Source organism: Burkholderia sp. KL41 (assembly GCF_057005415.2).
This window is the reverse complement of record NZ_CM189268.1, coordinates 631801-855010: the sequence shown is the minus strand read 5'-3', so window position 1 is coordinate 855010 and position 223210 is coordinate 631801. Positions and strand designations below refer to the sequence as shown.

214 protein-coding genes and 2 pseudogenes (2 of these 216 running past the window's edge) are annotated in these 223210 nt (G+C 68.2%); 116 read left to right on the top strand and 100 right to left on the bottom strand.

Annotated elements, in window-relative coordinates; all coding sequences use genetic code 11:
• The 3 genes from moaA to fdhD form a co-directional block, all read right to left on the bottom strand.
• Positions 1–439: the 5' end (the start) of a GTP 3',8-cyclase MoaA gene (gene moaA, locus PQB87_RS37920; RefSeq protein WP_489244508.1), read on the bottom strand. Its footprint begins 686 nt before the window's first position; 439 of the gene's 1125 nt are visible here — the first part of the coding sequence; the start codon lies at positions 437–439; its stop codon lies off the left edge, out of view.
• Positions 440–638: 199 nt separating this feature from the next.
• On the bottom strand, positions 639–1853 hold the full coding sequence (locus PQB87_RS37915) for a molybdopterin molybdotransferase MoeA (RefSeq protein ID WP_489244506.1): 1215 nt from the start codon (positions 1851–1853) through the stop codon (positions 639–641).
• Entirely contained in the window at positions 1853–2722 is an 870-nt protein-coding gene (gene fdhD, locus PQB87_RS37910) for a formate dehydrogenase accessory sulfurtransferase FdhD (protein ID WP_027792470.1), read from the bottom strand. Before fdhD ends, PQB87_RS37915 begins: the two co-directional genes overlap by 1 nt.
• Positions 2723–3148: 426 nt before the next feature.
• Between fdhD and PQB87_RS37905 the strand changes: the two genes are divergently transcribed.
• The 5 genes from PQB87_RS37905 to PQB87_RS37885 all read left to right on the top strand — a co-directional run bounded on the left by PQB87_RS37905 (position 3149) and on the right by PQB87_RS37885 (position 7739).
• Positions 3149–4549, top strand: a complete 1401-nt coding sequence (locus PQB87_RS37905; RefSeq protein ID WP_059682461.1) for a cytochrome ubiquinol oxidase subunit I — start codon at positions 3149–3151, stop codon at positions 4547–4549.
• Positions 4550–4552: 3 nt separating this feature from the next.
• The gene (gene cydB / locus PQB87_RS37900) at positions 4553–5560 is read left to right on the top strand and encodes a cytochrome d ubiquinol oxidase subunit II (protein ID WP_048028454.1); all 1008 of its coding nucleotides are present in this window, start codon (positions 4553–4555) and stop codon (positions 5558–5560) included.
• A gap of 163 nt (positions 5561–5723) precedes the next feature.
• A complete protein-coding gene (locus PQB87_RS37895; RefSeq protein WP_059682459.1) occupies positions 5724–6644 on the top strand; it encodes a bestrophin family protein in 921 nt (306 codons plus the stop codon).
• Between the two features lie 80 nt (positions 6645–6724).
• Positions 6725–7318, top strand: coding sequence for an SMI1/KNR4 family protein (locus PQB87_RS37890; RefSeq protein ID WP_059682457.1), 594 nt, complete (start codon positions 6725–6727; stop codon positions 7316–7318).
• A gap of 34 nt (positions 7319–7352) precedes the next feature.
• Entirely contained in the window at positions 7353–7739 is a 387-nt protein-coding gene (locus PQB87_RS37885) for a VOC family protein (protein WP_048028459.1), read from the top strand.
• Positions 7740–7761: 22 nt separating this feature from the next.
• Here the strand turns inward: PQB87_RS37885 and PQB87_RS37880 are convergent, their stop codons facing one another.
• Complete coding sequence (locus tag PQB87_RS37880; RefSeq protein ID WP_174414199.1) at positions 7762–8328, bottom strand: hypothetical protein; 567 nt, start codon at positions 8326–8328, stop codon at positions 7762–7764.
• A 257-nt stretch (positions 8329–8585) separates the two neighbouring features.
• On the opposite strand from PQB87_RS37880, the gene PQB87_RS37875 reads away from it, so the two are divergent.
• Positions 8586–8996: a VOC family protein gene (locus tag PQB87_RS37875; protein WP_021157925.1), complete on the top strand. Its 411-nt coding sequence runs from the start codon at positions 8586–8588 to the stop codon at positions 8994–8996.
• 113 nt (positions 8997–9109) lie between these two features.
• On the opposite strand, the gene trpS is transcribed toward PQB87_RS37875, so the two are convergent.
• Positions 9110–10123 carry a tryptophan--tRNA ligase gene (gene trpS, locus PQB87_RS37870; RefSeq protein ID WP_043192038.1) on the bottom strand — a complete coding sequence of 338 codons (1014 nt, stop codon included), beginning with the start codon at positions 10121–10123 and terminating at the stop codon, positions 9110–9112.
• 208 nt (positions 10124–10331) lie between these two features.
• Positions 10332–10487 (bottom strand): hypothetical protein, encoded by a 156-nt coding sequence (locus tag PQB87_RS37865; RefSeq protein ID WP_021157927.1) that lies wholly within the window; start codon positions 10485–10487, stop codon positions 10332–10334.
• A gap of 968 nt (positions 10488–11455) precedes the next feature.
• Here PQB87_RS37865 and PQB87_RS37860 point away from each other — a divergent pair.
• From PQB87_RS37860 to PQB87_RS37850, 3 genes are all read left to right on the top strand, one after another.
• On the top strand, positions 11456–13084 hold the full coding sequence (locus PQB87_RS37860; protein ID WP_060060915.1) for a tyrosinase family protein: 1629 nt from the start codon (positions 11456–11458) through the stop codon (positions 13082–13084).
• An 87-nt stretch (positions 13085–13171) separates the two neighbouring features.
• The gene (locus PQB87_RS37855; protein ID WP_027792478.1) at positions 13172–13603 is read left to right on the top strand and encodes a hypothetical protein; all 432 of its coding nucleotides are present in this window, start codon (positions 13172–13174) and stop codon (positions 13601–13603) included.
• 146 nt (positions 13604–13749) lie between these two features.
• The gene (locus tag PQB87_RS37850; RefSeq protein ID WP_489244503.1) at positions 13750–14391 is read left to right on the top strand and encodes a hypothetical protein; all 642 of its coding nucleotides are present in this window, start codon (positions 13750–13752) and stop codon (positions 14389–14391) included.
• Here the strand turns inward: PQB87_RS37850 and PQB87_RS37845 are convergent.
• A complete protein-coding gene (locus tag PQB87_RS37845) occupies positions 14388–14681 on the bottom strand; it encodes a hypothetical protein (protein WP_489244502.1) in 294 nt (97 codons plus the stop codon). The two genes, PQB87_RS37850 and PQB87_RS37845, sit on opposite strands and share 4 nt — an antisense overlap.
• A gap of 95 nt (positions 14682–14776) precedes the next feature.
• Here PQB87_RS37845 and PQB87_RS37840 point away from each other — a divergent pair, with 95 nt between their 5' ends.
• The 4 genes from PQB87_RS37840 to PQB87_RS37825 all read left to right on the top strand — a co-directional run bounded on the left by PQB87_RS37840 (position 14777) and on the right by PQB87_RS37825 (position 16956).
• Positions 14777–15421 carry a hypothetical protein gene (locus PQB87_RS37840; protein WP_489244501.1) on the top strand — a complete coding sequence of 215 codons (645 nt, stop codon included), beginning with the start codon at positions 14777–14779 and terminating at the stop codon, positions 15419–15421.
• Between the two features lie 108 nt (positions 15422–15529).
• Entirely contained in the window at positions 15530–15862 is a 333-nt protein-coding gene (locus PQB87_RS37835; RefSeq protein WP_021157934.1) for a RebB family R body protein, read from the top strand.
• Between the two features lie 190 nt (positions 15863–16052).
• A complete protein-coding gene (locus PQB87_RS37830; RefSeq protein ID WP_021157935.1) occupies positions 16053–16427 on the top strand; it encodes a RebB family R body protein in 375 nt (124 codons plus the stop codon).
• Between the two features lie 205 nt (positions 16428–16632).
• Entirely contained in the window at positions 16633–16956 is a 324-nt protein-coding gene (locus PQB87_RS37825; protein WP_060060907.1) for a RebB family R body protein, read from the top strand.
• A gap of 76 nt (positions 16957–17032) precedes the next feature.
• On the opposite strand, the gene PQB87_RS37820 is transcribed toward PQB87_RS37825, so the two are convergent.
• The gene (locus PQB87_RS37820; protein WP_489244500.1) at positions 17033–17908 is read right to left on the bottom strand and encodes a Crp/Fnr family transcriptional regulator; all 876 of its coding nucleotides are present in this window, start codon (positions 17906–17908) and stop codon (positions 17033–17035) included.
• Positions 17909–18111: 203 nt separating this feature from the next.
• On the opposite strand from PQB87_RS37820, the gene PQB87_RS37815 reads away from it, so the two are divergent.
• From PQB87_RS37815 to argE, 8 genes are all read left to right on the top strand, one after another.
• Positions 18112–18669 carry an RNA polymerase sigma factor gene (locus PQB87_RS37815; RefSeq protein ID WP_048028512.1) on the top strand — a complete coding sequence of 186 codons (558 nt, stop codon included), beginning with the start codon at positions 18112–18114 and terminating at the stop codon, positions 18667–18669.
• Positions 18670–18774: 105 nt separating this feature from the next.
• Complete coding sequence (locus tag PQB87_RS37810; protein WP_021157938.1) at positions 18775–19068, top strand: RebB family R body protein; 294 nt, start codon at positions 18775–18777, stop codon at positions 19066–19068.
• 23 nt (positions 19069–19091) lie between these two features.
• A complete protein-coding gene (locus PQB87_RS37805) occupies positions 19092–19721 on the top strand; it encodes a hypothetical protein (protein WP_489244499.1) in 630 nt (209 codons plus the stop codon).
• A gap of 157 nt (positions 19722–19878) precedes the next feature.
• Positions 19879–20325, top strand: a complete 447-nt coding sequence (locus PQB87_RS37800; protein ID WP_111941109.1) for a hypothetical protein — start codon at positions 19879–19881, stop codon at positions 20323–20325.
• Between the two features lie 227 nt (positions 20326–20552).
• A complete protein-coding gene (locus tag PQB87_RS37795) occupies positions 20553–21893 on the top strand; it encodes a flavin-containing monooxygenase (protein ID WP_489244498.1) in 1341 nt (446 codons plus the stop codon).
• Positions 21894–21978: 85 nt separating this feature from the next.
• Positions 21979–22428: a RidA family protein gene (locus PQB87_RS37790; RefSeq protein WP_059682437.1), complete on the top strand. Its 450-nt coding sequence runs from the start codon at positions 21979–21981 to the stop codon at positions 22426–22428.
• Positions 22425–23102, top strand: coding sequence for a DUF1028 domain-containing protein (locus PQB87_RS37785; RefSeq protein ID WP_489244497.1), 678 nt, complete (start codon positions 22425–22427; stop codon positions 23100–23102). Before PQB87_RS37790 ends, PQB87_RS37785 begins: the two co-directional genes overlap by 4 nt.
• Entirely contained in the window at positions 23095–24258 is a 1164-nt protein-coding gene (gene argE / locus PQB87_RS37780; protein ID WP_124467701.1) for an acetylornithine deacetylase, read from the top strand. Before PQB87_RS37785 ends, argE begins: the two co-directional genes overlap by 8 nt.
• 58 nt (positions 24259–24316) lie before the next feature.
• On the opposite strand, the gene PQB87_RS37775 is transcribed toward argE, so the two are convergent.
• Positions 24317–25240, bottom strand: coding sequence for a LysR substrate-binding domain-containing protein (locus PQB87_RS37775; protein ID WP_489244494.1), 924 nt, complete (start codon positions 25238–25240; stop codon positions 24317–24319).
• 402 nt (positions 25241–25642) lie between these two features.
• Here PQB87_RS37775 and PQB87_RS37770 point away from each other — a divergent pair, with 402 nt between their 5' ends.
• A complete protein-coding gene (locus PQB87_RS37770) occupies positions 25643–27064 on the top strand; it encodes a purine-cytosine permease family protein (RefSeq protein WP_489244492.1) in 1422 nt (473 codons plus the stop codon).
• Between the two features lie 137 nt (positions 27065–27201).
• Here the strand turns inward: PQB87_RS37770 and PQB87_RS37765 are convergent, their stop codons facing one another.
• The 4 genes from PQB87_RS37765 to PQB87_RS37750 form a co-directional block, all read right to left on the bottom strand.
• Positions 27202–29481: an FdhF/YdeP family oxidoreductase gene (locus PQB87_RS37765; protein ID WP_175900549.1), complete on the bottom strand. Its 2280-nt coding sequence runs from the start codon at positions 29479–29481 to the stop codon at positions 27202–27204.
• A 124-nt stretch (positions 29482–29605) separates the two neighbouring features.
• Positions 29606–32431 carry an ATP-dependent Clp protease ATP-binding subunit gene (locus PQB87_RS37760; RefSeq protein ID WP_233344813.1) on the bottom strand — a complete coding sequence of 942 codons (2826 nt, stop codon included), beginning with the start codon at positions 32429–32431 and terminating at the stop codon, positions 29606–29608.
• Between the two features lie 628 nt (positions 32432–33059).
• Complete coding sequence (locus PQB87_RS37755) at positions 33060–33329, bottom strand: hypothetical protein (RefSeq protein ID WP_059682427.1); 270 nt, start codon at positions 33327–33329, stop codon at positions 33060–33062.
• Between the two features lie 102 nt (positions 33330–33431).
• Positions 33432–34247, bottom strand: a complete 816-nt coding sequence (locus PQB87_RS37750) for a family 1 encapsulin nanocompartment shell protein (protein ID WP_021157952.1) — start codon at positions 34245–34247, stop codon at positions 33432–33434.
• Between the two features lie 439 nt (positions 34248–34686).
• Between PQB87_RS37750 and PQB87_RS37745 the strand changes: the two genes are divergently transcribed.
• Entirely contained in the window at positions 34687–35076 is a 390-nt protein-coding gene (locus PQB87_RS37745; RefSeq protein ID WP_021157953.1) for a GIY-YIG nuclease family protein, read from the top strand.
• A gap of 176 nt (positions 35077–35252) precedes the next feature.
• Here PQB87_RS37745 and PQB87_RS37740 read toward each other — a convergent pair whose 3' ends face one another.
• Positions 35253–36314, bottom strand: a complete 1062-nt coding sequence (locus PQB87_RS37740) for a Dyp-type peroxidase (protein ID WP_048028533.1) — start codon at positions 36312–36314, stop codon at positions 35253–35255.
• A 368-nt stretch (positions 36315–36682) separates the two neighbouring features.
• Between PQB87_RS37740 and PQB87_RS37735 the strand changes: the two genes are divergently transcribed.
• The 5 genes from PQB87_RS37735 to PQB87_RS37715 all read left to right on the top strand — a co-directional run bounded on the left by PQB87_RS37735 (position 36683) and on the right by PQB87_RS37715 (position 40166).
• Positions 36683–37075 carry a LysR family transcriptional regulator gene (locus tag PQB87_RS37735; RefSeq protein ID WP_174414208.1) on the top strand — a complete coding sequence of 131 codons (393 nt, stop codon included), beginning with the start codon at positions 36683–36685 and terminating at the stop codon, positions 37073–37075.
• Positions 37072–37521 carry a phosphate-starvation-inducible protein PsiE gene (locus tag PQB87_RS37730; protein ID WP_042973791.1) on the top strand — a complete coding sequence of 150 codons (450 nt, stop codon included), beginning with the start codon at positions 37072–37074 and terminating at the stop codon, positions 37519–37521. The genes PQB87_RS37735 and PQB87_RS37730 overlap by 4 nt, the downstream gene beginning before the upstream one ends.
• 94 nt (positions 37522–37615) lie before the next feature.
• A complete protein-coding gene (locus tag PQB87_RS37725) occupies positions 37616–38071 on the top strand; it encodes a DUF1269 domain-containing protein (RefSeq protein ID WP_059682419.1) in 456 nt (151 codons plus the stop codon).
• 34 nt (positions 38072–38105) lie between these two features.
• Positions 38106–38360, top strand: a complete 255-nt coding sequence (locus PQB87_RS37720) for a hypothetical protein (protein ID WP_060060889.1) — start codon at positions 38106–38108, stop codon at positions 38358–38360.
• A gap of 381 nt (positions 38361–38741) precedes the next feature.
• The gene (locus PQB87_RS37715; protein WP_174414211.1) at positions 38742–40166 is read left to right on the top strand and encodes an aminotransferase-like domain-containing protein; all 1425 of its coding nucleotides are present in this window, start codon (positions 38742–38744) and stop codon (positions 40164–40166) included.
• Between the two features lie 39 nt (positions 40167–40205).
• Here the strand turns inward: PQB87_RS37715 and PQB87_RS37710 are convergent, their stop codons facing one another.
• Positions 40206–41366: an NAD-dependent formate dehydrogenase gene (locus PQB87_RS37710; RefSeq protein ID WP_048028541.1), complete on the bottom strand. Its 1161-nt coding sequence runs from the start codon at positions 41364–41366 to the stop codon at positions 40206–40208.
• 236 nt (positions 41367–41602) lie between these two features.
• On the opposite strand from PQB87_RS37710, the gene PQB87_RS37705 reads away from it, so the two are divergent.
• The gene (locus PQB87_RS37705; protein WP_489244487.1) at positions 41603–43135 is read left to right on the top strand and encodes an FAD-dependent oxidoreductase; all 1533 of its coding nucleotides are present in this window, start codon (positions 41603–41605) and stop codon (positions 43133–43135) included.
• Between the two features lie 37 nt (positions 43136–43172).
• A complete protein-coding gene (locus PQB87_RS37700; protein WP_111941085.1) occupies positions 43173–43550 on the top strand; it encodes a DUF5594 family protein in 378 nt (125 codons plus the stop codon).
• Between the two features lie 49 nt (positions 43551–43599).
• Here PQB87_RS37700 and PQB87_RS37695 read toward each other — a convergent pair whose 3' ends face one another.
• Positions 43600–43818, bottom strand: a complete 219-nt coding sequence (locus PQB87_RS37695; protein WP_034189953.1) for a DUF6566 family protein — start codon at positions 43816–43818, stop codon at positions 43600–43602.
• A gap of 134 nt (positions 43819–43952) precedes the next feature.
• Here PQB87_RS37695 and PQB87_RS37690 point away from each other — a divergent pair, with 134 nt between their 5' ends.
• Entirely contained in the window at positions 43953–44591 is a 639-nt protein-coding gene (locus tag PQB87_RS37690) for a MarC family protein (protein ID WP_489244485.1), read from the top strand.
• Positions 44592–44652: 61 nt separating this feature from the next.
• On the opposite strand, the gene PQB87_RS37685 is transcribed toward PQB87_RS37690, so the two are convergent.
• Positions 44653–46242 carry a PAS domain-containing hybrid sensor histidine kinase/response regulator gene (locus PQB87_RS37685; protein ID WP_489244484.1) on the bottom strand — a complete coding sequence of 530 codons (1590 nt, stop codon included), beginning with the start codon at positions 46240–46242 and terminating at the stop codon, positions 44653–44655.
• Between the two features lie 284 nt (positions 46243–46526).
• On the opposite strand from PQB87_RS37685, the gene PQB87_RS37680 reads away from it, so the two are divergent.
• Together PQB87_RS37680 and PQB87_RS37675 are read left to right on the top strand one after the other, a co-directional pair.
• A complete protein-coding gene (locus tag PQB87_RS37680; protein ID WP_233344809.1) occupies positions 46527–46913 on the top strand; it encodes a chemotaxis protein in 387 nt (128 codons plus the stop codon).
• Between the two features lie 192 nt (positions 46914–47105).
• Positions 47106–47909 carry a BON domain-containing protein gene (locus tag PQB87_RS37675; RefSeq protein WP_489244483.1) on the top strand — a complete coding sequence of 268 codons (804 nt, stop codon included), beginning with the start codon at positions 47106–47108 and terminating at the stop codon, positions 47907–47909.
• Positions 47910–48174: 265 nt separating this feature from the next.
• Here the strand turns inward: PQB87_RS37675 and PQB87_RS37670 are convergent, their stop codons facing one another.
• The gene (locus PQB87_RS37670) at positions 48175–49215 is read right to left on the bottom strand and encodes a sigma-54 interaction domain-containing protein (RefSeq protein ID WP_489244481.1); all 1041 of its coding nucleotides are present in this window, start codon (positions 49213–49215) and stop codon (positions 48175–48177) included.
• A gap of 350 nt (positions 49216–49565) precedes the next feature.
• Here PQB87_RS37670 and PQB87_RS37665 point away from each other — a divergent pair, with 350 nt between their 5' ends.
• Both PQB87_RS37665 and PQB87_RS37660 read left to right on the top strand, forming a co-directional pair.
• The gene (locus tag PQB87_RS37665) at positions 49566–50933 is read left to right on the top strand and encodes a sigma-54-dependent transcriptional regulator (RefSeq protein ID WP_048028548.1); all 1368 of its coding nucleotides are present in this window, start codon (positions 49566–49568) and stop codon (positions 50931–50933) included.
• 225 nt (positions 50934–51158) lie between these two features.
• The gene (locus PQB87_RS37660; protein ID WP_233344806.1) at positions 51159–53468 is read left to right on the top strand and encodes a hybrid sensor histidine kinase/response regulator; all 2310 of its coding nucleotides are present in this window, start codon (positions 51159–51161) and stop codon (positions 53466–53468) included.
• 14 nt (positions 53469–53482) lie between these two features.
• Here the strand turns inward: PQB87_RS37660 and PQB87_RS37655 are convergent, their stop codons facing one another.
• A complete protein-coding gene (locus tag PQB87_RS37655) occupies positions 53483–53605 on the bottom strand; it encodes a hypothetical protein (protein ID WP_265098654.1) in 123 nt (40 codons plus the stop codon).
• Between the two features lie 547 nt (positions 53606–54152).
• Between PQB87_RS37655 and PQB87_RS37650 the strand changes: the two genes are divergently transcribed.
• The 6 genes from PQB87_RS37650 to PQB87_RS37625 all read left to right on the top strand — a co-directional run bounded on the left by PQB87_RS37650 (position 54153) and on the right by PQB87_RS37625 (position 58016).
• A complete protein-coding gene (locus tag PQB87_RS37650; RefSeq protein ID WP_489244478.1) occupies positions 54153–54554 on the top strand; it encodes a BON domain-containing protein in 402 nt (133 codons plus the stop codon).
• A 26-nt stretch (positions 54555–54580) separates the two neighbouring features.
• Positions 54581–55609: an SDR family oxidoreductase gene (locus PQB87_RS37645; RefSeq protein ID WP_233344804.1), complete on the top strand. Its 1029-nt coding sequence runs from the start codon at positions 54581–54583 to the stop codon at positions 55607–55609.
• A gap of 34 nt (positions 55610–55643) precedes the next feature.
• Positions 55644–55943 carry a DUF2795 domain-containing protein gene (locus PQB87_RS37640; protein WP_111941149.1) on the top strand — a complete coding sequence of 100 codons (300 nt, stop codon included), beginning with the start codon at positions 55644–55646 and terminating at the stop codon, positions 55941–55943.
• Between the two features lie 62 nt (positions 55944–56005).
• Positions 56006–56572 carry a hypothetical protein gene (locus PQB87_RS37635; protein ID WP_111941069.1) on the top strand — a complete coding sequence of 189 codons (567 nt, stop codon included), beginning with the start codon at positions 56006–56008 and terminating at the stop codon, positions 56570–56572.
• 173 nt (positions 56573–56745) lie between these two features.
• A complete protein-coding gene (locus PQB87_RS37630; protein ID WP_111941067.1) occupies positions 56746–57351 on the top strand; it encodes a DUF4142 domain-containing protein in 606 nt (201 codons plus the stop codon).
• Between the two features lie 56 nt (positions 57352–57407).
• Positions 57408–58016 carry a DUF892 family protein gene (locus tag PQB87_RS37625; RefSeq protein WP_059687727.1) on the top strand — a complete coding sequence of 203 codons (609 nt, stop codon included), beginning with the start codon at positions 57408–57410 and terminating at the stop codon, positions 58014–58016.
• A gap of 314 nt (positions 58017–58330) precedes the next feature.
• On the opposite strand, the gene PQB87_RS37620 is transcribed toward PQB87_RS37625, so the two are convergent.
• The 3 genes from PQB87_RS37620 to PQB87_RS37610 all read right to left on the bottom strand — a co-directional run bounded on the left by PQB87_RS37620 (position 58331) and on the right by PQB87_RS37610 (position 59680).
• Positions 58331–58813 carry a PRC-barrel domain-containing protein gene (locus tag PQB87_RS37620; protein ID WP_059687728.1) on the bottom strand — a complete coding sequence of 161 codons (483 nt, stop codon included), beginning with the start codon at positions 58811–58813 and terminating at the stop codon, positions 58331–58333.
• An 88-nt stretch (positions 58814–58901) separates the two neighbouring features.
• A complete protein-coding gene (locus PQB87_RS37615) occupies positions 58902–59333 on the bottom strand; it encodes a CBS domain-containing protein (protein ID WP_027792518.1) in 432 nt (143 codons plus the stop codon).
• An 89-nt stretch (positions 59334–59422) separates the two neighbouring features.
• A complete protein-coding gene (locus PQB87_RS37610) occupies positions 59423–59680 on the bottom strand; it encodes a hypothetical protein (RefSeq protein WP_059687729.1) in 258 nt (85 codons plus the stop codon).
• A gap of 149 nt (positions 59681–59829) precedes the next feature.
• Between PQB87_RS37610 and PQB87_RS37605 the strand changes: the two genes are divergently transcribed.
• The 9 genes and pseudogenes from PQB87_RS37605 to ligD form a co-directional block, all read left to right on the top strand.
• Complete coding sequence (locus tag PQB87_RS37605; RefSeq protein ID WP_059687730.1) at positions 59830–60135, top strand: hypothetical protein; 306 nt, start codon at positions 59830–59832, stop codon at positions 60133–60135.
• 189 nt (positions 60136–60324) lie between these two features.
• Positions 60325–60552 (top strand): hypothetical protein, encoded by a 228-nt coding sequence (locus PQB87_RS37600; RefSeq protein ID WP_489244475.1) that lies wholly within the window; start codon positions 60325–60327, stop codon positions 60550–60552.
• On the top strand, positions 60549–60860 hold the full coding sequence (locus tag PQB87_RS37595; protein WP_489244473.1) for a hypothetical protein: 312 nt from the start codon (positions 60549–60551) through the stop codon (positions 60858–60860). Before PQB87_RS37600 ends, PQB87_RS37595 begins: the two co-directional genes overlap by 4 nt.
• Before the next feature lie 25 nt (positions 60861–60885).
• Complete coding sequence (locus PQB87_RS37590) at positions 60886–61200, top strand: hypothetical protein (RefSeq protein WP_489244471.1); 315 nt, start codon at positions 60886–60888, stop codon at positions 61198–61200.
• Positions 61201–61449: 249 nt separating this feature from the next.
• A complete protein-coding gene (gene rpoN / locus PQB87_RS37585; protein WP_489244470.1) occupies positions 61450–62883 on the top strand; it encodes an RNA polymerase factor sigma-54 in 1434 nt (477 codons plus the stop codon).
• A gap of 91 nt (positions 62884–62974) precedes the next feature.
• Entirely contained in the window at positions 62975–63163 is a 189-nt protein-coding gene (locus PQB87_RS37580; RefSeq protein ID WP_124626426.1) for a DUF3008 family protein, read from the top strand.
• A gap of 46 nt (positions 63164–63209) precedes the next feature.
• The gene (locus PQB87_RS37575) at positions 63210–63371 is read left to right on the top strand and encodes a DUF1328 family protein (RefSeq protein ID WP_027792525.1); all 162 of its coding nucleotides are present in this window, start codon (positions 63210–63212) and stop codon (positions 63369–63371) included.
• Positions 63368–63754 carry a DUF3022 domain-containing protein gene (locus tag PQB87_RS37570; protein ID WP_489244468.1) on the top strand — a complete coding sequence of 129 codons (387 nt, stop codon included), beginning with the start codon at positions 63368–63370 and terminating at the stop codon, positions 63752–63754. Before PQB87_RS37575 ends, PQB87_RS37570 begins: the two co-directional genes overlap by 4 nt.
• Positions 63755–64091: 337 nt before the next feature.
• Positions 64092–65042 (top strand): annotated as a pseudogene (gene ligD / locus PQB87_RS37565) (non-homologous end-joining DNA ligase); the annotation flags it as partial.
• A 5-nt stretch (positions 65043–65047) separates the two neighbouring features.
• Here ligD and PQB87_RS37560 read toward each other — a convergent pair.
• On the bottom strand, positions 65048–66367 hold the full coding sequence (locus tag PQB87_RS37560) for a cation:proton antiporter domain-containing protein (protein WP_489244466.1): 1320 nt from the start codon (positions 66365–66367) through the stop codon (positions 65048–65050).
• Positions 66368–66409: 42 nt separating this feature from the next.
• Entirely contained in the window at positions 66410–66766 is a 357-nt protein-coding gene (locus PQB87_RS37555; RefSeq protein WP_021161217.1) for a DUF3175 domain-containing protein, read from the bottom strand.
• A 266-nt stretch (positions 66767–67032) separates the two neighbouring features.
• On the opposite strand from PQB87_RS37555, the gene PQB87_RS37550 reads away from it, so the two are divergent.
• From PQB87_RS37550 to PQB87_RS37535, 4 genes are all read left to right on the top strand, one after another.
• Positions 67033–67398 (top strand): hypothetical protein, encoded by a 366-nt coding sequence (locus PQB87_RS37550; protein WP_111941147.1) that lies wholly within the window; start codon positions 67033–67035, stop codon positions 67396–67398.
• Positions 67399–67656: 258 nt separating this feature from the next.
• The gene (locus tag PQB87_RS37545) at positions 67657–68205 is read left to right on the top strand and encodes a type 1 glutamine amidotransferase domain-containing protein (RefSeq protein WP_059687823.1); all 549 of its coding nucleotides are present in this window, start codon (positions 67657–67659) and stop codon (positions 68203–68205) included.
• 4 nt (positions 68206–68209) lie between these two features.
• Positions 68210–68542: a DUF1488 family protein gene (locus PQB87_RS37540; RefSeq protein ID WP_489244464.1), complete on the top strand. Its 333-nt coding sequence runs from the start codon at positions 68210–68212 to the stop codon at positions 68540–68542.
• A 271-nt stretch (positions 68543–68813) separates the two neighbouring features.
• Entirely contained in the window at positions 68814–69059 is a 246-nt protein-coding gene (locus PQB87_RS37535; RefSeq protein WP_301862214.1) for a hypothetical protein, read from the top strand.
• 20 nt (positions 69060–69079) lie between these two features.
• Here PQB87_RS37535 and PQB87_RS37530 read toward each other — a convergent pair whose 3' ends face one another.
• Positions 69080–70330 (bottom strand): phosphatidylserine decarboxylase family protein, encoded by a 1251-nt coding sequence (locus tag PQB87_RS37530; protein WP_489245144.1) that lies wholly within the window; start codon positions 70328–70330, stop codon positions 69080–69082.
• A gap of 113 nt (positions 70331–70443) precedes the next feature.
• On the opposite strand from PQB87_RS37530, the gene PQB87_RS37525 reads away from it, so the two are divergent.
• Positions 70444–70998 (top strand): hypothetical protein, encoded by a 555-nt coding sequence (locus tag PQB87_RS37525; protein ID WP_489244463.1) that lies wholly within the window; start codon positions 70444–70446, stop codon positions 70996–70998.
• A gap of 109 nt (positions 70999–71107) precedes the next feature.
• Here PQB87_RS37525 and treY read toward each other — a convergent pair whose 3' ends face one another.
• The 11 genes and pseudogenes from treY to PQB87_RS37470 all read right to left on the bottom strand — a co-directional run bounded on the left by treY (position 71108) and on the right by PQB87_RS37470 (position 91030).
• Positions 71108–73873, bottom strand: coding sequence for a malto-oligosyltrehalose synthase (gene treY / locus PQB87_RS37520; RefSeq protein ID WP_489244461.1), 2766 nt, complete (start codon positions 73871–73873; stop codon positions 71108–71110).
• A complete protein-coding gene (gene malQ / locus PQB87_RS37515) occupies positions 73870–76068 on the bottom strand; it encodes a 4-alpha-glucanotransferase (protein ID WP_489244459.1) in 2199 nt (732 codons plus the stop codon). Before malQ ends, treY begins: the two co-directional genes overlap by 4 nt.
• Positions 76065–77936: a malto-oligosyltrehalose trehalohydrolase gene (gene treZ, locus PQB87_RS37510; RefSeq protein ID WP_489244457.1), complete on the bottom strand. Its 1872-nt coding sequence runs from the start codon at positions 77934–77936 to the stop codon at positions 76065–76067. The genes malQ and treZ overlap by 4 nt, the downstream gene beginning before the upstream one ends.
• Before the next feature lie 8 nt (positions 77937–77944).
• Positions 77945–80059 carry a glycogen debranching protein GlgX gene (glgX, locus tag PQB87_RS37505; protein WP_489244455.1) on the bottom strand — a complete coding sequence of 705 codons (2115 nt, stop codon included), beginning with the start codon at positions 80057–80059 and terminating at the stop codon, positions 77945–77947.
• A 32-nt stretch (positions 80060–80091) separates the two neighbouring features.
• Positions 80092–82299: a 1,4-alpha-glucan branching protein GlgB gene (gene glgB, locus PQB87_RS37500; protein WP_489244453.1), complete on the bottom strand. Its 2208-nt coding sequence runs from the start codon at positions 82297–82299 to the stop codon at positions 80092–80094.
• Positions 82296–85709: a maltose alpha-D-glucosyltransferase gene (gene treS / locus PQB87_RS37495; RefSeq protein WP_489245143.1), complete on the bottom strand. Its 3414-nt coding sequence runs from the start codon at positions 85707–85709 to the stop codon at positions 82296–82298. The genes glgB and treS overlap by 4 nt, the downstream gene beginning before the upstream one ends.
• Entirely contained in the window at positions 85709–89098 is a 3390-nt protein-coding gene (locus PQB87_RS37490) for a maltotransferase domain-containing protein (RefSeq protein ID WP_489244451.1), read from the bottom strand. Before PQB87_RS37490 ends, treS begins: the two co-directional genes overlap by 1 nt.
• 154 nt (positions 89099–89252) lie before the next feature.
• The gene (locus tag PQB87_RS37485; RefSeq protein ID WP_489244449.1) at positions 89253–89741 is read right to left on the bottom strand and encodes a phage protein NinX family protein; all 489 of its coding nucleotides are present in this window, start codon (positions 89739–89741) and stop codon (positions 89253–89255) included.
• Positions 89742–89769: 28 nt separating this feature from the next.
• Positions 89770–89962 (bottom strand): annotated as a pseudogene (locus PQB87_RS37480) (endonuclease/exonuclease/phosphatase family protein); the annotation flags it as partial.
• A gap of 37 nt (positions 89963–89999) precedes the next feature.
• Positions 90000–90338, bottom strand: a complete 339-nt coding sequence (locus PQB87_RS37475) for a hypothetical protein (RefSeq protein WP_059687746.1) — start codon at positions 90336–90338, stop codon at positions 90000–90002.
• Positions 90335–91030: an MgtC/SapB family protein gene (locus PQB87_RS37470; RefSeq protein ID WP_059687747.1), complete on the bottom strand. Its 696-nt coding sequence runs from the start codon at positions 91028–91030 to the stop codon at positions 90335–90337. The genes PQB87_RS37475 and PQB87_RS37470 overlap by 4 nt, the downstream gene beginning before the upstream one ends.
• A 191-nt stretch (positions 91031–91221) precedes the next feature.
• Here PQB87_RS37470 and PQB87_RS37465 point away from each other — a divergent pair, with 191 nt between their 5' ends.
• Positions 91222–91464, top strand: coding sequence for a DUF6566 family protein (locus tag PQB87_RS37465; protein WP_060084533.1), 243 nt, complete (start codon positions 91222–91224; stop codon positions 91462–91464).
• A 106-nt stretch (positions 91465–91570) separates the two neighbouring features.
• Here the strand turns inward: PQB87_RS37465 and PQB87_RS37460 are convergent, their stop codons facing one another.
• Positions 91571–92245, bottom strand: a complete 675-nt coding sequence (locus PQB87_RS37460; protein ID WP_059687748.1) for an HAD family hydrolase — start codon at positions 92243–92245, stop codon at positions 91571–91573.
• 216 nt (positions 92246–92461) lie between these two features.
• On the opposite strand from PQB87_RS37460, the gene PQB87_RS37455 reads away from it, so the two are divergent.
• From PQB87_RS37455 to iaaH, 4 genes are all read left to right on the top strand, one after another.
• Positions 92462–93670 (top strand): sugar transporter, encoded by a 1209-nt coding sequence (locus tag PQB87_RS37455; protein WP_174414234.1) that lies wholly within the window; start codon positions 92462–92464, stop codon positions 93668–93670.
• A gap of 221 nt (positions 93671–93891) precedes the next feature.
• Entirely contained in the window at positions 93892–94326 is a 435-nt protein-coding gene (locus PQB87_RS37450) for a hypothetical protein (protein ID WP_233344789.1), read from the top strand.
• Positions 94323–95036: a helix-turn-helix transcriptional regulator gene (locus tag PQB87_RS37445; protein ID WP_489244445.1), complete on the top strand. Its 714-nt coding sequence runs from the start codon at positions 94323–94325 to the stop codon at positions 95034–95036. The genes PQB87_RS37450 and PQB87_RS37445 overlap by 4 nt, the downstream gene beginning before the upstream one ends.
• Positions 95037–95138: 102 nt before the next feature.
• The gene (iaaH, locus tag PQB87_RS37440; protein WP_489244444.1) at positions 95139–96614 is read left to right on the top strand and encodes an indoleacetamide hydrolase; all 1476 of its coding nucleotides are present in this window, start codon (positions 95139–95141) and stop codon (positions 96612–96614) included.
• 269 nt (positions 96615–96883) lie between these two features.
• Here iaaH and PQB87_RS37435 read toward each other — a convergent pair whose 3' ends face one another.
• From PQB87_RS37435 to PQB87_RS37425, 3 genes are all read right to left on the bottom strand, one after another.
• Positions 96884–98053, bottom strand: a complete 1170-nt coding sequence (locus tag PQB87_RS37435; protein ID WP_226143653.1) for a helix-turn-helix domain-containing protein — start codon at positions 98051–98053, stop codon at positions 96884–96886.
• A gap of 176 nt (positions 98054–98229) precedes the next feature.
• Positions 98230–99357: an NAD(P)-dependent alcohol dehydrogenase gene (locus tag PQB87_RS37430; RefSeq protein ID WP_489244443.1), complete on the bottom strand. Its 1128-nt coding sequence runs from the start codon at positions 99355–99357 to the stop codon at positions 98230–98232.
• Positions 99358–99371: 14 nt separating this feature from the next.
• Complete coding sequence (locus PQB87_RS37425) at positions 99372–100844, bottom strand: benzaldehyde dehydrogenase (protein ID WP_489244441.1); 1473 nt, start codon at positions 100842–100844, stop codon at positions 99372–99374.
• Positions 100845–101246: 402 nt separating this feature from the next.
• Between PQB87_RS37425 and PQB87_RS37420 the strand changes: the two genes are divergently transcribed.
• From PQB87_RS37420 to PQB87_RS37370, 11 genes are all read left to right on the top strand, one after another.
• On the top strand, positions 101247–101480 hold the full coding sequence (locus PQB87_RS37420) for a hypothetical protein (protein ID WP_009691834.1): 234 nt from the start codon (positions 101247–101249) through the stop codon (positions 101478–101480).
• Between the two features lie 408 nt (positions 101481–101888).
• Positions 101889–102548, top strand: a complete 660-nt coding sequence (locus PQB87_RS37415) for an MltR family transcriptional regulator (RefSeq protein ID WP_489244439.1) — start codon at positions 101889–101891, stop codon at positions 102546–102548.
• 1465 nt (positions 102549–104013) lie between these two features.
• Positions 104014–105150, top strand: a complete 1137-nt coding sequence (locus tag PQB87_RS37410) for a muconate/chloromuconate family cycloisomerase (RefSeq protein ID WP_489244437.1) — start codon at positions 104014–104016, stop codon at positions 105148–105150.
• Positions 105151–105202: 52 nt separating this feature from the next.
• Positions 105203–106147, top strand: coding sequence for a catechol 1,2-dioxygenase (catA, locus tag PQB87_RS37405; RefSeq protein ID WP_489244435.1), 945 nt, complete (start codon positions 105203–105205; stop codon positions 106145–106147).
• 117 nt (positions 106148–106264) lie between these two features.
• Positions 106265–107623, top strand: a complete 1359-nt coding sequence (locus PQB87_RS37400) for a Rieske 2Fe-2S domain-containing protein (protein ID WP_489244433.1) — start codon at positions 106265–106267, stop codon at positions 107621–107623.
• Positions 107620–108108: a benzoate 1,2-dioxygenase small subunit gene (gene benB / locus PQB87_RS37395; protein WP_489244431.1), complete on the top strand. Its 489-nt coding sequence runs from the start codon at positions 107620–107622 to the stop codon at positions 108106–108108. The genes PQB87_RS37400 and benB overlap by 4 nt, the downstream gene beginning before the upstream one ends.
• Before the next feature lie 39 nt (positions 108109–108147).
• Positions 108148–109170: a benzoate 1,2-dioxygenase electron transfer component BenC gene (gene benC / locus PQB87_RS37390; protein WP_060219818.1), complete on the top strand. Its 1023-nt coding sequence runs from the start codon at positions 108148–108150 to the stop codon at positions 109168–109170.
• Positions 109167–109943 carry a benzoate diol dehydrogenase BenD gene (gene benD / locus PQB87_RS37385; RefSeq protein ID WP_301862231.1) on the top strand — a complete coding sequence of 259 codons (777 nt, stop codon included), beginning with the start codon at positions 109167–109169 and terminating at the stop codon, positions 109941–109943. The genes benC and benD overlap by 4 nt, the downstream gene beginning before the upstream one ends.
• A gap of 110 nt (positions 109944–110053) precedes the next feature.
• Entirely contained in the window at positions 110054–110452 is a 399-nt protein-coding gene (locus PQB87_RS37380; RefSeq protein ID WP_301862232.1) for a RidA family protein, read from the top strand.
• A gap of 236 nt (positions 110453–110688) precedes the next feature.
• Positions 110689–111501: a creatininase family protein gene (locus PQB87_RS37375; RefSeq protein ID WP_489244429.1), complete on the top strand. Its 813-nt coding sequence runs from the start codon at positions 110689–110691 to the stop codon at positions 111499–111501.
• A 61-nt stretch (positions 111502–111562) separates the two neighbouring features.
• The gene (locus PQB87_RS37370) at positions 111563–112741 is read left to right on the top strand and encodes a YVTN family beta-propeller repeat protein (RefSeq protein WP_489244427.1); all 1179 of its coding nucleotides are present in this window, start codon (positions 111563–111565) and stop codon (positions 112739–112741) included.
• Between the two features lie 69 nt (positions 112742–112810).
• Here PQB87_RS37370 and PQB87_RS37365 read toward each other — a convergent pair whose 3' ends face one another.
• Entirely contained in the window at positions 112811–113521 is a 711-nt protein-coding gene (locus tag PQB87_RS37365; protein ID WP_021159138.1) for a response regulator, read from the bottom strand.
• A gap of 672 nt (positions 113522–114193) precedes the next feature.
• Here PQB87_RS37365 and PQB87_RS37360 point away from each other — a divergent pair.
• From PQB87_RS37360 to PQB87_RS37345, 4 genes are all read left to right on the top strand, one after another.
• The gene (locus PQB87_RS37360; RefSeq protein ID WP_048028928.1) at positions 114194–114700 is read left to right on the top strand and encodes a low affinity iron permease family protein; all 507 of its coding nucleotides are present in this window, start codon (positions 114194–114196) and stop codon (positions 114698–114700) included.
• A gap of 63 nt (positions 114701–114763) precedes the next feature.
• The gene (locus PQB87_RS37355; RefSeq protein ID WP_301862235.1) at positions 114764–115126 is read left to right on the top strand and encodes a hypothetical protein; all 363 of its coding nucleotides are present in this window, start codon (positions 114764–114766) and stop codon (positions 115124–115126) included.
• 23 nt (positions 115127–115149) lie between these two features.
• Complete coding sequence (locus tag PQB87_RS37350; RefSeq protein ID WP_111941005.1) at positions 115150–115518, top strand: hypothetical protein; 369 nt, start codon at positions 115150–115152, stop codon at positions 115516–115518.
• 35 nt (positions 115519–115553) lie between these two features.
• Positions 115554–115775, top strand: a complete 222-nt coding sequence (locus tag PQB87_RS37345) for a hypothetical protein (protein WP_059693432.1) — start codon at positions 115554–115556, stop codon at positions 115773–115775.
• Positions 115776–115798: 23 nt separating this feature from the next.
• On the opposite strand, the gene PQB87_RS37340 is transcribed toward PQB87_RS37345, so the two are convergent.
• Positions 115799–116338 (bottom strand): GNAT family N-acetyltransferase, encoded by a 540-nt coding sequence (locus PQB87_RS37340; RefSeq protein ID WP_048028920.1) that lies wholly within the window; start codon positions 116336–116338, stop codon positions 115799–115801.
• Between the two features lie 391 nt (positions 116339–116729).
• Here PQB87_RS37340 and PQB87_RS37335 point away from each other — a divergent pair, with 391 nt between their 5' ends.
• Positions 116730–117731 carry a cupin domain-containing protein gene (locus PQB87_RS37335; protein ID WP_301862238.1) on the top strand — a complete coding sequence of 334 codons (1002 nt, stop codon included), beginning with the start codon at positions 116730–116732 and terminating at the stop codon, positions 117729–117731.
• A 280-nt stretch (positions 117732–118011) separates the two neighbouring features.
• On the opposite strand, the gene PQB87_RS37330 is transcribed toward PQB87_RS37335, so the two are convergent.
• The 3 genes from PQB87_RS37330 to PQB87_RS37320 all read right to left on the bottom strand — a co-directional run bounded on the left by PQB87_RS37330 (position 118012) and on the right by PQB87_RS37320 (position 119242).
• Positions 118012–118554: a carboxymuconolactone decarboxylase family protein gene (locus PQB87_RS37330; protein WP_059492739.1), complete on the bottom strand. Its 543-nt coding sequence runs from the start codon at positions 118552–118554 to the stop codon at positions 118012–118014.
• A gap of 139 nt (positions 118555–118693) precedes the next feature.
• The gene (locus PQB87_RS37325; protein WP_021158205.1) at positions 118694–118915 is read right to left on the bottom strand and encodes a hypothetical protein; all 222 of its coding nucleotides are present in this window, start codon (positions 118913–118915) and stop codon (positions 118694–118696) included.
• 63 nt (positions 118916–118978) lie between these two features.
• Positions 118979–119242, bottom strand: coding sequence for an HPr family phosphocarrier protein (locus PQB87_RS37320; RefSeq protein WP_059687769.1), 264 nt, complete (start codon positions 119240–119242; stop codon positions 118979–118981).
• Between the two features lie 357 nt (positions 119243–119599).
• Between PQB87_RS37320 and PQB87_RS37315 the strand changes: the two genes are divergently transcribed.
• A complete protein-coding gene (locus PQB87_RS37315) occupies positions 119600–119944 on the top strand; it encodes a zinc ribbon domain-containing protein YjdM (RefSeq protein WP_021158207.1) in 345 nt (114 codons plus the stop codon).
• Positions 119945–119984: 40 nt separating this feature from the next.
• Positions 119985–120821, top strand: coding sequence for a class I SAM-dependent methyltransferase (locus PQB87_RS37310; protein WP_489244422.1), 837 nt, complete (start codon positions 119985–119987; stop codon positions 120819–120821).
• Positions 120822–120890: 69 nt separating this feature from the next.
• On the opposite strand, the gene PQB87_RS37305 is transcribed toward PQB87_RS37310, so the two are convergent.
• Both PQB87_RS37305 and PQB87_RS37300 read right to left on the bottom strand, forming a co-directional pair.
• Positions 120891–121076, bottom strand: a complete 186-nt coding sequence (locus PQB87_RS37305; RefSeq protein WP_021158209.1) for a ribbon-helix-helix protein — start codon at positions 121074–121076, stop codon at positions 120891–120893.
• 95 nt (positions 121077–121171) lie between these two features.
• On the bottom strand, positions 121172–121930 hold the full coding sequence (locus tag PQB87_RS37300; protein ID WP_059687771.1) for a YoaK family protein: 759 nt from the start codon (positions 121928–121930) through the stop codon (positions 121172–121174).
• A gap of 251 nt (positions 121931–122181) precedes the next feature.
• Here PQB87_RS37300 and PQB87_RS37295 point away from each other — a divergent pair, with 251 nt between their 5' ends.
• Positions 122182–122532, top strand: coding sequence for a hypothetical protein (locus PQB87_RS37295; protein ID WP_027792574.1), 351 nt, complete (start codon positions 122182–122184; stop codon positions 122530–122532).
• Positions 122529–122741 (top strand): twin transmembrane helix small protein, encoded by a 213-nt coding sequence (locus PQB87_RS37290; RefSeq protein ID WP_006489184.1) that lies wholly within the window; start codon positions 122529–122531, stop codon positions 122739–122741. Before PQB87_RS37295 ends, PQB87_RS37290 begins: the two co-directional genes overlap by 4 nt.
• A 177-nt stretch (positions 122742–122918) precedes the next feature.
• On the opposite strand, the gene PQB87_RS37285 is transcribed toward PQB87_RS37290, so the two are convergent.
• The 6 genes from PQB87_RS37285 to PQB87_RS37260 all read right to left on the bottom strand — a co-directional run bounded on the left by PQB87_RS37285 (position 122919) and on the right by PQB87_RS37260 (position 126306).
• Positions 122919–123236, bottom strand: coding sequence for a hypothetical protein (locus tag PQB87_RS37285; RefSeq protein ID WP_489244419.1), 318 nt, complete (start codon positions 123234–123236; stop codon positions 122919–122921).
• A 73-nt stretch (positions 123237–123309) separates the two neighbouring features.
• On the bottom strand, positions 123310–123546 hold the full coding sequence (locus PQB87_RS37280; protein WP_027792576.1) for a hypothetical protein: 237 nt from the start codon (positions 123544–123546) through the stop codon (positions 123310–123312).
• 260 nt (positions 123547–123806) lie between these two features.
• Positions 123807–124019: a 30S ribosomal protein S21 gene (gene rpsU, locus PQB87_RS37275; RefSeq protein ID WP_059687773.1), complete on the bottom strand. Its 213-nt coding sequence runs from the start codon at positions 124017–124019 to the stop codon at positions 123807–123809.
• Positions 124020–124052: 33 nt separating this feature from the next.
• A complete protein-coding gene (locus PQB87_RS37270; RefSeq protein WP_042973949.1) occupies positions 124053–124262 on the bottom strand; it encodes a hypothetical protein in 210 nt (69 codons plus the stop codon).
• A gap of 47 nt (positions 124263–124309) precedes the next feature.
• Complete coding sequence (locus PQB87_RS37265) at positions 124310–124594, bottom strand: hypothetical protein (RefSeq protein ID WP_027792578.1); 285 nt, start codon at positions 124592–124594, stop codon at positions 124310–124312.
• Positions 124595–125385: 791 nt separating this feature from the next.
• Positions 125386–126306, bottom strand: coding sequence for an AraC family transcriptional regulator (locus PQB87_RS37260; RefSeq protein ID WP_489244418.1), 921 nt, complete (start codon positions 126304–126306; stop codon positions 125386–125388).
• A gap of 139 nt (positions 126307–126445) precedes the next feature.
• Here PQB87_RS37260 and PQB87_RS37255 point away from each other — a divergent pair, with 139 nt between their 5' ends.
• Complete coding sequence (locus PQB87_RS37255) at positions 126446–127411, top strand: SDR family NAD(P)-dependent oxidoreductase (RefSeq protein WP_489244416.1); 966 nt, start codon at positions 126446–126448, stop codon at positions 127409–127411.
• 569 nt (positions 127412–127980) lie between these two features.
• Here the strand turns inward: PQB87_RS37255 and PQB87_RS37250 are convergent.
• The 10 genes from PQB87_RS37250 to PQB87_RS37205 all read right to left on the bottom strand — a co-directional run bounded on the left by PQB87_RS37250 (position 127981) and on the right by PQB87_RS37205 (position 136834).
• Entirely contained in the window at positions 127981–128385 is a 405-nt protein-coding gene (locus tag PQB87_RS37250; protein WP_021158219.1) for a cupin domain-containing protein, read from the bottom strand.
• A 4-nt stretch (positions 128386–128389) separates the two neighbouring features.
• Entirely contained in the window at positions 128390–128869 is a 480-nt protein-coding gene (locus PQB87_RS37245) for a carboxymuconolactone decarboxylase family protein (RefSeq protein WP_021158220.1), read from the bottom strand.
• Positions 128870–129024: 155 nt separating this feature from the next.
• Complete coding sequence (locus PQB87_RS37240; protein WP_489244414.1) at positions 129025–129525, bottom strand: Ohr family peroxiredoxin; 501 nt, start codon at positions 129523–129525, stop codon at positions 129025–129027.
• A 295-nt stretch (positions 129526–129820) separates the two neighbouring features.
• On the bottom strand, positions 129821–130279 hold the full coding sequence (locus tag PQB87_RS37235; RefSeq protein ID WP_111941137.1) for an MEKHLA domain-containing protein: 459 nt from the start codon (positions 130277–130279) through the stop codon (positions 129821–129823).
• Between the two features lie 86 nt (positions 130280–130365).
• The gene (locus PQB87_RS37230) at positions 130366–131169 is read right to left on the bottom strand and encodes a lipid II flippase Amj family protein (RefSeq protein ID WP_027792585.1); all 804 of its coding nucleotides are present in this window, start codon (positions 131167–131169) and stop codon (positions 130366–130368) included.
• Between the two features lie 222 nt (positions 131170–131391).
• Entirely contained in the window at positions 131392–132393 is a 1002-nt protein-coding gene (locus PQB87_RS37225) for a VTT domain-containing protein (RefSeq protein WP_228395801.1), read from the bottom strand.
• 185 nt (positions 132394–132578) lie between these two features.
• Entirely contained in the window at positions 132579–133850 is a 1272-nt protein-coding gene (locus PQB87_RS37220) for a DUF3734 domain-containing protein (RefSeq protein WP_153491513.1), read from the bottom strand.
• 10 nt (positions 133851–133860) lie between these two features.
• Entirely contained in the window at positions 133861–134643 is a 783-nt protein-coding gene (locus tag PQB87_RS37215; RefSeq protein WP_153490945.1) for a 3-hydroxybutyrate dehydrogenase, read from the bottom strand.
• 15 nt (positions 134644–134658) lie between these two features.
• A complete protein-coding gene (locus PQB87_RS37210) occupies positions 134659–135438 on the bottom strand; it encodes an acetoacetate decarboxylase (RefSeq protein WP_081078915.1) in 780 nt (259 codons plus the stop codon).
• Positions 135439–135832: 394 nt separating this feature from the next.
• On the bottom strand, positions 135833–136834 hold the full coding sequence (locus PQB87_RS37205; protein ID WP_489244411.1) for a bestrophin family protein: 1002 nt from the start codon (positions 136832–136834) through the stop codon (positions 135833–135835).
• Positions 136835–137059: 225 nt separating this feature from the next.
• Here PQB87_RS37205 and PQB87_RS37200 point away from each other — a divergent pair, with 225 nt between their 5' ends.
• Positions 137060–138268, top strand: coding sequence for an NAD(P)/FAD-dependent oxidoreductase (locus tag PQB87_RS37200; protein ID WP_489244409.1), 1209 nt, complete (start codon positions 137060–137062; stop codon positions 138266–138268).
• A 112-nt stretch (positions 138269–138380) separates the two neighbouring features.
• Here the strand turns inward: PQB87_RS37200 and PQB87_RS37195 are convergent, their stop codons facing one another.
• Together PQB87_RS37195 and pdxR are read right to left on the bottom strand one after the other, a co-directional pair.
• Positions 138381–138881 carry an Ohr family peroxiredoxin gene (locus PQB87_RS37195; RefSeq protein WP_153490939.1) on the bottom strand — a complete coding sequence of 167 codons (501 nt, stop codon included), beginning with the start codon at positions 138879–138881 and terminating at the stop codon, positions 138381–138383.
• Between the two features lie 290 nt (positions 138882–139171).
• Complete coding sequence (pdxR, locus tag PQB87_RS37190; protein WP_489244408.1) at positions 139172–140689, bottom strand: MocR-like pyridoxine biosynthesis transcription factor PdxR; 1518 nt, start codon at positions 140687–140689, stop codon at positions 139172–139174.
• Between the two features lie 192 nt (positions 140690–140881).
• Between pdxR and PQB87_RS37185 the strand changes: the two genes are divergently transcribed.
• The gene (locus PQB87_RS37185) at positions 140882–141625 is read left to right on the top strand and encodes an SDR family oxidoreductase (RefSeq protein WP_111940983.1); all 744 of its coding nucleotides are present in this window, start codon (positions 140882–140884) and stop codon (positions 141623–141625) included.
• An 80-nt stretch (positions 141626–141705) separates the two neighbouring features.
• Positions 141706–142743 carry a LysR family transcriptional regulator gene (locus PQB87_RS37180; RefSeq protein ID WP_060062803.1) on the top strand — a complete coding sequence of 346 codons (1038 nt, stop codon included), beginning with the start codon at positions 141706–141708 and terminating at the stop codon, positions 142741–142743.
• A gap of 179 nt (positions 142744–142922) precedes the next feature.
• Here PQB87_RS37180 and PQB87_RS37175 read toward each other — a convergent pair whose 3' ends face one another.
• Together PQB87_RS37175 and PQB87_RS37170 are read right to left on the bottom strand one after the other, a co-directional pair.
• Positions 142923–144227 (bottom strand): HipA domain-containing protein, encoded by a 1305-nt coding sequence (locus PQB87_RS37175; protein WP_174414255.1) that lies wholly within the window; start codon positions 144225–144227, stop codon positions 142923–142925.
• A complete protein-coding gene (locus tag PQB87_RS37170) occupies positions 144217–144501 on the bottom strand; it encodes a helix-turn-helix domain-containing protein (RefSeq protein ID WP_021158233.1) in 285 nt (94 codons plus the stop codon). Before PQB87_RS37170 ends, PQB87_RS37175 begins: the two co-directional genes overlap by 11 nt.
• A gap of 299 nt (positions 144502–144800) precedes the next feature.
• Here PQB87_RS37170 and PQB87_RS37165 point away from each other — a divergent pair, with 299 nt between their 5' ends.
• Positions 144801–146030: a hypothetical protein gene (locus PQB87_RS37165; protein ID WP_489244405.1), complete on the top strand. Its 1230-nt coding sequence runs from the start codon at positions 144801–144803 to the stop codon at positions 146028–146030.
• A 240-nt stretch (positions 146031–146270) separates the two neighbouring features.
• Entirely contained in the window at positions 146271–147488 is a 1218-nt protein-coding gene (locus tag PQB87_RS37160) for an acyl-CoA dehydrogenase family protein (protein WP_059687783.1), read from the top strand.
• Between the two features lie 55 nt (positions 147489–147543).
• Here the strand turns inward: PQB87_RS37160 and PQB87_RS37155 are convergent, their stop codons facing one another.
• Both PQB87_RS37155 and PQB87_RS37150 read right to left on the bottom strand, forming a co-directional pair.
• On the bottom strand, positions 147544–148731 hold the full coding sequence (locus PQB87_RS37155; RefSeq protein WP_489244403.1) for an LLM class flavin-dependent oxidoreductase: 1188 nt from the start codon (positions 148729–148731) through the stop codon (positions 147544–147546).
• A gap of 289 nt (positions 148732–149020) precedes the next feature.
• Positions 149021–150205, bottom strand: coding sequence for a porin (locus tag PQB87_RS37150; RefSeq protein WP_021158238.1), 1185 nt, complete (start codon positions 150203–150205; stop codon positions 149021–149023).
• A gap of 488 nt (positions 150206–150693) precedes the next feature.
• Here PQB87_RS37150 and PQB87_RS37145 point away from each other — a divergent pair, with 488 nt between their 5' ends.
• Both PQB87_RS37145 and PQB87_RS37140 read left to right on the top strand, forming a co-directional pair.
• Positions 150694–151038 carry a DUF3088 domain-containing protein gene (locus PQB87_RS37145; protein ID WP_021158240.1) on the top strand — a complete coding sequence of 115 codons (345 nt, stop codon included), beginning with the start codon at positions 150694–150696 and terminating at the stop codon, positions 151036–151038.
• 52 nt (positions 151039–151090) lie between these two features.
• Positions 151091–152089, top strand: coding sequence for an ABC transporter substrate-binding protein (locus tag PQB87_RS37140; RefSeq protein ID WP_489244401.1), 999 nt, complete (start codon positions 151091–151093; stop codon positions 152087–152089).
• Positions 152090–152172: 83 nt separating this feature from the next.
• On the opposite strand, the gene PQB87_RS37135 is transcribed toward PQB87_RS37140, so the two are convergent.
• A complete protein-coding gene (locus PQB87_RS37135) occupies positions 152173–152493 on the bottom strand; it encodes a hypothetical protein (RefSeq protein WP_027792604.1) in 321 nt (106 codons plus the stop codon).
• Between the two features lie 407 nt (positions 152494–152900).
• Here PQB87_RS37135 and PQB87_RS37130 point away from each other — a divergent pair, with 407 nt between their 5' ends.
• Positions 152901–154175, top strand: coding sequence for a hypothetical protein (locus PQB87_RS37130; protein WP_489244398.1), 1275 nt, complete (start codon positions 152901–152903; stop codon positions 154173–154175).
• 51 nt (positions 154176–154226) lie between these two features.
• Here the strand turns inward: PQB87_RS37130 and PQB87_RS37125 are convergent, their stop codons facing one another.
• The 3 genes from PQB87_RS37125 to PQB87_RS37115 all read right to left on the bottom strand — a co-directional run bounded on the left by PQB87_RS37125 (position 154227) and on the right by PQB87_RS37115 (position 157298).
• Positions 154227–155369: an FAD binding domain-containing protein gene (locus tag PQB87_RS37125; protein WP_489244397.1), complete on the bottom strand. Its 1143-nt coding sequence runs from the start codon at positions 155367–155369 to the stop codon at positions 154227–154229.
• A gap of 39 nt (positions 155370–155408) precedes the next feature.
• The gene (locus tag PQB87_RS37120) at positions 155409–156284 is read right to left on the bottom strand and encodes an alpha/beta fold hydrolase (protein ID WP_042973926.1); all 876 of its coding nucleotides are present in this window, start codon (positions 156282–156284) and stop codon (positions 155409–155411) included.
• Positions 156285–156578: 294 nt separating this feature from the next.
• Entirely contained in the window at positions 156579–157298 is a 720-nt protein-coding gene (locus tag PQB87_RS37115) for a TetR/AcrR family transcriptional regulator (RefSeq protein ID WP_027792608.1), read from the bottom strand.
• A 344-nt stretch (positions 157299–157642) separates the two neighbouring features.
• On the opposite strand from PQB87_RS37115, the gene PQB87_RS37110 reads away from it, so the two are divergent.
• Genes PQB87_RS37110 through PQB87_RS37100 form a run of 3 tightly spaced genes read left to right on the top strand, consistent with a single transcriptional unit; the run spans position 157643 to position 160848 of the window.
• A complete protein-coding gene (locus tag PQB87_RS37110; protein WP_113044688.1) occupies positions 157643–158374 on the top strand; it encodes a YoaK family protein in 732 nt (243 codons plus the stop codon).
• 48 nt (positions 158375–158422) lie between these two features.
• Positions 158423–159364: a glyoxalase gene (locus PQB87_RS37105; protein ID WP_489244394.1), complete on the top strand. Its 942-nt coding sequence runs from the start codon at positions 158423–158425 to the stop codon at positions 159362–159364.
• Between the two features lie 14 nt (positions 159365–159378).
• Entirely contained in the window at positions 159379–160848 is a 1470-nt protein-coding gene (locus tag PQB87_RS37100) for an alginate export family protein (protein WP_111941129.1), read from the top strand.
• Between the two features lie 38 nt (positions 160849–160886).
• Here the strand turns inward: PQB87_RS37100 and PQB87_RS37095 are convergent, their stop codons facing one another.
• On the bottom strand, positions 160887–161792 hold the full coding sequence (locus PQB87_RS37095) for a LysR family transcriptional regulator (RefSeq protein WP_489244392.1): 906 nt from the start codon (positions 161790–161792) through the stop codon (positions 160887–160889).
• A gap of 120 nt (positions 161793–161912) precedes the next feature.
• On the opposite strand from PQB87_RS37095, the gene PQB87_RS37090 reads away from it, so the two are divergent.
• The gene (locus PQB87_RS37090) at positions 161913–162563 is read left to right on the top strand and encodes a DsbA family oxidoreductase (RefSeq protein ID WP_059687831.1); all 651 of its coding nucleotides are present in this window, start codon (positions 161913–161915) and stop codon (positions 162561–162563) included.
• A 151-nt stretch (positions 162564–162714) separates the two neighbouring features.
• Positions 162715–163686: an MBL fold metallo-hydrolase gene (locus tag PQB87_RS37085; RefSeq protein WP_436407284.1), complete on the top strand. Its 972-nt coding sequence runs from the start codon at positions 162715–162717 to the stop codon at positions 163684–163686.
• A gap of 81 nt (positions 163687–163767) precedes the next feature.
• Here PQB87_RS37085 and PQB87_RS37080 read toward each other — a convergent pair whose 3' ends face one another.
• Positions 163768–164682 carry a helix-turn-helix domain-containing protein gene (locus PQB87_RS37080; protein ID WP_059687791.1) on the bottom strand — a complete coding sequence of 305 codons (915 nt, stop codon included), beginning with the start codon at positions 164680–164682 and terminating at the stop codon, positions 163768–163770.
• Positions 164683–165093: 411 nt separating this feature from the next.
• Here PQB87_RS37080 and PQB87_RS37075 point away from each other — a divergent pair, with 411 nt between their 5' ends.
• The 3 genes from PQB87_RS37075 to PQB87_RS37065 all read left to right on the top strand — a co-directional run bounded on the left by PQB87_RS37075 (position 165094) and on the right by PQB87_RS37065 (position 170826).
• Complete coding sequence (locus PQB87_RS37075; protein ID WP_060062825.1) at positions 165094–168000, top strand: ATP-binding protein; 2907 nt, start codon at positions 165094–165096, stop codon at positions 167998–168000.
• A 164-nt stretch (positions 168001–168164) separates the two neighbouring features.
• Positions 168165–170048 carry an amidohydrolase gene (locus tag PQB87_RS37070; RefSeq protein WP_489244390.1) on the top strand — a complete coding sequence of 628 codons (1884 nt, stop codon included), beginning with the start codon at positions 168165–168167 and terminating at the stop codon, positions 170046–170048.
• A gap of 106 nt (positions 170049–170154) precedes the next feature.
• Positions 170155–170826 carry an HD domain-containing protein gene (locus PQB87_RS37065; protein ID WP_489244388.1) on the top strand — a complete coding sequence of 224 codons (672 nt, stop codon included), beginning with the start codon at positions 170155–170157 and terminating at the stop codon, positions 170824–170826.
• A 79-nt stretch (positions 170827–170905) separates the two neighbouring features.
• Here the strand turns inward: PQB87_RS37065 and PQB87_RS37060 are convergent, their stop codons facing one another.
• The 14 genes from PQB87_RS37060 to PQB87_RS36995 all read right to left on the bottom strand — a co-directional run bounded on the left by PQB87_RS37060 (position 170906) and on the right by PQB87_RS36995 (position 186217).
• Complete coding sequence (locus PQB87_RS37060; RefSeq protein ID WP_059687792.1) at positions 170906–172018, bottom strand: alkene reductase; 1113 nt, start codon at positions 172016–172018, stop codon at positions 170906–170908.
• Between the two features lie 171 nt (positions 172019–172189).
• The gene (locus PQB87_RS37055) at positions 172190–173407 is read right to left on the bottom strand and encodes an MFS transporter (RefSeq protein WP_027792620.1); all 1218 of its coding nucleotides are present in this window, start codon (positions 173405–173407) and stop codon (positions 172190–172192) included.
• A 208-nt stretch (positions 173408–173615) separates the two neighbouring features.
• Positions 173616–173927 (bottom strand): Rossmann-fold NAD(P)-binding domain-containing protein, encoded by a 312-nt coding sequence (locus PQB87_RS37050; RefSeq protein ID WP_233344762.1) that lies wholly within the window; start codon positions 173925–173927, stop codon positions 173616–173618.
• Between the two features lie 175 nt (positions 173928–174102).
• Positions 174103–175020 carry a LysR family transcriptional regulator gene (locus tag PQB87_RS37045; RefSeq protein ID WP_059687794.1) on the bottom strand — a complete coding sequence of 306 codons (918 nt, stop codon included), beginning with the start codon at positions 175018–175020 and terminating at the stop codon, positions 174103–174105.
• Positions 175021–175095: 75 nt separating this feature from the next.
• On the bottom strand, positions 175096–177357 hold the full coding sequence (locus PQB87_RS37040) for a xanthine dehydrogenase family protein molybdopterin-binding subunit (RefSeq protein ID WP_489244385.1): 2262 nt from the start codon (positions 177355–177357) through the stop codon (positions 175096–175098).
• Entirely contained in the window at positions 177357–177857 is a 501-nt protein-coding gene (locus PQB87_RS37035; protein ID WP_059687796.1) for a (2Fe-2S)-binding protein, read from the bottom strand. The genes PQB87_RS37040 and PQB87_RS37035 overlap by 1 nt, the downstream gene beginning before the upstream one ends.
• Entirely contained in the window at positions 177854–179134 is a 1281-nt protein-coding gene (locus PQB87_RS37030) for a c-type cytochrome (protein WP_489244383.1), read from the bottom strand. The genes PQB87_RS37035 and PQB87_RS37030 overlap by 4 nt, the downstream gene beginning before the upstream one ends.
• 411 nt (positions 179135–179545) lie before the next feature.
• Positions 179546–180670: an FAD binding domain-containing protein gene (locus tag PQB87_RS37025; RefSeq protein ID WP_111940957.1), complete on the bottom strand. Its 1125-nt coding sequence runs from the start codon at positions 180668–180670 to the stop codon at positions 179546–179548.
• Positions 180671–180835: 165 nt separating this feature from the next.
• Complete coding sequence (locus PQB87_RS37020) at positions 180836–181972, bottom strand: amidohydrolase family protein (RefSeq protein ID WP_489244381.1); 1137 nt, start codon at positions 181970–181972, stop codon at positions 180836–180838.
• A 28-nt stretch (positions 181973–182000) separates the two neighbouring features.
• Complete coding sequence (locus PQB87_RS37015) at positions 182001–183659, bottom strand: cation acetate symporter (RefSeq protein WP_489244380.1); 1659 nt, start codon at positions 183657–183659, stop codon at positions 182001–182003.
• Entirely contained in the window at positions 183656–184015 is a 360-nt protein-coding gene (locus PQB87_RS37010; protein ID WP_021158270.1) for a DUF485 domain-containing protein, read from the bottom strand. The genes PQB87_RS37015 and PQB87_RS37010 overlap by 4 nt, the downstream gene beginning before the upstream one ends.
• 81 nt (positions 184016–184096) lie before the next feature.
• Entirely contained in the window at positions 184097–185323 is a 1227-nt protein-coding gene (locus PQB87_RS37005; protein ID WP_301863722.1) for an FAD binding domain-containing protein, read from the bottom strand.
• A 1-nt stretch (position 185324) separates the two neighbouring features.
• Positions 185325–185810 (bottom strand): VOC family protein, encoded by a 486-nt coding sequence (locus PQB87_RS37000; RefSeq protein ID WP_301863720.1) that lies wholly within the window; start codon positions 185808–185810, stop codon positions 185325–185327.
• Between the two features lie 134 nt (positions 185811–185944).
• Positions 185945–186217 carry a ubiquitin carboxyl-terminal hydrolase 14 gene (locus PQB87_RS36995; RefSeq protein ID WP_027792630.1) on the bottom strand — a complete coding sequence of 91 codons (273 nt, stop codon included), beginning with the start codon at positions 186215–186217 and terminating at the stop codon, positions 185945–185947.
• 216 nt (positions 186218–186433) lie between these two features.
• Here PQB87_RS36995 and PQB87_RS36990 point away from each other — a divergent pair, with 216 nt between their 5' ends.
• Complete coding sequence (locus PQB87_RS36990; protein ID WP_060062857.1) at positions 186434–187705, top strand: NAD(P)/FAD-dependent oxidoreductase; 1272 nt, start codon at positions 186434–186436, stop codon at positions 187703–187705.
• A gap of 40 nt (positions 187706–187745) precedes the next feature.
• Here PQB87_RS36990 and PQB87_RS36985 read toward each other — a convergent pair whose 3' ends face one another.
• Entirely contained in the window at positions 187746–192830 is a 5085-nt protein-coding gene (locus PQB87_RS36985; RefSeq protein ID WP_301863716.1) for a trifunctional serine/threonine-protein kinase/ATP-binding protein/sensor histidine kinase, read from the bottom strand.
• Positions 192831–193194: 364 nt separating this feature from the next.
• Between PQB87_RS36985 and PQB87_RS36980 the strand changes: the two genes are divergently transcribed.
• From PQB87_RS36980 to PQB87_RS36970, 3 genes are all read left to right on the top strand, one after another.
• A complete protein-coding gene (locus tag PQB87_RS36980; protein ID WP_181523058.1) occupies positions 193195–194670 on the top strand; it encodes an ATP-binding protein in 1476 nt (491 codons plus the stop codon).
• Between the two features lie 99 nt (positions 194671–194769).
• Positions 194770–195141 carry a response regulator transcription factor gene (locus tag PQB87_RS36975; RefSeq protein WP_059687806.1) on the top strand — a complete coding sequence of 124 codons (372 nt, stop codon included), beginning with the start codon at positions 194770–194772 and terminating at the stop codon, positions 195139–195141.
• A gap of 106 nt (positions 195142–195247) precedes the next feature.
• Complete coding sequence (locus PQB87_RS36970) at positions 195248–195901, top strand: response regulator transcription factor (protein WP_233344752.1); 654 nt, start codon at positions 195248–195250, stop codon at positions 195899–195901.
• 158 nt (positions 195902–196059) lie between these two features.
• On the opposite strand, the gene PQB87_RS36965 is transcribed toward PQB87_RS36970, so the two are convergent.
• Both PQB87_RS36965 and PQB87_RS36960 read right to left on the bottom strand, forming a co-directional pair.
• Positions 196060–197484 (bottom strand): efflux transporter outer membrane subunit, encoded by a 1425-nt coding sequence (locus tag PQB87_RS36965; protein WP_301863710.1) that lies wholly within the window; start codon positions 197482–197484, stop codon positions 196060–196062.
• A complete protein-coding gene (locus tag PQB87_RS36960; RefSeq protein WP_111940943.1) occupies positions 197481–198518 on the bottom strand; it encodes an HlyD family secretion protein in 1038 nt (345 codons plus the stop codon). Before PQB87_RS36960 ends, PQB87_RS36965 begins: the two co-directional genes overlap by 4 nt.
• A gap of 83 nt (positions 198519–198601) precedes the next feature.
• Between PQB87_RS36960 and PQB87_RS36955 the strand changes: the two genes are divergently transcribed.
• Positions 198602–200179: an MFS transporter gene (locus PQB87_RS36955; RefSeq protein ID WP_060173533.1), complete on the top strand. Its 1578-nt coding sequence runs from the start codon at positions 198602–198604 to the stop codon at positions 200177–200179.
• A gap of 137 nt (positions 200180–200316) precedes the next feature.
• On the opposite strand, the gene PQB87_RS36950 is transcribed toward PQB87_RS36955, so the two are convergent.
• On the bottom strand, positions 200317–201138 hold the full coding sequence (locus tag PQB87_RS36950; RefSeq protein ID WP_042973930.1) for an alpha/beta fold hydrolase: 822 nt from the start codon (positions 201136–201138) through the stop codon (positions 200317–200319).
• A 555-nt stretch (positions 201139–201693) separates the two neighbouring features.
• Between PQB87_RS36950 and PQB87_RS36945 the strand changes: the two genes are divergently transcribed.
• Both PQB87_RS36945 and PQB87_RS36940 read left to right on the top strand, forming a co-directional pair.
• Positions 201694–202119 carry a DUF3331 domain-containing protein gene (locus tag PQB87_RS36945; RefSeq protein WP_059687811.1) on the top strand — a complete coding sequence of 142 codons (426 nt, stop codon included), beginning with the start codon at positions 201694–201696 and terminating at the stop codon, positions 202117–202119.
• Positions 202120–202189: 70 nt separating this feature from the next.
• The gene (locus PQB87_RS36940) at positions 202190–203011 is read left to right on the top strand and encodes an alpha/beta fold hydrolase (protein WP_175935997.1); all 822 of its coding nucleotides are present in this window, start codon (positions 202190–202192) and stop codon (positions 203009–203011) included.
• 52 nt (positions 203012–203063) lie between these two features.
• On the opposite strand, the gene PQB87_RS36935 is transcribed toward PQB87_RS36940, so the two are convergent.
• Complete coding sequence (locus PQB87_RS36935) at positions 203064–203705, bottom strand: HD domain-containing protein (RefSeq protein ID WP_134319431.1); 642 nt, start codon at positions 203703–203705, stop codon at positions 203064–203066.
• Between the two features lie 503 nt (positions 203706–204208).
• Here PQB87_RS36935 and PQB87_RS36930 point away from each other — a divergent pair.
• Positions 204209–206002, top strand: coding sequence for an ATP-binding protein (locus tag PQB87_RS36930; RefSeq protein WP_060062875.1), 1794 nt, complete (start codon positions 204209–204211; stop codon positions 206000–206002).
• Between the two features lie 360 nt (positions 206003–206362).
• On the top strand, positions 206363–207826 hold the full coding sequence (locus tag PQB87_RS36925) for a mechanosensitive ion channel family protein (protein WP_301863703.1): 1464 nt from the start codon (positions 206363–206365) through the stop codon (positions 207824–207826).
• Positions 207827–207878: 52 nt separating this feature from the next.
• Here PQB87_RS36925 and PQB87_RS36920 read toward each other — a convergent pair whose 3' ends face one another.
• Both PQB87_RS36920 and PQB87_RS36915 read right to left on the bottom strand, forming a co-directional pair.
• Positions 207879–208787, bottom strand: a complete 909-nt coding sequence (locus tag PQB87_RS36920) for a LysR family transcriptional regulator (protein ID WP_059687816.1) — start codon at positions 208785–208787, stop codon at positions 207879–207881.
• A gap of 115 nt (positions 208788–208902) precedes the next feature.
• Complete coding sequence (locus tag PQB87_RS36915) at positions 208903–209184, bottom strand: XapX domain-containing protein (protein ID WP_059687817.1); 282 nt, start codon at positions 209182–209184, stop codon at positions 208903–208905.
• A gap of 310 nt (positions 209185–209494) precedes the next feature.
• Here PQB87_RS36915 and PQB87_RS36910 point away from each other — a divergent pair, with 310 nt between their 5' ends.
• From PQB87_RS36910 to hutC, 10 genes are all read left to right on the top strand, one after another.
• Entirely contained in the window at positions 209495–210181 is a 687-nt protein-coding gene (locus tag PQB87_RS36910) for a hydrolase (RefSeq protein ID WP_027792645.1), read from the top strand.
• Positions 210182–210350: 169 nt separating this feature from the next.
• On the top strand, positions 210351–210518 hold the full coding sequence (locus tag PQB87_RS36905; protein WP_048027666.1) for a DUF1427 family protein: 168 nt from the start codon (positions 210351–210353) through the stop codon (positions 210516–210518).
• Between the two features lie 19 nt (positions 210519–210537).
• Positions 210538–212430, top strand: a complete 1893-nt coding sequence (locus PQB87_RS36900) for an amidohydrolase (RefSeq protein WP_111940939.1) — start codon at positions 210538–210540, stop codon at positions 212428–212430.
• A 1-nt stretch (position 212431) separates the two neighbouring features.
• Entirely contained in the window at positions 212432–212878 is a 447-nt protein-coding gene (locus PQB87_RS36895) for a DoxX family protein (protein WP_489245138.1), read from the top strand.
• Positions 212879–213742: 864 nt separating this feature from the next.
• Positions 213743–214633, top strand: a complete 891-nt coding sequence (locus tag PQB87_RS36890; RefSeq protein ID WP_217445044.1) for a transporter substrate-binding domain-containing protein — start codon at positions 213743–213745, stop codon at positions 214631–214633.
• A 92-nt stretch (positions 214634–214725) separates the two neighbouring features.
• A complete protein-coding gene (locus PQB87_RS36885; RefSeq protein WP_021158294.1) occupies positions 214726–215448 on the top strand; it encodes an ABC transporter permease in 723 nt (240 codons plus the stop codon).
• 12 nt (positions 215449–215460) lie between these two features.
• Positions 215461–216207 (top strand): ABC transporter permease, encoded by a 747-nt coding sequence (locus PQB87_RS36880; protein ID WP_059688172.1) that lies wholly within the window; start codon positions 215461–215463, stop codon positions 216205–216207.
• Positions 216208–216234: 27 nt separating this feature from the next.
• Positions 216235–217026 (top strand): ABC transporter ATP-binding protein, encoded by a 792-nt coding sequence (locus PQB87_RS36875; RefSeq protein WP_021158296.1) that lies wholly within the window; start codon positions 216235–216237, stop codon positions 217024–217026.
• A gap of 7 nt (positions 217027–217033) precedes the next feature.
• The gene (locus tag PQB87_RS36870; protein ID WP_153490888.1) at positions 217034–218527 is read left to right on the top strand and encodes an HAL/PAL/TAL family ammonia-lyase; all 1494 of its coding nucleotides are present in this window, start codon (positions 217034–217036) and stop codon (positions 218525–218527) included.
• A gap of 64 nt (positions 218528–218591) precedes the next feature.
• A complete protein-coding gene (gene hutC / locus PQB87_RS36865) occupies positions 218592–219347 on the top strand; it encodes a histidine utilization transcriptional repressor HutC (RefSeq protein WP_027792652.1) in 756 nt (251 codons plus the stop codon).
• Between the two features lie 162 nt (positions 219348–219509).
• Here the strand turns inward: hutC and PQB87_RS36860 are convergent, their stop codons facing one another.
• The 4 genes from PQB87_RS36860 to PQB87_RS36845 all read right to left on the bottom strand — a co-directional run.
• Positions 219510–220256 (bottom strand): glucose 1-dehydrogenase, encoded by a 747-nt coding sequence (locus PQB87_RS36860; RefSeq protein WP_060063954.1) that lies wholly within the window; start codon positions 220254–220256, stop codon positions 219510–219512.
• 159 nt (positions 220257–220415) lie between these two features.
• The gene (locus PQB87_RS36855) at positions 220416–221057 is read right to left on the bottom strand and encodes an HD domain-containing protein (RefSeq protein WP_153491508.1); all 642 of its coding nucleotides are present in this window, start codon (positions 221055–221057) and stop codon (positions 220416–220418) included.
• Between the two features lie 66 nt (positions 221058–221123).
• The gene (locus tag PQB87_RS36850; RefSeq protein ID WP_153491507.1) at positions 221124–222593 is read right to left on the bottom strand and encodes a catalase; all 1470 of its coding nucleotides are present in this window, start codon (positions 222591–222593) and stop codon (positions 221124–221126) included.
• 377 nt (positions 222594–222970) lie between these two features.
• Positions 222971–223210: the end of a helix-turn-helix domain-containing protein gene (locus PQB87_RS36845; protein WP_081072693.1), read on the bottom strand. The gene runs 693 nt beyond the window's last position; the window shows 240 of its 933 coding nt (coding positions 694–933); the start codon falls outside the window, past its right edge — the gene reads right to left on this strand; its stop codon occupies positions 222971–222973.

Here is a 223210-nt window from a genome sequence, read left to right as displayed (position 1 = left end):
GCGAACGCGCCTTCGCGGCCAGCAGCGAGCCGTTGGTCGTCAGCGCGATTTCGACGGGCTTGCCGTCGACGGTCGTCAGCGCGGCGAGGCGTTCGATCAGTGCTTCGAGGTTGCGGCGCAGCAGCGGCTCGCCGCCCGTGATGCGGATTTTTTCGACGCCGAGCGACGTAAACGCGCGGGCGATCTTTTCCAGTTGCGTGAACGACAGCCGCTCGGACGACGGCATGAACGCATAGTCGGCGCCGAAGCTCTCGCGCGGCATGCAGTAGCCGCAGCGGAAATTGCACTGGTCGATGACGGACAGGCGCAGGTCGCGCAGCGGGCGGCCGAGCGTGTCGGTCGGGCGGGGGAAGGCGCCGGGCGATGCGCCGCCGGAAGCTGCGGCGGCGGCCGGCGCGGCGGAAACGATGGCATTCACGATCGGTTCGTCGGCCTGCATGAAGTAAGCGAAGGGGCGGCGCCGGTCGGCCGTGCGCATGCCGAAATGGCAGCGCACGGCGCGTGACGAGCCTCCTCGTGAGGATAGTCCGCCGGGTTTTTCCGGCAGGGACACAATCGCGCCCGAATTGCAGGAATACAGTTCGCGGCGCGGGACGCGCGGCGCATGCGCGGCAGCGGGCGCGTGTCGGGCGTCGCGCTCATGCGAGCCACGGCGCGAATTCGTAATACGGTACCGCGTCGCCGTTCGCGATGCGTCGCCCGGCGGGCAGCCGGGCCAGCCCGCTCGCCTGCACGAGCGACTGCAGCGTGCCGGCGCCTTGCTGGCGGAGCGTATCGAGGACGGGCATGCCGTCGAGGCCGACCGTGCAGTGCACGCGCACGAAGCGCTCGCGCTGCGCGTCCGGTTCGAAGTCGCCGTCGATCGGCAGCGACGGCACGGTCGGCAGGCGTGCGGCGCGCCCCTGCAGGCGGCGGATCAGCGGCGCGACGAACAGCGCGAACGCGGTCATCGCCGCGCCGGGGTTGCCGGGCAGCAGCACCACCGGCCGCGTGTCGAGCCGCGCGAGTGCAACCGGCTTGCCCGGCTTCATGCGCACGCCGGCGACGATGAACGATGCGCCGAGCGCGTCCAGCGTGGGGCGCAGCAGATCCTTGTCGCCGACCGACGCGCCGCCGACGCAGATCACCAGGTCGCAGCCTGCGTGCAGATCGCGCAGCGCGCGATCGACGGCGGGCGCGGTGTCGGCCGCATGCAGGCTCATCGCGACCTCGGCGCCGGTGCCCGCGACCAGCGCGCCGAGCATCGGCGCATTGCTGTTGTAAATCTGTTGCGGCGCGCGCGGCTGGCCGCACGCGACGAGTTCGTCGCCGGTCGTCAGGATGCCGACGCGCAGCGCCGGACGCACGTCGATGCGCGCGAACCCTTGCGCGGCGGCCACGCCGACATGCATCGCGCCCATGCGCACGCCGGCCGGCACGAGCAGGTCGCCGGCGCGGACTTCCTCGCCCCGGCGGCGGATGTGCGAGCCGCTGCGCTGCGGCGCGTCGAACGCGACCCGGCCGTCCTGCTCGTGCGCATGCTCCTGCATCACGACGGTGTCCGCGCCGGGCGGAATCAGGCTGCCGGTGAAGAGGCGGGCGGCCGTGCGCGGGGCCAGCGGCGCCGGCATGTCGCCCGCATAACAGCGCTGCGCGACGTGCAGCGGCTCACCGAGTGAGAGATCCGCGTGACGCACGGCGTAGCCGTCCATCGCACTCTGATCGGCCGGCGGCTGGTCGAGCACGGCGGTGAGCGGCGCGGCCAGCACGTGGCCTGCCGCTTCGGCGACCGGGACGGACAGGGTGGCCCCGAGCGGCGCGAACGCGCTCGCGAAATGCTGCTGCGCGGTATCGAAATCGGTCAGTGGTTTCATCAGGAGAAGTCCGGGTGTGCTTGCGCAAGCGCCGGTTGGTCGGGGTGAACGGCGTCGGGCGACACGTACTCGACGAAGCCGTCGTTGCGGCAGAAGCCGAGCAGCCGCACGCCGGCTTCGCGGGCGACGTCGATCGCGAGCGACGTCGGCGCCGAGATCGTCGCGATCATCGGGATGCCGACCCGCGCGGCCTTGCGCACCAGTTCGTAGCTCGCGCGGCTCGACAGGAACACGAAGCCGTCGTGCAGGTCGGCGCGGCGCCGGGCGAGCCGGCCGATCAGCTTGTCGAGCGCGTTGTGGCGGCCGACGTCCTCGAACACGTCGAGCACGGCGCCGTCCCGGTCGCACCAGGCGGCCGCGTGGATGCCGCCGGTCTCGCGCATCAGCGTCTGGTGGGCCGGCAGCGTGCGCGCGGCGCGTGCGATCGCGTCGGCGCCGATGCCGGCGGCCGCGCCGGCGGCGGCGATGCGCGGCGGGTGCAGGTCGAGCTGCGCGATGCTTTCGATCCCGCAGACACCGCAGCCCGTGCGGCCGGCCAGCGCGCGTCGGTGCGCCTTCAGCGCCATGAACGCCTGCTGCGACACGGTCAGGCGCACTTCGGCGCTGCCGGGCCGGCATTCGCTCTCGATGTCGAACACGTCCGACGCACGCTCGACGATGCCTTCGCTGAGCACGAAGCCGAGGCCGAACGCGTCGAGGTCGATCGGGGTCGCCATCATGACCGTGTGTGCAATACCGTTGACCACGAGTGCAACCGGCGTTTCGTCGACGACGCGATCGACGGTGTCGCGCACTTCGCCGGCACGGTGACGTGTCACATGACACGCGGTGCTGCCGGTCGGCTCGTCGCGGCGGATGCAGGACTCCATGCGGTTTCTCCAGGCGGATCGGCCGGCGGGCCGGCCGGGTCGGGCGCGTGCGCCGGACCAGGGGAATCGGGGCTGCCGGGCGGGGCGCGGCCGAGAGGCGCGCCGTGGCCGCGGGCAGGCGTTGCATCGGATGTTAACGGGGATGAACAGTGCGCCCGATGTACAGCGCCGCAGTGCGGAAAGCAGTACAGCTGAACGTCCCGCCGGCGCGAAATGTGTTTTCCGTACACACATCTTCGGCAACGGAAGCAGCACAGTTTCAGCGCACGTTCGAACGATTGCGAGTATCGTTGCAAACGCGATATCGTCATTCACGCTCCGATGCCATGCGAGTGACCGTTTTGTATTCGCATGTGTCTTCGGCAAGCCGTCGCGCGATTTCCTGCTTCGGGCGGACGTCCTCACAAACACGAGCAAATTACGGTCATGGAAATCTTCGATGCGTTCCATCTCGCACGATTGCAATTCGCATTCACGGTGTCGTTCCACATCGTGTTTCCCGCGATCAGCATCGGTATGGCGAGCTTCCTGGCGGTGCTGGAATGGCGCTATCTCGTCACCGGCGACGCCGCCTACAAATCCATGTTCCAGTTCTGGTCGAAGATCTTCGCGATCGGCTTCGGGATGGGCGTGGTCTCCGGCGTCGTGATGGCGTACGAATTCGGCACGAACTGGGCCGGCTTCTCGCGCGTCGCGGGCAACATCACGGGCCCGCTGCTCACCTATGAAGTGCTGACGGCGTTCTTCCTCGAAGCCGGCTTCCTCGGCGTGATGCTGTTCGGCTGGCAGCGCGTGAGCCCGCGCGCCCACTTCTTCGCGACGCTGATGGTCGCGGTCGGCACGCTGATCTCGACGTTCTGGATTCTCGCGTCGAACAGCTTCATGCAGACGCCGCAGGGCTACAAGATCGAGAACGGCCTCGTCGTGCCGGTCGACTGGTTCAAGATCGTGTTCAACCCGTCGTTCCCGTACCGTCTCGTGCACATGACGATCGCGGCGTTCATCGTCGCGGGCTTCATCGTCGCCGCGTGCGGCGCGTGGCACCTGCTGAAGGGGCGCCGCGACGAGCCGGTGAAGCGCAGCTTCTCGATGGCGCTGTGGATGCTGCTGGTGCTCGCGCCGATCCAGATCGTCGTCGGCGACGCGCACGGGCTGAACACGCGCGAATACCAGCCGGCGAAGATCGCGGCGATCGAAGGGCTGTGGGAAACCGAGAAGGGCGGCACGGCGCTGAACCTCGTCGGGCTGCCCGACATGCAGGCCGAAACCACGCGCTATGCGATCCAGGTGCCGCACCTCGGCAGCCTGATCCTCACCCACAGCTGGGACGGCGAGATTCGCGGCCTGAAGGAATTCCCGCCGCAGGACCGCCCGTACTCGCCGATCATCTTCTGGACGTTCCGGATCATGGCGGGCCTCGGGATGCTGATGCTGCTCACCGCGCTGCTCGGGTTGCTGCTGAGAAAGGGCGGGCGCCTCTATGAAACGCGCTGGTTCCAGTGGTTCGTGGTCTGCATGGGGCCTTCCGGCATCGTCGCGCTGCTGGCCGGCTGGATCACGACCGAAGTCGGCCGCCAGCCGTGGACCGTCTATGGCGTGCTGCGCACCATCGATTCCGTCGCGCCGCTCAGCGCGCAACAGGTCGGCGTGTCGCTGCTGATCTTCGTGGTCGTGTATTTCCTGGTGTTCGGAACGGGTGTCTACTACATGCTGAAACTGATGAAGCGCGGGCCGGCTGCCCAGGCCGGGTATATCGAGCTGCACCGGCATCCGGGGCTGCGCAAGAGCGCGCTGTCCACGCCGCTGAACGTGACCGAAGCGGAGTAAGCCATGCAAATCGATCTTCCTGTCGTGTGGGCCGCGATCATCGGCCTCGGTGTATTCATCTACGTGATGCTGGACGGCTTCGATCTCGGCATCGGCCTGCTGTTTCCGTTCTTCGATGCGAAGGCCGAGCGCCAGGTGATGCTCGACACCGTCGCGCCGGTGTGGGACGGCAACGAGACGTTCCTGGTGCTCGGCGGCGCGGGGCTCTACGGCGCGTTCCCGGTCGTCTATTCGACGCTGCTGCCCGCGAACTACCTGCCGCTGGTCCTGATGCTGGTCGGGCTGATCTTTCGCGGCGCGGCGTTCGAGCTGCGCGCGAAGGCCACCCGCACGCAACACATGTGGGATCTCGCGTTCATCGGCGGCTCCGCGCTCGCGGCGTTCTGCCAGGGGATCGTGCTCGGTTCGCTGCTGCAGGGGATCAAGATCGTGAACAACCAGTTCGCGGGCGGGCCGTTCGACTGGCTGTCGCCGTTCAGCCTGATGTGCGGGATCGGCGTGCTCGTCACGTATGCGACGCTCGGCTGCGGCTGGCTGATCCTGAAGGTCGACGGCGAGCTGCAGCGCAAGATGCGGCTGCTGATGAAGCCGCTCACGGGCGTGCTGCTCGCCGTGATGGGCGTGGTCAGCCTGTGGACCGTGATCGGGCTGCCGGCCGTCGCGCACCGCTGGTTCGGCAGCGGCAACCTCGGCTGGTTCCTGCCGGTGCCGATCCTCGTCGTCGCGTGCGTGTGGGGCATCTTCCACTCGGTGAAGCGCACGCACGAGGCCACGCCGTTCCTGCTGACGCTCGCGCTCGTGTTCCTCGGCTACACGGGGCTCGTGATCAGCATCTGGCCGAACATCGTGCCCCCGTCGCTGTCGATCTGGGATGCATCGTCGAGCCATTCGAGCCAGAAGTTCGCGCTGATCGGCACCGTGATCGTGCTGCCGATCATCCTCGTGTACAACGCGATGCAGTACCGCGTGTTCCGCGGCAAGGTGCGCGAGGGCGACGTCGGCTATCACTGAGCGCCGCATGATGTGACGGGCGCGGCGCGCGCGGGCGTATCATCTCGCGCAGCACGGCGCCCGGCCCGGCATCCACCCGACAGCGGCCCGCCACGCGCGGGCCGCTGCACATCGGGCGCCGGCGTGCCGTATCGCGTATTTCCCTGGCAGTCGAGAAAACACCATGATCGTCCGACCACGACAAAACTGGCTCAGGATGCTGTTCGTCTGGAACGGCTCCGTGCTGCAATCGATCATTCCGCAGCTCGTGTTCATGGCGATCGTCAGCACGCTGGCGGTCTTCACGAACGGGCGCATCTTCGGCGAGAAGATTCCCCTCAATACCGCGCCGTTCACGCTGTTCGGGCTGGCGCTCGCGATCTTCCTCGCGTTTCGCAACAACGCGAGCTTCGAGCGGTTCAAGGAGGCGCGGCATCTGTGGGGCAACCTGCTGATCGCGGCGCGCGCGCTGACGTCGCAACTGAATCGCTACCTGCCCGACAGCGTCGGCGACGCCGAGCGCAACCGGCTTGCCGACCTGCTGATCGCGTTCACCTATGCGCTGAAGCATCAGCTTCGTCATACCGATCCGACGCAGGACCTGCAGCGGATCCTCGGCGCGGAGCGCACCGCCGCGCTCGCGGGCAAGTGTTTCAAGCCCGTGGCGATCCTCGACGAGCTGCGCGGCAGCATCGTCCGCGCGCTGGGCCGCGCGCCCGGCAGCGACGCGACCTGCTGGATGTTCGAGGCGCAACTCGACGAGCTCGGCAAATCGGTCGGCGGTTGCGAGCGCATCCTGTCGACGCCGATCCCGTTCTCGTACAGCGTGCTGCTGCATCGCACCGTGTATGCGTATTGCGTGCTGCTGCCGTTCGGCCTCGTCGATTCGACGGAGTTCTTCACGCCGCTGATCTGCGTGTTCATCGCATATACGCTGATCGCACTCGAGGCGATCGCGAACGAGGTGGCCGAGCCGTTCGGCCTCGCGCCGAACGCGCTGGCGCTCGATGCGATGGCGCGCACGATCGAACGGTCGGTGCTCGAACTGGGCGATCGCCCGCTGCCGGAGGAATTCGTGCCGGCGTCGACGTACCAGATCACGTAGGTGGGTGTGCGGAAGGGGCGGAACGAGCGGGTCGTGTCGGGCGCTAGAATGGCGCTGGCCTGTTCTTCGGATCTGACGCGATGACCCTCGTCGACACCTATCTCGCCGGCCTGCGTGCCGTGCTGCCCGACACCGACAACGCGGCGCTCGCCGCCGCCACGGGCGCGACGCCCGCGCAGCTCGACGCGCTGCGTGCCGCGTATCCGCAGTGCCCGGCCAGCCTGCTCGAACTGCTCGGCACGCTCGACGGCACCTACTGGCGCGACTACGGCGGCACGACGGTCAACGTGCTGGTGCTGGGCTCCGACGTCTACGAATACCCGTATTACCTGCTGTCGGCCGCGCAGATGCTCGAGGAAGCGGCGAAGTACCGCGACAGCATCGCCGAGATCTACGGCGACGACGCGAACGACGACGGCGAACTCGTCGATCCGCGCATCGACATCGCGCTGCCGATGGGCCGGCGGCTGTGCTTCTCGCATTGCATGAACAACGGCGGCACGTCGCAGCTCTACATCGACTTCGAGCCGGCGGCGGGCGGCAAGGTCGGGCAGGTCGTGCGCTTCCTGCACGATCCCGACAGCTATGCGGTGATCGCCGACGACTTCGACGGTTACCTGCGCCAGCTGATCGACGGCGGTTATGCGTTTGTCATCGATTTCGACGAAGAATAGCGGCGGCGACGGCTGCTATTTCAGAGAGGTTGAAATGCGAATCTACGTGACGAGTATTTTTGTCGACGACCAGGACAAGGCGTTGACGTTCTATACCGACAAGCTCGGTTTCAAGCTGAAGAACAACGTGCCCGTGGGCGAGTACCGCTGGCTGACCGTGGTGTCGAAGGACCAGCCGGACGGCACCGAGCTGCTGCTCGAGCCGAGCAACCATCGCGCGGTCGGGCCTTACAAGCAGGCGCTGTACGAGGACGGCATTCCGGCGGCATCGTTCCAGGTCGACGATCTCGATGCGGAATTCGCGCGGCTCAGGGATCTCGACGTCCATTTCACGCTGGAGCCGATGGACGCGGGGCCCGTGCGCGTCGCGATCGTCGACGATACCTGCGGGAACCTGATTCAGCTGATGCAGATGAAGTGACGCCGCGCCTCTCGAGGTTGATCTACACGACGTCGTCCAGTGCCTTGACGTCTGCGATTCGTGGCTCGGTGAGCCAGAGCGCATCGATCATCTGAAACACCAACGGGGCCAGCGGCGTACCGATGACCTGCTCTCGGGCAAGCGCGAATTCAAACAAGTCGGAAATATCGACACGCCGTTCCGCGGCGTTCACGATGGAGACAGGACCGCCTCCCTCGCGCGGAATATAGATCAATGAAACCAGGACGCGGTCGGCAGGCCCGGCGCTTTCCCCCCAGTCGCCCAACACGAGGTCAATGATCGGTGGATGGTCCGGCCTTCCGGTTGCCCATTGGACGAAGTAGACGCCAACCACTGAATCGTCTTGGTGCAGTTCGCCCGTGATTCTCCTCGTCTCGCCACCACAACACGCACAATTGAACGTGGATTCTTCCCCCGGGTACGCGTGTATCGATTCGCCGGCTGACATTGGGCGGAGTCCCGAAAGTAGTTGCAGGTCGAAGGCGGTGGTTCCTGCGGGAATTCGCGCGGCGCTCCTGTCCAGGGCCAGGCTCCCGGACAGGAGAACCGCCGAAATGAAGCCTATCAAGGAACCGGGTCACCTACCTCGAAGTGCTCCACCAATGTGCTCGGAAGGACGTCGTTCGTGGGTCGCATGCGAAACGATAGCGGGGCGCGCGGGCGCGGCATCGGCGGAGTGGACCAAGGGACGGCCCGCTACCGCCATGAACGACATCGCGTGTGACAGTGGCGGGTGTGCAGGTATCGCCCACGAGCGGCAGCGTGGCTTCGGCGCGAATTGTCGCGCTCATGTAGACTCGTGTGCCCTTCAACGGAGTAGATGCAATGCAACTGCTTGATCACGTGTCAATCAGCGTGCCGGATATCGAACTGGCGCGCCCGTTCTACGATGCCATCATGGCCGCGCTGGGCGCGGCCCGGGTCTATGACCGGGGCACCGCACTCGGCTACGGCGAACGCTGCAATGCGAACGACACCGCATCGACCTTTCTCGCGATCTACCTGGATCCCGCCGAAATCGGCGTGAGCAAGCGGCACTGGTGCTTCAAGGCCGCGAGCCGCGCGCAGGTGGATGCGTTTTTCGAGGCCGGCCTCGCGACGGGCGGGCAGTCCGACGGTGAGCCCGGCTTGCGGCCGCATTATCACGGCGACTACTACGGGGCGTTTCTCGTCGACCCGGCCGGCAACCGGGTCGAGGCGGTGTGCCACGCGTCCGTGCCGGCGCACGCATCGTGACGAGAGGCGGTTGCAGCGACGCACGCACGCGCACCTGATGCGGTGATCGCCACGCGCCGGCCCGATACCGTCCGGCGCGCGGCGCGCGTTCACGCGCGCGCTGCCTGGGCCGCTCAATCGAAGTAGTTCAACCCCATCGCCCCCTTCACCTCCGCGAGCGTCGCGCCGGCCACGTCCCGCGCGTGCATCGTTCCGCGCTTCAGGATCGCCATCACCTCGGCCTTGTCGGCCTCGAATTCGCGGCGGCGCGCGCGGATCGGCTCGATCAGCGCCTGCAGCCGTTCGTTCAGCACGCGCTTGACGACGCTGTCGCCGAGCCCGCCGCGACGGTAGTGCGCCTTCAACTCGTCGACCTTCTGCACGTCGGGCTCGAACGCATCGAGGAACGTGAACACGACGTTGCCCTCGACCTGGCCGGGATCGCTCACGCGCAGGTGGTTCGGGTCCGTGTACATGTCCTTCACGGCCTGCGTGATCTCGTCCGGCGTCGAGCCGAGCGTGATCGCGTTGCCGAGCGACTTGCTCATCTTCGCCTTGCCGTCGATCCCCGGCAGCCGCGTGACCGCCGACAGCACGGCCTCGCATTCGACCAGCACGGGCTGCTCGACCGTCGCGTTGAAGCGGCGCACGAGTTCGTTGGTCTGCTCGATCATCGGCAACTGGTCGTCGCCGACCGGCACGTGCGTCGCCTTGAACGCGGTGATGTCGGCCGCCTGGCTCACCGGGTAGGTCAGGAAGCCGGCCGGGATGTCGCGCTCGAAACCGCGCAGGCGGATCTCTTCCTTGATGGTCGGGTTGCGTTCGAGGCGCGCGACCGTGACGAGGTTGAGCAGGTATTGCGACAGCTCGGCGAGTTCGGGCACCTGCGACTGCACGACGATCGTCGAGATTGCCGGATCGATGCCGACGGCGAGATAGTCGAGCGCGACTTCGATCACGTTCTCGGTGACGCGCTGGCGGCGGCCCATGTTGTCGGTCAGCGCCTGCGTGTCGGCGAGCAGCAGGAACTGCTTCGCCTCGTGCTGCATCTGCACGCGCGCGCGCAGCGAGCCGATGTAGTGGCCGAGGTGCAGCGGGCCGGTCGTGCGGTCGCCGGTGAGGATGGTCGGTCGGGTCGGGTGGGTCATGTTGGTCGTTGCTCCGGGTTATCGAAGCCGCCAGCCATGACGTCTGCGCAGAAACGCAAATGCCGCCATGGCTGGCGGCATTACGTTTGGGACATGCAAAAGGAAACGGGCCGCCTGGGTCAGGCGCGCCACCAGCGATGCACGTTCGGCGAGGCGGGTCGGGTTTCCATTGCGCGAGTATAGCGTAGTGCGGGACGGACGTGCCGTGTCAGCGGATGACGGACTCCATCGCAAGGTAGGCGGTTTCGGCCGACGGCCACAGCAGGTACAGCAGGCCGGCCATCAGCAGCAGCGCGCCGGCGCGTACCAACGGCGTGCGGTCTTTCTCGCGCGGGAGGCGGGTGGGCGGCTTCGAGTTCTTCATGCTTGCTGGCGCGCGAGGCGCCACTCCAACGGTTGCTGCAACGGGTCGGGTGGGGCGACGCCGGGGTGTTGCGGGGTTCGACGGGGGGCTGGGGTGCGGCCGGGCACCGTGTCGCCCGGGCGGGACGGCGGGTTGGCCGCTGGCGGGCATAAAAAGGGACGGTTGAACGCCCTTTGGCTGCCATCCATGCCGAGGCGACCGGCATCCTACCAGTTCGGCGGCGTGGACACAGTCAAGAATTGTCGGGGGCAGGGGACAAGCGCTTTCCAATGGAACATGAGCCTGGACAGAGGGCCGCAGGGGGCGCGTCGAATGGCCGTGACGCTACCGCCTCGGGATAGCGTCGTCCAGATGCCGCGATGCAACCTTGCCCGTTCTCCGCAAGCTTTCAGCCGCATACGTGGCAACTGACAACCGTAAGGTGCCCGCCGGTCGATTGCATTCATATACATCGCCGCGCACCCGTGATTATCCCGAGCCTGTTTTTACTATCGCGTCGTAAATGGGTGTGATTATTTCGGAAAATTGAAGAGGCCAATCATCACTCTCGCCTCCGGATTTTTTTGAGAATCCATGTCGCCTTGTTCTTGCTAAAACCAATTCCATCTGCTTTATTTACTCATACCAAATCAGGATAAAACGCTAACGGGGTATCACGGTCACTTTGTCGGGTATTGGTGCCTGACGAAGTGACATCGATTCACTACAGCATCCCTACGATCTGAAGGCGCAGCCCCTTTCCAGAGGGCGTGCTACGCCTGTTGCGCGTGCCCGCGCCCATGGAGGCGATCAGGTGACCACGCGGGCCCGCCCATGGCCCGCCGATTAATGCTTTCAAAATGCCACACGCTATTTGAATAAAACGAATTCGATTGAACGCGAGTTTAAATGTTTTATTAACTACCTGCTTACGTTCAAAACCTGGCGGCCAAACCCTAATGCCACCCACGAAGGAGGCTGGATATATCATGAATAACGCATCTGGAGTCAGAGTTCGTCCGTCGATCGAATCGTTGCAAGTCGAATATCGGAAAGGCAACAAAAAGCCGCTGGAAGACCTGATGCGCGCGTGGAAAGGCATCAAGGCATTGCCGCCCGACGATCCGAACTCGTTCTTCATGATCGGCGGCTTCCACGGCGAGCCGTTCCGCGGCGCCGGCTGGGGCTCGGCGTCTTACTGGGGCGGTTATTGCAACCACGGAAACGTGCTGTTCCCCACCTGGCACCGTGCGTACCTGCTGCGGCTGGAACAGGCGCTGCAGAGCATCCCCGGTTGCGAGCAGGTGATGCTGCCGTTCTGGGACGAAACCAGCGAAGAGTCGCTGACGAAAGGCATCCCGTGGGCACTGACCGACCCGGATTTCGAGCTCGACGGCGAAAAGATTCCGAATCCGCTGGCCTCCTTCACGTTCAACCGGGCGATCACCGACAACATCAACGGCGACGATCCGAACTACAGCAAGCCGCTGCCTTACGTCACGGTTCGTTACCCGCTGTCGGGGCTCGTGGGGACCGACAAGGACCGGGCCGCGACCGAGAAGCACAACGCCAGGTTCAAGGATGCCAAGGAGAACGTGGTGTTGCTGAACCGGAACATCGTGGACTGGCTCACGTCCTACATCGTCGTGAAGGGCAACGTGGTGCCGACCAACGTGAAGCGCAAGTTCGAGCAGTGCCTGGACGCGCCGAACTACACGGTGTTTTCCAACACGACGTCCGCGGCCCAGTGGAACGAGAATCTGCCGGAAGGCGCGATTCCCGTCGTCCCGCTCGAGTCGCCGCACAACAAGATTCACCTGGCGGTCGGCGGGTTCGACGTGCCGCACGGCCCGAACAAGGGCGACCTCTCGCCGATTCCGGGCGCCAACGGCGACATGGGCGAAAACGACACGGCGGGCCTCGACCCGATCTTCTATTTCCATCACTGCTTCATCGATCGCGTGTTCTGGCTGTGGCAGAAGCGGCACGGCTTCACGCAGCACCTCGACGTCATCGCCGAGTATCCGGGCACCAACTCGGTCGACGCGCAGGGGCCGACGCCGGGCACGGTGCCCAACTCGTGGCTCACGCTCTCGTCGCCGCTCGATCCGTTCAAGAAGAGCGAGAACGGCAAGGAGCGCGCCTATACGTCGCTCGACTGCATCAACATCGAGGAGCAGCTCGGCTACACGTATGGCCCCGGTTCGCTCGAAGACCTGCCGAAGCTCTCGCTGGCGGCGACGACCGTGCCGGCCGGCAACAGCAGCAAGGTCGTGCGCGTGTCCGGGCTGAATCGTGCGCCGATCGCGGGGTCGTTCCTGGTCTCCGCGTACGTCAACGTGGACGGCGAGCGGCACCTGCTCGGCACGGAGGCCGTGCTGAGCCGCTGGAGCGTGCAGTACTGCGCGAACTGCCAGACGCACCTCGAAGTGAAGGCGTTCTTTCCGCTGGACCAGTTCTCGGTGAGTGCGGTGGAGGGGGCCCAGTACGAGGTCGAGATCCATACGCGCGAAGGCATACGCCTGCAGACACAACCGGCTTCGCCGCCCGCTTCGCAAGCCGTCGCCGGTGCGGCTCCGCAAGCCGCGCCGAAACTGTTCCGGCTCGAGGTCCGGTAACGACGGCGCGTGACGAACCGGCGCCATCGCGTGGCGCCGGTTCACTTCGGTATTTCGACGACATGGACATGAAGGGGAGGCGCGCGCATGAGCTACACACCCGAAACCGGCAGCCTGGTGGGCCAGTGGACCTATCGCAGTTTCCTGAACGATCCCGATCCGGCCACCGCATTCAACGACCTGGAATTCGGCCTCGGCACGATCGAGATCGCGCAGGCACCGGCGGGCATTTTCAAGGGGCGCATTTTCGGCCCGGGATGGGAGCTGCAGCTCAACGGCTGGATCAGCTACGGGAATCCCGGCACCGTCCGCTTCCAGGGGCGCGGCGTGGTCAGCGGCGAGGAGTGGGTCTACGACTATGTCGGGTACGTGAGTGCGCCCTGGCCCAACGGCATCAACCAGCGTCCGGCGCTGACCGGTTCGATCGTCCGGACGGTTCCGCATGCGAGCGGCAACGGCGGCGTCGCGCCGGCCGGGGTGGTGTGCTCGTGGTATGCGGTCATGCGAGATCCCGCCTGAACGGCCATGACTGCCCGGAGTGTTCCGCCGGCCGACCCGGCCGGGCGTCCGGCGACGGTGACGGGCGCGATCCGCGCATGCGTGGAGGCCGGGCCCGCGCGAACGGCCACGCTCCCGATGCCCGAACGCGTGCGCGGCGCGCTGGCGTGCGCGGCGCGCTGGCGTTCGCGATCCTCGGCTACCTGGCGTGCGACTTGCCGACGAGGCTGCATGGTGCTCCTTCCAGCTGGATATGGAACGGCATCGGTGCGCTTGCCTGCGGCGTGGCGGGGTACTCGACGAGAGGCGGACCGCCGGGCAGGTGCGCGCGCCGGTCGATGCTCTGGTGCATGGCCGCCATCTGCGCGGGATTGACGCTCGATGCGATGCGGGCGCCCCTCGAGGCCATTCTCGACATCTGCGGCGGCACGCTCGATACCGGTGCCATGTGGAACATGCTGGTGCTCCATCTCCAGTGGTTTCCGATGTCGATGCTGGCCATGCTGGCGCTGTTGATTCGGCGCGAGGCCGACCGCAAGGACGGGCATCGACGCGGCCCGGTACGCGTGCTCGTCCGGGCGCCGGTGCGGGTCGCGCTCGAATTCGCGGGGATGTTGCTCGTCATGGCACTCGGCATGACCGCGATCAGGGCAATCGCGTTCAGCGTGGGGCTGCGTTGGGATACGAGCGGCGTGGCCTTTGCGATGCTCGTCAGCATGCTGGCGTTCTACGCATTGAGCGATCGAGCCGCCCTCGCAGAGGAATCGTTGAAAGGCCGCTTGCGAAACAAGAACGGCCAGATTACTTAGGATGGCAAAAACAGGTTGGAGATCGAATTCGGCGGAACATGATCGTGGTGCAGGTCGATTTCAATAAAAGAGACCACGCACCGGGCGGCGGGCGAACGCAGCGCAACGGTATCGGCCGGCATGCGCGGCGGCACTGCTTGCCTGCGCATTGCCCGCCGGCGTAGCCGCGACGCACGGCGACAACCGATTTCACAGACCCGTCGCACGGTTCGTCCCTGCAGCGGTCCCGCCGAAATTTCCGGCGGGGCCGCCGCCTGTCCATTTCCCGGAGAACACCATGCGATATCCATTGCAGTACGCCGGCGTCGGCGCCCCGGCGCCGCGTCCATCCGTACCCGAACCGCACGCACCGGCGCCGCGGACCGACCTCGAGGAGGTGTGAGCCATGAGCGACGACGCACTCGACCCGTTGCTGCGGCAGTTCGCGGAGAAGCGATTGGGACGGCCGCTCGAGCCGGCTGAAGAACGGGCGCTGCTCGAGCGGCTGCCGGGTCGCCACGCGGCCCGGCCGGCTCCGGCGGCCGGCACGGCCACGCAGGCGAGCGCCGCGAACCCGCCATTGCCGCGCTTGAAAACCCGGCAGGAGGCGCGCGAGCAGGTCAAGCATTTTCTGCAGCTCAACCAGCAGAAGGCGTACGAGAAGATGCGCGGCATCCTGCAGACGATCGACGCGCAGAACGAGACGACCCTCGGCATGCTGGCGTCGGAACAGCAGAAGGTGTCCGGCGTACTCGACGCGCACGAGCCGCCGGACGACGCACCGGCATCCGGCGCGGTCGACATCCAGGACAGCACCCGCGAGGCGCTGGCGGTGATCGGCGAACAGCTGACCGGCCTCATCCGGCAGGAAATCGACGCCTGCTTCCGGCACTACGTCGATTCGCTCGCCGAACGGCTCGCCGTGCGGCTCGACGCGATCGACGAGCGGCTGCAACGCATCGAGGCCCGCTCGGCCGACCTGCACGAACCGGCCGCCGCCACCGCCACTGCTTCTGTTCACGATACCCCCGGGCCAGCGTCCATGGAGTAGCACACCGGGCATGCGGTTGAAGTCGAGCGGTTGAAGTCCGGCGGCTGGACGCGAGACCGGCCGGCCCCGATGTGCGACCTCTCAACTACGTGAATCAAGGAGCAAAAAATGGGTGATACGTGTCAGGTGTGCCAGGTCAATCCCGCGATTACCGATGCCGTCACGCAGGTCAACGTCAAGGTGGTCGCCGAGGCGCCGGCGATGGCGATGGGCTCGCTGTACCAGGCCCAGAGCCATTCGCTCAGCATCCTGTTCGAGAACGCGGTGCAGCAGCAGTCGCAGGCCGCGATCCAGTCGCAGACGTCGACGAACGTGGGGACGATGCAGCTCTACACGATCGGGCCGGAAAGCGCGGGGGCGGCCGCCACGGAAATCGGCGCGAACGGGATCATCTCCATTCTGGCCGACGTGATCGCGATCGGGAAGGCGATGCGCCCGTAACGCGCGGTCGCCACGCCGTGGTCGAGCGGCGGCGCAGGCGGCACGGGCCGCCGATATCGCCGCCGATCCGCCGAACCGCAGCACGTCCGCCGGCGCCTGAACAGCGGTGCCGCGCGGTGTTCCGGAGCAAACGACAGGACGGGTAGAGCCGATTCGATGCGGCACCCGTTCGCAAACCAGGAGAAATTCGATGGCAAATGATACAAGCGCCCCGACGGATCCGAAGGATCCGAAAGACCCCTGCAACTGCAAGACGTGCGCGGTCAATGCCGCGATCACCGACGCCGTCACGCAGACCAACGTCAAGGTGGTGGGTGAAGCGCCGGCGATGGCAACGGGCTCGCTGTACCAGGCCCAGAGCCATTCGCTCAGCGTGCTGTTCGAGAACGCCGTGCAGCAGCAGTCGCAGGCCGCGGTACAGCTGCCGACCTCGACGAACGTGGGCACGATGCAGCTCTACACGCTCGGGCCGGCGAGCGCCGGCGCCGCCGCGACGGAAATCGGCTCGAACGGCGTGCTGTCCGTGCTGGCCGATGTGCTCGCGCTCGGCAAGGCGCTGGCCTGACGCGTAACTCGGCGTCGACGCCGGGCGGCGGCCCCGATTCCCGTGGCTGTCGCCCGGCGCCTGTCGTCATCCCGGCGCTCGCGACGCTCGCGACGACGAGCGCTCGCGCGCACCGATGCTATCGTCCGGCGCACGTCGCCGACCGACCCATTCATGCGTTCGCCGTGACTGCCTCGCAGCGGGCGGGCAAACCAGGAGCAACGACATGCCGGAACAGGTTTCCGCCGCGGTGACCGATGCGGTCACGCAAGCCAACGTCAAGGTGGTGGGCGAAGCGCCCGCCGTGGCCTTGGGCACGCTCATGCAGTCGAACAGCCATGCGTCCGCGATCCTGCTTCACAACGCGGTGCAGATGCAGGCGAACCAGGCGATGTCCAACCTCGCCGCCACGACCGTCGGCATCATGCAGCTCTACGCCGGCTCGCCGGTGGCGGTGGCCGCCGCGGCGCGCTCCGCGAACGACAACTTTGCGTCGCAACTGACTGCCGTCGCGCAGCTGATGAACGCCATCGGTCACTGGCGCGGCTGATCTTCACCGCGCGCCGCGCAACCCGGCGCGCGCGACCTCCTGCCGCCGCGGCGTCGCGGCGCACGCGCCCGGCGCGTCAATTGGCGTTGACGATGGTCCGCAGCTGCTCCGGCTTCTCGATCGTCACGCCGTGCGCGTGAAGCCGGATCAGGCCGTCGCGCTGCATCTTCTGCAGGCTGCTGTTCAGTCGCGGCCGGCTGACGTTGAGCATCGCGGCGAGGATGCTCTGGCTCTCCGGCAGCCGCACCTCGAGATCGTTCCCTTGCATGCGGTTCAGCAGATGGCGCGCGAGCCTGGCTTCGAGCCGGTACAGGCACGTCGATTCGACGAAGTCGCTCAGCTGGTGCACGTGCCGGCACAGCTGCTCGTGGATGCGCTCCATGAAATCCGCGTTGGCCAGCAGCGGCGCGAAGTACTGGCGATGCAGCAGCGACACGCGGCAGTCGGCGCTCAACTGCGCTGTGAAGCTGCGCCGGTGGGCGCGAACCAGCGTGTTTTCGCCGATGAGTTCGCCCGGCAACGAGTGGCCGAGAATGAGTTCGCGCCCGCCGGGTTCGTGCAGCGTCTTGTACACGCGGCCGCAGTGCACGAAGGCGACGAAATCGCCCGGATCGCCCTTGAAGAACAACAGGCGATTGCCGTGTTCGGGCCAGGGCGCGAGATGCCGCTCGATGTGAGCGAGCAGGCTTTCCGGAAGATCGGCGAGTATCGGGATATTGCACAGCGTTCGACCGTTGACGAGGGCAGGCATGTTTTCCGTGCAAGGTTGTTTGACGATGCGGCCACCTAGCGAAAAACGCTGCCTTTGGCATTGCGTGAAAATGAATGATGAAAATAACCAGATAATGGGAAAGTGATCCCGATATGGTTTTGCTTCGGCGCCAGGGACCTTTGGTCGACCGACATCGACAGCAGCGTGCCGGCGTAATCGCATCGCGGCGGCAGTCGCCATTTTTCATCGAAATGCCATTGGTTACGCTCGGCGGCGCGCCCGAAACGACGGATGAGGAGATGCCGGGGAATTAAAGTTTCCGTTCACAATAATCAAGAAAATTTACACGAAGCGATTATCTTTAAAACGGTGTTACGCGGGTAACAGCGCCATTCCCGGCATCGAATCGATTCTGTGTTTTCCATAAAAAAGGAAGGCACGGGATGACAACCTCGAATCAGCACGCTGTTTCGACGCCTGAGTCACCGGCGCAGCAGCTCGATCACACGTGGCGGGAAATGCAGGGGAAATTGCGGCGCCGCGCGCGCCTGTTGTGCAAGGGCGATATCCACCGTGCCGACGAACTGCTCTCCGATACCGCGCTCAAGGTCCACATCTACCTGCAACGTTCGCCCGAGCGCGTCCGGAACCTGGCCGGCTTTCTTTTTCTGGCGCTGAACCACGCGTTCCTCGACGGCGCGCGCCGCCGTGTGCGCGAAAGCGGCATGCTCGAATTCGACCCGGGCTGGGACGACGATCACACCGTCGAGCTGGCCGGCCACGCGCCGTCGGTGGAGCAGCAGCTGCTGCTCCGGCAACAGCTGCTGCGTCTCGAGCAGGTGCTGTCCACGCTCCCGTCGCAGCAGCAGATGCTGTTCACGCTGAAGTTCGAGGAGGACCGGCCCTATCTGCACATCGCGGCGACGCTCGGGATCAACGAGCCGCTGGCCAGGAAGCGTGTCGAGCTGCTGCGCAGGAAATTGCGCGAGGAACTCGCGTGAGCGCGTTCACGAACGCGGGCATGCAGCGTTCCTAACGGCATGCGCGGCGTCGATGGCTTGCCGTTCCTTCAATCGCATGCCGGAGCCGAGATCCGAGGAGGCCTCGTGGCAGACAAAGTCAATGAGCAGGTTACCGACGCGCTGACGCAGACCAATGTCAACGTCGTCGCGGGATCCCCGGCCCAGGCGCTGGGCATGCTTTACCAGATGTTCAGCCAGGCCGTCGGCATCTCGGCGCAGAACATGACGCAGCAGCAGGCGGCGCTGAACCAGATTTCGAATGCCGTCGTGTCGAAGGCGGTGGCCATGATCCTGTCCGTCGAAGCGTCGCCGAAGCCGGCATCGGGCGGCGCGGCGCAAGCCCCGGCGGCCGGGCCGCAGACGGGTTCCACGCATTAGTCGACTCTCGGGATACCTGAACCATGAACATGAAAGGCCTTTTGGGCGGACGCGGCGACGGTGCGCCGCAGGCGCCGCACGATGGCGCGTCCGCGGCAGCAGGCGCAACGACGCCGGCCGACGCAACGACACCCGCCGATGTCGCGCCGCCCGTCGCGGCGCCGAAGGCCGGCGCGCGCGCATGGCCGGTCAACCGGCTGCGCAGGCTCACCGATGCGCTGAAGGCGCCGAACCAGGTTGCCGATCCGGCCAGGGGCGGCGGTTCGGCGCTGCAGACCGTGCAGGCGATCAACGCGGAGGCGGCGTCCTACGCGACGACGCAGATCGCCGTCGGCCCGAACATGATGATCACGCAGGCGGGCGGGATGGTCGCGCAGGCGGCGGCCAACTACTTCGAGGCGTCGACGTCGCTGGCGATCGCGGGCAAGAGCGTGCTGATGAAGGACCTGGCGCAGAAGACCATCGACGAGAACGTGCGCGGGATGGCGATGGATGCGGTGGGGCTGTTGTTGACCGACCTGTTCGTCGCGACCGCGGCGGTGGTCGCGGGTGCCGCGGAGGCGATCGAAGGCGAGGCCGCGAGCATCGCGCTCGACAAGATCGACGAGAGCCTGCAGCGGTATCAGGCGCTGCTGGACAAGAAGGGTGCGTAGCGCGCGACCGCGCGCGGCGACCAGGAATCAATCGACACGACCCGCCGGGCCGTCAGGCCCGCCGCGGGATGTGAGCGGCGGGAACGAAGCGTGTCCGCTTTCGCGGACACGTCGCGGCCCCGTCACCGGCAGTCCCATCGAGTCAAGTGAGGAACCCATGCCCTACGACATTCAGAACGTACAAGGTCCCGCGCCGCTGGTGGTTGGCGAGCGGATCTGGGGAGATGCGACGGAAATCGATTTCGGCGCGATGACGAGCTGCATCGCGCTTGTCGAGCAGACGCCGGGCCAGCCGGCGTCGGTGCGCGCGATCCATCTGTCGATCGTCAGCGACGACGGTACGAAGGTGTACGACCCGTCGGCGAACGTGGCCGGGCAGGTCGAGACGATCATGCAGCAGAGCGGCGACCTGCGTACCTGCCTCGGGCGCATCGATCTCTGGCAGGCCAGCGAGTCGCAACAACTGCGGGACTTCTTCGCCGCGCTGATGCTGAGCCTCGACATGCAGAACTGGGTGCCGTTGCCGGACGGCAACCTGCGGGTGCGGATCAACGGCGGCGTGATCCAGTATCGGCAGGGCGCCGGCGCATGGACGAACGCGTAGCCGGCGCGACCGGTTGAAGCCGGCGCCCGCCGTCCGGGCGGGCGCCGGTGCAACACGGGCGCGTCGTTCCGTGCCGCTGGCCGTCCGCGCGCCCCCCAGCTTTTTGCTCATCAACACCAACAAAAATCATCATTTCGCCGCAAGCGGCGTGTCAGCAGAATGTCTCCATTCCAGCTCAAGCGACAGCACGCGCGTCGCGCCGAGCCGCACTTCAGAAGGAGACAGCCGTGGCAGTCGAAACAACCTCAATCGATACGCTCGTCGTCGGCGCCGGTCAGGCCGGCGTGGCCATGAGCGAGCACCTGGGCAAGCTGGGCGTGCCGCATCTCGTGCTGGAGCGCAGCCGCATCGCCGAACGCTGGCGCACGGGGCGCTGGGATTCGCTGGTCGCGAACGGCCCCGCGTGGCACGACCGCTTCCCGGGGCTCGAATTCGACGGGCTCGACCCCGACGCGTTCGCGTCGAAAGACCAGGTCGCGGACTACTTCGAAGCGTATGCGCGCAAGTTCGACGCGCCGATCCGCACCGGCGTCGAGGTGCAGCGGGTCGTGCGCAATACGGGCAAGCCGGGGTTCGTCGTCAAGACCTCCGACGGCACGATCGAGGCGAACCGCGTGGTCGTCGCGACGGGGCCGTTCCAGCGCCCGGTGATTCCGCCGATCGCACCGGACGACGCGCGCCTCGTGCAGCTCCATTCCGCCGACTACCGCAACCCGGGCCAGCTCCCGGACGGCGCGGTGCTGGTGGTCGGCGCGGGTTCGTCGGGCGTGCAGATCGCCGACGAGCTGCAGCGCGCGGGCCGCCAGGTCTACCTGTCGGTCGGCCCGCACGACCGCCCGCCGCGCGCGTATCGCGGCCGCGACTTCTGCTGGTGGCTCGGCGTGCTCGGCGAATGGGACAAGGAAGTCGCGACGCCCGGTCGCGAACACGTGACGATCGCGGTGAGCGGCGCGCGCGGCGGCCATACGGTCGATTTCCGCAAGCTCGCGAACCAGGGCGTGACGCTCGTCGGGCTGACGAAGTCGTTCAGCGGCGGCGTGGCGACGTTCGAGCGCGATCTCGCGATCAATCTCGCGCGCGGCGACGAGAACTACCTGTCGCTGCTCGACGCGGCCGACGCCTATGCGGCCCGCAACGGCCTCGACCTGCCGGCCGAACCCGACGCCCGCCACATCCTGCCGAACCCGGACTGCGTCGCGCACCCGATCCTCGCGCTCGATCTCGCCGGCGCGGGCGTCACGTCGATCGTCTGGGCGACGGGGTATGCGGTCGACTACGGCTGGCTGAAGGTCGATGCGTTCGACGCGAACGGCAAGCCGCGGCACCAGCGCGGTGTGTCGAAGGAGCCGGGCATCTATTTCCTCGGGTTGCCGTGGCTGTCGCGGCGCGGCTCCAGCTTCATCTGGGGCGTGTGGCACGACGCGCGGCACATCGCCGATCACATCGCGACGCAGCGCACCTACCTCGAATACCACGACGCGTCGCAGCGCCGCTCGGCGTCGCGCCCGGAGCCGGGCGGCGCCGCGTCGCACGCCGACGCGCGGCCGCTCGCCGACGCGGTCAACTGACCGACCCCATGCTGCCCGCCTGCCGCACCGCGATGGTGTTCGCGCCCGGTGCGGCGGCGTGCCCCCTGACGACTGAAGGATTTCGATGAGCCAACCGACCCATACCCGTATCCGCATGTTCAACACGAAGGATACCTACCCGAACCAGACGCTCGACAACGACCTGTGCCAGGCCGTGCGGGCCGGCAACACCGTCTACGTGCGCGGCCAGGTCGGCACCGATTTCGACGGCAACCTGGTCGGCCTCGGCGACCCGCGCGCGCAGGCCGAGCAGGCGATGAAGAACGTCAGGCAGTTGCTGGAGGAAGCCGGCAGCGACCTCACGCACATCGTGAAGACGACGACCTACCTGATCGACCCGCGTTATCGCGAGCCGGTGTACCAGGAAGTCGGCAAGTGGCTGAAGGGCGTGTATCCGATCTCGACGGGGCTCGTCGTGTCCGCGCTCGGCCAGCCGCAGTGGCTGATGGAAATCGACGTGATCGCCGTGATTCCGGACAACTGGCAGCCGAACCGCGCCCGGGAGGCGACATGACTTTCTCCATCGTCGGGCGCTGCCCGGAGACGGGCCAGCTCGGCATCGCGATCAGCTCGTCGAGCATCGCGGTGGGCGCGCGCTGCCCGTGGGTGCGCGCGGGCGTCGGCGCCGTCGCGACGCAGAACATCACGCTGCCGGCGCTCGGCCCGCAGATCCTCGACCTGATCGAGCACGAACAGCTCGCGCCCGACGCGGCGCTCGACCGTGCGCTCAGCGCGAACGGCTGGAGCCAGTACCGGCAGGTCACGGTGATCGACGGGCAGGGGCAGGCGGCGTGTTTCACCGGCAAGGAAGCGCTCGGCACGCATCACGCGGTGCGCGGCGAACAGTGCGTGGCGGCCGGCAACCTGCTGGCTTCGCCGGACGTGATCGACGCGATGGCGCGCGCCTTCGAGCAGGCGCCCGGCCTGCTCGCCGATCGCCTGCTCGCCGCGATGCACGCGGCGATCGCGGCCGGCGGCGAGGCGGGGCCGGTGCACTCGGCCGCGCTGAAGGTGGCCGGCGACGTGACCTGGCCGATCGTCGACCTGCGCGTCGACTGGGCCGATGCCGATCCGGTCGGGCAGCTCGATGCGCTGTGGCGGGCGTATCGGCCGCAGATGCAGGACTACCAGACGCGCGCGCTGAACCCGACCGCCGCGCCGAGCTACGGAGTACCGGGCGATGAATGACACGTCGAGCCGCGCGTTGCTCGAGCGGCTGATCGGTTTCGCGACGGTCAGCCGCGATTCGAATCTCGAGATGATCGGTTTCATCCGCGACTATCTCGCGGGCTTCGGCGTCGAGAGCGAACTGTTCTACAACGCGGAACGGACGAAGGCGAGCCTGTACGCGACGATCGGGCCGCGCGATCGCGGCGGCATCGCGCTGTCGGGCCATACCGACGTGGTGCCGGTCGACGGGCAGGCGTGGACGGTCGAGCCGTTCCGGCTGACCGAGCGCGATGGCCGCCTGTACGGGCGCGGCACGGCCGACATGAAGGGCTTCATCGCGTCGGCGCTCGCGGCCGTGCCGGCGTTCGTCGCGCGGCCGCTGCGCGTGCCCGTGCATCTCGCGTTCTCGTACGACGAGGAAGTCGGCTGCCTCGGCGTGCGGCCGATGCTCGACGCCCTGGCCGCACGCCCGCACCGGCCGCGCCTGTGCCTGATCGGCGAGCCGACCGAGCTGAAGCCGGTGCTCGGCCACAAGGGCAAGCTCGCGATGCGTTGCCACGTGAAGGGGGCCGCGTGCCATTCGGCGTATGCGCCGTCGGGCGTCAACGCGATCGACTATGCGGCGAAGCTGATCGGCCGGCTCGGCGAGATCGGCGCGGCGCTCGCGCGGCCCGAACGGCACGACGGCCGTTTCGATCCGCCGTTCTCGACCGTGCAGACGGGGCTGATCAAGGGCGGCCGCGCGCTGAACATCGTGCCGGCCGAATGCGAGTTCGACTTCGAGGTGCGTGCGCTGCCGGATTTCGACGCGCACGACGTGCCGCGCAAGCTGCAGGACTATGCGGAATCCGAACTGTTGCCGCGAATGCGTGCGGTGCAGCCCGATACCGACATTCGATTGCAGCCGCTGGGCGCGTATCCGGGGCTGGCCACTGCGCCGGACGGCGAGGCCGCGCGCCTGCTCGCGATGCTGAGCGGTTCCGATGCGTTCGGCACGGTCGCATTCGGCACCGAGGGCGGGCTGTTCGGGCAGGCCGGGATTCCGGCCGTGGTATGCGGGCCCGGCAGCATGGACCAGGGGCACAAGCCCGACGAGTTCGTCACGCTCGACCAGCTGCATGGATGCGACGCGATGCTGAGTCGTCTGGCCGCCTATTTGTCGTCGGCCGCCTGAAGTCGTCACTGCAAACACGCACGCACCGCCTCGCGCGGTGCGTGCGTGTTTGCGCGTCTTATCTCGCCGTTTCCGCGACGATCTGCGCGAGCCGCTCGCGGCAGAAGTCGACGAACGACTGCGCCTGCTTCGTAAGCTGGCCGCGCTTCAACCGCGCGCTCACGAGCCCCGACGGGCTCACCGTTTCGCTGAGGCCGATCGTCACGACCCGCTGGCCGTCGTATGTGTATTCGGAATGCGGGCGCGTGACGAGCAGCGAGAAGCCGAATCCCTGGCCGACCATCCCGCGCACCATCTCGATCGACGGCGACCCGAACACGATGTTCGGCGTCAGCCCGAGTTCGTGAAAGAGGCTGACGAAATACGTGCGGCTCGGCTGCACGTCGAGCAGGATCATCGGCTCGACGCAGAGGTCGCGCAACGACACGTGCGCCTGGTCCGCGAACCGGTGGTTCTCCGGCAGCAGCACGTACGGCTGCTGCGGCGGCATCAGCGGCTCGGTCTCGATCGTGCCGTCGAGATCGTGGTCGTACATGAGCGCGAGATCGAACGTGCCGGACGTCAGGCCCTGCACGAGTTCCTGCTGGTCGCCGTCGCGCAGCCGGATGTTCACGCCCGGGTAGCGCTCGCGAAAGCCCGCGATCAGTTGCGGCAGGTAGAGCGGCGCGACCGTCTCGAAGCAGCCGATGTCGATCTGCCCGGTGATCACGTCGTTGTCGGCGAGCGCGTTCTGTTCGAATTCGTGCGCGATGCGCAGCAGCTCCTGCGCTTTCCGGTAGAAGCGCGTGCCGCCCGGCGTCAGCGATACGCCCTGCGCATGATGACGAATGAACAGCTTCACGCCGAAGCTTTCTTCCAGCCCCTTGATCGCGCTGGAGATCGACGGCTGCGCGATGAAGAGCTGGCGCGAGGCCTCGGCCACGCTGCCGGATTCCACCGTCGTCACGAAGTATTTCAGTTGCCGCAAAGTGTAGTGAGCCACACGCACCTCTGATGCACGGCCCCGGCGTGCCGCCCGGGCGCAATCTGTCCATGGTTGTGCGTAGCACCTTACCTGAAAGGCCCCGGCGCCGGAATTTCCGCTGCAGAGCTTTTTCGTATGTCCCGGAAATATTTTTAGTATTTTCCGGTCGCGATACCCGTGGCGCACCATCGTCTCCAACCTGGATCGCGAAGATCACCACGATCACGAAGCGGCCGCACACGCGCCGGCGGGGCATGTCATCCGTCCCCGCGAGCGGTTCGTTCGCTGCGTTCGACTCCGCCGCGCGTGCACGCGGTGCGTCGTCGTTCGCGTATCCGGACCCGATTGCAGGCGCGCACCCCGACGCGCGCCGGCTGACACGGCACGCGCGCATCGCCGCGCAGGACAGGAGACTTCACCATGACGAACGCGGAACGCAATGCGTCCCCGATGATAGAGAAGCACACGATCGGCTACGTGCCGCCCGCCGAACGCCACGGCAAGGTGCGCGACCTGTTCACGCTCTGGTTCGGCGGCAACATCGCGCCGCTGCCGATCGTGACCGGCGCGCTCGGCGTGCAGATGTTCCACCTGAACCTGCTATGGGGCATCGTCGCGATCGTCGTCGGCCAGGCGGTGGGCGGCGTGCTGATGGCGCTGCATTCTGCGCAGGGGCCGCAGATGGGCATCCCGCAGATGATCCAGAGCCGCGCGCAGTTCGGCTCGTGGGGCGCGCTGCTCGTGACCGTGATCGCGGCCGTGATGTATGTCGGCTTCTTCGCGTCGAACATCGTGCTCGCCGGCAAGTCGGTGCACGGCATCGCGGCGTCGGTGCCGGTGCCCGTCGGCATCGTGATCGGCGCGGTGGGTTCGGGGCTGATCGGGATCGTCGGATACCGGTTCATCCACATCCTGAACCGGATCGGCACGTGGGTGCTCGGCATCGGCATCGTCGTCGGCTTCTGGATGATCCTCACGCACGTGACGACCGACGATTTCCTGACGCGCGGCGGCTTCGACTTCGCGGGCTGGCTCGCGACGGTGTCGCTGTCGGCGTTGTGGCAGATCGCGTTCGCACCGTACGTGTCGGACTATTCGCGCTATCTGCCGGAAAACGTCAGCGTGGCGTCGACGTTCTGGGCGACCTACCTCGGCTGCACGATCGGCTCGACGCTCGCGTTCATCTTCGGCGCGGTCGCGGTGCTCGCGGTGCCGGCCGGCGCGGACACGATGGATGCGGTCAAGCAGGCGACCGGCCCGCTCGGCCCGCTGATGCTCGTGCTGTTCCTGCTGAGCGTGATCAGCCACAACGCGCTGAACCTGTACGGTGCGGTGCTCGCGGTCATCACGTCGGTGCAGACGTTCGCGTACAAATGGATTCCGACCGCGAAGGCGCGCGCGGTGGTGTCGGTCGTGATCTTCGTCGCGTGCTGCTACGCGGCGATCGGCGCGTCGACGAACTTCGTCGGCAACCTCGTCGATCTCGTGCTCGCGCTGCTCGTCGTGCTGGTGCCGTGGACCGCGATCAACCTGATCGACTTCTACGTGATCCACAAGGGCAAGTACGACATCCAGTCGATCTTCATGGCCGACGGCGGGATCTACGGCCGCTTCAACCCGCAGGCGCTGCTCGCGTATGCGATCGGCATCCTCGTGCAGATCCCGTTCATGAACACGCCGATGTATGCGGGCCCGATTCCCGCGCATCTCGGCGGCGCGGACCTGTCGTGGCTCGTGGGGCTCGCGCTGACGTCGCCGCTGTACTACTGGCTCGCGACGCGCGACAGCGCGTATCGGCGCCGGCAGATGAGCGCGACGATGCCGCCGACGGCGGTGCGGTAAGCCGGGCGTCGTTCGGCGCGATGAAACGAAACGGCCGCCGCATTGGTTGCGATGCGGCGGCCGGGAAAGGCGGGAGCGGGGCGGCAGGCGGGTTCAGGCACGCGGCGTGCCGCGACGCGAACCTGCCTGCCCGCGAATCAGACCACCGCCGAGCGCACGACGTGCACCGGCACCGACTTGTACGACGGCGTGCCGCTTTCCTTGTCGATGTAGTCGAGCGGCACGAGCACGTTCGCTTCCGGGTAGTACGCGCCGACCGAACCCGGCGCGATGTCGTACTCGATCGCGGTGATCTTCTCGAGACGCAGCGTGCGGCCCGAGGCGGTGATCGTCTCGATGTCGACGAGGTCGCCGTGTTCGAGCCCGTACTTCGCGAGATCGGCCGGGTTCATGAACAGCACGTCGCGACGCCCGAACACGCCGCGATAACGATCGTCGAGCCCGTAGATCGTCGTGTTGTACTGGTCGTGGCTGCGCAGCGTGATGAGCCGCAGCACCTGTTCTCCGCCGAGCACGTCGGCATCCTCCTTCACGCCCTTGTAGACCGAGAACATCGCCTTGCCGGTCGGCGTCGGCCACACGCGCTCGGTGGGCGGCAGCGGCAGCCGGAAGCCGCCCGGCGTGCGGATGCGCTCGTTGAACGCCTCGAAGCCGTCCACCGTGCGGTCGATCAGGTCGCGGATGCGGTCGTAGTCGGCGATCAGGTCGAGCCATGCGACCTTGCTGTTCGGCAGCGTCGCATGCGCGATCCCCGCGACGATCGCGGGCTCCGAGCGCAGCTGGTCGGACGCCGGCTTGAGCTTGCCGGCCGACGCGTGGACCATCGACATCGAATCCTCGACGGTGATCGACTGGCGGCCGGTGGCCTGCATGTCGAGTTCGGTGCGGCCGAGCACCGGCAGGATGAAGGTTTCCTTCGCGACCAGCAGGTGCGAGCGGTTCAGCTTCGTGCCGAGATGCACGCTCAGGTCGAGCTTCGCCATCGCCGGGAACGACTGTTCCGGATCGGGCAGCGCGACCGCGAAGTTGCCGCCGAGGCACAGCAGCGCCTTCGCGGTGCCGTCGATCATCGCCTGCATCGCCTGCACCGCGTCGTGCCCGTGATGCGCGGGCGGCGTGAAGCCGCACACGTCCTCGATCTTCTTCAGGAACTCGGCCGACGGCTTCTCGGTGATGCCGACCGTGCGGTTGCCCTGCACGTTCGAATGGCCGCGCAGCGGGCACACGCCGGCGCCGGGCTTGCCGATGTTGCCGCGCATCAGCAGCAGGTCGGCGATCAGGCGCACGGTTGCGGTGCCCTTGTTGTGCTGCGTGACGCCCATCCCGTACGTGACGATCGTCGCGTTCGACTTCGCGTACGCGATCGCGACCTGTTCGAGCTGCGCCTGGCTGAGGCCGCTCGCGCGTTCGATGTCGTCCCACGACGTGGCTTCGAGGTCGGCCGAGAACGCGTCGAAGCCGTCGGTGTGCTGCGCGATGAAATCGCGGTCGAGCACGTTGCCTTGCTCGGCTTCGAGCTTCAGCAGCGCCTTCATGATGCCCTTCAGCGCGGCCGCGTCGCCGCCGGCGTCGACCTGGTAGTACGTCGACGCGATCCGCGTCGAGCCGAACGACGCCATCTCGATCATGTCCTGCGGGTCCGCGAAGCGTTCGAGCGCGCGCTCGCGCAGCGGGTTGAACACGATGATCGGCACGTTGCGCCGCGAGCACTCGTGCAGCGTGCCCATCATCCGCGGGTGGTTCGTGCCGGGGTTGTGGCCGATCGAGATGATCAGCTCGCAGTGGTCGAAATCCTCCAGCGACACGGTGCCCTTGCCGATGCCGATCGACTGCGGCAGGCCGACGCTGGTCGGCTCGTGGCACATGTTCGAGCAGTCGGGGAAGTTGTTGGTGCCGAGCTCGCGCGCGAACAGCTGGTACAGGTACGCGGCTTCGTTCGATGCGCGGCCCGACGTATAGAACTCGACCTGCTCGGGCGGCAGCGCGCGCAGCACTTCGCCGATGCGGGCGAACGCATCGTCCCATGCGATCTCGCGGAACGTGTCGGTCGCGCGATCGTAGACGAGCGGATGCGTGAGCCGGCCCATGTTCTCCAGTTCGTAGTCCGACATGCGCAGCAGCGACGACACGGTGTTCGCGGCGAAGAACTCGGGCGTCACGCGCTTGGTCGTCGCTTCCCACGTGACGGCCTTCGCGCCGTTCTCGCAGAACTGGAACGTCGACTTGTGTTCCTTGTCGGGCCACGCACAGCCGGGGCAGTCGAAGCCGTCGGGCTGGTTGGTCCGCATCAGCACGATCGGCGCCTCGATGGTCTCCATCTGGGTGCGCACCGCGTCGGCTGTCGCGCGAAGCGCGCCCCAACCGCCGGCGGGCCCGTCGTACTTCCTGATGCCTGGCACTTCGCGTCGATTTGTCATGGTGAATCTCCAATAGCCGGGCCCGGTGCGGGTGGCTCGGTTGCGCCGTGTCGCGGCGTGGGGCGGCTCCGTCCGGCGGACGGAGCCGGTCATGCGTGCCCCGGGTTGCAGGGCATGCGTTGTTTTAGTGTGCGTCCTTCTTCGCGCCGGACGACTTCTTGCCGGGCTTCGCCGCGGGCGGCGGGGCGTCGGCGGGCGTGTCGTCCGGCTTCGCGTCTGCTGCCTTGGCGGCCTTGCCGTTGGGCCTGGCCTTGCCGTCGGCTTCCTTCGCTTCCTTCGCTTCAGGCGCGGCGAGCTTGTTGAACTTCACTTCGTCGCTGTCCTTGTCGTAGTCGACCTCGCACTTGTCGCCGGACTTCAGCCGGTCGGCGAGGATTTCCTTGGCGAGCCGCGTCTCGATGGTCTGACGGATCTGGCGCTTCAGCTCGCGCGCGCCGAACTCCGGCTGGTAGCCGGCCTCGGTCAGGTGCTCGACGAGCGAATCGCCCATCACGAGCGTGATGTCCTGCGCGGCGGCGGTGCGGACCACGCGGTCGAGCTGGATCTGCACGATCGAGCGGATGTTCTCCTTCGACAGCGCGTGGAAGACGATCACCTCGTCGATGCGGTTCAGGAACTCGGGGCGGAAATGGCCCTTCAGCACCTGCATCAGTTCCTCGCGGACCGCCTTGTCGGTCTTGCGCGCGGCTTCCGGCTGCGTGAGGTTGTCCATGATGATCGCGGCGCCGAGGTTGCTCGTCGCGATGATGATCGTGTTGCTGAAGTCGACCACGCGGCCCTTGCCGTCGGTCAGGCGGCCGTCGTCGAACACCTGCAGCAGCACGTTGTACACGTCCGGGTGCGCCTTCTCGATCTCGTCGAGCAGGATCACGCTGTACGGGCGGCGCCGCACGCGCTCGGTGAGCTGGCCGCCTTCGTCGTAGCCGACGTAGCCGGGCGGCGCGCCGATCAGCCGCGCGACCGCGTGCCGCTCCATGTACTCGGACATGTCGATGCGGATGATCGCCTGCTCGTCGCCGAACACGGTCTCGGCGAGCGCCTTCGCGAGCTCGGTCTTGCCGACGCCCGTCGGCCCGAGGAACAGGAACGTCGCGATCGGCCGGTGCGTCTGGCCGAGCCCCGCGCGCGACAGCCGCACGGCATCGCTGACGGCCACCACCGCGTCGCTCTGGCCGACCACGCGCTCGCGCAGCTGCTCTTCCATCTTCAGCAGCTTCTGGCGTTCTTCCTGCGTGAGTTCGGACACGGGGATGCCGGTCAGGCGCGACACGACCTCGGCCACGGATTCGACCGTCACCTCGAGCGTCTCGGAGCCCGTCTTGCGCTGCCACGCCTCCATCTTCTCGTCGACGGACTTCTGCTTCGCGTTGATCTGCTCCTCGAACTGCTTCGCTTCGTCGAAGCGCTTGCGCGAGGTCGCGTAGTCCTGCTCGCGCTTCAGTTGCGCGATCTGCGCTTCGCCTTCCTGAATGTCGACCGGGCGCGACGTCGCGCCGATCCGCACGCGTGCGGCGGCCTGGTCGATCAGGTCGATCGCCTTGTCGGGGAGGAAGCGCGACGTGATGTAGCGGTCGGCGAATTCAGCGGCCGCGACGAATGCGTCGTCGGCGAACGTCACCTGGTGATGCGCCTCGAGGCTGTCGCGCAGCCCGCGCAGGATCACGATCGTCTGCTCGACGCTCGGCTCCGGCACGAACACCGGCTGGAAGCGCCGCTCGAGCGCGGCGTCCTTCTCGATGTACTTCTGGTATTCGTTGAGCGTCGTCGCGCCGATCAGGCTCAGCTCGCCGCGCGCGAGCGCGGGCTTCAGCACGTTCGCGATGTCGAGGCCGCCTTCGCCGCCGCCCTGGCCGGCGCCGACGATCGTATGCAGCTCGTCGATGAACAGGATCAGTTCGTCCTGCTTCGCCGTGACTTCGTCGATCAGCTGCTTCGCGCGCTCCTCGAACTCGCCGCGATACTTGGCGCCTGCCACCATCGAGTTGATGTTGACTTCGACGAGCCGCTTGTCGCGCAGCACCTCGGGCACGTCGCCGTTGACGATCCGCTGCGCGAGCCCTTCGACGATCGCCGTCTTGCCGACACCCGGCTCGCCGATCAGCACCGGGTTGTTCTTCTTGCGGCGCGCGAGCACCTCGATCGTGCTCTCGATTTCCTGCGCGCGGCCGAGCACCGGGTCGAGCTTGCCCTGGCGCGCGATCGCGGTGAGGTCGCGGCCGAACTTGTCGAGGTTCGGCGTGCCGGTCGGCGCATCGACGCGGCCGTCCTCGGCACCCTTGCCGACCACCTTCACGACCTTCTGGCGCAACGCCTCGGGCGTCACGCCGTATTTCTTCAGCAGCGTGCCGGCGACGCTGTCCGGCACCGACGCGAGCCCGATCAGCAGGTGCTCGGGGCCGATGTACGAATGGCCGAGATCGCGCGACGCCTGGAACGCGTACTGCACGGCCTTCTTCACGCGCGGCGAGATCGACAGCTTGTCGAGCGGCGCATCGGGGTCGGCCGTGCCGGTGTGCGCGTGCTCGTCGATGTACGACCGGATGTCCTGCGGCGACAGCTTCAGTTCCTTCAGCAGCGCGGCGCACACGTCGGTGTCCGCGAGCGCGTAAAGCAGGTGTTCGGAATCGAGCTCGCTGCGGCGCAGCTCGTGCGCCTTCTCGGCCGCGCGCTGCAGCAGTTCCAGCGTCTGCTCGCTGAACGCGTCGGTCGGGTCGACCGATTCGCGCGGGACTTCGGCGGCGAGCGGCGATTCGTCACCGAGCCCGCCGAACAGCGACGACGAGCCGCCCCCGCCCAGCAGCGAATCGAATGGGTTCAGCATGCTTTGATGCCGCATCAGCTGACGGAAGTGGTAGTCGCAGATCGAGATGGTCTTGCGCTCGCCGTCCTGCATCACGGTTGCGCGCGCGACGGCCGGCCGGGCGTGGCAGATATCGCAAAGTGCGGGCATGGTGGTCTGGCTCCTGTCGGTGAAAGTGGGTCGAAGGGTGAAGTCCCGATGCGGTGCGGCGCTTGCGCAGCCCGACCGCGAACGCACGACATGAAGCAGGGCGGCACGGCGGCGCGCGGGCCGTGCCCGGGCTGTCGCGCAGTGCGCGCCGGCGTCGTGCGCGGTCGCGGTCAGGACGGCAGGCGTGCGTGCCGGGAGGAGCCCACGGCATCGCTTCGACTGCGTTCAAAATAGCGAATCGGCGGAGGCCATCCAAGACACAGTTCCGCGCCGGCCCGGCCGCGAATTGCACCCTCGGATGCGGGCGCGCACGGGCGAAGAGGAGCACAGACGGGCGGATGCACGGCGGCGCGGGCGTGCGCGGCGCGCGTAACGCGCGGTGACGGGAAAGCGGGGCGGGCGCCACGCGAACGGGGCGCGGTGCGACATGGGCGCGCAGGGCGCCGGTTGCAGGTGGATGGACGGTGCCGCGGGTGGCCGGGCGCGATGGAAGCGCCGCACGGGGGACGTGCGGCGAGCGGCCGGATGCAGCCACGCACGCACCGCGGACGATGCGTGTGTGGCGGCCGAAGGAGCAGGCGGGTTGCACGGTCCGGCCCGGACAGGGCGCAACCGCGGCGTGCCGCGGTCAGTCCGGGAGGGTCATCGCGAGCCGTTGCCGGGCGATCTGCTTCACGTCCGTTGACAGTGCCGCATCCGGCAGGCCATTGGCCCAGACGGAGAAGGAATCCTCGATCAGGTTGCGCGTGTCGGGCGGCAACTCGGCCAGGACCAGCGACAGGACGGTGAACAGCACGGCGGTATCGCCGGCCTGGCGGCTCGCGTTCGCGTCGACCGCCTGCTTCAACTGGTCGACCGACGCCTGCAGCGCCTGTAATGCCTCATTCGACTCGCTCATCACACACTCCATGCAAAGTGGGCTCGATCGGCGACGAACATGCGGCCGGCGGTGCGGCCGGCCGCGCGCGACGCCCGGCGGGCATCGCGCGGACAGCCGAGGTCAGGCCGTTGGGTTGCCCTGCGGCGCGACGGCCACCGATGCTTCGCTCGTCAGCATCAGGAACGTGAACGTTTCGCGCAGGTACAGGCGGACGACCTTGTCGGTATGGCTCGTGTAGCCGATCGATACGTCTTCCCCGAGATGCAGCTCGTAATCGCCGCCGCGCGTGGACAGCACGCAGCCGCCGCTGATCGCCGGCGCCCAGATGATCTCGCCGCTGACGATCCGTTTGATATGGCCGAGGACCGGATAACCCTGGTCGCGCGCCTCGCTGAGCGCCGTGTACGCATCCGAGCCGAGCACCACCGAATACGGGCCGTCGACGCCGGCCAGGCGGAGCGCCTCGAGCGCATCGCTGATCGCGTCGGGATACGCGCTGACGTCCGCCGGCAGCGTGAGCTTGCGGTTCGACGTGCCTTCGCGGATGCCGACGATGCCGGCGGCCCGGTAGCCGTCGAAGATCGCGTTGTCTTCGGCGAACGCGAGCCGCTGCGCGGCGTCCTTCGCCGGTTGCCAGTCGGCATCGCGCGCGCCGCGCTCGACGCTGTCGATCGCGTCGCGGCTCAACTCGAACGGCACCGTCAGCTCGACGATCGTGCGGACTTCGCGCAGCCGCGCGTTCACGTGCTCGCGCGGCGCGTCGACGGCGACCAGGTGCCCGGTGCCGACGGCCGACAGCTCGGGGCCTTCGGGGCCGTCGACATCGACGACGCGGCGGCCGGCCACCGATCGTTTGAACGTGCGTGCCACTTCCTCCTCGATTTGTTCCCAGGCGGAAGACGAGATCGGGGCGAGTTCGCGGTGCAGGTTATTCATGGATTTGGATTGCCTCACGTCAGCGGAAACACTTGATGGCGGGCCGATCGGCTGACGGGCTGTGCGTGATGCCAGCCTGCCGATCGCGGACGAAAATGAATATTAGCAGGCTCGATCGACACCGCTGCAGCACAAATCGAAACGACACCGTGCGGTCGCGCAACTGTGATGCAATTCGTGCGGTGCGGGTGTGGGCGAACACGGAATGCCGCGACCGGATTGCCGCGATACCCGGGGCGTGCCGGCGGCACCGTCGCCCGGGCCGCGTTCGACGCTGTGCGGAATCAATTCCGGTCGACGTCCTGTCGCGCGTCGTGCATTCTTACGAACATTCATCCAGCCGGGTGTCTGCCAGCAGGGGTTGGGCGGTCGTCGGAGCCGGGCCCGGATGAATCATAGACGCAGCCTATTGATGCTTCACAACAAGTGGAGGTCGTTCATGGCACTGCAACTCGTCTCGCCCGAAGACAAATACATGCTGAAGACGGGCGTCATCAATCACGAGGATGTCATCGGGCATTTGCGGCAGGTATTGAACGCGTTTGCCGCGAAGCCGGAGTACAGCAAGTTCTATATCGGCATCACCAGCGACCTGTACACCCGGCTGGCGAAACATCGCGCCACCAAGCCTGACTTCAAGCTGATGGCACCGATCTATCTCGAAGCGCACAACCTGGTCGGGAACGCGTTCGACCGTCTGGAGCGCAAGGCCATCGAGACGTTCCGTACCGGCATCACGCACCCCCAATCCGGCGAACGGCTGCTGGCATGCAGCAACGGCCCGGGTGGGGCGTTGCCGAAGAACTGGCTCTATATTCTGGTGGGTTGAGTCGCGTGGGCGGCGTGCCGGGAATGCAAGCCTGCGCGCGTCACTGCCCATAAGCGGTGGCGCGGTGGAGGGGACTGTTGCGCAGCGCTGCACGCGCGCTCCGGCCGACTGAACAGAGGCGGTTCCGGACACGCCCGGCGCGCGGTCGCGCGCCGGACGGCCATCGGTACCCTGCGTTACGACGGGATGCCTTTCAGCGAACCGATTTTCAGCGAACCGTCGCGATGCGGCGCGGACGGCGACGCTTCCGGCTGCGCGGCGTCGGCGGCCGGCGCTGCGCGATCGGCGAGCGCTTCGAGCAGGTCGGCGGACGGCACGAAGAACAGCGAGCCGGTGACCGCGCGGCTGTAGTCGAGCAGGCGGTCGTAGTTGCCGGGCGGGCGGCCGACGAACATGTTCTCGAGCATCTGCTCGATCGGCGCCGGCGAGCGCGCGTAACCGATGAAGTAGGTGCCGAATTCGCCCGCGCCCGGGCGCCCGAACGGCATGTTGTCGCGCAGGATCTTCACTTCCTGGCCGTTCTCGTCGAGCGTGGTCAGCGAGCTGTGCGAGCACGACGGCTTCACGTCCGGCGCGAGTTCGATGTCCGACAATTTGGTGCGGCCGATGATGCGCTCCTGCGTCTCGACCGCGAGCGCGTTCCAGCCGGCCATGTCGTGCAGGTACTTCTGCACGATCACGTAGCTGCCGCCCGCGAATTCCGCGTCTTCGTCGCCGATCACCGTGAAGTCGACCGCCTCGCGGCCTTCCGGGTTCTCGGTGCCGTCGACGAAGCCGATCATCGCGCGCTGGTCGAAATTGCGGAAACCGTGCACCTCGTCGACCACCGTGACGGCATCGCCGAGCGCGCCGAGCAGCTGCGTCGCGAGTTCGAAGCACAGGTCCATCGCTTCCGCGCGGATGTGCAGCAGGATGTCGCCCGGCGTCGCGACCGCGACGCGCTGCCCCGCGCCGAACTCGCGGAACGGATGCAGCGCGGCGGGGCGCGGGGCGCCGAACAGCGCGTCCCATGCGTCGGCGCCGAAGCCGCATACGCAGGTGAGGTTGCCGCCCGGCACGCGCTTGCCGACCGAGCGCACGAGCGCGGCGATGTCGCCGCACCACGAACGGATCGTGTCGGCGTGCTCGGCGCCGGGATTGATCGTCGCCACGAGGAAGATCGCGCTGCGCGTGATCGGGCTGTGAACGGCCTGGGAGAGCGGGGGAGGTGTCTGCATCGCGGGCTGCCGGTCAGTCATGTCGGGACGGGCGGGCCGTGGCGCGCGAAGGCGAACGGTTGAACTGTGTCATGCGACTGTTCTCTTTGTGTCATGCGGATGAAGGACGTTGCGCGTGCCTCGCGCAACGGGCCGCGGCGGTGGCGGCCGGCCGCGCGGCGCGTGACCGGCCCGCACCGCGTAACGTCGTCGAGCAAGCAATCTAGCAGCTTCGGCGGGGCTTTGGAACCCGTATCGCCGAACTGTCATGCGAATGTGTCAAACAGGGCCCGATTTTGGGCGGCGCGCGCGCAGCTGTACTCCTGGCGTGCGCGGCGCTGTGCTCTTGAGCGTGCGTGCCGCGTGCAGTAGATTAGGTTCCGCTGCGCCCGCCGACGAGGAGCGTCATCATGAACCTGCTGGAAGCGATGCGTGTGTATGTCGCGGTGGTCGAGCGTGGCGGCCTGTCCGGCGCGGCGTCCGAGCTGCGGCTCGACGAAGCGCAGGTGAGCGAACGGATCGACTGCCTCGAACGGTATCTCGGCTGTCGCCTGCTGCTGTGCCGCGAGCACGACGACGTGGCCTGCTCCGATGCGGGCGTCGCGTTCCACGTGTGCTGCCGCCGGACGCTGTCCGCGGTCGAGCAGGCGATCGGCGCGGCCGGCGCGCACGCGCCGGCGGTGCCCGATGCGCCCGACGCGGCCGACGCACCCGATAGCGGGGCCGTGCATGCTGCCGCGCGCGACGCGGCGTTCCCGCCACCCGGCGCCGTTCAAGTTTCCTCAACGCGACTGTCACCTTGAATACGACCACCGTTCCCCGCTCGCCGGCCGAGCGCATTCGCCGCCGCTTCGGCCATTTTCTTCACGCGGCCGAGCTGGCCGGGCTGATCGTGATCGGGCTCGCGACCGCGTTCGCGATGGCGCAGGAAGCGTGGAAGGTCGTGCTGGCGGGCGAAGTGTCGCTGACCGACCTGCTGCTGATGTTCCTGTACCTGGAAGTGCTCGCGATGGACGTGCGCTACCTGCGGCTCGGCCGGCTGCCCGTGCGGTTTCCGCTGTTCATTGCGATGACGTCGCTCGCGCGCGACCTGATCCTGCGCGGGGCGACCGACAGCCCCGAGCGGATGCTGATGACGACGTTCGGAATCGTGCTGCTCGCGGTGGGCGTGCTGATCCTGAGTTTCGGCCAGCATCGCTTTCCGGCGGACGTCGACGATGTCGAGGACGATGTGCATGCGCGCAGGTGAGGAGCGGGCGGCGTGCCGCATACGGTGCGGCAGTTGTAACCGGCCAAAGCGGCCAAACTGATCAAACTGACCAACCAACCGAGCGAGGTATCGAATGACAAGGCAACTGATCGTCGCCGTGTTCGGCAGCGTCGACACGGCCCGTCGGGCCGCGAGCGATTTCGGGGCGCTGTCGGACAAGCATGAGGGATTCCACATCGAGAACGGCGTCGTCGTCGAGAAGGACGCGACCGGCAAGCTCGCGGTGCTCGATGCCGAATCGCGACCGTTCAAGGGCGGCGTGATCGGCGCGATCGCAGGCGGGCTGCTCGGGCTGCTCGCCGGGCCGCTCGGCGTGGTCACCGGCATGGCGGCCGGCGCGGGGGCCGGCATTCTCGCGGAAGCGGCCGGCAACGCGCTGCTCGACGGCACGTTCGTCGAGACGATTGCGGCGCGGCTCGTGCCCGGCAGCGTCGCGGTCATCCTCGAAGCGAAGGAGGACACGCCGTTCTCGGTCGACAACGTCGTGACGGGATTCGGCGGCAAGGTGTTCCGCCAGACGCTCGATTGACACGCTTCCATTCGACCTGCTTCGGGAGAACCGCATGCGCATCGATCAATCGTACCGGCGCTTCGACATCGCGGCGACGTTGACGCCGCTGCCGGGCAGCGGCAATCGCGCGATCGCGACCGTCGACGTGACGACCGACGATCCGGCCCGCGTCGCCGATCTCGGCACCGGGCAATTCCTGCAGATCCGCAAGTGGGTCGAGTCGAACGACGTCGCGTGGCTGACGGTGGTGTTCGACGAGTGCAAGGTCGCGATCGACCACTACGCGGACAACGTCGACGACGCTTGATCACACGCGAGGCCCGCGCATGACCGGGCTTCACGTGACGGCCGCCCGCCGGACGGCGGCAATACGCGAGCCCATGCTCCTGCATGGCGCCCGGTGAATGGCCCCGCGCCGGGCCGTGCCGTCGCGTTCGAATCTGTTCACCACGCCGGGCGGATTTGGCGTTTCCTCGCCAAACTGTCACTTACATTCGTCGAAATGACGCAGTAGGATGCCGAACCTTGTCTAGATGAGATTCGCGTTGCTATCCGCCTTCAATTTCGATAACGGACGAGGTTCGAACCGGGACCCCCGCGCCCGGGCACGGCTATCCGGCTTCGTGCACCGGCGGGGCCATGCCGCCCGTGCACCGCAGGCCGGTTCATCGCTGGCGGGGCGAGGCGGATGAAGCTCTACGAGAAATTTGCAAACGACGTAGAGAGACTCATCCGGCAAGGCGTATATCGACACGGCGATCGTGTGCCGTCGGTGCGGCAGGCGAGCCAGCAGCACCGGATCAGCATCACGACCGTGCTGCACGCGTATCTGCTGCTTGAAAGCCGCGGGCTGCTCGAAAGCCGCCCGCAGTCCGGCTATTTCGTGAACCTGCGGCGCGACGACGGCCATGCGCCGGTGCGCGAGCTGCGGCCGTCGAAGCCGATCGCGATCTCGTCGTCGGTCGACGTGAGCCGGCTCGTGCTGTCGACGCTGCGCGCGATCGGCACCGACGACGCAGTGCCGCTCGGCTCGCCGTACCCGGACCCGAGCCTGTTCCCGTTCGAGAAGCTGAACCGCTATGCGTATGCGGCCGGCCGCGACAAGTCGCTGTGGGGCGTGACGGACGGATTGCCGCCGGGCCATCCGCGGCTGATCCGGCAGATTGCACGCCGCTACCTGGAAAACGGGATGTCGGTGGACCCGAACGAGATCATCGTGACGGTCGGTGCGACGGAGGCGATCAACCTGTGCCTGCAGGCGGTGGCGAAGCCGGGCGACACGATCGCGGTGGAATCGCCGACGTTCTACGCGATGCTGCACGCGATCGAGCGGATGGGGATGAAGGCGATCGAGGTGGCCACGCATCCGGAATACGGGATCGACATCGCCGCGCTGGCGGCGATCGCGAAGTCGCAGCCGATCGCCGCATGCATGGTGATGCCGAACTTCCAGAACCCGCTCGGCTTCCAGATGCCCGACGAACGCAAGCGCGAACTGGTCGAATTCGCCGCGAAGGCCGACCTGCCGGTCATCGAGAACGGTGTGTACAACGAACTGTACTTCGGCAACATGCATCCGAGCACGCTGAAGTCGTTCGACCGCCACGACATCGTGTTGCATTGCGCGTCGTTCTCGAAGAGCCTGACGGCCGCGTACCGGATCGGCTGGGCATTGCCGGGCCGTTATCGCGAGCAGGTCGAGAAGCTGAAATTCCTGAACACGCTCGCGACGCCGTCGCTGCCGCAGCTCGCGATCGCGGAGTTTCTCGAACGCGACGGCTACGAGCATCACCTGCGGCGGATTCGCAAGGCGTATGCGCAGCAGGCGAACCTGATGCGCACGATGGTGTCGCGATTCTTCCCGGAAGGCACGCGCATCTCGAGCCCCGCGGGTGGTTACGTGCTGTGGGTCGAGTTGCCCGTGCAGGTCGATGCGATGCGGCTGTACCAGCTCGCGCTGGAACAGGGCATCACGATCGGGCCCGGCTACATGTTCTCGATCGCGGACAGCTACCGGAATTTCATCCGCCTCAACTACAGCAGCCCGTGGTCGCCGGAGATCGAGCAGGCGGTCGTGACCGTCGGCAAGCTCGCCGCCTACTGCGTCGACTGACCGTACCGCCGCGCGTCGGGCGCGGCGCGTGGCGTCACGTCACGTCAGCCGGTACGACTGCGCGCCCGTTCCCGCGAGCGTGCCGCCGTCGACGATCAGGTATTCGTTGCGGATCGGCTTGCCGTCGAACCAGCACTGCAGGATCTCCAGCGTGCCGGCCGCATAGCGTGCCTGCGCGGACAGCGACGTGCCGGAGATGTGCGGGGTCATCCCGTTGAACGGCATCGCGCGCCACGGGTGATCGGCCGGCGCCGGCTGGGGAAACCACACGTCGCCGCCGTAGCCCGCGAGATGCCCGGACGTGACGGCATTCACGACCGCATCGCGGTCGACCAGCTTCGCGCGCGCGGTGTTGATCAGGTACGCGCCGCGCTTCATGCGCGCGATCATCGCCGCGTCGAACAGGTGCTCGGTCGACGGGTAAAGCGGGATCTGCAGGTTGACGATGTCGACGGCGCTCGCGAGCGACGCGGCATCCGCGTGATACGTGAGCGCGAGTTCCTGCTCGACCGACGCGTCGAGCCGGTGGCGCTGCGTGTAGTGCAGCTGCAGGCCGAACGGCTTCAGCCGGCGCAGCACGGCGAGCCCGATGCGCCCCGCGCCGACCGTGCCGAAATGCATGCCCTCGACGTCGTAGCTGCGCGACACGCAATCGGCGATGTTCCAGCCGCCTTGCTGCGCGATCGCATGCGACGGCAAGTAGTTGCGCACCAGCGCGAGCGTCGTCATCACCACGTGCTCGGCCACGCTGATGCTGTTCGAGCCGGTGACTTCGGCGACGGTGACATGCGCGCGAGCGGCCGCGTCGAGATCGACGTGATCGGAGCCGATGCCGGCCGTCAGCGCGAGCTTCAGCTTCGGCGCGCGGGCGATCCGTTCGGCCGTCAGGTACGCGGGCCAGAACGGCTGCGAGATCACCACGTCCGCTTCGGGCAGCCGGCGCTCGAATTCGGAATCGGGGCCGTCCTTGTCGCTCGTGACGATCAGCGTGTGGCCGTGCGCCTCCAGATAGCCGCGCAACCCGAGCGCGCCGGACACCGAGCCGACGAGTTCGCCGGGCCGGAAGCCGGGCGGGCCGGCCGGCGTCGGCGCGGTTTGCCCGTCCGCGTAGCGCGTGATGACCGGAATCGCATCGCGCACGTAGCGCGGCGGGTAGCCGTCGACCGGATCGGGGTAGAGCACGCACAGGACGGTGGCCATCGGGTAGCACTCCTGGTGAAGGGGAGAATGTGGCACGCGGATTGCGCAGGACGCGCGACGTGCCCTCGCAGGCAACGGGTGTGTTGCGCCGCAACGTTGATGACGTTCTACGCCCGTCATGGCTCGCGTACAAGCTACAGTCGGTGTTTGCGTGCGCTGCGGAGGCGTCTGTACCTGTTCTTTTCAAATGGGATGTCGATAATGGGATCCTTACCTGACTCTCAGGGAGCCACGTCATGACTGGAAGCGACGCTTCGTCTTCACGCCCCGACCTCACGCAAGGCATCGCGCTCGACGATCTCGCCGACGGCGCGATGATCGAGGGCCATGTCGGCGATACCGCGGTGCTGCTCGTGCGCCGCGCCGACGAACTGTTTGCCGTGGGCGCGCAGTGCCCGCACTACGGCGCACCATTGGCCGACGGCCTGCTGGAGGGCGACACGATCCACTGCCCATGGCATCACGCGGCGTTCTGCCTGCGCACGGGCGCACTGCTGCGCGCACCGGCGCTCGACGGGCTCCCGTGCTGGCGCGTCGAACGCCGCGACGGCCGTGCCGTCGTGCTCGATGCGCGGCCGGCCGCCGCGCCTCCCGCGCTGAATGCGGCCGGGCTGCCCGCGTCGGTGGTGATCGTCGGCGGCGGCGCCGCTGCGATCGCGGCCGCCGTGACGCTGCGGCAGGCGGGTTATCCACATCCCGTCACGATGCTCACCGCCGACGCCGATCCGCCGTACGACCGGCCGAACCTGTCGAAAGACTATCTCGCCGGCACGGCCGACGCCGACTGGTTGCCGCTGCGTGCGCCGTCGTTCTATACCGATCACCGGATCGACGTGCGGTGCGGCACGCGTGTCGCGCGGATCGACCCCGCGCGGCAGGCGGTCGAACTGGCCGACGGCAGCCATGTCGGGTACGGCGCGCTGCTGCTGGCAACGGGCGCCGAGCCGAACCGGCTGAGCGTGCCCGGCGCGGATCTGCCGCACGTGTGCGTGCTGCGCTCGCGCGCCGATTGCGACGCGCTGATCGGCAAGCTGAAAACGGCCCGCCGCTGCGTGGTGGTCGGCGCGAGCTTCATCGGGCTCGAAGCGGCCGCCGCGTTGCGCACGCGCGGGCTCGACGTGCAGGTCGTCGCGCCCGATGCGCATCCGATGGCGCGCGTGCTCGGCGAAGCGCTCGGCGACACGATCAAGGCCCTGCACGAGTCGCACGGCGTCGTGTTCCATCTCGGCGCGACGCCGGTGCGGATCACGCCGGACAGCGTGACGCTGTCGACCGGCGACGTGCTGCCGGCCGACGTCGTGGTGGTCGGCATCGGCGTGCACCCGAACGTCGCGCTCGCGCAGGACGCGGGGCTGGCCGTCGAGCGCGGCGTGACGGTCGACCGCTTCCTTCAGACGAGTGTGCCCGGCATCTACGCGGCCGGCGACATCGCGCGCTGGCCCGATCCGCTGACGGGCGAGCGCATTCGCGTCGAGCACTGGGTCGTCGCCGAGCGGCAGGGCATCGTCGCGGCGCGCAACATGCTTGGCCAGCAGCGCCCGTTCGACGCGGTGCCGTTCTTCTGGAGCCAGCATTACGACCTGACGATCAACTACGTCGGGCATGCGGAGCAATGGGATCGCGTCGAGATCGACGGCGACCTCGGCGCGCACGACTGCGCGATCGCGTACTGGCGCGGCGACACGCGGCTCGCGGTCGCGACGATCGGCCGCGATCTCGACAGCCTGAAGGCGGAAGCGGCATTCGAGCGGCAGATTGCAGCCGCATGACGGCCGTGTGACGACATGATTCGAACCCGGAGGCAAGATGAGTCCTGAAATCCGTGCACGTTTCGAAACCGAGTTCGCACCGCGCATCGCGGCGCGCGTGCTCGGCCTGTATCAGCCTGGTGAAGTGCGCGTGGAAGTCGTGCCGCACGACGGGCAGGGGAGCCCGACCTGTGTGGACGTGGTCGGCCTCACGTCGACGGTCGGGCTGCCGAACCGGCTGAACGCGCGGCTCGCGTGGCGCGACGACGCGATCGATGCGTTGCTGGCCGAGCCCGACCGCAGCCGCTTCGATCGCTATCTCGCGGCGCTGCCGGTCACGATCGAACGCTGGCAGATGGAATTGCCGGTCGACTTCAGTTCACGGACCCAGCGCGACCGCGAAATCCTGATCGGCGATCTCGATTTCGATGCGTGAAACGCACGGCGCGCTGCCCGCCGGCGATGCGGCGACGAACCGCGCGACGTTAGCGGTCGCGCGTCTTGACGATCACGCGGCCCTGGTCGATGCCGCCGCGCAGCGCTTCGTCGCACGTGAGCCATTCGGGCGTGACGAGTTCGGGCGCGGGCAGGTCGACCGGCGCGCCGTCGCGGAAGATCCGCACCTGCGCGACCCACGCGCCGTTCGCGTTGCGCGTCGCCTCGACGCGAATCTCGTGATCCATGAAGGTGTCGGTGGCTTGCATCGGTCGGGGCCCTCCATCGTGCGTGAACGCGGTGCGTCGATCGTAGCAGCATGGCGCGCGCCGTGCACCGGAAACGAAGCGGAATTTGCGTGCGATTCGGTGTGCGAACCGACGCGTGAGACGGGAGCGAACCTGTGGCCTTCGACCTGACCTTTTCGATCAAGGTGTTCGCGGCGCTGTTCGCGATCATGAACCCGATCGCGAACATCCCGGTGTTCCTGTCGCTGACCGAAGGCGTGGCGGACGGCGTGCGCCGCAAGGTCGCGCTGACGGCCGCGATCGGCGTGACGGTCGGCTGCATCGTGTCGGCCGTCGCGGGCGGCGCGATCCTGCACGTATTCGGCCTGACGATCGACGATTTCCGTCTCGCGGGCGGGCTGCTGGTGCTGCTGATCGCGCTGTCGATGCTGCACGGTGCGCCGAGCCGCCAGCATTCGCCGGGCGAGGACGAAGGCGCCGACCCGGCGGCAGCCGAGAGCGTCGCGATCTATCCGCTGACGATCCCGCTGCTCGTCGGCCCCGGCACGATCGCGACGATGATCGTGCTCGGGCACAGCGCGTTCTCGACCGGACAGGAACTCGCGTTCGCGCTCGGGCTCGCCGCGTTTCTCGTGCTGCTGGCCGTTTCGTTGCTGTCCGCGCCGCTGATCGGCCATTACCTGTCGCCGCGCGTGACGGCGGTGACCCAGCGCCTGATGGGGATGATCCTCGCGGCGATCGCGATGCAGATGATCGTCGCGAGCCTGAAGGCCGCGTTCGGGCTGCCGCATTGAACGCCATGCGGCGCCACGGCGTGCGCGGCGATGTGCCGTGCGGCAGCTCGAGCCCGGGCGGTTACGACGGACGCCGAACGCGGCGTGCCACACGCTGCAGCAGTGCGTCGAGCACGTTGATCTCGACGGGTTTCACGAGGTGCGCGTCGAAGCCCGCGCGTTCGGTGCGTGCGAGGTCGGACGCGCGCGCGTGGCCGGACAGCGCGACGCAGGTCGTGTCGCGCAGCGCGTCGATCGTGCGCAGTTCGTGCAGCAGCGTGAAGCCGTCGACGTCGGGCATCGTCAGGTCGAGGATCATCAGTTGCGGCGCGTAGTCGCGGGCGAGCGCCAGCGCATCGCCTGCGTTGTACGCGACGCGCGGCGCATGCCCCTTCACCTTGAGCAGCACGGCGAGCGTGTCGGCCGAGTCGCGGTTGTCGTCGACGATCACGATGCGCAGCGGCGTGGTGTCCGATGGCGTGTGCGCCGCCGGCTCGCGCGCGGCGGCCTGCTCCGCACGTCCCGTCCGTGCGATCGGCAGCCGCACCGTGAACGTCGCGCCGTGCCCGGGCCCGCCGCTTTCCGCGGAAATCCGCCCGCCGTGCAGCTCGACGAACGTCCGGCAGATCGCGAGCCCGAGCCCGAAGCCGCCGGTCGGCGGGCCGCCTGACGCGCCGCGCTGCTCGAACAGGTCGAAGATCGTTTCGAGCGCGCCGTGCGCGATGCCGACGCCGTGATCGGTGATGCGGATGGCGACCACCGGCCCTTCCACCCGTGCGCCCACGTCGATCCGCCCGCCGTGCGGCGAGAACTTCGACGCGTTGTCGAGCAGGTTGTGCAGCACCTGGACGAGCCGTGCATCGTCGCCGTGCAGCAGCACGGGATCGGTCGGCAGGTCGACGTGGATGTGCTGCCCGCGCGCGGCCAGCTTCGGCTGGATGCTTTCGACGCCGCGGCACACGATGTCGCGCACGGCGACGGGGCGATCGTTCAGCTCGACCTTGCCGGCCGTGATGCGGCCGACGTCGAGCAGATCGTCGACGAGCCGTGTCAGTTGTCCGACCTGGCGATGCACGGCGTCGCGGCATTGCGCGAGCACGGGCGCCGGATCGGGCAGGCTCTGCAGCACGCCGACCGAATGGCGCAGCGGCGAGAGATGGTTGCGCAACTCGTGCGCGAGCATCGCGATGAACACGCTGAGCCGGTGCGTGGACGCTTCGAGTTCCTCGAGCCGCTTGCGCTCGGTCATGTCCCGCGTGATCTTGATGAAACCGCACAGCTGGTTCTCGTGATCGTGCACGGGGGCGATCGTCACGCTCGCCCAGAACTGCGAGCCGTCCTTGCGCACGCGCCAGCCTTCATCCACGAAGTGGCCCCGCGCGGCCGCCTCGTCGAGCCCGTGCGACGGCCGGCCGGCCGCGATCGCATCGGCCGGATAGAAGCGCGAGAAGTGATGGCCGACGATCTCGGCCGCGCGATAGCCCTTGATGCGCTCGGCACCCGCATTCCACGTCGCGACATTGCCGTGCGGATCGAGCATGAACACCGCGTAGTCGGTAATCGAGCCGACGACCGTCTGGAAACGGAACTCGGCGAAGCGATGCACCAGGTCGCGCGCGTCGGGTAAGCCGGGCGGCGGATGGGAGCGAGGAGAGTCGTCGTCTTTCTTCATCGTGTGGCAGGTCGAAGACGGGCAGGCAAACGCTGCCCGGCCGCCGCCGGGCGGGCCGGCGGCGGCCATGTCGATCGGATTGGCACCCCGGGAAGCATAAGGGAACTCAATTCGGCTGATCAATGGGTGCGCATCGTCCGTGCCGTCCGCGATCCCGGCGAGGGCATCCGTTCCGGGCGCGCGATGCGGCATGCCGATTGCATGCGCCACCCGTCCGCGTGCCGTGCCGCGGCCGCCCGGCCACCCGTAGCGGCATGCAGCGGCACGCGGGCAAGGAGGACGACATGAACAGCACGCTGAACCCCGACAACGAACCGGCCGGCCCGGACGACGACAACGCCCGTCGCGGCCGCGACGGCCGCGCACTGGGGCCGGGCGACTCGTCCGACAGCGGCAGCGACACGGCCGGCGCGCGACGCCATCCGTTCGACATCGATTCGCCGCTCGATGCGCACGCGCTCGAACGCGGCGACGCGTCGCTCGACAGCGATACGGACCGCGCGGGCACCGGCGAGCGCGCGTCGGCGGACGGCGATTCGACGCTCGAAGAAGGCGCCGATATCGAGCCGGATCGCATCGAGCGGCTGAGCGGGCCGGATCGCGACGACGCATCCGGGGGCCCGGACGATCAGGACGATCAGGGCGATCCGGGCGCCGGCGGCGGGTCATGACGCCCGGCACGCAAAAACTGCAATCGCATTGCAGATTGGCGCGGCCGGCAGCGGATCGACGGCGCGATGCGCATTCGTCGTGCGCCGGCAACGATATCGGCACGCGGCTTGCGTTGGAGCCGGCCGGCATGCGCCGTGTCGCGACCCGGCATGGGGCCGTGCGCGGCGCAGGCGCGAACAAGGAGAGACACGATGCAACGACGATATCCCGGACGGCACGGCGAGCGCGGCATCCCGGACGACCCGGCACGATGGCCGGAGGAAGACCCTGAATCGGCCCGCCGTCGCTCGGCGAGCGAGAACGTCGGCGCGGAAGACTGGGGCAGCGAATGGACCGAGCGCGCCGCGCGGCCGGCGGACCAGCGGCGCGGCATGTCCGACCAGGGCTGGCAGGGCGGTGCGCGCCCGCCCGCATGGGAGGCCGAACGCGGCTACCGCGAACCGGGCCGCCGTGCGGAGGGCAGTGAAGGCCCGCACGGCGGCGACCGTCCGGAATTCCGTGGTCATTTCCGGATGGGCCGGTACGGCGACGAGCACGACCATGGCGACCCGCGAGACACGCCGCGCCACGGCGGCTACGCGCCCGACCCGTCGCGGTACGGCGGCGACGCCGATCGCGACGCGCTGCGCCATCGTCGCGGGCCGAAGGGCTATACGCGTTCGGACGAGCGCATCCGCGAAGACGTGTGCGAGCGGCTCGCGCATGCGCTCGACATCGACGTGAGCGACGTCACCGTGCAGGTACAGGACGGCTGCGTCGTGCTGGACGGCACGGTGCCGTCACGCTGGATGAAGCACGACATCGAGGATCTGGCCGACGGCTGCATGGGCGTGCGCGACGTCGAGAATCGCGTGCGCGTGCACCGCGACGGCGAACACGATACGGGCATGGTGCTGCATCCCGACCAGCGGACCATCACGCCGACGCTGCCGGCCGCGCGCGATCCCGAACCCGGCACCGTCGAACGCGACCGCGAGCGCAAGCCGCATCACTGACCGGCCGTGCATGAAACGGTGCGGCCGCGATGGAGGCTGCCGGCCGTGCGCGATCCCGAACCCGGCACCGTCGAACGCGACCGCGAGAGCAAGCCGCATCATTGACCGGCCGTGCACGAAACGGTGTGGCCGCGATGGAGGCTGCGGGCAGCGTGCCATGACGACGGCCCGCACGGCCCCGCGCGGGTGAACGTTCCGGTATCGATCGCGTCACGTGCGGCCGGGTCGCGCACAGTGCGACGACGTGCAGCGTGACGGGCCGCGTTTACGGGAGCGTCGCGTTCGACGGGTTGGTCGCGCCGGTCGCATTCGCGGAACCGGCGGCGTTCGTCGCGGCGCCGCCGTTCACCGCATTGCGTTCATGCTCGGGCAGCAGCGCGAGACGGTTGTACAGCGTCTTCAGGCTGATGCCGAGCGCTTTCGCGGTGCGCGGCTTGTCGCCGTTGAAATGCCGCAGCGACGCGACGATGAAACGCTGCTGCGTATGCGCGAGCGTCGTGCCGAAATGCAGCGTCATCGCGTTGTGGCGCACGTCGTCGCGCGGCAGCAGCCGGCGCGGCAACTGCAGGTCGATCTGCTCGTCGGCGAGGATGAAGGCACGCTCGAGCGCATTGCGCAACTCGCGCACGTTGCCGGGCCACGAATACGCGCGCAGGGCCTTCCTCGCCTGCATCGACAGCCGCTTGCGCGTGCGGTGCCGCGCATTCAGCCGCTCGACGATCTGCAGCGCGATGTCGTCGACGTCGTCCTCGCGCTGCCTGAGCGCGGGCACGTGCAGCGCGACCGGCGCGATCCGGTAGAACAGGTCCTCGCGCAGCCGGCCGCTGCGCACGGCCTCGACGGGATCGTGATGGGTGGCCGCGACGATGCGCACGTCGAGCGGAATCGGCTCGTGACCGCCGACGCGGATGATCGTGTTCGATTCGAGCGTGCGCAGCAGCTTGACCTGCAGTTCGGCCGGCATCTCGGCGATTTCGTCGAGAAACAGCGTGCCGCCGCGAGCGGCTTCGAACATGCCGACATGCTGGGCGATCGCGCCGGTGAAGCTGCCTTTCTCGTGCCCGAACAACTGCGACTCCGCGATATCGGGCGGGATCGCGCCGCAGTTCACGGGGACGAATGGCCCGCGCCGGCGCGGGCTCAAATCGTGCAACAGCCGCGCGACGATGTCCTTGCCCGCGCCGCTTTCTCCGACGATCAATACGCTGATGCGCGTCGCGGCCACGCGCGACACCTTCATCAACAGGGTCTGGATCGAACGCGAGCGTCCCGACAGACGCTTGCCGTCATCGACGGATTTCGACATGACGTGATATCGAATGGGGAAGATTTGACCGACTATGACCCAGGCACACGAAAAAACGACACGTTATGCGCCGTTATTCATGCGCAAAGCATACGTGTTATGTCGCCGCGGCCGCATTGAATCTCGCAATGCCTGCCGCGCGGGCGGATAGATTTATTCGATGACGGGCCGATGCGCGACGTCGCTCTTCTATACTGCTAAGCGATTCCTTCTTCATGGCAGCATCGCCTGCCAGTTCATTCGCTGCAGCGTGGAATGCATTGCCTCGTGCCTGTCGGCGTGCGATGCGCTGCACATCTGTCGCGATGTCCGGTCGACACTTGTACCGGCTCGCATCACGAGGAGCCTCGATGCCCTACGTCCTGATCGTCGAAGACGATGCCGATACGCGCACGATGCTGGCGACGCTCGCGCGCACGCAGCAACTCGCCTGCGATACCGCCGCGACGCTGGAGGAAGCACGCGCGCTCGTGTCGACGCATACCCCCGATCTCGTGCTGTGCGATCTCGTATTGCCCGACGGCAACGGGATGGACCTGTTCGATGCGTTGCCCAAGCGCGCGCATTGCGAGATGGTGCTGACCACCGGCCATGCGAGCCTCGAAACCGCGATCGACGCATTGCGGCGCGGCGCGACCGACTATCTGGTGAAGCCGCTGAACATGCAGCGGCTGAACAGCATCTTCGCGCGCGTGCCGCGCACGACCGCGCTGCACGAGGAAATCGCGGAGCTGCGCTCGGAACTGCAGCGCCTCGGCCGATTCGGCCGCATGCTCGGCAGCTCGCCCGCGATGCAGGCCGTCTACGATGCGATCGGGCGCGTCGCGCGCACCGAAGCGTCGGTGTTGCTCACCGGCGAATCGGGCACCGGCAAGGAGCTTGCCGCGCAGACCGTGCACGACCTGAGCCTGCGCCGCCGCGGCCCGTTCCTCGCGGTGAACTGCGGTGCGATTGCCGCGAACCTCGTCGAGAGCGAGATGTTCGGCCACGACCGCGGCAGCTTTACCGGCGCGGAGCGCCAGCACAAGGGCTTCTTCGAGCGCGCGGACGGCGGCACGCTGTTTCTCGACGAGATCACCGAGATGCCGCTCGAATCGCAGGTGAAGCTGCTGCGCGTGCTCGAGACGGGGCGCCTCACGCGGCTCGGCTCGACGCGCGAGATCGACGTCGACGTGCGCATCGTCGCCGCGACGAACCGCGATCCGGAAGCCGCGATGGCCGACGGCAAGCTGCGGCCCGACCTGTTTCACCGGATCAACGTGTTTCCGATTCCGCTGCCGTCGCTGCGCGAGCGCGGCGACGACATCCCGATGCTCGCCGATGCGTTCCTGCAGCACTACAACGAGGAAAGCGGCCGCAACCTGCGCTTTGCGCCGGCCGCGCGCGAGGCGCTGAAGACCTACGAATGGCCCGGCAATGTACGCGAACTGCGCAACTTCGTGCAGCGCGCGAGCATCTTTACCGACGCCGACGTGATCGACTCGCTGCCACCGCCGATCATGGAGGAACTGTCCAGCATGGTCGATTCGCACGAGGATCGCGTGACGGTGCCGTTCGGCACGCCGCTCGAGGAAGTCGACCGCAAGCTGATCCTCGGCACGATCGCGCAGTGCGGCGGCGTGAAGGCGCAGGCGGCCGAAGTGCTCGACGTCAGCCTGAAAACGATCTACAACCGGCTCGCGCAACTGGAAGACGAAACGGAAAAGCCGGACTCCTGATGCCGTCGCGATCACACTCATGCTCCCGTTTCCGCATCACGCGTGCACACCTGACGACGGCATCGCCGGGATGCGGCGAGACGCGCCCGCGTGCCGGCGCGGCCGTCGCGTGAATCATTCCGTGGCGGGCGGCTGCGCGGCCGGTTCCGGCCGGCCGTCGCGCGTCGTGCCTGTCGGCGGTGTCCGGGGCCGCGGCCGTCGGCCGGCCCCGCAGGAGCGTGTCCGATGACCGATCGTCCCCGGCCGCAGGCCGGAAGCTACGCGACGGCCGCGATGCTGGTCGCGATCGCGACCGTGCTGCAGGTGCTCGCGATCCGCTTCGGCGGCGTGAACCTGCCGTTCGTGCTGTACTACCCGCTGCTCGCAGGCGCCGCGTGGGCGACGTCGTTCGTGTTCGGGATCGTGTCGACCGTCGTCAGCGGGCTGCTCGTGTGGACCCTGTTCCTGTCCGATCCGGCCGCCTATCCGGCGCCGCTGCCCGAGCGGCTGGTGCAGCTCGGCACCTTCATCCTGATCGGTGCGCTCGTTTGCGCGATCGCGTCGATGTTGCGACAGACACGGATCACGAACGATCGCGCGAGCCGACGCGAGGCGGCTGTACGCCGGCAGCTCGAAGCCGTGCTGAGTGCGCTGCCGCACGGCGTGATCGCGGTCGATACGAAAGGGCGGCTGACCTATATCAACGCGGCGGCGGCCGAACTCGCCGGCTGCCGGCCTGGCGACGCGGCGGGGCGGCCGGTGCGCGACGTGCTGCGGATCGTCGATCGTGAAGGCCGCCGCGTGCAGACGACGCCGCTCGATCGTGCGCTCGACGGCGCGGACGCGGTGTCCGACCGGCACTGGCTGCAGCGTGGCGGCACCGGCGATCCGGTGCCGATCGTCGAGGTTGCCGCGCCGCTCGGCGATCAGGACGGCAACCTCGACGGCGCGGTGCTGCTGCTGCGCGATGCCGGCGCGGATCGCGCACGCATCGACGCGTCGCGCTTGCAACGTGCGGTGGTCGACGCATCGCCGGACGCAATCGTCGGCATCGACGCGAACGGCCGCATTGCCAGCTGGAATCCGGCCGCGCAGCGAATCTTCGGTTACGACGAGGCCGACGCGCGCGGCCGCATGTTCGACTCGCTGATCGCCATGCGCTGGTTGCAGCGCAATCCGCTGGCGGAATCCTTCGACGCGATGCGCGATCCGGTCGGGCCGCTCGAACTGCTGTGCGTGCGGCGCGACGGCCGGCGTTTTCGCGCGACCATGTCGGCGTGCCCGGTACGCGGCGAGGCACGCGAATGCGTCGCGCTGTCGCTGACGCTGCGCGAAACCGGTGCGCAGCGCCGGCGCGACCTCCGCGCGCAGCGCTCGTTGCGGGGCGCGCGCGACGCACGCGACCAGGCCGATACGTCGAACCGGCTGAAGGACGAGCTGCTGGCGACGGTATCGCACGAGTTGCGCACACCGCTGAACGTGATCTATGGCTGGGTCGAGGTGCTGCGCAATTCCGGCGACCAGGCGCTGCAGAACCAGGCGATCGATGCCATCGACCGCAGCGCGCGTTCGCTCACGCGGATGGTCGGCGACATTCTCGATGCATCGTCGCTCGCGACCGGCAAGCTGCGCCTCGACGCGACGCCGGTCGACATCGTGCGGCTGTTCTCCGATTCGGTCGGCGCGTTCCGGACGGCCGCGTCATTGGCCGGCATCGCGCTCGAATTCGATTGCGAGACCTCGTCGTGCATCGTGTCGGGTGACGCCGAGCGGTTGCGGCAGATGTTGTCGAACCTCATTTCGAACGCGCTGAAGTTCACGCCGGACGGCGGCAACGTGACGGTCGGGCTCGCGCGCGACAACGCGCAGGTGATCCTGACCGTGACCGATACGGGGCAGGGTGTCGCGCAGGAGTTCCTGCCGTACATCTTCGACATGTTTCGCCGCGCGGACGATTCGCCTGCATCGTCGCGACGCGGCCTCGGTCTCGGCCTGTCCATCGTGCGGCATATCGCCGAGTTGCATGGCGGCGGCGTGACCGTCGTGAGCGCGGGCCGCAATCGCGGCACGACCTTCACGGTGACGCTGCCGGCCGGCTGGCAGCCGGTCGGCGCGATGGCGTGGGGGCTCGCGCAGGCGGGCGGGCAGCGCGAGCCGCTCGTGCTCGATGCGCAGCGAATCCTGATCGTCGACGACGATGCGACGACGCGGGCGAGCCTCACGGCCGCGCTGACCACGTTCGGCGCGTCGGTCGCGATCGCGTCGTCGGGCCGCGAGGCGCTCGCGGTGGCCGCCGACCTGCGGCCGACCGTCGTGCTGTCCGATCTCGCGATGCCCGACGGCGATGGCTTCTGGCTGCTCGATGCGTTGCGGCACGGGGCGATGAACGGCGACAGCGGGCCGCCCGACCTGTGCGTGCTCGCGGTCACCGCGCATGCCGGCCTCGCCGACCAGCGCCGTGCGCTGGAGGCCGGGTTCGACGGCTATCTGTGCAAGCCGGTCGATGTGCGCGAACTGGTGCACAAGATCGCGCATGCGACGAAGCGCGACGGCTGACGCACTGGCCGCGGTTACTCGACGTTGACGTTGAGGGTGCCGGCGAATTCACGCGATCGTCGTGGCGATTGTCCGGCGGGTGGGCGCATCGGCTCGACATTCGGCGCATTGAACGGACGTGCGATGTTGTCCTTCATGCCCCGTGTGGAAGTATTCGACCGATGGTACGTCGTGACCGGCAGTCACGAGCCTCTCGCACGGACGTGAACCGGGAAAGATGGCGTTGCCGTCGACGAACCCGCGTTTTATATCGCAGTCCTTCATTGAATGTTTCCGTTGCGGTGCACGAGTACGCCAAGGCATCGTGGTCGACGTCGCGCTCCAATGATTGCTTTGCGACGTCCGCGACTTGAATCCTCTGGCATTGTCTGACCGCCCGCGTCCACACCGCCGGCTCCCCGCAATCGCGATACGTGTTCACTGATCGACGCGCTTCCTCGCCGGGCGATGCCCCGAGGTCCGGCCCGCGCACACGAGCCGCCGTGGCTTCCTGTCGGCAAGCGGCATACCCGCGACGCTGCGGGGGAAACCGCCAGCCGCCATGTCGAAAAAATTACAACGCATTGGATGAAAGCGCGTCCGGCCGGCGATTGCCGCCTGCAAGCGGCGGCGCGGCCGCGGCACGCGGTTTGCGCCCGTCGTGTCCGCCCGCCGGCCGTGCCGGCTCGACGAAAGGAGGTCACGATGAAGGTATTCCCGTTGCAAGCCCGTTCCCTGCGCATCCGTCGCCATCGCGCGCAGCGTGTCGGCATGGCGATCGCGATCGTCTCGGCCGCCGCCTGCGCGTCGATCGCGCCGAACGTGTTCGCCGCTGGCGACGACAGCGCCGCGTCGTCATCCACGTCGTCGCATTCGACGACCGGCAGGAAGATCCGCGACGCGACGATCACGACCAAGGTGAAGGCGGAGCTCGTCGGCACGAGCGGCCTGTCGTCCGGCGCCATCCACGTGAAGACGCGGCACGGCATCGTGATGCTGACCGGCAGCGTGCCCGATGAACAGCAGCGCACGCAGGCCGTCGGCGTCGTGAAGCAGGTGGACGGCGTGCAGGACGTGCGCGACCAGCTGACCATCCGGGCCAAGTAACGGCGTTGCCGCAACAGGAGTTTGTCATGAACTGCATGCTCAAACCGGTCGGCGAGCAGACGATCGTGATCACCGGCGCGACGAGCGGCATCGGCCTCGTCACCGCGCGCAAGGCCGCACGGCGCGGCGCGAAGCTCGTGCTGTTCGCGCGCAACGAGGGCGCGCTGAATACGTTGTGCGAGGAAATCAGCCAGCACGGCGGCCTCGCGGTGCCGGTCGCCGGCGACGTCGCGAACCTCGAGGACGTGCAGCGCGCGGCCGCGAAGGCGGTCGACACTTACGGCGGCTTCGACACCTGGGTCAACAACGCGGGCGTGTCGATCTTCGGCACGGCGGCCGCCGTGCCGCTCGAGGATCAGCGCCGCCTGTTCGAGACCAACTACTGGGGCGTCGTGCACGGCTCGCTCGTCGCGGCCGACCACTTCCGTCGCAAGCGCGATTTCCACGGCGGCGCGATCGTCAACATGGGCAGCGAGGCATCCGATGCGCCGGTGCCGCTGCAAAGCGCGTACGTTGCGTCGAAGCACGCAGTGAAGGGCTTCACCGATTCGCTGCGGCTCGAGATGGAATCGGACCACCTGCCGGTGTCGGTCACGCTGATCAAGCCGGCCGCGATCGACACGATGTTCGTGATGCACGCGAAGAACTACATGAACGTCGAGCCGAGGCTGCCGCCGCCGATCTACGACCCCGATCTCGTGGCCGACGCGATCCTGTTCGCGGCCGCCCATCCGCGCCGCACGCTGTTCGTCGGCGGTGCCGCGAAATTCACGTCGGCGAGCGCGTACCACGCGCCGCGCCTGTTCGATCGCGTCGCGGCCACGCTGTTCTCGCGCGGCCAGCGCACGGTGCGGCCCGCGCGCCCGCGCGACGACAACGCGCTGTACGACTCGCGTCATGCGCTGCACGAGCGCGAAGGGATGGACGGCCCCGTGCTGCGCAGCCGTGCCTACAACACGGTGGTGCAGCGGCCGAAGATGGCCGGCGCGGTCGCGCTCGGCGCGGCAGCGCTCGTGTTCGCCGCGCTCGCGCGTGCGCGCCGCGGGCCCGCGTGATGCCGTTTTCGTTCATTCGATCAAGGAGGTTTCGATGACATCCCGACAACACACGGGCCACGAACTCAGCCGCGCCCGCGCGCACGAAGGCGAGCGCGTGCAGCAGGACCACGACAAGGGCGGGCACCAGACCGGCCACGGCAAGCCGCCCGGCCCGGTCGACGTGCAGAAGGCGCTGAAGGGGATGGACTACCCGGCCAGCAAGGCGACCATCGTCGAATGCGCGCAACGCTCGCATGCGGCCCACGACGTGCTCGACATGCTCACGCGCATTCCCGATCGCGAATACGACACGCCGGCATCGGTGTCGAAGGAGCTCGGGCGGCTGATGTGAGCGGTACGGCCATCGTGCCGTGCGCGTTTCGCGCGCGGTGTACAGCGAGAAGGAGCACGAGCATGGCGATGATCGTCGCAGGCCGCTTCACGACGTTCGATGAAGCGGAAGGCGGGGCGCGCAGCCTTTACGAGCGCGCGTTCGGCACGGACGACGTGTCGATCTTCTTCCTGAACCCGGGCGGCCAGCACGCGCGCTTTCCGATCGGCGGAGACGTCTACGCCGACACGGCGGCGAAACCCGGCGGGCGCGGCGCGATGGTCGGCGCGATGCGCGGGTTGCTGATCGGCGTCGTCGCCGGGCTGATCGTCTATGCGGTGGGCGTGCGCTACTGGTTCGTGCCGGCGGCGGGCGCACTGGCCGGCGCGTACCTCGGCGCGCTGGGCGGCGCGCTCGGCCGGATGCGCGGCGAGCAGGACGAAGGCAAGGGCACGCTCGCGCGAAGCGATACGGGCGTGATCCTTGCCGCGCACGTGACGCCGGAGACGGCCGCCACGGCGGAAGACGTGCTGCGTGCGACGGGCGCGAAGTCGATCGAGCGCGTCGACGGCGACTGGCAGGACGGCGAGTGGCGCGATTTCGATCCGGTGCGCCGGCCGGACGAAGCCGCACGACGACGCAGCCGGTGACGTGGGCAGCGGCAGGCTCGCCGGCAAGGTGGCGCCCGTGGCGGACGGCGCGAGCGGCATGACGGGGCAGACGCTGCACCCGAACGGCGGCTCGATCGTCGTCGGCTGAAGGCGATCGGTGGCCGTCGGTGGCCATAGGCGGCCGCTTCCACGCAAGTACAAGGAGACAGCAGATGAAACATCCGAACTGGACGATCGCGGCGCTTGCCGCAGGCGTGCTCGCCGTATCGGGGCTCGCCGGCGCGCAGGCGCCGAGCGAGCCGCCCGCATCGAATTCGCATGTGCCGGGCGGCGTGATCGATCCGTCGTCGGGCGCGGGCGACGCGCGGATCGCGAAGGCGCCGCAGGGCGGCGACGCGGAATTCATCGACAAGGCCGCGATCGCCGGCAAGGCCGAGGTGCAGGCCAGCCAGCTCGCGCTGAAGCAGGCGCAGTCGCCGGACGTGCGCGTTTTCGCGAAGCAGATGGTGAGCGATCACGGCAAGGCGAATGCACGGCTCACCGAGCTCGCCGCGCGCAAGGGCATGAAGCCGCAGGTCGAACAGATTTCGGACCCCGACGTCGAGGCGCTGCGAGGCAAGAACGGCCGCGACTTCGACGTCGCGTATGTCGCGGCGGTCGGCCCCGACGCACACCGCAAGGCCGTCGCGCTGTTCGAAGGCGAGGCGCGCGACGGCAGGGACCCGCAGCTGCGCGAATTCGCGAGCACCACGTTGCCGACGCTCAGGCATCACCTGAGCCTGGCGCAGGCGCTCGAACGCAAGGTGGGCGCGCGGTAACGCGTGCCCGTTCAACCCCGGGCCGCGTGCGGCCCGTTTTTTTCGGAGAGGCAGTCATGGCCCATCGGCAACCGAAACACGAAGGCATCCGCGAATTGCTCTGTCAGGCATACGAAACCGAGCTTGGCGGCGCGAAGCTCTACGAGGCCGCGCTGCAGTGCGCGACCGACGACGATCTGCACAAGGAATGGGAGAAGTACCACCGCGAGACGCTGCATCACCAGGAAGTGCTGCGCAAGGTGTTCGAGACGTTCGGCATGGACCCCGATGCGCAGTCGCCCGGACGCAGTGCGGTCGCGGCCACCGGCAAGGCGCTGGTCCACGTGATCGAGCAGGCGCGGAAGCACGCCGATCCGGCCGTCGCGCAGGTCGTCGCGGCGGAGTGCGTGGTGCTCGCCGAGACCAAGGACCACCTGAACTGGGAGCTGATCGGCTACGCGGCCGACCAGTTGTCGGGCGATGTGGCGAAGACGCTGAAGGACGCGCACGACGAGGTCGAGGCCGACGAGGATCACCACCTGTATCACACGCGCGGCTGGGCGCGCGAGATGTGGATCGAGTCGATGGGCTTCAAGGCCGTGCTGCCGCCGCCGGAGGAAGTGAAGAAGGTCGAATCGGCGGCGGAGGCAGCGCGTGCCGAGCGCTCGCGCGGCAAGATGATGTGACGGCAACGGGGCGGCAGCCGGGGCGTTGCCGCTCCCGGTTGCGGCGCCCGATGAAGGCCGCCGCGAGCTGCACGGCGATCGGTTCCGGCGACAGGAGAAAGGGGAACCGCGATGCAACCCGACTGCGGCGACGATCCCGCCGCCGCCCGGCATCGCGCGTGTTCTCCCTCGCGATCGGCGCGGTGCCTTAGCGCACATAACGCACGCGACGCACCTCACCTTCCGCCGTCCCCGCTTGCAAAAAAGACGCCCCGCGCGAGCGGGGCGTGTAGAAAGCGGATGCGCCGGCGAACCGGCGCAGCATCGTCGTGCGATCAGTGACGGTCGCGCGCGCGCGGATCGTTCAGTTCCTCGGTCGGGTCGGTCAGCCCGAGTTCGTCGCCGCCGCTCCAGTACGGCGCGCTGCCGTAGAACTCGTGCAGCGGTTCGGCCCATTGCGGATCGGCCATCGCCGGCCAGTGGTCCTTGTCGAATCCCGGCGCGTTGCGGATGCGCTCGGACGACACCGACAGCAGGAAGCATTTGCGTTCGGTGTCGAGCGTGAGCGCGCTCCACGGAATGGCGTGCAGCTTGTCGCCGATGCCGAGGATGCCGCCGCTCGACAGCACCGCATAGGCGACGCGGCCTGAGCGCACGTCGAGCATGATGTCCTTGATCTTGCCGACATCGTCGCCGTCGGTCGTGTAGACCTTGTCGCCTTCCAGCGTATCGGCCGCCATCACGTCGGGGCCGGGGCCGGCCGCCGTTGCGGCGCCCTTGCCGATGATGCGGGTCTGACCTTGATCGGAAGTCTGCATGGTTTCCTCCAGTCTGCGTGGGGCGCGACGGTGCCCGGGGCGGGCCCTGCGGGTCGCGCGGGTATCGTGCGGCGCGAGGATCGCGCCGTCACGTCTGCTTCGGTTGCGACACGCCTTCAAGCGTGTTCGCGACGTCGTCGCGCGCCGGGCCGGCCGAGCGCGTCGCGATGTCCGCGAGCGACAGCATGCCGACCAGCCGCTTGTCGTGATCGACGACGGGCAGGCGGCGCAGCTGCGCGTCCGCCATGTAGTGCTGGATCTCGTCGAGCGAATCGTCGTCGAAGCACCATTCGATCGGGCCCGATGCGACTTCGTGGACCCGCGTTTCCGGCGGCTTGCCGGCCGAGATCGCGCGCACCGCGAGATCGCGGTCCGTCACCATCCCGATCAGCCGGTTGTTGTCGCACACGGGCAACGCGCCGATGTCGTAGCGCTCCATCAGTTGCGCGGCATGACGGATCGAGTCGGTCGGCGCGATGCGCACGACGTCCTGCGACATGATTTCGTTGACGCGATGCATGACTTCCTCCTTGCAGGTGGGGACGGCGAATTCGTCGGCGGAGTCCGCAAGCCGCGTGCCTTCCGGCACGCGCGGTTCGCTCGGATACGTCACGCGCCGTCGTCGCGTTCGCGCGGGCTCCGCCACGGCCCTTCGTCGTGCGTGCCGGGCGGCGTGTCCGGCTCGATCCGCGTGACGCCGCCGGTCGCCGGCGGGTCGCTGGCCGGAAACGTGTCCTCGAGCTGCTTGTCGATATGGCGTTCCGAATGGCGCGTGCGCGTGCGGTCCTGGTGCTTCAGCGGCGGCGTCGGGTCGGGATGCCGCTCGTGGGCCGGCGTGTCGCGGCCGGGCCGGGTCGAATCCTTCATCGCGAGGCTCCGTATCGGTGACGAGGAGCCGGACTTGCCGCAACGGCCGTGCCCGGCTCGCGGACGCGGCACACGACTTGCCGTATCGACTGCGATGACGACGCGCAGCCCGACCGGTGCCTGCCGTGCGCATTTCGAGCGGAGGCACGATGACGATTCCGAAACGACGACCAGGCGTGCGTTATGAGATCAACGTATGCGGCGGCGGATTCGATTCGGTGAAGATCCATTTCAACGAATGGAAACACGAACCGCTGATCTACCGGCCCGAGCGCCGGATGTTCGAGGGCAAGGCCGACGTGCGGCCGCTGGGCGACGAGACGTTCGGTTCGACCGAACCGGCGCGTTTCGCGCTGCAGCGCGCGTGCGAGCCGTCGGATTCGTATGCGCTGGCGGCATGCGTGAAGGACAACGGCCGCGAGCTGTGGCTCGTGATGGCCGCGTACGACGCGTAACGACGTGCTTGAAAGATTTGCAGCGAACGGTGTAGCGAAGGCACGACGCGTCGCATGGGGCCGCGCGGGTTCGCGCCGGCGCCCGCATGCGGGCGTCGCGACCGGACGGCATGCGCATTGCGGGACTGCCGTATCCAGTCACGACCGCCGCACACGATGCCGCTCCGAACCCGCCCCGATGGAATACCGATGAAACACGATCCCGCGCAATGGCTGCAGCGGCCCATCCCACCGTTTCCCGACCTCGAGCCGGATCCCGACGGTTTGCCGCCCGACCTGCCCGAACCGTACCGGCAACCGGCAGGCGATCCGCCCGCGACCGCGCCACCCGAGCGCGAACCGCCGACGCGGCAGCCGCCCGTGCATGCGCCGCCGGTCGGCGGGACAGGGCGGCTGCATGCGCAGGCGCGGCGATGAGCGTCCGCGTGAAACCCGGCGTGCTGCGCGAGATCGCCGAGACGCTCGGCCGCCATTTCGAAGCGCGCGCGATGCCGTTCCACATCGAGGAGCAGCCGGCCGGTGCATTGCATATCGGCTTTCGCGTCGACGGCCATCCGGCGTCGCTGTCGGTTTCCTTCGACGCCGACGCATTCGCCGCGCTCGAGCGGGCCGGCATCGACCGGCAGCGCGGGACGCTCGCGCGTGTCGCGGCCGAATTCGACACGATGATGGCGCGCCGCACGCCGACCGCCTATGCCGGCGATTTCCATTTCAACCGGCTCTGAGCCATCGATCCGACGGAGGTATTCGATGAACACGATCCAGACGATACGCGCGGGCGCCCTTGCGTTCGCCGCCGCGTGCGCGCTGGCCGCCTGCACGCAACCGACGAACGGCCCCTACGGTGCGCGGGGGGCGCCGCCCGCACCGCCGGATGGCCGCGGCGCGCAGTCGACCACGACGATGCCGGACGCGAATACGCGCTACGACACGCGTCCGTCGCCGGGCAACATGATGCCGCAGGGCGCGGCCGGCGGTGAACCGGCCGACGTGCCGCCGTCGGGGCCGAACGGTGCGCAGGGCGACCGGCCGTTGCCGGGCACGCCGCCGCCGATGCAGTACTGATCGAGCGTTTTCCGCGCATCACGTAAGGCAGGTGGCGGCGTTCGAGGGCACATCCGGATGCCCTTCCGGACGAGCGAATGGCGTGCCCCAAAACTTGCCGCGGGCTTGTAAAAAAGCGACCCCGGCCGCCGGCGAAGCGGGGTGCGAACCCGCGAGAACTGCGAGGCGACGCGCTTCGCCGTATTGGCACGAAAGCTGCGTAAGTCGTGCAGACGACCTAACGCGAACCGAACAATCAGGAGGCTTTCGATGCCCGTCTCGCTTGCGTTGCAGATGCGACAGCATCTGGCACTTACGCCGAGGCTTCAGCAGTCGCTGCGGCTGCTGCAGTTGTCCTCGCTCGAATTTCAACAGGAATTGCGGCAGGCGCTCGACATGAACCCGTTTCTCGAAGACGGCCCGGGCGACGAGGAAGCCGCCGACGGCGCGCCGGAGCAGCCGGCGGAAGCGGCCGCGCCCGAAGCGGCGCCCGAGCCCGAGGATGTCCGGCCGCCCGACGGCGAGGTGCCGCTTACGGCGGCACCCGCGCCGCGCGGCACGAACCGCCAGGGTGACGATGCAGACGGCCTGTCGCCGGGCGAATGGACCGCCGCCGAACCGTCGCTGCATCAGCAACTGCACGACGCGCTCAGGCTGTATCCGTTGAACAGGCGCGATCGCGAAGCCGCGCGCGTCGTGATCGACGCGCTCGACGACGACGGTTATCTGCGCCAGGAACTCGCCGAGCTGCGGGCCGCGGCCGATCCGGCGCTGCTGCTGTCGGAGCAGGATCTCGCGATCGCGCTGCGGCTCGTGCAGATGCTCGACCGCCCGGGGATCGCGGCGCGTTCGCTGTCCGAATGTCTGGTGCTGCAGCTCGACGCGATTCCGGCCGGCACGCCGGCGCTCGCGGAAGCGAAGGCGATCGCGTGCGAGCATCTCGAACGGCTCGCCCGCCGCGAGACGGCGGAGATCCAGCGGCGTCTCGGCTGCAACCCGCAGACGATGCACGCCGCCTGCGCGCTGGTACGCGGGCTCGACCCGCGCCCCGGCAACCACTACGGCAGCACGCGCGGCGACTACGTGGTGCCCGACGTGATCGTGCGCCAGGTACGCGACGAATGGATCGTGACGATCAACCCGGCCGTGCTGCCGCGCGCGCGCCTGCACGAGCGCTACGCGACGCTGTTCGCGCAGTCGAGCGGCGAGCGCGATTCGCCGCTCGGCCAGCAGCTGCAGGAAGCGCGCTGGCTGATACGCAACGTGCAGAAGCGCTTCGACACCATCCAACGCGTGGGCGAATGCATCGTCGCGCGGCAACGCGATTTCTTTCGTTACGGCGAGATCGCGATGAAGCCGCTCGTGCTGCGCGACATCGCGGAAGCGCTCGATCTGCACGAATCGACCGTGTCGCGCGCGACGGGCAACAAGTACATGGCCACGCCGCACGGCACGTTCGAGTTCAAGCATTTCTTCCCGCGCAAGCTCGAGGCGGCCGGCAAGGGCGTGTGCTCGGCGTCGGCGGCGAAGGTGCTGATCCGCGACATGATCGCGGCCGAGCGGCAAACCGAGCCGCTGTCCGACGTCGCGCTCACGGAGAACCTCGCGGGCCGCGGCATTCTTCTTGCGCGTCGTACGGTGACGAAGTATCGCCAGGCGATGAAGATTCCGGCGGCCGACCTGCGGCGTCGCGATGCCGCGTGACGTGAGGCTTGCGCGCCGGACCGATCTTCAACCGCGCGCGGCGCCGCCCGTCGTGTCGGCCCGCGCATCCATCCACGACAGGAGTGCAACCATGCCAGCAAAATCCCAGGCGCAGCAGCGTGCCGCAGGCGCGGCGCTGTCGGCGAAGCGCGGTGAAACGAAGATGAAGGACCTCAAACCGCCGGCGAGGTCGATGGCCGAGTCGATGAGCGAGAAAGCGCTCGAGAAAATGGCTTCCACGCCCGTGCGCGGCAAACCGAAACACAAGCACGATGCGTGACCGACGACGACGTTTGGTGACGACCGCTGTCATCCAGGAGGGTTCCATGCTTCGATACGCCATCATCTTCTTCATCATCGCGATCGTCGCCGCCGTGTTCGGCTTCGGCGGTATCGCGGCCGGCGCGGCCGAGATCGCGAAGATCCTGTTCTACATCTTCGTCGTGATCTTCCTGGTCACGCTGCTGCTGGGCGTCGTGCGACGATGACTGCCGCGCCCGACCGGTCGCAGCGCGTGGCCGAACTCGAACATGCGCTCGCGATCGGCTTTCCGTCGCAGTCGACCGTCGTCGTGCATGCGGACGACGCCTCCGGCGGCCTGACGATCCAGGTGTCGTGGGTGCGCGTGCCGTCCGACGAGGACGCGCGCGAATGGCGTTGCGCGGTCGACCTGCGGTTCGATCCGGACGTCGTCGATCGCTACGTTTTGCTCGACGCGGCCGACCGGCTGCGCGTGCGCACGCGGTTGTGCGACCACGCGCGGCGCGCGGTGGACGAGCGCAAGCCGCGCGTCGAGGATGCCGCGATCGAATGCAGCGTGACGCTCGACGTGACACGCGCCGAATTCGACGCGGCGCTGGCCGCGCCCTGACGCCGCGGCCGGTGTCGCGGGCTCGGTCGAGGCCCGTCGTGCCGGTTTTCGCTGCCGTCAGCGTGCGCGCGCCGCGACGCGGCGGTTTGCGTGGCGGCTGCCGATCCGGCTGCTCATCCGAATGCCACGAGGATCTGTCGATGTCCCGTTGTCCATCCGCCGGCGACACCGCGCCCGCGCGGTCGACCGACAGCGCGAAGACAAGCCGGCGCGGCAGATCGTCCGCGAAGTGCCGCGCCATACCGAATCGGAGACGACGATGGACGAACCTCACGCAGCGCATGGCAACCCGCATGACAACCACCCGCACGCACCGCATACCGATTCCGGTCACGACCGCCGGCCGCGCGCGCGATCGCATGCGTCCGCCGGCCGCGCGCACGGCGAACCCGGCGTCGATCACGTCGGCCGCGTGCGCATCACGCATCCCGATCGCGTGCTCGACCCGCGCAGCGGCACGCGCAAGATCGACCTCGCGCATTACTGGTTGTGGGTCGCGCCGTGGCTGCTGCCCGACCTGAAAGGCCGGCCCGTGTCGCTCGTGCGCGCCCCGGGCGACATCGCCGGCGAACTGTTCTTCCAGAAGCATGCGGAGCGCCGCGAAATCCCGTTCGTCAAGCAGCACGCGGGACTCGATCCCGGCCACGGCCCGCTGCTGTCGATCGACAGCGTCGACGCGCTGCTCGGCGCCGCGCAGATGGGCACGATCGAGCTGCACACGTGGAACGCGCACGCGTCGAACATCGAGCGGCCCGACCGGATCGTGTTCGACCTCGATCCCGATCCGGCGCTGCCGTGGCGCGCGATGATCGACGCCGCGCAGATCGTGCGCGGGCTGCTGGACGAACTGGGGCTCGTGTCGTTCTGCAAGACGAGCGGCGGCAAGGGGCTGCATGTCGTCGTGCCGCTCACGCGGCATGCGGGCTGGGACGACGTGAAGGACTTCTCCCGCGCGGTCGCGCAGCACGTCGCCGCTACGCTGCCCGAGCGCTTCACCGCGACGATGGGGCCGCGCCACCGGCGCGGCAGGATCTTCGTCGACTACCTGCGCAACGGCCGCGGCGCGAGCACGATCGCCGCGTACTCGGTGCGTGCGCGGCCCGGCATGGGCGTGTCGGTGCCGCTCGAATGGGACGAGGTACCCGGCACGACGGGCGGCGCGCAATGGACGATCGACACGCTCCGCGCACGGCTCGACGCGCTGAAACGCGACCCGTGGGATGGCTACGCGCACACGCGCCAGCGCCTCACGGCGTCGATGCGTGCGCGGCTCGAGGCGCAAACGTGAACGCGTCAGCGCCGATGCTGCAGCCGGTGATACCAGTTCATCAACGGCGTCGCGGAGATCCCGTGCGCGATCACCGACGCCGACACGACGACCAGCACCGGTGCCGCCAGCGAGCGCACCGCGCCGGACGGCGCGTGCTCGATCGCGAACAGCAGGTAGTAGAACGAGCCGATCCCGCGAATGCCGAACCAGGCCATCAGCCGACGCTGCGCCTGCGTCGCGCGCGAACCCGCGAGCGTGACCAGCACCGCGAGCGGTCGCACGACGACGAACAGCACGGCGGCCAGCGCGGCCGCCCCCCCCGTGAGCAGCGGGCCCGGCAGCGTCGCGAGCACGCTGCCGACCATCGTCATCACGACGGCTTCCGCGATCCGTTCGAGTTCGATCGTGAAGCCGAGCACCGATTCGGCCATGAACGCGTGCGCCTTCTCCGGATGCTTCTCGGTGGCGACGACATCTTCCGAATCGATCTGGCCGATCACTTCGCGCGGCTTGCGGTCGCCGCTCGCACGGTGTTCGACGCGGCGCATCGCGACACCGGCCGCGAACGTCGCGATGAAGCCGAACGTGTGCGCGAGCTGTGCGGCGCCGAACGACAGCACGATCAGCGCGAGCGCGAAGAAGCCTTCGAGGCCGAGCGCCTGCGCGTGCCGCGTGCGCAGCCAGCCGATCAGTTTCGTCGTCGCCCAGCCGAGGGCGCCGCCGATCGCGGCCGCGCCCGCGATGCCCCACAGCGCGACGAGCGCGAACGCGCCGGACAGCGGCGCGAGCCCGTAGGTCGCGTCGCGCGTGCCGCACAGGGCGAGCCCCGCGAGCGCGAACGGCAAGGCGATGCCGTCGTTCAACCCGCCTTCGCCGGACAGCGCGAAGCGCACGAGATCGCGATCGCCCGGGTCGTGCACCTGCACGTCGTGCGCGAGCACGGGGTCGGTCGGTGCGAGGATCGCCGCGAGCAGCAGCGCGAGGCCCCAGCCGAGCCCGAGCGTGAGCGCCGCGCATGCGGCGAGCAGCGGCACGGTGACGATCATCGCGAGCAAGCCGAGGCGGCACGGCACGAGCCACAGCCGGTCGGTCAGCGGCACGCGCAGCCGCAGCCCGATCGCGAACAGCGACACGAGCAGCGCGATTTCGACGATTTCACGCAGCAGCGGCGCGTCGCGTTCGAGGTCGAGCTGCAGCAGGCCGGCGCCGGCCGGGCCGAGCGCGACGCCGAGCACGAGATAGATCATCGCGGTGCTGCACGGCAGGTGGCGCAGCGCCGACGTCGCGACGCCCATGCCCAGCAGCACCGCGCCGATGATCAGGTACCAGAGCGTCTCGTGCATGCGCGGGCTCGTGGCAGGCGGGGAAGGCGGACGCGCAACCGGTCAGGGCTTGCGGCCGAATGCCTCGCGCAGTTTGCGTTTTGCGCGTTCGAGCGTCGTGCGGCGCGTTTTCGGCAGATTGCGGCCCGCGCGGTTCACGTAGAAGTTCAGCATCGACATCGCCGACTGGAACGGCGACGCCTTGCGGCGGCGGCTGTGTTCGGCCGAACGCTTCAGCGACGCGGCGATCGCCGCCGGATCGTCGGACTTGAAGATGTCGGGCTCGATGTCGAGCGCATCGCTGCGTTGCGTGACTTCGCCGGACCAGCGCTTGCGGTGTGCCGGATCGGCGCTGCGGGCGCGCCCGGGACGGCGCGTGAGGCGCTTGCCGTGTGCGTGGGAAGCGGAAGCGGAAGGCATGTGACGGGGCTCCGTGTGGGGTGGAGGGATGGGTCCTGCGGAGACACGCGACGCAATCCGCGTGCCGCGCCCCGGGCGTGTGCGGACGTCGGCATGGGCATTGCTGGAACGGCGTTGCCGGAAGGCACGGGCAGGCATTTCCGTTACCGCATCACCACCACGGAGCCAACGCCATGAAGCCAGCAACCGATCCGAAGCCTGTCGCGCGGCGCGATGACGGCGCGGTTTCCCGGGACGGGCGCGCGGCCACCACGCAGGAGGACATCATGCAATCGAATTCCCGGATTTGGCTGGAGAACGACGAGATCGACGGCGAGGCGCTCGACGTGGACGATCTCGACACGACGGTTCATGTCGACGTCGCGACCGGCAGGGTCATGTTCCATGCGGCGTGGGCGAATGCGCCCGAGGCGCCGCCCGAGGTGGCGCGGTATTCGGTCGTGCTCGCGCTCGACTGCGACACGATGGAGCATTACGCGGATCTCGACGACGGCGCACGCACGCGCGTGCATGCGATGCTGCACGAGGCCGTGCAGCAGACGCTCGAGCAGTTGCCCGACACCGACGAAAACCTGACGCTGACGATCGAACTGACCGACGCGATGCTCGATGCGGCGCGGCACCTGCAGTAATCGTTGCGGGCCGACGTGCCGCATCGGATTACATCCCGTTGAAATCTTTGCAGCCGGGCGCGCGGCGACGTCGAACGGGCCGGCCGGGCGCATGCGTGTGCCGGCCTTGATGCGATCGCGGGTCGTTCCCCGGCCGGTGTCGCGATGCGAGCGGGTGCGACCCTGCGCGTGCACATGCCGCGGCCTCCGCGGCCGGCACGCCGATTGCTGCACGACCGATGCGGCACGACGTGTGCCGCCCATCTGAAGGAGACGTTCATGAGCGGCAGGCTGGAGCATTGCAAGGTGGCCATCCTCGCGGTCGACGGATTCGAGGAAGCCGAACTCGTCGAGCCGCAACGCGCGCTCTCGGCCGAGGGCGCGCAGGTCGACGTGATTTCGCAGAAGCGCGGCGAGATCCAGGGTTTCCGGCACGTCGACAAGGGCGAGCGCGTGAAGGTCGACCGCACGTTCGACGACGCGCGCGAAGGCGATTACGACGCGGTCGTGCTGCCCGGCGGCGTCGTGAACGGCGACGCGATCCGGATGCTGCCGGCGGCGCGCGAATTCGTGACGGCGGCCGTCGGCGCCGGCAAGCCGATCGCGGCGATCTGCCACGGCGGCTGGCTGCTCGTGTCGGCCGGGCTCGTGGAGGGCCGCACGATGACGAGCTGGCCGAGCCTGCAGGACGATATCCGTCATGCGGGCGGCAAGTGGGTCGACGAGGAGGTCGTGCGCGACGGCAACCTGATCACGAGCCGCAAGCCCGCCGACCTGCCTGCGTTCAATGGCGCGCTGGTCGAGCGCCTTGCGTCGCGGGGGGCGTAAGCCGATGCCGGCCGATGCCGCCCGCCGCGTGACGCTGACCGACACACCGCCCGTGTTCGACGGAGCGGCGCTGCAGTTGGGTTTCGTCGTCGACGTCGATGGCGTGCCGCAAACCTGTGCGATCACGGTCGAGGCGCTGGAAGACCATTTCGGCGCGCAGTCGGCGCTGGAGGCCGACCTGCGCGATGCGTTCGAACGCGGCCGTGCGCGCATCGAGGCCGCGTGCGCGGAGGTGCTGGCCGACGGCGGTGGGGCGGACGTGGTGCTGCATAGCGGTTATTTCCGTGCGCCGGGCGGTCGGGTGCGGGCCGGGCTGTTTCGTCCGGGGAAGTCCTGACCTCCGTCGCGCTTCCCGAAGCGTCATTCCGCGCCGCATCCAGCCATCAGGCCATCCAGCGAACCGCATTACACGCAATTGAAAACTTTGCCGCGCGTCGCAGGCATTGCCCGGTGCCACATGGCGCCGCGCGCCGGGCGCGCGGTGCGGTTCGCGTGGCGTCGACTGGCATGTTCCCTGCATGAACGGCCTGTTGCCGGCGCACGATTCGCGCCGCATGCCGATGCGACCGTTTCGTCGCATCGCACGTAGCCGCAGACGGGGAACGAGCATGCTGACCGCCCATGAATTTGCCGTGCTGTTCCTGGTGCATCACGCGCCGGAACAGATCCAGATCGATCGCGACGACGTCGTCGCCCTCGTCGAGCAACGCCTGATCGTGATGCAGCGCGACGACGCGTCCGGCGAGCGTCGGCCCGTGTTGACGGCCGGCGGCTTGTCGGTTCTGAAGTGCGTGCAGCGGCATGACGGGGTCGCGACCGACGTGACTGACCTGAGTGACATGAACGACGCGTGATGCATAGCGCCGCGCGGCGCTCACCGCGCGATCGCGACGCCCGCGTTGACCTGGACGACAGGTGTCCGGCTGTCGAACGGCGGCGCGGGCAGGAAGCGGTCGATCACGCCGGCTTCGAACAGCAGGCAGTACGTCGACCCGCCGAACTGGAAGTAGCCGATCTCGTCGCCCTTGTCGACGCGCTGTCCCGGCACGACGTCGATCACGCACGACGACACGTCGCCCATCCCGACGAATACGGCCGCCACGGTGCCGATGCCGGGATCGTCGCAGGAGAGCGCGACCACCGCGCGCGTGGCGACGGCCGTCATGTAACCCTGCGAGTCGTTCAGCCCGGCCGGATCGGTGCCTTCCGCCTCCGCGACCGAGTAGTAGGTCCCGTCGACACGGTACGCGTGCGTGACGACACCGCGCACCGGTGCATGCCAGCGATGGTAGTTGTACGCGCTCAGGTAGGCCTGGTAGATGTCGCCGCCGACGAAGCGCTCGGCGAGCGGCAGCCACGCGGGCGTGAAGAGGTCGCGCAACGAGTACGGCTGCGCCTTGATCCAGAACGTGTCGCGCAGCTTCACCTTCGATTCGGTGTGGTACGGCGCGGCCTCGCATGCGCTGACGATCACGTGCGGATCGTCGGGTGCCTCGACCGGGCGCGCGCCGTCGCGAAAGCGTCGCGTGAAGAAGTCGTTCCACGAGTCGAAGCCCAGGTGCGGCTGGTCGTCGCGATACTGGAACTGCGACAGCCCGAGGCGCCTGCACGCTGCGTCGCAGAACCAGCCGTCGGGCGCCGACGTGTCGAGATGCGTGCGCGAATGCGGGCCGCCGAGGAAGTCGCACCACACGTTCAGCACGCGCTTCAGGTGCGCGTTGACGGTCGCGTCGCGAAACACCGCATGGCCCGACGGCATGCACATCGGCCAATCGAGGAACGCGTTGATCGGGCACACGATCAGGCTCGCTTCGCTGAAAGGGGGCGTATAGGTCATCAGGTGATCGAGCACCGTCATCAGCTCGCCGCTCGACGCGTAGCCGAGCCGCAGGCCCGCGTCGAGCGCCTCGTCGATTGCGCGGGTCAGGCCCATGCGCAGGACGGCATGGTCGTCGAACAGCCGCGCGAGGGCCTGCACGGCCGGCGTGCGCAAGCGGTCGCCGGCATGCGCGCGGGCCTCCGCCGCGATCCTTTCGCGGAACGCGGCCATGTGGGTTTCTTCGCGCGCCATCCATTCGCCGAGCCGATGGCGCGTGGCGGGCGGCGGGTTGCGGTCGGTCGGCATCGCTTCCTCCGGACGTCGGTTCGTCATGACCGTGATCAGCAAGATGCTTGCCCGGCGACGGCACCGAAATTGCGGCGATCGTTCGTCCGTTTTTCATGACACGGGAGACGAGGATGAATGCGGCTTCGAATGCACGACAGGCGAACGAGACGAACGAGACGAACAAGACGAACGAGACGAACGAGACGAACGAGACGAACGAGACGAACGAGACGAACGAGACGAACGAGACGAACGAGACGAACGAGACGAACGAGACGAACGAGACGAACGAGACGAACGAGACGAACGAGACGAACGAGACGAACGAGACGAACGAGACGAACGAGACGAACGAGACGAACGAGACGAACGAGACGAACGCGACGAGTGCGACGAGTGCGACGAGTGCGACGAGCGCGACGAGCGCGACGAGCGCGACCGACGCGCGCCGCAGCGGCGATCAGCACACGGTGACGCCGACGCGCCCACGCGTGCGAGCGGCCAAGCCGGCGTCGCGCGACGCGCGTCGGTCTGCCGGGCGCGGCCCAGGTGGCTCAAGCGGCTCGAGCGGGACGAGCGGCTCAAGCAGCTCAAGCGGGCCCGTGGCCGCGCACGACGGCGACAGGAAGGGCAACCCGCTATGGGAGGACGACGGCGGGGCGATGCCGCCGGAAGAATGGTCGTGAGGTGGCGATCGCGTTCGAGCGCTTGCGCAGGATCGTCGACGTTCGGCCGATTCGATTGACGATCGCCGGTGTGCCAGATACGAGACGCGCCGGCAGTGCCGGGCAGCCTTCAACCGCCGGCACGCGCCGCCACGAGCACCGCAACAGGCAATCCGGCCAGGCAGCGACCGAGCGACAGCGCCCCGTCACGCGCATCGATCGTGTCCCGACCATTCAGCCAGTCGATCCACGGCCCCGCGATTCCGCGTGGCAGCACGACCGCCGTATCGCCCCACTGCTCGGGCGCCACGCGCGGCAGCCCGGGCGCTTCCCCCAGCAACCGGCTCGCGAGCCGCGTCGCGACGATCACCACGGTGGCGGCCGCGTCGCACCGCGCGAACGCCACCGCGTGACGACCAAGCGGGCCGCGCACGTGTAACGGCACGTACGCGCCGTCCGCAAACGTCGCCGGCCACCGCGCGCGCAGCGCGAGCATCCGCTCGATCAGCGCGCGTTTCACGCGCGCATCGGGCCAGGCCGGCAGGTACGACGCGACCGGATCGTCGACCCGTTCGGCCGCCAGTGCGTCGAACGGCACGTCGCGCCGGTTGTCCGGATCGACGAGCGAGTGATCCCAGCACTCGGTTCCTTGATAGAGGTCAGGCACGCCGGGCGACGCGATCCGCAGCGTCGTCTGCGTCAGGCTGTTGACGATGCCGGCCGGTGCGATCCGCGCGACGAACGCATGCAGCCGGTGCGCGAAATCGCCGGCGCCGCGCGGCGTCAGGATCGCGCGGACGAATGTTTCGCAGGCATGCTCGTAGTCCGGTTCGGGCGCCAGCCAGTCGCTGTGCCGCTTCGCTTCGCGCACGGCTTTCGTCTGCCACTGCGCGACGCGCGTGGCGAGTCCGGCGAGCCCGGCCGCATCGTCGGGCGCGAGTGCCGGCGGCCAGCAGCCGACGAGCGTCTGGTACAGCATCGCCTCCGCGGCTGGCCCCGGCGCCCACGCGAGATCGCGATGCGCGCGGCCCCGGTGCGGCAGGTTCAGCGCGCTCCAGTCGAGCGATACCGTGCGCCATGCGTCCGGGATCTCGCTGAGCACCGCGAGGCGTGCACGCGCGTCCTCGCCGCGCTTGTGGTCGTGCGTGGCCGTCGCGACGAGCCCGTGCGGCACGGTGTGCGCGCGGCGCCGGTTGCGTGCGTGGAATGCGCCGCGCGACAGGCTGAAGTCGCCGGCATCGGCGCCGACCTCGTTGCGCGACAGCAGCCGGCCGTAACGATAGTGGGCCGTATCCTCGACGCCTTTCGCGGCGAGCGGCGCGGTGAGCTGCGCGAACGCGACGCGCGCCGCGACCAGCGCGTCGGCGTTCGCGCGCGGCACGCGTGCGGCCGGCAAGCCCAGCCACGCGGCGACGCGCTCGAGCGCGAACCGGTCGGCCGGATCGATGGCCGCGCACGCGCTTTCGTACGCGTGCGCGAGCACGCGGCGGTCGGCATCGTCCGGCTCCTCGCGCGGTGCCGGATACATGCGGTACACGGGCAGCCGCACCGCCAGTTCGCCCAGCACGCGCCGAATCGCGATCAGGCTGAGGTCCCGCGTGGCGGGCGACGCGCGCGCGATCCCGTGCAGCAGCCGCGCGGCGCGCGCATGCTCGACGGCGAGCTGGCGCATCAGCACGCGCCGCTTGCCGTCGAGCGCTTCCTGCGCGAACGTGCGCGACGAGCCCGACACGGCCGCCCAGTGTGCGGCGAGCGGTTCGGCGCCGGCCGGGTCGTGCAGCAGCGCGCCGACGTCGTTCATGAAGTCGTAGCCGGTCGTGCCGGCGACGGCCCAGTCGGCGCGCAGCGATTCGCCCGGCGCGAGGATCTTCTCGACGACGACATACGGCGGCGCGCTGCGCTGCGCGGCCAGTCGCGCATGCAGCCGCCGGCAGTAGGCGCGCGGATCGGCGAGGCCGTCGACGTGATCGACGCGGATGCCGTCGACGAGCCCGGCCGCGTGCAGGCGCAACGGCAGCGCGTGAACGGCGTCGAACACCGCGTCGTCGTCGACGCGGACGGCCGCGAGCGTCGCGATGTCGAAGAAGCGCCGCCAGTTCAGCTCGTCGGCGGCCGTGCGCCACCACGCGAGCCGGTAATGCTGGCGTTCGAGCAGCCGGTGCAGGCTGGTGCGCGAGCGCGCGACGCGCGGGTCGGCGCCGCGTAGCACCGCGTCGAGCGCGTGCGGGCCGTGCGCGACCGCGTGATCGCGCAGCGCGGCATGCGCGGCGGCCAGCCGTGCGCTGTCGCGCGCCGGCGCGGCGTCGAAGCGTTCGGCGAGCGCGTTCAGGTCCGCGCGGTTCGCGAGGCGCAGGATGTCGGCATGGGTGGCGGCCGCCACGGGCAGCCGCCGTCCGGGGCACGCGATGAAGAAGCGGCCGCTGGCCGGGTCGGCGCCCAGCGTGATGTCGCCGGCCGCGAGCGCGTCGCCATAGGGCATGCCGAGACACGGCAGCAGCACCTTGCCGTCGAGTGCCGGATCGGGCGGATGCCAGTCGATGTCGAAATGGCGCGCGTACGGGCTGGCGGGGCCCCATTCGAGCACGTCGTTCCACCAGCCGTTCGACGAGCCGCCGACGCCCATATGGTTCGGCACGATGTCGACGATCACGCCGAGGCCGCGCGCGCGCAACGCGTCGACGAGCCGATTGAAACCTGCTTCGCCGCCGAGTTCGGGATTGAGCGTGCCGTAATCCACGGTGTCGTAGCCGTGCCGCGAGCCCGGTTCGGCGGCCGAAACCGGCGACAGGTACAGGTGACTCACGCCGAGCCGCGCGAAGTAGTCGGCGTGCGAGGCCGCGTCGTCGAACGTGAAACCCGCATGAAGCTGCAGTCGCAGCGTCGCGCGCGGCGTCATGCGCCGCGCTCCCTGGAACGGCGCGCCTGCACGACGGCGGCGATGCGTTCGCGCACGTCGGCGTCGAACAGCGTGTCGATCGTGCGCGGCAGCCGTTGCCGCCAGTTCGGATGCCCGCACGGCGGCCCCGGCAGGTTCGGCTGCGCGTCCAGCGCGAGCAGGTCCTCGAGCGGCACGATCGCGAGCGGCGACGGGCTGCGCGCGACGTACGCGAGGATCGCGCCGACCGGCGGGGTATCGGCCGGCGGGGCGGCGGCGCCGGCCGGCGCGCAGCCGGCCTGCTGCAGCGCATGCCATAACGCCGCGCGTTCGGCGGCACGTTCCGCGTGCGCGGCGGGAAGGCCGGCGGGCGCGTCGGGTGGCGCCGCGTTGCCGGCTTCCGGGCGCGGTGTGGTGTCGTGCTCGCGCGCCTGCACGATTTCGTCCGAATCGTGCGCACTGGCGTCATCCGGCGCGGGAGCGGCCACGTCGTGCCTATCCGCGTCGTCGTGCTGCGCGGCGGCCTGGGCCGCGGCTTGCCGCCAGGCCAGGTCGACGCCGCGCCACCAGCCGGCCACGGTCGGCAAATCGTGAGTCGACGTCGTCGCGATCGCGTCGCGGTCCCACTCGGACGGCTGCCGGAACGCGCCGCCCGCATCACGCTCGAACCACAGCACGCGCATGCCCGCGACCCCCTGCGCGCCGAGCCGTTCACGAAACCCGGCGGGCACCGTGCCGAGATCCTCGCCGATCGCGAGCGCGCGATGGCGGGCCGCCTCTAGCGCGACGAGCCGCATCAGATCGTCGACCGGATAACGCAGGTACGCGCCGTCGCGCGGCGAGCCGCCGTCCGGCACGATCCACATCCGCGCGAAGCCGAGCACGTGATCGATGCGGATGCCGCCCGCGTGCGCGAACGCCGCGCGCAGCAGCTCGATGAACGGCACGAAACCTTCCGCGCGCAGCGCGTCCGGCGTCCAGGTCGTCACGCCCCACGCCTGGCCGGCCGCGTTGAACAGGTCGGGCGGCGCGCCGAGCGATACGCCGCGCAGCAGCGTCGCGCCGTGCGCCCATGCGTCGCTGCCCGCGCGATCGGAGCCGACCGCGAGATCGGCGATCAGCCCGGTGGCCATGCCGGCGCGGCGTGCCGCATGCTGCGCGTCGCCGAGCGCGCGCGCGGCGCACCATTGCAGGAACGTATGGAACGCGACCGTATCGGCATGCGTGTGCGCGAATGCGTCGACTTCCGCCGATGCCGGGTCGCGCCACGGCGCCGGCCACTGCCGCCAGTCGGCCCCGAGCCCGTGTTCGATGCAGAACGCCTGCAGCGCATCGAAGCGCGCATGCGCGTCGAGCGCCGCGCCGCCCGTCGCGCGAAACCGCTGGAACGCGTCGCACGACGAGGCGTCGTCGGCGCGCCACGCGTCGAAGCACGCGCGCAGGCGGCGCAGCTTCAGCGGCAGCACGTGCGGCCAGTCGATCAGCGGCGCATCGGCTGCCGCACCGGATACGTGACGCACGGCCTCGGCGCCCGGCACTGCGTCGCAGTCGAGATACGCGACGTTGTGCCAGCGCCGCGACGACGGCGAATACGGGCTGTCGTGCGCGGGCAGCGCCGGATAGCCGGCGTGCGTCGGGCTGATCGCCACTGCCCGTGCGCCATGCCGCGCCGCGCGCGCGGCCAGCCGCGCGAGCGCGGTGTAGTCGCCCGCGCCGCCGTCGCCCGCGCGGCGCAGGCTGTAGAGCTGCGCCGCGATGCCCCAGCGGCTGCCCGCATCCGTCGCACGCGTGTCGAACGGGTGCGTATGGGGCGGCGCGATCGTCAGCCCGACGCGCCGGTCGCCGATGTCGAGCGCGTGGTAACCGGGCATCGCGAGCGGCGGCAATGCGCCGTGCGCATCCAGGCGCCCGTCGATGTGTCCGCCCGCTTCGAGCGTGATCCGGAAGCGCGCGCCCGGTTGCGCGAGCGAGGCGGGCAGGGGCAGCGGCAGGCCCGCGTCGCCGGTCACGACGCGCGGCACCGCCGTGTGTTCGCCTGCGAGCGCCGCCGCGCTGTCGACGCGCTGAGCCGCCGTGCCGCACGGCCAGCCAAGCGCATCGACGAGCGCGGCGAGCGCGCCGTCGTCCACCCGCCGCGCGATGCCGCCGGCATCGGTCCAGTCGGCTTCGAGGCCGGCCGCCTGCGCGAGTGTCGAGATCGAAACGTCGGTCGTCATGATCGGCTCTGCCCGTTCGCGCGATGGTGCCGCGCATCGTGGTTGACCGCACCGTCCCGCCATGCGATGCACGCGCGCGGCGGCAGCTTCAGGTCGGGCAGCCGGTCGCGGGCGCGCGGCGGCGTCTCGAACACGATCTTGCCGACCGGCAGCGCGGGCAGTGCCGCGTCGAGCGAGCCGAGATTCAGCGCGATCGTCAGCGTGCTGCCGTCGCCGAGGCGCCAGCGCGCGACGAGCGCCGCAGGGTCGCCGTCGCCCGCGAGCAGGTCGACGCCGAGTGCCCGCGCGCCCGGCAGATGCGGCGTCACGAGCACCGCGCGCACCGTCAGCGCGCTGCGGTAGAAGCGCTGCCATGCGGCCGCATCGGGCCAGTTGTCGTCCGGCGGATGGTGCGACGACGAACGGACGAACGTCGCGATGTCGTTCGGGTCGGGAATCAGGTCGCGATGCGCGGGGTCGGCGAACGCCGGAAATGCCGAGAATTCGCGGCGCCGGCCTTCGCGCACGGCGTCGGCGAGCGCGCCGCGATAGTCGGTGAAGAACTGGAACGGCTGCGTGCTGCCGTCTTCCTCGCCCATGAACAGCAGCGGGATCGGCGGCGCGAGCAGCATCAGTGCGGTGGCCGCGCGCACCGCGTCGTCGTTCGCGAGCGCGCGCAGCCGTTCGCCGAACGCGCGGTTGCCGATCTGGTCGTGGTTCTGCAGGAACGTGACGAACGCGGTGGGCGGCAGGTGCGCGCTCGGCTCGCCGCGCGCGGCGCCGTCGTGCAGCGGCGACGGTTCGCCCTGGTATGCGAAACCTTCGCCGAGCGTGCGCGCGAGATGGCGCAGCGGCGCGTCGGCGTACGCGTGGTAGTAGCCGTCGCGCTCGCCGGTCAGCAGCACGTGCGCGCTGTTGTGGAAATCGTCGTTCCACTGCGCATCGAAACCGCCGGGGCCGAGCAGGCTCGCCGTGTTGCGTTCGTTCTCGAGCACGAGATGAAGGTGGCGTGTGTCGCCCGCATGCGCCCGCACGCGGCGCGCGAGTTCGCGCAGCCACGCGTCGTCGCCGATCGCGTGCGCGGCGTCGATGCGCAGCCCGTCGAAACGGAATTCGTCGAGCCAGTACAGCGCATTCTCGATGAAGAACGCGCTCGTCTGCGGGTGCGAAAAATCGATCGCGGGCCCCCACGCGGTCCGCCGGTCGTCGCGGAAGAAGGCGGGCGCGTAGCGCGGCAGCAGGTTGCCTTCGGGGCCGAAGTGGTTGTACACGACGTCGAGGAACACCTGCAGCCCGAGCCCGTGCGCGGTGTCGACGAGCGCCTTCAGCTCCTCGGGCCGCCCGTACGACGCGTCGGGCGCGAACGGCAGCACGCCGTCGTAGCCCCAGTTGCGCGAACCGGGGAACGCGTTGACGGGCATCAGCTCGACGGCGGTCACGCCGAGCGCGGCAATGGCCGGCAGCCGCCGCTCGACGCTCGCGTAGCCGCCGCATGCGCCGACGTGCAACTCGTACAGCACCGTCTCGTGCCACGGCCGGCCGCGCCATGCGCCGTCGCGCCAGCGATACGACGCCGGATCGACGACCTGGCTCGGGCCGTCCACGCCGCCGGGCTGGAAGCGCGACGCCGGATCGGGCACGGTGAAACCGTCGTCGAGGCGGTAGCGATACAGCGCGCCGGGGCCGCACGGTGCGACCGTCTCGAACCAGCCGTCGCCGACGGGTGTCATCGGGATCGTGTGTTCGCTATCGTCGTGCAGTTCGACGGCGGCCGTGCGGCTGGCGGGCGCCCAAAACCGGAAGCGCGTGCGTTCGGCATCGACGCAGGTCGCGCCGAACGACAATTCGAACGCGTGCGTGCCGGTTGGACGATCGGAACGGGATGTCATGGCGGTCCTCAGGAGGGCGGGTCGGGCGGCACGGCGGCCACCGCGATCGCGGCTGCATGCGCGGCGACGTCGAGCCCGTCGGCCGGCCAGTTGCGCGGGCCGGCGTCCGGCGTGGCCGTGTCGACCAGCACGCGGTATTCGAGCATCGGCGCGGGCGGCGCGAACACGATCGTCTCGGACGACGCGTTCAGCATCACCAGCAGCGCCTCGGTGCGCCCGGTGCGGCCCGTGCCGACACGCCGCATCGTCAGCGCGCGGCGTTCGCGGTCCTGCCACGCGGGCACGGTCATCGCGACGCCGCGCTCGTCGAACCAGTCGATCTCGGCCATGCCCGGTGCGGCGTCGCGGTCGCCCGATGGATAACCCGGCGCGGACATCACCGGATACATGCGCCGCAGCGCGGCGAGCCGCGACACGAAGCGCATCAGCGTCACGGCTTCGTCACTGTGGGCGAGGTCCCAGTCGAGCCACGACAGTTCGTTGTCCTGGCAATACGCGTTGTTGTTGCCGTGCTGCGTGCGGCCGAACTCGTCGCCGGCCACCAGCATCGGCGTGCCGAGCGCAGTGAACAGCGTCGCGAGCATCGAGCGCGCGACGCGCGCGCGCACCGCGCGGATCGCGGCATCGTCGGTGGGCCCTTCGGCGCCCCAGTTCGCGCTGCAGTTGTCGTCGCGGCCGTCGCGGTTGTCCTCGCCGTTCGCTTCGTTGTGTTTCGCCGAATACGAAACGAGATCGGCGAGCGTGAAGCCGTCGTGCGCGGTGACGAAATTGACCGATGCCCACGTATGGCGCCGCTGGTGGTTGAACAGGTCGGCCGACCCGGCGAGCCGCGCGGCAAGCTCCGGCCGCTGGCCCGCGTCGCCGCGCCAGAAGCGCCGCACGGTGTCGCGAAAGCGGTCGTTCCACTCGGCGAAACCGGGCGGGTGGCGGCCGAGCTGGTAGCCGCCGGGGCCGAGGTCCCACGGCTCGGTGATCAGCTTGCGCTGCGCGAGCACCGGGTCCTGCCGCAGCGCGTCGAAGAAGCCCGCGCCGGGATCGAAGCCGTGCGCCTCGCGCCCGAGTGTCACGCCGAGGTCGAAGCGGAAACCGTCGACGTTGAACGCGGTGGCCCAGTAGCGCAGCGAATCCATCACCATCTGCACCACGCGCGGATGCGACAGGTTCAGCGTGTTGCCGCAGCCCGTCTCGTCGACATGAAAGCGCTGGTCGCCCGGCACGAGCCGGTAGTAGCTCGCGTTGTCGAGGCCGCGCCACGACAGCGTCGGGCCGAGCTCGTTGCCCTCGCACGTATGGTTGTAGACGACGTCGAGCACGACCTCGATGCCGGCCGCATGCAGTTGCCGGATCGCAATGCGCATCTCGTCGAGCCGCCGCGTCGCGAGATACGCGGGCTCCGGCGCGAAGAACGCGGCCGTGTCGTAGCCCCAGTAGTTGCGCAGCCCTCGGTTCACGAGCGCGCGCTGCTGCAGGAACGCGTGGACGGGCAGCAGCTCGACCGTCGTCACGCCGATCGACAGCAGGTGATCGATGAACGCGGGATGCGCGAACGCCGAGAACGTGCCGCGTTCGGGCGGGCGCAACCCGGCGCGGCGCATCGACGTGCCGCGCACGTGGGTCTCGTAGATCACCGTGTTGCGCCACGACACGCGCGGGCGCCGGTCGGTGCTCCAGTCGAACGCCTCGTCGACCACCACGCACTTCGGCATCGCGGGCGCCGAATCGCGGCGGTCCATCGACAGGTCCGCGCGATTCGAATGGACGCGATAGCCGAACAGCGCGTCCGACCAGCGGAACTGGCCGACCAGCTTGCGCGCGTACGGGTCGAGCAGCAGCTTGGTGGAATTGAAGCGATGGCCGTGCTGCGGCTGGTACGGGCCGTCCGCGCGAAACCCGTACACGGTGCCCGGATGCGCGTTGGGCAGGTAGCCGTGCCACACCTCGTCGGTGCATTCGGGCAGGTCGAGGCGCGCGAGTTCCTTGCGGCCGGTCGGATCGAACACGCACAGCTGGATGCGCTGCGCGTGCGCGGAAAACACCGCGAAATTGGTCCCGAGGCCGTCCCAGGTCGCGCCGAGCGGATAGCTGCGGCCGGATTCGAGACGGGCGGGCAGGGCGGTCGGCATGGGGCGGATCTCCGTGTCGAGGGCGCGGGTGATCAGGCGGGGGTCAGCCACAGTGTCGCGAGCGGCGGAAGGCGCAGCAGCGCCGACCACGCCTCGCCGTGCGCGGGCACGGCCTCGGCCCACACGGCGCCGTCGTTGCCGGCGTCGGTGCCGCCGTACGGGGCGGCGTCGGTGTTCAGCAGCTCGCGCCACTGCCCGGGGGCGGGCAGGCCGAGGCGGTAGGCCGCGCGCGGCACCGGCGTGAAGTTGCAGACGGCGACCACGAGGTGCCCGGCGTCGTCGCGGCGCGCGAACGCGAACACGCTGTTGTCGCGGTCGTCGCCGATCAGCCAGGAGAAGCCGGCCGCGTGGCAGTCGAGCGCATGCAGTGCCGGTTCCGCCGCATAGGTGCGGTTCAGGTCGCGCACGAGCCGTTGCACGCCGCGATGCGCGGGCGCGTCGAGCAGGTCCCAGTGCGGCGTCGCGTCGTGCGCGAACTCGGCCCATTGCGCGAATTCGCTGCCCATGAACAGCAGCTTCTTGCCGGGGTGCGCCCACATGAAGCCGAAGTACGCGCGCAGCGTCGCGAGCCGCTGCCATGCGTCGCCCGGCATCTTCGCGACGAGCGAACCCTTGCCGTGCACGACCTCGTCGTGCGACAGCGGCAGCACGAAGCGCTCGGAGAACGCGTACACGAGCCCGAACGTCATCCGGTCGTGGTGATGGCGGCGGTGCACCGGGTCTTCGCGCAGGTACGCGAGCGTGTCGTGCATCCACCCCATGTTCCACTTGAAGTCGAAGCCGAGCCCGCCGTCGCCGGTCGGCGCGGTGACGCCCGGCCACGCGGTCGATTCCTCCGCGATGGTGACGACGCCGGCCGGCGCGGCCGCACCGTGCAGCGTGTCGTTCAGCATGCGCAGGAACGCGACCGATTCGAGGTTCTCGCGGCCGCCGTGCACGTTCGGCACCCATTCGCCTTCCTTGCGCGAATAGTCGCGGTACAGCATCGACGCGACCGCGTCGACGCGGATGCCGTCGACGTGATACCGGCGCGCCCACGCGAGCGCCGACGCGGCGAGGAACGCGCCGACTTCCGTACGCCCGACGTTGAACACGCACGTGTGCCAGTCGGGATGCAAGCCTTCGCGCGGGTCGGCGTGCTCGTACAGCGCCGTGCCGTCGAACTGCGCAAGGCCATGCGGATCGTCGGGGAAATGCGCGGGCACCCAGTCGACGAGCACGCCGATGCCGGCCGCATGCGCGCGGTCGACGAAGCGTGCGAAACCGTCGACCGGCCCGAAGCGCGCGGACGGCGCGAACTGCGCGAGCGGCTGGTAGCCCCACGATCCGCCGAACGGGTACTCGGCGATCGGCATGAACTCGACGTGCGTGAAGCCCATCCCCTTCACGTACGGAATCAGCCGCTCGGCGAGTTCGTCCCACGTCGCGCTGCGGTTCATCTCGTCGGGCACGCGTTGCCACGATTCCGCGTGCACCTCGTAGATCGACCACGGCACGCGGTAGCGGTCGGCACGCGGCCGCGCGTGCATCCAGCCGTCGTCGTGCCACGCGAACGCGTCGAGCGCGGCAACGTCGGCGACGACCGACGCCGTGCGCGGCGGCGCCTCGGTCGCGCGCGCACAGGGGTCGGCCTTGTGCGGCAGCACGCGCCCGTCGGCCGCGCGCAGCTCGTACTTGTAGCACTCGCCCGCGCCGATGCCCGGCACGAACAGCTCCCACACGCCCGACGGCTGCCGCAGCCGCATCGGATGGCGGCGGCCGTCCCATGCGTTGAAATCGCCGACCACCGACACGCGCTGCGCGTTCGGCGCCCAGACCGCGAAGCGCACACCGTCGGTGTCGTCGATGCGCAGGGGCGTCGCGCCGAGGCAGTCGAGCACCGCGGCCGGGTCGCCGGCCGACAGGCGCGCGAGCGTTGCGTCGTCGAGCAGCGTGCCGAACGCGTACGCATCGTCGATCACCTGCCGCGCGTCCGGCCAGTCGACCGCGAGCAGGTAGTGCGGGGCGCCGCCGTTGCGTGCGATCGTGCCCGCGAAGCAGCCGGCGCGATCGACGCAGGCGAGCGTGCCGAGTTCGTCGCCGTCGGGCGACAGCACGTGCACGCCGGTCGCGCCGGGCAGCAGCGCGCGCACGACGGTGCGGCCGGTCTGCCCGTGCGGGCCGAGGCACGCGAACGGATCGGGATGACGTCCGGCGAGCAGCGCGTCGATGTCGGATCGTTCGAACAGCGTATCGGTCATCGCGTGCCTCCGTCGTCGGATGCGCCGCCGTCGTCGAGCAGCCGTTCGACCAGCGCCGCGAGCCCGCCGACCGGCACGCTCAGCCAGTCGGGGCGGTTCGCCGCTTCGTAGCACAGCTCGTACGACGCCTTGTCGATCAGGAACAGCGCGAGCAGGCGGTCGGCGTAGCGCGGATCGACGAAGCGCGCGGGCGCGAGGTCGGCGGCCGCGCGATAGCAGTCGACGAAACGGTCGGCGGCGGCCTGCCCGAAGCGGTCGAACAGCGCACGCTTGCGGCCGGCCGCCTGCGGCGGCGCTTTCTCGATCGCGAACTGCGCGGTCGCGCTCACATACGACAGCGAGCGCAGCAGGCCCGCCACGTCGCGCAGCGGATGCGACTTCGCACGGCGGCGCTCGAGCGGGCGCGCCGGCTCGCCTTCGAAGTCGATCAGCAGCGCGTCGCCCTGCACGTCGAGCACCTGCCCCAGATGGAAGTCGCCGTGAATCCGCATGCATTGCGCGTCGAGCGTGCGCGGCACGAGTTCGCCGAGTGCCCGCGCGGCCGCGTCGCGCGACGCGAGCAGCGTGTCGGCCGCCGCGCGCATCGCGGGATCGAGCGCGTCGAGCCGCGTGTGCAGCACGTCGAGTGCGCGCTCGAACGACGCGATCGCGTCCGCGCACCAGCCGTCGACATGGCCGGGCGCCGCCCGCTCCGGCGCGAACGCGGGGTCGTCGGACGGCTGCGCGAGCGCGACGTGCAGCTGGCCGAGCCGCGTGCCGATGATGCCCGCGAACGCCGCGTAGCCGAGCAGCGCCTCGGGTTCCTCGTCGGCGTCGTCGGTTTCGTCGTTGTCCGCGGCCGGCAGCGCGAGCTCGTCCACCGCGCGGCGCAGGAAGTCGAACGAGCGCGTCCACGCGTCGCCCTGGTTGTCCGCATAACGCTGCAGGATCGCGACCGTATGCGGCGTGCCGTCCGGGTCGACGTGCACGACTTCGCCCGCGAGCGTCGCGGTGTTCGGGTAGCCGATCCGCGTCAGGTAGCGGCTCATTTCCGCTTCCGGATGCACGCCGTGCGCGACCTTGCGCACCAGCTTCAGCACGATCGCGTCGCCGATCACGAGCGAGCTGTTGCTCTGCTCGGCCGCGAGCCAGCGCACTTCGGCGTCGTCGCCGGGGTCGAGCGCGGCGAGCGCGTCTTCCGGCAGGAACGCGAGGCGGCCGCCGTCGGAGGTCGGCACCACGGCGCCGTCGCGCAGCTTGCGCAGCATCCCGCGTGCGAACGCCGGCAGCGCGAACGCGTCGGTCAGGTAGCCGATCGTGTGGCCGCGCCGCACGCGCGCGAGCGCGAGCTGCGTGAACAGCGGCTGCGAGGTCTCGCCGCCCCATGCGGCCGCGAGCGGCACGACGTAGCGTTCGACGTCGCGCTGCGCGCCCGATTCGACCCAGGCCTCCGCATACTCGAACGGCTCGCCCGGCACCGGCGTGACGACGTTCAGCCGGGCTTCGCCGATCGTGCGGTCCTTCGACGCGAACCAGCGCCGCCGCGCGAGCCACGACGGCAGCGCATCGTGCGCGAGCGTGTGCAGCTGCTCGAGGTTCGGCCGCGCCTCGCCGCGCCGCATCACGAGCGTCACGTATTCGGGCAGCGCTTCCGCGTGCGGCTGCCGCCACGACGGCTCGCGGCCATGTTCGGCGAGCACGAACCACAGGAAGCCGTACGGCGGGAAGGTGAGGAGATACGGGAGCTGGCCGATCGGCGGAAACGGGGAATCCGACGTCATCTCGATCGGTACGCGGCCCGCGAATCCGGACAGGTCGAGTTCGACGGCCTGCGACGCGCGCGACAGGTTCGCGACGCACAGCACCGGATCGTGGCCGTCCAGCTCGCGCAGGTACGCGAGCACCTTGCGGTTCTCCGGGCGCAGGAAGCGGATCGTGCCGCGCCCGAACGCCTGCGACGCGCGGCGGGTCGACAGGATGCGGCGCGTCCAGTTCAGCAGCGAATGCGGGTCGCGCGTCTGCGCCTCGACGTTGATCGCGTCATAGCCGTACAGCGAGCCCATCACCGGCGGCAGCACCAGCAGTTCGGGGTCGGCGCGCGAGAAGCCGCCGTTGCGGTCCGACGACCACTGCATCGGCGTGCGCACGCCGTCGCGGTCGCCGAGATGGATGTTGTCGCCCATCCCGAGTTCGTCGCCGTAATAGATCACCGGCGTGCCGGGCATCGACAGCAGCAGCGAGTTGATCAGCTCGATGCGGCGCCGGTCGCGTTCCATCAGCGGCGCGAGCCGGCGCCGGATGCCGAGGTTCAGCCGCGCGCGCCGGTCGCTTGCATAGGTCTGCCACAGCAGGTCGCGCTCGGAGTCGGTGACCATCTCGAGCGTCAGTTCGTCGTGGTTGCGCAGGAACACGGCCCACTGGTTGCTCGGCGCGAGTGCCGGCGTCTGCCGCATGATGTCGACGATCGGGAAACGGTCCTCGCTCGCGATCGACATGTAGATGCGCGGCATCAGCGGGAAGTGGAACGCCATGTGGCATTCGTTCTCGTCGCCGAAATATTCCTGCACGTCCTCCGGCCACTGGTTCGCCTCGGCGAGCAGCATCCGGTTCGGGTACTCGGCGTCGATCGTCGCGCGGATCTGCTTCAGGATTGCGTGCGTCTCGGGCAGGTTCTCGTTGTTCGTGCCTTCGCGCTCGACCAGATACGGCACCGCGTCGAGCCGCAGCCCGTCGATGCCGAGGTCGAGCCAGAAGCGCATCACCTGCAGCACCTCGCGCACGACGGCCGGGTTGTCGAAATTCAGGTCGGGCTGGTGCGAATAGAAGCGGTGCCAGTAGTACTGGCCGGCGAGCGGGTCGTGGGTCCAGTTCGACGTTTCCGTATCGAGGAAGATGATCCGCGTGCCCGCGTATTTCGTGTCGGTGTCGGACCACACGTAGTAGTCGCGGTGATTCGAGCCCGGTTTCGCGCGGCGCGCGCGCTGAAACCACGGATGCTGGTCCGACGTGTGGTTGATCACCAGCTCGGTGATCACGCGGATGCCGCGCGCATGGGCTTCGCGGATGAAGCGCCGCACGTCGGCGAGCGTGCCGTAGTCGGGATGCACGTCGCGGTAGTCGGAGATGTCGTAGCCGTCGTCGCGGCGCGGCGACGGGTAGAACGGCAGCAGCCAGATCGTGTCGACGCCGAGTTCGGCGATGTAGTCGAGCTTCGCGATCAGGCCGGGGAAATCGCCGATGCCGTCGTTGTTCGAGTCGTAGAACGACTTCACGTGCACCTGGTAGATGATCGCGTCCTTGTACCACAGCGGATCGTCCGCACAGAGGGCCGGCGCGCGGCGGCGCGCGCGGCGCCGGCGCGGCGTGCCGGCCGGCTCGAGCGACGGGAACTGTGCGCGACGCACGTCGTCGAGGGAATCTTCGCGTTTCATCATCCATGGGCTCCCGAAATGGGCCGGGCGTCGCCCGGTTCGCGCGCCGCCGCCCGCGCGGCGCCTGGAGACGGCGTGAGCCGCCAGATCGCATACGGCCGCGCGTGCGGATCGAGCGAGACGTACTGGCGATGCCCGCGCCAGGTTTCCGCGTGTGTGGCGTCCTGTTCGAGCGCGTCGAGCGGTTCGCCGTCGACGAGCCCGAAACCGCGCCACAGCGATGCGTCGAGCGTGAAGTTCGCGACCTGCGGATGCCACGGGTCGGTGCTGATCGCGACGGCGACCACGCTGTCGAACGCCGGCGTCGCCTTCACGAACACGAGCACCGCGTCGTTGTCCGCGTCGGCGAACGTGATGCCGAGATGCGTCTGCAGGGCCGGGTGAGCGCGTCGCGCGCGGTTCAGCCGCGCGATCTCGGCGCCGATGTGCGCGGCGCGGCGCCAGTCGCGCGCGCGCAGCTCGTACTTCTCCGCGTCCGCGTATTCCTCGCTGTCCGGCAGCGGCGCCGATTCGCCGAGCTCGAAGCCCGAGTACATGCCCCACGACCCGGCCAGCGTCGCCGCGAGCGCCGCGCGGATCACGAACTGCGTGCGCGGCGCGTTCTGCAGGTGGCGCGGGTTGATGTCGGGCGTGTTGACGAAGAAGTTCGGGCGGAAGAACTCGCGCGCGGGGCCGGCCGTCAGCTCGGTCAGGTAGTCGATGAATTCGCGCTTCGATTCGCGCCACGTGAAGTACGTGTACGACTGCGAGAAGCCGACTTTCGCGAGGCGATACATCATCCCCGGCCGCGTGAACGCCTCGGACAGGAACACGACGTCCGGATGCCGGCCGCGCACGTCGGCGATCATCCACGCCCAGAACGGCAGCGGCTTCGTGTGCGGGTTGTCGACGCGGAAGATCCGCACGCCCGCGTCGACCCAGAACAGTATCGCGTCGCGCAGCGCGAGCCACAGGTCGGGCAACGCATCGGGCGCGTAGAAATCGGGGTTCACGATGTCCTGGTAGCGCTTCGGCGGATTCTCCGCGAAGCGCAGCGAGCCGTCGGGCCGCCACGCGAACCAGCCCGGATGCGCGGCGAGCCACGGATGGTCGGGCGAGCACTGGATCGCGAAATCGAGCGCGATCTCGAGCCCGTGACCGCGCGCGGCGTCGACCAGCGCGCGGAACGATTCGAGCGTGCCGAGCTGCGGATGCACGGCCGTGTGGCCGCCGTCCGGCGAGCCGATCGCATACGGGCTGCCGACGTCGTCGGGGCCGGCCGTCAGGCTGTTGTTGCGCCCCTTGCGCGCGGTCGTGCCGATCGGGTGGATCGGCGGGAAATACAGCACGTCGAAACCCATGTCGCGGATGCGCGGCAGGTGCGCGATCACGTCGTCGAACGTGCCGTGCCGGTCCGGGTCGTCGCTCGCCGAGCGCGGAAACATCTCGTACCAGCTCGAGAAGCGCGCCGCGCGGCGCTCGACGTCGACCGGGAAGGGCGTCGTGTGCGTGACGAACGGACGGTAGCGTAGCGCCGCGAACGCATCGGCGAGCGGCGCCGCGCCGAGTTGCGCGAGCCGCGCGTCGGCCGGCGCGTCCTTGAACCCGGCGGCCAGCTGTTCCATCCGCGTGAGCGCGCGTGCATCGAGCGGATCGGCGAGCCTGAGCGCGGTCGCGAGCAGCAGCTGCGCTTCGCGCAGTTCGAGCGTCACGTCCTGGCCGGCCGCGTTTTTCTTCGCGACATCGTCGACGAGCGACGCCCAGTCGTCGCGCCACGCGATCACGCGAAACTCGTGGCGGCCGAGCCGGTCGAGCGTGACGCGTGCGTGCCAGCCGTCGTTCGGTTCGGCTTCGAACGGGATTTCGCGCCAGTCGTCGTCGCAGGCGGCGCGCCACTGCAGCGCGGCCGCGAGATGCGCGTGCCCATCGGTGAAAATCGATGCACGGACGACGAGCGTCTCGCCGATCACGCGCTTGACCGCGAAGCGGCCGCCGTCGACCGACGGCTCGACGCGCTCGATCGCGATCCGGTCGGCCGCGAGCGCGGCGGACAGCGCGCCGCGCTCGCTCGCGGCGTCGGCGCGTGTCGTGGCGGGCGGTGCGGGCCACGCATGCAGCAGCGCGTAGGCGCCGGGTTCGAGCGTGAACGGTTCCAGCGCGGCCGGCGGGGTGGCTCGCGTACCGTCGTGCGTGACGACGCGCGTGAATCCGCCCGGCACGCCGGGCAGGATCGTCGCGGGGTCGACCGTTGCCGCCGAGTCGAGATCGGGATTCAGGGCGATCAGCAGCGCGGCTTCGTCGTGTTCGAGCGACGGCCCGATGCCGCGCAGCAGCGTGGTCGCCGCCGCGCCGGGCGCGCTCAGCTGCACGATTTCGCCGCGCGCGGCCGCGACGGGCGTGGCGCGGCGCCACGCGTTCGCATCGGCGATCGCGCCCGACAGGTCGAAGCGCGCGCGCTCGAATGCGGCGCGGTAGCGCGCCGCATCGGCGTCGCGCGCCATCAGCGGCACCGTGACGCCGCGTTCGAAGCCCATCGGCACGAGCCAGCCGGTGCCGACGGCCGCGGCCGTCCACAGTGCGCGGCGATAGGCGCGGGCGACGGTATCGTCCGGCGCGTCGGGCCAGTCGTCGGCGAGGCGCGCGCCGTCGAACGCGTCGGGAAACGCGATCGGCGAGCCGATGCGCCGCAGCAGCCGGTGTTCGTCGACGAACCACGGCGCGCGCAGGTCCCACCAGCGTACCGATGAAAACACCGCGTCGAACCCGGTGCCTTCGAGCTGCGCGAGCGCGTCCCGCGCATGGCCGGGCACGCCCGCGAGCACCGCGACGTCCGGGCGCGCCCGGCGCAGCGCCGCGCGCCAGCCGGGCCACCAGTCGGCGGGCAGATGATGCGGCGCGTCGACCAGGAAGCCGGCGGCACCCGCATCGGCGAATGCGCAGAGGTGCGCGCACCACCAGGCTGCCAGCGCGTCGCGCACCGCGTCGCTCCCGAGGTTCGCGTGGGCGAGGTCCAGCGCGTGCGCAGTGCCGCGCGGATCGATCAGCGCGTCGTCGTGCGTGCGCTCGACGTACCAGTCCGGATGTTCGGCGCGCAGCGGGTTGTCGCGCGCGATGCGGTCGGGCACGACTTCGAGCAGCAGGCGCAGCCCGTGGCCGTGCGCGAGCTGGGCGAGCCGCGAGAAGGTTTCGAGCGCGCTTGCACGCGTCGCGAACGATTGGGCCGGACGCCGGAAATCGGCCACGTGACGCGGAAAGCCGGCGACGCTCGCGGCCCAGAAGCCGCCGACCAGCACGTGATCGAAGCCCATGCCCGCGATGTGCGCGAATGTCTGCGGCCAAGCGTCGAGCGGCCCGACGAGGCGGGCGTCGCAGAAATAGATATGCGGGGCGAAGGTCGGCGTGGAGTCCATGGCGTGGCGCGGAGCGGGTGGCGGCAGTCGATAGCGCCGATGTGCCGCAACGCGCGTGCCCGCCGTGCGGTGTCCCGCCGGGCAAGGCGCGCGCGGGAAGCCGGCCGGTGCCGGGACTGTCGTTTTTACATGAACGCCGGGTACATGCATGCACTTACATGCGCGGTATCGAGCGGATATCCGTGCTGTCGCCCGTGCCGCGATCGTCGTCCGCGTCGGGCAGCGGCACGCCGGGGTCGTAGCGCACGACGGCGCCGTGTTCGATCCGGTGCGCGAACGGCGGCGGCGGGTCGATCTCGTCGCCGAAGCGCGCGCGGACGAACGCGCGCAGCAGCGCCACGCGCGCATCGCGGGCGTGCGCGCCGCAGGTCGACGGGCCGTCGGCGAAGGTGGCGTCGCATTCGACGTCGTCGCCGTGGCGGGTGATCCGCAGATCGTCGACGCGGTCGAGTACCGTGCCGGCGTCGGTCCACGATGTCGACGGCGTGAACGGGGCATCGAGGTGCCGGAACGCGTCACAGGCGGCCGTCACGACGACGGTCGGCGTGACGGCGGTGAAGCGCAGCGTGTCTTCGTCGTCCACGCACAGTGCGCGGGCGCACCAGTAGTCGAGTGCCTGTCCGTCGAGGGCGTCGGTTCGCATGGGTGGGCTCCGTCCGGTCGAAACCGGCTCACCGCGCAAGCGACGTGCCCGCCGCGGGCGTCGCCCGCATTCGCGCGACCAGCGGATGGATAGTGGTATGCCGCGCGCACGCTGCGATGCACGGCCACGTCGATCAGCAGCTCGCCCGGATGGGCCCGGATCGGGGCCAGCGAGAACACCGGGCACACGGTCGGGAACGTGCGCGGCGCCGTCGGCCGTCGCGTCGGCGCTCGGCCCGTGTCGCGTGATCCCGCACGATCATCGCGCGTCGACGTCCCGATCGCCGTCGATATGCTGCAGCAGCGCGTCGCAGCGTGCGCGCAGCGCCTGCAGTTCGGGCGAATCCGCATCGAGCCGCACGCGTTCGCCGCTGGCCGGATCGCCGTGCGCGACCGCGATGGCGTAGATGCCTTGCGCGATCGTCGTCGAGGCGTCCGCGATCTTGATCCGCTCGAGCCATCCGCATTCGGCGCGATGGCTCGCGAGCCATGCGCGCTGCGCGCCCACGAGCTGGCGGGTCGGGAGCCACGCGCCGGACCGCATGCGCGCCGCGAGCTGGCACGACACGAGATGGGAGAGCAGGTCGGTGCGGGTCACGCGAAGCTCCTTGACGCGGTATCGGGTTGACAGGTCCGTACGCAGGCGATGCTTTGCAGCGTTTCGCAGATGGCGGCAAATTCCGGTCCGCTGGTGCGCGAGAACGAAACGGAAATGTCGTCGGTGTCGGGATCGTCGTCCGACTGCTGGACGATGAACCGCTTCACGCGCACCCGGCCGGGGCCGAGCGCCTCATGCAGCGTGCCGAGCGTAAGGCCGCCGCGTTCGGCCACGAGCAGCAGCGTGCGTTGCTGGCGCTGCGCGATGAAGCGGCGCTCGAGCGGCTTCACGCCCGCGAGAATCGCGAGCACGATCGCCGTCGCGCCGATCGACGCCATGTACATGCCGCCGCCCGTGGCAAGCCCGACACCGGCCACGGCCCACAGGCTCGCGGCGGTCGTCAGCCCGCGCACGACCTCGCCGCGCAGCAGGATCGAGCCCGCGCCGAGAAAGCCGATGCCCGACACCACCTGCGCGGCGACCCGCGACGGGTCGAGCACGACGCCGTTTTGCCCGCGCACGTCTTCGAAGCCGAACGTCGACACCAGCATCACGAGCGCGGAGCCCACGCAGACGAGCATGTGCGTGCGCAGCCCGGCGGCCCAGTTCAGGCGTTCGCGTTCGAGCCCTATCACGCTGCCGAGCAGCGCGGCCAGCAGCAGGCGTCCGAGAAGTTCGAGGTGGCCGATCATGATGGGAAATCCTTGCGGCCCGCGCGAGGCGGCCCGGAACGGTCAAGACTGTCGATACGGTCGATACGTAACGGGACGCAAGCCGCGTGCCGGCCGGGCACGGCGCGTGCGCACAAGGTTCGCCGCGCGCGCGGTGGTCACGCGGCGCGCATTTTTTGCATCGGAATCGCAGATAAGGACAGGAGGCCACCATGCAACATCAACAGGACGCACAGGTTCGCGACCCGTATCGCGGCCACGAAATCCTCGTCTGGGCCCGGCGCGACGAACGCGGCGCGTGGCGCGACGAGGTGCAGGTGTATGTCGGCGGCGCGCGCATCGAGCTGATCGTGCCGGAGCCGGCCGGCCCCGAGTGGCTGACCGAGGTCGAGGCGCTGCGCGCGGGCGTCGAGCGGGGTCGGTACCTGATCGACAGGCGCGTGGACGACGATTGAGCTGCTCGTCGGCTGTATGGCGTTATGGCACGGCGCGGCCGGCCGTTCGCGGCCGGTGAAACCGACGGCGATCCCGCGCAGGGGTGCCGTCGGCGAGGCGGGCGGTTCAGGGGCGCGCCGCGATCTCGTCGAGATGCCACAGCAGATCGGCCGGATCGTCGTACACGCGCAGCGCGCCCGCGCGTTCCAGCTCGTCGCTGCCGTAACCGCCCGACAGCAGCCCGACGCCGAGCGAGCGGCAGCGGCTCGCGGCGAGCATGTCCCAGATGCTGTCGCCGACCACGACCGTGTGTTCGATCGGCACGTTCAGTTGCGCGGCGGCCGTCAGGAACAGGTCGGGGTCGGGCTTCGCGTACTTGACCTGGTCGCGCGTGACCACGACCTGCTTCGCCGGATCGACGCCGAGCGCCTCGAGATTGATGGCGGCCGTTTCCATTCGTCCGCTGGTCGCGATCGCCCAGCGGATGCCCGCCGCCGACAGCGCGGCCAGCAATTCGCGCGCGCCGGGCAGCGGCCGGACCTGCGCGCGCAGCCGCTGGTACGCGGCCGCATGCAGGCGGGCAAGGCGCTCGACGCGTTCGGCGTCGAGGTTGCCCGACGTCTCCCGCAGCAGCTGATTCAGGAACAGGCCGCCGCTCATGCCGATCTTGCGGTGGATGCGCCACACCGACAGTTCGATGCCTTCGGCATCGAGCGCCTCCTTCCACGCGAGCACGTGCTGATAGACGCTGTCGACGAGCGTGCCGTCGAGATCGAACAGAAATGACGTTTCAATGCGCATGTGAATCTCCTGGCTCGCCGGGGGCGAGCGGACAAGGGTCGAGCGAACGGGTCGTGAAAGCGTGCCGCACATTATCGGCGCAAGGCCATGTCATGACCATGTCCCGCGGCCACCCCGCGCCGCGCCGTGTCAGGCGCCGCTGGTACAATCGCGGCGATCGCCGGGCCGGGTTCTCCGCGCCGCGCGCCCCCAACCCTCGTCTCGTCGAATCCACGTATGGCAACACCGGACGCAGTCAGTTCCAGGCACTCGTGGTGGGGCGTACTGGCCCTGGCCCTCACCGCCTTCATTTTCAATACCACCGAATTCGTGCCCGTCGCGCTGCTCAGCGCGATCGGCGACAGCCTGCACATGCAGGCGACCGACGTCGGCCTGATGCTGACGATCTATGCGTGGGCGGTGGCCGTCGTGTCCCTGCCGCTGACGCTGGCCACGCGCCATGTCGAGCGTCGCAAGCTGCTGTCGGTGGCGTTGCTGGTGTTCATCGGCAGCCATGTCGTGACCGGCGTCGCGTGGAATTTCGCGGTGCTGATGGTCGGCCGGCTGGGCATCGCGTGCGCGCACGCGGTGTTCTGGTCGATTTCCGTGCCGCTGGCCGTGCGCCTTGCACCGAGCGACCGGAAAAGCCGTGCGCTCAGCCTGCTGGCGATGGGCACGGCGATCGCGATGGTGGCCGGCATTCCGCTCGGGCGCGTGGTGGGCGAGACCTTCGGCTGGCGGGTCACGTTCCTGATCATCGCCGGCGCGGCGGGCGTCGCGTTGCTGCTGCTGCGCGCCACGTTGCCGGTATCGCCGAGCCAGGGCGCGGGGTCGCTCGGCAGCGTCGGCGTGTTCCTGCGCAGGCCCGCGCTGGTGGCGCTGTACGCGATCACCGTGCTCGTCGTGTCCGCGCACTTCACGTCGTACACGTACATCGAGCCCTTCGTCCAGAGCGTCAACCACGCGAGCAGCAGCCGGATCACGTATGTGCTGATCCTGTTCGGCATCGCCGGCATACCGGCGGCGATCTGCTTCAACCGCATCTATCCGCACCGTCCCGACGACTTCCTGCTCGGGTCGATCGTCGCGCTCGCGGGATGCCTGCTGATCCTGTTCCCGTGCGCGCTGAACATCGTCACGCTGTCCGTGCATACGCTGGTGTGGGGCGGGGCGATCGTCTGTTTCGGCCTGGCCATGCAGGCGTGGGTGCTGAAGCTGGCGCCGGAAGGAACCGACCTCGCGGTGTCGATCTTCTCGGGGCTGTACAACGTCGGCATCGGCGCGGGCGCGCTGATCGGCAACCATATCGCCGGCGACTTCGGGCTGCCGTGGGTCGGCACCTTCGGCGGCGTGGTCGGCGCGGTCGCGGTCGGGATCGCGTGGCTCGCGTTGCGGCTTCACGCGAAACGGGCGGAAGCGGAGCCGACAGCGGCGACCGGCGGGTAGTGACGGCGGCCCGGCCCGGGGCATTTGCTTCCCGCACGAACAGGGATGGGCGAACCGACGGCACGCAGGCAAGGCAGCAAGTCACGTGCGCGCGGCGCGGTTGCCCTGCCACGGGTGGCCGCGCCCTTCTTCGACGCGAGACACGCGGAACGCCGGCAAATTGCGGCATCATGGTGCCGCCGCACCCGCACGCGGTGCCCATATTCGACTGGAGACCCTGCATGCCGATAGCCCGGATTGAAACCCGCGACGCGATGGGCGACCCCGACGAGGTCTATCTGAACGCCGGCCACGTGCTGTGGATGTCGCTGCCGACCGCCGCGCAGCGGCGGCCGGGCGGCATGGCCATCCGCGTGGACGACCGCGTGAAGGGCGGTGCGTTGCTGATGGCCGACCAGCCGCCGGCCGCCCGGCTCCTTCAGGAGCTCGGCCCGTTCGTGACGGTGACGCTCGCGAACCCGTCGTCCGACTATCCGGACGGTCTCGTGCATATCCGCGCGCATGCGATCGTCAAGATCGCGACGGACGACCACGACAAGCCGCTCGCCGAGCGCACGCTCGGCTGGGTTCACGTCCGCGACGGCTCGGCGTTCAAGGTCAGGGATTACGCCGGCGTGGCCGCGTTATGGCAGGCGTCGGTCGCGGCGGCGTCATGAACCTGTCCGTCTCCGACATCACGCCGGAGGAACTCCGGCTGTTCGGCGACATCGTCGCCCGCCTGGAAGAACTGGGGCCGGTCGTCGACGTGCGGACGGTCGTGTTGCCCGCGATCACGCAGCTGATCCGCGCGGATTTCGCCGCGTCGTTCGATTGCGACGAACACACCGGCCAGTGGCGCAACGGGTTCGCGTACAACGTCGATCCGCTGCAGATCGCGCGGTACGAAGCGTGGTTCCAGCATATCGACCCGGTTACGCCGCAACTGTGCGCGCGCCGCGTGGCGACCTGCGTCGACGACGTGGTGAGCCGGCACGAGCTGGAACGAACCGAGTTCTACAACGATTTCCTGCGCCGCGGCGGCATGCATCACGGCATCAACGTCTACGCGTTCGACGGCGCGACGCACGTCGGCGACCTGCGCATCTGGCGCGCGCAAGGGCGGCCGGATTTCACCGAGCGCGACAAGCTGCTGCTGAACGGCATCGAGCCGTTTTTCCGGCGCGCGCTGCTGCGGCGGCGCCACGCATGCACGGGGCTGACCGAGCGCGAGAGCGACGTCGCGCGGCTCGTCGCCGCCGGTTACACCGACAAGGACGTCGCGCGCACGCTCGGCATCGGGCTGTCGACGGTCCGCACGCATCTGCGGCGCGTGATGGCGAAGAAGGGCGTCGCCAACCGCGCGAGCCTGGCCGCCGCGCTGGCGTGACCGGCGGCGCGGCCGTCGGCCGGGGTCATCCATTGTGATGATGGGCGTCAAAATCGGCACGCCCTACCTTGTAGCGATCTCCCGTGACGAGGAACGACGACGATGCCCACCCTGGAAACCCTGACGCTCACCGAAGCCCGGAACGCGATCCTGCGCCGGACGTTTTCCTGTGTCGAGTACGCATACGCGCTGATCGAGCGGCACGCACGCTGGCGCTACCTGAACGGTTTCACGTGCGTCGACGATGCGCGGTTGCTTGCCGAAGCGGCCCGCTGCGACCGCGACCTCGCGACGTCGGCCACCCCGCACGCGCTGCTGGGCCTGCCGATCGCGATCAAGGACAACATCGACACCGCCTGCCTGCCGACCGGCAACGGCACGCTGGCGCTGCACAACCGTGTGCCGCCGCAGCACGCGCCGGTGGTGGCGCGGCTGCTCGCGCACGGGGCGCTGATCGCGGGCAAGGCCAACCTGCACGAGCTGGCATTCGGCGTGTCGGGCAACAACCGCGTCACCGGCGCGGTACGCAACCCGTACGATTTCAACCGGATTCCGGGCGGTAGCAGCAGCGGCTCGGGCGCGCTGGTCGGCGCGGGCGTGGTGCCCGCCGCGCTCGGCACGGACACCGGCGGCTCGGTCCGGATTCCGGCCGCGTTGTGCGGCGCCGTCGGCCTGCGGCCGACCGTGGGGCGCTACCCGTCGGGCGGCGTGGCGCCGATTTCGCGCACGCGCGACACCGTCGGCCCGATCGCGCGGTCGGTCGAGGACATCGCGCTGCTCGACGCGATCCTGTCCGGTTCCGGTTCCGGTTCCGGCACCGGCGCGCCGACGTCGATGCCGGCGCGCAGCGCGTCGCGCCCCGTGCGCCTGGCCGTCCCGCGCACGACGTTCTGGCGCGGCCTCGCGCCGGACGTCGACGCGGTCGCGAATGCCGCGGTGGCGAAGCTGGAGCAGGCGGGATTCGAATGTGTCGACCTCGACCTGAACGACTATCCGGGGTTCTTCGACGACGAGCCGGCCGTCATCGCGATGTACGAATTCCGTTCGTCGATGCACGCGTACCTGGTCGAGAACGGCTACGAGCTGTCGGTCGACGACATCGTCGCGAACGTGGGGAGCCCGGACGTCGCGAAGATCGCCCGCCATGTCACCGGCCCCGACGGGATCGGCGAAGCGGCCTACCGCACCGCGCTCGACCGGCGGACGCGTTCGCGTGCCGCGTATCGGCAGTGCCTCGCCGACAGCGGTGCCGACGCGCTGGTCTTTCCGACGACGATCGCCACCGCGTGTCCGATTCCGGCGGGCGACACGATGATGCTCAACGGCGAAACCGCTTCGGTGTTCTCGACCTACATCCGCAATACCGAGCCGGGCAGCAATGCCGGCGTGCCGGGCATGACCATCCCGGCCGGGCTGACGGCGGACGGGCTGCCGGTCGGCCTCGCACTCGACGGCGCGGCCGGCACCGATCGCGAACTCATCGCGGTCGCGCTGGAGGTCGAGCGGGTGCTCGGGCGACTGCCGGCGCCGGACGACGGGTTCGGGGTCGAGGGCAGGTTGGGGGGGTATCCGGGCTGACGCCATGCCGCCGCGCTGCCATGTTGCCGCGCCGTGGACGCGGATGTGGATGTGGACGTGGACGTGGACGTGGCGGCGGCTGAATCGCCGATGCCGGCGGCGCTCGCCGCGAAGCCGGCCGGCATGCACGACCGGCGGATTCCGCTGACGCCGAACGGCCGTGGATCGGCACCTTGGGCGACGGGGGCGGCGCGGTCGCGATCGTGTGGTTCACGTTGCGGCCGCACGAGAGGCGGGCGGGGGCGCCGTCGCCGTCGCCGCACGCAGTATCAATGCGCGCCGGCGTTCGTGATTCCCGCTGCATCGAGCTGCCTGAGCTTCGCGTACAGCGTGGTGCGCGAGATGCCCAGTTGCCGCGCAGCGGCCGACACATTGCCGTCGTGCTCGTCGACCGCCCGGCGGATCGCGTCGAGCGACTGCTCGTGCAGGCTGGCCTGCGGGCTGGCGGCCGGTGCGGTGCCGCACACGTCGGCGGCGTCTTCCAGCGCATCGGATTGCCGCCGCATCGCCGCCCGATCGAGCGGTGCGCGCACGGCCCGCACCCAGATGTGGCTGCCGTCGTCGCGCGCGATCCGCTGCGGCGTACGCGCCGGTGTCAGCAAACGACGCTGCTGCGCGGGCGTCGCGCCGGGAAAGAGTTGCCGGAGATCGTGCGGTTCGATCGGCCCGGCCGGCGCGAGGTCGAGCATCTGCCGCGCGAGCCGGCTCGCCGCGCGCACGCGGCCGGCCTCGTCGAGCGCGACGACGCCCGCGAGCGGCGTGCCGAGCCAGCGCGGATCGTACTGCACCTGCAGCAGATGGCAGTCGCGCAGCATCGCATACAGCCGCTGCTCGGCGGACAGCGCCGCATGCCGGAACTGCTCGCGCAACTGCACGACATTGCGCCGGCCGACGCCGGTGATGTCCAGCGCGCCGATCACTTCCCCATCGAAACCGACCAGCGGCACCGCGAGACAGAACACGCGCGAGAATTCGTCGAGATAGTGCTGGGCGCCCGCGACGACCGCCTCGGTGCCGTCGTGAATCACGCAGCTCGGCGCGGTCGTGCCGATGTTCGGCTCGACGATCCGGCGCCCGGCGACGATCGGCGTCAGCAGCGTGTCGTCGCAATGCGGGCTGCGCCGCGCGTGGACGATCGTGCCGCGCGGATTGATGCAGAAGATCGTCCACTCGCTGCCGCCGAACGCGGCCCACAGCTGCTCGATTTCCTGCGCGACGCAGCGGGTCAGCCGGCGGTCCGCGCGCGATTCGTCGAGTTCGCGCTGCATTTCATAGCGGGCGGTTTGCCACGGCCGGAGCCCGGCGTCGCGCGAACGTAGCCACGAGCGCGCGACGCCGGCCGGCAACGCCGTTTCCGGCAGCGGTTCGCCCGCCGCGAAGCGGGCGCGGAGCCGGTCGAGGTCGACCGGCCGTGCAGGGGATTCGGGGGTTGCATTCACGCTGCGCTCCAGTTGGGTCGAAGGTTCGGGCCGGACGTGCCGGCCCGCGTGTCGCGCGAATGCGTAATATAGCCCGGCGCCCGCGGCGCGGTATTTTCGCGGCGGCTACGCCGCCGCACGAGGCCCATGCGCGCCCCCGGTCGCGATTTTCCCCGCGACCGGGGGCGTGTCGCCGCTCAATGCGGCAAACGCAGGATCGGCTTGAGCGTGATGCCGCGGCTGCTGTCCTCCGCGGCCTGGTTGATCTGTTCGAGCGGATAGAACTTCACCAGCCGGTCGAACGGAAACCGCCCCTGGAGATGCAGCTGGACGAGCTGAGGAATGAACGTCTGCGGCACGCTGTCGCCTTCGACGATGCCGCGGATCGAACGACCGCCGAGCAGCAGGTTGTTGACGTCGAATTCCGCCTTCGTCCCGAGCTTCGGCGCGCCGACCACGCCCATCGTGCCGCGTGAGCCGAGCGCTTCGATCCCTTGCGACAGCACGGCGGGCAGCCCGGTCGATTCGAGCGCGTAGTCGACCCCGCCGCCGGTGATCAGGCGGATCGCGTCGACGACATCGACTTCCTTGCTGTTGATCGTGTGCGTCGCGCCCAGCTCCAGCGCCAGCGCGAGCCGCGACGGCACGATGTCGACGGCGATGATGGTCGTCGCGCCGGCGACGCGCGCGGCCATCACGGCGCTCATGCCGACCGCGCCCGCGCCGAAGCTCGCGAAACTGCTGCCCGGGCGCACCGCGAGTGAATTGATCACCGCGCCGGCGCCGGTCTGGATCCCGCAACCGAGCGGCCCGAGCAGTTCGAGCGGCGCTTCCGGCGGCACCTTGATCGCGTTGTTCTCGCGCGCGAGCGCATAGCTGGCGAACGACGACTGCGCGAAGAAATGATCGTGCAGCGGCTGCCCGTGTTCGTCGCGGATCGCGGTCTGTCCGTCGGCGTCGGCGCCGCCGAAATTCAGCCCGAAGAACTGCCGGCAATACGCGCCGTGACCGCCGACACAGGACGGGCAGTGGCCGCACGCGCCGTAGGTGAGCACCACGTGGTCGCCCACGGCGAGCGTCTTCACGTTCGGGCCGACCGCCTCGACCACGCCGGCGCCTTCGTGACCGAGCACCGCAGGCAGCGGCACCGGGTAGTACTGGTCGCGCACGATCAGGTCGGTGTGGCACAGGCCCGTCGCGACGACACGCACCTGCACCTCGTCGCCGCGCGGCGCGCGCAGGCGGGCGGATTCGATCGAGAAGGGCGCGCCGGCCGCGCGCGCGACGGCCGCGGTGACGACGCGGGAATCGTTTTCCGTGTACATGTTCGGTCTCCTTGTCAAATCGGATACAGCGGCGCTTCACCCTTGATCGTCAGCCACTGCCACTGCGTGAACTCCTCCCAGTTTGCCGCGCCGCCGATGCTCGAGCCGTTGCCCGATGCGCCGACGCCGCCGAACGGGTTGATCACTTCGTCGTTGACCGTCTGGTCGTTGATGTGGAGCAGCCCGGTGTTCAGGCGCTCGCCGATCCTGAGCGCCCGGCCGACGTCGGCGGACAGGATCGCCGTCGACAGCCCGTATTCGGTGCGGTTCGCGAGCGCGATGGCGTCCTCGTCCGTATCGAACGGCACGACGACCGCGACCGGCCCGAAGATCTCCTCGTCGAACGCCGGGTTGCCCGGCGCGACGCCGCTCAGCACGGTCGGCTCGAAGAACAGGTCGCGATGGCCGCCGCCCGTCTCGACACGCGCGCCCGCGCGACGGGCCGCGTCCACCAGGCTCGCCGCATGGTCGAGCTGTGCGGCATTGATCAGCGGCCCGAGGCCGACGTCCGCGCTCGCGGGATCGCCGACGCGCAGGCTTCGCGCCTTCTCGACGAGCTTCGCGACGAAGCGGTCGTGAATGCCGCGCTGCACGAGCACGCGGCCGGTCGCCATGCAGATCTGGCCTTGATGCAGATACGCCCCCCACGCGGTATTGGCGACGGCGCGCTCGAGATCGGCGTCGTCGAGCACGATCAGCGAGTTCTTGCCGCCGAGTTCGAGCGAGACCTTCTTCAGGTGGCGGCCGGCGGCTTCGCCGACCTTGCGCCCCGCGGCGGTGGAACCGGTGAACTGGATCATCGCGACGTGCGGATCGGCAACCAGTGCGGCGCCGGCCGCGCCGTCGCCGGGCAGCACGTGCAGCACGCCTTCCGGCAGGCCGGCGAGCTCGAACACGCGGGCGATCGCGACGCCGCCGCACACGGCGGTACGCGGATCGGGCTTCAGCACGACCGCGTTGCCGAGTGCGAGCGCGGGCGCGACCGCGCGCATCGCGAGGTACAGCGGGAAGTTGAACGGCGAGATCACGCCAACGACGCCGCGCGGGCGGCGGCGCGCGAGCGACAGCCGGCCGGCCGCCGACGGCAGCACTTCGCCGGCCGCGCGCGACGGCAGCCCGGCTGCTTCGTGCAGCGCCTTGATCGTGACCGACGTTTCGAACGACGCCTTCGCGCGCGTCGAGCCGCTTTCGCGCACGAGCCAGTCGACGATCGCATCGAAGTGCGTTTCCGCGACGGTGGCCGCGCGGCGCAGGACCGCCGCGCGCTCGTCGTATGGCAGGCCGAACCATGCAGGCTGTGCGCGGTGCGCGGCGGCTGACGCTTCGGCCACCGCCGCGCCGTCCGCGAGGCCGAGGCGGCCGAGCGTGTTGCCGGTCGCGGGTTCGATCACGTCGGCCGCGTGCGGGCTGGCGTGCCAGCGTCCGTTGAAAGTCTTGCCGTGCCAGATGTCGGCGTCGAACAGTGCCGTGTTGCTGCTGCTATCCATGTACGCTCCTGAGGAAATTCCGACCCGCCGGATCGGGCCTTGCATCGTCCCGACCGGCATGCGCGCGAGGGTAGGCGGGCGCGGCGAAGCGGGGCTATCCGGGTTTCTTCCCACCCGCGGAGGGCGCGTGGAATGGGGAGCGTCTGCGAATTTGTGTGCGGAAACTGAACAGTCGTTGTGCGGATTGGTGCGGCACGCCGTCTGGGTGACCTGCGGCGGGATTTTGCAGCCACGCCCGATGAGTATCTTGGCCTCGGCGCGACCGCGGAATCATTCCCGATTAAATCGCTTCTCCCGCAGCGTGCCGTTGGAACCTTCAACGGAGTCGTTCTGCCAAGGGCGGCAAGAACGGACACAGCGTGTACGATCTGGTCTTCAAGAAAACCATCCAAGGAGAGCGGAATGAGTCCGGAACAGGCCCGAGCCGAAGAAACCCAGGCGATGGAGCGCATGGTGGCCGCCACGCTGCGCGTGCAGAGTACGTTCGCTTCGATGCAGAAGCAATTTCCGCCGCAAGGCAGCGGCGAGCCTTCGCCGTTCGCGCTGCAAACCTTTGATGCCGCCCTGCAGGAACTTGAAGACGCACAGGCCGCGTTCGATGCGCTGCTGAACGATCTGATCGACGGTAACCGCTAAAGGCTACGCCCTTATCTGCACCGATTGCCGACGATCTAAAAAGCTGTGTCGAACGGCCGCTTGAATCCATCGCCGACGGCGGCCGGCCGCCGGTCTGTGACGCATGACCGGCGCAGATCGACCCGTTCCAGTCATTCGGTGCAGCTGAGTCTGTGACCGATTTACAGTGGGAAGCGGACATTCTGAGTTTCACCGGTGCACCCCGTTACCTTACAATTCAACGCCCTATGCAACTCGCAAGCTGCAAGACCAAGCCAACGCAAGCGGATCCCCGGTGCTATCCCTGTTAGACCGCGGCGCGAGCGGAGCAATCACGGGACGCGCAAATTTGCGCGTGCGTGTAGTGCAGAAAAAGTTCCGGCGATAATGTCTCAATCGTGTTGGAATTGAGCTCAACGGGGAAACGCAATGACGAATACGAATGATCCACCGAAAGATCCCGCGCCGGGGCTGCCGAGTGACATCAGTGCAATGGTTCAAGAAGAACGAGAAGAAAGCGCTCGTCGGAGCTTAGACGAAAAGCTGACCGAAGCAGAGCGTACTGCGTTCTATGACCACTCATCTGACCGTGCGATGGGAGTCGTACTCGGTGCGATCGTCGAAAATCATTTGACCGAGGTACTCCGCCTGCTGATGCGTCGAGAAGAGGATCTTACCCGCGAGTTATTCCACCCAAGCGGCCCGCTCGGACCGTTCGGAACCAAGATTCGTCTCGCTTACATGTTGCGGATCATTGGGCCTGAGCTTTACCGCGACCTTATCGCTGTCAACAAGATTCGAAACAAATTCGCTCACGACCTCGATGTCGTCAGCTTTGACGATCCCCCAATCAAAGATTGGCTGCAGAATATGTACATCTGCGGCATCGTTAAGCGGATTACAAAGGAGGCTCAGGAAAGGATAGACAAAGGCGCAAGTGTGGACCATACAAAAGATTTCGTTGCGAGCGGCTTTATGTTGAGCACAAGAGACACGTACAGAGCTTGCCTTCGTTTTCTTGTTCACCAGATCGTTGACCAAGAGAATGAGATAAAGGCTGCTGAGGAAAAAATTAATAAAAAGTCATAGCGCATCGCTCCCAATTCTCGATAAGAAGATTTCCCGATCCGAAGTAAAGGTAAGCGAATGATTAATTCCCACTTGGTGGATTTTGCGGTAAGTGCCGCCGGATCTTTTTTCGGAGGCATGGGTGTAGTAATTGTGACACTAGGTCCGCGCGGATTGCGCTCAATTCGGGCAAGATTCGATCGGCCGAAGCTTCAGCCATTGCTCAAGCAATGTCCGACGGATTTGCTATTCGCTGTTGAAATAGGAGCACCGGCCAGCCGCGTACAGGAAATGTTGGGCTCGCCTAGTCGAACGTCTAGCAAATTGTGGGCATATCGGTATTTGGATGCTCTTGTAACGATCGACTTCTGCGACGAGTTGTCGGTGCAGACAGTTGCGCTTGCTCTAACGGTGAATAGGGGCACGTTTCAAGTTCCAATGTTTGAAGACATTCCTCCGCTCGGTAACCTAACATTGGCGGACGTGCTGGCATCAACGGGCGGCGCAGTCGAACGTCGTGACAGCCTGCGCCATGAAGAGCTCTTTACGCATACTCGCATCGGGCCAACCGGTGCTTGGACGAACTTTACTTTCGGTGCGTTGTGGCCACTTGCCCCTGGCTGCCTAGCGCCAACGGAATTCTCGTGGAATCGAGAGAAAGATGTTCTAGAGACCCCGCCGAACCTAGTTTCAGTGAACTGGGTGGCACTGTCAGCATCGCATGAACCTGCGTGGTTTCCCTGGGACCTGGGGTTGGGAGGACTAGTACCGACGAGACAGCGCCAGCATCCAGTAGTCAGAATCCGCGCATTGGCGCACGGTTGGTTAAGGCGCGGCAGATCTTGGTTCCTCCATCGTAGCCGCGTTGATCGCCAGGTTGATAAATAATTGTCTTCCGGCAACGCTGAGGGGTGCTTGGCCAGTTGATGAGCGATCTGCGTCCCGTTAAGCGAGAGCGCTGGCATGCAACTATCCACACCTCGTCTCTGGGAGGACCGCAATCAGCCTGGAGCGGTCAGTCCGCGGATCAGTTGAAAGGCGACTCATGGCCGACAGCGCCCGTCAGCCTCTGATGAACAACGGACATCGACAACGAACGTCGACACCCGCCAACCCGATTCCTTCCGGTTGTTCGCGGAAACAGATGCCGAAGCTGAAGCCCGGACGGCCAGCCGCACCATTTTCCGCGTCAGGAAAACCCTGATCGACTCGGCAGGCCGTCGGTTTCAGGCCGTTTTCCCGCCGCCACAAGCCGCCGCAGTGCGCCCCCGTCCAAACGGTACCCCGCACCCGCACGACCGCGCCCCATCAAGCCTCTCAGCCCGCATACCTAGCCAAAACAGGTATGGCGCACCGCAGTATTCAGCGTGATGAGCGTGAATTCAATACCTGTCAGGTATCAAAAATCCCGCCTAAAAGTATTGGACGCTCCATCTGGCCGGGACGTATAAATCGCCTCAAGAACTTCACCCCCACGGCGTGCCCCATGTCCTCCGTCACCATCGAACGTATCGAAACCCGCCTCGTCGACCTGCCGACGATCCGCCCGCACAAGCTGTCGGTGGCCACGATGCACGGCCAGACGCTGATGCTCGTGAAGGTGTTCTGCAGCGACGGTGTGACGGGCCTCGGCGAAGGCACGACGATCGCCGGCATGGCCTACGGCCCGGAAAGCCCCGAAGCGATGAAGCTCGCGATCGACGCGTACCTCGCGCCGGCGATCGTCGGCAAGGATGCGACGCGCATCCAGACGCTGATGGCGTTCCTCGGCAAGCTCGCGAAGGTCAATCACTTCGCGAAAAGCGCGCTCGAAACCGCGCTGCTCGACGCGCACGGCAAGCGGCTCGGCGTGCCGGTGAGCGAGCTGCTCGGCGGGCGCCGGCGAGATCGCCTGCCGGTCGCGTGGACACTCGCGTCGGGCGACACGGCCACCGACATCGCCGAGGCCGAGCGCATGCTCGACCAGCGCCGCCACAACGTGTTCAAGCTGAAGATCGGCGCAAAGGCGCCCGAGACGGATATCCGGCACGTGGCCGAGATCAAGAAGGCCGTCGGCGATCGCGCATCGGTGCGCGTCGACGTGAACATGGCGTGGAGCGAAACGCAGGCCGCGCGCGCGATTCCGGCGCTGGCCGATGCCGGCTGCGAACTGGTCGAGCAGCCGGTGGCCTCGGCCGCGGCGCTGGCGCGCCTGATGCGCCGCTTCCCGGTCGCGTTGATGGCCGACGAAATCCTGCAGGGCCCCGACAGCGCGTTCGAGATCGCGAAGCATCACGGCGCGGACGTGTTCGCGATCAAGATCGAACAGAGCGGCGGCCTGTTCGCCGCGCAACGCGTGGCCGCGATCGCGGACGCGGCCGGCATCGAGCTGTACGGCGGCACGATGCTCGAAGGCGCGTTCAGCACGGTGGCGTCCGCGCACCTGTTCGCGAGTTTCGCGAACCTGCAGTGGGGCACCGAACTGTTCGGGCCGCTGCTGATCACCGAAGAGATCCTGACGCAGCCGCTCGATTACAGCGACTTCGAACTGACCGTGCCGGACGGCCCCGGTCTCGGCATCGAACTCGACGAGGACAAGGTCAGGCGTTTCACCCGCGACGGACTCACCCGCGTCGCGTGGTAGCCCGAGTCACGCACAGCCGTCATTCCCCCCAAATACACGTGGAGACACCATCATGAGCGTCAAAGTTTTCGAAACCCGGGAAGTGCAGGATCTGCTGAAGGCCGCGTCGAACGCGGGCGCGGACAACCCGAAGGGCGGCAACGCGCGCACGCAGCAGGTCGTGCTGCGGCTGCTCGGCGACCTGTTCAAGGCGATCGACGATCTCGACATCACGCCCGACGAAGTGTGGGCCGGCGTGAACTACCTGAACAAGCTCGGCCAGGACGGCGAAGCGGCGCTGCTCGCGGCCGGCCTCGGCCTCGAGAAGTTTCTCGACATCCGGATGGACGCCGAGGACGAAGCGCTCGGCCTCGACGGCGGCACGCCGCGCACGATCGAAGGGCCGCTGTACGTCGCCGGCGCACCGGTGCGCGACGGCGTCGCGAAGATCGACCTCGATGCGGACGACGGCGCGGGCCCGCTCGTGATCCACGGCACGGTCACCGGTGTCGACGGCAAGCCGGTGGCCGGCGCGGTGGTCGAGTGCTGGCATGCGAACTCGCACGGCTTCTACTCGCACTTCGACCCGACCGGCAAGCAGAGCGACTTCAACCTGCGCGGCGCAGTGAAGACGGGCGCCGACGGCAAGTATGAATTCCGCACGCTGATGCCGGTCGGCTACGGCTGCCCGCCGCAGGGCGCGACGCAGCAGCTGCTGGACAGCCTCGGCCGCCACGGCAACCGCCCGGCGCACGTGCACTTCTTCGTGACCAGCGACGGCCACCGCAAGCTGACGACCCAGTTCAACATCGACGGCGACCCGCTGATCTGGGATGACTTCGCGTATGCGACCCGCGAGGAGCTGATCCCGCCCGTCACCGGCAAGACCGGCGGCGCCGCGCTCGGCCTGAAGGCCGACGCGTACCAGGACATCGAGTTCGACTTCGTCCTGACGCCGCGCGTCGAGGGCAAGGACAACCAGATCGTCGAACGCCTGCGCGCTTCCGCCACGGCATAACCGCCCGACGGCACGGCGGCGCGCAGGCGCCGCCGCCGGCCGGGTTCCCGCGAGATTCAACCGATTACCGATGCGAGCGTGCTTGCAGGACGCGGCACGCGCATGGGAGGAGCCATCATGTCCGCCACGATCGACCAGGCCAACGACCTGGATCACCTGCTCGCCACCGCCGTGCAGGACGACAAGGAGGCCGGCGTATTCCGTTGCCGCCGCGACATCTTCACGAACGCCGAGCTGTACGAGCTGGAGATGAAGCACATCTTCGAAAGCAACTGGGTGTACCTGGCGCACGAAAGCCAGATTCCCGACAACAACGATTACTACACGACGTGGATCGGCCGCCAGCCGATCGTGATCACGCGCGACAAGACCGGCGAGCTGCACGCGGTCATCAATGCCTGCGCGCACAAGGGCGCGATGCTGTGCCGCCGCAAGCACGGCAACAAGGGCAGCTTCACGTGCCCGTTCCACGGCTGGACGTTCTCGAACACCGGCAAGCTGCTGAAGGTGAAGGACGAGAAGACGACGGAATACCCGGTGCAGTTCAACACGCACGGTTCGCACGACCTGAAGAAGGTGGCGCGCTTCGCGAACTATCGCGGCTTCCTGTTCGGCAGCCTCGGCGCCGACGTGCTGCCGCTCGAGGACTACCTCGGCGAGGCGCGCGTGATCATCGACCAGATCGTCGACCAGGCGCCGAACGGGCTCGAGGTGCTGCGCGGCAACTCCTCCTACATCTACGAAGGCAACTGGAAGATGCAGATGGAGAACGGCTGCGACGGCTACCACGTCAGCACCGTGCACTGGAACTACGCGGCGACGATGGGCCGCCGCAAGGAAGACGGCACCAAGGCCGTCGACGCGAACAGCTGGAGCAAGTCGGTCGCGGGCGTGTACGGCTTCGACAACGGCCACATCCTGCTGTGGACGAAGACGATGAACCCGGAAGTGCGGCCCGTGTACCAGCATCGCGATGAAATCAAGGCGCGCGTCGGCGACGTGCAGGCCGACTTCATCGTCAACCAGACGCGCAACCTGTGCGTGTACCCGAACGTGTTCCTGATGGACCAGTTCAGCACGCAGATCCGCGTGGTGCGGCCGCTCGGCGTCGACAAGACCGAGGTCAGCATCTTCTGCTTCGCGCCGAAGGGCGAGAGCGAAGCCGACCGCACGACCCGCATCCGCCAGTACGAGGATTTCTTCAACGTGACGGGCATGGGCACCGCCGACGATCTCGAGGAGTTTCGCGCGTGCCAGGCCGGTTATGCGGGCATCACGGCGATGTGGAACGACCTGTCGCGCGGCGCGCCGCTGTGGGTCGACGGGCCCGACGAGAACGCGAGGAAGATGGGGCTGAACCCGCGCATGTCCGGCGAGCGCAGCGAGGACGAAGGGCTGTTCGTATGCCAGCACGAACACTGGGTGAACGTGATGCGCGATGCGCTGAAGAAGGAACGCGGGGAGGTGGCAGCATGAGCTTCGATTACCGGACCCTTTGCGCCGCGCTGTATCGCGAAGCGCGCCTGCTCGACGATCGCCGGTGGGACGAGTGGCTGACCTGCTACACGGAGGACGTCACGTACTGGATGCCCGCGTGGGACGACGACGACCGGCCGACCGACGATCCGCAAAGCCAGATCTCGCTGATGTATTACGCGGACCGCGGCGGCCTCGAGGATCGCGTGTTCCGGATCAAGACCGAGCGCAGCGGCGCATCGACGCCCGAGCCGCGCACCAGCCACAACGTGACGAACGTCGAGGTGCTGGCCGAACGCGAGAACGAAGTGGACGTGCGCTACAACTTTCACACGCTGAACCACCGCTACCGCGTGACCGATCACTTTTTCGGCACGATGTTCGTCACGTTGCGCAAGGCGGGCGATGAGCTGCTGATCTCGTACAAGAAGATCGTGCTGAAGAACGACTACATCCGGCAGGTGCTCGACGTCTATCACGTCTGACGCTGTTGTTTTGTCATGAAAGGAAGTGGAGGTGACGCCATGTCCAGCTACAAGATTGCACTGAACTTCGAGGACGGGGTAACCCGCTTCATCGACTGCAAGGCCGGCGAGAAGGTTCTCGACGCGGCCTTCCGCGCGAAGATCAACCTGCCGATGGATTGCTCCGACGGCGTGTGCGGCACCTGCAAGTGCCGCGCCGAAAGCGGCCGCTACGATCTCGGCGACGACTACATCGACGACGCGCTCACCGAAGACGAAAAGGACGGCGGCCTCGTGCTGACGTGCCAGATGGTGCCGCAAAGCGATTGCGTGATCGCGGTGCCGACGTCGTCGGTCGCGTGCAAGACGGGCCAGAGCGGGTTCGCGGCCACGGTGACGAAGGTCGAGCAGCACAACGATGCGGCCGTCGTGCTCGAACTCGACGTCGGCGCGGCCGCGCCCGTGTTCCTGCCGGGCCAGTACGTGAACATCGACGTGCCGGCGAGCGGCCAGCACCGTTCGTATTCGTTCTCGTCGGCGCCGGCCGATGCGAAGGTCAGCTTCCTGATCAAGAAGATCCCCGGCGGCGTGATGAGCACGTGGCTCGAATCGGCGCGGCCCGGCGACACGCTCGAACTGCACGGGCCGCTCGGCAGCTTCTACCTGCGCGACGTGCAGCGGCCGCTGCTGTTCCTGGCCGGCGGCACGGGGCTCGCGCCGTTCCTGTCGATGCTCGAGGTGCTCGCGCGCAGCGGTTCGCAGCAGAAGGTGCACCTGATCTACGGCGTGACGCGCGATCTCGACCTCGTGCTCGTCGATGCGATCGAAGCGTATGCGGCGAAGCTGCCGAACTTCAGCTTCGCGACGGTCGTGGCCGACGCGGCGTCGAGCCATCCGCGCAAGGGCTGGGTCACCCAGCACATCCCGGCCGATGCGCTGAACGACGGCGACGTCGACGTGTATCTGTGCGGCCCGCCGCCGATGGTCGACGCGGTGCGCAAGTATTTCGACGACGAAGGCGTGAAGCCGAACAGCTTCCACTACGAGAAGTTCACCCCCAACGTCACGGCAAAGGCGGCATGATCATGCAACGATTCTCAGGCAAGGTCATCGTCGTCACGGGTGCCGCGCAGGGCATCGGCCGCGGCGTCGCGCTGCGCGCGGCGGCCGAAGGCGGCAGGGTGCTGTTCGTCGATCGCGCGGATTTCGTCGCCGAGGTCGCGGCCGAAGCGACGGGCGGCGAGACGGCCGGGTTCGTCGCGGATCTCGAAACCTACGACGGCGCGCATGCGGCGATCGCGCACGCGGCGCAGACGTTCGGCGGCATCGACATCCTGATCAACGGCGTGGGCGGCGCGATCCGCATGCGGCCGTTCGCCGAATTTGAGCCCGCGCAGATCGACGCGGAAATCCGCCGTTCGCTGATGCCGACGCTCTATACGTGTCATGCGGTGCTGCCGCACCTGCTCGCGCGCGGCGGCGGCACGATCGTCAACATCTCGTCGAACGCGACGCGCGGGATTCGCCGCGTGCCGTACTCGGCGGCGAAAGGCGGCGTCAATGCGCTGACGTCGGCGCTCGCGATGGAATATGCGGAACACAACATCCGGGTCGTGGCCACCGCGCCGGGCGGCACCAGCGCACCGCCGCGCCGCGTGCCGCGCAATGCGGCCGGCGACAGCGAACGGGAACAGGCATGGATGGGCGAAGCCGTGCGCCAGGTCACGGAGTCGACGTATCTCAAACGCTACGGCAGCCTCGACGAGCAGATCGCGCCGATCCTGTTCCTCGCATCCGACGAGGCGAGCTACATCACCGGCACGGTGCTGCCGGTCGCGGGCGGCGATACGGGTTGAGCCGCGCGTCGTCGCGCCGCCTGGCACGTGTTCAGGATGTTCGTCGACAACCCATCCACCTATCCACCCACCAACCGGCCGGCGCGAAGACGCCGGCCACGGAGACTCCCATGCGTGATCGTAAAGCCATCGTTCCGGCGGGAATGGAAGCGGTGTACGAGAAGATCGGCTATGCGCCCGGCCTGAAGGTCGGCGATACGCTGTACGTATCCGGCCAGATCGGCCGCGATGCGGCGATGCAGCTCGTCGAGGATCGTGAAGCACAGATCGTGCAGGCGTTCGAGAATCTGAAGCAGGTACTGAACGCGGCGGGTGCATCGTTCAGCGACGTGGTCGACCTGACGACCTTCCATACCGACATGCGCGACCTGCCGTTGTTCATGCAGGTGCGCGACCGCTACCTCGATGCACACCCGAAGCCGGCATGGACGGCGGTCGGTGCGCACATGCTGGGCGGCGCGCCCGGTTATATCGTCGAGATCAAGGCGGTGGCCGTGTTGACGGCGTGACGCGTGTGGGCGGGAGGCCGGCACGAGGCGACGTGGCCCACGCATCGAATCGACCCGACTCGCCGCGTGCCGGCACGGAACGAGAGACTTCGCGATCCACCGGTCAATCCTGACGAAATGCTTTCTCGCGACGTCGGGCGTGCGTCGTTGCGCCGCGGTCGGCGACAAGTCGCGCGAGTTCGTTTATGGTGCGAGGGAACGCAGCGTCATCTCTTTCCTTCCGTCGAGAATCCGCGATGAAATGCCTGCCACGCGCCGTCTTCGCCGCCTTCGCTTTCACCGTCGCGCAAGCCGCGCTCGCCCAGGCGCCCACCACGGTGCGGCTCGAAGACATGACCTGGACCGAGCTGCGCGACAGCATCCGGGCCGGCAAGACCACCATCCTGATTCCGGTCGGCGCAACCGAGCAAAGCGGGCCGTACGTCGCGCTGGGCAAGCACAATGCGCGGGTCGCGGTACTGTCCGAGCGGATCGCGCAAGGCCTCGGCAACGCGATCGTCGCCCCCGTCATCGCCTATGTGCCCGAGGGCGGTTATGCGCCGCCGACGTCGCACATGCGCTTTCCCGGCACGATCACCGTGCCCGACGACGTCTTCGAAAAGACCCTCGAGTCCGCCGCCAACAGCTTCCGGGTCCACGGCTTCACGAACATCGTGTTCCTCGGCGATCACGGCGGCTACCAGAACGACATCCGGCAGTCGGTCGCGCGGCTGAACAAGTCGTGGGCCGGCACGGGCGCGCGCGCGTTCGTGCCGGCCGAGTATTACGGCACCAGCTCCGACGGTTACGACCGGCTCCTGCGCGAGCACGGTGTGCCGGCGGCGGACATCGGCACGCACGCGGGGCTGGCCGATACGTCGCTGCTGCTGGCGGTCGCGCCGGGCATGGTCAGGGTCGACAAGCTGCGCAACGCCGCGAAGCCGGGCGCCGTCGACGGCGTTTACGGCGGCGATCCGCGCCATGCGAGCGTCGAACTCGGCAGGCTGGGCACCGACGCGATCGTGTCGCGCACCGTCGACGCGATCAGAAAGGAAACCGCCGGCCGCTGACGCCGCGGCGCCATTGCGTCGCCTTTGCCGTCGTTCCATGCCATCGAACCGGGACATCGTCATGCAACCGCGCCTTCGCCGTCACATCCGCTTCCCCCGTCCCGCGATCGTCGTCGCGGCTGCGCTGGCCGGCTTTTGCGCCCAGGGTGCGATCGCGGCGTCCGCCGTCGCGGCCGTACCCGGCATGCCGCCCGTGATCAACCCCGACAACCTGTACGGCGAGGCACGGGCCGGTCGCATGAGCGCGGCGGTGGCGGGCGCGCTGCCGCGCATCTATGTGCCGAACCTGCGATCGAACGACGTCTACGTGATCGACCCGGCCACGTACAAGGTCGTCGACCGGTTTGCCGTCGGCCGCAGCCCGCAGCACGTCGTGCCGGCGTGGAACCTGCGGACGCTGTGGGTCGCCAACAATGCGGAAGGGCGCACCGACGGCAGCCTGACGCCGATCGATCCGAAGACGGGCAAGCCCGGCCCGGCAGTGCGCGTCGACGATCCGTACAACATGTATTTCACGCCCGACGGCAAGGAGGCGATCGTCGTGGCCGAGGCGCATGCGCGGCTCGACTTCCACGACCCGGGCACGATGGCGCTGAAATCGAGCCTCGAGGTGCCGCAATGCAAGGGCATCAACCATGCGGACTTCTCGATCGACGGCCGGTATGCGCTCTTCACGTGCGAGTTCGGCGGCAAGCTCGCGAAGATCGACCTGGTGAATCGCAAGGTGCTCGGCTACCTCGAACTCGACCGGAAAGGGATGCCGCAGGACATCCGCGTGGCGCCGGACGGCAAGCTGTTCTATGTCGCCGACATGATGGCGGACGGCATATACGTCGTCGACGGCGACCGCTTCGCGAAGGCCGGTTTCATCCCGACCGGCGTCGGTACCCACGGGCTGTATCCGAGCCGCGACGGCACGAAGCTCTATATCGCGAATCGCGGCTCCAATCTCGTCCACGGGCCGCGCCACGGCAAGGGCAGCGTTTCGGTGCTCGACTTCGCGACGCGCAAGGTGGTCGCGACCTGGCCGATCCCCGGCGGCGGCAGCCCCGACATGGGCAACGTCAGCGCGGACGGCAAGACGCTGTGGCTGTCGGGCCGCTTCGATGACGTCGTCTACGCGATCGACACCACGAGCGGCGCGGTTCGATCGATTCCCGTCGGCATGGAGCCGCACGGCCTGACGGTGTGGCCGCAACCGGGGCGCTATTCGCTGGGCCATACCGGCAACATGCGGTAGGGCGGCGGACGGACAGGGCGCCCGTTCGTGCGTTCGCGTGCCACGACAGCGCGCACGCGCTGCGGCACGTCACTCCCACGCGTGCTTGCTGAACTGATAGCCCTTGCAGCGGATCGTCTTGATGCGCTTCGGTTCCGTCAGGTCGTCGCGCAGCTTGCGGCGCAGCTTGGAGATGCGGCCGTCGATCGAGCGGTCGAAGCCGTCGAACTCGATTCCGCGTAACAGCTGCGTCAGGTCTTCCCGGCTGACCACCTCGCCGGCGCGGCAGACGAGGGCCCACAGCAGGTCGAATTCGGTCGAGGTCAGGCGCGGCGCGCTGCCGTCGGGAAGGCGAATCTTGCGATCCGCCCGGTCGATCGAAAACTTGCCGAACTCGAATCGCTGCGGCGATGCCGGTGCGCCGTCGACCGGGCGCAAGCGCATCCGTCGCAGGTGGGCCTTGATCCGCGCGAGCAGGATGCGCGGCTCGACCGGCTTGCGGAGAAAGTCGTCCGCGCCGAATTCCAGGCCGAGCAACTCGTCGAACTGCTCGTTGCGGGCCGTCATCATGATGACGATGCCGTCGTACTGCATGCGTGCGTCGCGGCAGATCTCGAAGCCGTCCTTGCCCGGCAGGTTGATGTCGAGCAGCACCAGGTCGGGGCGGCGCGCGACGATCGTGGACACGGCGTCGGTGCCGTCGAACAGCGTGTCCACCTCGTACTGATGCATGCGCAGATAGTCTGCGATCAGCGAGGACAATGGGACGTCGTCTTCGACGAGCAGGATTCGGATGGGCATCGCTAAACGAGGGGGCGAAACGGGAAAGTGGCGAGCGCTCAGGCCCGTCCGAACATGGGAAGCCGAAGAGACGCGCATGATACTGAGAAACATTCCGGCAGAATGTGGCGAAATCTGCATCGTTCGGTGAGTCTCGCCGCAGGCGGGGCGTCGCCGCGTTGCAGGAACGCGAACGCACGAAGGGGCGGTGTCGTGTTTAGTCGAACGACGCGATGTACGCGTAAACACGTTCGGAGCGGTATCCGGCGTGCAACCGGCTGAAATACCGGGCGGGAGGTGGTTCGTGCGGAAACGTTTGCGAAAGCGCCGCGCGTGCGGGCATCGCGCACGCGTGCCAGAGCAAAACCGGTAAAGATTGCTCTACATATCATTACAAAATATTACCTGACGGATGGCGTGCGGCACGCCAGATCGGCGCGGCAGACTGCCTTCGCGCTACCGTCGGATCGCCTTGCGCAATCGCCTCACCTCCTGCTCGGACACCGGTGCCGCGCGATTGCCCCACGCGCCGCGTACATGCCCGACCACCGATGGCGATGCGCGGGCGCGACCGTCGGGCACGCACGTTGCTCGGGTTTGGGCGGCGCCCGCCTGCGGGTGCGGAACCGCATGCCGTTGCGCACGGCGGGCTCGCGCGTGCGCCGATATCGACATTCGTATCCGGGAGGCGCCATGCGTGAATCGAACGATCCATCCCGCGCCAGGACGGGCCCGGGCGGCCGGGCCGCGACCGATCCCCGGGCCGTCACGGTCAGGCACCCCGTCACGCGCGCGTTCGAACGCTTCGCGTCGCACGTGACCGTGTGGGCCGGCTCGCCGGTCGCGTTCGGCAGCGCGGTTGCCATCACGGCGCTGTGGCTCGTCACCGGCCCGCTTTTCCACTATTCGGATGCATGGCAGCTCGTCATCAATACCGGGACGACGATCGTCACGTTCCTGATGGTGTTCCTGCTGCAGCGAAACCAGAACCGCGACAGTGTCGCGATGCACCTGAAGCTCGACGAACTCGTGGCCGTCACGCACGCGGCGAGCGACCGGCTGATCGGGATCGAGGACGCGTCGGAGGAGGAGTTGCGCGCGATGGCGCAGACCTACCTCGACATGGCGAAGCGGGTGGCGGCCGGGGACGGTAATCCGGATGGCGATCGCGAGCCGGCGGAACCTTCGCCGGAATCCTGACGGACGTGTCGCTGCACGGCTGCACACGATCGGCTCGCGGCCGGCGGACGATTTTTCAACCGCTTGTCATTTCTGTTCATGCAGCGCGGCATTCGCGCGATGAGCGCATCGTGGCGTGCCGTCCGCTGCCGGACGGAACGCGCGAAGCGGGCGGCATCCCGCACGCGCGTGCGGCCGAAGCGTTTCGACGCGATGTCCGGCAACGGCGCTGCCGACGGTGTGCAGTCGGGCATGCTTCCGGCAAAAACGTTCGAGGAATTCCACCGTCTCGAACGCCGCCTGAGCGAGTCGATCCCCCGCCGGGCAAGGTTACTCGACATTTCATTACAAAATATTACCGATGTCGCCGAGTATCGTTCCCTACAATTTCGCTTCCTGATGCGCGCGCATGATGCGCCGCGATTTCGTCCGCCATGCGGACGGTGACAGGCAACTGACGGGAAGGCGACATGATGCCGTGGCAAGTCGTGCAGAGTCTCGAAGCGCTCACGAACGCGATCGAAGCCGCGGTGGCGCGGGCCGACTGGGCCGAGGCCGTCCGCGCCGCCGAGACGCGTTCGCGGTTCGTGCTTGCGCTGGCGCCCGATCAGCCGGACGAGGTCATGTCGGCGCTCGGGAGAATGCAGGAGACCGATGTCCGGATCTCCATCGTCGCACGCGACACGTTGCAGGCGCTCGTCGCCGAGGGCTGGGCGGCGTTGCACGACACGCGGGCGGCGACGCATGCGTTGAAGGCCGGGCAGCGCGCGCTCGACGCGGACGCTGCGGCATCGCGATGTGCGTCCCGCGCCGACACGCGATTCGCGCTTCGTCATTGAGCGCGATGCAGATATCCGCTTTCTTGGGTGGCAGGATGAGATTCAGAAAACGTACCGCCTACGTCGATGCCACACGATGGTTCGTCGATGGCGACCATGACCGGGTGGCGCGGCGCCACGACACGTGGGCAGTCGCGACGCCGGAAGGCTGGCGTCCGGTGAAGCCGGGCGACTGGATTCTGCTCGACGAAAGCGGGAACTGCTGGCCGATGGACAACGGCCTCTTCCTGCGCTTTTACGAACCGGCCGCTGACTGACGTGACCGACGGACCACGCTCGCCTAACGGCGCTTGCGCGAAAACAGCAACGAATCGGCGTCGTTGAAGCGGATACGCTGCGGCTCGCCATAACCCGCCTTCTCCGCGACGCGAATCGATGCAACGTTGGTCGGCTTGATCACGCATACGCTGCGCTCGAACCGCTGCTGTCCGTCGAGCCAGGCAAGCGCGGCCGCGAGCGCCTCGGTCGCGTAGCCCTTGCCGTGCGCCCACGTCGCGAGGGCCCAGCCGGCTTCCGGCACACCGCGAATCGACGGCTCGATGAGCCGGTGGAAATCGGCGAAGCCGAGGTCGCCGACATAGCGGCCCGACGCCTTCTCGCGAATCGCCCAGTAGCCATAACCCAGCAGCGGCCACAGCCCGCGATACGCGAGCATGCGCATCCACGAGTCGCGCGGCGCGGACGGCTCGCCGTTGAAGATGTGTTCGACGACCTTGGGTTCGGCCCACATCGTGGCGAGCGCATCGAAGTCGCCGAGCGGATGGCCTTCGAGGATGAGGCGCGGCGTGTCGAGAACGGGCGGGGACGAGACTGGCGGCATCGTGGTTTCCGGAAAGAAGGGGGGGCATGGGACGGCCGGGCCGTCGCACGTCGATGCCGCGCTGGTCGGGGCCCGTTCACGCGCTCGCCGGCAGGTCGGGTGGCGGTGTTGGTCGGTGAGCGGCGGCGTGTGATCGGCGGTACGCGAGCGCGGCACGCTGCGAGCGGGCAGGTCCATTTCGGCAAGACAGGGCGCGGGAATGATAGCAAAACCCTTGTCGCGTCGGGCGTCGCGTCGGGCGTCGCGTCCGGCGGCCTCCGGCGGCCGCGAGTGACGCCGGTGCATCGACGGCGTCGAACCGGAAACGTGCGCGATTGCAGCGGCTGACCGCGCGATAATCGGACTTTCATGCGGCGCACGCCGCACTTCCGATGTGCGTTCACCTCTCGACATGACACTCGAATCCGACTGGCTGAGCCGCTTCATGGCGCTCGTCACGGTCACCGGGAAGCTCGAAATCCGCTGCGCGTTCGGCGCGCCGTGGGCGGTCACGTATGAACGATCGCCTGCGTGCGAGATCCCGTATCACGTGGTGCTGCGCGGCCGCGCGATCCTCGAGAATCCCGACGACGGCTCCGTGCGCGAACTCGGCGGCGGCGATCTCGTGCTGTTGCCGCACGGTTCCCCGCATGTGCTCCACGACGGCAGCGGGTTGCCGCCGGTGCCGGCGGTCAAGCGGCCCGGCGGTCACGTCTTCATCGGTGAGAACGCGGGCACCGGCGAGCGGCTGGACATGCTGTGCGGACGTTTCGTGGTCACGCCGCCGCACGACCGGCTGATCCGGCGCCACCTGCCGGCCGATCTCGTCGTGCGCGCGGTGGCGGACAGCCGCACGGCGGACGCGCTGGCCGCCACCGCGCGGCTGACCGCCCTCGTGGAGCTGATGCGCGCGGAATCGCTCGAGCAGCAACTCGGCGGTCTCGCGATCCTCGACGCGCTGTCGGCGGCGCTGTTCGCGCTCGCGCTGCGCGCGATCAGCGAATCGGGGCAGGCGCCGACCGGCCTGCTGGCGCTGGCCGGCCAGCCGCGCCTCGCGCCCGCGATCGTCGCGATGCTCGACGATCCGGCAAGGCCGTGGACGCTGCCCGAACTGGCCGCGCTGTGCAGCATGTCGCGCGCGACCTTCATGCGTCATTTCCAGTCGAAACTCGGGCACTCGGCCGCCGATCTGCTGACGGATATCCGGATGAGCCTCGCCGCGAATGCGCTGCGCCGGCCGTCGGCCAGCGCGGAGGCCGTGTCGGCCGACGTCGGTTATCAGTCGGTGGCTGCGTTTCGACGCGTGTTCACGCGCTGGGCGGGGATGACGCCAGGTGAATGGCGGCGCCAGTCGTTCGGTGGTCCGCGCGATGCGGCGGCATCGGACGACGGCGTGGCCGGCGATGCGGAGTAAATGCGAAGGAGGCGGCGCCTGCTGCGGTTCGATGCAATCGCAGACGGATCGGCCAGATGTCGGCGCACGGTTCGATGCCGGGCGCATCGCTACGGTTGTCCGGCTCGACGAACCACTCGGCGGCAGCGCGGCACTTCAGGTTTTCCGATCCCCCAGGCAGCGCCGTGGCCGTCATCCGGGCGGCACGCCCGCCGCAGCAATGGAGCCGGCGACGGGCGCGATCGAAACGGCAGCGGCAGCGGCACCGCATGCTGTCCCGATGCTCTCGCAGCCGCGCGACTTACTTCACAGGCGGGAAATCGACGACCGTGTCGTTGATGCGGTTGAACGTGTTGGTGAAGATCGTCAGCGCGATCGCGAGCGAGATTTCCGCGAGTTGCGTGTCCGTGTAGCCGGCTTCGCGGATCGCCGCGAATTCGTCGTCGGTGATCGTGCCGCTCGTCCGTTGCAGGTTCAGCACGAAACGGATCAGTGCGTCGCGCTTCGCGTCGCCGGTGTTCGGCTCGCGCGAACGGATCGCGCGCAGTGCGTCGGCCGACAGGCCGGTCATCTTGCCGAGCAGGTTGTGCGCGGCGACGCAGTAGTCACACCCGGTATCGGCGCTGACGAGCAGCTTGATCGTTTCGAGATCCTGCCGGGTCAGCGTGCCGCCGGCGAGCACGCCTTCGGCGTCGAGCACGGCCGCGAGCGCGTTCGGCGCGAGATGGCCGACGGCGGCGAACAGGTTGGGGACAGTGCCGCCGGCGACCTTGCGGACTTGTGCGTACACGTCGGCGGTTGCGCCGGTGGCGGTTTCGATGGCGGGGATGGCGATGCGGCTCATGACTGGCTCCTTGATCGGAAGGTTGACGCCCGTTCGTTCGGGGTGACTCCACTTTAGAAGCGCAGGGCGATCCTCATAAGCCGCAAAATCGCCATTGTGATGCTCAAAAGGATCAAGTCGATTCGCCGCCGCCGGCGGTCTACTTCCGGCTTTTCAGGAAGGTCCGCCCTTCGGCCGTGATCGACGCGCCGGAGCGGCCGTGTGCGGAATGGCTGACGAAGCCCGCGCTGACGAGTTCCCGCGCGATCGACCAGCCGAGCGCGGGCGCATCGCGCCCGTAGCGGACGTCGGCGAGGCGCTCGAGCGCCCAGATGGCGGAGGCCGACAGGTTCGGGGTGTTGGACGTGAAGTTGTCGCTCATCGCTTCCTCGTTAGAAGGGGATTCGGGGTGGGCGGGATGCCGTGACGCCGGGTGGTGCGCGAATCAGCGCGCTTGCAGCACGGGCAGCAGCGCCTGCAGCGCCGCCTCCTCGTCGGGGCCGGTGGCCAGCACTTGCGCGGACGTGCCGCCGTGCACCTGCAGCGCTGCGACGGCGGCGCTGTCCTTTGCGTTGCTGCTGATCCCGTTCGCGATCAGCAGGATGTCGCTTTCGAAGCCGCGCGCCGCGTCGACGGCTGCTTTTCGTGCGGCGGCGCCGCGGTTGCGGTTCCACGCGGGGCCGATTTCAACGTACACGACGGTTGCCACGATGTCGGAAAGCCTCTGAACGGAGAATCGGTGTGCGGTGCCAGGCCGGCGGTGCGCCTGGCGCGCGTGAAATACGCTTTCGCGCGAAGCCCGGAGAAGCCGGCGGCGAGGCCGGGGTGTGTGCATCCTGCTTGGATGTGCCGGCATTCTCGGGGAAACGGGTTGCAAATCCGGTGAACGGCGCGAAAGCGGTGATTATAATACAGCGGTCAAGATATGTGTATTGCATTATAATGCCGTGTGCGCCGACGGCGGTCCGCCGATCCGTCGGCGCGTGCCGTCAGGCCGGCCGGGCGACGCTGCCAGCGCGCCCGGCATTTTTATCGACGACCCAACTCATCCTGAATGGAAGCTGCAATGAACGCCGCCCCCGCCTGCCCGCAATGCGCGATGGAAAACACTTACCCGGACGGCACGCTGACCGTATGCGCGGACTGCGGCCATGAATGGTCGGCCGGTGCCGGTGCCGAAACCGGTGACGAGCCGGCCGGCGACGTCGTCAAGGACGCGAACGGCAACGTGCTGTCGGATGGCGATTCGGTCGTGCTGATCAAGGACTTGCGCGTGAAGGGCTCATCGATCACGCTGAAGATGGGCACCAAGGTCAAGAGCATCCGGCTCGTCGGCGGCGATCATGAGGTCGACTGCAAGACCGACATGGGCGGCTTCATGCTGAAGGCCTGCTACCTGAAGAAGGTCTGAGTGTACCCGCACCAATCGACTGCTTGATCGACTTCCCGCCATGGCCGAGGAACGATTTTCCTACGATGCGTTCGTCAGGTTCCTGGCGACGCCGCTGAACGACGGCCGGCCGTTCGTGCTGGAGACGCAGCACGCGCTTTCGCTCCATTTCGACCATTTCGGCACGCAGAGCTTCATGTCGCTCCGGGATCCGGGCCGGCTCGAGCTCGGCTATACACGCGTGATGATGGGCTTTCTGCTGCTGCAGCCGGAGCCCGCGCACATCTGCATGCTCGGGCTCGGCGGCGGTTCGCTGGCGAAGTACTGCTACCGGCACCTGCCCGGTGCGGCGATCGACGCGGTCGAGATCAACCCGGACGTGATCGCGCTGCGGGACGTATTCAGGATTCCTGCCGATGACGGCCGGTTCAAGGTGGTGTGCGCCGACGCCGCGGATCACCTGGAAAAGGCGGAGGTCCGGACGGACGTGATCCTGCACGACGCGTTCGTCGCGGACGGCATGCGTGGCCGGTGCACGGGCGCCGCATTCCTCGCTGCATGCCGGGCGCGCCTGAGTGATACCGGTGTACTGGCGATCAACTTCATGGACGACGATCCGGCGTTGCCGCAACATCTCGAGCAACTGCGAGCGGTGTTCGGTGCGTCGTATACGCTGGTGCCGTGCGGCGACGACAACAACTACATCGCGTTTGCGTGGAAGGGCGGCCAGCGGCTGCCGTCACTCCGCATCCTGCTCGAGCGCGCACTTGCGTGCGCACAGGCCGGCGAGCTCAGGCTCGGAGCCACGGCGAGACGCATGAAGGCCGGGGAGTGCATCGAGCCGCAGCGGCTGGTGCAGCGTACGCAGCCTCCGGGGCGGTGGGAGATTGGCGCGTAATCGGTGTTGAGCGGCATTAAGCGGCATTAATGCGCCGCCGCGTGCGTGGCCGGTGCGGCCGCGCTTCGCTTACTTCACGCGCTTGCCGAGCGCGCTCTTGGTCTTGTACGTCACGCCGTGACGGTCGAGATACTCGCGGATCAGTTGCCGCACGACTTGCGAAGGCGTGAGATCCTGCTCTGCGCAGAGCATCTCGAATGCTTCCTTCTTCGCGGGATCGATCAGGACGGTCAGGCGGGCGGTTTTTGTTTCCATTGCGGGCGAGGGTGGTCGGTATGTTAATCAAATTATAATCGATGAGCCTTCGGCGCTACTACCGGGCACGCGGGGAAGCGCGGCCGGGTGCGCACTCAGCGCTTGCTGCGGACCAGCGCGAGCAGGTCGTCGATCACCGGTACGATCGCCAGCGTGACGAGCACCGCGGCGAGCGGCACGGTCGATACGTAGCCGACATGCTTGAAGCCGATTGCGCCGGCCAGGCCGCCGATGAAGAACGACGAAAGCATCGTTGCATGAATCCGCAGCTTCGAGCGGTTGGCGACCACCGCATGCGCGTCGACGTCGATCGCCGACCGGTTCCAGTAGAACAGCTTCCCGAGTTCGATGCCGAGGTCGGTCACGATGCCGGTCATGTGTGTGGTGCGGATCTCCGCGCCCGACAGCTTCGTGATCGTCGCGTTCTGAAGCCCCATGATGAAGCACAGCAGCGTCACGGTCACCGGCACGAAAAAGGTTTCCCACAGCGCGAGATGGCTGCCGAGCAGCCCGAACAGAAGCAGCAGCGCGGCCTCGACCAGCAGCGGCAGCATGAACTGGCTGTGCAGGCCGCGACGGCGGCCCCAGTTGACGAGGATCGCCGAGCAGCTGGCGCCGATCAGGAACGACCCCAGTGAACTGATGCCGGCCAGCGCGAGCCGCACGTCGCCGAGCGCTGTCTGGTCGGCGATCGCCGATACGATGCCGCTCATGTGCGACGTGTATTGCTTGACCGCGAGGAAGCCGCCGGCATTGGCCGCGCCGGCGACGAACGCCAGCGAAAACCCGAGCTGACGGTTTGCGGTCGCGCTGCGGTGTTTTCCCGTCAGGTTTCGAAAGTACTGCGCTGGCATGGTGGCTTCGCTCAATCGCCGCGGATCGCGGGCACGGACATGAAAACCGGCGCCGGGCGGCAGGGCGGGAACGCCGCATGCGGACGGGCGCCGGGTCTCTTGAATCATGTGACGAACATGATAATGTCATTATCATACTCTGTCAGCCGTATGGGGCTGACAGTACAATGTCGTGCTGCGCGGACCGGCCGCGGCTTCGCTGCCGCATTGCCGTGCCGCCCGCATTCGCGATCACTTCTGCCCACCGTTTCATGACCCCGATCAAGTTCATCCTTCGCTACACTGCGATCCCGTTCACGGCCATCGTGGCCGTGGTGATCTGGACAGTCATACCATCGTCGAAAGAGATCGATGCGAGACAATATGCGGCGCTGTCGCGCGCGTACGCGAGTTTCCCGCTGCCGTTCCGGCGCGAGATCTCGGAAACGATGGACCACGGCCGGATCAACGACCGGCGCTACCAGGCGCTCGTGCGCGATTCGCTGGGCAACGGCGTCGCGCTGGACTGGCCGGCGTCGGGTGTCGGCGCGCTCGCCGACGAGCGGCAAAAACTGGCCGAACTGATTCAGGCCGATTCAGATCTTCAAGGGCATCACCAATGAAAACTCTGCTGGTTTCCGTGGCATTCGCGATGATCATCGCGAGCCTGATCTTCGCGCTGTATTTCATGAATCACGATCGCGGCAAGTCCAAGCGGATGGCATGGTCGCTCGCGGCACGCGTCGGGCTGTCGGTCACGCTGTTCCTGTCGCTGCTGATCGCTTACAAGCTGGGCTGGATCGAGCCGACGGGGTTGCCGATCGGCCGCTGAACGACGAACGCCCCGTTGCAGGCGGGGCGTTCGCGGATATTCGCTTTTTTCGAGGCGAGTGACGATGCGATTGCGTACGCGACGTAATGGGCGGAGGGATGACCGGCCGTTCAATCCGGCTGAAGACAAAGGGGCGGCGGCGCAACGGCGGCTCGAGCTTCGGGCATCGTGGATGCGTTACGGCCTGGGGTGCTTCATTTCCTCGGCTTCCATCGCGGCGAGTCGTTCTTCACGTGCGGATACGGACTCCATGGCTTCGTCGATCGAGGCCAACGCATATTCGCAGGCCAGTTTCACTTCTTCGACGGTAGCCTCCGGCGTCTGGTCGTCGCTTGGCGGAGGGGAAAGCATGTCTCCGAGCATCATCGCCAACTCAGGGGTGTCCCACGCTTCGCCCATTTGCGCCTTCTTCTTTATATAGTGCCGGATTTCCGCGTCCTGCTCGGGCGAGAGTGGAAGGTGTCGAAACGTGTTGCCTGGGTTGGCGTCGATCATGATGGTGCTCCCGGGATTGCTCCCTGCCATGCGCGTGCACCCGGAAAAAGAGGGGCGAAGAAGGAGTCGGCTCCTATCGTCGGGAGCGTGAATCCTGAATGCGTTCGAGGCGGGCCAAGAGTTCGTCCACCTGGAGTGAGAGAACCTTGTTGCGCTCGGATTGCGTGCGGAGCTTGTTGAGCTTGACTCTCCAGTACGCTGGATCGTTGACGGTCGATCTGTTGATGAACGCGTGTTGCGCTTGCTCAAGCAGCCCGATTGATCGTCTGATATGGGCCAACTCCCGTTCCGCGTCGCAGTACCAGCTCATGTTTTTCGCCTTCTGATTATGGTTTTCATTTTGACTTGCTGCACGGCGAGCGCACGTGCGCTCGCTCGAAAGGCGATGCTGGAGTCAATTTCGGGCAGCACCACGGCCGCATGGCGTGACGGGCGTACTGATCATCCTTCTTGCGGCTGCGAGGCGGCCGGCCGGCTTGCAGCCTGCGTCGTCCGGCCACCGTAATTCATGCCTGGGGCCGGGATGGCGACGCAAGTGGGCCCCCGGCCGGCACGGCGTGCACGATGTTCCTAGAACATTTTGCGGGGCGGCATCAGGCGTTTCGTCCGCAAGCGCTGCCTGGCAACGGCACTGGCCTTTTTCCGCTTGCGCTCCGTCGTGGGCTTTTCGTAGCTGGTGCGACTGCGCAACTCCCGAATCAACCCGGTCTTCTCGATACTGCGCCGGAATCGTCGCAGCGCGACATCGATTGGTTCGTTGACCTTCAGTGTGATGGTTGTCATGTAACTCCTGGTTGAAAACGGTCGACAGGAAAACTAGCCGAGTCGTGTCATGACGGTGCTTGCGATCTCGTCAGATTCGAATTCCGAATACCCGGCTCCGATTGAAAAGGCACGCACAGCCGCGAACATCTGCAGCTCCTGTTGATGACATAGCGCGGAATGGGTCATTCCAGCGGGCAGGACAGCGTCGCTCCGAGTGACCTTGCACCCTCTGATCAGGTCAAGAAGTTCGTCGACGATCATTTCGTCCTCCAAATTGCCGGAAAGTTACTTTGCCATCGTGAGTCGCGTCAGACGGCGCTCGAAAAGAAGCCCTGCTTTTCGCGATTTTCGTCAATGACACTTTCGGCGTAGCGCAATGACGCACGACGTGCGTCACCGGCGGTATCGAACGGACTGTCGTCGAGAAGCCTGAACGTCTGGCTCTGCGTCAGCGTATCGGTGGTGCCGCGAAGACAAATCTTGACCGCTGCGTCGAAGCCGGCATCGTAGTTATGCGGGTTGCCATCCAACGCAGGCACGTGTGGGTAAATCAGTGGATAGATCTCGAATCCACGGTAAATATGCATGCTCATCATGAACTCCCGGCGATCGATTGCGGCGACTCGCAAGGACGAGCGTATACAGCCAGCATCGCCTGATGCATGGCGCGGCGGGTCGGTGTGAAAGGGACAAACGTTGCGAGCGAGGCGGTACGCGACGCAACACGGTGGCGAGTGGAGGGCGAGCGGGCAAACAGCAAACGGGCGCTCGAATGAAACCATCATACGCGCATCGTCGATCGGGTGTCCATCTTATTTCGACCGCGCCAAGGCAACTGCCTCGACAACCGGTCGACGCCGACCATTCATGCCTTATACGGAAAACGACACTTCTCCCGATTCCGCGACATGGGGCAGGGGCATGCCCCCGACGTTGCTTGCCGAAATTGTGACAACTGTCGAATCGACAGGGAGCCCGCGCCTGGACGTCAGTGCGAAGGCGGCGTCAGTCGCCAGCCGATGCACGCCATTCCGTGCTGCGCTCGGTAAGCTGCTGCGATCATTCGATTGGCGTTCCACGAAACGGGATTCGGCACGTAGCGCGCATGCACTCGCAGCCGGGCGTAGACAGAAGGGATGTTGCCAGCGGAGAGGCTGCGCAAAGGCCTTTGCCAACTTTCGACAGGGCCGTCACGACGGGGATGCTCGTGGTCACGCGTTGTCCGGATCGCGAGTTTGATCTACCTATGGTGGTGTTGTGATAAGAAAACTTATCCCGATGATGTTGATCGGAATGAATTCCATCGGAGGATGGCAGCATCGCTGGCGTGACTGAAACGGGTTCTGGGGCACCAGCAGGGGCGGTAGCGTGGCGGGCGATGACGCTAGCCGCCCGCCCCGCCCGTGATGTCATGTCGATAGGCACGGGGAGAGCAACCCGCGATGCGCTTGAACGCGTGTCCGAACGCGCTATCCGAGTCGTAGCCGAGCATTTGCGCGATTGCCGATATCGATGCGTTCGAGCGTCGCAGTTCGCGCATCGCGAGCTGCACGCGCCAGCGCAGTACGTACTCGAGCGGCCCGAATCCCAGCCGCCGCTTGAAGTGCAGCGCGAACGTCGAACGCGATACGTGGCAGCAGGTCGCGAGTTCGTCGACTGTCCAGCGTCGCGCGGGCTCCGCATGAATGGCGACAAGCGCCGTGCTCACCCGGGAATCCGCGAACCCGGCAAGCCATCCGACATTGCTGTTCGCGCCGTCGTCCACGTAGCGGCGCAGGATCTCGACCAGCATCATGTGGCCGAGATGCCGAACCATCAGCGACGCCCCCGGCGATGGTTTGCCGAACTCATGTGCGAGCCGCTGCAGCGCCCAGCGCAACACCGCCGCCTGCTCGGAGTCGCCGCTCACGACCACCACGGGCGGCAGGCTGCCAAGCAGCAGCGGCATGCCTTCCTCGTACGAGAAGCGGCCGCCGATCAGAAAGCAGTTCGCCGGTTCGCCATAGTGCGCGATGCCGTGTTCGACGTTCCGGTACACGTCGGCGGCAGGGACCGGCGTAACCGATGGATCGCTCGCCAGCGAAAATGCCCGCGGCGATGCGAGCAGGAAGCAGTCTCCCGTGCGCAGCCGGATCGGCGCCCCGGCGCCGTCGACGGTCAGCCAGCAACTTCCCTCGACAACCGCATTGAACTTGATTCCCTCGGGCGGGGGAATGGCAACCGCCCACTGGCCGCCTGCTCTCAGGCCGGTGAAATACGAGTCGCGCGTTTCCAGCAGCGACAGCACTTCCGACAGGGGATCCACGTTCAAGCTCCGGACGATCTCGACGAAAAATCGGATTCTATTGCATTCACAGTCCGAGGGCGCCACCGGAAAATGGCCTCGTGCAGTGACGCGACCGACAGGCGGGCGCGTGCTTCACGCATCGTTCCAGGAGCCTTCGATGACGAGCAGGCAACACCCCCTTCATTCCGGATTCGGCGCAGCATCGACGGCAAGCGACGTACTGGCCGATCTCGACCTTCGTGGCAAGACCGCCATCGTCACGGGCGGCCATTCGGGCCTCGGCCTGGAAACGACGCGCGCACTGGCGCAAGCCGGTGCGACCGTTGTCGTCGGCGCACGGCACGTCGATGCCGCACGCGAAGCAACGCGCGGCATCGACGGCGTGGAGATTGCGGCACTCGACCTCGCCGATCTCGCGAGCGTGGCCGCATTCGCGGCGCGGTTCGTCGATGCGCGGCGCGACGTGGACATCGTCATCAACAGCGCGGGCATCATGGCGTGCCCGGAGACGCGCGTCGGCGACGGCCGGGAAGCGCAGATGGCCGTCAATCATCTTGGCCATTACGCGCTCGTCAACGGGCTGTGGCCCGTGCTCGCGCATGGCGGCGGCGCCCGCGTGGTCGCGGTGTCGTCGCTCGGGCACCGGCTGTCGCCGATTCGCTGGGATGACGTCCAGTTCGCACACGGCTACGACAAATGGCTCGCGTATGCGCAGTCGAAGACCGCCAACGCGCTGTTCGCGGTGCAGCTCGACGCGCTGGGCGCCCCGTTCGGTGTCCGCGCCTATTCGCTGCATCCGGGCAAGATCGCGACGCCGCTGCAGCGTCATCTGACACGTGAAGAGATGATGGCACAGGGCTGGGTGGACGAGCACGGTGTGCCGGTCGATCCGACTTTCAAGACGCCGGCCCAGGGTGCCGCAACCCAGGTATGGGCGGCAACGTCGCCGCGCCTTGCGGCGATCGGCGGTATCTACTGCGAGGATTGCGACGTCGCGGTCGTCACGCAGGGAAACGAGGAATCCGGCGTGCGGCCGCATGCGATCGATCCGGATGAGGCGGCGCGTCTGTGGGCGTGGTCCGCGAAGCTGACCGGAATCGATGCCTTTGCGGCGAGCCGCTGACGCCCGGGCGCGGACGAAGGAGGGCACCGGTACCGGCACCGGCGGAGACAGGGCATGCGGCCGGCGCGAGATCCGCGCGCGGCCACGTGGTCACGCGTCGCGCGAAGCGCACGGCTCATCTCCGCGATCGGTATCGCGGAAAGCGAGTCGGGGTTCGAGACAAGGGCATCGAAGGTTGATGCGAGTTGGCTCATCGCGAAGCTCGAGAGGGCGATTGACTCCTCTCAAGAGGGGGCAGTTCTCGGCGGCCGATTGCCGCCGAGAACACTGTGCATATATCAGGGGGCGGTAAGCAAGATCAGGCCGGTGGTCGCATCCGCCGTGTCGACTGGGTCAGGTTCCGACGCCACCACGGTGCGCCGGCGCCCGATCGGGCGATCGCCCGTCACGTATCCGTTCAAGTCGCTCGATCGCCTCAGCGTGGCCTCAAACACGAATCAATCCGCTGCTGTCTGCCGATCCGAAGTGGATCGAGTCGTCGCCGTACACGAATCACATGGGTTCGACGCACTGTCGCGATCGAAACCGGCGAAGCGGCCCGCCGTTACCGGGCCGCGACGACGATTGTCCTACTTCACGGGGGTGAGGACCGGTGCGCCTTTGTTCTTGATCAGGAACACCACGAATTTTGCCGGCTTCGTGCTGCTGGCATTTCGCCCGACCGTGTGGACGTCCTCCGGGCCTTCGTGGAACGTGTCGCCGGCGTGGAGCGTGACCTCCTTGCCGCCGTTCAGGCCCATCACGATGCTGCCGTCGAGCACGTAGACGAAGGCGTGCGCGTCGTGACGATGAACGGGGTCGACGCTGCCGGGCGGGTAGTCCACGACGATCATCTGGACTTCCTTGCCCGGATACTCGGGCAACGGCTCCGTGGTCAGCGGCGTGACCTTCGCGTGCGGTGCGGCGACGGCGGGCTGAACGGCCATCAGCAGCGACGATACCAGCGGCGCGAGTACGAGCATGATGCGTTTCATGTCGTCACTCCAGGTTGGCCTTGTCGAGCCCGAACATCTTGTCGAACGATCCCGGCACGATACGGAATGCGACATTCAGCCGGTTCCAGCTATTGATGGCGCCCACGAGGACGGTGAGATCCGACAATTCCTGCTCGGAATAGTGTTCCCGTACGCGTGCGTAGAGATCGTCCGGCACGCCATGCGCAGGGAGGCGGGTCAGTACCTCGGTCCATTCCAGCGCGGCGCGCTCGCGGGGTGAAAACAGCGTCGATTCGAGCCAGATCGCAACGTGGTGCAGGCGCAATTCACGCTCGCCGTGAATCTTTGCCATCTTGATGTGCATGTCGACGCAGAATGCGCAGCCGTTGAGCTGCGATGCCCGGATCTCGACGAGCTCGCGCACCGGCGCCTCGATCGTCGTCTTCTGAAACAGGCCGTCCAGCTCGATGAGCTTCCTGGTCAGTTCCGGCGATTGCTGAAAGTAGTTGATACGTTGCGTCATGATCTGTTCTCCTGATCGGTTGAAGCGGTGCCGCCGGCGCGTCGGATGGCGATTCGCCGCAGCACCTGCCCGGCAACCATCGTAATCGCGCGTCCCGGGGGCCAGTAGTACCGGCAAGGTGCGCACTCTGTTGCCGCTTCCGCACCAGTCGCCCATCAAGCTGACACGGCGATGAAACCGCATATGCCTTGTCGTGCCATCTTCGTATAAGGACAGAGACGTTCCGTGTCGCGTACGAGACCTTCCGCGACGGGCAACTCGACACCCGGCATGCGGACGGTGACGTTGGCAACCAGCGCATATCCGCCATCTACCGGATCGCGGCCGAACGAGACTTCGACGGTGACGGTCGTTTCCCGGATATCGACCCGCGCGCGTTGCGCCAGCAGGCTCAGCGCGCCGTGAAAGCACGCGGCGTAACCGGCGGCAAAAAGCTGCTCGGGATTGGTGCCGCCGCCCGGGCCGCCCAGTTCGGCGGGCGAGCGCAGATCGAGGACGAGACTGCCGTCGTCGGATTTCGCGATGCCCGATGCACGGCCGTGCCTGGATGTGCCGCCAGAGACCGTGACCGTGGTCGTGTAGAGCGGGGCGAATGCTTTCCCGCGGTATTTGTCGAGCAGCGTCAGCGGCGGAGGTTGCAACCTCTCGTTCTCCATATGCCTCCCGGTTGCCGGTATGGCCAACGCGAGCGGCTCTCGAACCTTGGATATCGAGGCGCTGCGTTGTTCTTCGAAGCGAATCAGCGCAACGGCGCAGCGCTTGCCTGCCAGTCAATCCCCACGAGCGCCATCCCGTCGATGGACCACACGTGCTTGCATGCTAGGCAAAGGCGAGCCGGCGCACCAGACCGACTCGGGACGCATGGTGTTGCCCGTTCCGCACCAATGCAGTCGATGGAAGGGTGAGGCGTGCAGGGCGGCCAGCCCCTGGTCCAGACACCGGGTCGTCCGATCAGATGTCCCGCGTGCGCGGGATGACAACGGCCTGGCCGTGCAGTGTGCCGTCGGCGTCGAGTAGTTGCCACAGCGTGGCTTCCTCGATCATGAAGCGCTGGCCTGACTTGGTGACCCGCACGCCCTTGTAGCCCGCCTCGTAGCCGAGCCGCTGTACGCGTGCGAGGAATTGCTGCCGCTCCTCGCGATTCGGGGCCTCTGCTGAAAGTCGGGACGGCAGTCGGGTGATTTCATCCCAGCTGTACCCGAACCGGCGCTGTGCGGCCTTGTTGCCGTAAATAAAGACCGGGTCGGGATCGGTGTTGTGCGCGAGTACCGCGAACGGCGCATGCTCATAGAGCCATTCGGTCGCTTCGTCCACGTGCATGGCCTGAGACACCAGGGGGCGGCCAAGCAGCCGGGCGTAGCTGTCGGCAAGGAGCTGATAGAACGCTGGATTGCGGTGGAGCGGGATCATCTGGACATCTCGACGGAGATCGTGGGGCCCGTCTGCGCGACTGTGGGCGTGCTTACGATACAGCATCTGCAGACTGCTATTCCTGGTTAAATGATTTCCGCAACACGGACGATGACCAACGCCGCCGGAACGAGCGCCGCCTGAGCGCACAGCGTGCCGAGAACTCGCGCACCGGCGAGCGTCGTGATGGCCCGCCGGAAGCTGTTTTCCGATATCCGGCCTTCGATGACATCGTCGGTCATGACGGAAACCTGCGGGTCGATGACGACGGCCAGCACCACGGTCGCGAAGCCGTTGATGACGGACGACAGGTTCGCGCATGTCACCCTCAGGTCGGGTTTCAGGTAACCCGCATACAGCGACGCGAACACACCGACCGTCCAGATCGCCATGGCTGCCACGTTCAGCACGATGACTTTCCAGGACACGCCGGTGCTCGCGGTCAGTTGCGTGACGTTGTGGCGGGAAGGCAGTCGTGCGCCGACGCGAAGATAGTTGACGCCGGCGCGACTGCAGGCATCCACCAGCAGCCGCGGAATCGAACGGTTCACCTGGAAATGCTCGACGGCGCGGCTGAAATAACGCTGGAAAGTCGGGATCAGGAAGGCGCCGGCAATGCTCGCCACGGTGGCGCTCAGCAGGAAGAGCCGAAAATCGGTGAGCAGCCCGCTGCCCATCCGATGCGCAATATCCATTTCGACCCGTTTCGCGATGAACGGCCCCTGAAAGGAGTTGGCCGTCCGGGAAACCAGCGCGATGATCCCGAACAAGGAAAACGACAAGGCGATCCGGCGCGTTCGAACGCCGGCAATCCGCACCGCATAGGCCAGTGTCGCGATCACATGGATGACGAATGTAAGCCCGCAAATGATCCAAAGCTGACTGTCCATGCTGTGACGGCGCGTGTGGCGGAGGCATGAGTGTACCCGAGCAAAGTACCGGCCCGGTTGTCGCGAGGCGCGCAGTCGCGGGAGCGCAAGGCCCGGTTCGCCGAGGATCGGGGCGGGGGACGCGCGAAGCCGGGGCAGCAAGAGTCGTGATGCCGATTTCGGCCGCCCGCTGCACGAGCCGGGCGATACGCGCTGCTTCGGCGCATGAAGGCGCCATGGCGGTCATTGCGTGGAAAGCTGCTGCCCGGCGGCGCCGATTGCCGTATCGTTCATCGCGATCATCGGTTCCACGTCGAAACCCGCGACACGCCATGCCTCGATGCCGCCGGTGAGCGGCAATGCGAGCTTGACGCCGGACAGCCGCAGCTGCCTGGCCACCGACGCGGCAGACGCTTCGTGCGGACACGCGCAATAGATGACCAGCGTCCGGTTCGTTCCATAGCGCTCCATGATCTGGCGGGGCTGGTGTTCATCGGCGATCAGCGCGCCCGGAATGACAAACGGATCGCGTGTTCTCCACTCGGCGGAACGGATATCGATCACGGCCGGCCGCGGCTTGTTCGCGAGCAGCGCATGCAATTCGCCCGCGCTGATCCGCGCCTTCCCGAGCGCATTTGCCATCATCTGCCTGCGGCAATAGCCATACAGAACGTACAGCACCGGGGCGATGCCGATCACGACGAGTGCTTGCCAGCCGAGACGGGCGACAGTCGCGAAGATCGCATCGATCTGCGAGGCGAACAGCGTGCCGACGGCGAGGCCGATCGATGCCCACAGTGCAATGCCGGCGCAATCGTGCAGGACGAAGGCGCGCACCCGGACGGCCATCGCACCGCAGAGCGGAACGGCAACGAGCGAAAGGCCGGGTACGAACCGCGCAACGACGAGCACGCGAACGCCCCAGCGTCCGAAAAAGCGCTCGGTCGTCGTGACGCACGCTTCGCGCGACGGCGACAGGCCGCAGACGGTGTGAAGCGTGCGCTTGCCATACCGCTTGCCTCCCTGGAACCAGACCAGATCGCCGAGCAGGCCGCCGATCACGGCGGCACCCAGTATCGTCAAGAAATGCAGCAGCGTCGACGACCCGACATGCGCGACGAGCGCGGTGCCCGCGCCTACGGTGATCAACGTCGGTATGGCAGGCAACGGGAGGCCAAGCGAAGACCCGAGCACGTTCAGGAATACGACCCATGTGCCGTACCGCGCGATCAATTCATGCGACATCATGATGCTCTCCTTGAGGCTGCCGCGTAGCCGGTCCCGAGGGCCGGCCTTGGCGCCGCCTGATCCGGTCTTGCAGGGCGGATGCGTCGAGTCGGGGGCAGTACCGGCCGGGCCGCCCGTCACGCGATGCGGGCGCTTGAACTTGAACGACCGCCTTGCTGCCCCGTGGCGGGTGTCGCCGCGCGTTACCTGGCGACGGACGATTCCTGCTCCGGCGAATGTTGCCGTGCCGGCAACGCATCCTTGCCCGACCCGCCGGGTTCGTCGACGTCCTGCCGATAGCGGTGCACGTCCCGCGTGACGAAGCCGATTTCCCGGCTCGGAATCTCGAACCACTCCGGGTGCCCGAACGTACGGCGAATATCCTCGAGGCCGCTTGCCCAATGCTCGCGCATCGTGTCCTTGCTGAACTCGTAGTCCTTGTAGTGCCCCTCGAACGTCTTGTTCTTGTAGATCAGGTGCACGACGTTCACGGCGCTGCCGTCCGCCGTTTTCTGCGCATCGCGCAGCAGCGGGTGGGCAAGCCGAACGTGTTCGGGAATATGTTCGAGCAACGCCTTGATCATCTGGGCGTGTTTTTGGTTCTGCGACATGAACGCGGTGATGGCGCGCGTGCGGCTCGAATACTGAATGTCCTTGGTGCGCTCGCTGACGTCGAGAAAATCGCCCGGCAGCTTGCCTCGCGCGCTCCACAGGTCGAGCTGGAACACGAGCGTGTCCTTGTGCTGGCTTTCCCGGATGATCTCGGTGAGCGGCGTGTTGGACACCAGACCGCCGTCCCAGTAGAACTCGCCGTCGATCTCGACGGCGGGAAAGCCCGGCGGCAATGCGCCTGACGCGATGAAATGCTCCGGCGCCAGACGCATTTTCGAATTGTCGAAATAGACGAGATTGCCCGTTCGCACGTTGACCGCGCCGACGCAGACGCGAATGTTCCCGTCGTTGATGCGATCGAAGTTCGCGTACCGCAGAAGCGTGTCGCGCAAAGCCGACGTGTCGTAATAGCTGACCTGGTCGGGACGCTTCCTGCCGAATCCGGCGAAAGGCGCATGCATGCGCGGAGAGAAGAATCCGTCCTGGCCTTCCATCAGTGTGCGCGTGGCGGCCCATGCGCTCGACCACCTGCGCCCCACGTCTTCAAGCCCCGGCCACGCCGACAGGCACGCACCGATGTGCGAGAGCGGGTCGGTCGGCTGGCTGACGGCGTTCCAGAAGCCGCGCAACGCTTCCGTGCGATCGGCTGGCGCGTTGCCCGCGATGATCGCGGTATTCAATGCGCCGATCGAGACGCCGGCGATTTGCGTCGGTTCCACGCCGACCTCGGCCATGCCTTCATAGACGCCGGCCTGATATGCGCCCAGGGCGCCGCCGCCCTGCAGCACGAGCCCGATTTCGTCATAGGCGGGGAGCTTGATCCGATGGGGCTGCTTCAGCTTGTTTCGCTGGCTCGATTGCATGGTGTTCTCCTTACTGCATGAACCAGCCGTGGCTGACGACGATCGATTGTCCGGTGAGTGCGTTCGACTCGAAGCCGGCCAGGAACGCAACCGTGTTCGCGACGTCGGCCACCGACGTGAATTCGCCGTCGACGGTTTCCTTCAGCATCACGTCCTTGACGACCTGCCGTTCGGAGATGCCCAGGGCTTTCGCCTGCTCGGGAATCTGCTTGTCGACCAGCGGGGTCCTGACGAAGCCCGGGCACACGACGTTCGCGCGGATGCCGCGCGACCCGCCTTCTTTCGCGACGACGCGCGCGAGGCCGAGCAACCCGTGCTTCGCGGTCACATAGGCGGACTTCAGCGGCGACGCTTCGTGCGAATGCACCGAGCCCATGTAGATCACCGAGCCGCCCTTGTTCGACGCGTACATGTGCCGCAGCGCGGCGCGGGTCGTCAGGAATGCCCCGTCGAGATGAATGGCGAGCATTTTCTTCCAGTCGGAAAATGCGTAGTCCTCGATCCGGTTGACGATCTGGATGCCCGCATTCGATACGAGCACGTCGATGCCGCCCAGCCGGTTCACGGTATCGGCCACGCCCGCATCGACGGCTTCCTCGCGGGTGACGTCCATCGCGACCGCCGATGCTTTCCCGCCGCCGGCGACGATGTCGTCGGCGACCTGTCGCGCCGCCGCGAGATTCAGGTCGGCGATCACGACCGTCGCGCCGTCCGCCGCGAGCTTGCGCGCGCACATTTCGCCGATACCGCTTGCTGCGCCCGTTACGAGCGCAACCTTGTCATTCAGTGCCATATGTCCTCCGGGAGCTTACTGGTTGACCGCGAGCTTCAACGGCTCGGCGGGGGCTAGGTAGTCATGGGCGACTTCGCCGATATCGAGTGTGAGATTCGCAATGACGTGACGCGCGCCGATCACCTTGCGAACCGGCAGATCGGCAACCGATGCGAGCGCATGCGGACGCAGCTCGAGCGCGGCGGGCCCCTCCCATGCGCCGATCACGTCGACGTCGCGCAGGAAGAAACGCACCAGTTCGCAGATGCGCGCCGAGCCGTCGACGTGCGGAATGACCTTGAGCAGATAGTTGGGCGTGTCGGCGAGCTTGCGGCGCTCCGCCGCGGTGTCGAGCGCGCGGTACTTGTAACCCATCGTGCCGGTGGCGATGCGCTGCGTGCCGTAGTCGAGCGTGCCGAGCAGCGTGTCCTTGCCGTCGATGCAGAGCCTGGGCGAGGCCAGTTTCTTCGGAAACCCCCAGATCTCCCGTCCGGCTGCGATCGGGCCTTCGTCGTCGAGGTACATCGAGTGCGTGAAGTTGGCCCGGTTGCCGTCCGCGTCGAGAACGGAGATCACCTGACCGCTTTCCGTGTAGTCGCCGAAACCCGACGAATCGGGCATGCGGATGAACTCGTAGTGGACGACGGCATGGTCGACCGTCAGCGGTGCCGGCACGACGGCCCGGAGGGCGTCCAGGTCCGTTTCATACGAGATGATGAAGTACTCCCGATTGACGAAGCGGAAGGGCGGACGCGGATACGCCGGGTTGGGGACGGGCATCGCGAACGCTTTGCTGCGGATATCTTCTTCTGTCACGGATCGTTCCTCGGTAGGTGAGGTGCCGGGGGCACCCGTCGCGACGGCGTTTGCCGGCGCGACCAATGACGCGTGAAGACGCGACGCGGCGCAGATTTGCCGCGTGGTTTCGCGCGTTGCGCTTGCGGTGTCGTCCCTGTGCTCCGGAACGCATCGGGCAGCATGTACGGCCACCGTCAGCGCCAAGCGTAGGCGATGTGGTCGCGCGGCAGTAGCGCCGCGAAGGACCTCACCATGTTGTCTCGGCGACAACAATCGACGAAAGGAGGATTGCCCGGAACAGGAAACAGGCCGGAAGCAGGCAGGGAACGCCGTGCGGCCCGAACGACGGCATCGACGGCGGCACGTGCAGCGTGTATTCGCGTCGAGCGGCGTCGGAAAGGCGCTGAACGCCCTATAGCGCGATGATCGTGCGGCTCGACGATTCGCTTTCGTGTTCTCCGAGCATCGCCTTCAGGTCGCGCTCGATCGTGCTGCACAGCGTTGAAATGGGCACATCGTTCGCGCCGCCTTCAAACGGGTTCTCGGTGCTTTCGCCCACCTGTTCGAGCGATGTATACATCCACGAAACGGCGACGCTGCACGGTACGACCAGCCATACCATGTTGCCGTGCATGAAGCCGCTCACACTGTCGTTCAATCGATTGAATTCGTTCAGAAGACCGAACGGAAGCGAAAGGCAGAAGAACCGCACGAACAGCGAGCTGACGGTCGCGTACTGGCGCGGATAGGGGAAGTTCTTGAATCGCTCCGATTTCGACTGGAGATCGACGAAGTCCCCGATCGTCTTTTGAAGCTCCATGTAAAAACCCGAATTCAGCTGGCCGGCCAGGTAAAGCGTCTTGAGCGACGTACCTTGAAGGCTCAGCAAGCATGTCGTGATGGAGGAGGACGACAGCGCCTGCGCCGTTTCCTCGGGAGACAGGTATTGGGGCAGCAGTTCCCTGATGTCCTTTTCCCATTCGGGAACACGATAGAAGCGGCGGTACTCCGCGTTGTAGCGCTTGGTCGTGCTTTCCCAGATCCGCGGGCGACGCAGGTCGTATCGCAGCGCGGTCAGCCAGGCGAGGTGGCGGTATACCAGCTTTCGGGCAACTTCTTCATCCGCGACGAAGTCGCGCGCAATTTGTCCCCAGCGGCGGCTCTTGCTCAGGATGCCGGTCCAGATTTCGAGCGCGTCCGCTGCACGGTTGTACGTCTGGACGTTCTTGAAGCCGACGATGAACGACGTGGCGGTGCCGAGGAGCACCACGATCGTCAGGGGGATCGACAGCCACGTGATCGAAAAGAACTTGTACAGCACGACCGGAACGGAACCGAAAATGAGCAGCTCGTAGATCTTCCAGCGCGTCCAGATCAGGAATTCCGATAGCTTGTACGATCTTCCGAGATGCATTTCATTTGCCTCATCGACGATTCAGGTGGGTGACGAAGGGGGGCAGCAACGCACGAACTTCGCCGCACATCATGCCTGCGATCGATTCCGGTGACATGCGATCGATTGGTGCTGCAGAGGCAACATCGTGAGCACGGTTGCGGATCTACTGCGCGCGTCCGCATCGCCCTACGATGATTTCGCGCGGCGGATGGCCGCTGTCGACATCAACCGAGGGCAATGATCATGTCGCAGAAAATCCTGATAGTGGGTGCCGGTTTTGCCGGCGTGTGGGGCGCACTGGGCGCGGCTCGCGTGCTGGACGGTGCCGGCGTCACGAGCAGTGACGTTGAAATCACGCTGGTTTCCCCGAAGCCGGAATTGCAGATCCGGCCGCGGTTGTACGAAAGCGGGCCGCAGCACATGGCGGCGCCGCTGCTGCCGCTGCTCGATGCCGTCGGCGTGAAATTTCTCGAAGGCAGTGTCGAGGAGATCGACGTTCGTGAGAAGACGGTCGGTGTTGCTTGCGCCGACGGCGAGAAGCGCCTGATCGCGTATGACCGGCTGTTGCTGACCAGCGGCAGCAAGCTGAGCAGGCCGCCGGTGCCCGGGCTCGCGGAACACGCGTTCTCCGTCGACTGCATCGAGGACGCGGTCGCACTCGACGCGCACTTCGCGGCGCTCGCGAAACTGCCGGAATCGCCGGCACGCAATACGGTCGCGGTGGTCGGCTGTGGCTTCACGGGTATCGAGGTCGCCACCGAGTTGCCCAAGCGATTGCGCGAGTGGTTTGGCCCGGATGCGGAGAGCCGTGTTGTCGTGATCGGCGCGCAGGACGACATCGGTCCCGATCTCGGGCCCAATCCTCGCCCGCACGTCGCCGCAGCCTTCGATTCGCTGGGCGTCGAAGCCGTGCTCGGTTCGCGTGTCGTGTCGATCGCGGCCGACGGGGTTCGCACCGCATCGGGCGCGCATATCGAAGCGATGACCGTGATCTGGGCAGGAGGGATGCGTGCCAGCCCGCTGGCGGCGCAAGTCTCGTCGCATCTCGACGCGCTCGGACGTGTCGCGGTCACGGCCGATCTTCGGGTCGCCGACGCACCGCACGTGTTCGTGGCGGGAGACGTGGCGCGGGCACGATGCGACGACGACGGGCACGATGCATTGATGTCGTGCCAGCACGCGATCGTGATGGGGCAATTCGGCGGACACAACGTTGCCGCGGATCTGATCGGTGTGCCGACGCTGACGTACCGCCAGCCGTTCTATGCGACATGCGTCGACCTTGGCGAGTGGGGCGCTGTTTACTCGGAAGGCTGGGATCGGCAGATCAAGCTGACGCACGCGGAAGGAAAGGCGCGCAAGCAGATGATCAACACGCAGTGGATCTACCCGCCGGCGCCGAATCGCACCGACGCGCTGGCAGCGGGTAATCCGCTGGCATCGTTCGGCTGATCGGACGGCGCCCCGCGCGTGTCGCGAGATGCGCGGCGGGGCGTGCGGGCACGCGGCGGCGGTTGAAGAGTGTCGGCGACCAAGACGCCGCTGCGGCACGCAAGGCGTCGATTCAGTCGACGACGGTCATGATGTTGACGGTACCTTGCCGCGCCATCTTTGCATACGGGCACAGGCGCTCGGCGGCGCGGACCATTTCCTCCGCGAGGCTGCGATCGACGCCCGGCATCCGCACCCGAACGTCGACGAGCAATGCAAAGCCACCGTCCATCGGATCGCGGCCGAACGACACCTGCACTTCCACGGCCGTATCGGGGGCCGCCATTTCGGCGCGTTTCCCGAGCAGATTGAGCGCGCCGTGGAAGCACGCGGCGAACCCTGCGGCGAACAACTGCTCCGGATTGGTCCCGTTGCCGGGCCCGCCGAACTCGGCGGGCAGGCGCAGATCGACCGCGAGATTGCCGTCGTCGGAGCGGGCCACGCCGGATGCGCGGCCGTGTCCCGTCTCGCCGCCGGAAACGGTGACGGTCGTCGTGTAAAGGGGGTGAAAGTCACGGCCCCGATACCTGTCGAGGAGAGACAGCGAGGGGGCCTGCAGCTTCTTGTCATCCATGATGCTTGCTCGAGTTCAGCGACGCGCTTCGACGGTCGAAACGTCTTGCGAAGGGGGCTGCACGCCCCACGCAAATTGCGTCTGCCGCGAATGGTGGGTGTCGAGCGATCGTATGACGAATACGGCAATCGCCCGGTGCAGCCTGATTCCTGGTTCGTCCACGAAAGAACGACGTATCCATGCTAGAGGCGTGCACATGACGGCGGTATAGCCGCTCAGGGCGATTGTCTGTTTCCTGTCGGACACCAATCCGGAACCCGGCGCGACGGGCGCAGCCGCGAATTCGTGCGTCAGCGGTCCAGGCACGCGCGCAGCGTGTGCGCGTGACGGTGCGCTTCGGCCGCATCGACGATGTTCGCGAACCCGATGACGAGCCCGCGCGGCGTCTGCGGCGTGTGGCTGTTCGTATACCAGATCGAGAGCGGCAGGATCGCAAGGCCCGCTTCGCGGGCGCGCGCGGCGACGGCGACGTCGTCGACCGGCCCGTCGGGCCCGTCCGGGAACTGCACCGCGAACTGGATTCCGCCGGGCGGCAGCTCGACGATCAGCCGCTCGCCGAACGCCTGCCGCAATGCGTTCACGATCAGCGTGCGCCGCTCGCCGTACAACGCACGCATGCGCTTCAGGTGCCGGGCAAAGTGCCCCTGTTCGATGAAATCCGCCAGGGCGGCCTGCAGCAGTGTCGGCGAGCCGGCGTTCATGCTGCATGCGACGCGGTCGACACGCTCTATCGCGCGCTCGGGCACGACCGCGTAGGCGAGCCGCAAACCGGGATACATCGCCTTGCTGAAGGTACTGCAATAGATCACGTGATCACGTCGATCGAGACTCTTCAGCGCCTGCAGCGGGCGGCCGAGATAGCGAAACTCGCTGTCGTAGTCGTCCTCGACGATCCAGCCCGACGTCTTTTCCGCCCAGTCCAGCAGCGCGATGCGCCGGGCCAGCGACAGGGTGTGCCCGAGCGGGCTTTGATGCGACGGCGTCACCAGCGCGAAGCGCGCGTGCGCGTCAAGCTGCTTGCCGCGCTCGACGTCGATGCCCTCGGCGTCCACCGGTACCGGAACGAGCTGCACACCGGTCTCGGACAGGAAGGTGCGGGCCAGCAGGTAGCCGGGGTCCTCGAACCATACGCGATCGTTCGGCCGCGCGAGGCTGCGCAGCACGAGTTCCAGCGTGGCGCGATACCCACCGGTGATGAACACCTGTTCCGGCACGCAGGTGACGCCGCGCGACAAGCCGAGATAGGTGGCGATGTGCTCGCGCAGCGGCCGGTAGCCGGCCGGATTCGGGTAGCCGAGCAACGCGCGTTCGGCGCTGCGTGCACGTTGAGACACGAGCCGGTGCCACACCTTGCGCGGAAACGCGTCCAGTGCGGGGAGCCCCGGTTGCAACGGGCGCGGCTCGCCGCTCAGCGCGACCGCGATCGGCTGTGGCCGGCGCGGAGGCGGATGCTCGCGCGACTTGCCCGGCACCCGGAGGGGGGCGGCGTCGGGGCGCCATGCCTGTTCGTCGCCGCGCGCGGGCGTCGGCCGCGTCAGCGATTTCGGCAGGGACGGCGAGACGAACGTGCCGGCCGCGCCGCGCATCTGCAGATAGCCCTCGTCGACCAGGATCGTGTACGCCTGCTCGACGGTGCCGCGCGCCGTGTTCAGCTGCGTCGCGAGGCCGCGCAGCGCGGGCACGCGATCGCCGGGGCGCAGATGGCCCGCCGCGATCGCGGTTCTGAATCGCTCGCAGATCTGCAGATAGATCGGCAACTGATGGTGCCGGTCGATTTCGATGGTCAGGGCGGGCGTTGGGGCGGGCATCACGGTCTCGTGGGCGACGGGAGCGGACGGCATGGACCAGTCCGATCGACGATTCTTGGCACTGATGGATAGGACATGATTCTTCCACAATTGCGCCATGCGATGCGACGGTCATGACCGTTTTCATCGGAGGCGGCGCGCGTCACGTGCCGCACGCGTTCCAGGAAAACCCTTTCGTCAGGAGATTTTGCGATGAAGATCGTTGTCATCGGTGGTTCGGGCCTGATCGGCTCACGCGTCGTCACGTTGCTCGGCGAGGCAGGGCATCAGGCGCTTGCGGCGTCGCCGCGCACCGGCGTCAATTCCATCACGGGCGAAGGCCTGACCGACGCATTGACGGACGCCGACGTCGTCGTGGACGTCGCGAACGCGCCGTCATGGGAACCGCAGGCGGTGCTGGATTTCTTCCGCACGTCGGCCCGCAATCTCGGCAAGGCCGAAGTGGCCGCAGGCGTGCGCCATCACGTCGCGCTGTCGATCGTCGGCTGCGACCGGATGCCGGAGAACGGCTATTTCGCGGCCAAGGTCGCGCAGGAACAGGCGATCGAGGCGGCCGGCGTGCCGTACACGATCGTGCGTGCCACGCAATTCATGGAGTTCATCGGCGGCATTGCGGATTTCGGCACGGAAGACGGGACCGTGCGCATCGGCGACGGGCTGTTTCAGCCGATTGCCGCGGAAGACGTCGCGGTGCTGCTCGCGCAGATCGCGCTGGCCGGGCCGCTGAACGGCACGGTCGAGATCGCGGGCCCGGATCGCGCGCCGTTCGCGGAGATCGTCGCGCGCTACCTGAAGTCGGTCGGCGACACGCGTGCGGTGGTGACCGATCGCGATGCCCGCTATTACGGCGGCCGTGTCGAGGAACGATCGCTCGTGCCGCTCGGGGCAGCGCGACTCGGCAGCATCGGCCTGGACCGGTGGCTCGCGAGAAGCTGATTCGCGTGTCGAAGGTGGGGGCGCAGGCATACGCCTGCGACGGGCAGTCGGGATGGGCGGGATGTCTGGGGGCAGCGGAAATGAATCGATCGGATACGTCGGAGTACGGCGTTCGTCGCGACTTGCCAGGGCGCGCCGACGCATTGTCGGCCAGCTTCGGTGCAAGCTACGCGGGCATCCTTGCGTTCGTCGCGGTGGCGAGCGAGGGGAGCTTCACCAAGGCCGCCGAACGTCTCGGCGTCGGCCGGCCGGCCGTGAGCCGCAACGTCCAGAAGCTGGAGGCGCAGTTGAGCACGCGGCTGTTCCAGCGGACCACGCGCATGACGGAACTGACCTGCGAAGGCCAGCGATTCTTCGAGAACTGCCACCAGGGCGTGGCGCAGATCGTCGAAGCCATGAACGACATGCTGGAACTGCGGGAGGGGCCGCCGCGCGGCCTCATCCGGATCAGCTCGGCGGTGGGCTTCGGCCGGAAGATCGTTGCGCCGCTGCTGGAAACGTTTGCGAAAGCCTACCCCGACATCGTCATCGATCTGCTGCTCGACGACCGGCCGGTCGATCTGGTATCCGAACGAATCGACGTGTCGTTCCGCAATGGACGCATCGAGGATTCGAGCATCATCGCCCGGCAACTGATTCCGATGCAGATGGCGCTGTGCGCGTCGCCGTCGTATGTGGCCGCGCACGGCCTTCCGCAGAGTCTGGAGGATCTGGGCCGGCACGAGTGCATCAACTTTCGTTTTGCGAGCGGCCGCATATTCGAATGGGAGTTCAACGTCGACGGCCGCGTGCAGAAATACCTGCCGAAGTCGCGGTTGACGTTCAACGACGCGGACCTGGTGCTGCGTGCGGTCCTGAACGGGTCGGGCATCGCGCAGATGGCGGGTTACCAGATCCGCGACCATATCGCTTCGAGCGAACTCGTCGTCGCGCTGGCGCAGCATGTGCCGGAAGATCGCGGCCACTATATCTGCTATCTCAGCCGGCAACATCTTCCGACGCGCATTCGTATCTTCGTCGACTTCATGACCGAGCAGATACGCGCACTCGACCTGAACTGCATGACCCGGTTCAATCCGGATGTCGCGGTTGCGCCGCCGACCGGGCTCGCGGCGTGACGAGCCGGTGAAGGGCATCCACCACGGGCCGGGGCCGGTTCGTCAGGCATCGGCCGCGGTGAGTGGACGGCACGCAAGAAGCGTTCATGTCACGAACGAGACGATTGCGACGTCGCGGGTGTCACGCAGGGAAACGAGGAATCGGGCGCGCGGCCGGCGCGAAACCCGCGCGCGGCCGCTTACCCGCGCCCCGGCCGCAGCGCGCGGCCCATCTCCGCGATCGGCATCGAGACGATCGAGTTCAGCAGGCGCATTTCCCCGGCGTCGGGGCGCGCGACCTCGCGCACTTCGTCGAGCGTCTGCGCGACGCTGCGATCGAGCGGTTCGAGAAAGCGCAGCAGCTCGTTTTCGGCAGCCTTCTCCTTGAGCCCGAGCGCGTTGCCGAACGCGACCAGCGCACCCAGGTCGATGTCGGCGAAGCGCGTCGCCGCGCCGAGCGGCATCGTCAGCTCGCAGTGCGGCCAATGATCGCCGCGATGATCGGGCCGGTGCGTGGGCGTGTGATAGACGACCGTGCTGACGATGTCGTAAAACGGCGCGAGCCGGTAACCGCGCGCGTCGACGAAGAACGACAGGTTCTTCAGGTGCGCGTCGCCGTTGCCGACCACCACGTTGAAGATCGTCCAGCGGAACACCGACAGGCGCGCCAGCGCGCGCGTGCTGGTCTGCCCGATCGCGCGGCCGAGTTCTTCCGCGTTCGCGCGCTGGTACTTGAAGCCGCGATCGTAGTTCAGCAACTGCATCGCATCGATCGTATGCAGGCGGGCGGCCGGCTCCGATGCGGTATCGCGGTCGAAACGGTCGATCACGTAGCACGCGGACGGCGCGCGCAGAAAGTGCACGTCGGGCACGTCGAGGCCCATCCGCTTCGCGAGCTTCATGCAGAAGAACTCGTTGATCGCCGAATGCGGATAGCCGGCGGCGCGCATGTCCGGTTTCAGCAGATGCATCGACGGTTCGCTGCCGACCGGCTCGAACAGCGTGTAGTCCGGCGCGTCGCCGCGCAGGATCAGCAGCAGCTTCTGCTGCGCGCCGGCCGCCGACATGCGCTTGGGCGCGGTGGCCGTCAGCGCGCGCTCGGGCATCGCCTGGATGCGGCGTTCGAGTTCGTCGAGCGGGAGCGGCTGCATGCTGCCGGCCGCTTCCTGCTCGCCTTGCGCGAGCAGCGTGAGCGCGCCGGCCGATTCGCGCCCGAAGTACGCGAGCAGGCCCCACGCGTCGGCGGCGTCGACCCTGGCCTCGCGCGCAAGCGACGTGCGCATGCCTTCTTCCGGCAGCAGGTTGTCGAAGAACCACTGGACCGGGCGATCGGTCGAGGTGTCGGTGAAGGTGCCGGCGCGCAGCGGGAAAGCGGGGGACAGCGGGTACGCGCGTGGCGATGCCAGCCACTGCGCGTCGTAGGTGAACGACCAGACGCCTTTGTCGTCGGTCAGCGCGCCCATGCGCAACCCGTTCGCGGAGGCGATCAGCGTTCTACTCGCCATGGCGGCTCCTGCGGCGTTGCGCGGCCTTCAGCACGTTTGCCGCCGAAATCTCGATGGACGATTGCGCGAGCAGGGTGATGCCCAGTTCGCCGAGCAGCAGCAGGATCTTGCCGACCTGCGCGGTGGGTTTCCCGGCCTCCACCTGGCTGATGAATTTCGGCGAAAGCCCCGTGGCGTTCGCGAGTTCGTCCCGCGTGAATCCCTGCTGGAGCCGTGCCGCGCGGATGAGGTTGGCGAGTGCGCCGATCGTGCCGACGGGCAGGATCTCGTGCATGACGTCCTCCGTGCTTCGTATCTGATCGGGAACAGTATTGCACAACTCGTTTGCGCAGGCATCAATTCGTATCCGAACGGAAACGAATTGATCGTATCGGCAACGGAATATCCATTTCGTTCCCGATCGGGAACCGGATGCGATGAAATGACGATCGTCGACATGTTCGTATCCGGGCGGATACGCGATGGATCGAAGGAATGTCCCGAAGAAGGCCGGGGCAACGCACGTCGCCATGGTTAGAATGACCGCCGCACGTCCGTTCATTCCGCGGCCCGTCACCGGGTCGACACGCGCCCATGACCTTGCAAGAACTCGAAAAACTGATGCGAAGCCTGTTCGAGGATGAGAGCCTCGATATCGTCGCCGACACCGGCTACAGCCTTTCCTTCGTCGTGCCCGGCAAGGTCCGGGACGTCAAGGCCGCGCTGCTCGCGCGCACCGACCCGGCCGGATGGGACGGCGAGGCGATCCACTGGTTCTACCGGTGCGACGACGAGGACTGGGCGCTGTACCTGCGCTCGGTTCCGCATTCGGTGTACTGCATCGCGACCGTGCAGTCGCTGCATGCGCGCCACATGCAGAAGTACGAGGATGCGGCGCGGGTCACGCCGGAGCAGCAGGCCATCTACGACGCCGAGGACGCGCAGCGCCGTGAGGAGGCGGAAGCGCGGCGGCGCCGCGACACGCGCAACGAGCCGCTTGCCCCGCTCGGCGGGCCATTCCACAGCGATGGCGAACGCGTCTGGGCCCGCACCGGCAGCGGGCATCAGTATCGCGCGCTCAACAACTTCGATCTGGGCAGCTTCCGGCACCTGGTCGACCACTTTGCCGTCGATGCGTCGGGGCTGCGCTACTACGCGGGCGGCGCCGCGTTCAGCTACGACGATGCAGGCGAAGGGCTCGTTGCCGACGGCGATGCCGCCACGTTGGAACCCCTGGGCGGCGGCTGGTATCGCGATGCACGGCAGGCTTACTACTTCGAGCGCGACATCTACGATTCCGGCCACCTGACCGTCGTCAAGGCCGACGTGGCCAGCCTGACGCATATCGGCGGCGCGTACGCGCGGGATGCGAAACACCTGTTCTGCGCCGGCGTGCGCAAGCGCGGCATCGACGATCCGGCCGGCGTGGTGAGCCTCGGCTACCGGTATGCACGGCTCGGCGCGCAGATCCTTTACGACGGCAAGATCGTGACGAAGCCGGGGCGCGTCGACGTCGAGACCGCGCGCGGCGTCTTTCACGACATGCTGATCGACGCCGACGGTCACGTGCTGTGGGGGAAGAACTACCGCAAGCCGTTGCCGGGGATCGACGCACGAAGCCTGCGCTTTCTGAACGGGGCCTTTGCGGTCGACGACCGGCGCGTGTACTACCGCACCAATACGAACCTGGCCGTATGCGAGGGCGTCGACCGTGCGAGCGTGGAGGTCGTGCCGCCGATCCGCATCCGCGACAAGCACGGGCTGATCGACATCCGGTATCCGGAGGGCGTCGTGCGCGTACCTGATCCGTCGACGGAATCGTGACCGTCGCGATCGGCCGGGTTCGGGGGGCGCCACGCGCGACCGCGCCGCGCCGGGGTATCGCGCAATGGTGCGATGGCGCGCGACCATTCCCTGCACACGCATAACAAAAGCTGAAATCGGCTTTTCACGCACACCGGGGGCGTCCCTATACTTTGCGGTGCCGTATGTGCGCCGGTTCGCGGATGTCGCGATTGCACCGCGCAGCGGCATGCCCGAACTTCTCGTACAAGGAACCGCAGAATGACCGCCCGTGATGCCGTCGATCCGCGCGACGCGTTGCGCGACGCGCTCGCCGCACTGCCCGATCTCGCGAACGCGATCGGGCAGGATGCCGCGCAACGCGAGGCGCGTCGCGAATTGCCGTTCGACGGCTTTGCACACTTTCGGCGCTCGGCGCTGGGCGTGCTGCGGATTCCGGTCGCGCGTGGCGGCCTCGGCGGCACGCTGGTCGACTTGTTCGACACGATCGCGACGCTGGCCGCCGCCGATTCGAACCTCGCGCACGCGCTGCGGATCCACTACGACCAGACCGAGACGCTGCGGCTGTCGCCGCGCACGCCGTTCAACGACGTGCAGCTCGAGCGGGCACTGGCGGGCGCGATCTTCGGCGGTGCGTCGACCGAGCGCGGCACGTCGCGGCCGGGCGAGAACACCACCGTGCTGCGCCGGGACGGCGAGCACTATCGCGTGACGGGGCGCAAATACTATTCGACCGGCACCGCGTTCGCCGATTTCGCGCGCATCAACGTGGAGAACGAGCAGGGCGACGCGGTCGCCGTGATCATTCCCGTCGCGCGCGACGGCGTGCAGGTGCTCGACGACTGGGACGGCATGGGCCAGCGCATGACCGCGAGCGGCAGCCTGCTGCTCGACGACGTGCAGGTGTTCGCGGACGAAGTGGCCCCGCGCGACGGCTCGACGCTCGTCGGCCGCCATTGCGGCGCGCTGCGCCAGTTGCATCTCGTCGCGACGGGCGCGGGCATCGTGCGCAACGTGGTTGCCGATGCGCGTCGTTATGTGCTCGCGCACGGCCGCCCGGTGCTGCACAGCCCGGCGCCGACCGCACGCGACGATCACTTCATCCAGCAGGTCGTCGGCGAACTGTCCGCGCACAGTCACGCGATCGACGCGCTCGTGCGCGAAAACGCGCGGGCGCTCGACCGTTCCGCCGACGCGATCGAGGCCGGCGACGCCGATGCGGATGCACGCGTGCTCGACAGCGCGCTCGCAACCGCGCGTACGCAGCTCATCGTCAGCAAGCTCGCGCTGCACGCGGCCGAGCGGCTGTTCGAAGTCGGCGGGGCATCGGCGACGGCGCGCGAACACAATCTCGACCGGCACTGGCGCAACCTGCGCACGATCTTCAGCCACAACCCGCTGCTGCACAAGGCGCGCGTGATCGGCGACTACGACCTGAACGGCGTGACGACGCACCTCACCGAAGGCCGCGTGTTCTGACCCGGCCGTGTCGAAACCGTGAGTGCCGCGGCGGGCGATGCGTCCGCGGCCCGCGTCAGCGGCGCAAGCCGGCTTCGCGCAGCAGCGGCAGCACGCGCTCGCCGAAGAAGTCGAGATCGGGCTTGAAATCGTAGAAGCTCAACTGGATGCCGTCGATGCCCGCGCGGTGCAGCCGCACGATGGTGTCCGCGACTTCCTCCGGCGACCCCGTGATCGAGATGTTGCCGCCGATCGCGCGCGCGTCGGCCTGCGCGCGCTGTTCGAAGCCGCCTCGCCACGCATGCGCGTCGCTGTCGAAACGGTGGAAGCTGCCTTCGTCCGCATGCGCGACGATCGCATCGCGATACGCGCGCGCTTCGGCTGCCGTTTCGCGGCAGATCACGAGCGGGTTGAGCAGCGTGCGGATCGTCCGGCCGCGCGCGGCGGCGGCGGCCTTCACGCGTGCGGTATGCGCGGGCAGGGCATCGATCGCGCGTTCTGCGTCGGGGCCGGCCGGGCTCGTGACGAACACGATGTCCGAATAGCGCGCCGCGAACTCGATGCCCGCGTCGGAGCCGGTCGCGTTGATCAGCAGCGGGCGGCCGTAGCGTGGTTTCGGCGTGACGAACGCGCCGCCCAGCCGCCAGCCCGACAGCGCGGGCGTGTAGCTGAAATTGTCCGGTTGCGCCCACAACTGCTGCACCGCGTCGACGAACTCGGCGGCCATCTCGTAGCGCCGGTCGTGCTCGATCCGGTTCCAGCCGAACATCTCGTGCTCGATGGCGCGATGACCGGTCACGACGTTGATGCCCCAGCGCCCGCGCGAGATGTGATCGAGCGTCGCGGTGAACTTCGCGAAATGCAGCGGATGCCACGGCCCGTACAGTACGTGGCTCGTCGCGACCAGGATGATCCGCTCGGTGCGTGCGGTCAGCGCGGCCAGCGTCATGAACGAGTCGAGCGCATGGCCGTCGAACACGCCGCCGTAACCGCCTTTCGGCAGCCATTGCGACAGCGCGAACACGAGATCGAAGCCGAGCGCTTCCGCGCGCGCGACCAGCTCGGCGTTGTAGTCGAACGTCCAGTCGGTCGTGCGCGGCAGCGTCGACGCGCTCCAGCCGCCGGCCTGGATCGGCAGGAACAGCCCGAGCATCAGCGGCTGCGCGAGCACGCGCGACACGGGGCTGTCGGGGAAGTCCGCCGGCGAGCGGACGTCGACGAACGGTGACGTCGCGACCGGAGCGGCGACGGAGAGGGCGCTCATGATGGCTTCCTTGCGGGTTGGGCACGCACCGCACGGCAACGGCGGGTACGTGCGGCGGCGAATCGCCCGGGTGCGATGCCCGACGTGCCGGCGAGCCGACGCAGTGCCGCGCACCGGCTGCTGCGCGGCGCGCGGGGAGGGAGTCGGTCATCGTCGAACGCGTATCGTGCCTGCGGGCAGCACGCGGGAAACACACGGGAAACGCCCATTTTCGGCAACCGGGCACGGCGCGGCAAACAACGATTCCCGCTTTGCTTATCGCGCCTCACCGCACCCGCTGCGCATGCCGTCAGAACTTCACGCGCAGCCCGCTGACGAGCGCGACCTGGCGGTTCGTCGACGACGCGCTGCCGATGTTCGAGATTGCCGCGATCCTGCGATAACCGCCCGCCGTCGCCGTGCTCGCATCGCCGGCCGCGAGCTGGTAGATGCCCGACACGTAGATATCGGTGCGCTTCGACAGCGCATAGTCGAACCCGAGCGTGAACTGGTGCCAGCGCGGCTTCAGCGTCTGGCCGCCGGTGCCCGGCAGGCCGCTCGCGCGCCCGTCGGTGAACGTATAGACGCCGATCAGCGTAGCCGCCGGCGTGATCTGGTAACGCGCGTTCACGTCGTAGTTGTTGAACTTGCGCGACGAGCCGTCGAGATAGTTGAGCTGCGTGTGGCTCCACGCGAAGCCGAGCGTCGCGCGGCCGAGCGCGTAGTTCGCGCCCGCCACGCCGATCTGCTGCTTGAGCACGCCGCCGTTCAGCCCGTAGAAGAACGCGCCGCTGTAGTCGTTGCCGGTGGTCGAGGTCGCGCCGCCCACCGCGCCGGTCGTGTTCGACGTCGCATTCGGGTGATTGAGTCGCACGTAACCGCCGCCGACCGACAGCGGCCCGTTCACGTAGTTCGCCGACACGCCCCACGCATTGTTGTTCGAAAAGCCGGTGCCGGCGCCGCCGTTCGCCTGGTTGCTGAACGCATAGAGCAGGTCGGCCGTGAAGCCGGCGATCGTGTCGCTGCGGAACTTCACCGCGTTGTTCAGGCGGAAGCTCTGGTTCATGTTGTCGTTGTCGCCCACGTGCGTGGCCGGCGACCAGAAGCCGGACCCCGAGTACTGCGCGACGAGATCGGTGATCGGCTCGTACTGGCGGCCGAAGGTCAGCGTGCCGATGCCGGACTTGGCGAGGCCGACGTACGCGGAACGGCCGAACAGCCGGCCGCCCTGGCCGAGCCCGCCGTCGCTCGGCCGGAACCCGCTTTCGAGCGTGAAGACCGCCTGCAGGCCGCCACCGAGATCTTCGACGCCTTTCAGGCCCCAGCGGCTGCCGCTCAGCTTGCCGCTCGTCTGCTGGATGTTGCTCGCGCCGCCCTGGTTGTTCGTATAGGCGAAACCGGCATCGACGACGCCGTACAACGTGACCGAACTCTGCGCATGAGCGCTGACCGAACCGATCGAAACCAAACCCAGGACTACCGTTTTTTTGATCATGACTTTCCTCTGTTTTTATGAGTACGACAGTGAGGAGCACGATGCTATTGACGCGGGTCGAACCGGCGAACGGTCGATCCGTGGTTTGTAAATCGCTGCGCGGCCGATTTGTAATGTGCGTTGCTGCAAGTCCGGCATGTGCGTCGCGATCGCGTCCGGCACCCCTGCTGCGGCGAACGCATCGCTCGAACGGCGAACGTCGGGCGCCGGCTATCCGCGGCCGCCGTCATATCGATCGATGAAATGGTTCGATATCCGCAATGTCCGCGCTGCAACGGGCGATGCATTTACGCAACGGCCGTCTGTGCGGCGCGCGATCGATGCGCTACGCGCGCCGGCATATCGATTTCGCAAAACGTTGGTAGGGCGGTGCGACGCGCAACGGTAGAGTCGGGCATCCGGCCGCGGGGCCGGCCTGCTCCGGGACCACGACGGCGCCGACGTGCGCATGCGTCCCGGCTGAACAACGAACACGGGAGCCGTTTGACATGAGTCGCGATGTGCTGTTTTTGCTGGAACCGGGCTTTGCCGATCCGAAGCATCCGGGCCAGCGTTTCGTCTGTCCGCACGGACTGTCGATCGAGGGACTGCTGGCGAGCGCGCCCGAGCAGGCCGGCCGCATCGACGTGAAGCGCGTCGGCTTCGAGCGGCCGCGCCACGCGGTGATCGAGGCGCTCGACGATGCGCACCAGGGCTTGCCGGTCCTCGTGCTCGGTCGCGACCAGCCGGCGCCGGACGACGCGCAGACGCTCGGCGACGTGCGGTTCGTCACCGACGCGCGCCGCATCCTCGAACTGCTGGCCGAGCGCCACGGATTCCCGGTGCTGCATTGATGCAGCCGCACGGGCTTCCGCTCAATTTGCAACCGATCGACAGGAGGATTCGATGGCGTCAACGTCGGCGGCGCGCCGCCGCCTGATTCTTGCCGGCGCCGCGGCCGTGGCGGCGCCGTTCGCCGCGAAGGCCGCGTTCGCCACGCCGGCCGTCAACGCCGATCTCGCCGGCACGACGTTGCGCGTCGCGACCTACAAGGGCGGCTGGCGCGCGCTGCTGCAGGCGGCCGGCCTCGGCGACACACCGTACCGGATCGACTGGCGCGAACTGAACAACGGCGTGCTGCACATCGAGGCGCTCAATGCGGACGCGCTCGATATCGGTTCGGGCAGCGAAATTCCGGCCGTGTTCGCCGCGCGCCAGAAGGCCAGCGTCCGGCTCATCACCCGCGTGCGCGAAGACCTGAACAACCAGGTCACGCTCGCACGCAAGGACACGTCGATCCGCAGTATCGCGGACCTGAAGGGCAAGCGCGTCGGCTACGTGCGCGCGACGACGTCGCACTACTTCCTGTATCGCCAGCTCACGGAAGCGGGCCTGGGCTTCGACGACATCCAGCCGATCAACCTGTCGCCGACCGACGGGTTGTCGGCCTACGATCGCGGCGACATCGACGCGTGGGCGATCTACGGCTACAACGGCCAGCTCGCGCGCAATCGCTACGGTGCGCGCGTGCTGAAGACGGGGAAGGGTTATCTGTCGGGCAATTTCCCGGTGTACGCGAACCCGCGCACGCTCGACGATGCGCGCCGTCGTGCGGCGACGGGCGATCTGCTGCTGCGGTTCCGGCGCGCGTATGCGTGGGCGAACGGGCATTTCGGCGACTACGCGCGGGTGCAGAACCAGGAGACGCGCGTGCCGGTGGCCGATCTCGTCGCGATGTTCGACCAGCGCAGCGAAGACTATGCGCTGCTGCCGGTGACGCCCGACGTGGTGGCGCAGCATCAGCAGGTCGCGGATGTGTTCGCGCGGATCGGCGTGCTCGACGGGCCGGCGAATGTCGCGCCGTTGTGGGATACGTCGTTCAACACGCTGGTGGCATCGGCGTGACGCGATGCGCCGGGAAGACTTGCTCGTGAGCCGGCGGCTTCAGGCCCGACGCAGGTTTCGTCGGGCGCGCCGGTTCGGCGGGATCAGGCGAACGTCGTCGCGACCATGATGCCGAACACGAGCCCGAGCGCGATCCCGCAGAGCCGGCCGTAGATCGACGCGCGCACGTTGTCGTCGAGCACGAACGGCGAGCGCTTGTGCTTCCACACCGTGCTGAATGCGACCGGGCGGGTCAGCAGCGCAATGCAGGCGAGCAGCACCGGCGTGGCGATCAGCATCGCGATGCGCTGCCCGTTCCAGTCGACGCCGTGCATGGCGAGCGACACCAGCGCGGCGAGCGGCACCTCGACGCACAGGCCCAGCAACGAGCCGTTGACGAATGAATCTCCCGGGGTCTGGAACATGATCGGTCGTAGCGTCCGGATGAAATCGGCGCCCCGTTCAGGCACCTGGAAAATGAAAGCCACGGCCGGAGTCCAGGGTCGGTCAACCGTGATCGGCGTCAGTCGAGATGACGGGCGGATGTTAAGGCAAATTGCCGGCCGGTTGTCGGTCATTCAAGCTATTTAACAAATGTTCGGAATCGCGACGCATTTTCAGGTCGCGCGGAAATATCGCGCCGTGGTAAAAATCGAGCATCCATTTTCAGGCGAACGGCCCCGGCGAACGGGGCCGCCGCCGAATGGATATCGCTCGCAATCGTATGACGATAACGAGGATTCGACTGCCTTCCGATAATCGGCGTCGCGCGTAAAGGAACACCGGCAGCCGGACCGATCGGAACGACGGACTGACCAATCTCACCACACGCATGAACACGTCCGACAACAACGAGACCGACCGCCATCAACTCGTCGCGTTCGCGATCGACGACAACACGCAGGCCTGGTACGAAATGGTCATCCCGTTCATCGTCTCGCTGCGCGCGACGGACTACCGGGGGCGCATCGGCGTCATCGGCTACGGGTTGTCCGACGAGAAGCAGCAGCGGCTGCGTGCGAACGGGATCGAGGTGTACGCGGCGGCGGGCGTCGGCGACCTTGCCTGGGACCGCTACATCTCCGCGGCCGCGATCTTCGACACCGACCCGGCGTTGCAGACGCTCGCGCTCTACGATGCCGACATCTGGTTCCCGGGGCCGCGGTTCGACATCTTCGACGTCGTGCCGCACGACGAGGCCCTTCACGTCGCGCCCGATGCGCACTTCTGCGCGTTCGTGATGACGCCGCTCATCGGCGAACGGCGCGACGCGCTGATCCACCAGTGCGTGCAGGACGTGCTCGAGCGGCTGGGGCAGCCGCTGCAGGCGGGGCTCGTGGTCGGCGGCCGTGAGCCCTGGGCGCGATTCGCGCGGTTTGTCCGCGAACAGGCCGGCAGGATCGGCGAGGACTTCGTGGCGATCTACGGGCTGGACACGACCTTCCTGCATCTGTGGGGCGGCCTCGGCCACGTGCGGCTCGTGGGCTGCGAGCAGAATTTCGTCACGAAATGGGGGCTGCACGAGCGGCACGATTTCGACGCAGTCCGCATCGTGCTCGAGCATCAGGGCAAACCGATCCGTGGCCTGCACATGACGGGCGACGTGCGCTTCCTGAACCACTGGCGCTACCTGGCCCGTCATGCCGAGCATGCGATCGCGCTCGGGCAGGCGTTCGCGCTGGCGCCCGAGGCCGGCAAGCGGGCGCAGCCGGCCGATCCCGGCCTGCTTCAGCCCGAACGCTTCGTCGCGAGCGGGTTGTCGGTGCTGGCCGCGCACGAGGACGTGCTGGCGAACGTGCCGCGTCTGGCCGCGGGGCCGTCGTTCCGCAACCCGCAGGGCCATGCACTGAATGCGTGGGCGGCGCACACGGTCGAATTCGCGGTGACGCGCGACCGCTTGGTGCTGGACATCTGGCTGTCGCATCTGAGCGGCCAGCCTGCGGCGCCCGGCGTGCAACTGGAGCACAACGGCGCGACGGTCGCGCTGCTGGCGCCGCACAAGTTCAGCGTCGCGACGCAGCAGGGCGATCGGGTGGTGCTGCGCGCGCTGACGCTGCCGGGGCAGGCGTGTCATACCGCGTGGGATATCGTCGTGCGCCACGCATGACGGGCCGGCCCGCATGCGCGATCGACCGAAGCGGCGTGCACCGCCGGACGGTCACGCGCGCCCCATGATCCGCGTGCCGAGCGAGATGCCGAGGTTGGACAGCGACGCGTTGGTCGCGAGCTGACGCTTTTCCCAGCCCGCCAGCGCGGCGTCGAACGCGGGGCCGTGCACGACGCCGCGCAGCGCCTCGGCGAGCCCGACCGCATTCTCCGCCGCTTTCGCGACGCCCGCGGCCGTATGCGGCCGCACGAGGCAGGCCGCGTCGCCGAGCAGCACTGCGCGGCCGAACGCCATGCGCTCGACCGAGAGATCGAGGATCGCCTGCGCGAACGGCGCCTGCGTCGCGTCGACGAGCGTGGCGAGCGTGGGCGCCAGCATCCGGCGGCCCGCGTCCACGAGTTCGAGCCGGTTGTCGTCGCGCATCGCGCCGGGCGGCAGCGAACCGTCGCGCTGCGTGCCGTCCTGCGCGAGAAACAGCGACGGTAGGCTCGCCGGTGCGAGCCGCCGGTACCAGACCCAGTTCACGCGCCGCTTGCCCGGTTCGATCGCGCCGTCGCGGCCGGGGACCAGATACGTGAGGAACAGGTGCGCGTCGCCTTGCTGGAACGTGAAGCGGTCGCGCAGCACGTCGAGCACCGGGGCCGGCAGCAGGTGCTCGTCGACGAGCCCGCGCCACGCGACATAACCCGCATACGCGGGCCGCGCATCAGGCAGCAGTTGCGCGCGCACGTTCGAGCGGCCGCCGTCGGCGCCGACCAGCAGGTCGGCCGGCTCGACCCGGCCGTCCGCGAAGTGCGCGATCACGCGGTCGCCCTCCTGCTCGAAGCGCTCGAACGACACGCCGCCATGCACGACGCCGGCGGGCAGCGCGCGCTTCAGCGCCGTATAGATCACGTTCCACGCGGTCTGCGTCTGCGGCATGTTCATGCGCTGCACGATCCGGTCGTGCGCGTCGAGATAGATCCGGTCGCCGGAATCGACACCCGCATCGTGCGGCACGGGCACGCCGCCGAACGCGAACGCGCGTTCGATCGGCGTTTGCAGCACGATGCCGCCGCCGCGGCTGTCGAGCTCGTTCGGCGATTGCTCGAAGACCTTGACGCGCCAGCCGGCCGCCCGCAGTGAAGTGGCGGTGAACAGCCCGCCCACCGATCCGCCGATCACGACCGCCAGCGGGCCCGAAACGTCGCTCATGTTGCCGGCCTCCCGATGGTTCGTTGCGCGCGCATCGAATCAGCCTTCCCAGTGCTGCAGGAAGTCGAGCAGCAGCGCGTTCACGCGCTCCGGCTGCTCCTCTTGCGGCAGGTGCCCGCACTGTGCGATCGGCTCGGCGCGCAGGTCCGTCGCCATGCTTTCCCACACGGATTTCATGTCGAACATCTTGCCGACCGCGTAGAAATCCTCGCCCCAGAGCGCCATCGTCGGGCACGCGATCTTGACGTCCGCGTCGACGAGATCCTGCTGCACGTCCTCGGCGTTCGCGCGATAGTCGGCCAGCGCGCCGCGCACGGCGCCCGGGCGCCGGTACGCGCGCACGTAGGTGTCGAACGCGTCGCCGGAGATCGCGTGCGGGTTGTAGCACCAGTCGGAGAAGAAGTGGCTGAGCCACTCGGCTTCCTTGCCGGCGATCAGCGCCTCGGGCAGATCCGGCACCTGGTGGAACAGGAAGAACCAGTACGCGCGCGCCGTTTGCGCGGTCATGTTCTGCGCGACGATGCGCGTCGGCACGTTGTCCATCACGACGAGCCGGTCGACGCGCTCGGGGAAGTCCTTCGCGAAACGCGTCGCGACGCGCGCGCCGCGGTCGTGCCCGACGAGCGCGATGCGGCCGATGCCGAGCGCGTCGAGCAGCCCGGCGACGTCGCGCGCCATGTTGCGCTTGTCGTAACCGGCGGCCGGCTTGTCGGTTTCGCCGTAACCGCGCAGGTCGGGCGCGATCACGCGGTAGCGCTGCGCGAGCGCGGGGATCTGGAAGCGCCACGCGAAGCTGGTCTCGGGGAAGCCGTGCAGCAGCACGACGGCAGGCCCGCTGCCGGCGTCGATGTAGTGCTGGCGGATGCCGTTCGCGGTGACGGTGTGATGGGTGATCGAAGGCATGGAGTGGGTCATGGGGCGGTCGCTGTTCGGTTCGGCCCGCGCGAAACCGGCGCGGCCGCAAATGCCTTTCGAGGATAGGCGAATCGTGCGGCGCGCCGGATAAATTGTTCTGAATTCGCGTGATTGCGCGCACGGCCGGAACCGGCCCGCCGGGTCACGGGCCGGCCGTGGCGGGCGGCTCCCGATCCCCGTGTGATTCGCTCGGCCGGTGGCGTCCCGTCGCGTGCGGGCCTGACGAAGACGCACGAGCGTGAACATGCCGGACGACGATTCGACCGTCGTCGTCCGGCATGCCCGCCACCCGTGTCAGCCGCGCCGGCGCCGCCGCGCGGGTGCGTCCGACGTGAGCTGCTTCAGCGCGGCGGGCGTGCCGTGCAGGAACGCGTCGATCAGCCGTTCGATCTCGGTGTCGAGATCGTCGGGCACCGGCAGGCCGTAGACCCACTTGCGCACGCCGAAATAGAAGATGCTCGCGTGCAGGCTCCAGACCAGCTCGACTTCCGCATTGCGCTGGGCCTCGGTGGTGGGCGTCGCGATGTCGTATTCGTGCCGCAGCTCGCGCAGCACCGGCAGGAACACGCGTTCGCGCAGCCGCGACAGGTAACGCGTGTTGAACCCCTCGCGGCTGAGCCCCGCGAAGATGAACGTGCGGATCCATTCGCGCCGCAGGATGGTTTGCGCATAGTCGCGATAGAACGCGACGAGCCGCTCCTGCAGCGACACCGTGCGGTCGCCGATCAGTTTTTCCCAGTCGGGGTTCCACGTGTAGATCTCGTCGTACACGCGGTCGATCAGCGCTTCCTTGCTCGGGAAGTACCGGTATAGCAGCGGCTGGGTGACGCCGATCTGCCGCGCGAGCTCGCGCGTGCTGCCGGAAAAGCCGTGCGTCGCGAAGTGCTCGATCGCCTTCTCGACGATCTGCCGCTCGCGCGCTTCCGGCGCGAGCCGGCGGCCCGGCGTGACGGCGTTGCCGTCGGCGTCCGTCCCGCGCTCGCGGGCCGGCGTGCTGCGTTTTCTTTCGGTCATGCATCGGCTCCCGATGGTGCGCCTGCGTTAACTATCGATCGAAAAATAGCACGATTGACAGGCCGCATGCCGTGCGCGGCGCGGCTTTCGGCGCGCTGCGGGGCCGGTGCGGGGCGCAATCCGCGTCGTGCCGGCCCGGCTCCCCGGCCCGGCGAGCCCGCCGCCGATTCAGAAAAATTCAGGCGGGCGCCATGACATTAAGGTCGGCCTTCACTAGTCTGGCTTCCGAACCGCCGCACGGGCCGGATGCCAGTCGGCAAGCCGGGCCGGTCGGCGCAACCGGAGCGGAACATGCGTTATCAGATCTCGCCGGGCGCCGGCGCCACCATCCAGGAAACCGGGTCATGCCGTCGCAGCCGGTAACCGCGGGCGCCGTGCCCGACCGCGTGCGCGGCGAGGACGTGTTTCTCGCGTCGATCGCGGGATATGTCGACACGCTCGGCTTCGTCGCGCTGTTTGGCCTGTTCACCGCGCACGTCACCGGCAACTTCATCCTGATCGGCTCGGGCCTGGCCGGCGTCGGGCAAGGGCTCGCGATCAAGTGGCTCGCGTTTCCGGCCTTCATCGCGGGCATCGTCGTCGCGCGCGTGCTCGACCACCGGATGCGCCAGCTGGGCCACGGCGTGCGCGCGCGTTCGCTGTATGCGCTGCAGGCCGTGCTGCTGGCCGGGTTCATGCTGGCCGGCGTGATGGCCTCGCCGATCGCCGATGCCGACGCGCCGAGGACGATCCTGTGCGGCCTCCTCGGCGCCGCGGCGATGGGCGTCCAGAACGCGCACGCGCGGCTGACAGCCCGCTCGGTCGTCGCCAACACGGTGATGACAGGCAACGTCACGCAGGCGGTGATCGATGCGTTCGACTGGCTGGTGCCGCTCGCCGCGCCGGCCGAACGCGAGGCCGCGCGCGTGCGGCTGCGGCGCACGCTGCCGCCGGTCGCGGGCTTCGCGCTCGGCGCCGGCGCGGGCGCGATGGCCTATCTGTTCGCGGCGTTCTGGGCGCTCGCGCTGCCGCTCGCGGTGCTGTGCTTCCTCGCCTATCAATCCGGTCGGCCCGACGAGCGGCCGACGTCACGCTGAATGCGCGCGCGGCATGTGGCCGCGCGTGCCACTTTCAAGGAGAACCCGATGATCGCACTGAAATTGCAACAGGCATGGCGGCTGACGGCCGCGTCGGCGGCCGTGCTCGGCGCATTGCTGGCCACCGCGCCGGCCCATGCCGACGAGACGCGCCTGCTCGAGACGACGTCCGCGAAGGTGCCGGCCGTCGCGGTCGGCCCGCAGTACGACACGACGCACGTGTGCGTCGCGCCGGAAAATTTCGACCGCTTCACCGACAGCTTCGTCGCGACGTTCGGCGGCAAGAAGTCGCAGCAGGGCGTGTTCCAGGTCACGCCGACGCCGAGCCAGACGATGTCGCAGCTCGTGTTCACGCCGGCCGGCACGATCTCGGTGTTCGGCTTCAAGACGCCGATTCCCTATCCGTTCTGCGAGGAGCGCACCGGCTACCTCGTCACCGACATGGACGTCGCGATGAAATCGGCGCGCGCGCACGGCGCGGACGTGGTCGTCGACACGTTCCCCGACCCGATCGGCCGCGATGCGATCATCCGCTGGCCGGGCGGCGTGAACATGCAGCTCTACTGGCACACGCAGGCGCCGAAATACGACCCGCTGCAGACGGTGCCGGAAAACCGCGTGTACGTGTCGCCGGAAAGCGCGAGCAAGCTGGTGCACGACTTCGTCGCGTTCTCGCGCGGCAAGGTGGTGTCCGACGTGCGCAAGGCGCCGGGCATCGAGATCGGCCGGCCGAACGATACGTATCGCCGCATCCGCATCGAATCGGGTTTCGGCAAGATGACCGTGCTCGCCACCGACGGCCATCTGCCTTACCCGTTCGGCCGCGAGATGACCGGCTATGAAGTGCCGGACCTGGCCGCGACGCTGAAGCAGGCGCAGGCCGCGGGCGTGACCGTGCTGGTGCCGACGTTCACGTCGGACGGGCGCGATGCGGCGCTCGTGCAGTTCCCGGGCGGCTACGTCGCCGAGATCCACGCGCGGTCGAAGTGATGGAGCGCGGGTCGATGGGGCGGGCATGGCGGCGCGTGCTGCCGGCCGCCGTGCTGGCGGGCGGCGTCGCGGGCTATGCGGGTACGGCGGCCGGGGCCGAGGATGCCGCTTCGGCGTCTTCGGCGGCTTCGACAGCTTCGCCGGCCCCGGCTGCCGGCACGACGTGTACCGCGAAGCGGCCCACGGTGCTGTTCAACCGCTGGCAGGAAGACTGGTCGGTGCTCGCGAACCCGTGCGTGCCGCGCCAGCCGGGCGATGCGCTGAAGTACATCCCGCTCGGCGGCGACCCGTCGACCTACCTGTCGCTCGGCGCGAACCTGCGCGAGCGCTTCGAGCTGAACAACGCGCCGCTGTTCGGGCTCGGCGCCGCGCACGACGACAACTACGTGATCCAGCGTGCAACGGTGCATGCGGACCTGCGTTACGCCGGGCATGTCCAGGCGTTCGTCCAGTTCGTCGATGCGCGGCCGTTCGGCAAGGACACGGTGTCGCCCGTCGACAAGGATCAGCTCGACATCGAGCAGGCGTTCGTCGCGTATGTCGACCAGATCGGCGGCGGCACGTTCAAGGCGCGGATCGGCCGGCAGGAGATGGCGTATGACCTGCAGCGGTTCGTGTCGGTGCGCGACGGCCCGAACGTGCGCCAGGCGTTCGACGCGCTGTGGGCGGATTACGAAATCGGCAAATGGCGGCTGATCGGCTATGTGACGCGCCCGGTGCAGTATCGCAACGACGCGTCGTTCGACGACGTGTCGAACCGGCACCTGCGGTTCGACGGCGTGCGTGTCGAGCGCACCAACACGGGCCCCGGCGACCTGTCGGCGTACTGGTCGCGTTATACGCGCGACAACGCGCGCTACATCGCGGGGGCCGGCACCGAGCGGCGCGACGTGTTCGACATGCGCTACGCGGGCAAGTCCAGCGGGTTCGACTGGGACGTCGAGGCGATGCTCCAGACCGGGCACATCGGCCAGGACACGATCGGCGCGTGGGCGTTCGGCGCGCTGGGCGGCTACACGTTCGCGAAGACGCCGGGCACGCCGCGCGTCGGCATCCAGGTCGACGGCGCATCGGGCGACAAGCATCCCGGCGACGGACGCATGGGCACCTTCAACCCGCTGTTCCCGAACGGTTATTACTTCACGCTCGCGGGCTACACCGGCTACAGCAACCTGATTCACGTGAAGCCGTCGCTGACGTTCAAGCCGTCGAGCAGCGTGACGGTGCTGACCGCGGTCGGTTTCCAGTGGCGCGAGACGACGGCCGACGCGATTTACGGGCAGGGGATGTCGGCGGTGCCCGGCACGGCCGGCAAGGGCGGTTCGTACACGGGGATGTATGCGCAGGCCCGCGTGGACTGGCTCGTCAATCCGAACATGGCGCTGGCCGTCGAGGCCGTGCACTTCCAGATCGCCGACTCGATCCGCGCGCTCGGCGCGCGCAATGCCGACTACGTAGGCGTCGAAGCGAAGTTCGGCTGGTAGCGCGGCGCCGCGCGTCGCGCGGCACGCCGCCGGACGGCTCAGTGCGGCGCGCGCACCAGCGTTTCGACGAAATCGATGAACGCGGTCACGCGTTTCGAGCCGCGCTGGGTCGGCAGATAGAGCGCGGTGACGACCGAGCGGGCCGTGCCGGGCGTCACGTCGTATTGCTCGAAGAGCCGGCGCAGGCGGCCCGACTGGACGTCGGCCTCGACCAGCCAGTCGGGCAGCAGCGCGATGCCGGCGCCGTCGAGCGCCGCATCGCGAAGCACTTCGCTGTGGTTCGATTTCAGGCGCCCGGCAACGCGCACCTGCGCCGTGCCGTGTGCGTCGACGAACGACCACGCCTGCTGGTCGCCGCCGAAGTGAAAGCGCAGGCACGCGTGATCGACGAGCTCGCCCGGCGCGGCCGGCGTGCCGTGCGCGGCGAGATAGTCGTGGCTCGCGACGACGTAGCGCTGGAACGTGCCGAGCGTCCGCGCGACGACTTCGGCGGACGGCGCCGCTTCGCCGAGCCGGATCGCGACGTCGATGCGGCCCGCGACGAGATCGACGCGTTCGTCGGTGAGCTGCAGGTCGAGGTCGAGCTTCGGATGGCGCGCGAGGAACGCCGCGACGTGCGGCGCGATGCGGCGCACGCCGTACGCGACCGGCACCGACACGCGCAGCGGCCCGGACGGCTCGTCGCCGCGATCGGACACCAGCGCGTCGGCTTCCGCGAGTTCCTCGAGCAACTGCTTCGCGCGTGCGTAGTACATGGCGCCGGCATCGGAGAGCGTGACCTGGCGCGTCGTGCGGTTCAGCAGCACGGTGCCGAGCGACGCCTCGAGCGCATCCACCGCGCGTACCACCGACGATGCCGCGAGGTCGAGGCGGCGCCCCGCGCTCGAGAAGCCGCCGGCTTCCGCTACTTCGACGAACGCGCGCAGCGCGGAGAATTTGTCCATGTCGTGCTCTTCGAGTCCTTGTGCCTTTGTGCAGGCCGCAACGATGCGTTGCGTGCCGTTCGCATTCTATCGTCGGCGCGCAAGCGTTATCTTCCGGACTGCAATGTACAGGAGATGACGATGAAACCCGTCGAAGTAACCGTGACCTACGACCTGATCTGCCCGTGGTGCTGGATCGCGGAGCACCGGCTCGCGGAGGCGATCGAGGCAGCCGGCCTGGCCGGCGCCGTGAACGTGCGGTTCGTGCCGTTCGAGCTGAACCCGACGATGCCGGCCGGCGGCATCGACCGCAAGGCGTACCGGAGCGCGAAGTTCGGCAGCTGGGCGCGTTCGCAGGCGCTCGATGCGCATGTGGCCGACGCCGGTCGCGCGGCGGGCCTCGTGTTCGACCACGCACGGATCGCGCGCACGCCGAACACGCGGCTCGCGCACCGGCTCGTCTGGTTCGCGCAACAGCGCGGCAGCGCGGTCGCGCTCGTCGATGCACTGTTTGCCGCGTATTTCCGCGACGGCCGCGATATCGGCGACGCGGACGTGCTGGTCGAGGTCGCGGCCGGCGCCGGCCTGGCCGGCGACGCGGTGCGTGCATTCCTCGCATCCGGCGAAGGGCTCGACGCGGTGGTCGCGCTCGAGGAGGCGGCGGTGCGCGACGGCATCGCGTCGGTGCCGTCGACGCGCATCGGTGCGACGGTCGTCAGCGGCGCGCAGCCGGCTGACGTGTTTCGCGCCGCGTTGCTCGACGCGCAGCGCGCGCGGGATCGGGCCGCGTAAGCCGGGCCGGCGCCGGCGGGTGCCGGCTTTCAGAACGATTCATGTCGCGCTCAGGATTATTGCGAAACCGGCCGGTAAGCTCGGTGTCGCGCGCCTGACCGGCCGGGCCGGCAACGCGCGCGATATCTCGATACGGAACCGGGGAGCGGACATGAAGAACCTGAACTGGCGTACCGGCGGCATGCTGGTCATCGCGTGGTGCTTCGGCATCCTCGCATCGGCCGCGTGTGCCGCCGAACCGGGCGGCGCCGATCAGGCGCCCGGCTTCTATCGGCAGCAGCTCGGCAGCATGCGGATCGTCGCGCTGTCCGACGGCACGCATCCGTTTCCGGTCGATACGGTGTTCCGCGACATCTCGAAGGACGACATCCGGCGCGATCTCGACCGCGCGTTTCTCGAGCCGCCCGTGCAGGGCTCGATCAACGCGTTCCTGGTCGATACCGGCACGAAGCGGATCCTCGTCGATTCGGGGGCCGGCGTGCTGTACGGCGATTGCTGCGGCAAGCTGCTCGCGAACCTGCGTGCGGCCGGTTATGCGCCGGAGCAGATCGACGAGGTGCTGCTCACGCACCTGCACAAGGATCATGTCGGCGGCATCGTGACGAACGGCAGGATGACCTTCCCGAACGCGGTGGTGCGCGTGAACGAGATCGAAGCGAACTACTGGCTCGATCCGGACAACAAGGCACAGGCGCCGGCGTTCCTCGCGTCGTTCTTCGATGCGGCTGCCGCGTCGGTCGCGCCGTATATCGCGGCGGGCCGCTTCAGGACGTTTCGCGGCGAAGCGACGCTCGCGCCCGGCATTCGCGCGGTGCCGATGCCAGGGCATACGCCGGGCCATACCGCGTACCTGATCGAGAGCGGCGACGCCGGGCTGCTCGCGTGGGGCGACATCGTGCACGTCGCGGCGATCCAGCTGCAGGACCCGGACGCGACGGTCCAGTACGACAGCGATGCGGACGCGGCGCGCCGCACCCGGCGCGATACGCTGAAGCGCGTCGCGAACAAGCGTTACCTCGTCGGCGCCGCGCATATCGCGTTTCCCGGGCTCGGGCATTTGCGCAGGGACGGGGAGCAATACGACTGGGTGCCGGTCAATTACGACGCGACGCCGCTGCGGTGAGCGACGGGCGATGCGTGCCGTGATTTGCCGTGAGGCGCCGTGACGCGCGGGGCGCGCGCGTAGCGGCGGCGCGCGGCCGCGTCAGCGCGTCAGTTCGCGCCGCCAGGCGCCGGGCGGATGGCCGACGATGCGCGCGAACACGCGGTTCAGGTGGCTCTGGTCCGCGAAGCCGCAGGCGGCCGCGATTTCCGCGAGCGACATGTCGGTCGTCTCGATCAGTTGCCGCGCGCGGATCACGCGCTGTTCGAGCAGCCATTGATGCGGCGTGCGCCCCGTCGTGCGCGAGAACGCACGAATGAAATAGCCGCGCGACAGATCGCATTCGCGCGCCACTTCCTCGATCGACACGCCGAGATCGGCCTTCTCCATCAGCAGCTCTTTCGCGAGCGCCGCCTTCGCCGGCGACAGCAGGCCCTTGTGCTGCAGGTCGCGCGCGTCCGGGTTGCCGTACTGGCGCGCGAGATGCGTGCCGATCGCGAGCCCCATCTGCTCGACGAACAGCGCGTTCAGCGCGCCGGGCTCGTCGAGGCTGTCGGCCACCGCGTGCGCGAGATGGCCCAGCACCTCGTCCTGTACGTCGGGCGCGCAGGTCAGGCCGCCGATTTCGGTGCCGTCGTGCTCGCGGCCGAGGCCGTCGAGATACGCGTGCGACAGCTCGACCAGCAGGAAGTCGAACTTGCCGTACAGGTCGGCACGAAAATTCCGGGAGAAGTCGCGAATGTAGATCGAGTTGTGCTGGAACCGCCGCTCGGAGCGGGATTGGCCGGTGCCGCCGTAGATCGTGCGCCGATGCCCGTCGTTGAGCGACACGCCGATCAGGAAGCCGCGATCGCTGGCCGACATCTCGATGCGCTCGAAGTGCTCGTCGCGCATGCATTTGCGATGGAGCGTGAGCCCGCCGACCGAGCGTTCGATGTCCTTGGACAGCAGGCTCGACAGGCAGCCGAGCGTGTCTTTCGGCCGTGCGGCCGGGGGCGCGGCGAGGGAATCTGGCATGGCGGAACAATCCTTCGATGGGGGGCGGCGCGCGAACATATTTACGCGAAGTTTAAACGGTGCACTCACCCGGCCCAAGTTAACTTGAATAAATGTCCACTTGCTGACGAAATGCTTGCCAGCGGCCCAACCCGCACCGCGCCGGCCTCGACGGGCACGCGAGCGCGCCGCCATGGCCAACGCGGGGGCGATGTCACCCCATTTTCATTCGGCGCAGCGCCTGACCGCGGGCGCGCCGGTGAGCGGGAGGCCAGCGCATTTTCCTTCAAGATTTTTGTTAATTCGGTGTTTACACTCAGTTCACATTTTGAGACTTTGCGCCCGGCCGGCAGCGCTGGACGGGTGTGCATTCCCGCTCTGGTGAACGGCCGTGTTCACATGGCGGTCATCGTGGGGAACCTGGAGGCGGCCATGATCCAGATCGGGACGTTGTCGGTGGATTTCGAGCAGCGGGACATTCGCCACCACGGCGCGTCGCTGCGTATCGGCGCACGCGCGCTTGACATACTTGAAGTGCTGCATCGTGCCAACGGTTCCGTCGTGTCGAAGGACGACATCATGGATGCCGTGTGGCCGGGCCTGATCGTCGAGGAAAACCGGTTGCAGGTCCACGTCGCGACGCTGCGCAAGGCGCTGGGCGCGGACCGCGACCTGATCAAGACGGTGCCGGGCCGCGGTTACCTGCTGATCGCGCCTCCCGCCGTCGCGCACGAGCCCGCGCCGCGCGCGGCCGCGTTGCCGGCCGACCCCGTCGCGGCGGCCCGCCCGGTTTCGCTCGTCGGGCGTCAGGCGGAGATCGGGCAGATCGTCGACATGATCGAAAGCGCACCGGTCGTCACGCTCGTCGGGGCGGGCGGCATCGGCAAGACGAGCCTGGCCGGCCGCGTCGCCCACGAGCTGCGCGAGCGGTCCGGCGAACGCGTGCTGTTCGTCGCGCTCGCGAGCGCCGCGACGCGCGACGACGTGCTGCTCGCGATCGCCGCGGAACTCGGCCTCGAGGCCGACGGCGTGCCGGGCATCGACCGGATCGCCGGAGCGTTCGCGGCGTCGCCGGCCCTGATCGTGCTCGACAACGCGGAACACGTCGTCGATCTGGTGGCCGATCTCGTCGATACGCTGACGTCGCGCGCGCCGTCGCTGCGCGTGCTCGCGACGAGCCGCGAACCCCTGCATATCTCGGCCGAAGCCGTGTTTCGCGTGAGCCCGCTGGCGGTGCCGGACAGCGACGCGCCGCTCGACGAGATCGTGCGTCATTCGGCCGTCGAGCTGTTCCTCGCGCGGATCCGCGCCGCCACGCCCGACTGCGCGGTCGATGCGGCCGGCGTCCGGCTGATCGGCGACATCTGCCGGCGCCTGGACGGGCTGCCGCTCGCGATCGAGCTGGCTGCCGCGCGCGTCGCGACGCTCGGGCTCGAGGCCGTCGCCGCGCGTCTGGACGACCGGCTGAACCTGCTGACCGGCGGGCTGCGCTCGGCGCTGCCGCGCCACCAGACGTTGCGGGCGACGTTCGACTGGAGCTACGTGCTGCTGGATGCGGCCGCGCGCGCGCTGTTTCGCCGGATGGCGTGCTTCATCGGCCCGTTCACGTTCGATGCCGCGCGCGAGGTCGCGATGGATCCCGGGATGTCGGCCGCCGAGACGATCGCGGTGCTCGGCGAACTGGTCGCGAAGTCGCTGGTGACCGTCGAGTTCCACGGCGCGCACGCGCGTTACCGGTTGACGGAATCGACGCGCGCGTACGCGCTGGAAAAACTGCGCAACGAAGGTGAATTCGACCTCGTCGCCGAGCGTCATGCGTGTTACGAGCGCGAGCAGGGGGAGGTGCGGATGCAGGCGCTGGCGCCGGCCGCGGATCTCGCGAGCCCGCGTGTCGCCGCCGACGCGCCGGCGCCGGCGCCGCGCGAGCCCGTTGCGGTCGAGCCGCGAGGGCACGAAGCGGACGCACTGGCGCTCGCGTTGCTGGAGCCGGCGCGGATGCGCGAATGCGCGCAACCGGCGCGGCGGGCGCTCGACGCGATCGAGGCCGGCGGAACCGGTGATGCCGGCGGCATCGACGCGGCACGCGAGCTGCGCTTGCGCGCGGCCTACGCGACGGCGCTGCTGCATACCGACGGCGATACGCACGCGGCGGCCGCGATGTGGGACCGGACACTCGTGCTCGCGGGCCGGATCGGCGACGAGGCGTTCGACGCGTGCGCGCTGGTCGGGCTGTGGAACACGATGCTGACGCGCTCCGACATCCACGAATCGCTGCGCTACGCGACGCGTTTCGAGCGCGCGGCCGAACGGCGCGGCGACCGGCCGCAGCGGCTGCTGGCGAACGCGATGGTCGCGACGTCGCTGCATTACTTCGGCGAACACGCGCAGGCCCGCGAGCGGCTGGAGGCCGCGACCGCCGGGCTGGCCGTGGCCGGCGAGCCGTCCTGCGCGGAAGCCGCGCTCGGGGTCGACGTCGCGACGCTCGGCCGCACGATGCTGATGCGGCTCGTCTGGATGCAGGGCGATCCGGAATACGCGATGCGGCTGGCCGCGCAGGCGGTCGAATCCGCGCGCCGCACCGGGTCGGGGCTGGCGCTGTGCGTCGTGCTCGGCGCCGCGGCTGTGCCGATCGCACTGCGCTACGGCGATCACGACGTGATTTCCGACTATCTCGGCACGCTGCGCGCGACCGCGGAGGCGAACGGGTTCGACATCTGGCTCAGCCACGCGGAAGGCCTCGCCGGGCAGTTCGACATGCAGGCCGGGCATCCCGGCGCCGGTCTCGCGCGGCTCGAACCCGCGCTGCGGCGCATCGAGGCGAGCGGGTTCCGGCGCCTGCTCGCGCCGCTGGTCGTCGCGTACGCGGAAGGGCTGACGCGCACCGGCCGCGCGGCCGAGGCATGCGCGAAACTCGACGCGACGCTCGCGCGCTGCCGCGCGCACGGCGAGCATCTGTTCGTGCCGGAACTGCTGCGCGTCCGGGGGCTCGCGATGCTCGAACAGGCCCGCACCGCGGAGCCCGATGCCGCGCTCGCATACGAAGTCGAAGGGCACCGGCATCTGCTGACCGGGATCCATACCGCGAACGGGCAAGGCGCCGCGATGTGGGCGCTGCGCGGCACGCTCGATCTCGCCGATCACCTGATCGAGCGCGGGCGGACCGGCCAGGCATCGTCGCTGGTGGCGAACCTGTCGGGGCATTTCGATCCGCAATCGCGCGCGTTCGACGTGCGCCGGCTCGCGCGCCTGCAGAACTTCGTGCGCCCGGAGCCGGCACTGCCGGCGGGCCGGTCGCGCATGCGGCACGAGGCGGCGGATGCGATGCAGCAGGTGGCGTAACGGCATGCCCGGTTCGCGCAGGACGACACCGCGCCATCGCGCCGCGGCCCGTCGGTCCGATCGTTCAATGTTCAAGGGGGAGTGGATGGTCCGTGTATCGTCGAACCGGAGGCAGGCGGCATGCGGCCGCGTGCCGGCTCACGGCGCAAGCGGAGGGCCTGACGGTGCTTAGGGCGACGGCATCCGCCGCGGCGGCGGACCTCATCGTATGCAACGGCAAGATCGCGACGCAGGACGACCGGCAGTCGTTCGTGACCGCGCTCGCCGTGAAGGACGGCCGGATCCTCGCGGCCGGCAGCGGGCACGACGTGATGCGCCATGCGCATGCCGGCACGCAATGCATCGACCTGAACGGCCGCACCGTGATCCCGGGGCTGAACGATTCGCACCTGCACATGATCCGCGGTGGCCTGAACTTCAACCTGGAACTGCGCTGGGACGGCGTGCCGACGCTGGCCGACGCGCTCGCGATGCTGCGTCGCCAGGTGCTGCGCACGCCCGCGCCGCACTGGGTGCGCGTGGTCGGCGGCTGGACCGAATTCCAGTTCGCCGAAAAGCGCGGGCCGACGGCGGCCGAACTGAACGCGATCGCGCCCGACACGCCGGTCTTCATCATGCACCTGGGCGACAGCGCGCTGCTGAACGCGGCCGCGCTGCGCGCGATCGGCTACGGCCGCGACACGTCGAACCCTCCCGGCGGCGAGATCCAGCGCGATCGCCTCGGCCGGCCGACCGGCCTGCTGATCGCGCGCCCGGACATGGCCGTGCTGCACGAGGCGCTCGAACGGGCCCCGAAGCTCGGCCACGACGACCAGATGAATTCGATGCGGCATTTCATGCGCGAGCTGAACCGGCTCGGCGTGACGAGCGCGATCGACGCGGGCGGCGATTTCCAGGCTTTCCCGGACGACTACGGCGCGATCCTGGCACTCGCGCGGCGCGGCGAAATGACCGTGCGCGTCGCGTACAGCCTGTTCGTGCAGCATGCGGGGCGGGAGCTCGACGACTACGCGCGCTGGGTGACGCTCGCGAAACCCGGCGACGGCGACGCGTTCCTGCGGATGAACGGCGCCGGCGAGCTGCTGGTGTATTCGGCCGCCGATTTCGGCAATTTTCTCGAACCGCGCCCCGATCTGCCGGCGGCGCTGGAGGCCGAACTGGCCGCGGTGGTGCGGCTGCTGGTGCGGCACCGCTGGCCGTTCCGGCTGCATGCGACCTACGACGAATCGATCGGCCGCTTCCTGAACGTGCTCGAAGCCGTGAACCGCGAGACGCCGTTCGACGGCCTGCGCTGGTTCTTCGATCACTGCGAGACGATCACGGATGCGAACATCGCGCGCATCGCGGCGCTCGGCGGCGGCGTGACGGTCCAGCACCGGATGGCGTTCCAGGGCGAGTACTTCATCGCGCGTTACGGCGCGCAAGCCGCGATGCGCACGCCGCCGATCCGCGCGATGCTGGCGGCCGGGCTGCCGGTCGGCGCGGGCACCGACGCAACGCGCATCGCGAGCTACAACCCGTTCGTGTCGCTGTACTGGATGGTGTCGGGGCGCACGGTCGGCGGCACGGCGCTGTATCCGGAACGCAACCGGCTCGGCCGGATGGAAGCGCTGCGCTGCTATACGGTCGGCAGCGCGTGGTTTTCCGGCGAGGACGACTGCAAGGGCGCGCTGGTGCCCGGCCACTACGCCGATTTCGCGGTGCTGACGGACGACTACTTCACGATCGACGAAGCGCGGATCACGTCGCTGTCGTCGGTGCTGACGGTCGTCGGCGGCAGGATCGTGCATGCGGACGACGAGTTCGCGTCGCTCGCGCCGCCGCCGCCGGCGGTCAGCCCCGCGTGGTCGCCGGTCGCCGAATTCGGCGGTGCCGGCCGGCGTCGTTCGGTCGAGTCGGCTTCGCTGCACGCCGCAGCCGGCGCGGGCCCGCTGGCGGCCGGTGCCGCGCGCGGGCTCGGGCACGCGTTCGTGCAGCGCCTGCATGCGGCCGCGACGGAAACCGCCGAGCAGTGCGAAGCATCGGGTTACCCCGGTTTCGCGTACTAGGCCGACGCCGTACCGGCCGCCAGCGTGCCCGCGCCGGTTGCGTCGGCGCGTGCCACGCGAGGCATGGACAATTTTCCGCCCCCGGCGAGGGGCAGAAGGAGACGAGATGAGTTCTGCGCACACGTGCGCTTCGGCCGACGACGAAGTCGCCGGTGTCCGCATTCCGCGGACGCCGATGGCGATCGAAGCGGCCGAAGCAGCCCGCGCGTCGCTGCCGCGGGCGATCACCGGGCATGCGAGCCGGGTGTTCGTGCTCGCGTCGCTGGCCGCGCAGCGTGCCGGCGAGACCTGCGATGCCGATGCGCTGTATGTGGCCGCGATGTACGCGAACATGGGACTGAGCACCGCGTATGGCCGCTCGGCCGCGCGCTACGAGCTCGACAGCGCCGATGCCGCCGATACGTTCCTGCTGCGCCACCAGACCTCGCAACGCCTGCGCGACGACGTGTGGCACGCGATCGCGCTGCATACGACGCCCGGCGTGGCCGCGCGTGTGTCGCCGCTCGCGCGCGTGCTGGCGGCCGCCGTCTCGACCGACCTGATGGCCACCGATTTCGACGCGTATTCGGCCGACGAGCGGCGCGCGCTGCTCGTCGCCTACCCGCGCGGCGAAGGCTTCGGCGACGCGTTCCTCGATGCGGTCGCGCGCGGTGTCGCGCACCGGCCGGCGTCGACGTTCGGCACGTGGAGCGCCGACGTGCTCGAACGCGCCGATCCGGATTTCCACCGGCTGAATTTCTGCGGGCGCGTGCTCGGCGCACGCTGGCAGGACGCCTGACGGCGTCCTGCGGGTTCCGGCTGGTTCCGGCGGCGTGAGCCGGGTGCACAGGTGCTCGCGCGCCTGCGCACCCGGGCGCTTACGCACTCACGCCCGCCGCATCGTGACGCGCATAGTCGACGTAGCCCGCGCGGTCGCCGCCGTACCAGCCGACCGCCTTCGGCGCGGCGAGCGGTGCGTTCGCCGCGAGGCGTTCGACCAGATCAGGGTTCGCGATATACGCACGCGCGAACGCGACGAGATCGGCGTCGCCCGCGTCGATCAGCGCATTCGCGGCATCCGGCGCGATGCCGCCGTTGACGATCAGCGTGCCGCCGAAATGCTTGCGCGTGTTCGCGACGATGCGCGGCAGGTCGGGCTCGCCGCTCCAGCCGTTGGTGTCCGCCGCGTGCACATAGGCGACGCCGGCTTCGTCGAGCATGCGGCCGACGTACGCGTACGTCGTATCCGGATCCGCGTCACGCACGTTGTTGTATTTCGCGTACGGCGAGATGCGCACGCCCACGCGACTGAGCGGCATCACGGCGCCGACCGCGTCGACGATCTCCTCGAGGAAGCGCGCGCGGTTCGCGACCGAGCCGCCGTATCGGTCGTCGCGGCGGTTCAGCGTCGACGACAGGAACTGGTGCGGCAGGTAGCCGTTGGCCGCGTGGATCTCGACGCCGTCGAAGCCGGCCGCCATCGCGCGAACGGCCGCGTCGCGGAATTCGTCGACCGTGTCGGCCACCTCGTCCGTCGTCATCGCGCGCGACGGCGTCGCGTGAATCTTCGTGTAATAGCCGTTCTGCAACTGCGCCCACACCTGCAACTGCTCGAGATCGTCGTTCACGCCGGACGGCGACAGCGGCGCGTCGCCGCCGAGCAGCGTCAGCGAGCTCACGCGGCCGCCATGCCACAACTGCGCGAAGATCCGGCCGCCGTTCGCATGCACGGCGTCCGTGACCTGCTTCCAGCCGGCCGCCTGCTCGTCGGTGACGAGCCCCGGCGTCAGTTCGAACGCGGCGGACGCCGGGCTGACGTTGGTCGCCTCGGTCACGATCAGGCCGGCGGACGCGCGCTGCGCGTAGTACTCGGCCATCAGTTCGGTCGGCTGGCCGCGCGACGGCGCGCGCGAGCGCGTCATCGGCCCCATCACGACACGGTTGGGAAGCGGCAGGCCGCGCAGGTCGTAGTGGCTGAGCAGGGAAGACATGATGGATTCCTTTTTGCGTGAGGCAGGGCGGCGCCGCGTGTCGCGTGGTGGCGACCGGTCAGGCGGCGGGCCCTGCGGAAAGTTCGGGGAAGACGGGGGTAACGTGCCGGCAGCGTTCCGGCGCGCGAGCGGCCCGGAGGGCGCCGCGCGTGAACCGGTGCCGGCGCCGGTTCAGGACTGGGCGTGGCGTCGTGCGTGCGGACGCCCGATCGCGAGGTAGTGGGCGAGCGCGACGACCGGGAACGCGCCGGCCACCGCGGCCACGAGCGGCCAGCCGCCGTGTTCGTACAGCGGGCTCGCGAGCGCGGAGCCGATCGCGCCGCCGACGAAGATGCTCGTCATGTACAGCGCGTTCAGCCGGTTGCGGCTTGCCGCGTGCAGCGCATAGATCTCGCGCTGGCCGAGCACCATGTTCATCTGCACCGCGAAGTCGAGCACGATGCCGGTGACGACGAGGCCATACAGGCCGGCGCCGTGGATCAGCGCGACCGCGTATGACAGCGCGCCGGCGACCAGCGCGATCAGCGTCGCCCGCACGCCGTGGCCGGCATCGGCGAGGCGGCCGGCGACCGGAGCCGACGTCGCGCCGATGGCCCCGACCAGCGCGAACAGGCCGATGGCCGATTGCGACAGCCCGTAGTGGCGCGTGAGCTCGACCGGCACGGCGGTCCAGAACAGGCTGAACGACGCGAACATCAGGCCCTGGTAGAACGCGCGATGGCGCAGCACCGGCATCGTGCGGACCAGGTGCAGCAGCGAGCCGATCAGCTCGAAATAGGTCGCGCGGTGATCGGGCTGGCGCGACGGGATCGTCAGCGCGAGCACGGCGGTCACGAGCGTCATCAGTACCGCGGCGGCCGCGAACACGAAGCGCCAGCCGAACGCGTCGGCCACCACGCTCGACAGCGGGCGCGCGAGCAGGATGCCGAGCAGCAGCCCGCCCATGATCGTGCCGACCACGCGGCCACGCGAATGATCGGGCGCGAGGTGCGCGGCGAGCGGCACCAGGATCTGCACCGCGACCGAGCTGAAGCCGATCAGCAGCGAGATCGCGAGGAACAGCCCGGGCGTCTGCACGACGGCCGCCGCCGCGAGGCTCGCGATCGACACGACGGCCGTGACGATCATCAGCTTGCGGTTCTCGAGCAGGTCGCCGAGCGGCACGATGAAGAACAGGCCGAACGCATAGCCGATCTGCGTCAGCGACACGATCAGGCTCGCGGTTGCGCCGGACATGTGCAGGCTGGGCGCGATGAGTTCGGTGATCGGCTGCGCGTAGTACAGGTTCGCGACGATCGCGCCGCAACTGAACGCGAACAGCAGGATGAGGCCCTGCGTGAGCTTGGCCGCGTGCCCGTGGGCCGCGAGCGGGGTGGATTCTGCTGACATGGTCGACTCCTTCGAAAGAGATGTCGGGGGCCCGGCTGTCGGGCGGGCGTGATGGGATACGGGTGTTCGGTCGTTCCGGTGTTCGCCGCGGCGAAACGCAAGCCGCCGCATTGCCGTCAAGGTTATTGATCGATCGATAACAAGGGAATACGGTCGGCGCGCAATCGAGCTTTGCGTGCCACGCAAAGGGGTCGGAGCGCGTGCGGGTTCATGTAAGGGGGCCGAGGCCGAAGCCGGTCGTGAGCCGCATGCCGGCAAGGGCGAGGGCGGCCGTTGCGATGCGGCGCGTGGCCGCCCACGACGCGGTGCGCGGCGCGACGTCGCGCGCGTCGGCCGGCAACGCCTGCGCGAGCGTGGCCGGGGCGGCGAGCGCCTTCGACATGCCGGACGCCGGATGCGGGCGCATCGTGCGGGCCGCGTCGCCGACGCGCGCGATGCGCCCGTGCGCGAGCGCGGAGCCGAGGACATCGAAGACGGCGTTGGCGTCCTGGACGGACGGGCCGGCGGTCGCGATCGTCATGTCGGGCCTCTCGAAACGGGCCTCCGGCGCGGATATCGCGGATCGCAAGGCCCCTGAGAGCAGTCTGGATCGAGCGGACTGAATAGTCCTAAACCGCGCCTTAATTCACTTGATCGATGCGGTGTGCGCGCGGGCACGAACGCGCGGTTTCAGCGACGGGCATCGACGGCGGGCGTCAGCGGCGCTGCCCCTGCAGCGTCGGAATCTGCGCGAACAGCCCGGCGAGCCAGTCGACGAACACCTTGAGCTTGACGGGCGTATGCCGGTTGGGCGGATACAGGATCGAGATCGGCCGCGGCGGCGTGTTGAAATCGGTCAGCACCTCGCGCAGGCGCCCCGATTGCAGGTACGGCTCGACCAGGTACAGCGAGGTCTTGATCAGGCCGATGCCGGCGAGGCCGCATGCGATGTAGGTGTCGGCATCGTTGACCGCGACGGTGCCGCACATCTGCATGATGCGCGTTTCGCCGTCGACCACGTAGTCCCACGGCCGCGGCCGGCCCGTATCGGCCGACATGTGGCTGACCGCGATGTGCTGCGCGAGATCGTCGACGGTTTCGGGCGCGCCGCAGCGTTCGAGATACGCGGGCGCCGCGCACGTGCAGGTGGTCAGGCTGCCGATCCGTTTCGCGACCAGCCCCGAGTCGTCGAGCGCGCCGATGCGCACGACGCAATCGACGCCTTCGCCGACGAGGTCGATCTGCCGGTCGGTCACGCCGAGTTCGACAGAGATGCCCGGATGCGCGGCGAGAAACTCGGGCAGCGCGGGCACCATGATCTGCTTGGCCATCGCCGGCGGCAGGTTCACCTTCAGGCGGCCGCGCGGCACGTTGCGCGCCTGCGAGACGGCCGCCTCCATGTCGTCGATCTCGCGCAGCACGCCGACGCAGCGCTCGTAGTAGGCCTGTCCGTCCTCGGTCAGCGAGATCCGGCGGGTGGTGCGGTTCAGCAGCCGGCAGCCGAGATGCTGTTCGAGCGTGCTCAGCAGCGCGGAGACGCGCGGCGTGGTCAGCCCGGTCGTGTCGGACGCGCGCGTGAAGCTGCCTGTTTCGACGATGCGCGTGAACACGCGCATCGAAAGCAAGGTATCCATCGTTCGGAAATCTCCAGCCTGTTCGTTGCCTGCGCCGGTGCGTGCCGGCGCGGCTTTTATGTCGAGGTGCCGCCGCTACGCGTCGATGCGCTTCCTGAGCCCGTCGCCCGCGAACGGCATTTCGCGCATCCGCTGGCCGGTCGCATCGAAAATCGCGTTGGCCAGCGCGCCCGCGGTCGGCCCCATCGACGCCTCGGCCGCGCCGAGGAACGGCGCGCCCGGACGGTTGATCAGGTGCACCTTGATGCTTTGCGGTGCCGCGCGGAAACGCAGGATCGGGTAGCTGCTCCAGTCGAAGCTGCGGATGCGCTGCGTATCGTATTGCAGCGCCTCGTACAGTGTCCAGCTTGCGGCCTGCACGATGCCGCCTTCGATCTGGTTGCGGATGCCGTCCGGCGACACGACCTGGCCCGCGTCGACGGCCACTTCCGCGCGGTCGAGCGTCACCTGGCCCGTTTCCGGCACGACCGTGATCTCGACCGCCATCGCGACGTAGGCCATCAGGTTCTTGTATTTGCCGAACGAGAAACCGACGCCGCGGTTGCGTTCGCGCGGCGGCCGGGGCCAGCCGAATTTCGTCGCGGCGAGCTTGATCACCTGGCTCGCGCGGTGATCCTGCAAGTGCCGCAGCCGGAATTCGACCGGATCGACGCCGGCGGCGTGCGCGAGCTCGTCCATGAAGCTCTCGATCGCCCACACGTTGGTGTGCGCGCCGAGCGAGCGCATCGCCGAGGTCTGCAGCGGCATCGTCGGCGAGAAGTTGTTGACGATGTGCATGGTCGGCAGTGCGTACAGCGGGATCGCGTTGCGATCGCCGCCGCCCTCGGGCTGCAGCATCGGCGTCGACGGCGCGGGCACGAACGGCGGCTCGAGCATCCGCGCGGGCAGCAGCCGGCCCGCATTGACGATCCGTTCGTTGTGCGAGCTGCTCCACAGCGCGTAGTTCCAGTCGACGATATGGCCGCTCGCGTCGAGCGACGCGCTGAGCTCGGTGACCATCGCGGGCGTGAAGTGGTCCCACGTATGTTCCTGCTCGCGCATCCATTGCACGCGAATCGGCTTGCCGGGCAGCGCCGCCGCGATCAGTGCCGCATGCGCGGCCACGTCGTCCGCACCGTTGTGCCCGTAGCAGCCGGAACCCTCGGTGTGGATGCAGCGCACGCTCGCCTTCGGCATCGACAGCATCTCGGCGAGCGCGTCGCGCAGCGGATACACGCCCTGCGAGTGGGTCCACACGGTCAGCATGCCGTTCTCGAGATGCGCGACCGAGCACGACGGCCCGATCGAGCCGTGCAGCAAGTAGTTCTTCAGGAACGTCGCGGACAGCGTCTTCGTGGCCGGCGCGGTGGCGCCCTTCGTGTTCGCGATCTCGATGCGCTGCGTCGCGATCCGCTTCAGGTCCTGATGCACGGTGCCGCGCTCGGGCAGCGCGCGGCCGGGCGACCAGCGGCTGCCGGCGGCCAGCGCGCGCTGCGCGACGACCGCCTGCCATTCGCCCTGCGCGACGACCGCGAGCATGCTGCCGTTGCGCACGATCCGCACGACACCGGGCATCTTCAGGATCGCGGCTTCGTCGAACGACAGCAGCTTCGCGTCGTACACGGGCGGCATCACGACACGCGCGTGCAGCATGCCGGGCAGTTCCATGTCCTGCACGTAGCTGACGCCGCCCGTGACCTTGTTCGGAATGTCCACGCGCGGCAGCGACGTGCCGATCACCGAGAACGTGGCCGGCGGCTTCAGCGGCGACGTCGGCGTCGCGTTGCGGTGCAGGTCGACCGTGCGCACCGCGTCGCCGTAGCGCATCGTGCGGCCGTCCGGCGCCTTGATCACCGCGTCGGCGACGGTGAGCGTGTGCGGGTCGACGCCGAACTGCTTCGCCGCGCCGTCGACCAGCAGCCCGCGCACCTGCGCGGCCGCGTTCAGCAACGCGGAGCCGCTGTCGGCCATCGTGTGGCTGCCGGCCGTCAGGCCCTCGTCCGGCGACGCGCCGGTGTCGGCGGTCAGGAACGTGATCAGCGAGGGCTTCATGTTCAGCTCCTCGGCCGCCACCTGCAGCAGCGCGGTTCGCACGCCGGTGCCGAGCTCGACCTTGCCGGTGAACACGGTGACCTTGCCGTCGGGCGAGATCTTGATCCACGCGTCCAGCAGCGGGTTGGTCTTCAGGCTGCCGGCCAGCGTTTCGGTCGCCTTGGCGACGTGGACGGCGGCGCCTTCGTCCGCGATCACGAGCTGCGCGGCGGCACGCGTGACCGGCGCGAGGCTGAACGCGACGAAGAGCGCGCCGGAAACCATGAAGTGCCGGCGGCCTTCGTCGATGTCGTCGGGTCGGTTCATCAGAGTCCCTTGCTGATCATGACGGGCGCGGCGGCCGGCTCCGGGTCCGGCAGGCCGGCGACCTGGCGGATCGCCGCCAGGATCCGCATGTGCGTGCCGCAGCGGCACAGGTTCGGTTCCATCTGGGTGCGCAGTTCGCGTTCGGTGGGTTTCGGGTTGCGTTCGAGCAGCGCCTGCGCGCGCATGATCATGCCCGCGATGCAATACCCGCACTGCGCGGCCTGGTGATCGATGAACGCCTGCTGCAGCTTGCCCGGATGCCCGGCGCTGCCGAGGCTTTCGACGGTCCGCACGCGGCGCTCGCCGAGCGCGGCCACCGGAATCAGGCACGAGAACATCGGCTTGTCGTCGACGATCACGGTGCATGCGCCGCATTGCCCGAGGCCGCAGCCGAACTTCGCGCCGTGCAGGTGCAGGTCGTTGCGCAACGCGTACAGCAGCGGCGTGGACGGATCGATGTCGAGCGTGTGCCGCACGCCGTTGACGGTGAGGGTGATCATCGCGCGCTGTCCTCCTTTCTGAGCTTCGCGGCAAGGGTGTCGACGCCGCTCCACGCGGGACGATCGGAATATGCTTCCCGCAGGTACGCGGCGAGGTCCGCGATCTGCGCGTCGTCGTACTGGTCGATGAACGACGGCATGTAGTTCAGCGTGTCTTCGCCGTGCCAGCCGATCCCGTTGAACATCATCTGGATCGCGTTGCGCGGCGTATCGGCGGCGACGGCCGTGCTGAACGCGAGCGTCGGCCGCTCGCCGATCGACTGCATCGGCGCTGCCGGCCCGTGGCACTGCACGCACGACGCCTGGAACAGCACCGCGCCGCGCTGGCCGGCGGGCGTCGTCGGGCCGTGTCCGGCACCGGCCGTCGCGGGCCGGGCGGCCGCCGGCTTCTGGATCGACAGGATGTACGCGGCGATCGCCTCGACGTCCTCCTGCGGCACGGTCGCGAGATCGCGCGTGACGGGCAGCATCGGCCCGGCCGCCGCGCCGTGCTCGCTCGCGCGGCCGGTGCGCAGGTAGGTGACGAGCTGCGCCTGCGTCCACGGCTTCACCGCGCCGCCGAGCGCATTGAGCGGCGGCGCCTCCCAGCCGTCGACGATGCCGCCGTCGAACGCCTTGCCGGCCTGTTCGCCGCCGATCGCATTGAGCGGCGAATGGCACGACGCGCAGTGCCCGAGGCCGTCGACGAGCAACTTGCCGCGATTCCATTGCGCGGATTGCGACGGGTCGGGCCGGTACGCGCCCTCGCGCAGGAACAGCACGTTCCAGAACGCGACCAGCGGCCGGAAGTTCAGCGGAAAGATCAGGTCGTTCGGCGGCGTTTTCGTCCGCACCGGTTCGCGGGTCATCAGGTACGCATAGGCGGCCGTGATGTCGTCGTCGGACATCCGCGTGAAGTGGATGTACGGAAATGCCGGGTAGAGCGGATGGCCGTCGCGGGCGATCCCGCTGCGCAGCGCGCGTGCGAACGCGTCGCGCGACCAGCGGCCGATGCCGGTATCGGCATCCGGCGTGATGTTGGTCGCGTAGATCGTGCCGAACGGCGTCGCGAGCGGCAGCCCGCCGGCGAACGGCTTGCCGTCGTTCGCGGTGTGGCACACGACGCAATCGCCGAGCGCGACCACGCGCGCGCCGGCGCGAACGAGTTGCGGATCGAACGACGCGCGGGCGGGCGGATCGATCGGCGCGATCGACGGCTTGAACATGATGCCGATCGCGACCGCCAGGCCGACGACCGCGATGCCGGCCGCGCCGAACCAGAGTCGTTTGTGCTTCATGCGCGCTCCACGCGAACCGGTTCGCCTGCGATCGTTCGAGCGGCGGGGCAATGGCGCGGATGCCGGCCGCGCGCGACGGCGCGGGTTCGGCTGCCGCGGCACGCGGGGCTGGATGGAAGGTCGGGCTCGCGCGTGCCGGCGGCGGTCGTTCCGGTCGGCGCGGCCGGATGACGGCGGCGCATCGCCGGGCGATCCGGCCATGGCGAGGCGGCCCGGTGGCAGCAGTTCGCGGCGGAGATCATGTCGTTGCTCCAGGTATGGGGAGGCCGCGCGGGCAATGACGCAATCGCGTCATCGTGTGCGAGGCGGATGATGGAGGGCAGTCTACGTGGGCGTCGGCGGCATTTCCTGAAACTGCGCTGAAACGTTCTGAACCCCGCTGCGGCCCGGCCCGGCGCGGGCGCCGCCGCGTCAGCGCGGCGTGCCGAGGCCGAACGCCGCGGCCAGCTGCGGGCCCTTCTCGAGCAGCGACGTCACTTCGTCGCGCCGTCGCGCCGACCATTGCGCGAGGCGCGCGACGACGTCGGTCGCGTCCGCCGGCAGCGCTTCGGCGAGCGACACCGCATCGCTCGCGGCCTTCGACGTGCCCGATGCGGTATGCGGGCGCACGGTGCACGCCGCATCGCCGATCAGCGCGACGCGACCATCGACGAACGCGGGGCTCAACGCATCGAAGATCGCCTGGTTGAACGGCATGCGCGTCGCGTGCACCAGTTGCGCGAGCAGGGCCGGCAGGCGTTCGCCGGCGAGTTGCCGCAGCGTCGCGACGACATCGTCGGCGAGCTGCCCCGGATGCACGGACGCGTGATGGACGTGGCCGGCCCGATCGGTCAGGTGGTGGCGCAGCGCGTCGCGATCGGCTTCGTTGCGATACCACAGCCAGTTGAAGCGGCGCGTGCCCGGCACGAGCGAGCCGTCGAGCGCGGGAATCAGGAACGCCATGAACAGCTCGCCCGGCGCCTTGTGCAGCGTCATGTTCTCGACCAGCGGCGCGATCGACGCGGCATCGAAAGCCGCTTCGTCGACGATCCCGCGCCACGCGAGGTAACCGGCGAACGACGGCGCATGACCGGGAAAGAGCTGCGCGCGCAGGGTCGAGCCGGCCCCGTCGGCGGCGATCAGCACGTCCGCGCGGAGGCGCTCGTCGCCGAGGTGGACGTCGACGCCGTCCGCGTCCTGGTCGAAACCGGTGACCGTGCGGCCGTACCGGATGCGCCCGTGCGGCAGCGTTTCGCACAGCGAACGGTAGACGGCGTCCCACGACGAAAACGGCAGCATCTCGGGCTCGTCGCGCGTGACGATGCCGTCGCGATCGATCCAGCGCCGCCGGCGTGTCGGCACGCTGATCGCGTGGCGGCAATGCCGGCCATGCTGTTCGAGAAACGCCATCATCCGGCGCAACACGGCCACGCCGCCGCCCTGGCCGCGCAGCGGCGACGGCGAGCGTTCGCAGACCGTCACGTCGTGTCCGACGCAGTCGAGCGTCAGCGCGGCCGCGAGACCGGCGATCGATCCGCCTGCAATGACTATCTTCATCGTGGGTGACTCCGGTGTGCGGCCGGTGGCGTGCGCCGCCGGCCAGGCGTCGTGATGCACGGCGCCGCGCGCCTGCGGCCACGGCTGCTGCGGATCTTGCCAGGTCCGGCCGCGGGCTGCGCCGACGGTGCAAGCGCGGCGGGCAGGCCGCCGCGCGCCTGCCTGCTAGATCCGCAGCAGCTTGCCCGCATTGCCGCCGAGGATCATCGCGCGCTGCTGCGCACTCAGGTCGACACGGTCGAGAAAGCGCACCGGCTGCTCGTAGCCCATGTCGAAACAGTAGTCGCTGCCGAGCACGAGCCGGTCCACGCCGACGTTCTCGATCAGGAAGTTCAGCACGGGGCCCGAATGCGACACCGTGTCGTAGCTGAAGCGCCGCAGGTAGCTGCTGGGCTTCTGCGCGAGCCGGCGCGTTTCGGGCCGCACGGTCCAGCCTGCGTCGAGGCGCCCGACGAGGATCGGCAGCGCACCGCCCGCGTGCGGCAACGTGATCTCCAGCGTCGGGTAGCGGTCGAGCACGCCGCCGAGGATCAGGTGCGAGCCCGCGATCGCGGTATCGAACGGGTTGCCGAGCAGGTTGCTGAGGTAGAAATCGCCGAGCCGCGCGCCGCCGACCGTCTGCTGCGGATGCAGGAACACCGGCAGGCCCAGTTGCTCGATGCGGGCGAACACGGGCGCGAACCGCGGATCGTCGAGATCGCGGTTGTCGATGTTGGTGCCCATGTACACGCCGCGCACGCCCGGCAATTGCGCGGCGCGTTCGAGTTCGTCGATCGCGTCGGCCGCGTTCAGCATCGGCAGCGTCGCGAGCACGACGAAACGCGTCGGGTGTCGCTGGTAGACGCGCGACGCCGACGCATTCCAGTCGCGCGCGAGCTTCGCGTTGAACGGCCGGTCGCCCCAGTACGCCATCGGCACGCTGAGCGACAGCGCCTGCACGTCGACGCCGGACGCATCCATGTCCTTGAGCCGCGCATCGATGTCGATGAACTTCATCGGCAGCGGGCCGAGGCCGCCGGCGGGCGTGCGGAACGTGAACGACGTGTCGTCGCACACGAACGAGCCGCCGAAGCGCTTGCCTTCGCCGCCGACCAGGTCGCAGAAGCTCTCGGGGTAGTAATGCGCGTGGATGTCGATCGAGCGCGGCCGGTGCGGCGGCAGCGCGGCCGGGGTGCCGGCGCTGCCGGTGGCCGACGCGGACTGTCCGGCGACGGCGGTGCCCGCGAACGCGGCAAGCGCGCCGAGCAGGCGGCGGCGTCCCGGCGACGGGCAGCAGGTGCAATTCAGCATGGTGTCTCTCATGGTGTATCGAGGGTGCATGACGTGCGGTTCAGCCGCGTTGCGTGATGGTCGTCGAGATGCCCGCCGTGGTGCCCATCTCGCACGCGACGAGCTGCGTGTCGAACTGCGCGCGTTCGCGTTGCGCGCGTGCCGAACGATCGGTGACGGAGAACAGGACGACACCGGCGAAGGCCGCCGCCATCGAGAACAGCGCCGGGTATTCGTACGGATAGACCGCGTGCGCATGGCCCAGTACCTGGACCCACACGGTCGGGCTCAGCACGGTGAGCGTCACCGCGGTGGCGAGCCCGAGCAGGCCGCCCAGCACCGCGCCGCGCGTCGTCAGCCCGCGCCAGTAGATCGAGAGCAGCAGCACCGGGAAATTCGAGCTGGCCGCGATCGAAAACGTGAGGCTGACGATGAACGCGATGTTCTGCTTCTCGAACGCGATGCCGAGCAGGATCGCGAGCACGCCGAGCACGACGGTCGTGGCGCGCGCCACGCGCATTTCGTCCCGGTCGGATGCCTGCCCGCGCCGCAGCACGTTCGCGTAGAGGTCGTGCGAGATCGCCGACGAACCCGCGAGCGTGAGCCCGGCGACCACGGCCAGGATGGTCGAGAACGCGACCGCGCAGATGAAGCCGAGGAACACGTTGCCGCCGACCGCGTGCGCGAGGTGGATCGCCACCATGTTCGCGCCGCCGGCGATCGCGCCGGACGCGTCGTGGTACTGCGGGTCCGACGCGACGAGCGCGATGGTGCCGAAACCGATGACGACGATCAGCACGTAGCCGGCGCCGACGATGCCGGTTGCGTAGAGGATGCTCTTGCGGGCCGCCTTGACGTCGCCGACCGTGAAGAAGCGCATCAGGATGTGCGGCAGGCCCGCGGTGCCGAAGATCAGCGCGAGGCCGAGCGACACGGCCGAGACCGGATCGGACACCAGCCCGCCGGGGCGCATGATCGCCGCGTGTTTCGGGTGGACGAGAATCGCCTGCGCGAACAGCGCGTCCAGGCTGAAGCCGAAGCGGCTCAGCACCATGATCGCCATGAACGCCGCGCCGGCGAGCAGCAGCACGGCCTTGATGATCTGGATCCAGGTGGTGGCCAGCATCCCGCCGAAGAACACGTAGACGACCATCAGCACGCCGACGACCAGCACCGCGACCGTGTAGTTCAGGCCGAACAGCAGCTCGACCAGCTTGCCCGCGCCGACCATCTGCGACACGAGATACAGCAGCACGATGACGATCGAGCTCGACGCCGCGAACGCGCGGATCGGCCGTTGCCGCAGGCGATACGACACGACGTCGGCGAGCGTGTACTTGCCGAGGTTGCGCAGCGGCTCGGCGATCAGGAACAGGATGATCGGCCAGCTCGCGAGAAACCCGACCGAATAGATCAGCCCGTCGTAGCCGCTCGTGAACACCAGCGCGGAGATGCCGAGCAGCGACGCGGCCGACATGTAGTCGCCGGCGATCGCCCAGCCGTTCTGGAACGCGGTGATCTTGCCGCCCGCCGCGTAGTGGTCGGCCACGCTGTGGTTCTTGCGCGCGGCCCAGCGCGTGATGAACAGCGTCGACGCGACGAACACGACGAACATGCCGATCGCGACCGGATTGTGCCCGTGCGCGAGCGTGGCGGGGCCGGCCGCGAACGCCGGTGCACAGCCGCCGGCGGCGAGCAGTGCGGGGAGCAGGCGTTTCATGATGCGTCTCCGTGGCGAAGGGCCGCGACGACCGTGTCGTGCACCGCGTTGGCGCGGAACACGTAAAGCGCGACCAGCGCGAACGTTGCGACGAACATGCCGAACCCGACCGGGATGCCCCACGGAGTCGGCCGGCCCGGCACGATCGGCGTGCCGAGCAGCGTCGGCGAAAACGCCAGCGTCAGGATGAACGCGAAATAGAGGGCGAGCATGACGAACGTCAGCGACCAGGCGAACAGCCTTCTGCGCCGGACGTGCTCGCGAAAGCGGGCATCGCGCAGCAGCGGATGCGTGGCGTATGACGGTGCGGCCGGTTCGGGCGCGGTGCCGGCGGTGGCCGGAAGCGGGTGGTTCACGGTGTCTCCTTCTCGTCTGGAATGGCCTGGCATGGCTTGGCGACGGGCGCCGCGCGTGTCGCGCACGGCGCCCGTGCGTGCTCAGAAATGCGGCGGGACGGCGGTTTCCCGCATCACGACTTCCGGCGTGCGATAGCGCTCGGCCATTTCGCGCTCGGTGTCGTTCTTCAGTTGCGCCTGCATGTAGGCGCCGAGGTGGCGCGCGTGCTCCACGATCGCCGCGCCGAACGCCGTGCGCGTCTCGCTGTATTCGCACAGCGCGTCGAGCGTGTCGGCGCGCGTGGCGAGTGCCGTGACGAGCGCGAGGGCATCGCCGGCGGCCTTCGTGACACCCATCCCGCAATGCGGCCGCGCGACGAACGCGGCGTCGCCGAGCAGCGCGATCCGGCCGAACGCCATGTTCGGCACTTCGAGGTCGTAGATCGGCTGGAACAGCGGCTGCGTCGCGCGTGCGACGACCTCGGCGAACTGCGGCGCCAGCAGCGCGTGGGCGGCGTCTTCCATGTCGTCGAGCACCTCGCGCCGGATCAGCGTCGGCGGAATGCCGCCCGCCCACAGCTTGCCGGTCGCGTCGGTGAGCAGGTTCGGCAGGTCGGTGTCCTCGCGGGTCGCGCGATACCACACGAAGTTGTAGCGGCGCTCGCCCGGCTTCGTGCTGTTGCCCTGGCCGGCGACCGGATAACCGAGGATCTGTTCGTGCGGCGGCAGGCCGAACGCGAAATTCCCGAGCAGCGTCGCGTGGGTCGCCTCCGACAGCCCGGGTTCGTCGACCAGCCCGCGCCACGCAACGTAGCCCGCATACTGCAGCCGCGCGTCCGGCAGGAATTTCTCGCGGATCGCCGAGCGGAAGCCGTCGGCCGCGATGACGAGGTCGGCATGCACGACCGAGCCGTCGGCGAGCGTGACCGACGCGTGCCCGGGGCCGTCCGCGACGTCGGTGACGACCGCGCCCGCGCGGTAATGCTGGTCGGGCAGCGCCGCGCGCAGCACATGGTACATCTTGCTCCACGCGGTGAGCGTCTGCGGCATCCGCCGTTCCGATACGACGGTGCCGTCGCGGCCCAGCGTGATCCGCGACTCGACCTTCACGCCGATCGATGCGTCGATGCGCACGCCCGCGGCGCGCATCACGTCGAACAGTTCGGGGTGCGTGACGATCCCGGCGCCGCGGCCCGACAGCGCGTCGGGCACCCGTTCGAACACGTCCACGTCCCAGCCGTTGCGCAGCAGGAGGTTCGCGGCAAACAGGCCGCCCAGCGAGCCGCCGACGATCGCGGCCTTGCGTTTGGTCGAAGTGCCGTGGTTCATGTCAGTCTCCGTGTGCTTGCGAGTCGCCGGCCGGTACGGCGGCGGGCAGTGCCAGCCCCGCGACTTCGGCGGCGGGGAAGTTGAGTTCGATCGTCACGCCGGACGGGTCCTCGATGAACACCTGGTGCAGCCCGAGGCTCGGCACGGTGCGATCGCGCCACGCGACGTGTTCGGCGCGCAGCGTGTCCCACATCGCCTCGACGCCGGTCGCGAGGAATGCGATGTGGTCGACCGTGCCGGTACCCGACGCCGGCAGCGTCCTGTCGCCGAGGTAGGCCGCGAGCCCGTCCGGGTTGGCCGGGTCGACGCCGATGATGTGGACCGTGCCGTAATCGCTTTCGTCGCCGCCCTTGTAGAGCCATGCGCCGGGAAAGTCGAACGGCGGCCGGTAGCCGCGCCTGAAGCCGAGCACACGTTCGTAGAAGCGGCACGATCGCTCGAGATCGAGCGTGCGGATCGAGTAGTGCGCGAGTCTGGATACCGTCATGACGAACCTCTTGTTTATCGACAGATAAGTTATCGTTCGATAAATACTAGTCGAAAAATGCGGCGAGAAGAAGCCGCGAGCGAACCGTGTATACCCTCGGTCGAGAACGGTGCCGGATGCCGGTGCGCGGCGGGTTACGGCGTGATTTCGCCGGCCATCACGTCGTCCGCATAGCACCAGACCCAGCGCTCGCCGGGCTCGATCGAACGGGCGAGCGGGTGCGTCGTTTCATGAAAATGCCGGCTGGCGTGCCGGTTCGGCGACGAGTCGCAACAGCCGACATGCCCGCAGCTCAGGCACAGGCGCAAATGCACCCATCGGCTGCCGGACTTCACGCATTCCTCGCAGTAGTCCTTGTCGGTGTTCAGGATGCGCGCTTCACCGAGATGGGTGCAGGTCGTGGCCATCTGCCGCTCCGATGCCGGCGCCGGGGGGCGCTCGCGGCGCGGCCGGCGCGAAGCTGCGAGCGGGGGAACACGATTCATTGTGGACGGCGCGCATCGCGCGCGGACCTTAATTCTTATGAAACGCGGCGGCCGCGGCGGCGATGACGACGTACAGTCACACGTGCGGCCGGCGCGGGAACCGGCCGGGATCCGACACGCGGTCAACGGGAGACGCTCATGGCGCAGTCGCAGCATGTCAAGGTCATCGGCCTGCCTCACAGCAAGGAGGCCTACGCGATCCGCGACTTCCTGAAGCGCGGCGTGGTCGAGTACGAATGGTGCGAGCTGACGTCCGACACCGATTGCGTGCGCGAGCTGGGCATCGCGCCGCTGCGCGACGTCCGGCTGCCGGTGGTCGTCTTTCCGGACGGCACGTGCATCTACCAGCCGACGCTGCCGGAGATCGCCGCGAAGCTCGGCTGGGTCTCCCGGCCGCGCTTCATCGAGTACGACGTCTCGATTTACGGCGCCGGCCCGGCCGGCCTGTCGGCGGCCGTCTACGCGGCGTCCGAGGGGCTGCGGGCCGTCGTGATCGAACGCGACGCGATCGGCGGGCAGGCGGGCACGAGTTCGCTGATCGAGAACTACATGGGCTTTCCGGACGGCATCCCGGGCGCCGAGCTGGCGGAACGCGCGCGCCAGCAGGCGGTGAAGTTCGGCGTCGAGTTGCTGATGATGCGCGAGGGCGTGCACGCGACGTTCGTCGACGGCAAGATCCGCGTCGACATGGCCGACGGCTCGATCCTGACCGCGCGCTCGAACATCTGCGCGACGGGGATCGAATACCGCAGTCTCGGCCTGCCCGACGAACCGAAGTTTCTCAACGCGGGCCTGTACTACGGCGCGGGATCGAGCGAGGCGCCGATGTGCGAGGGCAAGCACGTGTTCATCGTCGGCGGCGGCAATTCGGCCGGGCAGGCCGTGATGAACTTCGCGCGGCACGCGCGCGAAGTCACGATGATCGTCCGGGGCGCGTCGCTCGCGGCGACGCTGTCGCGCTACCTGATCGACCGGATCGAGCGCATGCCGAACGTGACGGTGCGCTACGGCACGACCGTCGACGCGCTGCAGGGCGACGGCCGGCTCGAGGCGATCGTGCTGCGCACGGAAGACGGCGCGCGCGACGTGCTGCCGGCCACGCACCTGTTCGTCTGCATCGGCGGCGCGCCGAACACCGAATGGGCACGCGACACCAACATCATCCGCAATCCGGGCGGTTACCTGGTGACGGGCAGCGACCTGTACGACTGCCCGGACTTCGCGCGCGTGTGGCCGCTCGAGCGCCGGCCGTACTACCTGGAAACCAGCGTGCCCGGCTCGTTCGCGGCGGGCGACGTCCGTTCGGGGTCGGTCAAGCGGGTGGCGTCGGCGGTCGGCGAAGGGGCGATGGCCGTGACGTTCGTGCACCGGTTCCTCGGCGAGGACGCGCACCGGCCGAGCGGAACCTGAATCGCGCGGCGCGGGTGACGGCCCGCGCCGGTCGCTTGCGTCAGCCCGCCGTCGACACCGGCAGCCGGAACGTCAGCACGGACCCGCCGTCGCTGCGCGGCGCGGCTTCGAGCGTGCCGCCGTGCGCTTCGACGATCGAGCGGCAGATCGCGAGGCCCATCCCCATGCCGTTCGATTTCGTCGTGAAGAACGCGTCGAAGATCCGGTTCGCGATCCCGGCGTCGATGCCCGCGCCGCGGTCGGCGATGGATACGGTCGCGTAGCCGTCGCCGGCCTGCGACGCGATGTCGAGTTCGCGCGATGCGGCCTGCCCGTCCATCGCGTCGAGCGCGTTGGTGACCAGGTTCAGGATCACCTGCTGGATCTGCGTGCGATCGGCCATCACGCGGATCGCGGCGCAATGCAGGTCGACGCGCAGCGCGACCTGCTTCGCGTCGATTTCGGTCGCGGTGAGGTGCAGCATGTCGCGGATCAGGTCGTCGATCGCGAGCGGCGCGAGCGCGGGCGGCGCCTGGCGGGCGAGCGAGCGCAGCGCGCGCACGATGTCGGCCGCGCGGACGCCGGACGCGCGGATGTCGTCGAGGCTCGCGAGCGCCTCGTCGAGATCGGGCGGGGTGCCGCGCAGCCAGCGCATGCCCGCGCCGGCGCTCGACACGATGCTCGTCAGCGGCTGGTTGATCTCGTGCGCGATCGACGCGGCCAGCTCGCCCATCACGGTCATGTGCGCGGTGCGCGCGAGCTCGGTGCGCGCATGCCGCAGCGCCGCCTCGGTTTCGAGCCGGCGCGCGTTTTCGTCGATCAGTTCCGCGTACAGCCGCGCGGATTCCAGTGCGTTGGCCGCCTGCGGCGCGAGCATTTCGAGCATCGCGATGCGGCGCGGCGAAAACACGCCGTTGCTCAGCGCGTTCTCCAGGTACAGCACGCCGATCAGCACCCCCTGCTTCAGCAGCGGCAGGCAGAACAGCGAACGCGTGGGGTGCGCGCGCAGGCTGTCAACGTGGTCGGGCAGGCCCTCGCGCTGCGCGTTCGCGAGCACGACCGGCTTGCGGGTGCGCGCGACGGTGTTCAGGATCGACAGCGGGACATCGTGCTCGGTGGGTTCGCTGCGGGCGATCTCGACGACCACGTCGCTGTCGACGATCCGCGCGGCGGCCTCGATCGTCAGCCGGTCGTTGCGGGCGAGCAGCAGCAGGCCGTAGCCGGCGCCTGCGTACACGATCATGTTGCGCATCAGCGTCTGGATCAGGCGCTCCAGCACGATTTCCTCGGATAACGAATGGGATGCGCGCATCGCGAGCGCGAAATCGAGGTCTTCGCGCGCGGGCACGGCCGCGCCGCCCGGCGGCGGCTCCATCACGAGGAACGTGTGCTGCGCTTCCAGCGCCTGCGCCTTGCCGGTCGCGCCCCAGCGCCGGTAGCACGCATGCGCGAGCCGCCACTGATGACGCGCCGGGCCGGTGAGCCCGAGCGACATCGCGTGGCGCGCGGCCAGTTCGTGCGCAAGCGCCTGTTCGTGCACGAAACCGCGTTCCGCGGCGAGGCTGGCCGACGCGTCGTACTGCTGCATCGCCGCGACGTGGTCGCCGCGCACGCGCGCGAATTCGGCGTCGATCAGCGCGAGCTTGTTGCGGAACGTTGCCGGATTCCGCTCGCTCCAGTCGGCGAAGCGCGCGCGCTGCGGCGCGAAGCGTTCGAGCAGCGGCCCGGGCGGCGTCGCGGCGCCGTCGGCCGCGATGCCGGCGAGCACGCTGAACAGGTGGAAATCGGACGTCACGATGTGCGCGGGCGTCGACCACGCGCTTGCCGCGGCCGCGTCGAGCGCCGCGCGGGCCGCGGGTGCGTCGCCGAAGATGAACGCCGCCTGGCCCGCAAGCACGTCGGTCCAGAACTGCAGGACCGACATCGGCGTTTTCGTCGACACGCGCATGCGCCACGTGCCGACCGGCCGGTCGTAGCCGAACTGCAGCGCGTCGACGAATTCCGACTGGGTGGACACGAGGTCGACGATGTCGTCGTAGCGCGCGCCGCGCGCGATCGCGAGCAACGGATCGATCTCGTCGCGAATCGCCGGCAGCGCTTCGCCCATCGACAGCAGGTCGCTGACGATGTGGTTGCAGCTGTAGCACATCCAGCGCAGCTCGGCGCTCGCATTGCCGGCCGCTTTCGCTTCACGCGCGCGCTCGAGCGCGTACGACAGCGGCCGGGTCCACACGCTCACCTGGTCGAGCGCGATCAGCGTCGCCGAACGGTAGCGCTCGAAGCCATGGCGATCGACCAGCGCGAGCGCGACCTTCGCGAATTCGAAGCCGTCTTCATACGCGCCGTGATGCTCGGCAATGCTCACGCCGTACCACGCGAGCCCCTGCACCGATGCGGCGGTGACGCCGTGCTGCAGCGTCAGCCGGACCATCGTCGCGAAATGCAGCAGCGGCAGCCCGCCGCTCGGGTAGAACATCGCGGCTTCGAGCGCGGTCAGCAGGGCCATCGTCGCTTCGACGCGCGTGTCGGTCATCACGGGCAGCCCGACCAGATCGCCGATCGCACGGCCGGCGAGCGCGTCGCGCACGGCGTCGCCGGCCGCCGCGAGATCGGCGGCGGTCGGCGCGGCCGGCAGCGTCACGCCGAGCAGCGCCAGCCCCTGCAGCGCGACGTCGACCGCCTGCCGGTAGCGCGACTCGACCGTGAGCTGCGCGGCCTTCAGCCGGTGGGCCTCGGCGCGGTCGGCCGGCGTGCGCGTGCGCGCCATCAGCTCGTCGATCGTGCTCGATGCCTGCGCGGTCGCGCCGGTCGCGAGCAGCAGGCCGCCGCGCAGCATGCCGATGCGGCTCGCGAGACCGTAATGCTGCGCCCACGCATGCGGGCCGAGCAGCGTCTGCGCGCACGCGAGAAACGACAGCGCGCGATCGCGCGCGGCGACCGTGGCCGCCGCTTCCGCGGCTGCGACCAGCGCGTCCGCGAAGGCGAGCGCGAGCGTGCGGTCGAGCGGCGCGGTGCGCGCCTGCTCGATCTGGGCGGCCAGTTCCAGCAGCGCTTCGGTCGACCGGGCGCCCGGGCGCGCCAGCATCGCGGCGGCGATCCGGGCGTGGCACTGCGCGCGCTCCGCCCGCCCGGCGAGTGCGTGAACGGACTCGATGACGCGGTCGTGCACGCAACGCCAGCGGTCATCGGCGTGCGACGCGAGGCCGGCCTGGCGCACGGGGTCCATCCAGAACGCGAGTTCGGCGCGCGTCTTGCCGGCGGCGGCACACAACAGCGCGACGTCGGCATCGGTGCCGATGCAGGCCAGCAGCGACAGCAGCGTTCTGGATTCATGCGGCAGCCGCTGGATGCGGACGGCAAGCAGGCTCACGACATTCTCGGCGAGGTGGTGCGCGTCGAGGTCGGCCGGCTGCCACTGCCATGTCCGCCGCACCGGGTCGTAGGCGAGCAGTTGCTCGTCGATCAGCGTGCGCACGAACTGCTGTACGTAGAACGGGTTGCCGCCGGTCCGCCGCGTCACGATGTCGCCGAGCGCGGACAGCCGGTCCGGCGCTTCTCCGAGCAGCCCGGCCAGCATGTGCGTGACGCCGGGCGCGTCGAGCGGCGCCAGCGTCAGCGCCGACACGCGCGCGGGGGCGAGCTGCTGCAGGAAGCGGCGGAACGCCGGCGGGTGATCGTGCTGCGACCCGCTGCGATAACCGGCGACGAGGCAGACGTGGGGCGGTGGATCGAGCGCGACCGACGCGAGGAACGCGAGCGTCGCGTCGTCGGCCCACTGGACGTCGTCGAGCGTCATCACCAGCGGCTCGGCCGGTGTCGCGAAGGCGCGGAACGCGTTCACGACGATCCGGCACAGATGAAACTCCGGGATCGCGTCGGTATGGCCGAACGCGACGGGCTCGACATCGAGCAGCCACGCGATCTCCGGAAAGATGCCGGACAGCAGGCTCGCCTGCGGGCCGATGCACGCGCGCAGCCGTGCGACGATCGCGGCGATTTCGTCGTCGCGCCGGGCGAGCGCGCTGCCGAACAGCGCGCGCAGCGCCGCCAGCACCGGCGCGTAGGGCCGGGCCGGCTGGAACCGGTCGACCTTCGCCGACGTGCACCAGGCGGTGCGCGATGTCGCGCGCGACGCGCGCATGAAGTCCTCGGTCAGCGCGGTCTTGCCGACGCCGGCCGGCCCGTCGACCAGGACGATGGCCGCCTCGCCGGTCTGCAGGACGGCGGCCAGCGCGGCCGCGAGCCGGCGGGATTCGGCTTCCCGGCCGACCAGCCGGTCGGGCGTGCGCAAACCGGCGAGCGGATTGCTGCCGCCGAGCGCGAACGGCTCGACCCGGCCGGCTGCCAGCCAGTCGCGCCGGATGCGTTCGAGATCGTGCTGTACCGCGTCGCAGGACGGGTAGCGCTCGGCCGGCTCCTTCGCGATCAGCTTCAGCAGCAGGTCGCTCAGGATCGCGGGCAGGTCGTTGCGCAGCCCCGTGGCGGGCGACGGCTGCATCGCGACGTGCGCGTGCACCCATTCGGACGTCGACGCCGCCTTGTACGGGAGTGCGCCCGTCAGCAGGCGGAACAGCGTGATGCCGAGCGCATACAGGTCGGAGCGTTCGTCGATGTCCGCCCCCTCGGAGACTTCGGGGGCCGCATACGCGGCGAATTCCGCGCGTAGCGGCTCCGCCGCGGCGTGTTCCGTCCGACGATTTCGCGCATGCGCGAACGCGCGCAGCATGACCGTGCCGTCGGGCAGGGCGACGAAACTGGCCGGTTGCAGGTCGCCGTGCAGCCAGCCGAGCCGATGCAGCGCGCCGAGCGTGCGCACCGCGTGGATCGCCGTGTCGAGAAACGCGTCGAGCGGCAGCTGCGCGTCGGCGAGCGTGTCGAACGCGCGCCCGTCGACACGCGGAAAGACGAGCACCGGGCCGTCCGCCGCGCGGATCAGCGCAGCGGGCAGCAGCGCCCATGCCGGATCCAGCACGCCGTTCAATGCGTACTCGCGCTCGAATTGCCGGCAGCGCTCGTCGGATTCCCAGCCGGTCCGGCACGCGGACCACACGCGTCCGGTCCCGGCGTCGGTCAGGTCGAAGCACAGCACGTCGTCTGCGCGGACTGCGTTCGACAGGCGGGCGCGTGCCAGCCAGTCGGCATCCATTCGGTTCGTGTCGTCGGGGTTACGCAAGGGTTGGTTCACGATGAGGGCAGGCTGGATGGAACGGGACGCAACGGCATGTCGGCAGGCAGCGGCCGGGCACGATCGCACGCGCGGCATGCCCGGGCATTGTCCGACAGCCCGCGGAAATCTGCAGGACCCCCTCCCTGGGTTGCCGGCGCGCGGGTGGCGTCCCACTAAACCAATAGATAATGGCCGGCACGCGCGCCACCCCATACGATAGGGTCATGCCTGCCGGCCCGCATCGATGCGACCGGACAGGCGGAACAGGGGGTGTCGCCTCGCTGGGCGGCGCACGATGCGGAGCAGCATAAGGCGGGTGCGGATCATGTATACGTTCGGGCGGGTGACGGTTTCCCTTGAGTGCCGCGAAGTCTGCGTCGACGGGCAGCCCCGGTATATCGGTGCCCGGGCATTCGAGATTCTCGAGCTGCTGGTGAAGGCGGCCGGCAAGCTCGTGTCGAAGGACGAGATCATGGAGGCCGTGTGGCCGGACACGATCGTCGTCGAGAACAACATCCAGGTGCACATCTCGACGCTGCGCAAGCTGTTCGGCGGCAAGCACGGCTGGATCCGGACCGAGTCGGGCCGCGGCTACCGGCTCGCGCCGCCGGTCGATGCCACCCATGCAGCCCATGCCGGACGCCTGCCGGACGCGCTCGAGCCGCTGCGCGGCGTCCGCACGGGTGCCGCACCGCGCAAGTGTCCGTTGATCGGCCGCGAGCCGGAAGCGGCCGAGTTGCACGCGCTGCTCGAACGCGAGGCGTTCGTCACGCTGGTCGGCCCCGGCGGCGTCGGCAAGACGCATCTTGCACTGGAGGTCGCCGCCGCGTGGTCGGCCGTGCGCGGCATCGAGATGGTCCGGATCGACCTGGCCGGCTGGACGGGAGGCGCGACGCTGGAGTCCGCGGTGCTGGGCGCGCTCGGCCTGCCGGGCGGCCCGGCCGCCGGGCAGGCGGACGTCGTGCGCGCGATCGGCGGGCAGCGCGTGATGCTGGTGTTCGACAACGCGGAGCAGCATGTCGGCGAACTGGCGGACCTGTGCGAAGCGATCGCCGACGAGAATGCCGGCGCGATCCTCGTCGTGACCAGCCGCGAGCCGCTGCGGGTCGCCGGCGAGCGCGTGTATCGCGTCGGGCCGCTGCCCGTGCCGCCGGCCGGCGCGACCGAAGGCGAGATCGTCGCGTGCGGGGCCGTCCGCATGTTCCTGGCGCGGGCGCGCGCGATGGGCACCGACGTGCCCGCGGATGCGAAGACGCTGGACGCGATCGCGACCGTCTGCCGGCGCCTGAGCGGCCTGCCGCTCGCGCTCGAACTCGGCGCGGCACGCGTCGCGCTGCTCGGGATCCAGGGGCTGGCCGCCGATCTCGACAAGTCGGTGCTGTCGTTGTCCGGCGGCCTGCGGACCGCCCATCCGCGCCAGCAGACGCTGCGCGCCACGATCGAGTGGAGCTACCGGCTGCTCGACGACGCGGAACGCACCGTGCTGTGCCGCCTCGCGGTGTTCCCGGATGCGTTCCCGCTCGACGCGGCGTGCGCGCTCGCCGCGTGCGACGAACTGGGCGGCGCACGCGTGCTCGACTGTCTCGTCAGTCTCGCGTCGAAATCGTTGCTGGTCGTTCATTCGGTCGGGCTGTCGAAGCGTTATTCGCTGCTCGAGGTCGTGCGCGCGTATGCGCTCGAGAAGCTGGCGGAATCGGGGGAAGCGGGCCGCGTGCATGCGCGGTGCGCGTCGTTCACCGCCGCCGAACGCGCGGATTCGCGTCCGCCGGCGCCGGCCGCGTCCGCGCAGCCGCTGCTGGCCGCGGCGCCGTGGGCATGACGCACGGATCGCGGGAGCGGGGCGGGGCAACGCCCGTCGACGCGGCCCCGCGTTGCATCACGCTGTACTGGATTGACACAATTTTCAGGTTCTCATTTCATGGCCCTTGTTTGCATCATCGATGACGATGCGTCGGTCCGTAAGAGTCTTGCCAGCCTGCTGAAATCGGCTGGCCATACTGCATTGCCGTTTGCGTCGGGCGAGGAATTCCTGGCGGCCGATGCGCCGGCCGGCGCGATTTGCGTGCTGGTCGACCTGAAGATGAAAGGGATGAGCGGGCTCGACGTCCAGCGTCAGCTGATTCAGCGCAACGCGACGCTGCCGGTCATCTTCATGTCGGCGCACGGCGACGACGAATCGATCCGCCGCGCGCTGGCGCAAGGCGCGATCGCGTTCCTGCGCAAGCCGTTTCCGTCAGACGACATGCTCAACCTGATCGACCAGGTCGCATCCGGCACGCCGCCCGCGTGAGCGGCGTGCCGCCAGCCGGCCGCGCCGTCCGACGCGCGGCGGTTCCGCCCGGCATTTTGTTAGTTTATCATTTGATAATGAAGCGGATGCCTACACAGGGAATGCAATGGCGAGTACGCCGGACATGACGTCGAGCGGCAACGGCGGCGCGGGAGAACCCGCGCCGATCGTCTATGTGGTCGACGACGACGAAACATTGCGGCGCGCGTTGAGCGCGCTGTTGCGTTCGGCGGGATTTCGGGTGGAGACCTTCGCGTCGTCGCGTGCGTTTCTCGCGTTCGAGCGGCCCGACGTGCCGAGCTGCCTGATCCTCGACGTGCGGCTCGCCGACGAGAGCGGGCTGGCCGTCCAGGAGGCGGCGGCGCGTGCGGGCCTGAACGTGCCGATCCTGTTCATGACGGGTTACGGCGACGTGGCCACGACGGTCAAGGCGATGAAGGGCGGCGCGCTCGATTTCCTGACGAAGCCGTTCGACGACGAGGCGATGCTCGATGCCGTCGGCCGCGCGCTGGAGCGCGACCGCACGCGTCACGCGGTGCGCGGCGCCTATGCGTCGTTGACGCCGCGCGAGCGCGAAGTGATGAGCCAGGTCGTCGCGGGCCTGATGAACAAGCAGATTGCCGCGAATCTCGGCCTGCAGGAAATCACGGTGAAGGTGCATCGGGCCCAGGTGATGAAGAAGATGCGGGTGCGCACGCTGCCGGATCTCGTGCGGCAGGCCGATGCACTGGGCGTGCGCCCGGCCGGCGCGCGCGACTGAGCGCGCGGGGCAACCGTGCGGGCTTCGACGTGGCGGGCCGCGCCGCGCCGCGACGATGACGACGACGGCGCTCAAGCGGCCACCGTGTTGTCGGCGGCCGTGGCTTGCGTGACGGCACGCGCGTCGTGTTGCATGGCCGGCCGCGCGGCCGGTATCTTTCAAAACCGGTCGTCGCGTTGCGCGATGTTTTGCGGTGCCGCGGAGGGCGGCGTCCACCCGCCGCCCAGCGCGCGCACCAGATCGACCGTCGCAATCGCGAGCGCCTGGCGGCTGTGGATCAACTGGCGTTGCGCGTTCAATGCGTCGCGGTCCGCGTCGATGACCTCGAGATAGCTGACGTAGCCATGTGCGTAGCGGCTCAGCGACAGCCGCGCGGCCGCTTCGGTCGAGCGCGCGGCGCTGTCGTAGCGCACGATCCGCTCGTTCTGCGCGGCGATGTCGTTGAGCGCGTCCTGCACCTCGCGCAGCGCGCCCAGCGCGGTCGCTCGATAGTTCGCGTCGGCGAGCGCCGTGCCGGCCGTCGCGGCGGCTACCGCGGCGTCGCGCTTGCCGCCGTCGAACAGTGTTTCGGCCACGCTCGCCCCGAGGCCCCACAGCGAACTGTTGCGCTCGAGAAACGAGCCGAGGTCGCGGCTCGCGAACCCGCCCTGGGCCGTCAGCGTCAGCGTCGGTAGCCATGCGGTGCGGGCAACGCCGGTTTCGAGCGATGCCGCGTCGACACGGCGTGCCGCCGCATAGACGTCCGGCCGTTGCGCGAGCAGCACGGACGGCAGGCCGGGCGGCACCGCCGGCACGCGAATCGCGACGGCGGTCGGCGCGACCGTGAAGCTGGTCGGCGACACGCCGGTCAGCACCGCGAGTGCATCGACGAGGTTTTCGCGCAGCCGCCGGCTGTCCGCGAGATCGGCGCGCGCGGTATCGAGATCGGCCGCCGCGCGCAGCGCGTCGAGATCGCTCGCCGCGCCGGCCCGCACGCGCGCGGCGATCACGTCGAGCGCGGTGCGGCGCAGCTCGATCGCGCGGGCGAGCGTCGCCAGATCCTCCTCGACGAAATGCAGCGTCAGGTAGTCGCTCGCGACCTCGGTCGCGACGCGCAGCCGCACGGCCGCGCGATCGGCGTCGGCCTGCAGCACGTTCTGCCTGCCGATCTCCGCGTCGCCGCGCAGGCGGCCCCACAGATCGACTTCATAGCTCGCGTTGAACGGCACCGACCAGTTGTGCATCAGGCGCTTCGGCAACGCATTGTCGACCGTGCCGGACACACGCGAACGGTTGAACGACGGATCGACGCCGACCGTGGGGGAAAGCGCGGCTTCGCGCACGCCGAGCAGCGCCTGCGCCTGGTCGACGCGCGCGGCGGCCGCACGGATGTCGAAGTTGCCGGCGAGCGCCGCATCGACGAGCGCGACGAGCGGCGCATCGCCGAACGACGCGGGCCATCCGGCGAGCGACGTGGCCGGTTCGCCGGGCGCATCCGCGTGGCGGAACCGGTCGGTGCCGACCGGGACGGGCGCGAGCGGTTGCGGCGCGATCGTGCAGGCGCCCAGCAGGCCGGCGGCGAGCAGCGCGGCGAGGCGGCTCATGGCTGTTCCCGGCCGGCTTGCAGCGTGACGACGACCGACAGGCCGGGCCGGATGCGCGGCTCGGCCGACGCCTGCCCGTCGAGCAGGATCTTGACCGGCACCCGCTGCGTGACCTTCGTGAAGTTGCCGGTCGCGTTGTCGGGCGGCAGCAGCGCGAACTGCCCGCCGGTCGCGGGCGACAGGCTGTCGACGTGCCCGTTGAAGGTCAGGTCCGGCAGCGCGTCGAAACGCAGCCGCACGGCATCGCCGGCGCGCACGTGCTTGAGCTGCGTTTCGCGGAAGTTCGCGACGACCCACGGGTGCGGTTCGACCAGCGTGAGCAGCGCCTGGCCCGGCGCGACGTGCTCGCCGGTCTCGACGGTCTTCTTCCCGACGCGGCCGTCCGACGGCGCGACGACGGTCGTGTACTGCAGTTGCAACTCCGCATCGCGCAAGTCGGCGTCGCCCTGGTGCGACACCGCGTCGGCCGCCTGCCATGCGGCCTGCGCGCTGCGCTGCTGCGCTTGTGCCGCGTCGATGCGGGCACGCGCGGACTTGCGCGCCGCGTTGGCCGCATCGAATTCCTGTTGCGACAGCCCGCGCGGCGTCTCGCGGGTCAGCTCGCGCGCCCGTGCGTAGTCGAGTTCGGCCTTCTCGGCGTCGGCGTGCGCGGACACGAGCGTCGCGTCGGCCTGCTCGACCAGCGCCTTCGCGCGCATCGCATCGGCGCGCGCCTGCGCGACGCGCGCACGCTGCAGCGCGACGCGCACGTCGAAATCGCGCGGGTCGAGCCGCACGAGCGGGTCGCCCGCATGCACGAACTGGTTGTCGTCCACCAGCACGCGCTCGACGGTGCCGGCCACGCGCGGCGAGATCACGTGCAGGTGGCCCGTCACGTACGCGTCGTCGGTGCCGCGTTCATGCGCGTCGTATTCGTAGACCAGCAGCGCGACGAGCCCCAACGCGGCGCCGGCGACCAGGACGATCGGCCATTTGCGCGAGCGTGCGGGGGAGGCGGGCGGCGGGTTCGACGCGTTCGTCGGGTTCGTGCTCACGATCGGGTAACTCCATCGAACGGACAGGGTTCTTCACATCGCGCTATGCTTGCGCGAGCCTCAAATACGGGAGCCGCACGACGATGAATACCACGTTCGCCCCCGGTGGCGCGACACCGGGGCCGGCTGCGCCGGCCACCGACATACCGACGTTTCGTTCCATCGCCGCGATCGCGGCCGTGCTGCTCGGCGCGATCATCTCGACGCTGACCTCGCGCATCACGTCGCTCGGGCTCGCCGACGTACGCGGCGCGCTCGGCGTCGGCTTCGACGAGGGCGCATGGATCAACACCGCGTTCACCGCGTCGCAGATGTTCGTCGGGCCGCTCGCGATCGCTGCGGCCTTCGTGTTCGGCACGCGCCGCGTGCTGCTGGCGGGCGCCGCGGTATTCCTGGCCGTCGAAAGCATGCTGCCGCTGTGCACGGACTTCGGCACGTTCATCGCACTCCAGAGCGTAGCCGGTTTCGCGTCCGGCGTGTTCGTGCCGTTGACCGTCGGGTTCGTCGTTCGCACGCTGCCGCCGCGGCTCATTCCGTTCGGCATCGCCGCGTATGCGATGAACCTCGAGATGTCGCTGAACCTGTCGGCGACGCTCGAAGGGTGGTACAGCGAACACCTGAGCTGGCGCTGGCTGTTCTGGCAGAACGCGCTGCTGACCGTGCCGTTCATCGTGTGCCTGATGCTGTCGCTGTCCAACGAACCGGTCAAGCGCTTCGCGTCCGGTATCGACACGCGCGGCATGGTGCTCGGCGCCGGCGGGTTCGCGTGCCTGTGCGTCGCGCTCGACCAGGGCGAACGGCTGTTCTGGTTCCAGTCGCCGCTGATCGTCACGTTGCTGTGTGTCGGCATCGTGATGGTGGCCGCGTTCCTGATCCACGAGCTGGCGTCGCGCAGCGCCGGGCTCGATCTCGGTTACCTCGCGCGGCCCAACATCGCGTGGCTGATCGTGCTGGTCGGCCTCGTGCGCTTCACCGTGCTCAATACGAGCTTCATTCCGTCGGCGTTTCTCGCGAGCACCTACGGGCTGCGCCCGCTGCAGATCGGCGACACGCTGCGCTGGATCGCGATCCCGCAGCTGCTGTTCGCGCCATGCGTCGCATGGCTGCTGCAACGCGTCGATCCGCGCCGGCTGATCGTCACCGGCTTCGTGATGGTGGCGTTCGCGTTCGCACTCGGCGCGCGCCTCACGCCCGTGTGGGCCGAACCCGATTTCATCCCGTCGCAGCTGCTGCAGGCACTGGGCCAGACGATGGCGCTCACGTCGGTGATCTTCTTTTTCGGCAAGCACGTGACGGCCGAGCATGCGCTGACGTTCGGCGCGGTCGTGCAGACGACGCGCCTGCTGAGCGGGCAGCTCGGCACGACGTCGATCGCGGTGATCCAGCGCATCATGGAGGCTACCCATTCGAATCTCGTCGGTCTGCATGTCACGCTGTCGGATCCGCAAACGCTGGAGCGGCTGCGGGCCGGCGCGGCGTCGCTGGTCGCGCACGGCGCGACCTTCGCGGCCGGCGACCAGGCGACTTACGCGCTGCTCGACCGGGCGGTTCGCGTCCAGGCGACCACGCTCGCGCTGGCCGACAACTTCCGGGTGGCGATGGCGTTCGCGATCGCGGGCGCGCTGATCGGCTTGCTGCTCAGGCCGGCGCGTACGCCGTGAGCGCCCGCCGCCGCCGCGGCGATCCTGGTGACGGCGCATGCGGCAGGCGGAATCGCGCCGACCTGAAAATTCCTGAAAAATGCTGAAGGGCGCGCCGGCGTGAAGGTATGACGGCCGGGCGCGCCGTGTCGCGCGGCTTACGCCTTCAGGAATGCGAGCAGTTCGGCATTGATCCGCGCGGCATCGACGACGCACATGCCGTGCGAGCCGCCCGGGATCACCTTGAGTTCCGCGTGCTTCACGATCTTCGCGGACAGCCGGGCCGAATCGTCGATCGGCACGATCTGGTCGTCGTCGCCGTGCAGTATCAGCGTCGGCACGTCGATCTTCTTCAGGTCTTCCGTATAGTCGACCTCGGAGAATTCCTTCACGCACAGGTACTGGCCGTGCACGCCACCCATCATGCCCTGCGCCCAGAACGCATCGATCGTGCCTTGCGACACCTTTGCCTGCGGCCGGTTGAAGCCGAAGAACGGCACCGCGAGATCCTTGTAGAACTGCGAGCGGTTTTCCGCGACGTTCTTGCGGATCCCGTCGAACACGTCCATCGGCAGGCCGCCGGGATTGGTCGCCGACTTCACCATCTGCGGCGGTACGGCGCCGATCAGCACGGCCTTCGCGACGCGCTTCGTGCCGTGCCGGCCGATGTAGTGCGCGACTTCGCCGCCGCCGGTGGAGTGGCCGACGAGCGTGGCTTCGTGCAGGTCGAGCGCGTTCATCAGCGCGGCGAGATCGTCGGCATACGTGTCCATGTCGTTGCCCTGCGACGGCTGGCTCGAGCGGCCGTGACCACGGCGGTCGTGCGCGATCACACGGAAGCCGTGCTGCACGAGGAACAGCATCTGCGAATCCCACGCGTCGGCGCACAGCGGCCAGCCGTGCGAGAACACGACCGGGCGGCCGCTGCCCCAGTCCTTGAAGTAAATCTGGGTACCGTCTTTCGTGGTGATCGTGTTCATCGTGTGGGTTCCTGGATGGGTGGAAGCGGCGTGTTTGGGGGCAGCCGCGGCGGCTGCCGGCAGCGCGGCGGCTGCAACGGCGGTCGCGCCGGCGAGCAGCATGTCTCGGCGGCGTGCCGAGGGAACGGCGTCGGTATCTGCGGGACGCATGAAGTCTCCTTGAACGTGCGGTATATCGATGCCGCGTTGGATGGTGGGTTCGGATCTGCCCGCAGGCGGCAATCCAGCGGGCAGCCGGCGTGCGTTCGAGCGGCCGCGCGCAGGCCGGCGCGCGAACGTCGTGAACGAAAGCCGACAGGAGCCTATCCCGCGGCCATGCGGGCTGTACTGAAATCGCGCTGAATTTTCGTGAAGCCGTATGTGGTGCACGCCGCGCGACGCGTGCGCGCACCGGCCAGAAAAATTAAGTCTCGAATCAAGACTCTTCAGCGGCGGCCCGCTATCGTCAATGTCAGGTCATCCCGTCGCGGGCCGGTGCCGGCTCGCGCGGCGGATGACGATCGCGTAGCGGGCGGGTGCAAGGCATCCGGCCCGCCTCACCTGCCTGGATCTGCCATGGACGCATTCGATCGCTGGGAGCACGTGATGACGCTGCTCGACCCGTCGCCGGCCGCACGCCATTGCGCGCCGTCGCTTGTGCGCGACCCGGACACCGCGCGCCGCCGCCATTGCAACGACGCATCGGCCGCGTCGAGCGGCGGCGTGCGCCGTCGTTGCGCGATCATCGCCGCCGAGCGGCAGACCGATTCGTCGGTCCTGGTGTCGTGGAGCGACCCGACGCGCTGCCGCTACGACGAGCAGCGCTGGATCAGCGCGAAATCGCGCGCACTCGCGCGCTGCGCGCTGACCGGCACGACGATTCGTCCCGGCGACGCGATCTACAAGCCGCAATGGCGCGGGGCCAAGCGTCCCGCGAACTACCGGGAAGTGATCCTCGCGGCCGAGATGGACCGGTTCATCGGCCGGTTGTCCCGGTCGTGACGGCCGACGCGGCACCCCGTCCGCCGGCCGACGCCGGCGCGCGCCGCTTTTTCACCACTGAGGAATCCGTATGAGCACGTTCACGACCCGCGACGGCGTGTCGATTCACTACAAGGACTGGGGCACCGGGCGCCCGGTCGTGTTCATTCACGGCTGGCCGCTGAACGCGGACATGTGGGACGTCCAGATGCATCACCTCGCGTCGAACGGCCTGCGCGGCATCGCCTACGACCGGCGCGGCTTCGGCCGCTCCGGCCAGCCGTGGACCGGATACGACTACGACACGCTGGCGGACGATCTCGCGACGCTGATCGATACGCTCGGGCTGAACGACGTGACGCTCGTCGGCTTCTCGATGGGCGGCGGCGAGGTGGCCCGCTACATCGGCCGGCACGGCACGCGGCACATCGCGAAAGCCGTGCTGATCGGCTCGGTGACGCCGCTGGTCGCGCGGCGCGACGATCATCCGGACGGCGTCGACGTCGCCGTGTTCGACGGGATTCGCGCGGGTATCGTGGCCGATCGCGCGGCGTTCCTCGAGCAATTCTGGCCGCTGTTCACCGGGTCGAACCGGGCCGCTTCGACGATCTCGCGCGCCGCGCTCGACTGGACGTCGTTCATGGCGCTGCAGGCCGGGTTGAAGGGGACGCTCGACTGCGTCGGCGCGTTTTCCGAAACCGATTTCCGCGCGGATCTCGACAAGTTCGACGTGCCGACGCTCGTGATTCACGGCGACGACGACCAGACGGCACCGCTCGCGCTCACGGGTGCCGTCACGGCGCGGCGCGTGCCGCACGCGACGCTGAGCATCTACGAGGGCGGCCCGCACGCGTTGTACCTGACGCATGCGCAACGCCTGAACGACGAACTGCTGGCGTTCGCGCGCGCATGATCCGGCGATGGCGGCGGTGACGTGGCCGCACGAGCCCGGCCGGACGGCCGGCTCACTCCGCCCATTTCGACCCGAGCACCAGCCCGCAGAAATTCGTCCGACGATAGTCCGGGTCGCAACGATCGAGCACGTCGGCGGACACGTTGCCGAACGCGGCAGCGGGGCGATGCGCGGTGCCCGCGGCGAGCGCTTCGAGAAACAGGTCCTTGAAGCACGGGCCGCGCGGCCATGCGTGCACGATCGCGTCGCGTTCGGACAGGCTCACCTCGTCGAAGTGATGCGCGAAGAGGTCGGTCTCGACGCCGGCGCCGAGCAACGCCGTCAACGGCGTCATGTACGGGTGGATCCCGAACGTCGCATGCAGCGCGATCGCGCGCCAGACCTCCGCCGCGTCGTCGGCGGCGACGCCGTATCCTCGGAGGAATGCGTGCGCCGCATTCGCGCCGTCGATCTCGAAGCGCCGGCGCGAATGCCGGTAGCGCTCCGTCAAGCCGAAGTGATGGAACAGCGCGGCGACGTACAACAGCTCGGCGTTGAACGCGATGCCGCGACGCAGCCCGATGATCGATGCAAACGCGAACACGCGCATCGCGTGCCGGAACAGCAGTTCCGGTTCGCACGCGCGTACGGTGTCGGCGGCGTCCCGTGCGAGCGGGGCGTCGGGAATCCTGATGCCGGCGATACGGTTGCCCATGGTCGTGTTCCTCACGGCGTGGTGAAAGTCGCTCGACGCTGGCGCCATCGACCCATCGTTGCGCGCCGCGCCGCTGAATGTCCTGAGCGGCGCCTGAATCGTTATGAACGGAAAATCCGACCGACCGCCGCCCGCGAAATCGGTTACACCACGTCCGGCATGTCTTTTTTACCCGGTCTTATCCGCAAATCCGGCGTGCGGTTATATTTAATTGATGAGTCGAAGAAGTTAATTCCGGCAAATCGCAGGTTTTATCCTACGAAACAGATTCATGGATGAATCACTGTTTCGCGTGCAGTGAGCGCGGGATGCCGCACCGCACTGGGGCAGCGGCGCCCGCACGCGGAGACGCCGGGGAAATCGTGGTTTTCATCGATTCAAAAAATTTGCTCAATAGCTTCTGATAATTTGAATCATCTCAAGAGGCAAATGCCGTAGCATGAGCGTCCAATCGATGTCATTTTTGACAGGGCATCGATGCACGCTATCGATTGAAAATTCTCATGATCCGAATTGGAACGCTACACGTATTTCTTGACAGGCGTGAAATTCGCTCGAACGGCAAACTGCTGCGTATCGGCAGTCGCGCATTCGAAATTCTCGAACTCCTGATTCGGGCAAACGGCGCCCTGGTCTCGAAAGACGAGATCATGCAGCGTGTGTGGCCGCACACGGTCGTGGAGGAAAACAACCTGCAGGTGCACGTCGCCGCGTTGCGCAAGGCGCTCGCCGATGATCGCAACCTGATCGTGACGGTGCCGGGGCGCGGCTATCGGCTGGTCGGCGGCCGGGCGGAAGTCGCGGCCCCCGTGCGCGCCGTGACGTCGCGGCTGACGGCCGCGCCGACCGCGCTCGTCGGCCGCGAGCAGACCGTCGCCGAGGTGCTGGCGGCGCTCGACACCGCGCGCGTCGTCACGCTGGTCGGGGCGGGCGGCATCGGCAAGACGCGGGTTGCGCTCGAAGCGGCCATGCGCGCCGAAGCCAGTTTTCCGGACGGCGCCGCGTTCGTGTCGCTGGCCACCGTCGCCTGTCCGCAATTCGTGCCCGACGCGCTGGCGGCGGCGTTCGGCATCGCGCAGCCGGCCGGATCGCTGACGCTCGAGGCGGTGCTGGCCAGTGTCGCGAACCGCCGGATGTTGCTGGTGCTGGACAATTGCGAGCATCTGCTCGACGCGGCCGCGCGGATCGCGAGCGCGCTGACCGAATCCGACGCCGGCTTGCGCGTCCTCGCGACCAGCCGCGAGGCGCTGCGTATCCAGGGCGAGCGGCTGTGTCCGATCCCGCCGCTCGAGGTGCCGCGCGAAGGTGCCGACGATGCGGAAACGCTGGGCGCGAGCGCGGTGCAGCTGTTCTCGGCGCGTGTGCAGGCCGCCGATCCGCGTTTCCCGCTCGACGAACGCAGCGTGTCGCTGATGGCATCGGTGTGCCGGCGCCTCGACGGCCTGCCGCTCGCGATCGAACTGGCCGCGGCTCGCGCGGCCGTGCTCGGCATCGACGTGCTGGCCGCGCATCTCGACGACCATTTCCGGTTGCTGACCGGCGGGTTTCGCACGGCGTTGCCGCGTCATCAGACGCTGCAGGCGATGTACGACTGGAGCTACCGTCTGCTCGGCGATGCGGAGCGCCTGCTGTTGCGATGGCTCGGCGTATTCCGCGACACCTTCTCGATCGACGCTGTGCGGGAGATCGTCGGGGCCACGCGGCTGGCCGATGCGGACCTGCTCGACACGATCGCCGGCCTCGTGTCGAAGTCGCTGCTGAGCCTCGAAAGCGCGCACGGCGCACCGCGTTACCGTCTGCTGACGACGACGCGTGCGTATGCGCTGCAGCAGCTCGAGAACAACGGCGAGTGCGCGGCCGCCGCCCGCGCTCACGCGAACTACTTCCATGCGCTGTTCCGGCTCGCGCCGGTAGACGACGGCGGGCCGCTCGCCGAATCGCGGCTCGACGTGATCCGGCGCGAGCTCGGCAACCTGCGCGCGGCGCTCGACTGGGCGTTTTCGCCGAACGGCGATGCGGAGATCGGCATCGCGCTGGCGGCCGTGGCGGTGCCATGCCTGTTCGACCTGTCGCTGGTCGACGAATGTCGCGAACGCGCGCGCGCGGCGCTCGATTCGATGCGCGACATGGACGAGACGCGCACGCGCGACGACGCGCGCGTGCGCCTGCTGGCAGCGTATGCGGCCGCGCTTGCCCATACCGCCGGATCGACGCAGGTCGCGGACGACGCGTGGTCGGTCGTGCACGCGCTCGGGTTCGACACGGGCGAGAGCGAGCTGCCGCCGCGCGAATCGTAGCGGCGCGCGGCCGTCGCGGCTTCAGAACATTTCAGCTTGAACACATGACCGGGCCGGCCGGTGCGTCTACATTGGACGCACGGACCGTCGACGATGCGCGGGCAGGCGGGCAGGCCACCGGCTCGCGCTGCAGCGTCGCGCGGTCACGGCGCCGCTGCATGCCGGTGTGGCGCGGCGGCGGCCACACGTGCCGCCTCGGCGGCTTCGCGCGTCATCGAACGACTACCGCATGAAACCTGTCCAGTCCGACCTTTCGCGCCACGATTCGCCGCCCGCGGCCACACGCCGGATCGGGCGGTCGGCGATGTGCGTGCGCGGGTTCCGCGCGCGTCGTGTGTCACGCTTGCCGCCCGCTCCATCATGCTGAACCTTTCCGCCACGGTTGCTTACGGCGCACCGATCGTCATTGTCGATCTCGTCGCATGGCGGTTGCTCGGGCCCGGCCGTTCGACGGCGAAGGCGATAGGGCGCTGCGTGTCGTTCGCCGCGCTGACCTATGTGCTGTTCGCGACCGGCGTGAGCCCGCTCGCGGTGCCGCCGTCGCCCGACCGGCTCGACCGGCTGGCGATCCAGGTGATCGGGGTCGCGTGGTGGCTGCAGTGCGCGCTCGTATTCAGCCTGATGCTCGACCACCTGCTGCTGCCGCGCGCGTGGCGCACCCAGCGGCTGTTTCACGACATCGCCGCCGGCGCCGTATTCGGCGCGGCCGCGGTGGCCGCGCTCGGCTACGTGCTGGGCCTGCCGCTGAGCGGGCTGGTCGCGACGTCGGGCGCGGTGGCCGTGATCCTCGGGCTGGCCGTCCAGAACACGCTGAACGACGTGTTCTCCGGCCTCGTGCTGAATACCACCCAGCCGTTCCGGCTCGGCGACACGGTGGCCATCGGCGAGCTGGAAGGGCGGATCGTCGAAAGCAACTGGCGCGCGACCAAGCTGATCGACGGCCTCGGCAACCTGGTCGTCGTGCCGAACAGCACGGCGGCGAAGACGACGATCGTCAACCTGAGCGAACCCGAGAACGTGCACGGCGTGACGTTGAGGATCGAGATCGATCCGGAAGTGCGGCCGGCCATCGTCGTCGATGCGCTCGACCGCGCCGCCGCCAGCTCGCTGGACGTACTGACCCGTCCCGCACCGGTTGCGGTGGTCAAGGCGTTCCGTACCAATTCCGTCGAATACGAACTCGTCTGCTACGTCGATGCGCTGCAGAAGAAGATCGCCGTGCGCAACCAGCTCTACGACCTGGCCCACCGGCACCTGGCCGCCGCGGACATCGCGTTGCGCCCGCTCGGCGGGACGGCCGCGACGCACCGGCCGGTGTCGCGCGGCCAACGGCTGCTGCGCGCGGTCGAACTCTTCCGGCAACTCGGCGACGACGATCTGGCGGTGCTCGCCGATGCGCTCGCGTCACGCGTGTTCCACAAAGGGGACGTGATCTATGCATCGAATGCCGATACGCGCCTGCTGACGATCGTCGGGGCCGGTGTCGCGTCGGTGTTCGTGCCGGGCGCGGCGGGGGACATCGAGGTCAGGCGGATGGCGCCGGGCGACGCGATCGGCCAGTCCGTCGTGCTGGCCGGCACGCAACTGCACGCGAGCGTCCATGCGGTGACGACGGTGACGGCGTTTCAACTGAGCAGCGGCGACCTGTCGCCGCTGATCGCGCGCAAGCCCGAACTCGGGCGGCTGATGTGCGAATCGCTGTCCGAGCACATCGCGACCGAGGAGAAGATGATGATTCCGCCGGCCGCGAGTGCGCACGCGTCGTTCAACCTGATCGAGTGGCTCGAGAAGGAGATGAAGCGCCTGCACGATTCGTTCCGCTGAGGCGGGGCGGTGGCCTGCGGCGGGGGGGCAACGCGAGCCGCGGGCAGTGGAATCAGACGAGCGCGGTAAACCGGTCGACGAGATCGGGTTGAGCGAGCTGGTCGACCCACCAGTGCAGCGCGCGTCCGGCTTCGTCGCCGCGCCACGCGAGATAGCACTGCGTCGTGTCGCGCATGCCGGTCACCTCGCGTGCGACGAGCCTGCCCTGCTCGATCGCGCGTGCCGCGATGCAATCCGGGAGCGTGCCCACCGCGAGCCCTTCGCACTGCGCGGCCAGTTTCGCGGCGAGGGTGGGGACCGCGAGATACGGCTGCCCGGCATCGATCGCGACCGAGCGCGGCTGCAGCTCGCGCGACGTATCGCTGATCACGGCACCGCGATACTCGACGACGGACGCCATCGACAGCGGTTCGGGCAATGCCGCGAGCGGATGGGTGGGCGCGACGGCGAACACGTGCCGGAGCGAGCCGATCGGTCGCGCGACGATGTCCGGCAGTTCCGGCGGCTCGCCCGTCGCACCGACGACGAGATCCGCGCGCCGCGAAATCAGCGCATCCCACGTGCCGCCGAGGACTTCGGTGGACAGGCGCAGCCGCGTGTCCATCTCGAGCCCGTAGAACGCATGCACGTATGGCCACATTGCCTCGAAGGGCAGGATCTCGTCGATGCAGATGCGCACCTCGGTTTCCCAGCCTTGCTGCGCGCGCTGCGCCTTCAGTTCGAGCTGCTCGGCCGCATGCAGGAGCCGGCGGCCTTCCTCGACGACCACGCGTCCCGCGTGCGTGAGCTTCGCGCGGCGTCCGCTGCGGTCGAACAGCGCGACGCCGAGATCGCTTTCGAGTTTTTGCACAAGATAGGTCAGCGCGGACGGTACGCGGTGCAGCAACTCGGCGGCCTCGGCGAACGTGCCGGTGCGGTCGATCGCGTCCAGTGCCTCGAGCGCTTCGAATGAAAGCTTCATGATGAATTCCACGGGGGCATCGGGCTGCCATGTTATCGCCAAGCACGCCCGGCTCCAACACGGTTCGCGACCATTCAGCCGCGTACGCGATCCGGGCGCCCTCGATCGGCGCGCGTCAGGCCGGTGTCGACGGTCCTTTCTTCGCGGCGGCCCGGGTGGCCTGCGCGCCGGGCAGCGTGCCGAACATGTGCTGGCCGCACTTCGCGTCGCTCCACGCGGTTTTCAGCTGGATCCCGGACAGCACGCGGCGTGCGACCGGCAGGATCTGTTCGCCGGCGAGGATGCCCAGCAGGCCGACCAATGCGACGGTGGGCGGCGCCGGCGATGCAACACCGATCAGCGCGTAGACCGCGCCCGCGAGGATGCCGGCCAATAACGATGCAATATAGGACGTCATGATTCGGATAAGGGAAATGACAACCGTGTGAAAAATACGGATAAATACCGATCGGTCGATGATCGGAAAATCAATTTGGAGCGTAGCAGGTCTGCTCCGGAGGTGCGTATTTAATTCTGGGCTTTTAAGATCTTTTAAGGCCTGAATTTAGGGTTTTTATTAATCAAATCGATTAATTGGCGCTACGATGAATTCGCGTGTTGAATGACACCGGCTGGTAGGCGAACCTCCCGTCACAGCGCAGTGGGCGCCTCCCGGTTCGCCGGTGAGGCTGGCTCTCTCTTTTCCCGCGTCAAAGGATATGACCGCCATGAGCAATCCGAAGCTTGAAGTACTCACTCCCCACAACAGCCAGATCATCTTCATCGACCAGCAGCCGCAGATGGCATTCGGTGTGCAGTCGATCGATCGCCAGGTGCTGAAGAACAACGTCGTCGGGCTCGCGAAGGCCGCGAAGGTGTTCAACATCCCGACCACGATCACGACGGTCGAGAGCGACAGCTTCTCGGGTTACACCTACCCCGAACTGCTCGACGTGTTCCCGAACCAGAAGACGCTCGAACGCACGTCGATGAACTCGTGGGACGACCAGAAGGTGCGCGACGCGCTGGCCGCGAACGGCCGCAAGAAGGTGGTCGTGTCGGGCCTGTGGACGGAAGTCTGCAACACGACGTTCGCGCTCTGCGCGATGCTCGAAGGCGACTACGAGATCTACATGGTCGCCGATGCGTCGGGCGGCACGTCGAAGGACGCGCACGACTTCGCGATGCAGCGGATGGTGCAGGCCGGCGTCGTGCCGGTGACCTGGCAGCAGGTGCTGCTCGAATGGCAGCGCGACTGGGCGCACCGCGAGACCTATGACGCGGTGATGGCGATCGCGAAGGAACACTCGGGCGCGTACGGGATGGGTGTCGACTACGCGTACACGATGGTCCACAAGGCTGCACCGCGCACGGCGACGCCGCACGAGTCGATTCCGCCGGTTCCGGCGAAGTAATCGCGGGCAGTTGCGACTGCCCGTGCCGATGCCGCGTGTCCTGCACGAATACGCGCCATCGGCTCCATGAAAATCGCGGGCGGCTGCCGTGACTGCTTCACGGACGTCGCCCGCGCCTGTTTTCCAGGACGTAGAGCCTGCATTTCAACCTGACCGGGACATTGATCGTATGGAACCTTATCTGGTTTCCCTTGGCGCGGGTTTGCTGATCGGCGTGATCTACAGCGTGATCAAGGTTCGCTCTCCGGCGCCGCCGCTGATTGCCCTTGTCGGGTTGCTCGGCATGGTGATCGGCGTGCAGGCCATTCCCGCCGTCAAACAGCTTTTTGGCTTCTGATCGATACGAGGTGACGCACATGACCGCAACCGAGTCCCAACCGGACCTGATCCTTCACAACGGAAGGTTCACGACCCTCGACCGCGCGAACCCCGTTGCGACCGCCGTCGCAATCAAGGACGGCCGCTTCGCCGCGGTCGGCCACGACGCGGACGTGATGCCGCTCGCGGGCCGCGCGACGAAGGTCGTCGATCTCGGGGGCCGCGCCGCGCTGCCGGGCCTGATCGACAACCACTGCCACGTGATTCGCGGCGGCCTGAACTACAACATGGAACTGCGCTGGGACGGCGTGCCGTCGCTCGCGCTTGCAATGGACATGCTCAAGCGGCAGGTGGCGATCACGCCCGCGCCGCAATGGGTGCGCGTGGTCGGCGGCTTCACCGAGCACCAGTTCGCCGAGAAGCGCCTGCCGACGATCGACGAACTCAACGCGGCCGCGCCCGATACGCCGGTGTTCATCCTGCACCTGTACGATCGCGCGCTGCTGAACGCGGCCGCGCTGCGCGTGGTCGGCTACACGAAGGACACGCCGGAGCCGCCGGGCGGCACGATCCTGCGCGATGCCGCGGGCAACCCGACCGGGCTGCTGCTCGCGAACCCGAACGCGACGATCCTGTACGCGACGCTCGCCAAGGGGCCGAAGCTGCCGTTCGAATACCAGTACAACTCGACGCGCCACTTCATGCGCGAACTGAACCGTCTCGGCGTGACCGGCGTGATCGACGCGGGCGGCGGTTCGCAGAACTATCCGGACGACTACGAGGTGATCCGCAAGCTGCACGACGCGGGCGAGATGACGATCCGGATCGCGTACAACCTGTTCACGCAGAAGCCGAACGCCGAGAAGGAAGACTTCGTGAACTGGACCAAGAGCACGAAGTATCACGACGGCACCGACTACTTCCGCAACAACGGCGCGGGCGAAATGCTGGTGTTCTCGGCGGCCGACTTCGAGGACTTCCGCGTCGCGCGTCCGGACCTGCCGGCGCAGATGGAGGACGATCTCGAGGGCGTCGTGCGCGTGCTCGCGCAGAACCGCTGGCCGTGGCGCATGCATGCGACGTATGACGAAACGATCAGCCGCGCGCTCGACGTGTTCGAGAAGGTGAACAAGGACATCCCGCTCGAAGGGCTGAACTGGTTCTTCGATCACGCGGAAACCATCACCGAAAAATCGATGGATCGTATCGCGGCGCTGGGCGGCGGCATCGCGGTGCAGCACCGGATGGCGTACCAGGGCGAATACTTCGTCGAGCGCTACGGCGCGCAGGCGGCCGAAGCGACGCCGCCGGTCGCGAAGATGCTGTCGAAGGGCCTCAAGGTGTCGGCCGGCACCGACGCGACGCGCGTGGCGTCGTACAACCCGTGGGTGTCGCTGTCGTGGCTCGTGACGGGCAAGACGATCGGTGGCTTGCGCATGTATCCGCAGCGCAACCTGCTCGATCGCGAGACCGCGCTGCGCATGTGGACCGAATACGTGACGTGGTTCTCGAACGAAGTCGGCAAGAAAGGGCGGATCGCGGTCGGGCAGCTGGCCGACGTGGTCGTGCCGGATCGGGACTTCTTCGCGTGCGCCGAGGACGACATCGCGGGCACGACCGCGTTGCTGACGGTGGTCGGCGGCCGGATCGTGTGGGGCGCGGGCCCGTTTGCGTCGCATGACGCGCCGATTCCGCCCGCGATGCCGGACTGGTCGCCGGTGCGCGAGTACGGCGGTTACGGCGGCTGGGGCGCGACGCAGCGCAGCGGCGCACCGCTGCAACGCGCGGCGGCGGCCGCCGCGATGTGCGGCTGCGCGAATGCGTGCAACGTGCACCAGCATGCGCACGCGAGCGCGTGGGGCAGCACATTGCCGACGTCGGACGCGAAGGGCTTCTGGGGCGCGTTCGGCTGTTCCTGCTGGGCGGTCTGACATGTCGACGACAACCGGCCGGTACAGCCCCGCGTGGATTCGTATGCTGCTCGCGCAGCCGTGGATCGGCGCGCTGGTTCGACTTGCACTCGTGTCCGCCTTTCTGATCGGCGGGATCAACAAGGCGATGCACTTCGACGCAGCAATCGCGGAGCAGGCGCATTTCGGTTTGCACCCGCCCGCGTTGTGGGCTGCACTGGCGGTCGTCGTCGAGATCGGCGGTTCGCTGTGCATCGTGTTTCGCCGCTTCACGTGGCTCGGCGCCGGCGGCCTCGGCATGCTGACGCTCGTCGCGATGGCGGTGGCGAACGACTTCTGGAACCAGACGGGCGCCGCGCATTTCATGGCGCTCAACAGCTTCTTCGAGCATCTCGGGCTGATCGCGGCGCTCGTCCTCGTCACGATGCTCGGCGACGTGCGAAGCGGGGAAGGGGACGGTCGAAGCTGATCGTCTGTTCTCCAGACGATTTCAACAGGAAGGAGCGGCGGTCACGAGGCACGTTCGCTCGACATGCCCGGCGCCGATGGTGGCGGGCGGCTTCCGTGCCGCACGCACGGCGTTCGCGGCGCGGCCGAAACCCGTCGCCGTACCGGCACCGACGCTCGCGGTCGTGCCGCATGACGACACGGCGCACGTGTACGCGGCGCCCGCCCGCCCGAGGAATTCGACCGTTTCACCGACAGCTTCGTCGCCGCGTACAGTGGCAGCAAGTCGAATCAGGGGCGTGTTCCAGGTGACGTCCGACGTATGGTCAGACCATTTCCCGGCTCGTCTTCACGCCGTGCCGCGCGATTTCGGTACTTGCCAATATGTGGGAAACGTCGTGCATCCGGCACTGACGTCAGCAACGGGGCACGCCCCCTCCCAAACACCGGCCCATCGGCCGCACTGATCCCATTGCAGGCTGCGCACGCGGCCACGATCCAGGCCGGCCTTCCTGATGACCGACAGCGCAAGCGGCGCCGCGGCTCATCGATCCCGGCCAAACCCGCGCCCGAAACAATCGATCGAGCATGAACCGGCGTTCCGGTCAGCGCCCCGATTTGCGCGAGGTCGAGTTGCCCGCCGCCGCATGTCGCGCGGCAAGCGTCGACTGATCGAATTCAAAATTTGTCTAGTCATCCTAGCGATTTGTCCATTCATCCTGCACCAAATCCGTGCCGGAATTCCCCGCAAAGAGGCGCGTCAGAGCCCCGTATTTAGGGGATTTCCCGCGTTTACGCGGTTTTTTTTGATCAACGCTTGTCCGGCCGTTTTTCTTCTTGCATGCTTGTATAGACAAATTCCTGAGGCGTCTTGCAGACCGAAGGGATGACGAACTTCAACGCAAGGAGAAATCTCGTGAACGGCAAGCGCATCAAGTGGGCAATCAGGACGATCGGCGCGATCGCGGCGGCTGCGGCAACCCTCGCCGCGCCGGTGCAGGCAAAGGAATGGAAGACGGTGACGGTGGCGCTCGAAGGCGGCTACGCGCCGTGGAACCTCACGCTGCCGGGCGGCAAGCTCGGCGGCTTCGAACCGGAGCTGCTCGCCAACGTGTGCGAGCGGATCAAGGTCCAGTGCAACATGGTCGCGCAGGACTGGGACGGGATGATTCCGGGCCTGCAGGCCGGCAAGTTCGACATCCTGATGGATGCGATCTCGATCACGCCGGAGCGCGAGAAGATCCTGCTGTTCTCGCGTCCGTATGCGGCCACCCCCGCGACGTTCGCCGTCACCGATACGAAGATCCTGCCGAAGGCCGCGCCCGGCGCGCCAATCGTCAAGCTGACCGGCGACGCGAATGCGGACAAGGCGACCGTCGATGCGCTGCGCAAGCAGTTGAAGGGCAAGACGATCGGCATCCAGTCGGGCACCGTCTATACGAAGTTCATCAACGACGGCTTCAAGGACATCGCGTCGATCCGCGTATACAAGACGTCGCCCGAGCGCGATCTCGACCTCGTCGCCGGTCGCATCGACGCATCGTTCGACGACGTCACGTACTACGCGGCGAACACCGGGAAGAAGGAGAACGCGTCGATCGTGCTCGCGGGCCCGAAGCTCGGCGGCCCGATCTGGGGGCCGGGCGAGGGCCTCGCGTTCCGCAAGCAGGATGCCGACCTGAAGACGAAGTTCGACGCGGCGATCGGCGCGGCACTCGCGGACGGCACCGTGAAGAAACTCGCCGACAAGTGGTTCAAGACCGACGTCACGCCGTAAGCACACGCGCGGCCGCCGCTGCATGAGCGACCCGACGGTCGCGTAGCGGCGCGCATCCTGCCGATCCACTCAACGCTTGCCGGGAGGCACGCATGGCCATCCTTGAAATGCTGGGCTTCGGAACCGAAGGCTGGGGCGGCGTCCTGCTGCTCGCGGCGCTGATGACGATCGCGCTGACGCTCGCCGCGCTCGCGGTCGGTGCCGTGATCGGCGCCGGCATCGCAGCCGCGAAACTGTCACGCCACCGCAGCGCGCGCGTGCTCGGCGACCTCTACACGACCGTGTTTCGCGGCGTGCCCGAACTGCTCGTGATCTACCTGTTCTATTTCGGCGGCTCGACGCTCGTCACGACCGTCGGCCAGTGGTTCGGCGCGGAAGGCTTCATCGGCGTGCCGCCGTTCGTGATCGGCGCGCTGGCGGTCGGGATGATCTCGGGCGCGTACCAGGCCGAGGTGTATCGCGCGGCCGTGCTGGCCGTGTCGAAGGGCGAGCTCGAAGCGGCGCGCTCGATCGGCATGCCGCGAAGCATGGTGCTGCGCCGCATCCTGATTCCGCAGGTGCTGCGTTTCGCGCTGCCCGGCATCGGCAACGTGTGGCAACTGAGCCTCAAGGACTCCGCGCTGATCTCGGTCACCGGGCTCGCCGAGCTGCTGCGCACCAGCCAGATCGCCGCGAACTCGACGCACCAGTATTTCGTGTTCTTCGTCGCGGGCGGGGCGCTCTATCTCGTGATGACGGGCCTGTCGAACCGCGTGTTCAACCGGGCGGAAGCGATTGTCGGCCGCTCGTTCCGCCGCAATTTCGCACGCAACTGACGGAGCGATCGCATGTCCATCGATTTCGCCTTTCTCCTCGACACGCTGCGCCAGCTGCTCGCGGCCGTGCCGACCACGCTCGGCCTGTTCTTCGCATCGCTCGTGCTCGGCGGCCTGCTGTCGCTCGTGATCGTCACGATGCGCGTGTCGCCGCACTGGCTGCCGAACCGCTTCGCGCGTGCATACATCCTCGTGTTTCGCGGCTCGCCGCTGCTGATCCAGATGTTCCTCGTGTACTACGGGCTCGGCCAGTTCGGCGTGATCCGCGAGAGCTTCATGTGGCCGCTGCTGCGCGAACCGTATGTGTGCGCGGTGTTGTCCCTCGCGCTGTGCACGGCCGGCTATACGGCCGAAATCCTGCGCGGCGGCTTGATGGCCGTGCCGGTCGGGCAGATCGAGGCCGGTTATTCGATCGGCCTGTCGGGCTTCGCGCTGCTGCGTCGCGTGATCGGCCCGATCGCGCTGCGCCAGTGCCTGCCCGCGTATTCGACCGAAGCCGTGCTGCTCGTCAAGTCGACCGCGCTGGCGAGCCTCGTCACCGTGTGGGAAGTGACGGGCGTCGCGCAGCAGATCATTCAACAGACCTACCGGACGACCGAGGTGTTCGTGTGCGCGGCCCTCATCTACCTGGGCCTGAACTTCATTGTCGTGCGCGTGCTCGGCGCGCTCGAATGGCGGCTGTCGGGCCACCTGCGCGCGCCGAAGCAGACCGGCACGCCGGCCGCGGCCGCGCGCGACGCCCGGCGCGTCGCGTCCTGAGCGCATCCATCCTTCCAGGAGAATCCGATGAACACCGCTGCTCCCGTTGCCCTGTCGGTCAGGAACATCCACAAGTCGTTCGGCGATCACCACGTGCTGAAGGGCATTTCGCTCGACGCGCACGAAGGCGACGTGATCTCGATCCTCGGCGCGAGCGGCTCGGGCAAGAGCACGTTCCTGCGCTGCCTGAACCTGCTCGAAACGCCCGACGACGGCACTGTCGCGCTCGCCGGCGAGGAACTGAAGATGAAGCGCGCGCGCGACGGCAAGCTGCAGCCGGGCGACCGGCGCCAGGTCGACCGGATTCGCTCGCAGCTCGGGATGGTGTTCCAGAACTTCAACCTGTGGTCGCACATGACGGTGCTCGACAACCTCGTCGAAGGTCCGCTGCGCGTGCAGAAGCGCAGTCGCGCCGAAGCGGTCGAGGAAGCGGAGGCGCTCCTCGCGCGCGTCGGCCTCGCGGACAAGCGCGGCTACTATCCGGCGCACCTGTCGGGCGGCCAGCAGCAGCGTGTCGCGATCGCCCGTGCGCTCGCGATGCATCCGAAGGTGATGCTGTTCGACGAACCGACGTCGGCGCTCGATCCGGAACTGGTCGGCGAGGTGCTGCGCGTGATGCGTTCGCTCGCCGAGGAAGGGCGCACGATGCTGGTCGTCACGCATGAAATGGGTTTCGCACGCCACGTGTCGAATCGCGTGATGTTCCTGCACCAGGGCGAGGTCGACTCGGACGGCACGCCCGGCGACCTGTTCGGCGGCCAATGCTCGGAGCGCTTCCGGCAGTTCGTGTCGAGCCATCACGACCGCGCCGCGAACTGAGGCCGTCATGACCGTATTCCGTTCGGCAAGACCGCTCGACTGGCGGCAGATCGCGGAGGTAGCCGCCGGCGAACTGCTGGCGCTCACGGACGAAGCGCGCGTGCGCGTCGCCGCGGCACGCGAGCTCGTCGATGAAATCGTCGCGCGCGGCATCCGCGCGTACGGCGTCAACACCGGCGTCGGCGCGCTGTGCAACGTGATCGTGTCGCCGGCGCAGCAGAGCACGCTGTCGCGCAACATCCTGATGAGCCACGCGGTCGGCGTCGGCGCGCCGCTCGGCGCCGCGGAAACGCGCGCGATCATCGCGGCGGCGATCAACAATTACGCACACGGGCATTCCGGCGTGCGCGCCGATGTCGTCGACCAGCTCGTCGCGCTGCTCGAACACGATTGCCTGCCGGAGGTGCCCGCGCACGGGTCGGTCGGGTATCTGACGCATATGGCACACGTCGCGCTCGTCTGCATCGGTCACGGCCATGCGCGCCATCGCGGCGAGCGGATGCGCGGCGACGAAGCGTTGCGCCGCATCGGCCGCGAACCGCTGGTGCTCGGTGCGAAGGAGGGGCTGAGCCTCGTCAACGGCACGCCGTGCGTGACGGGGCTGGCCGCGCTCGCGCTCGCCCGCGCGGAGCGGCTGCTCGACTGGGCCGACTGGGTCGCGGCGATGAGCTTCGAGAACCTCGGCGGACAGCTGGCCTCCTTCGATCCGGCATCGCTCGCGCTACGCGTTTCGCCCGGCATCGGGCAGGTCGGCGCACGGCTGCGCGCGCTGCTCGCCGACAGCGGGATGCTCGGCGCGGCGAGCGGCCGGCATACGCAGGACCCGCTCAGCCTGCGCACGATTCCGCATGTGCACGGCGCGGCACGCGACGTGTTCGCCGTGACGGCGGAAGTGGTGGATCGCGAACTGGCGTCCGTCACCGACAACCCGATCGTCGCCGGCACGCGCGACGCACCGGCCGTCCATTCGCAGGCGCATGCGGTCGGCGCCGGCATTGCGCTCGCGATGGACAGCCTCGCGGCCGCGATGGCCCAGGTCGCGGCGATCGCCGAACGGCGTCTCGACCGTCTCGTCAATCCGCTCGTCAGCGGGCTGCCGGCGTTTCTCGCGACGCCGGGCGGCACGTGTTCCGGCTTCATGATCGCGCAGTACACGGCGGTCGCCCTCGTCGCGCAGAACCAGCGGCTCGCGGCGCCCGCGAGCCTCGACGGCGGCATCACGTCGGGGCTGCAGGAAGATCACCTGTGCCATGCGACGCCGGCGGCGCTGAAGGCGCTCGACATCATCGAGAACACGACGCGCGTGCTCGCGATCGAGATGCTGGCGGCCGCGCAGGCGTACGATCTGCAGGTGAACGGCGCGGCGCGGGCCGCGCCCACCGATACGTTATGGCGGCACGTGCGCGAACGCGTGCCCGCGTACCAGGACGACCGGCCGCTCGCGGACGACATCGCGATCGCGACCGGCATCGTCGCAGGGATGCCGCCGCCGGTGCTGTGACGCCGGGTGACGGCGGGCGGTGGCTGGTTGTCTGGATATCTAACAATCATTCGGGCGAGGGCGCATGAACCATACGGAACGACACCTTTCCGCCGGGCTGGCGGTCGCGTCGGGCGACGACGTGCCGGCGCGCGCGCTGCCGGCCTACCAGCAGATCAAGCGCTACGTCGTCGAGCGGATCGCGAAAGGCGACTGGAAACCCGGCGGGGCGATTCCGACCGAAGCCGAACTGGTCAAGGAGTTCGGCGTCGCGCGGATGACGGTGTCGCGTGCGCTGCGCGAGCTGACCGCCGAGCGCGTGCTGACCCGTATCCAGGGCGCGGGCACGTTCGTCGAACGGCGGCATTACGAATCGACGGTGCTGGAAATCCGCAACATCGCGGACGAGATCGCGGAGCGCGGCCATCGGCACAGCGGGCGCGTGCTGCTGCTCGAAAGCAGCGACGATACGGAGGCGATCGAAGCGCTCGGGCTGCGCTCGGGGCCGGTGTTTCATTCGCGTATCGTGCATTACGAGGACGACGAGCCGATCCAGTTCGAGGATCGCTACGTGAACCCGGCGCTGTTTCCCGCGTATCTGGAACAGGACTTCACGGTCGAGACGCCGAATCACTATATGGTGCGGCTCGCGCCGATCCAGCGCGCGGAGTTCCGGATCTATGCGCAGAAGCCCGATGCGCAGGTGCGCCGGCATCTGGTGATGGAAATCGGTGAGCCGTGCTTGTTGCTCCGGCGGCGGACCTGGGTCGGTGAACAGGTCGCGACGTCGGTGCGGTTGTGGCATCCGGCTTCGCGGTTTCATTTGGCGGGGAGGGTGTAGGGGAGCGGCCGGGGTTGGCCGGAAAGTGTGCCGGTTACCAAACCGTATCGTTGGCAAACTCACGCGTCAACCCACTGAACCGCGGGCGATCCGGAACGACCGTCACCTTTCTGTTTGTCGAGGTCGAGGCCGACGGTACGCCCGCGGTTGCGCGAACCTGCGTCAGCGCATGCCGCCACTGGCGACGATGTGCTCGCCCGTCAGCCACTTTGCGTCGTCGGAAGCGAGGAAAACCGCAATCGATGCGACGTCGTCCGGTCTGCCCACGCGCCCGAGCGGCGTCTGGCTGACCGCCGAATGCTCGAACTCCGATCCGATCACCCCGGCGCTTTGCGCGCCTTCGGTCACGATCACGCCCGGATTGATCGTGTTCACGCGAATTCCTCGCGGCCCGAGTTCACGTGCGAGCGCGCCAGTGATGGAATCCACCGCGCCTTTCGTGCCGCTGTAGACGGCGGTCGTCGCCGGGGTGAGCGTCGAGACGACCGAGCTGACATTGACGATGCTGGCGCCTTCGCTGAGGTGCTGGACGGCGGCCTGTGTCGTGAGCAGGACCCCGAGCACGTTGATGTCGAACTGCCTGCGGTATTGCGCTTCCGTGAACGCTTCGATCGGCGCGAACTCGTAGACGCCCGAGTTGTTGACGAGGATGTCGAGGCGGCCATACGTTTCGATCGCCGCATCGACGATGCCTTTCGCGTCGGCCGCCTTCGACACGTCGCCGCCCACGGCAACGGCTTTCCCACCGGCCGTGGTGATGGCGGACACGACGTCGTCCGCGCCGGCCTTGCTGCTTGCGTAGTTCACGACGACCGACGCGCCTTCTGCCGCGAGCGCCTTGGCGATGGCGGCGCCGATACCCTTCGACGCACCGGTTACAACGGCCACTTTCCCTGCAAGCTTGCCCATGATGTTCACCTCAGTGTGAATGATTCCGTTGATGGACACCGGCCTGCCGTCTCGCACGATGCGATCGCCGGTGTTTTCTGCCTATGCGGACCTGCATGCGGTCGCGATCGGTTGGCGCGGCGCGACTGGCCGGGCATCGATGCGCGGGGCGCGGCATCGTCAACCCGGCCATGCCGAATTGCGGATGACGGAACAGAAATTCCCCCGATGAAAATGGGGCTCCTTGTCGGCGATCACGTCGGCTTTCACGTTGCCGAACGTGGTCTCCGGCTTGTGCTTGATGCCGTTGTAGAACGCCTGGATGATCTCTTCCTTGAAGTGCGGCGGGCGCGGATGCGCATGCGTGACGGCTTCGCGTTCCTCGTGCGAGAACGCGTGGTACGAAAGTCCGAGCACATCCATCTCGACCCCGGCGGTCACCAGTGCAACGACCGGGTGCATATGGCGCGGAATGCCGGGCGTGGTATGCAGCGCAATGGCCGTCCAGACGAGATCGATGTCGGCCGCGGTGATGCCCCGGCCCGAGAGAAACTCGCGGGCCGCATTGGCTCCGTCGACTTCGAAGCGCTCGGTGGTGCTGCTGTACGCGCCGGTGAGGCCGATGTCATGGAACATCGCGCCCGCATACAACAGTTCCGGATCGAATTTCAGGCTGCGGCGCGCGCCCTCCAGGGCGCCGAACAAATAGACGCGGCTCGAATGATGAAAGAGCAGCGGGGTGGACGTGTCGCGCACGAACTCGGTAATTTCCCGCGCAAGCTGACTGTCGGGCACGGCGACATCCTGAATGACCTGCGACATGACGGTTCTCCATCGAAATGTGAGCGGACGCTGGCGTCGTGGCGGACGCCGCACGCGCATGGCCGGCTACTTCGTCGCAGTCGTTGCTCCGATTCTTGCCAGCGCGTCGCGAACGCCCGCGCCGTACTCGGGGTCGGCCTTCGCGCAATTGAGGATGTGGCGCTCCTGGATATGCGCATGGACGGAGGCCATCTGGCGAGCGGTGTTGTCGAACAGCAAGTGTCGTTGCGCCTGGCTCATCAGGCGAAACAGATTCCCGGGCTGCGCGAAGTGATCGACGTCCACGCGGTGGTCCCAATGTGCGGCGTCGCCTTCGATCCGCAGCGGCGGCTCGTGAAGGTCGGGCCGCACTTCCCACTCGCCGGAACTGTTCGGGTAGTAGGACGGTGTGCCGCCGAGGTTGTCGTCGGTGCGCATGGCGCCGTCGCGGTGGTAGCTGTGGAAGGGGCACTTCGGCGCATTGACGGGAATGTGATTGAAGTTCACGCCCAGCCGATAACGTTGCGTGTCGCCATAAGAGAACAGCCGCGCCTGCAGCATCTTGTCCGGCGAAAAGCCGATGCCGGGCACGACGTTCGCGGGCGAAAACGCCGCCTGCTCGACCTCGGCGAAGTAATTGCCCGGGTTGCGGTTCAATTCGAGCACGCCTGCCTCGATCAACGGGAAATCGCTTTTCGGCCAGACCTTGGTCAGGTCGAACGGGTTGAACGGCAGCGCCCTGGCCTCGTCGTCGTTCATCACCTGAATGAAGAGGGTCCAGCGCGGGAAGTCGCCGCGCTCGATGCTCTCGTAAAGGTCGCGGCCATGCGTTTCGCGGTCCTTGCCCACGAGCTGTTCGGCTTCGCCGTCGGTCAGATTCGCGATGCCTTGCTGCGTACGGAAGTGGAATTTCACCCATGTCCGCCGATTGTCGGCATCGACGAGGCTGAACGTATGGCTGCCGAATCCATGCATGTGGCGATAGCTGCGCGGTATGCCCCTGTCGCTCATGACGATCGTGACCTGATGAAGCGCCTCCGGCAGGAGCGTCCAGAAGTCCCAGTTGCTGTTTGCGCTGCGCAGTCCCGTGCGCGGGTCGCGCTTGATCGCGTGGTTGAGATCGGGAAAACGCAGCGGGTCACGGAAAAAGAACACGGGCGTGTTGTTGCCCACGATGTCCCAGTTCCCTTCTTCCGTATAGAACTTCACCGCGAAGCCGCGGATGTCGCGCTCGGCATCCGCGGCGCCGCGCTCGCCGGCGACGGTCGAAAAGCGCATGAATACCGGCGTTGCCTTGCCGATTTCCGAAAAGAGTTTCGCCTTGGTGTAGCGCGTGATGTCGTGCGTCACCGTGAACACGCCGTGCGCGCCCGATCCTTTGGCGTGCATGCGTCGTTCGGGAATGACCTCGCGGTCGAAGTGCGCGAGTTTCTCGATCAGCCAGATATCCTGCAGCAGCGCGGGACCGCGCGGGCCGGCCGTTTCGATGTTCAGATTGTCGGCAACGGGTGCACCCGTTGCGTGATCCAGACGCGTAGACGTATCGCGATTCTTCATGCGTCGACTCCAGGAGGGTTGGGCGGACCGGCGCAGCGCCATGCCGTTTCGGGGCAGGCGGCCGCGCGAGGCTTGACGGGAAAATCAACGTGCTATCTCGGCAGGTGCGCCGAAATGAAACGGCCGGACCGCGATGGCCACCCGTTCAACGAGTGACGAGCCGCGGAGGCATCGACGAGTCGATGTGAGAGAAGCGTACCTGCGGGGTGCCCGCGTGATCTTGTATAAAACAACGATTCGTTGGACGATTCGCGGACGACCGTCGAATACCGGGGGCAGTGGCTGAATTCGGATCAGGAGGCAGGGGGGGCGTGGTGAGTCGACGCATATCGAGCGGGCGCACGCGCGCCGCTCACGACGTTTGCACCTGTCCGGTGCTATCGGTTCCGCTGCGCCCAGTCTTTCGGCCCGCATCCCTCGAGACGCGAGAACACGCGTGAAAAATGACTCTGGTCGAAAAATCCGCAGTCCGATGCGATGCTGGCCAGGCTCGCATCGGTTTCCCGCAGCAGCGATTTCGCGCGCTCGATACGGCGCTTGAGCAGCCATTGATGGGGCGTGCTGCCGGTGGTCTGCTTGAAGGCTTCGCCGAAGTAGCTGGTGGAGAGATTGCACTC

What these genes read in the sequence shown, in the direction of transcription:
- PQB87_RS36970 (WP_233344752.1), top strand. Translation starts at nt 195,248, where the DNA reads ATGGCGAGTACGCCGGACATGACGTCGAGCGGCAACGGCGGCGCGGGA.
- PQB87_RS37220 (WP_153491513.1), bottom strand. Translation starts at nt 133,850, where the DNA reads ATGCAATCGAGCCAGCGAAACAAGCTGAAGCAGCCCCATCGGATCAAG.
- treZ (WP_489244457.1), bottom strand. Translation starts at nt 77,936, where the DNA reads ATGACATCCCGTTCCGATCGTCCAACCGGCACGCACGCGTTCGAATTG.
- benB (WP_489244431.1), top strand. Translation starts at nt 107,620, where the DNA reads ATGAGCTTCGATTACCGGACCCTTTGCGCCGCGCTGTATCGCGAAGCG.
- catA (WP_489244435.1), top strand. Translation starts at nt 105,203, where the DNA reads ATGAGCGTCAAAGTTTTCGAAACCCGGGAAGTGCAGGATCTGCTGAAG.
- PQB87_RS37640 (WP_111941149.1), top strand. Translation starts at nt 55,644, where the DNA reads ATGACATCCCGACAACACACGGGCCACGAACTCAGCCGCGCCCGCGCG.
- PQB87_RS37065 (WP_489244388.1), top strand. Translation starts at nt 170,155, where the DNA reads ATGAGTTCTGCGCACACGTGCGCTTCGGCCGACGACGAAGTCGCCGGT.
- PQB87_RS37315 (WP_021158207.1), top strand. Translation starts at nt 119,600, where the DNA reads ATGAACGCCGCCCCCGCCTGCCCGCAATGCGCGATGGAAAACACTTAC.
- PQB87_RS37360 (WP_048028928.1), top strand. Translation starts at nt 114,194, where the DNA reads ATGCGTGAATCGAACGATCCATCCCGCGCCAGGACGGGCCCGGGCGGC.
- PQB87_RS37085 (WP_436407284.1), top strand. Translation starts at nt 162,715, where the DNA reads ATGAAGAACCTGAACTGGCGTACCGGCGGCATGCTGGTCATCGCGTGG.
- PQB87_RS37280 (WP_027792576.1), bottom strand. Translation starts at nt 123,546, where the DNA reads ATGAGCTGGTACTGCGACGCGGAACGGGAGTTGGCCCATATCAGACGA.
- PQB87_RS36940 (WP_175935997.1), top strand. Translation starts at nt 202,190, where the DNA reads ATGAGCACGTTCACGACCCGCGACGGCGTGTCGATTCACTACAAGGAC.
- PQB87_RS37310 (WP_489244422.1), top strand. Translation starts at nt 119,985, where the DNA reads ATGGCCGAGGAACGATTTTCCTACGATGCGTTCGTCAGGTTCCTGGCG.
- PQB87_RS36900 (WP_111940939.1), top strand. Translation starts at nt 210,538, where the DNA reads ATGACCGCAACCGAGTCCCAACCGGACCTGATCCTTCACAACGGAAGG.
- PQB87_RS37580 (WP_124626426.1), top strand. Translation starts at nt 62,975, where the DNA reads ATGCCAGCAAAATCCCAGGCGCAGCAGCGTGCCGCAGGCGCGGCGCTG.
- PQB87_RS37720 (WP_060060889.1), top strand. Translation starts at nt 38,106, where the DNA reads ATGCGCATCGATCAATCGTACCGGCGCTTCGACATCGCGGCGACGTTG.
- PQB87_RS37180 (WP_060062803.1), top strand. Translation starts at nt 141,706, where the DNA reads ATGAATCGATCGGATACGTCGGAGTACGGCGTTCGTCGCGACTTGCCA.
- PQB87_RS37095 (WP_489244392.1), bottom strand. Translation starts at nt 161,792, where the DNA reads ATGGACAAATTCTCCGCGCTGCGCGCGTTCGTCGAAGTAGCGGAAGCC.
- PQB87_RS37250 (WP_021158219.1), bottom strand. Translation starts at nt 128,385, where the DNA reads ATGAAACGCATCATGCTCGTACTCGCGCCGCTGGTATCGTCGCTGCTG.
- PQB87_RS37535 (WP_301862214.1), top strand. Translation starts at nt 68,814, where the DNA reads ATGCTGACCGCCCATGAATTTGCCGTGCTGTTCCTGGTGCATCACGCG.
- iaaH (WP_489244444.1), top strand. Translation starts at nt 95,139, where the DNA reads ATGCCCACCCTGGAAACCCTGACGCTCACCGAAGCCCGGAACGCGATC.
- PQB87_RS37025 (WP_111940957.1), bottom strand. Translation starts at nt 180,670, where the DNA reads ATGAAGATAGTCATTGCAGGCGGATCGATCGCCGGTCTCGCGGCCGCG.
- PQB87_RS37805 (WP_489244499.1), top strand. Translation starts at nt 19,092, where the DNA reads ATGAACATGAAAGGCCTTTTGGGCGGACGCGGCGACGGTGCGCCGCAG.
- PQB87_RS37020 (WP_489244381.1), bottom strand. Translation starts at nt 181,972, where the DNA reads ATGAGAGACACCATGCTGAATTGCACCTGCTGCCCGTCGCCGGGACGC.
- PQB87_RS37725 (WP_059682419.1), top strand. Translation starts at nt 37,616, where the DNA reads ATGACAAGGCAACTGATCGTCGCCGTGTTCGGCAGCGTCGACACGGCC.
- PQB87_RS37325 (WP_021158205.1), bottom strand. Translation starts at nt 118,915, where the DNA reads ATGAGCGACAACTTCACGTCCAACACCCCGAACCTGTCGGCCTCCGCC.
- malQ (WP_489244459.1), bottom strand. Translation starts at nt 76,068, where the DNA reads ATGACGACCGACGTTTCGATCTCGACACTCGCGCAGGCGGCCGGCCTC.
- PQB87_RS36990 (WP_060062857.1), top strand. Translation starts at nt 186,434, where the DNA reads ATGGCGCAGTCGCAGCATGTCAAGGTCATCGGCCTGCCTCACAGCAAG.
- PQB87_RS36950 (WP_042973930.1), bottom strand. Translation starts at nt 201,138, where the DNA reads ATGAACACGATCACCACGAAAGACGGTACCCAGATTTACTTCAAGGAC.
- PQB87_RS37715 (WP_174414211.1), top strand. Translation starts at nt 38,742, where the DNA reads ATGAAGCTCTACGAGAAATTTGCAAACGACGTAGAGAGACTCATCCGG.
- PQB87_RS36965 (WP_301863710.1), bottom strand. Translation starts at nt 197,484, where the DNA reads ATGAGCCGCCTCGCCGCGCTGCTCGCCGCCGGCCTGCTGGGCGCCTGC.
- PQB87_RS37620 (WP_059687728.1), bottom strand. Translation starts at nt 58,813, where the DNA reads ATGCAGACTTCCGATCAAGGTCAGACCCGCATCATCGGCAAGGGCGCC.
- rpsU (WP_059687773.1), bottom strand. Translation starts at nt 124,019, where the DNA reads ATGACAACCATCACACTGAAGGTCAACGAACCAATCGATGTCGCGCTG.
- PQB87_RS36895 (WP_489245138.1), top strand. Translation starts at nt 212,432, where the DNA reads ATGTCGACGACAACCGGCCGGTACAGCCCCGCGTGGATTCGTATGCTG.
- PQB87_RS37375 (WP_489244429.1), top strand. Translation starts at nt 110,689, where the DNA reads ATGAAATGCCTGCCACGCGCCGTCTTCGCCGCCTTCGCTTTCACCGTC.
- PQB87_RS37420 (WP_009691834.1), top strand. Translation starts at nt 101,247, where the DNA reads ATGAGTCCGGAACAGGCCCGAGCCGAAGAAACCCAGGCGATGGAGCGC.
- PQB87_RS37750 (WP_021157952.1), bottom strand. Translation starts at nt 34,247, where the DNA reads ATGAATAACCTGCACCGCGAACTCGCCCCGATCTCGTCTTCCGCCTGG.
- PQB87_RS36985 (WP_301863716.1), bottom strand. Translation starts at nt 192,830, where the DNA reads ATGGATGCCGACTGGCTGGCACGCGCCCGCCTGTCGAACGCAGTCCGC.
- PQB87_RS37695 (WP_034189953.1), bottom strand. Translation starts at nt 43,818, where the DNA reads ATGCAAGCCACCGACACCTTCATGGATCACGAGATTCGCGTCGAGGCG.
- PQB87_RS36915 (WP_059687817.1), bottom strand. Translation starts at nt 209,184, where the DNA reads ATGACGTCCTATATTGCATCGTTATTGGCCGGCATCCTCGCGGGCGCG.
- PQB87_RS37680 (WP_233344809.1), top strand. Translation starts at nt 46,527, where the DNA reads ATGAACAGCACGCTGAACCCCGACAACGAACCGGCCGGCCCGGACGAC.
- PQB87_RS37550 (WP_111941147.1), top strand. Translation starts at nt 67,033, where the DNA reads ATGCAATCGAATTCCCGGATTTGGCTGGAGAACGACGAGATCGACGGC.
- PQB87_RS37235 (WP_111941137.1), bottom strand. Translation starts at nt 130,279, where the DNA reads ATGATCCCGCTCCACCGCAATCCAGCGTTCTATCAGCTCCTTGCCGAC.
- PQB87_RS37350 (WP_111941005.1), top strand. Translation starts at nt 115,150, where the DNA reads ATGATGCCGTGGCAAGTCGTGCAGAGTCTCGAAGCGCTCACGAACGCG.
- PQB87_RS37120 (WP_042973926.1), bottom strand. Translation starts at nt 156,284, where the DNA reads ATGACCCACTCCATGCCTTCGATCACCCATCACACCGTCACCGCGAAC.
- PQB87_RS37285 (WP_489244419.1), bottom strand. Translation starts at nt 123,236, where the DNA reads ATGATCGACGCCAACCCAGGCAACACGTTTCGACACCTTCCACTCTCG.
- PQB87_RS37380 (WP_301862232.1), top strand. Translation starts at nt 110,054, where the DNA reads ATGCGTGATCGTAAAGCCATCGTTCCGGCGGGAATGGAAGCGGTGTAC.
- PQB87_RS37075 (WP_060062825.1), top strand. Translation starts at nt 165,094, where the DNA reads ATGATCCAGATCGGGACGTTGTCGGTGGATTTCGAGCAGCGGGACATT.
- PQB87_RS37765 (WP_175900549.1), bottom strand. Translation starts at nt 29,481, where the DNA reads ATGACAAATCGACGCGAAGTGCCAGGCATCAGGAAGTACGACGGGCCC.
- PQB87_RS37105 (WP_489244394.1), top strand. Translation starts at nt 158,423, where the DNA reads ATGATCGCACTGAAATTGCAACAGGCATGGCGGCTGACGGCCGCGTCG.
- PQB87_RS37165 (WP_489244405.1), top strand. Translation starts at nt 144,801, where the DNA reads ATGACCTTGCAAGAACTCGAAAAACTGATGCGAAGCCTGTTCGAGGAT.
- PQB87_RS37140 (WP_489244401.1), top strand. Translation starts at nt 151,091, where the DNA reads ATGGCGTCAACGTCGGCGGCGCGCCGCCGCCTGATTCTTGCCGGCGCC.
- PQB87_RS37370 (WP_489244427.1), top strand. Translation starts at nt 111,563, where the DNA reads ATGCAACCGCGCCTTCGCCGTCACATCCGCTTCCCCCGTCCCGCGATC.
- PQB87_RS37790 (WP_059682437.1), top strand. Translation starts at nt 21,979, where the DNA reads ATGAGCCAACCGACCCATACCCGTATCCGCATGTTCAACACGAAGGAT.
- PQB87_RS37255 (WP_489244416.1), top strand. Translation starts at nt 126,446, where the DNA reads ATGACGAGCAGGCAACACCCCCTTCATTCCGGATTCGGCGCAGCATCG.
- PQB87_RS37125 (WP_489244397.1), bottom strand. Translation starts at nt 155,369, where the DNA reads ATGAGCGACGTTTCGGGCCCGCTGGCGGTCGTGATCGGCGGATCGGTG.
- PQB87_RS37830 (WP_021157935.1), top strand. Translation starts at nt 16,053, where the DNA reads ATGGCAAATGATACAAGCGCCCCGACGGATCCGAAGGATCCGAAAGAC.
- PQB87_RS37305 (WP_021158209.1), bottom strand. Translation starts at nt 121,076, where the DNA reads ATGGAAACAAAAACCGCCCGCCTGACCGTCCTGATCGATCCCGCGAAG.
- PQB87_RS37865 (WP_021157927.1), bottom strand. Translation starts at nt 10,487, where the DNA reads ATGAAGAACTCGAAGCCGCCCACCCGCCTCCCGCGCGAGAAAGACCGC.
- cydB (WP_048028454.1), top strand. Translation starts at nt 4,553, where the DNA reads ATGCAAATCGATCTTCCTGTCGTGTGGGCCGCGATCATCGGCCTCGGT.
- PQB87_RS37425 (WP_489244441.1), bottom strand. Translation starts at nt 100,844, where the DNA reads ATGGATAGCAGCAGCAACACGGCACTGTTCGACGCCGACATCTGGCAC.
- PQB87_RS37655 (WP_265098654.1), bottom strand. Translation starts at nt 53,605, where the DNA reads ATGAAGGACAACATCGCACGTCCGTTCAATGCGCCGAATGTCGAGCCG.
- PQB87_RS36905 (WP_048027666.1), top strand. Translation starts at nt 210,351, where the DNA reads ATGGAACCTTATCTGGTTTCCCTTGGCGCGGGTTTGCTGATCGGCGTG.
- PQB87_RS37705 (WP_489244487.1), top strand. Translation starts at nt 41,603, where the DNA reads ATGACTGGAAGCGACGCTTCGTCTTCACGCCCCGACCTCACGCAAGGC.
- PQB87_RS37665 (WP_048028548.1), top strand. Translation starts at nt 49,566, where the DNA reads ATGCCCTACGTCCTGATCGTCGAAGACGATGCCGATACGCGCACGATG.
- PQB87_RS37525 (WP_489244463.1), top strand. Translation starts at nt 70,444, where the DNA reads ATGAATGCGGCTTCGAATGCACGACAGGCGAACGAGACGAACGAGACG.
- trpS (WP_043192038.1), bottom strand. Translation starts at nt 10,123, where the DNA reads ATGACCCACCCGACCCGACCGACCATCCTCACCGGCGACCGCACGACC.
- PQB87_RS37015 (WP_489244380.1), bottom strand. Translation starts at nt 183,659, where the DNA reads ATGAAACGCCTGCTCCCCGCACTGCTCGCCGCCGGCGGCTGTGCACCG.
- PQB87_RS37050 (WP_233344762.1), bottom strand. Translation starts at nt 173,927, where the DNA reads ATGACGATCGCGACCGCCGGCCCGTCCGTCCAGGACGCCAACGCCGTC.
- PQB87_RS37630 (WP_111941067.1), top strand. Translation starts at nt 56,746, where the DNA reads ATGAAACATCCGAACTGGACGATCGCGGCGCTTGCCGCAGGCGTGCTC.
- PQB87_RS37875 (WP_021157925.1), top strand. Translation starts at nt 8,586, where the DNA reads ATGCAACTGCTTGATCACGTGTCAATCAGCGTGCCGGATATCGAACTG.
- PQB87_RS37270 (WP_042973949.1), bottom strand. Translation starts at nt 124,262, where the DNA reads ATGATCGTCGACGAACTTCTTGACCTGATCAGAGGGTGCAAGGTCACT.
- hutC (WP_027792652.1), top strand. Translation starts at nt 218,592, where the DNA reads ATGAACCATACGGAACGACACCTTTCCGCCGGGCTGGCGGTCGCGTCG.
- PQB87_RS37205 (WP_489244411.1), bottom strand. Translation starts at nt 136,834, where the DNA reads ATGCATCTCGGAAGATCGTACAAGCTATCGGAATTCCTGATCTGGACG.
- PQB87_RS37755 (WP_059682427.1), bottom strand. Translation starts at nt 33,329, where the DNA reads ATGAGCGAGTCGAATGAGGCATTACAGGCGCTGCAGGCGTCGGTCGAC.
- PQB87_RS36910 (WP_027792645.1), top strand. Translation starts at nt 209,495, where the DNA reads ATGAGCAATCCGAAGCTTGAAGTACTCACTCCCCACAACAGCCAGATC.
- PQB87_RS37265 (WP_027792578.1), bottom strand. Translation starts at nt 124,594, where the DNA reads ATGAGCATGCATATTTACCGTGGATTCGAGATCTATCCACTGATTTAC.
- PQB87_RS37710 (WP_048028541.1), bottom strand. Translation starts at nt 41,366, where the DNA reads ATGGCCACCGTCCTGTGCGTGCTCTACCCCGATCCGGTCGACGGCTAC.
- PQB87_RS37485 (WP_489244449.1), bottom strand. Translation starts at nt 89,741, where the DNA reads ATGCGAACCGACGCCCTCGACGGACAGGCACTCGACTACTGGTGCGCC.
- PQB87_RS37635 (WP_111941069.1), top strand. Translation starts at nt 56,006, where the DNA reads ATGGCGATGATCGTCGCAGGCCGCTTCACGACGTTCGATGAAGCGGAA.
- PQB87_RS37365 (WP_021159138.1), bottom strand. Translation starts at nt 113,521, where the DNA reads ATGCCCATCCGAATCCTGCTCGTCGAAGACGACGTCCCATTGTCCTCG.
- PQB87_RS37055 (WP_027792620.1), bottom strand. Translation starts at nt 173,407, where the DNA reads ATGTCAGCAGAATCCACCCCGCTCGCGGCCCACGGGCACGCGGCCAAG.
- benC (WP_060219818.1), top strand. Translation starts at nt 108,148, where the DNA reads ATGTCCAGCTACAAGATTGCACTGAACTTCGAGGACGGGGTAACCCGC.
- PQB87_RS37100 (WP_111941129.1), top strand. Translation starts at nt 159,379, where the DNA reads ATGGGGCGGGCATGGCGGCGCGTGCTGCCGGCCGCCGTGCTGGCGGGC.
- PQB87_RS37000 (WP_301863720.1), bottom strand. Translation starts at nt 185,810, where the DNA reads ATGACGGTATCCAGACTCGCGCACTACTCGATCCGCACGCTCGATCTC.
- PQB87_RS36935 (WP_134319431.1), bottom strand. Translation starts at nt 203,705, where the DNA reads ATGGGCAACCGTATCGCCGGCATCAGGATTCCCGACGCCCCGCTCGCA.
- PQB87_RS37135 (WP_027792604.1), bottom strand. Translation starts at nt 152,493, where the DNA reads ATGTTCCAGACCCCGGGAGATTCATTCGTCAACGGCTCGTTGCTGGGC.
- PQB87_RS36945 (WP_059687811.1), top strand. Translation starts at nt 201,694, where the DNA reads ATGGACGCATTCGATCGCTGGGAGCACGTGATGACGCTGCTCGACCCG.
- PQB87_RS37700 (WP_111941085.1), top strand. Translation starts at nt 43,173, where the DNA reads ATGAGTCCTGAAATCCGTGCACGTTTCGAAACCGAGTTCGCACCGCGC.
- PQB87_RS37530 (WP_489245144.1), bottom strand. Translation starts at nt 70,330, where the DNA reads ATGCCGACCGACCGCAACCCGCCGCCCGCCACGCGCCATCGGCTCGGC.
- PQB87_RS37740 (WP_048028533.1), bottom strand. Translation starts at nt 36,314, where the DNA reads ATGACTGACCGGCAGCCCGCGATGCAGACACCTCCCCCGCTCTCCCAG.
- PQB87_RS37200 (WP_489244409.1), top strand. Translation starts at nt 137,060, where the DNA reads ATGTCGCAGAAAATCCTGATAGTGGGTGCCGGTTTTGCCGGCGTGTGG.
- PQB87_RS37060 (WP_059687792.1), bottom strand. Translation starts at nt 172,018, where the DNA reads ATGTCTTCCCTGCTCAGCCACTACGACCTGCGCGGCCTGCCGCTTCCC.
- PQB87_RS37545 (WP_059687823.1), top strand. Translation starts at nt 67,657, where the DNA reads ATGAGCGGCAGGCTGGAGCATTGCAAGGTGGCCATCCTCGCGGTCGAC.
- PQB87_RS37645 (WP_233344804.1), top strand. Translation starts at nt 54,581, where the DNA reads ATGAACTGCATGCTCAAACCGGTCGGCGAGCAGACGATCGTGATCACC.
- PQB87_RS37005 (WP_301863722.1), bottom strand. Translation starts at nt 185,323, where the DNA reads ATGAACCACGGCACTTCGACCAAACGCAAGGCCGCGATCGTCGGCGGC.
- PQB87_RS37760 (WP_233344813.1), bottom strand. Translation starts at nt 32,431, where the DNA reads ATGCCCGCACTTTGCGATATCTGCCACGCCCGGCCGGCCGTCGCGCGC.
- PQB87_RS37685 (WP_489244484.1), bottom strand. Translation starts at nt 46,242, where the DNA reads ATGAAGAAAGACGACGACTCTCCTCGCTCCCATCCGCCGCCCGGCTTA.
- PQB87_RS37430 (WP_489244443.1), bottom strand. Translation starts at nt 99,357, where the DNA reads ATGTACACGGAAAACGATTCCCGCGTCGTCACCGCGGCCGTCGCGCGC.
- PQB87_RS37455 (WP_174414234.1), top strand. Translation starts at nt 92,462, where the DNA reads ATGGCAACACCGGACGCAGTCAGTTCCAGGCACTCGTGGTGGGGCGTA.
- PQB87_RS37445 (WP_489244445.1), top strand. Translation starts at nt 94,323, where the DNA reads ATGAACCTGTCCGTCTCCGACATCACGCCGGAGGAACTCCGGCTGTTC.
- PQB87_RS37605 (WP_059687730.1), top strand. Translation starts at nt 59,830, where the DNA reads ATGACGATTCCGAAACGACGACCAGGCGTGCGTTATGAGATCAACGTA.
- PQB87_RS37410 (WP_489244437.1), top strand. Translation starts at nt 104,014, where the DNA reads ATGTCCTCCGTCACCATCGAACGTATCGAAACCCGCCTCGTCGACCTG.
- benD (WP_301862231.1), top strand. Translation starts at nt 109,167, where the DNA reads ATGATCATGCAACGATTCTCAGGCAAGGTCATCGTCGTCACGGGTGCC.
- PQB87_RS37230 (WP_027792585.1), bottom strand. Translation starts at nt 131,169, where the DNA reads ATGGACAGTCAGCTTTGGATCATTTGCGGGCTTACATTCGTCATCCAT.
- PQB87_RS37080 (WP_059687791.1), bottom strand. Translation starts at nt 164,682, where the DNA reads ATGCCAGATTCCCTCGCCGCGCCCCCGGCCGCACGGCCGAAAGACACG.
- PQB87_RS37130 (WP_489244398.1), top strand. Translation starts at nt 152,901, where the DNA reads ATGAACACGTCCGACAACAACGAGACCGACCGCCATCAACTCGTCGCG.
- glgB (WP_489244453.1), bottom strand. Translation starts at nt 82,299, where the DNA reads ATGACCGATACGCTGTTCGAACGATCCGACATCGACGCGCTGCTCGCC.
- PQB87_RS37615 (WP_027792518.1), bottom strand. Translation starts at nt 59,333, where the DNA reads ATGCATCGCGTCAACGAAATCATGTCGCAGGACGTCGTGCGCATCGCG.
- PQB87_RS37330 (WP_059492739.1), bottom strand. Translation starts at nt 118,554, where the DNA reads ATGAGCCGCATCGCCATCCCCGCCATCGAAACCGCCACCGGCGCAACC.
- PQB87_RS37670 (WP_489244481.1), bottom strand. Translation starts at nt 49,215, where the DNA reads ATGTCGAAATCCGTCGATGACGGCAAGCGTCTGTCGGGACGCTCGCGT.
- PQB87_RS37290 (WP_006489184.1), top strand. Translation starts at nt 122,529, where the DNA reads ATGAAAACTCTGCTGGTTTCCGTGGCATTCGCGATGATCATCGCGAGC.
- PQB87_RS37625 (WP_059687727.1), top strand. Translation starts at nt 57,408, where the DNA reads ATGGCCCATCGGCAACCGAAACACGAAGGCATCCGCGAATTGCTCTGT.
- PQB87_RS36925 (WP_301863703.1), top strand. Translation starts at nt 206,363, where the DNA reads ATGCTGAACCTTTCCGCCACGGTTGCTTACGGCGCACCGATCGTCATT.
- PQB87_RS37595 (WP_489244473.1), top strand. Translation starts at nt 60,549, where the DNA reads ATGAGCGTCCGCGTGAAACCCGGCGTGCTGCGCGAGATCGCCGAGACG.
- PQB87_RS37175 (WP_174414255.1), bottom strand. Translation starts at nt 144,227, where the DNA reads ATGGCGAGTAGAACGCTGATCGCCTCCGCGAACGGGTTGCGCATGGGC.
- PQB87_RS37610 (WP_059687729.1), bottom strand. Translation starts at nt 59,680, where the DNA reads ATGAAGGATTCGACCCGGCCCGGCCGCGACACGCCGGCCCACGAGCGG.
- PQB87_RS36860 (WP_060063954.1), bottom strand. Translation starts at nt 220,256, where the DNA reads ATGGGCAAGCTTGCAGGGAAAGTGGCCGTTGTAACCGGTGCGTCGAAG.
- PQB87_RS37470 (WP_059687747.1), bottom strand. Translation starts at nt 91,030, where the DNA reads ATGATCGGCCACCTCGAACTTCTCGGACGCCTGCTGCTGGCCGCGCTG.
- PQB87_RS37215 (WP_153490945.1), bottom strand. Translation starts at nt 134,643, where the DNA reads ATGGCACTGAATGACAAGGTTGCGCTCGTAACGGGCGCAGCAAGCGGT.
- PQB87_RS36850 (WP_153491507.1), bottom strand. Translation starts at nt 222,593, where the DNA reads ATGAAGAATCGCGATACGTCTACGCGTCTGGATCACGCAACGGGTGCA.
- PQB87_RS37800 (WP_111941109.1), top strand. Translation starts at nt 19,879, where the DNA reads ATGCCCTACGACATTCAGAACGTACAAGGTCCCGCGCCGCTGGTGGTT.
- PQB87_RS37575 (WP_027792525.1), top strand. Translation starts at nt 63,210, where the DNA reads ATGCTTCGATACGCCATCATCTTCTTCATCATCGCGATCGTCGCCGCC.
- PQB87_RS37785 (WP_489244497.1), top strand. Translation starts at nt 22,425, where the DNA reads ATGACTTTCTCCATCGTCGGGCGCTGCCCGGAGACGGGCCAGCTCGGC.
- PQB87_RS36855 (WP_153491508.1), bottom strand. Translation starts at nt 221,057, where the DNA reads ATGTCGCAGGTCATTCAGGATGTCGCCGTGCCCGACAGTCAGCTTGCG.
- PQB87_RS37600 (WP_489244475.1), top strand. Translation starts at nt 60,325, where the DNA reads ATGAAACACGATCCCGCGCAATGGCTGCAGCGGCCCATCCCACCGTTT.
- rpoN (WP_489244470.1), top strand. Translation starts at nt 61,450, where the DNA reads ATGCCCGTCTCGCTTGCGTTGCAGATGCGACAGCATCTGGCACTTACG.
- PQB87_RS37345 (WP_059693432.1), top strand. Translation starts at nt 115,554, where the DNA reads ATGAGATTCAGAAAACGTACCGCCTACGTCGATGCCACACGATGGTTC.
- PQB87_RS37590 (WP_489244471.1), top strand. Translation starts at nt 60,886, where the DNA reads ATGAACACGATCCAGACGATACGCGCGGGCGCCCTTGCGTTCGCCGCC.
- PQB87_RS36975 (WP_059687806.1), top strand. Translation starts at nt 194,770, where the DNA reads ATGGCCCTTGTTTGCATCATCGATGACGATGCGTCGGTCCGTAAGAGT.
- treS (WP_489245143.1), bottom strand. Translation starts at nt 85,709, where the DNA reads ATGAAACGCGAAGATTCCCTCGACGACGTGCGTCGCGCACAGTTCCCG.
- PQB87_RS37035 (WP_059687796.1), bottom strand. Translation starts at nt 177,857, where the DNA reads ATGATCACCCTCACCGTCAACGGCGTGCGGCACACGCTCGACATCGAT.
- PQB87_RS37295 (WP_027792574.1), top strand. Translation starts at nt 122,182, where the DNA reads ATGACCCCGATCAAGTTCATCCTTCGCTACACTGCGATCCCGTTCACG.
- pdxR (WP_489244408.1), bottom strand. Translation starts at nt 140,689, where the DNA reads ATGCCCGCCCCAACGCCCGCCCTGACCATCGAAATCGACCGGCACCAT.
- PQB87_RS37890 (WP_059682457.1), top strand. Translation starts at nt 6,725, where the DNA reads ATGACCCTCGTCGACACCTATCTCGCCGGCCTGCGTGCCGTGCTGCCC.
- PQB87_RS37490 (WP_489244451.1), bottom strand. Translation starts at nt 89,098, where the DNA reads ATGGACTCCACGCCGACCTTCGCCCCGCATATCTATTTCTGCGACGCC.
- PQB87_RS36885 (WP_021158294.1), top strand. Translation starts at nt 214,726, where the DNA reads ATGGCCATCCTTGAAATGCTGGGCTTCGGAACCGAAGGCTGGGGCGGC.
- glgX (WP_489244455.1), bottom strand. Translation starts at nt 80,059, where the DNA reads ATGCCGACCGCCCTGCCCGCCCGTCTCGAATCCGGCCGCAGCTATCCG.
- PQB87_RS36995 (WP_027792630.1), bottom strand. Translation starts at nt 186,217, where the DNA reads ATGGCCACGACCTGCACCCATCTCGGTGAAGCGCGCATCCTGAACACC.
- PQB87_RS37540 (WP_489244464.1), top strand. Translation starts at nt 68,210, where the DNA reads ATGCCGGCCGATGCCGCCCGCCGCGTGACGCTGACCGACACACCGCCC.
- PQB87_RS36890 (WP_217445044.1), top strand. Translation starts at nt 213,743, where the DNA reads ATGACGAACTTCAACGCAAGGAGAAATCTCGTGAACGGCAAGCGCATC.
- PQB87_RS37895 (WP_059682459.1), top strand. Translation starts at nt 5,724, where the DNA reads ATGATCGTCCGACCACGACAAAACTGGCTCAGGATGCTGTTCGTCTGG.
- PQB87_RS37225 (WP_228395801.1), bottom strand. Translation starts at nt 132,393, where the DNA reads ATGTCGCATGAATTGATCGCGCGGTACGGCACATGGGTCGTATTCCTG.
- PQB87_RS37240 (WP_489244414.1), bottom strand. Translation starts at nt 129,525, where the DNA reads ATGGAGAACGAGAGGTTGCAACCTCCGCCGCTGACGCTGCTCGACAAA.
- PQB87_RS37115 (WP_027792608.1), bottom strand. Translation starts at nt 157,298, where the DNA reads ATGACCGAAAGAAAACGCAGCACGCCGGCCCGCGAGCGCGGGACGGAC.
- PQB87_RS37045 (WP_059687794.1), bottom strand. Translation starts at nt 175,020, where the DNA reads ATGGATACCTTGCTTTCGATGCGCGTGTTCACGCGCATCGTCGAAACA.
- PQB87_RS37400 (WP_489244433.1), top strand. Translation starts at nt 106,265, where the DNA reads ATGTCCGCCACGATCGACCAGGCCAACGACCTGGATCACCTGCTCGCC.
- PQB87_RS37145 (WP_021158240.1), top strand. Translation starts at nt 150,694, where the DNA reads ATGAGTCGCGATGTGCTGTTTTTGCTGGAACCGGGCTTTGCCGATCCG.
- PQB87_RS37905 (WP_059682461.1), top strand. Translation starts at nt 3,149, where the DNA reads ATGGAAATCTTCGATGCGTTCCATCTCGCACGATTGCAATTCGCATTC.
- PQB87_RS37840 (WP_489244501.1), top strand. Translation starts at nt 14,777, where the DNA reads ATGAGCGACGACGCACTCGACCCGTTGCTGCGGCAGTTCGCGGAGAAG.
- PQB87_RS36930 (WP_060062875.1), top strand. Translation starts at nt 204,209, where the DNA reads ATGATCCGAATTGGAACGCTACACGTATTTCTTGACAGGCGTGAAATT.
- PQB87_RS37555 (WP_021161217.1), bottom strand. Translation starts at nt 66,766, where the DNA reads ATGCCTTCCGCTTCCGCTTCCCACGCACACGGCAAGCGCCTCACGCGC.
- PQB87_RS37155 (WP_489244403.1), bottom strand. Translation starts at nt 148,731, where the DNA reads ATGAGCGCCCTCTCCGTCGCCGCTCCGGTCGCGACGTCACCGTTCGTC.
- PQB87_RS37415 (WP_489244439.1), top strand. Translation starts at nt 101,889, where the DNA reads ATGACGAATACGAATGATCCACCGAAAGATCCCGCGCCGGGGCTGCCG.
- PQB87_RS37090 (WP_059687831.1), top strand. Translation starts at nt 161,913, where the DNA reads ATGAAACCCGTCGAAGTAACCGTGACCTACGACCTGATCTGCCCGTGG.
- PQB87_RS37245 (WP_021158220.1), bottom strand. Translation starts at nt 128,869, where the DNA reads ATGACGCAACGTATCAACTACTTTCAGCAATCGCCGGAACTGACCAGG.
- PQB87_RS37160 (WP_059687783.1), top strand. Translation starts at nt 146,271, where the DNA reads ATGACCGCCCGTGATGCCGTCGATCCGCGCGACGCGTTGCGCGACGCG.
- PQB87_RS36880 (WP_059688172.1), top strand. Translation starts at nt 215,461, where the DNA reads ATGTCCATCGATTTCGCCTTTCTCCTCGACACGCTGCGCCAGCTGCTC.
- treY (WP_489244461.1), bottom strand. Translation starts at nt 73,873, where the DNA reads ATGACGCCGCGCGCGACGCTGCGACTGCAGCTTCATGCGGGTTTCACG.
- PQB87_RS37560 (WP_489244466.1), bottom strand. Translation starts at nt 66,367, where the DNA reads ATGCACGAGACGCTCTGGTACCTGATCATCGGCGCGGTGCTGCTGGGC.
- PQB87_RS37735 (WP_174414208.1), top strand. Translation starts at nt 36,683, where the DNA reads ATGAACCTGCTGGAAGCGATGCGTGTGTATGTCGCGGTGGTCGAGCGT.
- PQB87_RS37170 (WP_021158233.1), bottom strand. Translation starts at nt 144,501, where the DNA reads ATGCACGAGATCCTGCCCGTCGGCACGATCGGCGCACTCGCCAACCTC.
- PQB87_RS37040 (WP_489244385.1), bottom strand. Translation starts at nt 177,357, where the DNA reads ATGAACCGACCCGACGACATCGACGAAGGCCGCCGGCACTTCATGGTT.
- PQB87_RS37885 (WP_048028459.1), top strand. Translation starts at nt 7,353, where the DNA reads ATGCGAATCTACGTGACGAGTATTTTTGTCGACGACCAGGACAAGGCG.
- PQB87_RS37150 (WP_021158238.1), bottom strand. Translation starts at nt 150,205, where the DNA reads ATGATCAAAAAAACGGTAGTCCTGGGTTTGGTTTCGATCGGTTCGGTC.
- PQB87_RS37855 (WP_027792478.1), top strand. Translation starts at nt 13,172, where the DNA reads ATGAGCTACACACCCGAAACCGGCAGCCTGGTGGGCCAGTGGACCTAT.
- PQB87_RS37675 (WP_489244483.1), top strand. Translation starts at nt 47,106, where the DNA reads ATGCAACGACGATATCCCGGACGGCACGGCGAGCGCGGCATCCCGGAC.
- PQB87_RS37460 (WP_059687748.1), bottom strand. Translation starts at nt 92,245, where the DNA reads ATGCGCATTGAAACGTCATTTCTGTTCGATCTCGACGGCACGCTCGTC.
- PQB87_RS37030 (WP_489244383.1), bottom strand. Translation starts at nt 179,134, where the DNA reads ATGAAGCACAAACGACTCTGGTTCGGCGCGGCCGGCATCGCGGTCGTC.
- PQB87_RS37770 (WP_489244492.1), top strand. Translation starts at nt 25,643, where the DNA reads ATGACGAACGCGGAACGCAATGCGTCCCCGATGATAGAGAAGCACACG.
- PQB87_RS37465 (WP_060084533.1), top strand. Translation starts at nt 91,222, where the DNA reads ATGCAACATCAACAGGACGCACAGGTTCGCGACCCGTATCGCGGCCAC.
- fdhD (WP_027792470.1), bottom strand. Translation starts at nt 2,722, where the DNA reads ATGGAGTCCTGCATCCGCCGCGACGAGCCGACCGGCAGCACCGCGTGT.
- PQB87_RS37110 (WP_113044688.1), top strand. Translation starts at nt 157,643, where the DNA reads ATGCCGTCGCAGCCGGTAACCGCGGGCGCCGTGCCCGACCGCGTGCGC.
- PQB87_RS37195 (WP_153490939.1), bottom strand. Translation starts at nt 138,881, where the DNA reads ATGGATGACAAGAAGCTGCAGGCCCCCTCGCTGTCTCTCCTCGACAGG.
- PQB87_RS36870 (WP_153490888.1), top strand. Translation starts at nt 217,034, where the DNA reads ATGACCGTATTCCGTTCGGCAAGACCGCTCGACTGGCGGCAGATCGCG.
- PQB87_RS37185 (WP_111940983.1), top strand. Translation starts at nt 140,882, where the DNA reads ATGAAGATCGTTGTCATCGGTGGTTCGGGCCTGATCGGCTCACGCGTC.
- PQB87_RS37660 (WP_233344806.1), top strand. Translation starts at nt 51,159, where the DNA reads ATGACCGATCGTCCCCGGCCGCAGGCCGGAAGCTACGCGACGGCCGCG.
- PQB87_RS37820 (WP_489244500.1), bottom strand. Translation starts at nt 17,908, where the DNA reads ATGGCGACTGCCGCCGCGATGCGATTACGCCGGCACGCTGCTGTCGAT.
- PQB87_RS36955 (WP_060173533.1), top strand. Translation starts at nt 198,602, where the DNA reads ATGAATACCACGTTCGCCCCCGGTGGCGCGACACCGGGGCCGGCTGCG.
- PQB87_RS37335 (WP_301862238.1), top strand. Translation starts at nt 116,730, where the DNA reads ATGACACTCGAATCCGACTGGCTGAGCCGCTTCATGGCGCTCGTCACG.
- argE (WP_124467701.1), top strand. Translation starts at nt 23,095, where the DNA reads ATGAATGACACGTCGAGCCGCGCGTTGCTCGAGCGGCTGATCGGTTTC.
- PQB87_RS37915 (WP_489244506.1), bottom strand. Translation starts at nt 1,853, where the DNA reads ATGAAACCACTGACCGATTTCGATACCGCGCAGCAGCATTTCGCGAGC.
- PQB87_RS37825 (WP_060060907.1), top strand. Translation starts at nt 16,633, where the DNA reads ATGCCGGAACAGGTTTCCGCCGCGGTGACCGATGCGGTCACGCAAGCC.
- PQB87_RS37570 (WP_489244468.1), top strand. Translation starts at nt 63,368, where the DNA reads ATGACTGCCGCGCCCGACCGGTCGCAGCGCGTGGCCGAACTCGAACAT.
- PQB87_RS37745 (WP_021157953.1), top strand. Translation starts at nt 34,687, where the DNA reads ATGGCACTGCAACTCGTCTCGCCCGAAGACAAATACATGCTGAAGACG.
- PQB87_RS37300 (WP_059687771.1), bottom strand. Translation starts at nt 121,930, where the DNA reads ATGCCAGCGCAGTACTTTCGAAACCTGACGGGAAAACACCGCAGCGCG.
- PQB87_RS37845 (WP_489244502.1), bottom strand. Translation starts at nt 14,681, where the DNA reads ATGGATATCGCATGGTGTTCTCCGGGAAATGGACAGGCGGCGGCCCCG.
- PQB87_RS37835 (WP_021157934.1), top strand. Translation starts at nt 15,530, where the DNA reads ATGGGTGATACGTGTCAGGTGTGCCAGGTCAATCCCGCGATTACCGAT.
- PQB87_RS36920 (WP_059687816.1), bottom strand. Translation starts at nt 208,787, where the DNA reads ATGAAGCTTTCATTCGAAGCGCTCGAGGCACTGGACGCGATCGACCGC.
- PQB87_RS37650 (WP_489244478.1), top strand. Translation starts at nt 54,153, where the DNA reads ATGAAGGTATTCCCGTTGCAAGCCCGTTCCCTGCGCATCCGTCGCCAT.
- PQB87_RS36875 (WP_021158296.1), top strand. Translation starts at nt 216,235, where the DNA reads ATGAACACCGCTGCTCCCGTTGCCCTGTCGGTCAGGAACATCCACAAG.
- PQB87_RS37815 (WP_048028512.1), top strand. Translation starts at nt 18,112, where the DNA reads ATGACAACCTCGAATCAGCACGCTGTTTCGACGCCTGAGTCACCGGCG.
- PQB87_RS37340 (WP_048028920.1), bottom strand. Translation starts at nt 116,338, where the DNA reads ATGCCGCCAGTCTCGTCCCCGCCCGTTCTCGACACGCCGCGCCTCATC.
- PQB87_RS37860 (WP_060060915.1), top strand. Translation starts at nt 11,456, where the DNA reads ATGAATAACGCATCTGGAGTCAGAGTTCGTCCGTCGATCGAATCGTTG.
- PQB87_RS37450 (WP_233344789.1), top strand. Translation starts at nt 93,892, where the DNA reads ATGCCGATAGCCCGGATTGAAACCCGCGACGCGATGGGCGACCCCGAC.